The sequence below is a fragment of the Paenibacillus sp. P4_E11 genome, assembly GCF_056401635.1.
The window spans coordinates 1-176,400 of the sequence record NZ_JBFUIX010000004.1; the positions used below are offsets into that span (position 1 = coordinate 1).

General features: G+C 51.8%; 151 protein-coding genes, 3 pseudogenes and 1 riboswitch. Of the genes and pseudogenes, 45 read left to right on the forward strand and 109 right to left on the reverse strand.

Translation table 11 applies throughout. The annotated features are described in order from the left end of the window. Positions 1-487 precede the first annotated feature (487 nt). Entirely contained in the window at positions 488-6,877 is a 6,390-nt protein-coding gene (locus AC1DWB_RS02745; RefSeq protein ID WP_477539494.1) for a carbohydrate binding domain-containing protein, read from the reverse strand. A 67-nt stretch (positions 6,878-6,944) separates the two neighbouring features. Then, complete coding sequence (locus AC1DWB_RS02750; RefSeq protein ID WP_477539495.1) at positions 6,945-8,258, reverse strand: ABC transporter substrate-binding protein; 1,314 nt, start codon at positions 8,256-8,258, stop codon at positions 6,945-6,947. Positions 8,259-8,693: 435 nt separating this feature from the next. On the opposite strand from AC1DWB_RS02750, the gene AC1DWB_RS02755 reads away from it, so the two are divergent. From AC1DWB_RS02755 to AC1DWB_RS02765, 3 genes are all read left to right on the forward strand, one after another. After that, positions 8,694-8,981, forward strand: a complete 288-nt coding sequence (locus AC1DWB_RS02755; RefSeq protein ID WP_477539496.1) for a hypothetical protein — start codon at positions 8,694-8,696, stop codon at positions 8,979-8,981. Next, positions 8,972-9,271: a helix-turn-helix domain-containing protein gene (locus tag AC1DWB_RS02760; RefSeq protein ID WP_477539497.1), complete on the forward strand. Its 300-nt coding sequence runs from the start codon at positions 8,972-8,974 to the stop codon at positions 9,269-9,271. Before AC1DWB_RS02755 ends, AC1DWB_RS02760 begins: the two co-directional genes overlap by 10 nt. Before the next feature lie 110 nt (positions 9,272-9,381). Beyond that, positions 9,382-10,296 (forward strand): helix-turn-helix domain-containing protein, encoded by a 915-nt coding sequence (locus AC1DWB_RS02765; protein WP_477539498.1) that lies wholly within the window; start codon positions 9,382-9,384, stop codon positions 10,294-10,296. Positions 10,297-10,409: 113 nt separating this feature from the next. On the opposite strand, the gene AC1DWB_RS02770 is transcribed toward AC1DWB_RS02765, so the two are convergent. The 6 genes from AC1DWB_RS02770 to AC1DWB_RS02795 form a co-directional block, all read right to left on the reverse strand. Beyond that, entirely contained in the window at positions 10,410-14,957 is a 4,548-nt protein-coding gene (locus AC1DWB_RS02770; RefSeq protein WP_477539499.1) for an OmpL47-type beta-barrel domain-containing protein, read from the reverse strand. A gap of 146 nt (positions 14,958-15,103) precedes the next feature. Next, the gene (locus tag AC1DWB_RS02775) at positions 15,104-16,414 is read right to left on the reverse strand and encodes an ABC transporter substrate-binding protein (protein WP_477539500.1); all 1,311 of its coding nucleotides are present in this window, start codon (positions 16,412-16,414) and stop codon (positions 15,104-15,106) included. A gap of 40 nt (positions 16,415-16,454) precedes the next feature. Then, positions 16,455-18,044 carry a type 2 periplasmic-binding domain-containing protein gene (locus AC1DWB_RS02780; RefSeq protein WP_477539501.1) on the reverse strand — a complete coding sequence of 530 codons (1,590 nt, stop codon included), beginning with the start codon at positions 18,042-18,044 and terminating at the stop codon, positions 16,455-16,457. A 139-nt stretch (positions 18,045-18,183) separates the two neighbouring features. Further along, complete coding sequence (locus AC1DWB_RS02785) at positions 18,184-19,776, reverse strand: response regulator (RefSeq protein ID WP_477539637.1); 1,593 nt, start codon at positions 19,774-19,776, stop codon at positions 18,184-18,186. 5 nt (positions 19,777-19,781) lie between these two features. Next, the gene (locus AC1DWB_RS02790; protein WP_477539502.1) at positions 19,782-21,593 is read right to left on the reverse strand and encodes a sensor histidine kinase; all 1,812 of its coding nucleotides are present in this window, start codon (positions 21,591-21,593) and stop codon (positions 19,782-19,784) included. A 501-nt stretch (positions 21,594-22,094) separates the two neighbouring features. Next, entirely contained in the window at positions 22,095-23,477 is a 1,383-nt protein-coding gene (locus tag AC1DWB_RS02795) for a glycine--tRNA ligase (RefSeq protein WP_477539503.1), read from the reverse strand. 566 nt (positions 23,478-24,043) lie between these two features. Between AC1DWB_RS02795 and AC1DWB_RS02800 the strand changes: the two genes are divergently transcribed. Beyond that, a complete protein-coding gene (locus tag AC1DWB_RS02800; RefSeq protein ID WP_477539504.1) occupies positions 24,044-24,562 on the forward strand; it encodes an RNA polymerase sigma factor in 519 nt (172 codons plus the stop codon). Next, complete coding sequence (locus AC1DWB_RS02805) at positions 24,559-25,614, forward strand: anti sigma factor C-terminal domain-containing protein (RefSeq protein ID WP_477539505.1); 1,056 nt, start codon at positions 24,559-24,561, stop codon at positions 25,612-25,614. The genes AC1DWB_RS02800 and AC1DWB_RS02805 overlap by 4 nt, the downstream gene beginning before the upstream one ends. A gap of 2 nt (positions 25,615-25,616) precedes the next feature. Here AC1DWB_RS02805 and AC1DWB_RS02810 read toward each other — a convergent pair whose 3' ends face one another. From AC1DWB_RS02810 to AC1DWB_RS02865, 12 genes are all read right to left on the reverse strand, one after another. Then, positions 25,617-26,234, reverse strand: coding sequence for a DUF2087 domain-containing protein (locus AC1DWB_RS02810; RefSeq protein WP_477539506.1), 618 nt, complete (start codon positions 26,232-26,234; stop codon positions 25,617-25,619). A 134-nt stretch (positions 26,235-26,368) separates the two neighbouring features. Continuing rightward, positions 26,369-27,292 (reverse strand): EcsC family protein, encoded by a 924-nt coding sequence (locus AC1DWB_RS02815; RefSeq protein ID WP_477539507.1) that lies wholly within the window; start codon positions 27,290-27,292, stop codon positions 26,369-26,371. A 64-nt stretch (positions 27,293-27,356) separates the two neighbouring features. Beyond that, a complete protein-coding gene (locus AC1DWB_RS02820) occupies positions 27,357-27,689 on the reverse strand; it encodes a DUF1904 family protein (RefSeq protein WP_477539508.1) in 333 nt (110 codons plus the stop codon). Positions 27,690-27,958: 269 nt separating this feature from the next. Beyond that, positions 27,959-29,560 (reverse strand): N-acyl-D-amino-acid deacylase family protein, encoded by a 1,602-nt coding sequence (locus AC1DWB_RS02825; RefSeq protein ID WP_477539509.1) that lies wholly within the window; start codon positions 29,558-29,560, stop codon positions 27,959-27,961. A 135-nt stretch (positions 29,561-29,695) separates the two neighbouring features. Then, the gene (locus AC1DWB_RS02830; RefSeq protein WP_477539510.1) at positions 29,696-29,860 is read right to left on the reverse strand and encodes a DUF1328 domain-containing protein; all 165 of its coding nucleotides are present in this window, start codon (positions 29,858-29,860) and stop codon (positions 29,696-29,698) included. Between the two features lie 238 nt (positions 29,861-30,098). Continuing rightward, complete coding sequence (locus AC1DWB_RS02835; RefSeq protein ID WP_477539511.1) at positions 30,099-30,452, reverse strand: hypothetical protein; 354 nt, start codon at positions 30,450-30,452, stop codon at positions 30,099-30,101. A gap of 91 nt (positions 30,453-30,543) precedes the next feature. Next, positions 30,544-31,308 carry a sigma-70 family RNA polymerase sigma factor gene (locus AC1DWB_RS02840; protein WP_477539512.1) on the reverse strand — a complete coding sequence of 255 codons (765 nt, stop codon included), beginning with the start codon at positions 31,306-31,308 and terminating at the stop codon, positions 30,544-30,546. After that, positions 31,305-31,748, reverse strand: coding sequence for an anti-sigma B factor RsbW (gene rsbW, locus AC1DWB_RS02845; protein WP_477539513.1), 444 nt, complete (start codon positions 31,746-31,748; stop codon positions 31,305-31,307). Before rsbW (AC1DWB_RS02845) ends, AC1DWB_RS02840 begins: the two co-directional genes overlap by 4 nt. Before the next feature lie 132 nt (positions 31,749-31,880). Continuing rightward, a complete protein-coding gene (rsbW, locus tag AC1DWB_RS02850; protein ID WP_477539514.1) occupies positions 31,881-32,324 on the reverse strand; it encodes an anti-sigma B factor RsbW in 444 nt (147 codons plus the stop codon). Between the two features lie 9 nt (positions 32,325-32,333). After that, positions 32,334-32,654 carry an STAS domain-containing protein gene (locus tag AC1DWB_RS02855; RefSeq protein WP_477539515.1) on the reverse strand — a complete coding sequence of 107 codons (321 nt, stop codon included), beginning with the start codon at positions 32,652-32,654 and terminating at the stop codon, positions 32,334-32,336. Positions 32,655-32,740: 86 nt separating this feature from the next. Continuing rightward, the gene (locus AC1DWB_RS02860; protein WP_477539516.1) at positions 32,741-33,274 is read right to left on the reverse strand and encodes a hypothetical protein; all 534 of its coding nucleotides are present in this window, start codon (positions 33,272-33,274) and stop codon (positions 32,741-32,743) included. Positions 33,275-33,446: 172 nt separating this feature from the next. Continuing rightward, positions 33,447-34,583: a SpoIIE family protein phosphatase gene (locus tag AC1DWB_RS02865; protein ID WP_477539517.1), complete on the reverse strand. Its 1,137-nt coding sequence runs from the start codon at positions 34,581-34,583 to the stop codon at positions 33,447-33,449. Positions 34,584-34,724: 141 nt separating this feature from the next. Here AC1DWB_RS02865 and AC1DWB_RS02870 point away from each other — a divergent pair, with 141 nt between their 5' ends. From AC1DWB_RS02870 to AC1DWB_RS02885, 4 genes are all read left to right on the forward strand, one after another. Beyond that, positions 34,725-35,060, forward strand: a complete 336-nt coding sequence (locus AC1DWB_RS02870) for a YtxH domain-containing protein (protein ID WP_477539518.1) — start codon at positions 34,725-34,727, stop codon at positions 35,058-35,060. Positions 35,061-35,098: 38 nt separating this feature from the next. Continuing rightward, positions 35,099-35,518, forward strand: coding sequence for a hypothetical protein (locus AC1DWB_RS02875; RefSeq protein ID WP_477539519.1), 420 nt, complete (start codon positions 35,099-35,101; stop codon positions 35,516-35,518). Between the two features lie 98 nt (positions 35,519-35,616). Beyond that, the gene (locus AC1DWB_RS02880) at positions 35,617-36,423 is read left to right on the forward strand and encodes a histidinol-phosphatase (protein ID WP_477539520.1); all 807 of its coding nucleotides are present in this window, start codon (positions 35,617-35,619) and stop codon (positions 36,421-36,423) included. An 863-nt stretch (positions 36,424-37,286) separates the two neighbouring features. Beyond that, the gene (locus tag AC1DWB_RS02885; RefSeq protein WP_477539521.1) at positions 37,287-37,868 is read left to right on the forward strand and encodes an ankyrin repeat domain-containing protein; all 582 of its coding nucleotides are present in this window, start codon (positions 37,287-37,289) and stop codon (positions 37,866-37,868) included. On the opposite strand, the gene AC1DWB_RS02890 is transcribed toward AC1DWB_RS02885, so the two are convergent. After that, complete coding sequence (locus AC1DWB_RS02890) at positions 37,861-38,628, reverse strand: helix-turn-helix transcriptional regulator (RefSeq protein WP_477539522.1); 768 nt, start codon at positions 38,626-38,628, stop codon at positions 37,861-37,863. The genes AC1DWB_RS02885 and AC1DWB_RS02890 overlap by 8 nt on opposite strands. After that, positions 38,580-38,840: a hypothetical protein gene (locus AC1DWB_RS02895; protein WP_477539523.1), complete on the reverse strand. Its 261-nt coding sequence runs from the start codon at positions 38,838-38,840 to the stop codon at positions 38,580-38,582. The genes AC1DWB_RS02890 and AC1DWB_RS02895 overlap by 49 nt, the downstream gene beginning before the upstream one ends. Before the next feature lie 89 nt (positions 38,841-38,929). Between AC1DWB_RS02895 and AC1DWB_RS02900 the strand changes: the two genes are divergently transcribed. Continuing rightward, entirely contained in the window at positions 38,930-39,796 is an 867-nt protein-coding gene (locus tag AC1DWB_RS02900) for a hypothetical protein (RefSeq protein ID WP_477539524.1), read from the forward strand. Positions 39,797-39,863: 67 nt separating this feature from the next. Here AC1DWB_RS02900 and AC1DWB_RS02905 read toward each other — a convergent pair whose 3' ends face one another. Continuing rightward, the gene (locus AC1DWB_RS02905) at positions 39,864-40,670 is read right to left on the reverse strand and encodes a TatD family hydrolase (protein WP_477539525.1); all 807 of its coding nucleotides are present in this window, start codon (positions 40,668-40,670) and stop codon (positions 39,864-39,866) included. Positions 40,671-41,010: 340 nt separating this feature from the next. Here AC1DWB_RS02905 and AC1DWB_RS02910 point away from each other — a divergent pair, with 340 nt between their 5' ends. Next, positions 41,011-41,673 (forward strand): DUF4309 domain-containing protein, encoded by a 663-nt coding sequence (locus AC1DWB_RS02910; RefSeq protein WP_477539526.1) that lies wholly within the window; start codon positions 41,011-41,013, stop codon positions 41,671-41,673. A gap of 113 nt (positions 41,674-41,786) precedes the next feature. On the opposite strand, the gene AC1DWB_RS02915 is transcribed toward AC1DWB_RS02910, so the two are convergent. From AC1DWB_RS02915 to AC1DWB_RS02945, 7 genes are all read right to left on the reverse strand, one after another. Continuing rightward, a complete protein-coding gene (locus tag AC1DWB_RS02915; protein WP_477539527.1) occupies positions 41,787-43,019 on the reverse strand; it encodes a VWA domain-containing protein in 1,233 nt (410 codons plus the stop codon). 6 nt (positions 43,020-43,025) lie between these two features. Then, positions 43,026-45,347 carry a DUF5682 family protein gene (locus AC1DWB_RS02920; protein WP_477539528.1) on the reverse strand — a complete coding sequence of 774 codons (2,322 nt, stop codon included), beginning with the start codon at positions 45,345-45,347 and terminating at the stop codon, positions 43,026-43,028. Further along, positions 45,305-46,396 (reverse strand): ATP-binding protein, encoded by a 1,092-nt coding sequence (locus AC1DWB_RS02925; protein WP_477539529.1) that lies wholly within the window; start codon positions 46,394-46,396, stop codon positions 45,305-45,307. The genes AC1DWB_RS02920 and AC1DWB_RS02925 overlap by 43 nt, the downstream gene beginning before the upstream one ends. Continuing rightward, complete coding sequence (locus AC1DWB_RS02930; protein WP_477539530.1) at positions 46,372-48,189, reverse strand: HEAT repeat domain-containing protein; 1,818 nt, start codon at positions 48,187-48,189, stop codon at positions 46,372-46,374. Before AC1DWB_RS02930 ends, AC1DWB_RS02925 begins: the two co-directional genes overlap by 25 nt. A gap of 24 nt (positions 48,190-48,213) precedes the next feature. Next, a complete protein-coding gene (locus tag AC1DWB_RS02935; protein WP_477539531.1) occupies positions 48,214-49,653 on the reverse strand; it encodes an SWIM zinc finger family protein in 1,440 nt (479 codons plus the stop codon). A 130-nt stretch (positions 49,654-49,783) separates the two neighbouring features. Further along, positions 49,784-50,344, reverse strand: a complete 561-nt coding sequence (locus tag AC1DWB_RS02940; RefSeq protein WP_477539532.1) for a GDYXXLXY domain-containing protein — start codon at positions 50,342-50,344, stop codon at positions 49,784-49,786. Positions 50,345-50,347: 3 nt separating this feature from the next. Further along, complete coding sequence (locus tag AC1DWB_RS02945) at positions 50,348-51,571, reverse strand: DUF2157 domain-containing protein (protein WP_477539533.1); 1,224 nt, start codon at positions 51,569-51,571, stop codon at positions 50,348-50,350. A gap of 514 nt (positions 51,572-52,085) precedes the next feature. On the opposite strand from AC1DWB_RS02945, the gene AC1DWB_RS02950 reads away from it, so the two are divergent. From AC1DWB_RS02950 to AC1DWB_RS02960, 3 genes are all read left to right on the forward strand, one after another. Further along, the gene (locus AC1DWB_RS02950; protein WP_477539638.1) at positions 52,086-52,724 is read left to right on the forward strand and encodes a futalosine hydrolase; all 639 of its coding nucleotides are present in this window, start codon (positions 52,086-52,088) and stop codon (positions 52,722-52,724) included. Continuing rightward, positions 52,725-53,576 carry a 1,4-dihydroxy-6-naphthoate synthase gene (locus AC1DWB_RS02955; protein ID WP_477539534.1) on the forward strand — a complete coding sequence of 284 codons (852 nt, stop codon included), beginning with the start codon at positions 52,725-52,727 and terminating at the stop codon, positions 53,574-53,576. A gap of 120 nt (positions 53,577-53,696) precedes the next feature. Further along, entirely contained in the window at positions 53,697-54,197 is a 501-nt protein-coding gene (locus tag AC1DWB_RS02960) for a UPF0158 family protein (RefSeq protein WP_477539535.1), read from the forward strand. 142 nt (positions 54,198-54,339) lie between these two features. Here the strand turns inward: AC1DWB_RS02960 and AC1DWB_RS02965 are convergent, their stop codons facing one another. The 9 genes from AC1DWB_RS02965 to AC1DWB_RS03005 form a co-directional block, all read right to left on the reverse strand. Continuing rightward, a complete protein-coding gene (locus AC1DWB_RS02965) occupies positions 54,340-54,492 on the reverse strand; it encodes a hypothetical protein (protein ID WP_477539536.1) in 153 nt (50 codons plus the stop codon). A 208-nt stretch (positions 54,493-54,700) separates the two neighbouring features. Next, positions 54,701-55,294 (reverse strand): Uma2 family endonuclease, encoded by a 594-nt coding sequence (locus tag AC1DWB_RS02970; RefSeq protein WP_477539537.1) that lies wholly within the window; start codon positions 55,292-55,294, stop codon positions 54,701-54,703. 33 nt (positions 55,295-55,327) lie between these two features. Next, a complete protein-coding gene (locus AC1DWB_RS02975) occupies positions 55,328-56,908 on the reverse strand; it encodes a DUF2339 domain-containing protein (RefSeq protein WP_477539538.1) in 1,581 nt (526 codons plus the stop codon). A 542-nt stretch (positions 56,909-57,450) separates the two neighbouring features. Next, positions 57,451-57,681, reverse strand: a complete 231-nt coding sequence (locus tag AC1DWB_RS02980; protein WP_477539539.1) for an RDD family protein — start codon at positions 57,679-57,681, stop codon at positions 57,451-57,453. 389 nt (positions 57,682-58,070) lie between these two features. Next, entirely contained in the window at positions 58,071-58,328 is a 258-nt protein-coding gene (locus AC1DWB_RS02985) for a hypothetical protein (protein WP_477539540.1), read from the reverse strand. 238 nt (positions 58,329-58,566) lie between these two features. After that, entirely contained in the window at positions 58,567-59,535 is a 969-nt protein-coding gene (locus tag AC1DWB_RS02990; RefSeq protein WP_477539541.1) for a stalk domain-containing protein, read from the reverse strand. A gap of 78 nt (positions 59,536-59,613) precedes the next feature. Next, positions 59,614-60,306, reverse strand: coding sequence for a response regulator (locus AC1DWB_RS02995; protein WP_477539542.1), 693 nt, complete (start codon positions 60,304-60,306; stop codon positions 59,614-59,616). 4 nt (positions 60,307-60,310) lie between these two features. Continuing rightward, complete coding sequence (locus AC1DWB_RS03000) at positions 60,311-61,702, reverse strand: sensor histidine kinase (RefSeq protein ID WP_477539543.1); 1,392 nt, start codon at positions 61,700-61,702, stop codon at positions 60,311-60,313. 204 nt (positions 61,703-61,906) lie between these two features. Then, complete coding sequence (locus AC1DWB_RS03005; protein WP_477539544.1) at positions 61,907-62,122, reverse strand: hypothetical protein; 216 nt, start codon at positions 62,120-62,122, stop codon at positions 61,907-61,909. Between the two features lie 257 nt (positions 62,123-62,379). Here AC1DWB_RS03005 and AC1DWB_RS03010 point away from each other — a divergent pair, with 257 nt between their 5' ends. Further along, complete coding sequence (locus AC1DWB_RS03010; protein ID WP_477539545.1) at positions 62,380-63,465, forward strand: lactonase family protein; 1,086 nt, start codon at positions 62,380-62,382, stop codon at positions 63,463-63,465. Between the two features lie 293 nt (positions 63,466-63,758). Here AC1DWB_RS03010 and AC1DWB_RS03015 read toward each other — a convergent pair whose 3' ends face one another. From AC1DWB_RS03015 to AC1DWB_RS03035, 5 genes are all read right to left on the reverse strand, one after another. Next, on the reverse strand, positions 63,759-64,325 hold the full coding sequence (locus AC1DWB_RS03015) for an N-acetyltransferase family protein (protein ID WP_477539546.1): 567 nt from the start codon (positions 64,323-64,325) through the stop codon (positions 63,759-63,761). Between the two features lie 83 nt (positions 64,326-64,408). Beyond that, a complete protein-coding gene (locus tag AC1DWB_RS03020) occupies positions 64,409-66,223 on the reverse strand; it encodes a methyl-accepting chemotaxis protein (RefSeq protein WP_477539547.1) in 1,815 nt (604 codons plus the stop codon). Then, a complete protein-coding gene (locus AC1DWB_RS03025; RefSeq protein WP_477539548.1) occupies positions 66,220-68,757 on the reverse strand; it encodes a chemotaxis protein CheW in 2,538 nt (845 codons plus the stop codon). Before AC1DWB_RS03025 ends, AC1DWB_RS03020 begins: the two co-directional genes overlap by 4 nt. Continuing rightward, complete coding sequence (locus AC1DWB_RS03030) at positions 68,750-69,193, reverse strand: chemotaxis protein CheW (protein ID WP_477539549.1); 444 nt, start codon at positions 69,191-69,193, stop codon at positions 68,750-68,752. Before AC1DWB_RS03030 ends, AC1DWB_RS03025 begins: the two co-directional genes overlap by 8 nt. A 16-nt stretch (positions 69,194-69,209) precedes the next feature. Next, positions 69,210-70,781 (reverse strand): methyl-accepting chemotaxis protein, encoded by a 1,572-nt coding sequence (locus AC1DWB_RS03035; RefSeq protein WP_477539550.1) that lies wholly within the window; start codon positions 70,779-70,781, stop codon positions 69,210-69,212. 364 nt (positions 70,782-71,145) lie between these two features. Between AC1DWB_RS03035 and AC1DWB_RS03040 the strand changes: the two genes are divergently transcribed. The 4 genes from AC1DWB_RS03040 to AC1DWB_RS03055 all read left to right on the forward strand — a co-directional run bounded on the left by AC1DWB_RS03040 (position 71,146) and on the right by AC1DWB_RS03055 (position 73,309). Next, positions 71,146-71,856 (forward strand): response regulator transcription factor, encoded by a 711-nt coding sequence (locus AC1DWB_RS03040; protein ID WP_477539551.1) that lies wholly within the window; start codon positions 71,146-71,148, stop codon positions 71,854-71,856. A gap of 123 nt (positions 71,857-71,979) precedes the next feature. Further along, on the forward strand, positions 71,980-72,108 hold the full coding sequence (locus AC1DWB_RS03045) for a sporulation protein YjcZ (RefSeq protein ID WP_477539552.1): 129 nt from the start codon (positions 71,980-71,982) through the stop codon (positions 72,106-72,108). Between the two features lie 214 nt (positions 72,109-72,322). Next, on the forward strand, positions 72,323-72,604 hold the full coding sequence (locus AC1DWB_RS03050) for a WGxxGxxG family protein (protein WP_477539553.1): 282 nt from the start codon (positions 72,323-72,325) through the stop codon (positions 72,602-72,604). A gap of 186 nt (positions 72,605-72,790) precedes the next feature. Next, a complete protein-coding gene (locus AC1DWB_RS03055) occupies positions 72,791-73,309 on the forward strand; it encodes a DUF3231 family protein (protein WP_477539639.1) in 519 nt (172 codons plus the stop codon). Positions 73,310-73,509: 200 nt separating this feature from the next. Here AC1DWB_RS03055 and AC1DWB_RS03060 read toward each other — a convergent pair whose 3' ends face one another. The 7 genes from AC1DWB_RS03060 to AC1DWB_RS03090 all read right to left on the reverse strand — a co-directional run bounded on the left by AC1DWB_RS03060 (position 73,510) and on the right by AC1DWB_RS03090 (position 79,197). After that, entirely contained in the window at positions 73,510-73,875 is a 366-nt protein-coding gene (locus AC1DWB_RS03060; RefSeq protein WP_477539554.1) for a hypothetical protein, read from the reverse strand. 342 nt (positions 73,876-74,217) lie between these two features. After that, positions 74,218-75,027 (reverse strand): hypothetical protein, encoded by an 810-nt coding sequence (locus AC1DWB_RS03065; protein ID WP_477539555.1) that lies wholly within the window; start codon positions 75,025-75,027, stop codon positions 74,218-74,220. Further along, a complete protein-coding gene (locus AC1DWB_RS03070) occupies positions 75,008-75,577 on the reverse strand; it encodes an RNA polymerase sigma factor (protein ID WP_477539556.1) in 570 nt (189 codons plus the stop codon). The genes AC1DWB_RS03065 and AC1DWB_RS03070 overlap by 20 nt, the downstream gene beginning before the upstream one ends. Before the next feature lie 372 nt (positions 75,578-75,949). Continuing rightward, positions 75,950-76,885, reverse strand: a complete 936-nt coding sequence (locus AC1DWB_RS03075) for an RluA family pseudouridine synthase (protein ID WP_477539557.1) — start codon at positions 76,883-76,885, stop codon at positions 75,950-75,952. Between the two features lie 42 nt (positions 76,886-76,927). After that, positions 76,928-77,917: a Gfo/Idh/MocA family protein gene (locus AC1DWB_RS03080; RefSeq protein ID WP_477539558.1), complete on the reverse strand. Its 990-nt coding sequence runs from the start codon at positions 77,915-77,917 to the stop codon at positions 76,928-76,930. A 145-nt stretch (positions 77,918-78,062) separates the two neighbouring features. Then, on the reverse strand, positions 78,063-78,413 hold the full coding sequence (locus tag AC1DWB_RS03085) for a GIY-YIG nuclease family protein (RefSeq protein WP_477539559.1): 351 nt from the start codon (positions 78,411-78,413) through the stop codon (positions 78,063-78,065). Between the two features lie 28 nt (positions 78,414-78,441). Continuing rightward, positions 78,442-79,197: a DUF2087 domain-containing protein gene (locus AC1DWB_RS03090; protein WP_477539560.1), complete on the reverse strand. Its 756-nt coding sequence runs from the start codon at positions 79,195-79,197 to the stop codon at positions 78,442-78,444. A 192-nt stretch (positions 79,198-79,389) separates the two neighbouring features. Between AC1DWB_RS03090 and AC1DWB_RS03095 the strand changes: the two genes are divergently transcribed. After that, positions 79,390-80,622: a WD40/YVTN/BNR-like repeat-containing protein gene (locus tag AC1DWB_RS03095; RefSeq protein ID WP_477539561.1), complete on the forward strand. Its 1,233-nt coding sequence runs from the start codon at positions 79,390-79,392 to the stop codon at positions 80,620-80,622. Positions 80,623-80,756: 134 nt separating this feature from the next. Here the strand turns inward: AC1DWB_RS03095 and AC1DWB_RS03100 are convergent, their stop codons facing one another. Further along, positions 80,757-82,181: a N,N-dimethylformamidase beta subunit family domain-containing protein gene (locus AC1DWB_RS03100; RefSeq protein WP_477539562.1), complete on the reverse strand. Its 1,425-nt coding sequence runs from the start codon at positions 82,179-82,181 to the stop codon at positions 80,757-80,759. A gap of 189 nt (positions 82,182-82,370) precedes the next feature. On the opposite strand from AC1DWB_RS03100, the gene AC1DWB_RS03105 reads away from it, so the two are divergent. The 3 genes from AC1DWB_RS03105 to AC1DWB_RS03115 all read left to right on the forward strand — a co-directional run bounded on the left by AC1DWB_RS03105 (position 82,371) and on the right by AC1DWB_RS03115 (position 84,886). Next, positions 82,371-83,234 (forward strand): AraC family transcriptional regulator, encoded by an 864-nt coding sequence (locus AC1DWB_RS03105; RefSeq protein WP_477539563.1) that lies wholly within the window; start codon positions 82,371-82,373, stop codon positions 83,232-83,234. Positions 83,235-83,330: 96 nt separating this feature from the next. Further along, complete coding sequence (locus tag AC1DWB_RS03110) at positions 83,331-84,008, forward strand: helix-turn-helix domain-containing protein (protein ID WP_477539564.1); 678 nt, start codon at positions 83,331-83,333, stop codon at positions 84,006-84,008. Positions 84,009-84,052: 44 nt separating this feature from the next. Beyond that, a complete protein-coding gene (locus AC1DWB_RS03115; RefSeq protein ID WP_477539565.1) occupies positions 84,053-84,886 on the forward strand; it encodes an IS3 family transposase in 834 nt (277 codons plus the stop codon). 74 nt (positions 84,887-84,960) lie between these two features. On the opposite strand, the gene AC1DWB_RS03120 is transcribed toward AC1DWB_RS03115, so the two are convergent. The 7 genes and pseudogenes from AC1DWB_RS03120 to AC1DWB_RS03150 form a co-directional block, all read right to left on the reverse strand. Beyond that, entirely contained in the window at positions 84,961-85,158 is a 198-nt protein-coding gene (locus AC1DWB_RS03120) for a YiaA/YiaB family inner membrane protein (protein ID WP_477539640.1), read from the reverse strand. Positions 85,159-85,218: 60 nt separating this feature from the next. Then, positions 85,219-85,446: pseudogene (locus AC1DWB_RS03125) on the reverse strand (YiaA/YiaB family inner membrane protein); the annotation flags it as partial. A 68-nt stretch (positions 85,447-85,514) separates the two neighbouring features. Continuing rightward, positions 85,515-86,153 carry a DUF5052 family protein gene (locus AC1DWB_RS03130; protein ID WP_477539566.1) on the reverse strand — a complete coding sequence of 213 codons (639 nt, stop codon included), beginning with the start codon at positions 86,151-86,153 and terminating at the stop codon, positions 85,515-85,517. Positions 86,154-86,686: 533 nt separating this feature from the next. Further along, entirely contained in the window at positions 86,687-88,129 is a 1,443-nt protein-coding gene (locus AC1DWB_RS03135; protein ID WP_477539567.1) for a nicotinate phosphoribosyltransferase, read from the reverse strand. 5 nt (positions 88,130-88,134) lie between these two features. Then, entirely contained in the window at positions 88,135-88,971 is an 837-nt protein-coding gene (gene nadE / locus AC1DWB_RS03140) for an ammonia-dependent NAD(+) synthetase (RefSeq protein ID WP_477539568.1), read from the reverse strand. A 14-nt stretch (positions 88,972-88,985) separates the two neighbouring features. Further along, on the reverse strand, positions 88,986-89,543 hold the full coding sequence (locus tag AC1DWB_RS03145) for a cysteine hydrolase family protein (RefSeq protein WP_477539569.1): 558 nt from the start codon (positions 89,541-89,543) through the stop codon (positions 88,986-88,988). A gap of 30 nt (positions 89,544-89,573) precedes the next feature. Further along, positions 89,574-90,368, reverse strand: coding sequence for an NUDIX domain-containing protein (locus tag AC1DWB_RS03150; RefSeq protein ID WP_477539570.1), 795 nt, complete (start codon positions 90,366-90,368; stop codon positions 89,574-89,576). A gap of 251 nt (positions 90,369-90,619) precedes the next feature. Between AC1DWB_RS03150 and AC1DWB_RS03155 the strand changes: the two genes are divergently transcribed. After that, positions 90,620-90,934, forward strand: coding sequence for a DUF4870 domain-containing protein (locus tag AC1DWB_RS03155; protein ID WP_477539571.1), 315 nt, complete (start codon positions 90,620-90,622; stop codon positions 90,932-90,934). Positions 90,935-90,998: 64 nt separating this feature from the next. Here the strand turns inward: AC1DWB_RS03155 and AC1DWB_RS03160 are convergent, their stop codons facing one another. The 9 genes from AC1DWB_RS03160 to AC1DWB_RS03200 all read right to left on the reverse strand — a co-directional run bounded on the left by AC1DWB_RS03160 (position 90,999) and on the right by AC1DWB_RS03200 (position 99,619). Then, positions 90,999-92,078 (reverse strand): ATP-binding protein, encoded by a 1,080-nt coding sequence (locus AC1DWB_RS03160; protein WP_477539572.1) that lies wholly within the window; start codon positions 92,076-92,078, stop codon positions 90,999-91,001. Between the two features lie 286 nt (positions 92,079-92,364). Further along, the gene (locus tag AC1DWB_RS03165; RefSeq protein WP_477539573.1) at positions 92,365-94,350 is read right to left on the reverse strand and encodes a methyl-accepting chemotaxis protein; all 1,986 of its coding nucleotides are present in this window, start codon (positions 94,348-94,350) and stop codon (positions 92,365-92,367) included. 1,042 nt (positions 94,351-95,392) lie between these two features. Further along, complete coding sequence (locus AC1DWB_RS03170; RefSeq protein ID WP_477539574.1) at positions 95,393-95,935, reverse strand: hypothetical protein; 543 nt, start codon at positions 95,933-95,935, stop codon at positions 95,393-95,395. Positions 95,936-96,006: 71 nt separating this feature from the next. Further along, on the reverse strand, positions 96,007-96,162 hold the full coding sequence (locus AC1DWB_RS03175; RefSeq protein WP_477539575.1) for a hypothetical protein: 156 nt from the start codon (positions 96,160-96,162) through the stop codon (positions 96,007-96,009). Between the two features lie 142 nt (positions 96,163-96,304). Then, positions 96,305-97,168, reverse strand: a complete 864-nt coding sequence (locus AC1DWB_RS03180) for a VOC family protein (RefSeq protein ID WP_477539641.1) — start codon at positions 97,166-97,168, stop codon at positions 96,305-96,307. A 49-nt stretch (positions 97,169-97,217) separates the two neighbouring features. Beyond that, complete coding sequence (locus AC1DWB_RS03185; RefSeq protein WP_477539576.1) at positions 97,218-98,348, reverse strand: NADH-dependent flavin oxidoreductase; 1,131 nt, start codon at positions 98,346-98,348, stop codon at positions 97,218-97,220. A gap of 35 nt (positions 98,349-98,383) precedes the next feature. Beyond that, complete coding sequence (gene trxA / locus AC1DWB_RS03190) at positions 98,384-98,719, reverse strand: thioredoxin (RefSeq protein WP_477539577.1); 336 nt, start codon at positions 98,717-98,719, stop codon at positions 98,384-98,386. A 13-nt stretch (positions 98,720-98,732) separates the two neighbouring features. Continuing rightward, complete coding sequence (locus AC1DWB_RS03195) at positions 98,733-99,113, reverse strand: hypothetical protein (protein ID WP_477539578.1); 381 nt, start codon at positions 99,111-99,113, stop codon at positions 98,733-98,735. A 74-nt stretch (positions 99,114-99,187) separates the two neighbouring features. Next, complete coding sequence (locus AC1DWB_RS03200) at positions 99,188-99,619, reverse strand: RrF2 family transcriptional regulator (RefSeq protein ID WP_477539579.1); 432 nt, start codon at positions 99,617-99,619, stop codon at positions 99,188-99,190. A 168-nt stretch (positions 99,620-99,787) separates the two neighbouring features. On the opposite strand from AC1DWB_RS03200, the gene msrB reads away from it, so the two are divergent. Further along, the gene (gene msrB, locus AC1DWB_RS03205; protein WP_477539580.1) at positions 99,788-100,756 is read left to right on the forward strand and encodes a peptide-methionine (R)-S-oxide reductase MsrB; all 969 of its coding nucleotides are present in this window, start codon (positions 99,788-99,790) and stop codon (positions 100,754-100,756) included. 199 nt (positions 100,757-100,955) lie between these two features. Here the strand turns inward: msrB and AC1DWB_RS03210 are convergent, their stop codons facing one another. From AC1DWB_RS03210 to AC1DWB_RS03240, 7 genes are all read right to left on the reverse strand, one after another. After that, on the reverse strand, positions 100,956-103,250 hold the full coding sequence (locus AC1DWB_RS03210) for a hypothetical protein (RefSeq protein ID WP_477539581.1): 2,295 nt from the start codon (positions 103,248-103,250) through the stop codon (positions 100,956-100,958). Positions 103,251-103,252: 2 nt separating this feature from the next. Beyond that, positions 103,253-105,574 carry an FAD-dependent oxidoreductase gene (locus AC1DWB_RS03215; RefSeq protein WP_477539582.1) on the reverse strand — a complete coding sequence of 774 codons (2,322 nt, stop codon included), beginning with the start codon at positions 105,572-105,574 and terminating at the stop codon, positions 103,253-103,255. Then, positions 105,571-107,097 (reverse strand): extracellular solute-binding protein, encoded by a 1,527-nt coding sequence (locus AC1DWB_RS03220; protein ID WP_477539583.1) that lies wholly within the window; start codon positions 107,095-107,097, stop codon positions 105,571-105,573. The genes AC1DWB_RS03215 and AC1DWB_RS03220 overlap by 4 nt, the downstream gene beginning before the upstream one ends. Before the next feature lie 32 nt (positions 107,098-107,129). Further along, positions 107,130-107,990: a carbohydrate ABC transporter permease gene (locus AC1DWB_RS03225; RefSeq protein WP_477539584.1), complete on the reverse strand. Its 861-nt coding sequence runs from the start codon at positions 107,988-107,990 to the stop codon at positions 107,130-107,132. Further along, positions 107,984-108,877: an ABC transporter permease gene (locus tag AC1DWB_RS03230; RefSeq protein WP_477539642.1), complete on the reverse strand. Its 894-nt coding sequence runs from the start codon at positions 108,875-108,877 to the stop codon at positions 107,984-107,986. The genes AC1DWB_RS03225 and AC1DWB_RS03230 overlap by 7 nt, the downstream gene beginning before the upstream one ends. Positions 108,878-109,654: 777 nt before the next feature. Continuing rightward, a complete protein-coding gene (locus AC1DWB_RS03235; protein ID WP_477539585.1) occupies positions 109,655-111,403 on the reverse strand; it encodes a cache domain-containing sensor histidine kinase in 1,749 nt (582 codons plus the stop codon). Next, positions 111,396-112,136 (reverse strand): response regulator transcription factor, encoded by a 741-nt coding sequence (locus AC1DWB_RS03240; RefSeq protein ID WP_477539586.1) that lies wholly within the window; start codon positions 112,134-112,136, stop codon positions 111,396-111,398. The genes AC1DWB_RS03235 and AC1DWB_RS03240 overlap by 8 nt, the downstream gene beginning before the upstream one ends. 308 nt (positions 112,137-112,444) lie before the next feature. On the opposite strand from AC1DWB_RS03240, the gene AC1DWB_RS03245 reads away from it, so the two are divergent. The 3 genes from AC1DWB_RS03245 to AC1DWB_RS03255 are packed head-to-tail and all read left to right on the forward strand — an operon-like array spanning position 112,445 to position 115,954. Then, entirely contained in the window at positions 112,445-112,828 is a 384-nt protein-coding gene (locus tag AC1DWB_RS03245) for a hypothetical protein (RefSeq protein WP_477539587.1), read from the forward strand. 20 nt (positions 112,829-112,848) lie between these two features. Continuing rightward, entirely contained in the window at positions 112,849-114,366 is a 1,518-nt protein-coding gene (locus AC1DWB_RS03250) for an ATP-binding protein (protein WP_477539588.1), read from the forward strand. Positions 114,367-114,373: 7 nt separating this feature from the next. Then, positions 114,374-115,954, forward strand: coding sequence for a DUF3369 domain-containing protein (locus AC1DWB_RS03255; protein ID WP_477539589.1), 1,581 nt, complete (start codon positions 114,374-114,376; stop codon positions 115,952-115,954). Positions 115,955-115,980: 26 nt separating this feature from the next. Here AC1DWB_RS03255 and AC1DWB_RS03260 read toward each other — a convergent pair whose 3' ends face one another. From AC1DWB_RS03260 to AC1DWB_RS03295, 8 genes are all read right to left on the reverse strand, one after another. Continuing rightward, positions 115,981-118,083: an alpha-amylase family protein gene (locus AC1DWB_RS03260; protein ID WP_477539590.1), complete on the reverse strand. Its 2,103-nt coding sequence runs from the start codon at positions 118,081-118,083 to the stop codon at positions 115,981-115,983. 25 nt (positions 118,084-118,108) lie between these two features. Beyond that, complete coding sequence (locus AC1DWB_RS03265) at positions 118,109-118,924, reverse strand: sugar phosphate isomerase/epimerase family protein (RefSeq protein WP_477539591.1); 816 nt, start codon at positions 118,922-118,924, stop codon at positions 118,109-118,111. A 2-nt stretch (positions 118,925-118,926) separates the two neighbouring features. After that, positions 118,927-120,066: an aminotransferase class V-fold PLP-dependent enzyme gene (locus AC1DWB_RS03270; RefSeq protein ID WP_477539592.1), complete on the reverse strand. Its 1,140-nt coding sequence runs from the start codon at positions 120,064-120,066 to the stop codon at positions 118,927-118,929. A gap of 22 nt (positions 120,067-120,088) precedes the next feature. Further along, a complete protein-coding gene (locus AC1DWB_RS03275; protein WP_477539593.1) occupies positions 120,089-120,973 on the reverse strand; it encodes a carbohydrate ABC transporter permease in 885 nt (294 codons plus the stop codon). A gap of 15 nt (positions 120,974-120,988) precedes the next feature. After that, on the reverse strand, positions 120,989-121,846 hold the full coding sequence (locus AC1DWB_RS03280) for an ABC transporter permease (protein WP_477539643.1): 858 nt from the start codon (positions 121,844-121,846) through the stop codon (positions 120,989-120,991). A gap of 118 nt (positions 121,847-121,964) precedes the next feature. Next, positions 121,965-123,638, reverse strand: coding sequence for an extracellular solute-binding protein (locus AC1DWB_RS03285; protein WP_477539594.1), 1,674 nt, complete (start codon positions 123,636-123,638; stop codon positions 121,965-121,967). A gap of 136 nt (positions 123,639-123,774) precedes the next feature. Then, positions 123,775-126,033 (reverse strand): hypothetical protein, encoded by a 2,259-nt coding sequence (locus AC1DWB_RS03290; protein WP_477539595.1) that lies wholly within the window; start codon positions 126,031-126,033, stop codon positions 123,775-123,777. A gap of 30 nt (positions 126,034-126,063) precedes the next feature. Then, positions 126,064-126,765: a GntR family transcriptional regulator gene (locus AC1DWB_RS03295; RefSeq protein WP_477539596.1), complete on the reverse strand. Its 702-nt coding sequence runs from the start codon at positions 126,763-126,765 to the stop codon at positions 126,064-126,066. Between the two features lie 357 nt (positions 126,766-127,122). Between AC1DWB_RS03295 and AC1DWB_RS03300 the strand changes: the two genes are divergently transcribed. Beyond that, entirely contained in the window at positions 127,123-127,716 is a 594-nt protein-coding gene (locus AC1DWB_RS03300; protein ID WP_477539597.1) for a DUF559 domain-containing protein, read from the forward strand. Between the two features lie 426 nt (positions 127,717-128,142). Here AC1DWB_RS03300 and AC1DWB_RS03305 read toward each other — a convergent pair whose 3' ends face one another. Then, positions 128,143-128,529: a VOC family protein gene (locus tag AC1DWB_RS03305; protein WP_477539598.1), complete on the reverse strand. Its 387-nt coding sequence runs from the start codon at positions 128,527-128,529 to the stop codon at positions 128,143-128,145. 75 nt (positions 128,530-128,604) lie between these two features. Next, the gene (locus tag AC1DWB_RS03310) at positions 128,605-129,540 is read right to left on the reverse strand and encodes a nucleoside hydrolase (protein ID WP_477539599.1); all 936 of its coding nucleotides are present in this window, start codon (positions 129,538-129,540) and stop codon (positions 128,605-128,607) included. A gap of 223 nt (positions 129,541-129,763) precedes the next feature. Here AC1DWB_RS03310 and AC1DWB_RS03315 point away from each other — a divergent pair, with 223 nt between their 5' ends. Next, positions 129,764-130,510 (forward strand): helix-turn-helix domain-containing protein, encoded by a 747-nt coding sequence (locus AC1DWB_RS03315; protein ID WP_477539600.1) that lies wholly within the window; start codon positions 129,764-129,766, stop codon positions 130,508-130,510. A 70-nt stretch (positions 130,511-130,580) separates the two neighbouring features. On the opposite strand, the gene AC1DWB_RS03320 is transcribed toward AC1DWB_RS03315, so the two are convergent. Further along, positions 130,581-131,117: an OsmC family protein gene (locus tag AC1DWB_RS03320; protein ID WP_477539601.1), complete on the reverse strand. Its 537-nt coding sequence runs from the start codon at positions 131,115-131,117 to the stop codon at positions 130,581-130,583. 345 nt (positions 131,118-131,462) lie between these two features. Next, on the reverse strand, positions 131,463-132,518 hold the full coding sequence (locus AC1DWB_RS03325; RefSeq protein WP_477539602.1) for a LacI family DNA-binding transcriptional regulator: 1,056 nt from the start codon (positions 132,516-132,518) through the stop codon (positions 131,463-131,465). A 211-nt stretch (positions 132,519-132,729) separates the two neighbouring features. Here AC1DWB_RS03325 and AC1DWB_RS03330 point away from each other — a divergent pair, with 211 nt between their 5' ends. Continuing rightward, the gene (locus tag AC1DWB_RS03330; RefSeq protein ID WP_477539603.1) at positions 132,730-134,001 is read left to right on the forward strand and encodes an ABC transporter substrate-binding protein; all 1,272 of its coding nucleotides are present in this window, start codon (positions 132,730-132,732) and stop codon (positions 133,999-134,001) included. Between the two features lie 231 nt (positions 134,002-134,232). Here AC1DWB_RS03330 and AC1DWB_RS03335 read toward each other — a convergent pair whose 3' ends face one another. The 7 genes from AC1DWB_RS03335 to AC1DWB_RS03365 form a co-directional block, all read right to left on the reverse strand. Then, on the reverse strand, positions 134,233-134,715 hold the full coding sequence (locus AC1DWB_RS03335; protein ID WP_477539604.1) for an OsmC family protein: 483 nt from the start codon (positions 134,713-134,715) through the stop codon (positions 134,233-134,235). Between the two features lie 21 nt (positions 134,716-134,736). Continuing rightward, positions 134,737-136,374, reverse strand: coding sequence for an ABC transporter substrate-binding protein (locus tag AC1DWB_RS03340; protein WP_477539605.1), 1,638 nt, complete (start codon positions 136,372-136,374; stop codon positions 134,737-134,739). A 35-nt stretch (positions 136,375-136,409) separates the two neighbouring features. Beyond that, a complete protein-coding gene (gene opp4C / locus AC1DWB_RS03345; protein ID WP_477539606.1) occupies positions 136,410-137,276 on the reverse strand; it encodes an oligopeptide ABC transporter permease in 867 nt (288 codons plus the stop codon). Between the two features lie 16 nt (positions 137,277-137,292). After that, entirely contained in the window at positions 137,293-138,243 is a 951-nt protein-coding gene (locus AC1DWB_RS03350; protein WP_477539607.1) for an ABC transporter permease, read from the reverse strand. 33 nt (positions 138,244-138,276) lie between these two features. Then, positions 138,277-139,263 (reverse strand): ABC transporter ATP-binding protein, encoded by a 987-nt coding sequence (locus AC1DWB_RS03355; protein ID WP_477539644.1) that lies wholly within the window; start codon positions 139,261-139,263, stop codon positions 138,277-138,279. Beyond that, a complete protein-coding gene (locus tag AC1DWB_RS03360) occupies positions 139,247-140,242 on the reverse strand; it encodes an ABC transporter ATP-binding protein (RefSeq protein WP_477539608.1) in 996 nt (331 codons plus the stop codon). The genes AC1DWB_RS03355 and AC1DWB_RS03360 overlap by 17 nt, the downstream gene beginning before the upstream one ends. 198 nt (positions 140,243-140,440) lie before the next feature. Then, positions 140,441-141,910, reverse strand: coding sequence for a DUF4077 domain-containing protein (locus AC1DWB_RS03365; RefSeq protein ID WP_477539609.1), 1,470 nt, complete (start codon positions 141,908-141,910; stop codon positions 140,441-140,443). Between the two features lie 229 nt (positions 141,911-142,139). Between AC1DWB_RS03365 and AC1DWB_RS03370 the strand changes: the two genes are divergently transcribed. The 5 genes from AC1DWB_RS03370 (at position 142,140) to AC1DWB_RS03390 (ending at position 148,696) form a co-directional block, all read left to right on the forward strand. Further along, the gene (locus tag AC1DWB_RS03370) at positions 142,140-143,363 is read left to right on the forward strand and encodes a BNR-4 repeat-containing protein (RefSeq protein ID WP_477539610.1); all 1,224 of its coding nucleotides are present in this window, start codon (positions 142,140-142,142) and stop codon (positions 143,361-143,363) included. Positions 143,364-143,975: 612 nt separating this feature from the next. Beyond that, positions 143,976-145,955: an alpha-amylase family protein gene (locus AC1DWB_RS03375; RefSeq protein WP_477539611.1), complete on the forward strand. Its 1,980-nt coding sequence runs from the start codon at positions 143,976-143,978 to the stop codon at positions 145,953-145,955. Then, on the forward strand, positions 145,936-146,409 hold the full coding sequence (locus AC1DWB_RS03380; RefSeq protein ID WP_477539612.1) for a hypothetical protein: 474 nt from the start codon (positions 145,936-145,938) through the stop codon (positions 146,407-146,409). The genes AC1DWB_RS03375 and AC1DWB_RS03380 overlap by 20 nt, the downstream gene beginning before the upstream one ends. A gap of 62 nt (positions 146,410-146,471) precedes the next feature. Next, entirely contained in the window at positions 146,472-147,584 is a 1,113-nt protein-coding gene (locus tag AC1DWB_RS03385) for a Gfo/Idh/MocA family protein (protein WP_477539613.1), read from the forward strand. Beyond that, entirely contained in the window at positions 147,581-148,696 is a 1,116-nt protein-coding gene (locus AC1DWB_RS03390) for a Gfo/Idh/MocA family protein (RefSeq protein WP_477539614.1), read from the forward strand. Before AC1DWB_RS03385 ends, AC1DWB_RS03390 begins: the two co-directional genes overlap by 4 nt. A 57-nt stretch (positions 148,697-148,753) precedes the next feature. Here AC1DWB_RS03390 and htpX read toward each other — a convergent pair whose 3' ends face one another. From htpX to AC1DWB_RS03425, 7 genes are all read right to left on the reverse strand, one after another. After that, positions 148,754-149,641, reverse strand: coding sequence for a zinc metalloprotease HtpX (htpX, locus tag AC1DWB_RS03395; RefSeq protein WP_477539615.1), 888 nt, complete (start codon positions 149,639-149,641; stop codon positions 148,754-148,756). Between the two features lie 16 nt (positions 149,642-149,657). Beyond that, positions 149,658-150,203 carry a LemA family protein gene (locus tag AC1DWB_RS03400; protein ID WP_477539616.1) on the reverse strand — a complete coding sequence of 182 codons (546 nt, stop codon included), beginning with the start codon at positions 150,201-150,203 and terminating at the stop codon, positions 149,658-149,660. Positions 150,204-150,286: 83 nt separating this feature from the next. Then, positions 150,287-151,660 carry a nucleotidyltransferase family protein gene (locus tag AC1DWB_RS03405; protein ID WP_477539617.1) on the reverse strand — a complete coding sequence of 458 codons (1,374 nt, stop codon included), beginning with the start codon at positions 151,658-151,660 and terminating at the stop codon, positions 150,287-150,289. A gap of 216 nt (positions 151,661-151,876) precedes the next feature. Beyond that, entirely contained in the window at positions 151,877-152,647 is a 771-nt protein-coding gene (locus AC1DWB_RS03410; RefSeq protein WP_477539618.1) for a hypothetical protein, read from the reverse strand. Between the two features lie 43 nt (positions 152,648-152,690). Further along, positions 152,691-153,098, reverse strand: a complete 408-nt coding sequence (locus tag AC1DWB_RS03415) for a DUF6855 family protein (protein WP_477539619.1) — start codon at positions 153,096-153,098, stop codon at positions 152,691-152,693. Between the two features lie 136 nt (positions 153,099-153,234). Next, on the reverse strand, positions 153,235-154,260 hold the full coding sequence (locus AC1DWB_RS03420; RefSeq protein WP_477539620.1) for a dienelactone hydrolase family protein: 1,026 nt from the start codon (positions 154,258-154,260) through the stop codon (positions 153,235-153,237). A 35-nt stretch (positions 154,261-154,295) separates the two neighbouring features. Continuing rightward, on the reverse strand, positions 154,296-155,603 hold the full coding sequence (locus AC1DWB_RS03425) for an ABC transporter substrate-binding protein (protein WP_477539621.1): 1,308 nt from the start codon (positions 155,601-155,603) through the stop codon (positions 154,296-154,298). Between the two features lie 472 nt (positions 155,604-156,075). Here AC1DWB_RS03425 and AC1DWB_RS03430 point away from each other — a divergent pair, with 472 nt between their 5' ends. After that, positions 156,076-157,473, forward strand: a complete 1,398-nt coding sequence (locus AC1DWB_RS03430) for an extracellular solute-binding protein (RefSeq protein ID WP_477539622.1) — start codon at positions 156,076-156,078, stop codon at positions 157,471-157,473. A gap of 323 nt (positions 157,474-157,796) precedes the next feature. Here the strand turns inward: AC1DWB_RS03430 and AC1DWB_RS03435 are convergent, their stop codons facing one another. From AC1DWB_RS03435 to AC1DWB_RS03445, 3 genes are all read right to left on the reverse strand, one after another. Then, positions 157,797-158,339, reverse strand: coding sequence for a VUT family protein (locus AC1DWB_RS03435; RefSeq protein ID WP_477539623.1), 543 nt, complete (start codon positions 158,337-158,339; stop codon positions 157,797-157,799). 14 nt (positions 158,340-158,353) lie between these two features. Further along, the gene (gene queF, locus AC1DWB_RS03440; protein WP_477539624.1) at positions 158,354-158,872 is read right to left on the reverse strand and encodes a preQ(1) synthase; all 519 of its coding nucleotides are present in this window, start codon (positions 158,870-158,872) and stop codon (positions 158,354-158,356) included. Positions 158,873-159,056: 184 nt separating this feature from the next. Then, positions 159,057-159,100: riboswitch (PreQ1 riboswitch) on the reverse strand. Between the two features lie 187 nt (positions 159,101-159,287). Further along, on the reverse strand, positions 159,288-159,719 hold the full coding sequence (locus tag AC1DWB_RS03445; protein ID WP_477539625.1) for a DUF6526 family protein: 432 nt from the start codon (positions 159,717-159,719) through the stop codon (positions 159,288-159,290). A 357-nt stretch (positions 159,720-160,076) separates the two neighbouring features. Here AC1DWB_RS03445 and AC1DWB_RS03450 point away from each other — a divergent pair, with 357 nt between their 5' ends. The 4 genes from AC1DWB_RS03450 to AC1DWB_RS03465 all read left to right on the forward strand — a co-directional run bounded on the left by AC1DWB_RS03450 (position 160,077) and on the right by AC1DWB_RS03465 (position 164,733). Next, a complete protein-coding gene (locus AC1DWB_RS03450; RefSeq protein WP_477539626.1) occupies positions 160,077-161,579 on the forward strand; it encodes a sensor histidine kinase in 1,503 nt (500 codons plus the stop codon). After that, positions 161,557-162,249, forward strand: coding sequence for a response regulator transcription factor (locus AC1DWB_RS03455; RefSeq protein WP_477539627.1), 693 nt, complete (start codon positions 161,557-161,559; stop codon positions 162,247-162,249). The genes AC1DWB_RS03450 and AC1DWB_RS03455 overlap by 23 nt, the downstream gene beginning before the upstream one ends. A 173-nt stretch (positions 162,250-162,422) precedes the next feature. Then, positions 162,423-163,940, forward strand: coding sequence for an S-layer homology domain-containing protein (locus AC1DWB_RS03460; protein WP_477539628.1), 1,518 nt, complete (start codon positions 162,423-162,425; stop codon positions 163,938-163,940). Between the two features lie 67 nt (positions 163,941-164,007). Next, positions 164,008-164,733: an ankyrin repeat domain-containing protein gene (locus AC1DWB_RS03465; protein WP_477539629.1), complete on the forward strand. Its 726-nt coding sequence runs from the start codon at positions 164,008-164,010 to the stop codon at positions 164,731-164,733. A 25-nt stretch (positions 164,734-164,758) separates the two neighbouring features. On the opposite strand, the pseudogene AC1DWB_RS03470 reads toward AC1DWB_RS03465, so the two are convergent. Beyond that, positions 164,759-164,824: pseudogene (locus tag AC1DWB_RS03470) on the reverse strand (SEC-C metal-binding domain-containing protein); the annotation flags it as partial. A 178-nt stretch (positions 164,825-165,002) separates the two neighbouring features. Next, positions 165,003-165,884: a helix-turn-helix domain-containing protein gene (locus AC1DWB_RS03475; RefSeq protein ID WP_477539630.1), complete on the reverse strand. Its 882-nt coding sequence runs from the start codon at positions 165,882-165,884 to the stop codon at positions 165,003-165,005. Positions 165,885-165,996: 112 nt separating this feature from the next. Between AC1DWB_RS03475 and AC1DWB_RS03480 the strand changes: the two genes are divergently transcribed. From AC1DWB_RS03480 to AC1DWB_RS03495, 4 genes and pseudogenes are all read left to right on the forward strand, one after another. Further along, a complete protein-coding gene (locus AC1DWB_RS03480) occupies positions 165,997-167,943 on the forward strand; it encodes a heparinase II/III domain-containing protein (protein ID WP_477539631.1) in 1,947 nt (648 codons plus the stop codon). Between the two features lie 376 nt (positions 167,944-168,319). Further along, positions 168,320-169,617: pseudogene (uraA, locus tag AC1DWB_RS03485) on the forward strand (uracil permease). Between the two features lie 103 nt (positions 169,618-169,720). Next, a complete protein-coding gene (gene tlp, locus AC1DWB_RS03490) occupies positions 169,721-169,936 on the forward strand; it encodes a small acid-soluble spore protein Tlp (RefSeq protein WP_477539632.1) in 216 nt (71 codons plus the stop codon). A 595-nt stretch (positions 169,937-170,531) separates the two neighbouring features. Continuing rightward, positions 170,532-170,675 carry a hypothetical protein gene (locus AC1DWB_RS03495; RefSeq protein ID WP_477539633.1) on the forward strand — a complete coding sequence of 48 codons (144 nt, stop codon included), beginning with the start codon at positions 170,532-170,534 and terminating at the stop codon, positions 170,673-170,675. A gap of 87 nt (positions 170,676-170,762) precedes the next feature. On the opposite strand, the gene AC1DWB_RS03500 is transcribed toward AC1DWB_RS03495, so the two are convergent. The 3 genes from AC1DWB_RS03500 to AC1DWB_RS03510 form a co-directional block, all read right to left on the reverse strand. Then, complete coding sequence (locus AC1DWB_RS03500; RefSeq protein ID WP_477539634.1) at positions 170,763-171,665, reverse strand: restriction endonuclease; 903 nt, start codon at positions 171,663-171,665, stop codon at positions 170,763-170,765. Between the two features lie 26 nt (positions 171,666-171,691). Beyond that, complete coding sequence (locus AC1DWB_RS03505; protein WP_477539635.1) at positions 171,692-174,094, reverse strand: DUF2357 domain-containing protein; 2,403 nt, start codon at positions 174,092-174,094, stop codon at positions 171,692-171,694. Continuing rightward, a partial coding sequence (locus AC1DWB_RS03510; protein WP_477539636.1) for an MrcB family domain-containing protein occupies positions 174,066-176,400 on the reverse strand: 2,335 nt, incomplete at its 5' end. The genes AC1DWB_RS03505 and AC1DWB_RS03510, both read right to left, overlap by 29 nt.

Here is a 176,400-nt window from a genome sequence, read left to right on the forward strand (position 1 = left end):
GAGTGAACAGGAGGTTCCACCCGCTGTTGAAATCGATTCCTTTGATTGAAATGTTGTCGTGGTTAGGAATCGGTTTCAAAGGCGGACGCTTCGCTTCTCCACTCTCCTGCTCACTCCCTTTTTGTTCTGCTTTCCTTCAAGGAGTTTCCTTTGTCCGTACGCTCCGCGTACGGTTTTTCCGAGTGGAATCTTCTGATGCCGGTCCCAAGGCGATTTCACGTAATCACAGGACATCCAATATGTTGTAATCAGAATCAGTAATTTGAAACATTCAGGCTGTTTGTCGATTCTATCGACGAGTTAACCCATCCAACCTACCGTTTCTGACTCCTTCCCAGCCAAGATAACCGAACTCCCTGCTCCCAGACCATATCAGTTGAAAAAGGATAAACCCCAAAAACTTATAAATTCTTATATGTTAAAAAAGAGGAAGGAACCTTGCCCTGACGGGCGGGTTCCTTCCTCTTGGCGCGAGCCTAGAATAGCATCACTTGGATACTTGTACAATCATCGTTTCACTGGAGGTTATTCCAGCATAGTTAACAAGTTCGCATCGATATTCATAGGTGCCGATGCTCTTAGTACGGATTGCGGTCCATGCTGATTGAGCCGATGGTGTTTGATCAGAGAGAGTCTGCGTATCGATCAGGACGCCGTTCTCATATAAGCGATACGTCGAACCGTTCGTGCCCCACCACAGGTTCATGTTGACTTGGAAATTGCCGTCTCCATCCCAGTTGTCATGGGACAGAACCGGTTTGGCTGGGGCAGCCTGGGTCACTGTAACTGTCAACGTATTGCTCCTCGTTGTACCGTATCCATTGACGAGTTCCGCATAGTAGCGATAAGTGCCGTTATTCTTGTAGGTGACGGAAGTTACGGTGGATTGAGCCGAAGGAGAATTCTCCGACAGAATCTGGGTGTCCATTAAGACATCATTTTCGTACAGCTTGTAGATTCTGCCGTTATTTCCCCACCACATATCCATCTTCACCTTATAATTCCCGCCTAGTATTCCAGTACCGTACCCATTGTCATTAGAAAGCGCGGGTGCTCCCGGCACTCCGGTACTAGTATACACAATGTTCGTTACGGTCGCCTTCGCCGTCCCTAGATGGCCCGCAGCATCAATAAATTCGAATGTGAAGCTGCCGTTCAACAAGAACGTATAGCTGCTCGATCCACCGTTGTTCGTGAGGGTTACTTGCTCGCTCGGCGTAATGGTGGCAACCACACTGTCATGGGTTGGCGTTGTGCTGCTGTAAGTAACCGTAGCCGTAGGTGCCGTCTTGTCTATATCGAAGCTGACATGCTTCGCCGCTTCCACATTCCCTGCCTTATCTGTCGACCTGTAGCTAAGGTTGTACCTGCCGTCCTGATTGAACGTCACGGGCGCCGTGTAGAGCTGCCACGTGCTTCCGTTATTCAGGCTGTACTCCGTCTTCTTAATCACGGAAGCATCGCCATACACTTGCAAAGTAACGGTAGCATCGCTTGTGTACCATCCGTTATGTGCCGTCCCGCTAACGGTCGCTGCCGTTTGCAGCGGGTACGCTTCCCGCGTCAACGGGATCCGGAATGCCGCACCTGCGGAAATATCGTACTTATACCCTTTGCTGAAATCATTCGCATCGACAAAAGATCGGATTAAAGTGCTATCGCTGATGTCGAGCTTGAACCGTCCGTTGCCCAGGTCAGTCGCCCCGACAATCCGGTAGGCTGCGTTGCGGACGCCGTCATTGGCTACATATATCGTGCTGTCAATCATATCTGCGGCGCTTATACCAGCCGCATTCATGTTCACGACGATCTCATTATGGATAGACGGTGAAGTTGTAAAGCTCACGACCGTTCCTTGCAGCGCCCCTGCAGCATCGACAACGGTTTCGCCAATCGGTGCGATGTACGATCCGTCGTGCACGTAGCGGTAGACGGCTTGACCGTTCTTCTCCGAGTAAACGCCCATGAACCCTTTGAATTGAAGCTTGTCATCGATCGTATAGATCGTGTCCGGCTGTAATGCGCTAACGATATAATCGACCCTTCCGTTCGCGAGTGTCACCTTCACCGCTTTTACTTCGTTGCCGTTTGCCGTCACGCCGCCGGCTTTCACCGAAGCCGGTTCGATCGAAGCGATGGTGCGGGTGTCCTTGTACGGCTCGATGACCGATGTGAACAGGCTATCGAGATTCGTGCCATTGCGGTGGGCGACGAAGTAACGCAATGACTTTGGATTGCCCGGTTTATTCTGAGGCGGAATGCCGTCGGCAAGCGCCACATCGCTCACAGGACCGAGCATTGTTAGCCGAAGGTGGATATCGGCGGGCGTAGGCAACACCTTCCAGGTATCGACGACTTTCCAGTCGATGCTGAATGGTCCGGCGGGGTTCGTGTCCCGCGCTACATTCTTGAGGTAATGGAACCCGCTGCCCGTGTATCCCGGTCCCTCGATGTCATCCACCCGCTGGCCGTATTCCACGTTTGGCCCTGCATATGTTCCCGTAGGCTGCTGGACGAGATTAAGTCCCTCCACCGTGGCGGTTCCCTCGGCCCCGTGGAAGCTGAAGTAATGGTCGCTGCCGCCCTTCACCCGGAAGAAATCGACGGCATACGAATTCGCTTCGTCTATCTTGATCATTGCGGTCGTCCGCTTGTACAGCTCTGTCTGTGGATATACTTTCGGCGCTTCTACATCAATCAGCTTCACCATGTCGCTGTCGTCGAAATGTTTCGGATCGGCTACCCACTGGCCTGCCTGCTTCTTCTTATCGACCACAACGGTGTTGTGGCTGATCGTATTGACAACCCACTGGGCGCGATGCATGTCAATGCCGTCTGCGAATTCCGGATACCCCAGATCTGGAGACAAATCAAGTCCGAACGCATTCAAGCCCAGGTTGAGCGTATCGCTATGTCCATGGCCGATGTTCCGGCCGTAGTACATCCAGAAATCGCGCAGCATGTTTCCTTGAGGTCCTGCATGGTCCCGTATGGCTCGCGCTTGCTCGTCGAGCAGATTCAAGCTGCGAACACCCATCTTGTAATTGCCGGCGGACTCATTTTTCCCGATGCCCTCGAAGCGGATTTGATGGCTGCCGGCGGATAAGGACATCCGGCCGATCACTTCGAACGAATCCGTATTGCCGCCGTAGAAGTCCAGATCTTTGATCGGCACACCGTCGATCGAGATCCGGTAAATGCCGTAAGTCGGTGCCTTGAAAGGCAATAGATCGATTTCGTAGTCGTCCGCTTTGGGCACTTGGAAGTTGAACGTAATCGTCGCACCTGGGGCATTGGCCTCCAATTGGACCGTTCCCGATGCGTCGAACAGCTTCGCTTCGGCGCTTTGTTGGGTGATCTCCATGGACGGAAACGCGTAAGACAAGCCAAAGTTGTTGAATACATGCTCTCCGTCTCGTAAGGCCGTGAAGCCATATCCGGTCATATTCGTGCTTGCCATATTCAGCGGCCCATGCTGAGCGACTACGCTCCGGATCCGATCCGCGATTTCGTTCGGATTGGATGTGAATACGTCCATGTGGATGCCGTCTGCGCGATTGCCGTTCAAGAAATACGCCAGCTGCGCATAGATCGGATCGCCGAATTTGTCAAACGCCTTCACCATATCTGCCATTTTGAGCAGCGAAATGCCAGGGCTGCCGGTCGAGCCGTTGTCTCCGATATTCGCCGTGTACTTCTCGCTTAGGATGAGCGGATAAAAGGCCGAGAACATTTTGCGGAATTTGACGTTCTCGTACAGGTCAGCTTCCGGGTACAGATCGTAGCCTTCCAGTATATCTGCAGTGAGCTGATAAGTAGACAGCCACAGCGCGTTGTATCCTGGCGACGCCTCATTCCCGTTGCCGTCTCGGTCCACGACGCTTATAAGCGTATTTAATATATTGCCTCCCGTCTGGAAGGTGAAGTCCAGCCATTGCTTCGTTTCGGGCATCGTGTCATACACGACCGCGGCCATCGCCAGCGCGCTCTGGTGCATGCCGTCGTTGCCTCTTATCTGGCCGGCCTTTACGGCGGGGTACACCTGTCGGATAATGCCGTCCTCGATATTTCTGCGGACCGCGGAACCCGCACCCTTGCTGTTGGTCAATCGGAACAGGCTGGCCTTCTCGTCCAAGAACGAAGTGACTAGCGGATCGTCCATGACCGGGTAGAAAGCGTCGTACGCCGATATGAAATCTTTGACCAGAATCGTTTCCCAGATCGATCCGACCGCTTTACCCAAGCCGGTACCGCCATGAGAATTCAAAAAAATGGTCTTGTCGTGCAGCATGGTGTCCATGTCGGGATACACATCCGCAACCCTGTCCAGCAATATGGCACCAGCCCGCGCGTATTTCGCATCACCCGTGTACAGATAAGCGTCACGGAACGACTGAATGGCGTCCTGAATCATGGCGGTGCTGCCGTACCAGACAAACCAATGCGTATAATAAGCGATGAACGTATAACGGTCGCCTTTGTCATCAACCCAGCCGAAGCCGTCGTCTACGCCCCAAGTCGGCCCTTTCTCCGGGTACAACGTATTGACCAGCAGACTGCGGTCGGCCAGATTAGGTTGGAAGATTCCATGTTCGTCGATCCCGCTCCGGTAATACGCGCCGAAATCGTTCGTCGGGAACTTGTAGCCGCTGCTTGGGTCCACGATCTTCCACGGCTCGTTCAATGGATCGGCCTTGTACGGATAGTTGCCGAACTTATCGATCTCCCTTCCGGTAATTGGGCTGCCTAATGTCTGGTTCACCCCGTAGCTCCGCGGCAGGTTGGGACCCGGCACCATTTCCCACAGGAATTGATGGCCTTTCGCCAAATACTTGTCCGCTTTGATGACTGCGCTGTCGCGCAAGCTCTTCGCCCAACTGTACTGCTGCACGTTTTGTCGGGCGGCCGCAACTTTGGCTGGTGTATAATACGTCGTCCTTGTCTTGCTATTAATCACGGTACCCCCTCGCTGGAATACGGCATCGTCGAAATACGCCGTCCCGGCTTGTGCTGGATTCATGGCAATCCTCAGGCGCGCGGTTGCCGCTCCTGCAGGAGCTACGCCACTTGTTGCAAGCTGCTTCCATTGGTTGTTAGCATTACCCTCATCTGTTATCGTGCTAAGCAACGATCCGTTCGCATTCCGGAACTCCAGATGCAGAGCGGAAGTCCCCTGCGGCATATACGTAGAGGTGTAGACAGTGGCCTCATAGCGCTCCCCGGGTGTTACGATAATCGGTTGGCTGAGTAGGCCAGGAGAAGCACCAATGCCCGTATACGTGATCTTCACGCTCTTCGCGCCGTCTCGAGCAATATCCCCGGACAGTTCGATCACTCCGTCTGTCTCGCTCCAATTCACTGGCTTATTCTGTACGCTAACTTCGAAGCTGCCATTATTCAGGTTCGCCACCGGAGTGGGAGAAGCAGCACCGAACGCGGCATCGTCGAAATAAGTGGAGCCGATGTTTGCGCTATGCAAATAAAATCTAAGCGTTGCATACGATGTTCCTGCCGGCGCTAGCCCTGTGATCCGGATTTGATTCCATTCGTTAAGCGTTAAGTTTATCCTTGTAAGGATCGTCGTGTAGTTGTTGTTCGCGTCCCAGAACTCGACATACAGCTCGGAAACACCCTGCAGATTGTAGGACCACACAGAGGCGTCATATTTCTGCCCCGGCGTAACGGCAATTTTATTGCTGCGTACCGTTACCCCTGCAGTACTGGTCGGATCGTCCACCCTGACGCTGTAAGAACCGGAATGTTTCTGTTCCGTGGTCAACTGGGCCGTCGCAGGCAGGATCCAATACTTCGGACGTCCGTTATCTAGCAGCTCCATATCCCCGTTCAACAAGGAAGGCTGGGGGCCGGTCAATACTTGCTCGAATGAAGCATCGTCGAAGTAAGCGGTTCCGATATTGGCTAGGTGCAAGTACAGCCGCAAGCTTGCATAAACCGTTCCTTCCGGCGCAACTCCACTTACTTGGATTTGGCTCCATTGATTCGTGGTCGAGTTGGTCCCCGTAAAGATTTTCGTGTAATTGTTGTTGGCGTCCCAAAACTCGAGATACAGTTGGGAAACGCCCTGGGTATTGTAAGAGAATACGGAGGCGTTATACGTTTGTCCGGCTGTGACCGGCATCTTCACGTTGCGCAACCCCGCAGAAGCCGTTGCGCTCGAATCGACAAGCTTGACGCTCGATCCTCCCCCTCTTACTTGCTCCGCAGACGATTCCACCGTTCCTTCAATGTAGGTCCAATTCTTCGGTCTTCCGGATACGATCTCCTCGAATCCTCCGTTCAACAAGGCAGGCTGGGGGCCGGTCAATACTTGCTCGAACGAAGCATCATCGAAGTAAGCGGTTCCGATATTGGCTACGTGCTGATACAGCCGCAAGCTTGCATAGATCGTTCCTTCCGGCGCTACTCCACTCACTTGGATCTGACTCCATTGATTCGTGGTCGAATTCATCCCCGTAAAAATTTTCGTGTAATTGTTGTTAGCGTCCCAAAACTCGAGATACAGCTCCGAAACGCCCTGGGTGTTGTAGGTGAACACGGAGGCGTTATACGTTTGACCGGCTGTGACCGGCATCTTCGCGCTGCGCAACCCTGTGGAAGCCGATGCGCTAGAATCGACAAGCTTGACGCTTGAGCTTCCCGATCGAACTTGCTCCGCAGAGGATTCCACCGTTCCGCTTATGTAAGTCCAATCCTTCGGTCTTCCGGATGCGATCTCCTCGAATCCCCCATTCAACAGCGTTGCGACTTCTCCCCTGGCCGTACTAGGCGGGAATATCGGCATCGCGCCGAAGATGAGCAAGATCGCCATAAGCAGGGCAAAGCCGCGTATCGTTCGTTTGGAAACAAACCGCTTCATACTACCACCAGTCCTTTACGTTGTCTGATGGTGTCTTCTCCGCTCCAGATCATCTCTCTATTGCAGACTACTTCTTAGCTTGCTTGGTTTCATCAATCTTTTTGTTCGTGGCTTCTGCGGCTTCGCGCAAAGCGGTATTGACATCTACGCCTTTCGTGGCGATGTTCGTAATTGCGGCGTTCAGCTGCGTTGCGGCGACGACTTGAAACTCGGTAATGTTGGACATTTTGGCATGCTTAGGGAACAAGGCGGCCACGTTTTGCCCGGTATATTTCGGGAGATCTTTCCCGTAGCTAGAGTGCATTTTCGTATCATTCAGTGCCGTAGCCAACCCTCTGGCGTTAAGAGAAGCCTGGAATTCCTCGGAAGCAATAAACTTCATGACCTCGAAGGAGGCGTCGCGATGTTTGCTGATCGAGCTCATATACCAGTAATTCGGGAATACTTGCGGTCCTACATTCCGAATATCCGGGAAGTCGGGAATCTTGACAACGCCCCAGTTTTTGATGCTATCACCTGGCGTGAATCCGCAGCAGCCGGTGTAGTTTGTGGCCATGGCCACGGTTCCTTTGGTATTGAAATTAGCTACGGTAGCTTGAGCGACATCGACACCCGGAATCATCATAAACTTCGTAAGCGTTTGCACGATCTTTTTCCATGGATCCGTTTCGAAGCTGGCTTTGAATGTTTTCGGATCGACCAGATCCAACGAATATTGGTTGACCTGCAAATAGGTGAGGTTATCGTTCGCAAAACCGTAGTATTGCACGTCTCCGTCCTTACGTGTTAATTTGACGGCCAAATTGTACACTTCATCCCAGGTGATGCCGTCCTTCGGATACGGTTCAGCGAATTTGTCGAACAAGTCTTTGTTGTAATACAAGCCGGATGTCCCTATGAAAGCGGGCAGACCGTAGATCCCTCCGTTCGCCATCTGACGCTGCAATTCAATGACGGTAGGCCCGATTTTGCTCAAGTCGACCTTGTCTCGTTTGATCAAATCGGTAATGTCGTTTTGCAAGTTCAGATCGCGCAACGAAATATGGAAATGGCTGTATGCCCCAAACGCAATATCGAGCGGGCCTTTGGTTGCGATATAATCGGTTATGACCGACTCGGCAGGAAAGTGTACTTTGAATTTAATATTAGGAAATTTCGGATATAAATATTTGCCGTACGTGTTATCGAACCAATCTTGGTTTTGACCGCTTAAGCTGTACAAGTGCAGCTCAATGGGCTCCTCGGACTTCTGTGGCTGCGACTTTGGTGGCTGTGACTGTGGTTGTGTTCCGGTACTTGGACTACCCCCGCAAGCTGTAACCGCGATAGTCATGAAAGCTAGAAGCACGATCATCCATCCGTGTAGGTGTTTTTTTGCCATTAATAAATCCTCCTCATTGATCGTTTACGTTACAACCTTGAACAATAAGCAACCTTACGATGCAGAAGCTTACCCCTTTTGATCTACCCCCTTAATTATTAGATCAAGGAAATTATAGGACGATGTCGGAAAAAATGATTTATCCACCGGGCCGATTGATTTACCAATTTGGACGGGAGGTGCTATAATAAATCCTAAATCACAGGCCAAAGGAACGGGCGCGCTTGAAGGCAGGAGAAGCCATGGACTATCCAAGGTACCAGTTGAAAAGAGAGCTGTCTATCGATAAATCATCAGCTATCGGTACGTACAGCTGCGGAAAGGGTATTACGATCTGGGAGAGCGGCATGATTTCTGGGAATTCGTTTACGTCGATCAGGGGCGGTTCGAGGTGTTCACGGAAATCGGACAATACAAGCTGACCGCAAATTCAGCTTGGAGGACCGTGAACGACATCTGCTGACCAGCTTGGTGCAAGTCGGTAAGGAAGCCTTCAATCCGCCTGTCGATTCCATCCATATGGGGTATCCAATTCGTTGGGAAGGCGCCAAATTCGGAACCGAGCAGTTGATCATCAACTATATAGAAATTTTCTTGCTCGAACTGATCCGCAAAGGCGAAACAAGGGACGACATTAGACCGACATCCGTGATCCAGGAAAATAAACAATCCAGTGAGGCGATGAAGCTAGTCCCGCTTCAAGCAAATTATCGATGGATGTGATCTGTAGCGATCTCGCAATCGGCCGGACGCAGTTGAAAATGATGTTCAAGGCCCAAGCCGGCTGCGGCATTATGGAGTACTGGAAAAGGTTGAAGATCGAGAAGGCGAAGCATCTGATTACGAACGAACAGCTCAATTTCACGGAAATTGCGGAATATCTCGGCTACAGCAATGTGCACAGCTTCTCCAGACATTTCAAGAAGATGACGGGCATGACGCCATCGGAATATGCCCGTGCGATCGTCGCCCGCATCCCGAGGAAGAAGCCTATTGCGCCGAAATTCGGGTAACGAACGTTGTTATGGAACCGCTTTCCTTGGCGTCGACAGTGACAACACAGCAATCAAACGGCAACCGACAATCCGGCATTCGGAACTCGCGCTTGAAGACAGGAGAAGCCATGGAATTTCCAAGATACCAGTTGCAAAGAGAGCTGTCTATCGATAAAATTATCAGCTTTATGTACAAAAAGCTGTGGAAAGGATATTACAGCGTGGGAGAGCGGCATGATTTCTGGGAATTCCTTTACCTCGACCAGGGGCGGGTCGAGGTGATCACGGATATCGGACAATACGAACTGAATCAAGGGGATATTATTTTTTACAAACCCAATTTGTTTCATGTAGTGAAAACCCACAGCAACGAAACTCCTGTTCTGGTCATCTTGACGTTCGAATGCACGGCGGATTGCATGAGTTTTTTTAACGACCGCAAATTCAGCCTGGAGGACCGGGAACGCCATCTGCTGACCAGCTTGGTACAACTCGGTAAGGATGCGTTCAATCCGCCTGTCGATTCCATAAATATGGTGTTTCCGAATCGTTTGGAAGGCGCCAAATTTGGAACCGAGCAGTTGATCATCAACTATTTGGAAATTTTCTTGCTCGAACTGATCCGCAAGGGCGGAACAAGGGACGACATTAAGCCGACAACTGTGATCCAGGAAAACAAACAAGCCAACGAAGCGATGAAGGTGGTCGAATATTTGCATCGTCTTCCCGCTTCAAACGAATTATCGATGGATGTGTTATGTAGTGACCTCGCAATCGGTCGGACGCAGTTGAAGATAATATTCAAGGCCCAGATCGGCTCCGGCATTATGGAGTACTGGAAAAGGTTGAAGATCGAGAGGGCGAAACATCTGATTACGGACGAACAGCTTAATTTCACGGAAATCGCCGAATATCTCGGCTATGGCAGTGTGCACAGCTTCTCCAGACATTTCAAGAGGATCACAGGCGTGACGCCAACGGAATATGCCCGTTCGATCGTCGCCCGCATTCCGAGGAAGAAGCCTGTTGCGCCGATTCGTTAACCAACAAAGCGGGAATCTGTTAATGGCCAATAAGACTGCGGTTTAGTACGATCCATAGTAAGGAGGAAGGAACCTTGCCCTAACGGGCCGGTTCCTTCCTCTTTCATTCATGCTCAGTTGCTGGCGCTCCAGAGCTGCTGCAGGGCTAGGGCGTCGGCTTGCAGCGCGAGCCTGGCAGCAGCGGAGATTCCGCTCTGCTGCTCATTAACATCTTGCAGGAACTTATCCAGGAAATGAAGCGCCTCGTTCTTTCTCCCGCTGCTCCAATGATGCTCCGCTTGCCTCATCGAATTGGTGAGCTTGACTTCAAGGGAATACTGGAGTTCACCGGATTGTACATAGCCGGCGATCAATGAGAGCACGGATGCCGGACTTGTCGTCACGTGTACGGTGTACGAGGCCTCCGAACGGTTGCCCGCTTGATCCCGGACCGTCACCTTCAGGATATGATCGCCTGGCTGCCCAGTCCAACGGATTGCCGTTCCCTCCGTATAGGCCGCGCCATCCACCAGTACGGTCCACTGCGCGACCCCGGACATCCCATCGTTCGCTTGCAGCGTCAACAATATGGACTGGTTGTCTTCAACACTCATACCGGATACTACCGGTGTCCCGTTCATGAATAGGGTAACCGCAGGTGCTGTCCGATCGATGAACACATCAGCAGTCTGAGCCGTTTCGACATTTCCCGCTGCGTCAGTCGAGCGGAACTGCAGCCGATACTTGCCTTCGTCAAGGGCGATCGGCCCGGTATAAGGGACGAAACCGTGGCCTTGCTGCCCGTAGGTGCTCGCAGTCACGGTTAAGGCATATTCCGTCGAGTCAACCCCGGAGTGGACGTCATAAGTGCTCATTGTTACCAATGAGGCCGAGGTGTACCATCCGCCCTCTCCAGCTGTTCCGTTCACCTGCGGCAGCGTAACGGGAGGCAATCGGTCGATTTTGACCGTTACCGCTTGCACCGGTTCTACATTCCCGGCCAAGTCGGTTGAACGATACTGCAGCACGTGTACCCCGCTGTCGCGCAGTACGATCGGCACTGTGTAGCCAGTCCAGCTAGCTCCTCCGTTGAGGCTGTAAACGGTCGAGCTTACGTTATTCGGGTTGCCATATACTTGAAGCGTAACCGTAGCATCGCTTGTGTACCATCCCTGCCGCTGCTGGCCGGCAACGCTCGCTGCCGTTTGGAGCGGGTATGTCAACTCAGCACGGCCTGCGGACGACGTAATTGTCCATTCTCCGCTCGGCATCCGCTTGGCAGCCGCATAAGGCACGAGCTTCCACGCATCTCCTCCAGCAAACGGGAAACCTTCGTTGGCGGTATATGTGATAAACCGGGTATTCCCCTGTTCCACGCGTACATCCAGCACCGGGTATGCCGTCCAATCCGTTCCCTTCTTGACGAGTACATGGCTCCCGATCCATTTGTCCGCATCCGCCACGATTCCGGCTGCCGCGAATCCATCCTGCAGTCTCTGCGCGATTGAGCCTTCCTTCTGCTGGCCTTCTTCGATCATAATGCCTTCGCCATCCTGCTCGATCCGTCCTTCTCCAGCGAGAAAGGCGTATTGCAGGCCGTCTTGTCCATTGCCATTAGCATATGACAATACCCCGAGCCGGCCGCTGAACGTGGTCGACACGCCATCGGAACCTCCGATAAATGACTGCGGCGTATTCATGTTTCCTTGCGAACTGAACACGTAATCGTGCCATCCGTTGCCGCTGATCCACAGCCCGACCGGTGCAAGTACATCAGGAGCGTATACGGAGTTCGCCACGGTCAGCGGAACTACCTCTTGAACCCCCGCGGTTCCCGTATACGATTCGAAGACGGAAGCAAACGTGCTCCCTCCTGGCGAGTTGTCTCGATGGCGGACAAGATAAGGCAGTTCCGCGCCTGCATCGTCTTTGCCGCGTTGTCCCCAGCCGCTGCCGATATAGACCGACTCCGTCACGGACAGCGGAACCTGCCACGATTGCGTCCAACCAGCGCCTCCAGCGTTTTTCCAACCTGCCGTCCATACGTGATTGGTTTCAGTCGTGCGCACATTTTTCATCCCATACGCGCTCACTGACGATCCTCCGCCCGGCGTAAGCTGAATCTGATTCGTGGTCAAATCGGTCGCAGCCGCATGCAGCATGTAGTCATGCGAATTGCCGCCACGGACGCGGAAAAAGTCGACGAGATACTCTGGTTTGCGATCGGTTTTCTGCATCTGCAATAATGTCCGCGCATACACATCCGCTTCCGAGTAGGCATGCGAGCTCGCTTCCGTCGCATGAACCGGACCGGGGGCTTCGTAAAAGTCGATGCTGCCTCCCCTGCCAGTATCTTTCTGATCCTTCTTGTTAACGACTACCAGATTGTGAGCTGCCGAACGGGCTGTCATGTACTTTTGCGGATTATCCCACAAGTAACCGAAATCGGAAAGCGATTCCCCGCCATTCGCCCAGTAGCTGAGATCGAGGCTGTCCAAGTGCCTATGAGTGCCCCAATCGCTCGCGTTCAGGATCGCAGCGCTATCCATATTAGTGAGCCCGCCGCGCATATAAGCAAGCTTCCACTCGGGAAACACGACGTCTGGCAGTCGTAACGGTTCCGCCTGCTCCAAGTTCTCCGGTCTGTACAGCAGACTCTCCACGCCGTACAAGTTAAAACCTCCGTAACGAAGCAGGCTGGACAAGATGGGCAGTCCCGTTCGTTTCGCACCGATCCCAAGCGAATATCCCGCAAGGGTACTGGTCGTATAAGAATCTCCGATTGCTGGATATTTCATCGACGGCAGCAACGCCTCGCCGAGTGTCTTATACACCATCCTGTAATCGGACCGGTTGTAGACGGTGAAGCCGTCAGTCCGCTGTTCGCCGGCTGGTGGCGTATACCCCGGCGGATCGGAATACCCTTCCAGAATTTCGCCGAGCCGCCACAAATATTCAAGCACTTGAAGCCCGTAGGCAGCTGATTCGGTCGGCGAGCCGTCGGCTTTGTACCATTCGCTCATGAGCTGGTTGAATCCTTGCAGACCGAACCGCACCAGCTTCGGCTCGGAAACAGCGAGACCGATCGCAGCGGCGGCGGTACGGTTGGAGATTGATTTGTTATTGATCGACGTATCGGCCAAGAACAGCGCTGCAGACTCCAGCAGAAGATCCCGTTCTATGACGAGTCGGTCATTGTCGCTCAACAAGGCCTGCTCATCCACCCGAGCACTATTGAGCAAATCATAAGCATTGACGAGTGGAAGAATGAAGGAACCCTCCATCCCGTTTGCATCACCGCGACCTGCCATCCAATATCCGGTGTGAAGCACGTGGTTCGCCACGTTCGGCGGAGCCGTGAGCTCCGGCCTTGGCAGCGTCTTAATCGAGAACGCCGCCGTCTTGGGGTCCATGTCTGCATATTCGCCATAGCCGGAATGCAACAGCCAATGCGGATACACTTCGGCGAATCGCATCAGTATTTTTTTCCCTTGCTGGGCATAGGCTGGATCGCCTGTCAGCTTATACAGGATCGAGATTTTGCTTACTGTATTCGACATATATACTACTTTTTTGGCACGGATGTACGAGGTAAAGCTCGGACTCAACTTGAAGCCGCTAAAATCGTACGACATCCGGTTGTAATACGTAATCCGCTGCTCTACTCCGCCCCAGTTGGCGATCATGACCCCTTCCTCCGGATATTGGTCGTTCGGGAACGCGACATTGCCGCAGTACATGATGTCCGGCTCGTTCGGGCTCCACTTCCAATCCCCATGAGGAAAACCGCGCGTCGGATCGTTCGGACACGGGGTGAACAGATCAGCATTCGGGGTTGTCGCCGGAATCATGTTATCGATCTGAGCCTCGTTATAACTCATCACAAGCGAGACTTCGTTCTTCAAAGCGTTGATCTTCTGCTCCGAGAACGTTCGGAACTCCGCAGAAGATTGCACTTTATTGTAATAGGCGTTCCAATCTGCCTCCTTATACAGCACCTTTGGCGGGGATACGCTGCCCCGTTCCGCAGGAGCAACCCAGTTGGGATACAGATCCTTGAGATCGACAGGTGGACGCGGCTCCACAGAAGGCGACATCAGCACTTGCCAACGGTTGAAGTCTACTCCGTTCTCGAATGCCTCCTCCAGCTTCAATACATCGTCCGCATACACGGCGATATTGTCCATATATACGGTTCCACGCGCACCTACATCCGTATAGTCGTTGGCTAGGAACGGCTTGGTATACACCGTTGTACTGCCGAATCCTTTGCCGACGATTAAATAAGGAGGCGGTCCAGATGCTGGAGCCGGCGCCGTTCTCTGCAGGGTCAGGACCGTTCCCTTGACACCTCCCCACAATTGGACAGTGCCGTTCTCCCATACGATACGAACCCGATATGTGCTACCAATAGGCGCGCTTCCTGTATATCCCCCGGGATTCAAGTTGAACTTGGCATTGCCGGATATACCAATCGATACAAACTTGGCTGTATCCCAATACAAGATTAGCGCCGGGGCCCAGGAGCTTCCTGGGTTGGCTACGGGTTGGATGTCTGCTTCGGCGACGACTTTACCGGGTGTACCTTGCCAATTCAAGGGAGTCACAAGCACATCGTGCGCGTTGACAGGGCCTTCGAACAAAAGCTTTCCATCTAACAAATGACTGTACGGATCCGTCATGGCTGCACCCACTTTTTGAGAATTGACCAGACTCCAACTAGTTAAGACGGAACAAAACAATACAAAACATAGTACGGAGTTAATCACGCTTCGAATTATTCGTCTATGCTTGAACAATTGCGAAAACCTCCTCATTTCGTCTTTACCTACTTCTTTGCCTGCTTGGCTTCATCAATCTTTTTGTTCGTGGCATCTGCTGCTTCGCGTAAAGCGGTGTTGAGATCTACACCTTTGGTAACGATATTCGTGATCGCGGTGTTCAGCTGTTGGGCAGCGGCGACTTGATAAGGAGTAATGTTGGACATTTTAGCATGCTTAGGAAACAAGGCGGCTACGTTTTGTCCGGTGTATTTCGGGAGATCTTTACCGTAGCTCATCTGCAATTTCGTATCATTAAGTGCCGTTGCCAACCCTCTGGCGTTAAGAGAAGCCTGGAATTCCTCGGAAATAATGAACTTCATGACCTCGAAGGAGGCGTCGCGATGTTTGCTGATCGAGCTCATATACCAGTAATTCGGGAATACTTGCGGGCCTACGTTCCGAATATCCGAGAAGTCGGGAATCTTCACAACACCCCAGTTTTTGATACTTTCGCCTGGCGTGAATCCGCAGCAGCCGGTGTAGTTTGTGGCCATGGCCACAGTTCCCTTGGTGTTGAAATTAGTTACGGTAGCTTGAGTGACGTCGACACCCGGAATCGTCATAAACTTCGTAAGCGTTTGCACGATCTTTTTCCATGAATCCGTTTCGAAGCTGGCCTTGGATGTTTTTGGATCGACCAGATCCAACGAATATTGGTTGACCTGCAAATAGGTGAGGTTATCGTTCGCAAAACCGTAGTATTGCACGTCTCCGTCCTTACGCGTCAATTTGACGGCCAGATTGTACACTTCATCCCAGGTGATGCCGTCTTTCGGGTACGGTTCAGCGAATTTGTCGAACAAGTCTTTGTTGTAATACAAGCCGGATGTGCCTACGAAAGCAGGCAGACCGTAGATCCCTCCGTTAGCCATCTGACGCTGCAATTCAACGACGGTAGGCTCGATTTTGCTCAAGTCGAACTTGTCTCGTTTGATCAAATCGGTAATGTCGTTTTGCAAATTCAGATCGAGCAACGAAGTATGGAAATTGGTGTATGCCCCGAACGCAATATCGAGCGGGCCTTTGGTTGCGATATAATCGGTTATGACCGACTCGGCGGGAAAGTGTACTTTGAATTTAATATTGGGGAATTTCGGATACAAATATTTGCCGTACGTGTTATCGAACCAATCTTGGTTTTGACCGCTTAAGCTGTACAAGTGCAGCTCGATGGGCTCATCGGACTTTTGCTTCTGTGATTGTGATTGCGACTGCGGCTTCGTTTCTGTTCCCTGGCTCCCGCTGCAAGCCGTTGCTGCTACCGTGATGAAAGCAAGCAGGACGACCATCCATCCGTATAAGTACTTTTTGGCCATATCGATTCCTCCTGGAATATACTCCCTATTATTTGCGCTCCTAATTTACTGCTTTGAACGAGAATTTCTTGCCGAAAGCTTTACTGATCTGCTCGGCATAAGATTCAAACAGTTCTTTGCCTTTATACTTGGACATCAAGGACTCTCGGTATATAGGCCAATTCGATGCATCTTTTTCATCAAACAATATCTTGAAATACAGACTCCTCATCTCAGCCCGAAAAGCTGCGATATCCGTCCCTGTAGGCGGAGCCAGATTCGTACCTACCGAAGGGATGTACTTGTACGACTGCAACACTTTCAGAATGCTCTTGTCACGATCCGTCTCATTAGGATTGATCCTCTCCAACCCATACTGGCTTGGAGCGTCCGGCGTGAAGAAACCGTATACATCCAGAAAGCTTTTTTGATCCGTAATCTCTTTTTTGAATGCGTCCGGATTGATCTTCAGCTTATTCCCTTCTTTGGTGTAATGAACGCCTGCCTGACCATAGTGAGTCAAGAGGAAACCCTCTTCCGAAGCGAGCCAGTCCATAATCTGGATGCTTCGCTCCACCTTGGCTTCAGGTGTCTTCACACTGAATAGGAAGGGATTTCCTGGTAATGCTTGTGAAGACACGCCGACATTAGCCCAGGGATGGAAGGGCTGCCAGTCCACCTTATCGTTCTTCGTAATTTCTTTTGTTTTCAGCTGTATACTGTTCGGATCCTTATCGAAGGCGGCGGCGGCAGCGTACATAAACACGATACCTGCTTTGCCTTGCACCGCTTTATTGACTTGTTCCGGGCTTTTTTGCAAAAACCAATCGGGGTCTACAATGCCCGCCTTCAAAGTCGCCCGGAGATCGTCAAACACCCCTTGCATGCGAATGTCGCTGTTGGAATCGACGAACATGTCTCCTTCAAGCATAAAATTCGAAAGCAGTCCGTTTTTATAAAACTCCGGGAAGTCATTAGGTATCGCGGTTCCTCCACCAGCTGTTGTAAACCCATAAGTATCATTTTTGCCATTGCCATCCGGATCATTAAATGTAAAGGCTTTCATAACTTCAATCATTTCATCATACGTTTGCGGAATTTTCATTCCAAGCTTATCCAACCAGTCTTTGYGGATATAGTAGGAGTAATAGCTGGTCTTGCTGTAGGGCAAAGGCGCACGCTTAAATACATCTTGAACTTGAAAGCGCTTTAATTCCTGATCTGTAATGTATTTGAAGTAATTAGGCATCTTCTGCGGCGTGACCCAGTTCGTAAGATCCCTGGCCAARCCATCCATAATATATTTATTGGAAGCCGGTCCTTCCACCATGAACATATCCGGAATATCCCCGTTGCCAAGCTTAAGGGTCAGCTTGTTCGTATGGTCTGCTCCTGAGCCCAGATGCTCAATCTTCAAATCGACATTGAACTTCTGGTCAATCGCTCTCTTGACAAAATCTTTATCCGCCGACGGGAGCGAAGATTTGCTTGGAGCGATAATATACCAGTTCAAGGTCAGCTTCTCTTTCGTATGATTATCCGTGCTTGCTGTTGGCGAAAGCTGATCAGGCTCCGTTGTATTCATAATGGAGCACGCGCTAAGAAGAACTAGTGTGGCAAGCCAAATCACTCCAAAATGAAATAGTCTCAATCGGCAATTTCCCTCCATTTTGAATATAGATTTTGTTGATCTATGCATCATCGGGCCTCGACAGTTCAAATTATACGGATCGTCCCCTATACCTAATAGATGAATCATTTGACATTCGGTTGGTGATTTTTTGACTTCTTCACAATTTACCGGCCTCGCCTGGAGTCTTCCCCCAGTGCTTCCGAAACACCTTGGAGAAATAACTGACGTCTCGGTACCCGAGCAACCTGGAAGTATCATACACTTTCATCCCCTCTTGCAGCTTAGTCATCGCTACTTTCATCTTCTGTTCCACAATGTACGAAATAAACGATTGTCCCATATGCTGCTTGAATAAGCGGCTCAAGTAAGACTCGTTCAAATAAAGTTTCTGCGCGACGGAGTACAGACCAATATCCTCGTAAATTCCTTCTTCTACCTGCTGCAGCATGGCTTCTACCAGCTTGTGACTATGGGAGCTTTTCCTCTCGATTGCGTAGGAAACAATACTCTTCACAGAGCTGTACAGCCATTGAAGGATATGTTCCTTGGTCAGAAACGACTGCAAATTCTGGAAATACACATAATTGTCACCGACTACTTGTTGCACCGACCAGCCCTGGGATTGAATCATGCGCACGAACAAGCTGCTGAAGTAGAGTACATTCTCATGAACCTCCTCCACCGTTTGAGCTTTTTCCATCCCAGCCTGCAGCAGTTCCTGTATGACCAATATCGCTTTCTCCTGATTTCCTGTTTCCAAAGCATTCACCAAAACATTTTCCAAATGGGTCTCTACTGGAATGGCCAAAGATCTTCGGTCCTCTTCTCGAAACGGAATGGCAATATTAGGCCCATATACGACTCTGGTTTGTAAGGCCCTGCCAGCCTGCCGATACGATTCGACCACCCTTGAAGGTTCGTCTACACAGCTTCCGATTCCAGCACTGGCGGTAACTTGGAGCAGTTGTTTAATGGTAGACAGTAGCCGAGAGACATGCACATGAACCTCAGCCCCAAAATCTAGTTCCGTTCTGTCCGCAGGACAAAGAAACAAAATGAGGGTGGATTCGTTCTGGTGGGAAAAAACATGGCATGGCGTGTTACTCAAGTAGTCTTTGGCAATGCTTTTCACTGAAAATTGCAGCAAGGAGTTGTCTTCTCCTGAGAATCTGGCTTCACTGTCTGTCAACGGGTCGATATCGACTATGGCAACTGCAAATAATTGCTCATCCGGAATTTCGATTGCGAGCTCCTTGCTTTTCCGATAAACTTCCCCACCCTCATAATTACCGAATACCCAGTTCTGCCAAAAAGCCTCCTGCAGCCTCGGCAAATCATCCGCCCAATTCTGCTTCATAATCTCCATATTGTAGGAGACATCGAGTTCTTCTTTCAACTCTCGCCCCGCCTCCAGCACAGCGTTCAATATATCGATCTCCTCGATAGGCTTCAGAAGGTAGCGGTGAACATTCAGTTCTATTGCGGTTTGAGCATATTTGAATTCGTCATGTCCGCTGAGCAGGATCACCTTCATACCCGGGGAGGTCATCATGATCTGTCTGGCAAATGTCAATCCGTCCATCTCCGGCATCTCAATATCCAATAACACGATATCAGGCTTAACATGACCAGCCATCGCTAAGGCATCCACACCGTTCTCAGCCGTTCCCACAACCTCAATCCCATGATCTTCCCACGGAATGTTATAGGCGAGGTTATTCAGCAGCACAATTTCATCCTCTACAATCATCAGGTTCACAGCTTTTCTCCCCCTATCAGTTGGTAACAGCGCTCGAGCGGAATATACAACGTGACTGCCGTTCCTTCCTTTTCCTCACTATCTATCTCCATACCCGCATGTTCCCCATAGTACAAAATCAGCCTTGCCTTCACGTTCCATAACCCATATAGATCCTCTCGTCTTTGACCGGACTGTAGCAATTGTTTGATCCCCACAGCAGAAACCATACCCAACTGCTCTCGGATATAGGCTAGGCGAGCAGGCCCGATCCCCTTCCCATTATCCTGTACTTGCAGCTTCAGATTGCCTTCCTCCGCCGTACAGCTCACCTGCAGCTCACCCCCAGACGTCTTCTTCTCTAATCCGTGTATGATGGCATTCTCCACTAGAGGCTGCAGCAGCAGCTTAAGTAGAGGCAGTGGCTTGCAGGAATCGTCGGCATCCAATTGTACAGTGAATCTATCGGTGAATCGCAGCTGCTGTACGCGCAAGTAAAAGTAAAGATGCTCTAGCGTTTCCTGAACGCTGACGTAATCTTTGCCCTTTCCGAGACTTAATCTGTAATATTTGGAGAGATTGAATATCATTTCGCTGAGGTCGTCTGCTTCGTAATTTTTGGCTCTAACGTATACAGAATCCAGCGTATTGTACAGAAAATGAGGGTTGATCTGCGACTGCAGAAATTTCAATTCGGTCTTCGCCATCATGAGTTGTTGTTCGTAAATATTCTCGATTAGATGTTCATGTTCTTCCGCCATCTGATTGAAGGATTCCGTCACATAACCGAATTCGTCTTCACGCTTGTTAGATAGCCTTGTATGTAATTGGCCTTGCCGGAATCGTTTCATTCCCGATGTCAAAGCGCCGAGCGGAGAAGAGATCCCTCGGTATACCCCCCATGAAATCAATATAGCCAGCACCAGGCTTACCCCGATAATGAAATAAGTATTTTTCTTTTGTTGTACCATTTCGGAGTAAATGTTTTGTTCGTTCTGAAGCAGAACGAGGGACCACCCGGAGGATGGCGATTGCACACGAGTAACCCTCAAACGATCGTCTGCGTCTTGATCCCGTTGGAGGACTGCTCCATCCTTGGAGCTGCCACCGACCAATCGGCCATCTGCGGTATACAAATAGACTTGCTCTTCATCGGATTGAAGCAAATTTTTGGCGAAGGTTAATAGCTTCTGTTTGTTAATCGTGATCATGAGCAGATTCAATTGTGCTTCTTGATTAAGGGAGTCCATAAGTCTCATTAACGTGATACTATTCGTGTTAAATATGGGATCTATTTCTTGATAGACCGAATATCGATTCTGGTCAGAAATTAGCAAAATACTGCTTCCTTGGGCACCCAGAGTCTCTCGGTACCAGGACTGCTCCCTATAATCTTCCGTGCGTTTCCCGCCGGATTGAGAAGATAACATAAGCTCGTTAGCCGTTTGAAATATCGAAATCTGAGACATGTTCCGGTTAGTCGCCTGGATGTTCGAGAGATGGAGCAGCACTTTCTGGAAATCACTTATCGTTGGAAAAGACATCAGGTTGTCTTGATGGTTGAGCAGCTCCTTCAAGTTACGGTCCGATGCTATTTGCTTGGATAGCTCCTCCATATTCTGCATCGTCAGATCGATATATTCCAGCGCCGACATAAGCGCGGTACGAGTTCGCTCGTCTACCTGCTTCCCCAGAATGTGCTGGGATTGAAAATTAGTGTACAAGCCAATTGCCATAAGCGGAACGAGACTTAGCAGGAAATAGCTCGTCAAGCGAATCTGAATGGACTGTATGAATTTTTTCCTTATCCATCGAAATAACGCCTTCATCGCACACCGGCCCTTTGTCATTGTTAACCCTACGATCTGTCTATAGTAAACAAGTTCCATGCGGCAACTATAAGTTCCTTCATCTATTCCCCAGAGCCTTATCAACACAGCAAGAAAACCCGGTCAGTGGCCAGGTCCTTGGTCGTTGCGTTCAGTTTGCGCGCGGGGCGGGCAGGCAAATGGGTTCCAACCGCTGTTGGAATCTTGTGCTCTTGAATGGAATTGGTTATTACGGACCGGAGATCCGTTATTTCCATCCTGAAGTGCCTATTTGGAATTATTACGGACACAGATGCCGTTATTCGCGTGATCTTAAGCCAAATTCAGCGGAGCCAGGGCTAATTACGGATCGTGTGTCCATAGGAGGGTGAAATACGGAGCTTTCGTAGCGAATAGCGGATCCTATGTCCGCTTCATTCTACTACGCTCAAAAAGGCAGCTCCAGAAAGTTGCATCCTCATGCTTCTTCTGGAACTGCCTCTATAGGGTCGCTAACCTTACTTAGAACGCAATGCGCTCCTCGAGGAACGCCTTCAGCTCGCTAATCGGCATCCGGGTCTGCTCCATCGTGTCGCGGTCGCGCACCGTCACTTGACCGTCCGTCTCCGACTCGAAGTCGTATGTGATACAGAATGGCGTACCGATCTCGTCATGGCGACGGTACCGCTTGCCGATCGAGCCGGACTCGTCGTAGTCGACCATGAAGTGCTTCGCCAAGTCGGTGAATACGGCTTGCGCGCCATCAGACAGCTTCTTCGACAGCGGGAAGATCGCCGCCTTGTATGGCGCAAGCGCCGGGTGAAAGCGTAGCACGACACGGCTGTCGTCGCCTTCGAGCTTCTGCTCTTCGTAGGCATCGATCAGGAACGCCAGCGTGACGCGGTCCGCGCCGAGCGAAGGCTCGATGCAGTAAGGCACGTAACGCTCGTTATTGTCTTGATCGATGTAGTTGAAGTCTTCACCGGAATGCTCCATGTGCTGCTTCAAGTCAAAATCCGTACGATCTGCAATACCCCACAGCTCGCCCCAGCCGAACGGGAACTTGTACTCGATGTCGGTCGTGGCGTTACTGTAGTGGGACAACTCATCGTCGGAATGGTCACGCAGACGAACGCTGTCCGCCTTTACGCCCAGCGTCAGCAGCCATTGGTGGCAGAAGCTGCGCCAGTATTCGAACCATTTCATATCCTCGCCTGGCTTGCAGAAGAACTCAAGCTCCATCTGCTCGAACTCGCGCGTACGGAACGTGAAGTTCCCTGGTGTAATCTCGTTGCGGAAGCTCTTACCGATCTGACCGATCCCGAACGGTAGCTTCTTGCGCATCGTGCGCTGCGCGTTCTTGAAGTTCACGAAGATCCCTTGCGCCGTCTCCGGACGCAGATAGATCTGGTTCGTGCTGGACTCCGTCACGCCTTGGAACGTCTTGAACATCAAGTTGAACTGGCGAATATCCGTGAAGTCCTTGCTGCCGCAATCCGGGCAGACGATGTTGTGCTCGCGGATCAGGTCCATCATTTGGTCGAACGACAACCCGTCAACAACCATCTCGATACCTTTGGCGTCCAGCGCGTTCTCGATAATTTTGTCCGCACGGTGACGGGCTTTGCACTGCTTGCAGTCGATCATCGGATCGTTGAAATTGCCTACATGGCCAGATGCAACCCATGCCTGCGGATTCATCAGAATCGCTGCATCCAAACCTACGTTATACGGGGACTCCTGGATGAACTTCTTCCACCAAGCTTTCTTCACGTTGTTCTTAAGCTCGACGCCAAGCGGACCGTAATCCCACGTATTGGCTAGTCCGCCATACACCTCAGAACCTGGAAATACGAAGCCTCTATGCTTCGCCAATGCAACTACTTGCTCCATCGTAACACTCATCTTCTCGCCATCTCCTCGACTTCTTCGTATTGGGCATCGCAACATAACGCCGACTGGCTTGTCGAGAGAGAATTCAGAAGGCACTATTGGCCATAAGAAAAAGCCCTCATCTCTAAGCATGATCGACATGCCTAGGGACGGGAGCTTCTCACCCGCGGTTCCACCCTAGTTGATGCATCGCGCTGTCCGCTCCTGCTGTGCTCACTCTCAAGCTTACGGATTCACGAATCCATAAGGCCGACAGTCCATCGCAACTTGACGCGAAAGTCGATCCATCCCCTTTTTCACCAAAACAGCTCCGGATTGCCTTTTTCCCCGAACCCTCACCCCAGGCTTTCACCGCCCCCGGATCGCTAATTGCAAGGTAATTTCAGGTACTATCCATCCTTCACAGCCGTACATCATTCAGTTGGACATTATTGTACCGAATTTCCAGTCAAAATGCAATGTTCATGCGCCCTGGTATCCGACCATTATAGATTGGCTGAGGTATGGCTATTAGAAATTACGTCTGCCTTGTAACAAAATCACGATACGTTCGTTTAACTAGTTGAAGGGGGCACGAGATGGAACGAGACTCGTTTACGAAACTGTTCCGCATGGTTCAACCCTCCCTTTACCGGTATCTCTATCGTATGTGTGGGTCTAAGGAATCGGCGGAGGAGCTGCTGCAAGAAACTTTTTATCGCGCCATGCTCTCGCTCCAGCTGGATGATACGAAGATGGCAAGGGCGTGGTTGTACAGGGTAGCCCGGAATTTGTTCATCGATTGGCTGCGTAAGCAGAAGGTTGAAGCGCGAATGATGCAGCATATCGAATATGAAGCGACCGGCATCAGCCCTTATCCAACCCCTGAGGAAGCGTTGCAAGCGCAGGAGAAGAGGCGGAACCTTTCGGAGGTCATGAACGCTCTTCCTGAACGATACCGGACGATATTATATTTGCGGGAAATCGAAGGTTTCTCCTATCAGGAGTTAGCGGGGACGTTGGATATTAGCATCGATCAAGTAAAAGTGAACCTGCATCGCAGCAGGCACAAGTTCAAGGAGCTCGCATCAGCTCAGAAAGGGGATCATGCGGAATGAATGAGGAATCTATGCACGATGAAGAGAAGCTGCTGCAGGATTGGGAGGCTGATAAAGAGCTGCCGGGATGGAATGAGAAGAAATTCAAACGGATGATTTGGCACACGCGGTTCGCCGTACTGCGTAGTGTCATCTTCTCGCTTGTAGCACTTGCCTTCCTCTATGCCATCTTCATGATGGTCATGAATATGATCTACGAATTTTCTGGAAAAAACGACAAGTTTGAGCGGTATGCGGAGACGTTGATTGAGACGCACGCCAGTGGAGCAATTCTGGACAAAACGAGCTCTTCTACCGCATTATCCCCACTCCTTACTCAGAAAACAACAATCAAGGTGTATCGGCAGGTAGGGGATTGGGAGGTCATTACCGGAGAAGTAACCGCACGGAAAAATGTGTTCGGATACGTCTCGTATACGCTCAATGAGAACGAACGGTATCTGCATACCAACAACGGGTATTCCTTCGTCGTGCCGCTTAATCTGCTGACAGGCGATCCGTCCCGCAGGCAGACGAGCACTTCGGTAGACCCGCTGTGGGAGCAAATCAAACGTATAGACGATGGGCACGTGGCCGAGCTGGCATTTTCCACTGCGACTGGAATGAACCCGGAACAGCTACGTCAACTATTATCCGGTTATGATGTGCGCATCAGCAGCATGCCGGTGTATAGCGGGGAGTTGAAGGACTTTAAGGATATTTCCTATTCATCCGCAGGTGGGATGAATTTCGTGCCGCATCTTACACTTCGACCGCCGGTCCATTATGAAGGGGGCAACAAAGGCTGGGTACAATCGATTACGAACAAATCGGAGTTGGAGAAATCAGCCGACCAACTGATCCCCGATGTGGAATGGTTAATCGACGAGGGTCGCTATGCGGAAGAGAAGATCGATGTGAAACGACTCGCTTATCTGAAGACGAACGGCATCCAAGTGTATGGAGCTGTAGTAACCGGCCCGATCCGGGAGCTTGAGAAGTTGCAGCAAGAGAAGGATTTCTTTCACTTCCAGCTCGGCCGGGTGGAGATATGGAATTGGTCGGAGTCTTGAGGTTAATGTAGATTTTCCCAGTGGGTCCACAGCTCGGGGGGGTTCAGCTCATACACTTCCAGCTCCCGGTACATGAATTGATGCATGATGAATTCCCGGCGAATCGTGGCAAAATCGTCATGATAGCCTTTGATCCAGGCGTTCAGTTCCTTCTCTGTGTATGTCCGGCCTTTCTCCAGCTGTGAGACCATATGCTCGAACACGATCAGCTTCTTCTTCAGCTGGGCCGGGATGTGCTTGAGCTTGCCTTCCGACGTAATAAAATTGCGAAGAACCGACTGCTTCAGCCGCTCGTCGCTCTCGCTCTTGTCCTTGCTGATATCTTCCACTTCGTCCCTCCCCTTCTTCCGCTTGTAGATCATATCTACTAATGCAGTTGCATTACTTCTAATGAAATATTCGTTCAGTGAAAAATAGATCGTATTCTTATCCCGCCGCTCCTGGATGAGGCTAACTTCCCTCAGCTTCGCGGCGTGATGCGTGATCGTGGCTGTCGAGACACAGAGCTTCTCGGCCAATACTTGCCCATGGAGCTCTCCGTCGGCCAGCAAGAGCAGCATCTTAATGCGCGTGGGGTCGGCTAACGCTTTGTGATAACTTACGATTTTATCCAACTGCATGTTTGTTTACCTCCTGGAACTGAGCTAGATGAGGCTTTTCGGAACAGTGTCCGCGCACAAAAAAACATCTAATCAGATGTAATTCTAATTAGATGTTAGTATAATTTATTGTTCATGTCAACTTGTTTTCTTCTCTACAGTTCCGCTAACCGTTCCATAATCCGGCGCTTTCGGTACAACATTTTCCCGGCTTCGGCCACATCCTGCACCGTACCTTTGTTGATGAACGCTCCGAATAGCATGCCGGCGATCGGCACCATCTGGAACAGCTTCTTCCAGCCGAAGTTGTCGCGGTACGCGGTCACTACCTCGCGCCACCCTTGCAATTGTGAGATGACTTGGGATTGGCCTCGTTCCCCGGCGAATTGTGCCAAGTCCTCCAACACGGCGCGCTTACCGACAATGTCGGATGAAGCGAACTGCAGACACTTCAAGATGAACACTCGCTCCTGTTTCTCATTCGGATCGTAGCCGTAACAGACGGAGATTTCCTGCAGCACTTTCAGCGCCATGCCGAGCAGCGCCGGTATATCTATGGCAAGCGTGAACAGCCCGCCGATTCCTGTCGTTGCGCCCTGAACGGCGGCCAGCTTGGAGCGCGACCCAGCCAGTTGGTCTGCCACCCGATCCATAACTTCAAGCGGCAATTGAGCAGCGCCCGCAATGGACAATGGGGACACTCCTTGATGCACTTCGCCTGTAGCGGGCAAGGGCGATGCCCCTTGTCGGCCCGCTGCTTCTACAGCCTCTACCGCCTCTACTGAAGCGGGAGATGCACCCTGCAGCACTACACCTGCTTCCACCGCATCTTGCTCCAGCTTGTCCAGAATGGAGCGCTGCGAGATCAAGTACCTTCCGCCCGACTGGACGTAGCTGCCCATCTCATTCAGCGCGATGCCCAACTTCTCTTGAACGATCTTCGGCGTTATTTTATCCAGCAACAGGAATGGGAGCCGACCGAGCTTTTCCCAGAACCAGAGGTCCTTCTGCCCACGCTCCCATTCCTGAATACGGCGTAACTCCACTTCCAGCTGTTCCTTCGTTTCCGTTCGATTCATAGCGCACACCCTCTCTGTTACCTTGTGTATGTTATACGTCATTCGAGAGGATTAGATCCACAGCTTATGAATCGCAGCGAGTTCCATTAATGTAATAGCTGTCTTCCCGATAGGTACGGAATGCGACTTCCACCTCGGCTATGCCCAAATTCCGTACGTGCTCGGTAAGAATCGCAGCTACCCGATTGCGGATGACATGTCCCCGCTCGAACCAGGCCACCTCAATGAAGGGGAACGTCTCAACCTGGCGGCCGTCGAACACGGACACAACAGGAAGGCACTCGAGCATGAAATTGTCTCTTCCACAGCCGCAGGCTACAGCCAGCTCGTCAACTAACGATTGGCTAATCGTGCACATTTGTTCGACGGAAAGTCCTCTTGCAACAATGTGTGGCATTTTTGTTCGTCTTCTCCTTTATGTTCTATATACCATCTAGGAGTCTGCCCGACGGACAGATATTCGTGAATATTTATTCATTGGGTTATGGAGGGATAGGGAATGGTACGTAAAGTTTACGGCCGCCTTTGAAATCAAATTGCTACCATGAAGATAAAATAAAAACAATTTGATTTCAACAGCGGTGGAGTGCCATCCCTATCCTGTAATACCCCAACAATGAATAAATATTCACCGCTCTACTTCCGTCGGACAGACTCTCCAACCCTTTACCCTCTGCCAAGCGCCCGACCCGCGAATACAGCTGTCACTTTCTCGTCCCGCACCGCGACCCGCCCGTTGACCAGCACGTGCGAGATACCTACAGGGCCGCTGCGCGACAGCTTGTAGGTCGCCGTATCCGTCACCCGGTCCTTGTCGAATATGACGACGTCCGCCGCATACCCAACCTTCAATTGTCCTCGGTCTACGAGTCCGAACCGATCTGCAGGCACCTTCGTCATCCGATTGATCATCGTCTCCAGGCGATAATTATACTCCCGGCAAAAGCGCAGCAGTCTGGGAAACGTCCCGAAGCCGCGGGGATGCGGATTTCGACCGACCGGAATGCTGTCCGAGCCGACCATGTAGTACGGTCTCGACAGCAGCTCCAGGCAGTCCTGATTGAACCGATCCCAACCTTCGTCAGATTCGAAGATCGAGTGGTGCGCATCGATAAAACCGACCTGCAAGTTCTCTTCCAGCAGCAGGTCGCAGAGCATATCCGGTACGGACTGCCCCCGTTCCTTGGCCACATCCAGGAATGTTCGGCCTATGTATTGCGGATTGTTCGGCAGATGCGTGAAATAGCCGCGCAGAGGCAAGGTGTTCTGCTCCATCCCTGCGATAAGCCGCTGTCGTTGTGATCGATCAGCAAGCCGCTCCAGCATTGCATCATAACCGCCCACCGCCCACCAGAGCGGCATCAGGATGACGACATAGCCGCTGCCGAACGGGTAGGGGTACAGCTCTAGCGATACGTCAACTCCCCGTTCATGCGCGGCATCAATGTCCTTCATAATCTTGTGTACTTGTCCCGCATCCGGAATGCTCGTGCGGTAATGGGAGAAGTGCAGCTTCACGCCAGAGCGCTCGGCAATCTCAATCGATTCCAGTACCGGGTCGACGTATTGCCCTTCACGAAATACGGTGCGAATATGCGTCACATAAACACTATCGTTCGCGGCCGCAATCTTGCATAATTCGACCATCTCATCCGTGTCTGAGAACGCACAAGGATAATAGCTAAGACCCGTGGAGAACGCTACGGCGCCTTCCTTCAAGCCTTGGTCCAGAATCGCTTGGGCTTGCGCCAGCTCCCGCCCGACCAACGGTACATCCCTCATCCCTACCGTCTCCAGCCTTAATGCGCCATGCGGTACTTGATAGGCCGTATTGATAGCGACCGTCTGATCGAACTTCATACGATATTCCCGTACGGACGACCAATCGAGCGGGATATCCGGACTGCCGTTCAGCCCCGACAGAAACTTAACATACATGTCCAGGTTATCCCGGCCAAGCGGGGCATATGATAGCCCATCCTGCCCCAGAATCTCGGTCGTAATACCTTGACTGAGCCCAGCGGCGTGCTGACGGTCCCACAATAGCATCAAGTCGGAATGGGTGTGAGAATCGATAAATCCCGGGCATACGATGTTCCCGTTGGCGTCGATAATTTCCTTCGCCTCAACTTCCGCATTCTTATCTGTCAGATCTGTGGTCGTAATAGCCGTAATACGCCCATCCTTGATGTACAGGTTCCCTTTGAACCGCTCTTTCTCCGTCCCATCGATGATCCACCCGTTCTTGATTACAATATCCGCCTGCATGTCCGCACCTCGCCTCGCAAAAGTAATTTCGTTCTTTCTGCTTCCATTATTAGGCTGTTGAGCAGATCATGCAAGCACAATATTAAGGTTGGGAACCGTTCCAACTTTTATTCGTTTCGGTTGGTGATTGTGCATTCAAACACTCCTGCGTCTTCCCAGGATGAGGGAGATGACGAACAAGATTAGGAAGACAACGAACAATACTTTGGCGATGCCGACGGCCGCGGATGCAATTCCGAAAAATCCGAATATCCCCGCCACTAATGCGATAACCAAAAATACCATTGCCCAATATAACATATAGAACACCTCTCTTCTGTTGGATGTAATGCATGTGTGTCATATGTTTTATTACCCTCTAGGCAGGCCCTTGAAACAAAATCAACCCAACCGGGGCCCACCTTAACCGTCACTATCGTCGAGCAAATACAACTAATAACGAACACATACCCAAGTATGACGAAAGACCAACCGCACCATTGGACGGTTGGTCTTTCGCATATTCGACTTCAATATTTCACAAATCGATCATCATATTCTATGTCGTTGTGTTCAGTTCCGGATCGTCGAGATGAGATCCCTGCAACTGAAGCACATAATGTTCTTTCGTCATCGTACAGTCAGCCATGATGCTAATATGAATTTGGTTTCTGTTCGGCTTAATGAAGCAATCCTGTTTCAAATAGTAACCGTTTTCTTTGGCAAGTACATACATCCAGTGAAACCGTTCCGCTGCCTCTACCGCTTGTCGTTCCGTCTCGAAGCTATGAAGCAGATTGCCACGGCTCAGAGGATTATTAGTCGATTGTATGAAGACTTGGAACGAATGGTCTTCACTCTCGTGAACTAGCAAATCACAATCTATTAAACTGATCCGGTGCTTGACTACCATTGGAACTCACCGCCTCTATATGGGATAGAAGTCATTAACCCGATCCCGCAACTTTGAAACAGTTGATGCAAGGCATAAGATTCAGGCGATGCTACTGAGGGTCCGTCATAATATTCTTCAGCTTATCAATGGCCCGCTTCTGGATACGGGATACGCTCATTTGCGAGATGCCAAGCTGACTGGCAATGTTACGCTGGGATTGTCCATCCTGATACCCGAGCAGGAGGACGCGTTGTTCATCCGGCTTCAACTTCTCCATCGCCTCTTCCAAGTCCAATCGCTTCTCAAGCGCGCTGTACTCGTCTGCTTGAACAGCGATCAGATCGCCAATCGTCGCGCTATCCCCTCCATTCGACAATGGAGTATCGAGGGACGTATAGTGATAATACTCGCGTCCAACCAATATCTCGATCGTCTCTTCCTCGGACAGCTCCAGATGGGCGGCTATTTCCTCGATCTTCGGGGAACGCTCCAGCTCAGACGTAAGGTGGTCGATCGTCTGCTGGACGAGCAGCCCTTTCTCCTTGACACGACGCGGTACTTGGATGTACCAGGATTTGTCGCGCAAAAAATTTTTCATATGACCGATCAAGCTCTTCATCGCATAAGCTTCGAATGGAATACCGAGTGTATCGTCATAGTGCTTGAACAAACGCAGCATCGACATCCGGCCTACTTGGAACAAATCTTCGAATAAATCAGATCGGCTCCTCGATATCTTGCCGGCTGCCATGCGGACAATTGGTTCGAAGTGCAGAAGCAGCTCGGTAGCGACATCGTTACAATCGGTTTCCTGGTACAGCTTAATGGTGGAGTTCGTATCAATCTGCGGCTGTGAAGATGCATTGGAATTCATGTCATCTCCTCTTTTCTGCTGAAGTGCTTAGTCATCACGACCTCCGTACCGAGATCGGTATACACGTGGACATCGTCCATAAGAGCCTGCATCATGAAGATGCCAAGTCCACCAATCTTGGCTTCGCTGAGCAGTTGATCGTGCAAGGACGTTGTTCTAAGCGCCATGTGCTCGTAATCGAAGCTGCTGCCCTCATCTTTTATCCGAATCGTGATCCCCTGATCCTCCAGATCGAATCGCAGTTCCACATTCCCGGGACTCCCCCCTTCGTAGGCATGCAGGATGGCGTTATTGCACGCTTCGGCTACCGCCACCTTCATGTCTTCAATTTCCTCGAAGGAGAATCCGGCCTTGCTAGCAATGCCATATAAGGTTAGTCTGACGATGTCCAGAAAATGGGCTTTCGCAGGAATCGTTAAGCTTACACTTGAGTTATTCATCCGAAATTATCYTTTCTCTTCCTGTAAGTTCTGTGCAGGACTTGAAGCGAGATACCTTACGGATTGATTACCCGCGTGATCGCAAGTTGAAACGTTCTTCCCAAAAACAGACGACGGATCAACGGCTATTAGTTAACCGTGGACCCGTGGCGTACGTACTGGTCTATATTTGGTAAGCGTAACTTCAGTGCCATGTTCGGTCCGGACGGACACCTCGTCCATCAGAGCCTGCATGAGATAGATTCCGAGTCCTCCGACCTGCAGTTCCTTGATGGATTCGGCTTGAACCGGTGCAGCCTGCTCGAGGACATCCTCGTGATTGAAGCTGCCGCCATTGTCCTTCACTTTTATAATAAAACTTGTCTCATCCTGCTCGAAGCTAATCTCGACCATGCCCTCACCCGGCTCCGGATAAGCATGCAGCACAGCATTATTGCAAGCCTCCCCCACTGCAACCTTCATATCTTCAATCTCCTCGTAGGAGAAGCCTGCCTTCGTTGCCATGCCGTACAAACACAATCGGGCCACATCGATATATTCCGCAAGCGCAGGTATAACCAATCGAACGTTATTCATGCTCGTCCCTTACTTCCTCTCGATTAGAAATCCGGAAATCCCCGTAAGATCAAATAACTTCATAATAGCGGACGGGATATGCCTTACTTGGAAAGCTCCCTGAATCTCGTCCCTAATCTTGACAACGGAAATAACAATACCTATTCCCGTACTGTCGATATAGTTCAATTGCCCGAAGTCAAGAATGAGTGCTTTGTCCGACTGATTCACCACGGTCTCCAGCACCGAACGAAGCTCCGTCGCGGCGGATAAGTCCAGATCACCGCTGATGTGCACAATATTAGCCTCTTTGGTCTGTTCCTGATCTATGCGAAATTTCTGTAAGGTCATAGTCTTCACTCCCAGCCATTAGGTATTTATTCAAATACTAACAAGAACATTCAGGCAATACAAGCCATGTCGGCATAGCGCATGTTTCAAGAATGGGTCCTGTGAAAATAATCGATTGACGTTATATGCTGCTTGGTCTCATCGAGAAAAAGCTTGATTGCCGCCTCCCGGCGTTTGAACACCAGCCCGTCCTCCGCTACAAAATCCGGCTGTCCCAGCTGTCCTGTCATCGCCTCCAAGGTCATCGGAATTGGGTTCCCGTCGATGTGGATCGCGCCTGCTTCCGGCAACACCCTTACAAAATCCACGTAGCCTGCACTAAAACCGACCTGAATGCCCTCGTATTGATAGATTTCCAATTGTTCCGTGTAGGGGTCGCTCTCAATATTTTCTGGCGCACCCAGATGTTCCACTACTGCTTGCTGATCGTCGTATAGGGAAATGCCTTCGACCGTCTGAAGCGCATAGGGAGGCGATGTAGAAGAAAGAGACAGTGATGCTGCCGAAGCAACATCCACAGAAACGGGTATAGCTTCGTCTTGAGGCGTGATTCCTTCATAGGAATAGCTTCCCCATAATACAACTCCGCCCAGTGCCAGACTTAATAGACTCCTATTCATCTTCTCATCATCCTCCTGCAGTCGGTTAGATTGTCGTTCAACCCCGCTTGGCACGATGCTTCAATACTTGTTATTACACCGCTAACGACCCATTGAAACAGAAAACACGCATTAATTATTCATCATTCGAATAAAAAAACGCGTGTTTTGCTGCTTATCGTATCTCAAGCATTCATGATGTAGAAATCATGACTAGACACATATCGTCCTGCTGAACTGAAGCTTCCGTTGCTGGTTGGAGTCGTGACATCAATTCATCCAGACTTGCATCCGGATCCTGCTTCAGCTGCTCCATCAGCTTAGACGTGCCGTCCTCCTGATCGCGCCCGATCCATTCGAGCAGACCGTCGGTGAAGAGCACCACCTTTACTTGCTGCTCGTATCGGAGTGTATCCTTCTGTATGTCAATCTGGTCGAAAAATCCGATCGCGCAACAACCCTCCGAAAGCAAGGCAAGCTTGCCATCGATAAGAATCAGCCCAGCCGGATGGCCTGCATTCACGTACTCGATCGTCTTCTGCTCCGTGTCAAGCACCAGGTAGATTGCCGTAAAATAATAATTGATCAGGGCGTCCGACATTTGAAGCCGGTTCATATAACGGTTCAGCTCACGCATCACTTCCTCGGGATCGGAAATGCGCATAATCGTATCCTGCAGGGCTGAGTAGATGTACATGCAGATCAGTGAAGATGAGATACCGTGCCCCATCATATCCAGCAGGATAATGCCGTAGCGGTTCGGACCGATCCGATGCCAGGCATAAAAATCACCTGCAAGCTCGGAGGAGGGCTCGTACACCGCGCTGATCTTCACGTGCCTATCCTGGATCGGCTCACTCAGCACACTGCGCTGCACTTGCTTGGCCAGATCTAGCTCGTATTGGATACGCTTGTCCCGCTCCTTGTGCCAGTCCTTCTCCAGCTTCAATCGAAAAGCTGAGCGGATGCGGGCGAGCAGCTCCACTCGATTGATCGGCTTCATCACATAATCGCTCGCTCCAGCATCTAACGCTTCAGCCAACTTGTTGGAGTCTCCTAGTGCAGTTACGAAGATGATCGGGATGTCCCGGAGCCGCTCCTCCTGCTGGATTCGTCTACACGCCTCCAGCCCGTCGATCTCCGGCATCATCATATCCATGAGGATCAAGTTCACTGGCACCTCAGCCGTACTCGTGGATTCCATATCCAACAGCTTGAACAGCTCCATGGCCGATGAAGCCATCAACAGGTCTTGATACCCTTCTTTGCGTAATATTTTCTCAATGATCAGCAAGTTGGTCTCATTGTCGTCCACAATAATAATGCTCATCTATTCGTCCCCCTTGCGGGATTGTTTCGTTCTCTGCTCTTATTGTAGTTATACCATATTGTTTCAAATCGTGAACAGCAGGTTAATAGAGTATTATCGAACGCAGCTACACTAATTTGGCATACAAGGAGAGGATTCTATATGACTACCGAGACAAGAAGAAGTGGACTTATGAAGGGTATCGTTATTGGAGGAGCCGTTGGCGTCGTGTCTTCCTTACTGCTCGCTCCCAAATCTGGCGCACAACTGCGGCGAGAGTTGTCCAACCGATGCCGGTCCGCACTTGAGAAAACCCAGGATTTCGCCGCCACGATCCGGGACAAAGGCAAGAAAGTCGCTACTGATGTGAGCGATCACACCTCCGAGTTGATTGAACAAGCGAAGGATGCCAAGCAGCAAGTGGCCGATACGCTGCAAGCCGCCAAGATGAGCGTTCAGAAGAGCGCTAGCGAAGAGAGCAGTAAGCACAATTCATGAGTGCCAAGCAGATTAGATTTCGCGAGGAGGGATTGGATGTGGACAAAGCAACCGTGTACCAAAAGCTGGCGGAGCTTGGACTAGAGCGCATCGAATATACAGAGAGAGCGATGTATAAGCTCAACATTGTGGATGAGTCGTCGAAGGTGAGTTACCCGATCATCTTGACGACCCACACTTGTGACCAAGGCGATACGATCGTCAAGTTCGAGGAGGCTTCCTTTGGGGGCGGCGAGTCTGTTCCCCGGAGCATTCGGAAAGCGGCACTCGACAAGTTATCCGAGCTGGAACAGCTATTCTTAGTGCCCTCGCAGACGAAGGGACTCGCTGAAGTCCAAAACGGCTCTATGGCACCGGATGAAACCGAGATGAAGAAGCTAGGCAACCAAATGAAGAATATGAAGACGAATACGGAGCTGATGGACCAGGATATGATCCCGGATCCAGTCCAATATTGAGGCTGACCAACAGACTTAGGTTATACCCCCTGCCATCTGAGGATGTGATACAATGAAATCTATATCATTACCAACCTTCAGATCAGGGGGAACGATTCATGCGATTCGACTATCATACGCACCACCACCGCTGCGGCCATGCCTCAGGGGAAATACGGGATTATATTGAGTCTGCTATAGCCGGAGGCTTATCCTATATCGGCATTTCCGACCACTCTCCATTCTTCGGGGAAGACGTCGACCGCTTCAAGCCCGGCATCGCCATGGGAAAAAGCGAGTTCCCTGCATACATAGCCGAAGTACTTCGGCTCAAAGAAGAGTATCGGGATAAGATCACGGTGCTGCTGGGTGTGGAATCGGACTTCTTTCCTGAGCATGCAGCCGTGTATAGGAGTGTCTACGCTCAATATCCGTTCGACTATATCATCGGGTCGGTTCACGTGTCTGGCGGTCGCAGCATCTTCGACCGGACGCGGTGGGAAGGCATTGATGAAGCCGGTATGCTGCGCGATAAGGAAGCCCACTTCCGACTTGTAGCGGAGTCAGCGAGAAGCGGCATGTTCGACATCCTCGCCCATATCGATGCGATCAAAGGGTATTTGCCGGCCATCAGCGAAGTGAAAACCGATGTCGTTGACGAGACGCTGCGAACGATAGCCGAATGCGACGTCGCGATCGAGATCAACACGTCGGGTAAGGGCAAATCGTGCGGCGGCTGGTATCCTTCTTACGAAATATTGGAGCGTGCGCACTACTTCGGCGTGAAGCCGACATTCGGGTCCGACTCCCACGTGCCCGAACGAGTCGCCGATGAGTTCGAAGAGGTGCGCAGCACCTTGAAGCAGATCGGATTCAAGGAATGGGCCGTGTTCGAGCAGAGGCAACGGAAGATGGTCCAATTGTAGGCAGTTTATAGTAAAACCTGACTGGTGATCGTTTCCGGTCAGGTTTTTTCTATAGGGGTGAGGCTTAACCGATCGGACACAGAAGCTCTTATTTGTTGATTTTGGGGTCAATTCGCTTTCTATCGGACCCAGGATCCCTTATTTGCCTCTAATGGAGCCCAAACGCATGAAATCGTGTGGAATAAGGGCTGCTGGGTCCGTAAGGATCGTGCAACAGAGGCGTAAACAGCAAATAAGGTCTCTGGTGTCCGTTCAATTGGTCGAGCTCGCTGGTGGGACCCCATATTCACTGGCATGCTCACTTCCTCCACACGCCCCAGTTTTTAGGGTTCTGGGGGGGACTGAGGCTGTCCCCTTAGTTGCTTACCTTGAAGGATGCAGTAAAGCTCGAATGAGTTGAATAAATGGGGTTCAGTCGCATTCGGGAAGTTGGTACTAGGTAGAAAGCAATTGTCGTAGAGCTCATTCGCACGAATCCTGCAAAAGTGCAGGATTTTTGATCCGTTTGCACCCGAATGCGGACAGGGAGGGAGCGAAAATCCTGCACCATCATTTCGGAATTCGAAGAGGTAACATGGAAAAAACGTATCTACTTGAAGGAAAGAAGAACATGAGAGGGCAGGTTGAGGGAGTGGAGAGGCGTCAGCGATCGTAAGATCAGCAGTTGCATCGGTCGTAACCACTCTACCTGCCCGCCCCCACGCGCTAACTGAACTCATCCACCAAGGACCGTCCGGTGATTGACCTACCTGACGGTATTTCTTATATTCTCACTTCCGCAACATAATACGTTGCGATCATATGGTACGGTATGCAATATGGTTTCAATGATTCCAGTAGTTTTTCTATACCGACAGGAGGGATTGTCTATTCAGAACCGTTTATACGACGCCGTAAGAGTCGGCCATACGAGAATGGCCGAGCGATTGATACGCTGGGGCGCGGATATGGAGGAGGTTGATCATCTAGGCTTGACCCCACTTATGCTGGCCGTTCGTCACGATCATGTTCCTATTGTTCGAATGTTGCTCGAACATGGGGCTGATGTGCATCAGCCTGGACCAGGTGACAATACACCCATGATGATGGCGGCTGCCAACGGCTCGCTTCCGTGCATGAACTTACTGCATGAACGAGGAGCGAGCTTGGACAACGTGTTGTTCAGCTGTGTGCTCCACAATCGGGTGCGTGCTGCCGAGTCCGTATTGAATATGGGCGCCGATGTCAATGAATCGAACGAGTTGGGCATAACCGCCCTGATGGCCGCCACGATGAACGCGAATATTCCGATGCTGTTGCTGTTGATCTCCAAGGGATGCCGTCTCGACGCTCGGGATAAGTACGGCAATACGGCTCTCATGTACGCGAACCGCCACGGTCGGCATGCAATAGCGAGAATTCTACTACGCAGCGGAGCGTCCTCAGGTCCGGTTCGACTTACATAAGCTTGTACATACGCGCCATATCGCCAATGGTTTGTTTCAGTTTCTCGCGCAGGCTATCAGGCTGGAGCACTTCCACCCAAGTGCGCTGCTGCAGCAGCCAGAACAACAAACTGTCTTCCTGAGCGACCATCACTTGATACACTTCCCTACCCTCTTCTAGCCGAACAAATGAATGAACTGGGAATGTTGGTTTCAAATAAGAGACCAGCCAAGGCTCGACCTTCAATACGGCTCGAATCGATTCGTTGTCGGACGTATGCATCAGGTAGGCATGGTTGACATGCTCGCCAGGCTTGAAGTAGTCCGCACCATGCTGATGTTCCTTGAAGGAGTGACGAGTGATCCGGGCGGAACGAACACGGTCCATCCGAAAGTGCTTAACAGCCGGAGAGGCTGTTCCCTCATCAGGTCTTGCAATCAGGTACAGATAACCTTGGTCAAACGCGATGGAGAGCGGTCGCAGATGATGGGTCTTACTCTCCTTCCGGGCGTTCACATATTGAAGCTCCACCACTTTCCGCTCCGCGATGCACGTGTAGAGCAGCTCGATCGTTCCCAGCACACTCTCCCCGGTTATGGGGACATAGTGATAGTCGAACGTTTCCGTCAGCTTCCGCAATGCATACCGTTCCCGCTTGTTAAGCTGATCCAGAATCATGTGGCTTATCTGCTGCACATCCTCCTTGTTCAAGCAGCGGGAGCCGTACAGCACTAGCGGATCATGTAGCAGCGAACGAGCAAGGAGTCGTTCTTCTTCCATTTGTATACTTTGTTCATGCGGTCGTACACAATGTCACCTTGATCGGTATCCAACGCTTCACGTATATAGCGGATGTCCTTCTTGATCGTCTCCCGGTGTTTGTTATACAAGACGGCTGCTCGGTCGGGATCGAGCTCACCGTCGTGGCGCAGCTTCTCATAGATCCGTATGATCCTCGAGAGCGAATTCGCAAGTTCTTCGTTCATCTCCATGTATGGCATACCTCGTCTTGTATTGTTAGTAGGATGAATTATACTGTGAAAAGAACTAATTAACACCATAAAGGAGCTGTATCTGCATCATGGATTACAATTTAAATGGTCTTCTTACCTATTGGAAAACGGTATTCTCCTCTACAGATCCTGTCGGCCACCTGAAGGCGAGTGAGAATTGGAGCCAAGTCCCTCCGTCTGTTCACGCCAAGTTCGATGACAACTTTCTTCCGGAACCCTTCTACGGCTATTTTCATGAAACGGACAACCTGCAGGATGACGTTCTTCTGCTGCTTATTAACCCAGGTGAAGTCCCCGACGATGATTTAACTGCCCGCTATCCCGCTGACAGCATTTCGGCGAGCCGTGCACTCTGGAATAAAGACACGATCTCGAGACATCTGTCATGGACATCGCAAGACTTTTATGACAAGGAGCCGATCAAGTGGCGGGAAGAGAGGAGAAAGGGCATAGAGAGAATTCTCGATCAGAATGTGAGATTCCTCCATACGATTGAATTTTTCCCGTTTCACTCCAGGGATTGGACCGTTGATGTACAAAGTCAGCAGAAATGGATCTACGAGCTGAAGTCGACCAAACTATCATTGGGGGCTATTCGTGACCTGGCGAAGGAGAAACAGCTGAAGGCGATCGTGGGCTTGAATAAAGTGTGGAAGGATATCCTTGAAGCGGATAATGGCATCCTGCAGCCTGAACAAGTAACCGAGGTTGAGATATGGAGACCCAGCAAGTCGAAGTGGTCATTCCAGATCAGTTTGTACGAATTTGCCGACGGCTCCCTCCCTATTCTCATTACCCGGCTGGGTGGGGGGCACATTAAATTGCCTAGCGACCCAGCGGCTATCCAGGTGATCCAAGCGTTGCTGCGTCATGAGCCTCTTCCAGAGGCGATAGGTTCGGATCAATTGCGAGTCCGTACACGACAATTGAGGTAGGTAATGGAGCGCATCGGCAGGAGGGAGTTGCTCCCCTCTGTCGATGCTCGCGACGATTGYTAGTCAGCTAGCCTATGCCAAAAAATCTTTTCGCCGTATCCGTTGTTGCCATAGCTACTTCTTCCGGTTGTTTCCGCATACTTAGAGCGACCGCCTGCAGGATGTGCGGAAGATAAACCGGTTCATTCCGCCCATCAGCAGGCTTCACCTTCAAGTCACGCGGTGTTAGGAAAGGCGCGTCGGTCTCGATCATCAAACGATCCAGCGGGATGGTGCGCACGAGCTCACGCAGATGCTTACCACGCCGTTCATCGCAAATCCATCCCGTTATGCCGATGTATAATCCCATCTCCAGATACATTTCAAGCTCCCTGGCGCTGCCAGTGAAGCAGTGAACCACCGCACGGTCTATGCCTGACCGGTACGTGTTCAACATGGCCTTGAAGTCGTCGTAGGCATCTCGTTCATGAAGAAACAACGGCATCCGCAGCTCAGCGGCTACTTGGATTTGCCTCTCGAACCATTTCCTCTGCACATCCCTCGGCGAGAAATCCCGATTGTAATCCAGTCCGCACTCCCCGATCGCGACAACTTCCGGGGTAGCTGCTAACTCCTTGATTTTTTGCATAGCAGCTTCGTTGCAATGTTTGGCATCGTGTGGATGAATGCCCGCCGTAGAGTATAGCTTACCGGGGTGTCGGCTTGCGTATCGAGCTGCCTCTACACTGTTGGTCAGACTCGTACCTGTGATGATTAATGGCCCGACGCCTGCTGCCTCCGCCTTGGCCACGACCTGATCGCGATCCTTTTGGAAGGAACGATGCATCAGGTTGATGCCAATATCTATAAGTTTGGTTTGTTCCGGTGTGTTCATTTGTACAATCACCTTACTCTTTCGCGTTCTGTTTTTCTCCATTATAGCGAGGAGTCGACCTGTGTGCCGGGAATGTTTGATTACAATCAATTTCGGAACCTGCACGGTATTTGATGCGCGCAACAATTCTTTCCAATTTATCGTCAAAGAAATAGTATGGTGTACAATTTGTTAGATAAACACCAACTTAAAGGGAAGACGGAGAAGGAAATTGTTAGCTTGCTAGGAGAGCCCTAGCAGAAGATAGCTGAACCTGATCTGCAGTATGTTTACTACTTGGGAGGGCCGGGTCCATCTTCGCCATATTCAACAACTTCAATATGTATGGAGGGTGATGACTTTGAAGAAGTTTATGTTAGGCTTACTATGTGGAATCGCAATAGCAGCAAGCTCCGTCGTTTATGCGTCCGATACGATTCAGGCCTATTTATTTCCCGCCAAATTTGTATTTAACGGTCAAACTAAAGAGCTTAGCGGCGGGTACACCACTTTGAATTACATGGGTCATGTCTATGTCCCTGTTCGATTTGTAGCGGAGAGCTTAGGAAAACTCGTGAAGTATGAAGAAGACACCAAAGTGATATCGATTGATGACACCAATTTAAGCACAAAATTAACATTGGATGCATTTCTTTCCTTCGCTTCCCAAGGGAAAATAAAAGGAATTGATTTCGGTATCGACTCGAAGAAAAAGGATGTTATACGCAAATGGGGCGATCCCCAAAAAACGGGCTCTTGGCAGACGGAGTATTACTCTTGGTTTGATTACTATTATTTCTTTTCCAATCCGGACGAAAGCGTCGGAGCCATTCGGATTGCCGGAAATACGATCAAATACACTGTAGATGAAATTAAGAAGGCGCTGGGACAACCTGGTAACGAAGGAATCAATGATATCGAAAATGGTTGGTACCTGTATTACGAAGCAGGGAAATATGAAGTATTCTTCAATGCGGAGAGCAAAAACGGTGATGTGCGGTCATTGACGCTCAAGAAGCGTTAATCCGGCTATTGGATTGAATCTCAGAAGAACGTTCGTTAATACCGAAAGGGCTGCCTCGTGGCAGCCCTTCGTTATATTAAATGTAAGCTGCTTGTGTTATCGCGAAGGGGAGCTTACGTAGCCCTGGCTCCCCGCACACGCTCCGCCAATTGGGCCAGATCATGACCTTTCAAAGCTCCTTCAATCAGTTCCGGCAGCCGGTCTGGCGAACACCCGAAACATGGAATGCCGAAGGAGGCGAGCTTCTTCGCTACCGCTTCATCATAGGAAGGATTGCCTTGATCGGACAAGGCAAGTAAACAAATGACTTTGACCCCCGCTTGATGCAGGCCTTCCAGTCTTTGCAGCATTTCCGACCGATTCCCACCCTCATACAAATCCGATACGAGGATCAGCAATGTTTTCTTCGGCTCGGCTACAAATGATTCGCAATAAGCGATCGACTTGTTAATATCCGTTCCGCCTCCAAGCTGAATCCCGAACAGCATATCGACCGGGTCCTCCGCACACTGCTCGCTCAGATCGACAACCTCTGTGTCAAATGCAACGACTTTCGTATCCAGAGCCGGCATGCTGGCGAAGATGGAACCGACAATCGAAGCATAAATAACCGAATTGGCCATAGAGCCACTCTGGTCAATATCCAGAATAACTGTCCATTCTTTACTTCTACGCGCCCTGTCGTAAAAGTAAACCTTCTCCGGAATAAGCAGCTTCCTCTCCTGATCAAAATGCTTCAGATTACGACGAATGGTCCGATCCCAGTCCAGTCCTGTAAGTGAAGGCAGAGGCGAGTGCCGCCTCCGGTTGAGAGCGCCTGTAACCGCTCGTTGCAGGTCATGCGAGAGCCGCTTCATGATTTCGTCTACAACAGCAGCAACGAATTGTCTTGCCGTATCCTTGGTCTTCTCCGGGATCTTCCCCTTGAGTGCCATAAGTGTCGCCACCATATGAATATCCGGCTTGACTTGCGACAGCAGCTCTGGTTCGAACAACAGCTCCTTGAGCCCTTTGCGTTCGATGGCGTCCGATTGAATGACCGAGACGACATCCGACGGGAAGAACGTACGGATATCGCCCAACCATTTGGCCAACTTCGGCGATGAGGGCCCGAGTCCTGCGCCTTTGGAGCCTCCTGCCCCTACCCCTGTTCCCGCGCGAGTCCCATTCCCTGAGCTGCCGTCTGTTCCATACGTCTCATCGTAAATAGCCGCCAGCGCCTCATCCATCACGATGGTCTCCTCATCCAGTAGCCCTTGCGGGTTGAATGACTGCAGCTTCTCTTGCGAGGCTGCACCCAGGATCAATCGCCAACGTTTCACCTTTTCATGCTCAATCGTATTCATAGGCCGCTACAAATCGCCGAAATCAAACTCATTGAGCTCATCCAGCTTCTCCTTTTCTTCTTGGCTTAACGGACGCTGCAAGGCAGCACCGGTAGAATCAGCGTCTGCTCCCCACAGGTCGCCCATCATCTCGGCTACAGCCGCCTTCTCCTTCGCTTCGAATGTACCGAAGGCTCGGCGCAGAAACACCAGCGAGCGGCGGAACGCATCTGCATCCAGCGATTGAATGTATGCGTCCAGCTGCGCCCATAGCGAGACGCGGGACAACAGCGCATAGCGATTGCGCATCGATAGCCCTTCGAACCACCCAGCGCCCAGGTCTACGGGAATACCGGGTGAGAGGCGCCGTGATACTTCCTGGGAACACCGCTCGTCGGAAATCTCGTTGCGCTCCAGCAGAATGGCGAAGGAGAAGCCGGACAACTTGGCATTCCGGTCATCCCGGGAAGCCAACTCTTGGAGCTTCACGAGCCACAGCCGATCATCAACCGTCTCCCAATGGTCCTGGGCTACGGTATGCAGCGCTTGAATCGCCTTCACCATCCCTTGTGCAGCATCATCATTGCAAGCGGCGGCGTCGATCAGCAGCAGTGCCCCCCGCAGAAAAAGCTGCTGCAGAAGCGGAATCAACGTCTCCGTCTGCATTCTCCTCAGCGACCCGTAGCGTATCAGCACAGAGAGTTCATAGGTTGCAGCAGCTACTTGTTCGAAGTTCCCGGCATCCACAGCAAGCTGCTGCAATGCCGCCAAGGCTTGCTCCATTAACAGCTCCATCGCACAGTCACAGGCGATGCGAATAATCCGAGATGCTTCCGCGATGTCGGTGCATTGCTCCAGTCGTTCCTTCAGCACGAACGCGGCCGCCAACTCAATCGTTTCACCCTTCAGCACGCTCTCCACCGCTTCGATCTCGGCTTCTGGCGTCCAGCGAAGTACCCAGTGCTCCGCCCAAGATGCGGAATCTTGGCTGACTCGCTGCTTCTTGGCGAAGCTAATACCAAGCAGCTCCAACCGATGCAGCAGCACAGACCGATTCAAATCGAGATAGGCAGCTTGCTCCGACTGCACCTTGCGGTTCTCTCGCAAATCCAACTCCAACGTCGTCGCGACCAAAGACTTGTATTTCTCCAGCTTCAACCGCTTCAGCTCTCGGTTGAGATCGTCCTGAATCGGCGTTTGGCTCACTCCATCCGGTAAGCTGCCGATCGTTGTGCCCACGTCGGTTCGGGCCAACGCTTCCGCAATGACCGACAGCTCACCATACCCCAAACCTACTGTGGCCGCATCACGCAAGTCTCGCCAAGTTGGCTGACTGCCATCATGCATAGACGCAAGCGCTTCAGCCAACCGCACCGTCTCGATCACGGAAGCCGTGGATCGATACGTTCCATGCTCCCTCAGATGCGTTGCTACATGGGATAAGTATAAGGTAGGGAGCCTGCTCAAATCCCCTCGCTTCAGACACTGCCAGAACAGCTCATAATAAGCAGGGGCTTGATTGCCCGCTCCATAGCCGGAATGGGTGGACAGCTTGTAGTAAGAGTACGGCATCAACGTGATTCGTGTGGATACCCGGGGCAAGGCGCTAACCTCGACATCCGTCATAATCGGCAGCCTGAAGTCCAAGGCGGAAGCATGGTGCGCACCTGTTACTACGACAATGTTGCGAGGCTCATGCCCAGACAAGATCGTTTCCTGGATGCTCCGCCGCATATACGCTTCTCGAATTTCATTATAGGCGGCTTCCTTCGGTGCCAGGTCCCACTCTTCTGGCTCAGTTACGGCTCGGAACTGTTCAGAGTAGGCGGCTATCGATTTCCGGTAAGCGTCCGGCTGCAGGTTGTGTTCGTAATACCGCTCCCAATACGACTCATAATCATCCTCACCTGCATGCTCTGCCACTTGTTGATACAAGGCCGCACCTTTTCCAACTTCACCACCTGCTCTTCTCCGTTCATAGAGAGCGAGAGAAATCTCAGACGGCAAATCTATGAATGCGGCATGAACCCCATTGGCGGCGGCCCAACTGAACGCCTGATATTCGGGGGAATACTCAGCGAACGGATAGAGCAGCGTCCGCACAGGCAGTTGATCCGTGTAAGCTAATATCGCGATCGGGGGAACAACTCCCCGTGAAGTCAACTGCGAGATGTAGGCGCTGGCATCAGTCGGCCCTTCGACCAATACCGCCGTCGGCTTCACCTCATCCAGGAAAACGCGCAGGTGGTATGCTCCCGCCGGGGATAGGTGCCGAATGCCGAAGACTTGGAATCCATCCCCGTTCGTTACTGGTTCATCTCCGAGCACGCGTGGTACAGATTTCGCCATGTCGATCCCCGCTTTTTCATCACATTTTCGAGATATTCTTTCCAGGCTGCGCGATCCTTGTCCTCGTCCTTAACAATCGCACCCTGCAGTCCTGCCGCTAGATCATCTTCCCGGATTTGCCCATTCCCGAAGCTTGCCGCAAGTGCCATACTGCCGGTCAAGAGAGAGATCGCTTCCGCCGTCGAGATCACGCCGCTCGGTCCCTTCACCTTTTCCTTGCCATCGAGTGTCATCCCGCTTCTCAGTTCCCGGAATATCGTCACCACCTGCCGCACCGCATCGTCATCCGGAAGGGTCGCCTTCAGCTCATAGCTGGACGAGATTTCGCTAACGCGCTTCCGCACAATCTCCACTTCGGTCTCCACATCGGAAGGCGATGGAAGCACGATCATATTGAACCGCCGCTTCAATGCCGCGGACATCTCGTTCACGCCCCGGTCCCGCGTATTGGCCGTTGCGATAATCGAGAATCCCCGTACCGCAGACAGCTCACGGCCGAGCTCGGGAATCGAGATCGTCTTCTCGGACAAGATCGAGATCAAGGCATCTTGAACCTCTGACGCGCATCGGGATATTTCCTCGAACCTCGCAATTCCTCCCGTCTCCATAGCTCGGAATATAGGGCTCTTAATGATCGCCTGGTCGGACGGACCTTGTGCCAGCAGCATGGCATAATTCCAAGAGTATCGAACATGCTCTTCGCTGGTTCCCGCCGTCCCTTGAATAACTTTAGCGGAGTCCCCATGAATGGCGGCCGTCAAATTCTCGGAAAGCCACGATTTCGCTGTCCCAGGTTCGCCGATCAGCATTAATGCCCGATCCGTCAGCAATGTAGCTATAGCCATCTCTACCAGCCGCTTGTTGCCGATATATTTGGGCGTGATTGTGATCCCGCCAGCCTTTCCGCCTACTAGGAAAGTTAGAACCGCCTTAGGTGAAAGCTGCCACCCGGCTGGCTTGGCATCCTGGTCCGCCCCCCTCAACGCCTCGAGCTCATGCGCATACAGCCGCTCGGCTGGCAATCTTACGACATCTTGTTTCGTATCCATCCCCATAATCCCAATCCCTTCTCCTCTTGGTCCGCCTGTTCCGGTTTATGGCTTACTTCTTCTGCGATTTCCAACACTTGCTTCTTCACGTTCTCATGAGGCAATGATTCGGCAAAATCCCGCAATCGATCTGAATAGGTCCGAGGCAGCAGGGACAACAGGGTGAGTTGAGCCCGGTCCAAGTAGTACAGCTGCTTCTTGCCGACGCTCTCCACTATGTTTATGAGTAGCTCGGGTGCTCCTATGTAGCCGATTCGGAATAAAGCCAACAGTACATGAACCGTTCTCGTTTTGCTGAACACTGGAGCTGCTTGGCATTTGGCCACTAAGTAGGCAGCAATTGTTGCATCCGGCCGATCCGCGAGCCTGCATACCATCTCTTCATCATCGATCTCTGCGAATACATGGACCCACCTAGGATCCCATTCCCGGTCAAGGCCTGTCGCATCTGCAGAAGAATCAGAGTCGGAATCAATTGACTCTCGATATAACGACTGGGACAAAGAACGCGTATTCCGCTGGAACACCCCCAGCATTTGCTGACGGTTACCGCTTACGGAAGCGGAAAAGCGTTCATATACTTCCTTGGGTGTCTGGTTTCGAAGGGCGGCTTGGAAGCTGTAAGCAATGAATTTACCTTTAAAGGTATGCTGAAGACCAAGCAGGAATTGGTCTGCTTCCTCTGTTCTCATCCAGAGTAGCTGTTTGGCCACTGCATCTTGAACCGGCTCTGTCTCAATAAGGATGAACTCCGGCGTGGATAAGAGCTTCTTGTAGAGCGCCAATACTTCTGCCTCCCCTTTCTCATCCAGGCAGTAGACGTCTGCGAGCAGTTGCTGAACAGCTGGTTCCACGTTCGTCTTCTGCAAGATCTGCTCCAGAGAGGTTTCAGCATTGTCCAGGATAAGCCGGGTTAGATCGGCAGCCGAACATTGTTGGATCGGTACGATTGCCATTTCACGGTCTTTGGAGGTCAGAGCCCGGTATAGACGGCCAACCGCTTGCTTCGTCCCCAGCTTCGATAAGGCGAATAATGCCGCTTGACGTACTTCCTTGCGTTTATCATCTGCCAGCTCCAATACATAGTCTTCCTGTGCAGGATAATGGCCCAGCAATTGGGTGGCCGCAGCTCGGACTTCCACGGACCCTTCCTTCGCTGCTTGCAGCAGCAGCTCCATGCTAGAGGAGGGCAGCAGATTATGAATGAGCTCCAACCTCCGCGCATCTGCTTTGCCACCACCCAGTTGCAGTTGATGCCGCAAGGCGGGGAGCGCCTCCTGGCCGAATGCTGGGATAATACTACGATGAAGCAGCTCCGCTATTTCCGTAAAAGGATCGTCGAGCGCTTGGACAGCGACAGGGATCACGCGAAAATCCAGAAACAATCGATCCTCGTAAGCTTGGCGAAGCACTTCCAGTCTCCCCTGCCCTCTGGTCGTAAGCGCCTCAATAACCGGCTGCAGCTTGCGATAGGGGAGCACGGTGGACAGCTGTAACTTTGTACCTTCCACAGGAAGGAGTGCTTCTTTCGTCTCCGTCTTGCCTTGCGTGTACAAGACAGAATTCAGTAAGCTCCCTAGCTCAAGAAGCTTGGACGAAGAACCGGACGCATCGGCTTCGAGAATTTCACTTACCGCTTGCGCCATTCTTTTGAAGATAGGGGCGGACTCACCGAGCTTGAGCAATTGGGGCATGATTCGCTGCAAACGCAAGTCCCCTGCCGCCATCCCGCTACCCGCTACAAACAACCGTCTCACTTCAAGCCGAAGCTCGAACAACACTTCTATGCTCATAAGATTCGTCTCCTGATTCTTTCCTTAATATAATAGGCGAATGATTCCATTTGCGGTTACAAGGCTTAGCGGCTGTGCGACTAACCGATTCTCATCCATCTGGTGCTCGAACATGACCAACATCGCTTGCTTCTGCAGGTTTGCTTCGTTCAACATCGGCAGCAAGGATACCGTAGGTTGGTTGAGGTACACAATATCGGCCAGCGGGAGCTGCTTACCCTGCTCATCGACTAGGACGAAGGACTGCGTGTCCTTGACTTGTTGGATCGCAGCGTAGGTAAGCAAGTATACCGGATGCTTGTCGGATAGCGGGTTCTTGATCTGATTCTTAACCTGCTTAATCACTTCTGGAAAAGAAGGTTGAGCGTAGGAGCTGGCTTGCACCAAATCATGAGGTTCAACCGCGCGGATCGAAGCCTCTTCCCAGCGAACTCTCGTATTCAGCTCTCCCGGGTATTCGAACAGCTCTTTGGCCTGCACAATGTCAAAAACGGAGTCCTCCTCACGGATATACTTCGCTGCCTTGAACGGCCGATACGTTAGTGTATAGTGAAGCTGGCCGGTCAGGAGACTCAACCAAACCCCTTCATCGACGAATTCGCCCCGAGGTTGATCGGAATAGGAGCGGAACGACAACTGCAACAGCTCGATGTCCTGCCTCATCCGTCCGTACTCCCGAAGTTCGACGAGCTGCCAAGCGTGGCCGATCCACTCTTCCAATGTAGACTCCGTATCCATAGGAGCATCAGGATTGTCCAATCGACTCTGCAAATAATCTCTACTCTTCTTTAGCACAGCCTGTAGAATAGTTAGACTCTCCATGGCATTGGAATAAATGGCTTCCCGCTCCTGCTCGATGTAGAACTGCATCAGAATGTCTCGGAGTGCATATTGAATGCCTGGGATGTAATAATTGCCCGTCTCCTTGATCTGATCTTCCATCGTCTTCAGCATCCGTTTGTCCACACTTCCAAGTCCGGCTTGTACAAGCTGAAGCATCAGCTTTTCCGCCAACCCAATACCTTCGAGTTGAGCAGCTATTTTCTTGATAAGAGCAGATTTATTCGTTTTCCGTTTGACTGGTGCATCAGCTACAATGGGTTCTTTCTTCTTCTCCTCGCGTTTCTCAGCCTTGCTCCTTTTCTCGAGAATGTCCGGAGGAATGGGTGCCGCGACAAAAGCTTTCCCCGCGGTATACGCGTACAGTAACCCGAGCAAATGCTTGCACGGGAACTGGCGACTTGGACACGAGCAGCGGAATACCGGACTGCCCTCTGTTATGAAATCTACGGAACAGCGGTAAGGCTCGCTTCCGCTCCCCTTGCATTCTCCGAATAGCAGCGTCTGATCCTCCGACTGGCAGAGCATCGGAAAGCTATTCTTCTTCACCAAATCACGGCCGTTCTTACTCGCGCTGCTATTCAGCGCCAAGCCGTCTACATAGGAATCCGTCAAGTTGATCATCGTTTACCTCACAATAAAGGATATACACATAGTTTCCACATGGACTTAATATTTCCTTTTTTACTAGATGTTCAAAAAAATAGAGGAGTCGCTATATTAAGCGAGCTCCCCCATTTGACTGCCAATCGAACTACAGCTCCAGTCCACTGATCCGCTTCTGGCCCCAAGGGGCGACCTTGACGCGTACGACCATGTCCCCTACATGGTTCTCCAGGTCCTTACCCGTTCCTTCAGGCACGTAGTAGCGTTCCAAACCGTACTTCACCGTAATCGCCCGATCCCAGCTATAATCGACCCTGCCTTTCAGAACGACTTCTTCCCCACTGGTTGCCGGTTTCTCTCCATAAGCGGCTGTCGGGTGGTATATCCCGTTAGCATCAGGCTTCAGGACCAGATAGATAACCGTACCTTTATCCGGCTTCGCACCGCTTTCTTTCCAAATATCCGGTTCCAATCGACTTATATCATAATTCAGTATTACGTAATCCCCATACAGCAAATCCCTGGGGTCAACAGGTTCTGTCTGCAGTCGAATTTCTTTGCCCCACCAGCCCGCCGCATAATAGGACCCTGCCATACCAAGTAGGAACAGGATTTGCACCGCGACTAGCATCAACAGGAGACGGGAACGAGACCAAGGAAGTTTTCGTGCACCAGGTTCGGTATTGCTTGGATCCGGAACGTTAGTCATGGCTCATCCCTCCTTCGTTTCATTGAAAAATTGCTTCTTCCGTCGGTTCAACAGCCAGCTCAATACCAACAACATCACGCCGCCCAGAATGAAGAACAATGATTTGTCCATGAAATCCCATGTCAGCTTCACATAAGCCACCATTGTCGTGAACAGGAACAGAAGCGTCCCGATGTTGATCTTCATCCGCCATTCCTCCGCATAACCACGCCATAAGACGTATAGTGAGAACAAGAACAGCGCAACCAGCAGCACCACATCGAGAATGGAAGTCGGCAAATACACAAGCGGCAGGAACAACAACCACTCGACTGCGCTCGTCTCCCGTTTGCGCTGCCATTTGCCATAAGCGGATATCGCGAACAGGACTAGCAAGATCGGAATATAGATGCTCGCTCCGGGTCGGATATGATCCTGCATCCATGTGCTATTGAATTCATCTCTAGCGAACAGGACCAAGAATAAGGAGATTAAATACGCTGCCGTTAAAGGCGCTGACTGCACAGCTGACAACTGGTCGCGTTCACGCAGCCAATCGCCGGCCGCGTAAAGCGCCATCGCCGGTAAGAGGAACCACAGCAGCTTCCATTCTTCCACGATGAGCAGCAGCAACACATTCAGCAGAATGCCAATGCCAAGAAACCATGTCAGCAGCGCATTCGGCCGCTTCAATACATAATACCCGAGCCCCACCGTCATAATGAGGAAGGCCACCCAGTTAAACAATTGGAAGGAGGAGACACTATATATCTGTGCCACATTCAGAATGATTAGACTGATGAGGAACAAATAACGACTTCGGTACAAATAAGTGAGCAGGATTCCGGCACTCCCCCAGATGATGAACGAGGTAGCATCGTAGGCGACAAGATGGAACAATTGCCCGATCAACACGATGCCAGCGCCGAACGAAATGAGCCCTATGCCGATGATCGCAATTCCCAGCTTCTCATGTCCTCGATTCAACAGCCGATCCCCTGTCGCATAGAAGCCAGTCATCGTCACAATGACGATAAGCAGCCGAAGCCATGGCGTAATATCCTGCCAATTGGCGGCGATATAGCTCAGAATTCCTAACCCTACTAGGATGCTGCCCAGTACGGGGAGTATGCCTATTGCATGCTTTTTCTCATCGTATAGGCGCAGGATGTTCCCATATTGCTCACGGGTTACGATCTGCTGTTCCACCCATCGGGGCCCTTCACGTTCCAGCCATTTTCTTGACACGCGCGATCCCTCCTTATTGATTTGCATATCTCTTAGAGCTGAACTATACTAGATTTCAAAAATCAACCTATCCTATTCTTACCCCATTGAGGAGATTATTAAAATGAATGCTGATAAGTTGGCGGAATCGAATGCGCAACAGGGTAAGCGTGTACTGATCATGACCGCCGTCGCGGTCGAACGGGAAGCCGTCCTGCGTGGCCTGGGTGGCCCCGGCGGCGACGGCCGTAGACCGGGCAGCGGGCTAAGCGGCGCGAATGGCGAGCTCAGCGGCGACGGCGATAGACCGGGCGACGGGCTCAGCGACGCAGATGGCGCGCTCGGCGGCGTCGGCGGTAGACCGGGCGACGGGCTCAGCGACGCAGATGGCGCGCTCGGCGGCGTCGGCGGTAGACCGGACGACGGGCTGAGCGGCGCAGATGGCGCGCTCGGCGGCGTCGGCGGTAGACCGGACGACGGGCTGAGCGGCGCAGATGGCGCGCTCGGCGGCGTCGGCGGTAGACCGGACGACGGGCTGAGCGGCGCAGATGGCGCGCTCGGCGGCGGCTGTGGTGGGCCGGGCGAACAGCACGGGCGAAGCGATATCCGCTTCGACGTGCTGGAGGCCGGCGTCGGCCCCGCCTCGGCGGCAGCGCGTACAGCGGCGGCACTCGCCGCAGCCGACTACGCGCTCGTCGTCAGCGCCGGGATCGGCGGCGGCTTCGTCGGCCGAGCCGAGGTCGGCTCGCTGGCGGTCGCCGACGCGATCATCGCCGCCGACCTCGGCGCCGAGACGCCGGACGGCTTCGTCGGCGTCGACGCGCTCGGCTTCGGCTCGGCGCACGCGCCTGTCGACGCCGCCCTTGCGGCGCGCGTCGTCGAAGCCTTGTGCGCCGCCGGCCTGCCGGCGCAGTGCGGCCCCGTGGTCACCGTCTCGACGGTGACCGGCACGGCGGCGACCGCGGCGGCGATAGCCGCGCGCGTGCCGGGTGTGCTGGCCGAAGCCATGGAAGGCTTCGGTGTAGCTACGGCCGCGGCGATTCGCGGCGTGCCCTGCCTGGAGATTCGAGCAATCTCGAATCCGGTAGGTCCTCGGGATCGAGCCGCTTGGCGGATCCCGGATGCGCTTCGAGCGTTGGAAGCTGCCAGCGCAACACTCAAGGAGGTTTTATAAATGAACATTGCATTCTCCCCATGTCCTAACGATACGTTCGTGTTTCATGCACTAGTACATGGCCTCATACCTGATGCACCCAAGTTCGACGTTACCTACGCTGACATCGACATCACGAATCGATTGGCCGCTGAAGGTGCCAGCGAGACGGAGGTGTTGAAAATCTCCTACGCCGCCCTTCCATGGGTGCTGGATGAATATGCGCTGCTCCCTTGTGGAGGCGCACTCGGTAGAGGCTGCGGCCCTCTCGTGCTGACCGGCGGCGATGCATCCGACTCGTCCGAAGCCGCCAATCCGAGCGCACTATCCGGCCGTCGGGTGGCTGTCCCGAGTGAGCGCTCCACCGCCTACTTACTATTCCGCCTATGGGCAGCCCAGAACGTACCGGGCGGTGTCGGCGAGATCGTGGTCATGCCGTTCCACGAGATTATGCCCGCCGTTCGTGACGGGAAGATCGATGCCGGTCTGGTCATCCACGAAGCTCGCTTCACTTACCATACATATGGGCTGAGCCTTATGACTGATCTCGGCAGTTGGTGGGAATCCGATACCGGCTTGCCAATCCCGCTTGGCGCTATTATCGCCCGACGTACACTCGATCTGCCAGCGATAACCCGCTGGATTCGAGCATCGGTCGAGTACGCCTGGGCGCACCCAGAAGTGTCTCGAGACTACGTCATGCACCATGCACAGGAAATGTCCCCCGATGTAGCACAGGCGCACATCGATCTATATGTGAATGCGTTCACCGCGAATCTCGGTGACGATGGGTATGCTGCTGTTCACGCGCTGCTCAGCCGAGCTATGCAGGAAGGGCTTGTGCCTGCTTTTGACTTGGCCGCGTTGCGTTGAACGAAGCTGCCCTGCTTTTATTGTAGTAAAAGAGCTCGAAAAGAAATAGTACCATTTTTCTCTGGTACCCTGGCATTAGTTGTGTTATATAACCATTCAGTAGAGGGAGCTGTGATATCCTTGAAAGCAAAGGTTAAAATTCGAGACATTGTAGACGGCATGGAGGTGCAATTCGATGAATGGAGAACGCTTCTAAATACAGAGACCGGCGAAGTCGTGTCAATCTCAAGTGAACTCCTGAGAGCTGCTGAAGAGCTTGATATCGAGGAAGAGGAAGAATCTGAAGATGACGAGGCCATAAAGCGGCGATTAGAAGGCATGGATGTAGAAATGCAGCTCGCCTTCGACATCTACGCCCATTTCGAGAAATACGAAGATTTGCCTGACCGAGACGAAATCAACGAATATGGGATGATGGAAGACTTCTGCTACGCGGTCGAGAATGAAAAGAGTAAAGAAAAGTTGCTAAGGACAATCCAAGGTAAAGGAGCGTTTCGCAAATTCAAGGACCAGGTCAACGATCTGGGAATCGAGCAACAATGGTACGACTTCAGAGACGAGCAGTATAAGCAAGTCGCTATCCGCTGGTGCCGTAGTCTGGAACTGGAGTTTGAGGAGTAAGAATAGGAATTAGCCCACTTGCGTTGCCAGCCGCAAAATGGGCTTTTTTCGTGCATAGCGTATTCCTTATAGGCCGACTTAAGAAAATATGTTCAACGCCGCGATCAATCTCATTCAGGTTCTTGTAGCTCCTATGTATTTGCTAACATGTTCTGACACCTTCAACAACCTCCCACAACCCCGCCGCTTCCACGCCCGGCACCATGGCAATTGCGCCCATGCCATATCGCTTGTGGTAATCCCCTGCGAAGTAACGCAGCTCCGTATCAGCTGGCGTCGGCGTAAGGATGAACACCTGTTCAACGGCCCGCTGATCACGCGGAAACGAACAAACGGAGCGAGCGCAAGGGACTGTCGGAGGCCAATAAGCAATTACTGTGCGGATCGAAGCGGGGCTAGATCACGGGAAGGACGGTACCAAGCAAGGCCGGAGAGCAAGCTATCCGGCTGCAACCTTTTAGGCGCATGCATATAAATGTCGAATATCCAGGCCTCCTTCCCCGTCAATGACCAGGCAAGTCTGGTATTTTGCTGCTGATATCATGCATCGAGAAGGAAACGCAAGGCAGTAGCTCAGACCTAATCACTTCATCACCCGTGTATACTTCCTCCAATTCGTACTGTTCGCCTGCGAGTCGGTATTGCTCCAGCACATAGCTAACCGGATCTACGATCCAATACTCAGGGATGCCGTACTTGGCGTAGGATCGGCGCTTCTTGACCTTGTCCCGTCTCAGGGAATAAGGGGAGAGAATCTCAACCACAAGATCTGGAGGACCTTCTACGCCCCGCACGGTGAGTAGATGAAGTCGATTTCTGTTAATCATGATCAAATCCGGTCGTCTGACTTCCCTCTGGGATAAAATGACATCTACATCTTGAAGGATTACATAGTCGGATTCACATGTTTGAGTTAGTTCAATCAGCATTCTTCCACTAATGGCCTGGTGCTTGGATGAGGCACCAGGCGACATCAATTCCAATTGTCCGTCATCCAGCTCGTAACGGTTCCCATCATCCGGCAGCGAAGCGTAATCTTCGTAAGTTAGCGATTGTTCGCGGATTAGCTCATCTTTGGTGTGTTTGGGCTTTTTCATAACCGTCACCTCTGGGAATAAGTTATAAATTCATTATACTCCATCCTCTGACGTAACCGTCCACTTATTCCGGATTACACTGATCAAGAACGACAACACGCCTAATACTAGCAGCGTCACAATCTTGTAGATTGCCTGTTCCCCACTCAGATCCAGGAAGATCGCTTTGACCGCGACTGCTACGAGAACGATCGAACCGAAGCCAAGGAACAACCGTTGCTTGTAGTAAGACCCCCATAAGAAGAGGAGCAACGCGTACACTCCCCAGACGCACGACAAGGTTAGCGATAATAACGTATCGTTGCCGCCTGCTCCGTACTCCTCGAACGCACTTTGAATCTGAACCGTTAATAGTCCCCCAATGACCAGATGCGCCAGCAAAGCATACACATTCGTCAGCATGCGGTCGATGTTGGCATCAGCGAGCCGGAATATCCGGTACAGCGAGAAGTAAAAACCAAGTGCAGCCAGCAGCATCCAAGACACCGCGCCCCAGTTGAGGAAAGGAATGAAGACACCGAACCACTCTCCGCGAGGTGTATCCCAAGTTACCACGTACCAGTAAGTCCCGACGATCACCCAGATGGAGGCAGCTACATTCTCTACAACCTTCCACGTTGTCGTACGGCGTGCAAGAATAGCCAGCACGATGGCAACGGAGCCCCACACGAATACATTCACTAGCGGTTTCGACTCGAATCCGTCCCCCAATTGGCCTGCCGCAATAAGCAGAAGCAGCACACCACTGAGTCCATGGCTGAGCGAGAATGTGATCGCATTAGGAGCGGCCCGGAAGACGACCGCACCCGTCAAGGCGTAAGCCAATCCGATAACAGCAAGCAGAGCGCCCATAGGAAGATCACCGTCGAGCAAGTACAAGGACCAGCAGCCGAACAGCACGCCATTCGTCAGACTCAAATACAAGTTCCACCCATCGAAGCAGCGGCCATTCCGCCAGGAGGCGAACAGGAATCCGATCAGGTAGAATACGAACGCAGCCGTGGCATACCGTACCGGCATCGTCCAGACGCCATATGTCGGAGGACTGAAGTGCAGGAAGTAGACCCCGTACATCAACCATGTCCCGATGAAGGCAATGCTGCGCAGCTCGCTCCACCTTTTGGCAATGCTGAGAAAGAAGAAAGCCGCATTCATGACAAGCAGGTATAGGAACAGCGTGAACACTTGATCGGTCTCGGGCCGCATCATCATCGGGGACAGCAGTCCGCCGAGGAGCGCGATGTTCATGACTAGCCGTGAGTTGAAGCGGAACGCCCAACCCGAGAGCAACACGGTCACCACCGTCATACTCAGCATAACCGTTAACGGCGACCAGAGATCGAAGTAGATTCCGGCGAACGCAAACGTCGCGTACAAGATACAAGCTCCCAACCCGATAACAATATCGCCTACGACTTGGCGCTCGCGCTTCAGAACGATCGTGACGCCTGCAATCGATAGCCCAATCCCGCATAACAGGCCCACTCCGATCTTAATCGGGTCGGTCAGCCAGTTCTGATCGAGCGAATAGCGGAACAACGTGATGAACGCGGCCACTATGAATAACACACCAAGCAAAGATGTCCAATGCTTCCGCAATACCGGCATTACCATGAGAATATCCTCCCTTAATTACCCCATCGAATCGTCGAGCGGGATTCCCTCTCGCATGCCTTTATTTTAGAAAATTGGCGTAAAAAAAATAGTACCATCTTTATGTGGTACCCTTTTGGGTGTGGTTGTCGTCCTCGTTGGACCTGACCGAGAAGGATATGGGTGTTTCTCCAGCTTGCACGCCCACTACTTATTTGACAAACATTTTCAGGCCGGCTCATGGCAATGAGAAAGGGACCGTCGAGTCTCTTGCGAAATGGGTGCGAAGTCGGGGGTCATTCTCGTTCCCTCCTATTCCTTATGGAACGAGTGTAACGCTTACCTGCTTCGCTGGTGTGAGAAGTAAAAAGGAGAAGCATGCGGACAGTTGGAAAGAAGAGCAGACCATGCTTCAGGTACTGCCAATCAGCTCATTCTCATCTGCCCGTCCTCTATCGGTCAAAGTGAATACCTACTCGCTGATTGTACTACTAATCGCAAAAAAACAAGCTGAGCCGATTAATTACCAGTCAGCTTGTTTCCTATGGTACTTATTGTTTCGTTCAAGGAATACCTTTTTCTTGTTTAGTGACTATTCTACCGATAGTAGAACCTACTTTTTTAGGTATATACCAATAAAATACTGCATAAAGTATTCCAAAAAATATAGGTGTTGAAGTCGTTACATTTATTCCAAACCAATCATTTAATAAATAATCCAAAAGAACACTTAATAAAATTGATGATATGAACAATATGATTACATCAATTACCCAAGATAAAAATCGTTTCACTATAGACTCCCTTCATCTTTTTCTATAAGCCTATAAGTTATTACATGCTACTTCGTATTTTTTTCGGTCTTTTTTTTAATCCTATTGGTAATAATTTTCTTAATAATTATGCCCAACACATACCATATAGTTACTATTATATGGAAATACCCTAGTATCAACAATTGGATTTCCTTTAAATAGTTAAATTGGATAACAAAAAACCACGCCCCAATACCATAGAACCAAACAATAATACCGATTGCCATAAACTTACTTTCAATAGGAACTTTAGAATAGCTTCGAACTACAATCCATGTTGCAAGTATAGTAAAAATAGACCCTGGTACAAAATAAGGTAAATCACTTGTTGCATAATAATGTTTCAATAAATCACATCCAGTCCTTTACTATTTATTAATCATTTGTCTAACATAGTTTGAAAGTTTTATATTATAGTTATTATCCAGGTATGTTATTCCAACTGCAACTGCAATTCCTATAGCCACAGCTACTGCTACTGGTGGTATTGCAATACTAGCAGATGCTGTGACATAAAGAACCCCTTCTGTTAAAGCTGACGATATTATGAACCCACCAGTACCATCTAATAGCGTGGCTGTTAGCGCAATTTGAGCTACAGCCTGTTTCAACTTGGACATTTTCATGGATGAACATCACTCTCCATCTTCAAATTTTTTCATACTCTAGCTAGTTCATGGAACCTATTTGGTCTCATTTGCACGCAGAATCCTATTTCTTCCTTTTCTACAAATTTCACCAAATACAAGTAGATCATACTAGATTTGTAGTTCCACGAATATCCTCCCAATGAATTTTTTAACACAAAAAAAAGCCCCCAGAAGAATCTAATCTCCTAAAGGCCCTTCACACTCAGTTCAAAACCTACCTCACCCCACCTTGCTCCCCAAACGGATCCGCAACCAGAGTGGCAGTACTGCTCCCGTTTGTTTCCACAGTGACCCACCCCAAGGCAATGCCCTGGTAGTAATAGGTTAAGTTCAGGGTGCGCGTTGGGCTGCTCTCTTGCACTTCCTTGGCGATCTGTTTCATATACTTTTCTTTATTCTTAAAAGTGAACCATTGGATCTTGAAATCATTCTGCGCCAAGGTGCCGAAGTACTCGGCTTTGGCTAGGAACACATTCGTGGTGCTAAGTGTTAGCTCTCCAATTCGGAACATCGCTATGAACCGTGGGTATTCCGACTGAAAGATTTGCTTCGCGATCGTCGACATATCCGCTAACATGGTTTCTTTCAGATACACAACGCCTTGATAGCTGAACGCATCAACTCCACTGACATAATCGTTCACGAACGCGACGGTCCCTATATCCGAGAACTTGGCAACCTTCGTTTTGTCTTCCAAAATGATTGTTAGTTGATATTTATCCGCGCCAGCCGCAAGTGGCAAGTAGATGGTTCCATTCACCTTAAGTGCTGAAGCTCCGCTGATCGGCAAGTAACTGGGCAGGAATTCAAAGGTCGGACTCGTGACACCGGGCGTCGAGGTTGGCGTTGGCACAGGAGTTGCACTAGGTGTAGGTGTCGCGCTTGGCGCAGGCGTTGCACCAGGCTTTTCAGTTGGGATACGCTGGCCTAACTCTACGGATTGCTCCGCTTCATTCCAATACACCTCTTTCCCCACAAGACCAGCCAACTCACGCAGAGGCAAATAGGTCGAACCTTCGTAAATGATCGGAGCGTTCTTCAACTCTACCTTCTGCCCGTCCAGCTTGATCGGCAATAGCGGGCGAAGATAAGCCGAGATTTGCTGAAGACCATTATCGGCGAATACGGAAGCGGATGCCATGAGCAGCACGCCAACCACAATTCCGGATACAAATTTTTTCATAAAAACGTTCCTCCTCTCCCTATGTGGTACATTATACCAACAACGAAAGCCCCCGAGAAGCTGTCATGCTCCCAGAGGCTATTCATCCTTCTCCTCTTCTGATCGCCGTCGACCCAACAATCCGAGTGCTTTCACTTGGCGGGCCGCCTCCTTGGAACTAGCGGTCTGCAGCTTCTTCAGCATGTTATTGATCTGGTTCTTGATCGTCCGGATCGAGACGACACGCTTGTCCGCGATCTGCGACTGCGAGAAGCCCTGATCGATCAAGTCGAGCAGTTGCAACTCTGACGGCGTGATCTTATCGCGCATGCGGCTGACCTCGAATTCGCGCTCCAGCTTCTTCAGTCGCTGGAATTCCTCGCGAATGCGCTCTGCCGCGGCCGGACTAATTGGCGACAGCTTCGCCGCAGCTTGGCGAATCGCCTCCGGCAGCGACTCGAAATCCGCCTTGATCCGGTAATCCAGCGCACCTGCCTGGAACGAGCGCAGAATCAGTTCCCGCTCTTCCATCGAGGTGAGCATGATGACCTTGGCACCCGTTATCGCGACGGTTTCCTCCGCTAAGACGATCCCCTCCGGCGAGCCATTCAACATAATGTCCATCAGCACGACATCGGCTGCTGCACCAGGTTCGGCCAGCTTACGCCGCACTTCGTCTGGATCACCGGAAGCGAACACCAGTGCGAGATCCACTTGCAGGCGAAGATATTCCGTTAAGCCTCGCAACCAGTCTACATCGTCTTCCACCAGCCACACCTTGATCGGTTCCATTGCTCTATTCCTCCACCCTTGTTGAATGATCGGCACGAACCGCATTCACGCTCTTCTTCGGAAATGTAAGACCCACCCGGGTGCCCACTCCCGGCTTACTGCGGATATAGAGCGAACCGCCGTGCTTGCGCATTACCTGATAGGCGTAAGGCAAGCCGAGTCCGAAGTTCATGCCGCTCCCCGACTTGGTCGTATAGAACGGATCTAGTGCTCGCCTGGCCTGCTGCGCATCCATCCCTGGACCACTATCGCTAATCTCCAGGGTCAGTTCTTTCTTGCCTTCTCTCCAGTTGACCGCTAGCTTCCCTTGACCGCGCAGCGCTTCTATCGCATTGGACAACACATTCCCGATCGCTTCCGCCGTCTGAGCCTGGTCAATCGTAATCTGCCAGCCTTCCGTCAGCGTCACTTGCTGCGCAATACCGCCCATTTGCGGAGCCAGCGCATCCAACACTTCGCGGATCATACGAACCGGATCCGTGGACGCTGGCTGCAGGGTTAGATCCTCGGTTTTGCGATGCACGCGGGCGATCATCTCCTGCATATGCAAGGAAGCCGACAGCACGACCTCAATATCAGCAAGCAGCTCCTTGTCTCCGCTGGACGCAGCGCGTTCGCGAATTTTATGACCGAATAGCCGCAGCTTGGCTGCATCATTTTTCATCGAATGGTTCAGAAGCACGGTCCCACTGGTCACCGCCCGAAACGTCGAATCCAGCCGCCGTCGATCGATCATCACCCGGATCCCCATGAACCCGTACGTTGACAAGCCTAGGATGAAAAAGCCGACCCCCGCACCAACAAACCATGTGTTATACACCCACATCCGAAGCATCCCCAAACTGGGGAGCACATAATTAAGCACCATTGACACAAGCACGGGCACCAGCACCGCCAGGCTAACGACCCGGTATGTGGCCAAGTAGGCTGGATGCTGCGGTTGCTGGACAAGTATATTCACCGCTCCGAACAGGATTAGCGGAACCGCCCACCAGACCACCCCGCGGAAGGGAATAGGGTACAAAGCATCGAATGGCAGCGTGAACAGCATGAACCCAGCTACCGGCAGGATTAGCAGGACGGGGAGCAGCTCGGGCCATGGCGACGGCATTCGGATCGGCCGATACGTCAGCGAGTACATGACAAATGCATAGGGAAGCCCGTAGTAGCTTGTCAAGGAGGCGAGCGTCTGTAAGTGAAGAAGCACAGGCTCCCACCCTGCGTGACGGACCGACTGCTGAATCGCCGGGATGAAGCGTGCGTCCAGCGTAGCCGCCAATGCGCCTGCACCCCCGAATAACGTCACCAGCGCCAGCCAACGTATTGAAATCGAGCGAGGCTGGTTCGCAATCAGGAACAGCCCGATCCCCCATAAGACGATCCAGACGAACAGCATTCGGGCACTCCTTTCACACTTTTGCACGATTATATTTTGAAATTGAAATAAGAGATGAAGTAGGAATATTGTATTAGTTATTCGGCACGCGTCGTTTAAACTCCTACCTTGCGGCGATGAACATGGCTTCCACTTCTTTCCCATAGAAAAAAGCCTGAGCCTCGATCAGTAAAAGGGCTCAAGCTTTTGTGTCCTGAGGAGGGTCTACGAACTGCCCATCTTCCGGCGCATGTTGGTTGGTTTATTCGAATGTTGGCTCTTCATAGCCGGTCCATTGCCCTGAGGCTTCTGGTGATTGGCTTGACCACTCTGGGCCTTCTTCTTCTGCGCCAGCATCTCCTTGGCAGCTTCCGCCAGCGACTTCTTCTTCGGTTCCTGCGATTCCTGTACGCCTTGAGCTTCTTGATTATCTTCCGACACTTGTATCACCTCACTTAATGTGAATCAGGGTGGTGGTGGCCTCTGTTAGCAGCAAATCAGCATGCCGACAGCGACGACTCTTTCCTCCAACTTTATCGTGATTTCACTCGGAAAACAAGTCCATTCTTGTTTAGACCTATTCTTTCCTAACCATCCCCTAGTTATATCATTAGAAGCAGGATTAGCCCTATTTGCGGGAAAAAGCAGGATTTGAGATAATGCGAGGAGATAAGTAAAATCAGAGGAGTGAAGCCACAATGAGTCCATCAACTGCCAGCCCTACGTACGCCTACATAGGCTCCTACGCCGATGCAGCAACTCCAGGCGTATACGCCTGCTCCTATGACAGTCAGAACGGTAGATTTGCCCTGATTGAACAGACATGCGGATTGCAGAATCCGACTTTCTTAGCAATCAATCCGCCCAACCTGAAATTGTACGCTATTGCTGATCAATTAACTAGTAAAGGGCAACGTCATGGAGCAGCAGTCACCTTCAACATCGATGCAGCGACCGGGAAGTTATCGAGATTGGACGAGCAGACGACCGTGGAGGCTCCTACCTGCCATATCAACCTGGATCATACCCGACAATACTTGTTTGTGGCCAGCTACCATGGAGGTATGATCGGCCTGTTACCCGTAGATGAGGATGGAGCGATTGGCGTTACGGCAGACGTCCAGCAGCACATAGGTTCTAGCATTCGACCGCAGCAGGATCGCCCTCATCCCCATTCTGTCTTCTTGGCCCCTGATAATCGGTTCGCACTCGTCCCTGACTTAGGGCTGGACCGGATTCGGATCTACCGTTTGGATGAGTCGAACCGCAAGCTGATTCCTCATGGAGAAGCGGTTGTTGAGCCGGGAGCTGGACCGCGGCATTTCGCTTTCCACCCTCAGCAACCTTACGGCTATGTCATTAACGAACTGAATTCTACCATCACGGCATTCTCATATGATGCTGCGCGGGGGCAGCTAACAGAAATCCAAACCATCTCGACGCTGCCGGAATCGTTCGTTGGCGACAATGCCACCGCTGACATTCATATCTCGCCGGATGGCCGGTTCTTGTACGGCTCCAATCGCGGGCATGACAGCATCGCCGTCTTCGGAATCGATCCGTCCACCGGCATGCTCACTCTTGTGGAGCACGCCTCCACACTGGGTAAGCACCCACGCAACTTCGCGCTGTCCCCCGATGGTCGCTTCCTGCTCGCGGCCAATCGTGACACGGACAATGTCGTCACTTTCACAAGAGACGCCGCGACGGGCAAGCTTCAGCCGACAGGCGACGTGCTGCATGTGTCCAAGCCGGTGTGCGTGAAGTTTTTGACGCAGGCGTGATGTTGCAATTGGCTCCAACGGCTCGGAGTTGATTAGCGCGGATTTTGAGGTTGTCGATTAACTGTTGATAGAAGCAAAGACGGCCATTCCAAGTGAAAAAGGACCCTTCTGCTCAAACATCTTGTTTGAACCTCCCTTGATTGTATAAGGGATTCAGCGGTGGGAGGTTCAAGCCAAAACCAGGGTCCTCTTTTTCACTCTCCACTCCCCTTGTCCACAGTTAATCGACAGCCTCTTTTTCCGCGCTACAGCCGCTCGGCGCGGCCGGGGCTGCAGGGCGCCAGTTCCACCCATTACAACAGTTCAATCTCCTTCACCATATGGTCATACATATGGCCCATAATGCGTTGCTGCCCGTCGGCCTTGTAGCCTTGCGCTTCATACAGCCGCCGGGCTCGCTCGTTCGCGAGATCAACGATCAGTGCCACCTTGCCATGTCTCCTCCGGGCGGCTTCCGCCTCGAACGCCTGCATGAGCGCGGTGCCAACACCGCGACCCTGCACCGCCGGGTCAACTCCAATCGAATCGAGATAGAACTCATCGTCTCGCGCCTCCTTCGGAAAGTTGACTTCCTCTACCCCGAGTCGTGCCGACGCCTGCTCCATCAAAGGCTGGTCCAGATCGGCCATTCGGCTGCCGTGATACATCAAGACAGCGCCAACCGGTCGGCCGTCCAGTTCGGCGACGAACACGTTCTCATAGCTGAGCCGATTGCCAGGCTGCGGATAGAAGTCCATCATCACTTGCATGGCGCTCGTCGAATCGTCCGTACCGGTGAGCAGGAAGGCAATGTTACCAATGGCGGAATACAGCAGAGGCACCGCATAAGCAGCGTCTTCTGGTCGGGATGGTCGTATCATAGTAGGTCTCCAATATTCTAGGAATGGTGTACGGCTAAGGGGTTCACTATTGGTATCGTTTCCCACCTTGCCTTCATCCTATTCTACACCTTCAGCTTGAAGGTTGCGACCGATTCGTTCAGCTCCTTCGCCAGCTTCGTGAGCGATTGCGCGGTGGCCGTCGTTTCCTGCACCGATGCTGCTGATTGCTGGCTCGACGAGGCGACGGATTCAACAGCGTTTAGCACCTCCGAGGTCTGAGCCGCCTGCTCTTCGCTAGCCGCTGCGATCTCGGTAATTTTACTAGAGATGCCATCCACCTTAAGCGTAATGTTCTGGAATGCCTCATACGTCTGACGGGAATGCTGGATGCCTACCGACACAGCAGAGAAGCTGTCCTTCGTATTCTTCTGCATATGCGAGATCAGCTCGGAGATTTGCTTCGTGGCATCACTACATCTCCCAGCCAGCTTCCTAACCTCGTCCGCCACGACAGCGAAGCCTCTTCCCTGATCTCCTGCACGCGCAGCTTCGATCGCGGCGTTCAGAGCAAGCAAATTCGTCTGGTCGGCAATTTCATCGATCACATCGATAATATCGCCGATCCGCTCTGAGTCCTGCACAAGCAGCGTCATCTGACTATTGATAGCATCCATCCCCTGGATGGAATTCTGCAGAGTAGCCCCGCCATCTCTGGCGATATGGACAGTTTCGTCAGACAGGACCGAAGCTTCTTCCGCTCTTCTCGCCACATCATGGATAACCGCCGACAGCTCCTTGAACAGCTCCGCAATGGTCTGGGACGATTCCGCCTGATCCATGCAGCCCTTGGCGATCTCTTCACTGCTGGCCGAGATTTGAACACTGGCCGCCGCAACGTTCTCGGAGGATTGCATGATGCCGCCGATCAACGATTTCAAATTATGCGTCATATGATTCACCGAGGTCGATAACTGACCGATCTCATCCCGTGAGACAGCCGGAATCTCCGCCGACAGATCGCCTTCGCTCACCTTCGCCGTCGCCTCCATCACGATCTTCAGCGGCTTAATAATCGAGGAGATGATAAGATACACGAACAGCGCACCGACCAATAGGGCGATCCCTATGACAATAGCGGTCGTATACAGAACGCTCGATGCTTCCCGATCCACTTCGGCCAGCTCGATCGTTCCAGCAATCTTCCACCCAGTCAACGCATTCGTAGTAAATGCCGCTTCCTTGGCGACACCCTGCATTTCATACCTGTACACGCCGGAATCCTTCGTAAAATAATGGCTGTACTGCTCCCCGCTTGCCTGCTCCCCCGGCTTATGCCCGGGATGAATGAGGTAGCGGCTGCTGCGATCCAACACATAGATGTAGCCTGCACGTCCGATCTTAAAGCCAGTCGAAAATTTGCTCAAGCTGTCGAGATTCAAGTCGAGCCCGATTACACCCGAGGCGTCCTTCATCCGGAACAGGAAGGTGACGATCGTATGCCCGGTAGAAGTCGACACATAGGGCTCCGAGATGTAAGGTTTCGTGCTTCCTAACGCGATTGCCTGCTTCACCCAGTCCCGTTTCCCGGCGTCCAGGCTCTCTTTTCTCAAGGCTGAAGAAATTCCAATATCACCATTATTCGCTACCACATAGGCGGAATCGGTTTCGGAATGGAGTTGAATGTACCGCTCCAGTTGGTCTTGTTCCACAGGAAGTTGCTCAGCCAAATACTGAATATCCTTCTGCTTGGCAGCGAATACCCGATCAATCTCATTATTGTACAGATCGATGCTCTGCTGGGTGGAGATTAGCATTTGATTGGCAATCTGACTCTTAGCTTTCGTATAGGAGAACATCCCGATCGTAATGCTGGGGATGAGCAGGATTAGCGTAAATCCCGCAATAAGCTTGCTCTTCATCGTCAACTGTATGCTCATACGGCCTTCCTCTCCAGTTGAAGCATGACCCGTTCCATATTCAACACCTGGATCAGCCTGTTCTCATTCTTCACTATGCTGTCTACTAACGTATGAACGGCATTCTTCGCTCCCGAATCCGCGTCCACATCATGCTCGTATACGGACAACACTTCAGCCACCTCATCGACAGAAATGCCGATTCGCCTCGCACCATCATGCATGATCATCACCCTCGTATGAGCCGCAGCCGACCTGTTCATAACGCCCAGACTACGCCTAAGGTCATAGACTGGCAGTAGTTGATCCCGCACATTCATGACACCGGCCACCGAATAGTCGGCTTCCGCCAGCTTCGTGATCAGAGGTGCATTAATAATTTCCTGCACATGGTCAATGGCGACCGCATACCAGATCGAGTCCAGCTTGAACGTCACTAGTTCCTGCTTAGGAGCCTGCTTGTGTTGCTCTTCACGCTCCCGGCTACCGAATCGGGTCAGCGAAGATCCAGCCTTCTGGATGACTGAATTCACGTCCAGAATCAAGGCAACCAGACCGTCTCCCAATATCGTCGTACCCACGATATAAGGCACGTGACCGATGAAGTCGTCGAGGGACTTGATGACGATTTCCTGATTGGCAATTAATCGATCCACCAACAAGCAGACGCGCTTCTCCGCCATGCCTACCATCACAACGGACATTTTCGCCTGGTGGAGCGGCTCGCTCTCCTCACGCTTCGCACCTAAGAGATGCTTCAACCGGATTAAGGGGATGACCTCTCCTCGAACTGTGCAAACTTCCTGCCCATGCAAGGTTTGAACGTCCTGCTCTTGCAACCGGAATATCTCAATCACGTTCACGAGCGGAATGGCAATCGTACGATGCTCCAACTGAACGAGCAAAGAACGGATGATCGCCAAGGTTAGAGGCAGCTTCAACGTAAATACAGTACCTTCGCCTTGCTTCGTATCGATCTCGATCAGCCCATTCAGCTTCTCGATATGCGACCGCACAATATCCATGCCAACGCCGCGTCCGGACAGCTCCGTAACCTGCTCCGCTGTCGACATACCGGAGTGGAAGATGAGCGAGATGAGCTGCTTATCTGACATCTGGCCCGCTTCTTCCTTCGTAATGAACCCCTTGTCGATCGCCTTCTGCATAATCCGCACAGGATCAATACCTCGACCGTCATCTGCAATGGTGATGACGATGGCGTTCTCCTGATGGCTTGCTTTGATCGTAATCACACCTTTACGCGGCTTCCCGAGCGCTTCGCGATCTTCCGGCGATTCCAAGCCATGATCAGCGGCATTGCGTAAGATGTGTAGCAGCGGATCGCTGATTTCTTCGATCAGAGTGCGATCCAGCTCCGTCTCCTTCCCTTCGATCTTCAGCACAATTTCCTTATTCGCTTGCTGGGATAAGTCTCGAATCACTCTAGGCAGCCGGCTGAACAAATGGTCGATCGGGATCATGCGGGTTTTCATCATCCCGTCCCTCATATCGCTTACGGTGCGACTTAGATGATGAATAATATCGTCCAGCGTTGCCATATCACTCTCATGGCTGATCTTCTCATCCAGTCGCTTCTTCACTTCAACCAGCCGTGTATTATCTATCAACAGCTCACCCACTAAATTAAGCAAGTGCTCCAACCGTTTCACATCGACTCGCACAGTTTGAGCGGCAGCCGTGGAAGCGGCCAACTCGCGGATAGGTGCGGCATCAGCCTGTCCATTCGACATGTGTGCAAGCACCTCAACTTGTGTTGTACTTGCTGATACTTCCACCTCAGCAGTTGCCGCCATTGCAGCAGCTACTTCCCCTGCTGCGTGGACACCCGACCGCTGCAACTGCTGCTCAGTAGACAGGGCTATCACTTGTATGCGAGCCAGCTGCGAAATTTCATTCAGGGCATCTTCAATCGCCACAGGGGCTGCCAAGGAAGCCAGCACGAACTCCAACGTGTCGTGCCACGCTTGATCCTGATCATTCTGTGCATCAGGGGCAGACAATGCTGAAGGAATCGATAGTAGATCACCTAGCTCCTGTAGCTTTTGCCATACTAGTAAGGCCCTGACTGACTTCATCTCGCTATCGGGCTGGATGTCAATCTGGATGCTGTATAAGGGACAGACCACTGACTGACTCTCGACGCTCATCTTCGTCTCGGATTGCTTCAGCAACTGGATCAAGTGGTCCACAGGTCGTTCTTCATAGTTGCCCTGCAAGAATTGCTCCCTCTGTTGTTTAATATAGTCCGCGCACTGGAACAGACCGTTCATCAACTCGGAACTTACCCGTACATGATCTTGCCGCAGTTGATCGAAGATGTTCTCAACCGTGTGCATAACTTCCTTCAAGCCATTGAAGCCCATTGCGGCCGAGGAGCCCTTCAACGTATGAGCTGCCCGGAATATGACCTGAATCGTCTCCGGCTCGCTGCCTCGCTCCTCCAATTCCAGTAAGCTCTTGTCCAGCATGTGCTGCTGCTCATTCAACTCGTCCAAAAACACGCCCATATATGCATGCAGTTCGAAGTCATTCATACGTCCCCGCTCCTTTCCCGAACAGTTCGTTCACATCTAATATGCCGATATACCTGCTATCCAATTTTCCTACCGAACATAGATATGGGCGACCTTGATCACCAAACGGCTCGGAGATCGGCTTAATCTCAGAGAAGGCCACCACTTGGCAGACGCGGTCAACTACAAGCCCTACTGTCTTGCTTCCCACTTGAACGATAATGATCCGTGTCTGTTTCGTTTCGTCGACAAGCGGCTGATTGAATAAGGAGCGCAAGCTGAAGATCGGAATGATGCTGCCGCGCAGGTTAATGACGCCTCGAATAGCTTGCATCACATTCGGAATATCCGTCATCGCTTGATGCCGTATAATTTCCTGGATGGAGTCGATCGAGAATGCATAGCTCTCGTCGCTCAGAATGAACTCAATGTATAAAGGAATCTTGGTCGTTGTCATAGCCTCCCCTGCCTTCTCATACTTTGAATTTGGCGACAGATTGGCTTAGTTCATCCGCTAATTTGGCTAGCGATTGGGAAGAGCTCGCGGTTTCCTCAGCAGAAGCGGCGGACTCCTCACTGACAGACGCGATCGTCTCGATGGACCGCAGTACCTCCTCCGACTGAGCGGACTGCTCTTCGCTTGCCGCCGCAATCTCACTCACTTGCCCAGCCGTATCGCCCACCATGCGAATGATGCTCTGGAACTGTTGCCCGGTGCGTTCCGATTGCTCGGCTGCCTCTGCAACCGCCTTGACGCTTAAGTCGGTATTCGTCTGCATGCCTTTGATAATGACGGCGATCTGCTTCGTCGCCTCGCTGCTGCGTTCAGCAAGCTTACGCACTTCATCCGCCACGACGGCGAAGCCTCTACCTTGCTCTCCGGCTCTCGCTGCTTCAATCGCGGCATTCAGCGCCAACAAATTCGTTTGATCGGCGATATCGTCAATGACTTGAATAATTTGTCCGATCTTCAGAGCATCTTGCTCTAGAAGAGACATCTGGTTGGACAATCGTCCCATGCCAGCAATAGAGGCTTGCACGGCTTCTCCCCCATTCTTGGCGCCTTGACGGGTTTGCTCTGACAGCTCCGAGACGGCTTCCGCATTCGCAGCTACAGAGCTGATCGCCCGGGACAGCTCACGGAACAGCTCGTTCACTTCCTGGGTAGCTTCCGCCTGATGGTAGTTACCCTTGGCAATCTCATCGGTCGTGGCTGATATTTCTTCCGCAGCGGCTGCTACACCTTGCGAGGAGCTGGCCGTCTGCGCTATCAGTGCGCGGAGACTCGTTATCATATCATTGAAGGCCACCGCCAACGTGCCCACTTCGTCCTTCGTCTTGACCGCCGCCTGCTCTCTCAGATCACCTGCTGCCGCCTTCACAACGACTCCAAGAATTGAATTCAACGAGGAAGACATGCGGAAGGACAGAACTAACGCAACGCTAACTCCGATCAATACCGCCAGGATGCCGAAGACGAAGATCAGGATCGATCCGGAGCGGTTGTCTTCTACCGCCAGATCGACTTCCTGCTTGGCGCCGTTCGTGTTGTACGCAATCCATTTGTCCATATCTTCCCACAATTCAATTCGCAGAGGCCTCATTTGCAAGATCGTATTATAGGCTTGTGTATTCTCGTTACTTATGGCCGATTGAATCACTTTATTCGACTGCTCCATGTATACGGTAATGTCTTGCTGGAATGCGTTGAACAGCTCTCTCTCTTCCGAAGAAGAGATCAAAGATTCATAATCTTTCATCAGCTTGTTTAGATTGTCTTTGTTTTGTGTAATCGTTTTCAGAACACTCTGAATGGCTTCCTTGTCCGTATCGAGAATAATTTGATGCAGCAAAACCCTGATCTCAGCTACATCATCCTTCATCTTTTCAATTTGCAAGATGCTCGGTAGCCAGTTTCCCTGAACCTTCACAGTTGCGCTCTGCAACTGACTCATCTTGACTAGTGCAATCGTGCCGACCGCAGCTAACAAGGCTAATATGATCAAAAAACTACTCAACAGCTTCAGACGAATTGTCATTCTCATCTCAAACACTCCCTTTGGCTTAGACCTACCCGTAGTATAGGGCTTAAGTTTTAGCAAAACTCTTCAATTTCTATGAAAAAAGAATGATTTTCACTCACACTTCATTAAAATGTGATAACGTTGAAGACGCGCGGTTTTTGTCGAAAATTGACTGTTCATGCGGCTTTCCTCTGTCGTTGTACAGCGCGATCATTTGGAACAAATATCAAACATGCTCACAATTAGCTTACATTTGTATCGCAGTAGTCTGTTATTCTACCTAGACGAACCCAAAATCGCCCTATATAATGAACATATAGTCGCAAATTGTTAGGAAAATATTAGGAAAATATGAGCTTTATACACAATTGAGGTGTCACTCGAAATGAAGATCCTAATAATTGAAGATGATAATATTTTCGGTGATATGTTAAGTATGTACTTGTCGGAAGAAGATTTTATCGTGAAAAGAGCGGCTACTGGAGAAGAAGGCCTGCAAGATTTCTTATCCTTCATGCCGGATACCATATTGCTGGATCTTCAATTACCTGATGCGGATGGGCTCCAGCTCTGTGCAGTGCTGCGTGAACAGACAGACGTGCCTATCATCATCATCTCGATGAATACGCGGGTAAGAGAGCGCATTCAAGCGCTGACTGTCGGGGCCGACGATTACTTGTGCAAGCCATTCAGCATGCAGGAACTGAAGGCTCGCATACTAGCTGCGAACCGTCGAACGTTATCAGCCCTGGCACTCCTTACCCCGATGACAGCTTCCGAGAGAGCGTTGGAAGCCGAGCAGCATCACGACCGTATTCGACTGGACTTGGAACGACGATCGATCTACATACTGAACGAGCTGGTGGAGACGACATTCTCTGAATTCGAGATCATGAAGCTGTTCTATCAGAACCCGGGTAAAGTATTCAGCCGCGATGTTCTCATCAACTCTATCCGCGGTATCGATTCTTACGTGAATGAACGGTCCATTGATGTACACGTGACGAATTTGCGCAAGAAAGTGGAAGTGAACCCGCGCAAGCCCTACTACATCCGGACAGTGTGGGGAATCGGCTACAAGTTTGTGTATACTTGACCGTGACATTGTCATTCCAGTGTATTTGTCACAATTGTGCATTTGAAGGGTACTGTTCGCCCATACACAATCGGTTCCCCCCTCATATCTTACCTTATCTTTATTAAAAGGAGGGGAAGACAAATGGGATTTGACGGTGGCGTTGGAGGAATAGGTGGCGTTGGATTTTCTTGCGGAGGATTTTCTAGCATCGGGATCATCCTTGTGCTCTTTATTTTGTTAGTCATAATATTGCGCGGTGTATTCATCTAATACGGCTCTTAGGACGCTAATTCCAATACATTGCCTTCTCGCTTTGGACTATCCCATGAAAAGTACTCCTCTTACTATTGGTCGGTTCTTTGAACCGACCGTTTTATCATGGGACAGACTTGTTGTGATACGGTACATACCAAGACATCATATAGGGATTTGGGATTAGTCAAAACAATCAGAATAGTTTATTCCAGGAAAGGGCATACCTATTATGAAAAAATATTACTTAGATGGAGGTAATGTGATGAAAAAAATATTGTCGCTATTCCTTATCATGGCTTGCTTGATGTTTGTACTCTCCCTTTCTGTCGCTGTTGCAGAAGGAACAAACCAAGGGACAGATACCAGGATGAATAATCCAGGCTCTACCATGAATACAAACAATTACAGAACAGCAGCTACAGACAACAATCGTAATAATTGGGGTTGGCTTGGATTAATCGGTCTAGCTGGGTTAGCTGGTTTAAGAAAACAAAACCGTGAGCGCACCTAGGTGTTAATGTTGTACTGGAATAAGGATTAACTATTCAATAAAAAAAATCTGCTACTGTGGCAGATTTTTTTTATTGAATAATAAGAGCATCGAGAAGGCGGCACCTAATTATTATCCTGGAATAATAATTGGTTCGATTAGTTAAACTAATGAGGTTCGTGCAAATAACTAAAGGAGATGACAATGATGGGTATTTTAAGTGGGAATGCAAAAGATGAACCAATGCACTATGGAGAAATTTCTAGTGTTTGGATGGCCTCAACAGCAGCAAAAGGTATTGTATCCTACTACCAAGCATATTTAAACCACGCTGGTGACAAAGACCTAAAAAAAGCACTTGACGATCTCATTGATCAGGCAAAGCTAGAAATAAAAGAATGCGATACATTACTAACTGATAACGGAATAGCTCCAGCACCAACGATGCCCGAAAGACCACCAGTTAAACTCGAAGACATCCCTGCCGGAGCAAGGTTTACTGATCCTGAAATTGTTGTTGCAATTTCTGCAGATACCTCTGTCGGACTCGTCACTTGCAGCCAAATAATGGGTCAGGCAGTTAGAGAGGATATTGGTGCTCTATTTGCTAAATACCATCTCACTAAAGCAGCATTTGGCCTTCGATTACTCCACATGAGCAAGGAAAAAGGATGGCTAGTTCCTCCTCCACTTCAAATACAGAGACCGGAATTGGTTGAAGCATAACAAAAGGCAAAAATGAATTTGACACGCTAAGTACCTCACTCCAGCTTAGCGTCTTTCCAATTGTGGGTGCATAAGTTCACACCGGTATGAACCATCATAATATATAATAGTGCCGGGACAATCACTCCCGGCATTTCGTTGTAGAACGGTGGAAAATCCACAAGACGTTTACTAACCCAATTTCTTTGCTGGTGAAGGGCTTACGTTATGAAATTCACAAACACAGGACTCCTCAAGAGTCCTTTTTTGGTCCAATTCCGCATCTTTACTTTGGCACGGATTCGGGGTTCCACGTAAACATGGTTCCGATCCTCCCCCGTGATATATGGCTTGATCACTTGGAAGAATGCCTGCTTCTGTGCCGGCGCAACCCCAAGCTCAATAATACCAGCGGGGCGATTCCGGCCATCCGCCTCCTGGACCGATGCTAACCAGCCGAACTCTGCTTTCTTCCAACCACTGATCGTCACTTCCGCATAAAACCAGTTGATAATCTTCTGCCAGTTGGGGCTCCGCTGCCCTGTGGAATACACAGACTTCTTTCGCTTACCCACGATCCCTTCCATTTGTCGTGCCACCATTTCAGCAAACAACTGCTCGCCGAAGGAGCTGTAAGACGGATATTGAGGCTGTCGATTCATTGTTGATTGAAGCAAAACGGCCGTTCCAAGTGAAAAAGGACCCCTACGCTTTACCCCACAAAGTGAAGACTAGCTCTGGAGATAACTCCGAGTACTTTGCGGGGACCCCATGTTGGATTGTATAAGGGATTTAGCGGTATGGAGGTTCAAGCCAAAACTCGTTGGGGTCCTCTTTTTCACTTTCACCCCTCTTGTCCACAGTGAATCGACAGCCTCAAATATGGTCTTACTGCTCACGCTCGACGACTCGTCCACGATTGTGGCGTTCTATCGGTTTACATACTTCTTGGCCAGCTTGACCAAATCGTCTTGCCCGGCTGCGCCTCTGAATTCCATCGAGATTACTTGAAGGTCTGGCGTTTTGTATTCGACCAGCAGCAAGTTCTCCATGCCGTCCCCCCTGAACATTGCAAGTGTGTCGTCCGTAACTTGGACGTTCGTCCAATCCGCCTCATGGAACGTCAAGGACATCGTCTTCTCCGGATTTTGCAGCGTCTCAGTCATCTGAGTGTCCAGATTTTGAGTCACCACGATGTTCCCTTGCTTCCACTTCCATATATCGTAAAACCCGCCCAGCCACCATTCCTCCGCAGACTTCACACGATACGATTCGGTGAGCGGAACTACGCCGAACGATTGCACAAGCGTAGCATCCCGATCACCCGGCCTTACCGGCTGGAACTTCATTCTGCTGCTCGCTTCCTTCTCTGGGATCACCTTCCAGACGTCTGCCGATGCTGACATGGCAGCCTCCAACTTCTGCTTATACGAAGTTTGCTGCTTGACCACAGGTGGAGCTGTGCTCTTGGTAAAATCACTGATGTAGATTTGAACACCGTTCCAAGTGGATTGGAACAAAGTGCTGGCACTAACGGATGCAGCAGCTATAAGCAGCAAAGCGCAAGCTACAATCCAGACCCGACTGACTTGGAGCTTCCCCCTGCTCGGGCTGTGCCGTCGATCGTGTGTGTGCAAAGCGTGTATGCGCTGCATCACCCGACCAGCTAAATCCACCTCCGGCAGTTGCATCTCCCTCATAGCGCCAATGAATCGGTTATCATTCGAATCGTTGTTCATACCGCATTCCCTCCTGGTGTTCATTCTTTTGTCTAAGCTTCGCCCTCAATCGCTCGAATCGCTTGCGCACCACTGCAGAACTGACTCCCAGGACACCCGCAATCTCTTCGAAGGACTGATCTTCCAGAACGCGCAACGCCAAAATCAACTTTCTCCGCAGCGATAAGTCCTCAAGCCATTGTAATTGCAACTCGCTTTGCTCAGAAAGGGACTGTATATGTTCCGTACTCTTCATGCTTGCTTCGTTGCGAAACAACGACATGAGAAGGTTCCATTTGTTCTTGCGCTTCAACAACGAGCGGCAATGATTGGCGGCAATCTTATACAGCCACGCCTGGAATAATTCATCAGAGTCATGACGATAGCTGGATAAATGACGGTATGCTTTGAAAAAAACTTCCTGCACCGCATCTTCCGCTTGCCGATTCCCAAGCATAAAGAAACAGAACTTGAACATTTTTTGCTGGAACTTCAGAATGATCGGTTCAAAAGCATCCCTGTTCCCACGATGGATCTGGTCGATCAGATTGTTCACGCCCTTTTCCTCCACTCCATACCCTCTCCTTTCTTTCTTAGTGAAATTCAAGTCCTCACCCATATAACTGCTGGGGACGGAGAAATGTGACCTGCGAACAAGGAAAACCCAGTCAGTCGCCGGGTCCTTGGTTGTTGAGTTCCGTCTGCGACCCATAGCGTTGTTTGATCACCTTATTTCTCTTGTTCCATCCCGATTTCAGCACTTTTCAGCCCGATAGAGTGATGAAATCACCTTATGAACCTTGCTCTAGTGGTAAAATAAGGAACCTCCGACAACCATATATACTTTGGTACGGTGAAGAACTTAACCTTTCTTATATGTTAAGAAAAAGCAAAAAAGGAGGGATTGATGCTCCCCTCCTTCTCTGCTTGCCTTAGTCGAAGCTTATTGTAGCGGATCGTCCTTGAATGGACGCAGGAACACTTTCGGGATCGCCGTCTCGAAGCGCAGCTCCTTGCCTGTCACCGGATGCTGGAAAGAGAGCACACGCGCATGAAGGCCTAGTCGGCCGATGGCCGCGCTCTTCGACCCATACTTCTTGTCCCCCACGATGGGGTGTCCGATATCTTCCATGTGTACACGGATCTGGTTCTTACGTCCAGTCTCCAGATTGACATCCAACAAGGAGAAGTTCCGATTGGACTGCTTCACCTTGTAGTGGGTCACCGCATGCTGTCCGTCGTTCGGATGCGGACTCGAATACATCTTCAGGGTCTTGCTCTCCTTCAACCAGGAGGAGATCGTCCCTTCCTGCTTCCGCACCGCACCTTCCACTAACGCGGTATATGTGCGTTCCTTCACACTGTCCTGCCAAGCGTTCTGCAGCAGCTGCTGCACCTTCTCGCTCTTCGCGAACATCATAACGCCCGATGTATCACGATCCAGACGGTGTACAACGAAGATACGCTGGTTCGGATGAGCCTTGCGGACGTGTGTCGTCAACTGCCGATAAGCGGTCAGCTCCTTCTCCTGATCCGAGGCAATCGACAGCAGCCCAGCATCCTTGTTCACGACGATCAGATGCTCATCCTCGTGTAGGATCGTCAGCCCGATCATCGGCGCTGCTGCGACGGCCGCTGCCTTGTCCGTAGTGATAGTCACGATCTGCCCCGGCTTCAACTCATAGTTGTAGACGGTCACAGCCTTGTCTCCCACGCGAACCTGGCCACGGGCCAGCATCGACTTCACGGCGTTGCGTCCATGGCCTGTAATCGTCTTCAGCAAATAGGTCAGCAGCTCGGACGGCTCCTTCACCGTGTACCGCCTGGGGGCGCTTGGCTGCGACTTCATGCGATCGGCGGGGTGTTGCCTCTTATTCATCCTGGTACTCGCCTCCATCTTCTTGAACCTGCCTGGATCTTATCAGCGCTTGTCCGCTGGGAATACAAGACCCATCTGTCTTCTCGCCTCATCCATGATGCCCATGGCGATCCGTGATTGCTCATGGGTGTTAATCGAAGTTTGTGTCCGGCCTTCCTTAATGGCATGAATGAATTCCTTCACCTCATACACCATCGTGTTGGCAGCCTGGGGACGGGTCAGCTCTTCAATTGAACCGTCACGGTAGCGAATCTCCACTTGTGTGGGCTGGCTGATCTTGTCGATCAGCATCGTTGCGTTCTCCCCCTGAATCTCCGACGGAACATACGAGCTAGTAACCTTGGAATACATCAGGACCGCATCCAACCCGTCTCCCCACTGTAACAAAATGCTGCCTTCCGCATCCGCCCCGGATTCCAGCATGACAGCATTCGCCTGAATGGTATCCGGCTTGCCGAAGAGCACGGCGACCGGGTAGACACAATAGACGCCCAAGTCCATCAGCGCTCCATTGGACATCTGCGGGTTGAAGGCGTTCAGCACCGTGCCCTGCTTATAAGCATCATAGCGCGAGGAATATTGGCAGTAGCTGCCGAAGTAACGGCGAATACGGCCTAGCTTCGGCAGTCCGTCTAATATCGCCTGGAAGCAAGGCATCATCGTCGTCTTCATCGCCTCCATGAACAGCACGCCGTTCCGTTCCGCAGCGGCAATCATCGCTTCCAGCTCCGCTGAATTCGATGCGATCGGCTTCTCGCACAATACGTGCTTGCCCTGATTCATGCAAGCGATCGCCTGCTCGGCATGCTGTGAGTTCGGGCTGGCGATATAGACAGCCTCGAACTGGTCGCTAGCGGCGAACTCGCCCAGATCAGAGAATGTGTGCGGAATGCCGCATCGAGTCGCGAACTCCTGCGCACGTTCGCTCGTCCGGGAGCAGACGCCCATAATTCTAACATCTCCGGCCTCTTTGGCCGCTTTCATGAAATCCTCTGTAATCCAGTTCGTTCCAATCACGCCGAATCGTATCATCGTCTCCCCATTTTCCTTTCCAGTATCGCCGTTTCTCCCTATTTTACAACATAGAGAACAATAGGCAAACTAATAGGGGCATAACTTTCGCACGACTTAGACGCCCATCAGGCGTATTTTCTCAAAAAGAAGCCCGAACACCAGCCTATGGCTGCTTGTTATACCCCCGCTCTCCGTACGACCCTAACTGCTCGATCCACTTCTGCTCCAGCTTCTTGAGCGCATCATCCACGTCGAAATATTCGGAATCCTGCTTCTTCAAGTGCTCCACAATGTCAATCGTGAATGCCGACTCCCCGAATTCCTTCCACTCCTTCTGAAGCTCCTTATTCATGTAGCTGCCCATATTCAGCGAGAAGGTAACGCCATTCAACGTTTTGAAATTCTTCGTGACGCCTATAAACACTTTGCCGTTCACGGTATTCGTGATGCGGAATACTCCCGCTTCGGTTTTAATCTCCATATATTCCTGTTGCAATTGTTTTCTTCGATTCATCTGTTTCCAACCCTTTCTTTTAATTCCCCTATGATTTGAGCCAATACTCGCTTCCGTTATCCTTACGATCCATAAATCCATATTCGATAAGAAATCTCCGGATCTTCACATGGTCGTGATAGACCTGCTTCAGAATGGCATTCACTTCTTTCTCCGTGTACGTACGATCGCTCTCGAACCGATTGGCAATTTCCCCGAGCACAACAAGCCGGTGCTTCTCTTGCAGCTCGAATGTGGCCAATTCCTCATCAGTGCCGTTGGGGAAATATTTGCGCAGAATCGACTCGATCTCATCCTCGGTTACATTGTAGCGTTCATCAACCATCTTCGCCTGCTTATGAATGTCCAGAAAGGCGGGTGCATGATCGTCCTTCTCCTTCAGCAGCTCCATGAGCGTTAGGAATATCTTAGACTGCCGCTCCTTCTCCTTCAGCACGAAGCGATGGTTGCGAATGGTCGATGCACTGCCGATGCCAAGCTCTTGTTGAACTTCCGCATCACTCTTGCCTTGGTAAAATAAACTAAGCAGGCTGCTCTGATGATCGGTCAGACCGGTCAGCTTCTTATCCAGCCCCGTCAAATACTCGAATACAGAGCCATGCGTTTGGCGAATATGAATGTTCATATACTTCTCAGCTTCGTAGAGCACACCATTCTCCGGATATATAATGCCTTTCTCCACTTGTTTCCCGCATAGCAAACAAATATATTCATTCGCCGCTTGATCGTAGCCGCGCTTCAATTGTTCCACCGACGCATTCCAAAACAACTTCGATCCTTTCATAAACAAACACATCCTATATTCGTTTATTGATTACTTAGACAGTATATTATATTGTTTGAATTTTTGTCAAAACTTTTACTTGTGCGTTATTATTTGGAATAAAATGGAGAACAAGTTGGCAACTTATGTGAGTTATAATACGTCAAATAAGGTATTAGTAAGAAGCCAACAACAGGAATGGAGGAATTCACTATGACTCGCTCGATCCAAGTTAGTTGTTTATTGGCTCTAAGTATCGTGTTCCTACTATTGGCCGGCTGTCGGAGCAGCGGCACTACAACAACTGCAGGAGCTACGATCAGTCCGCCACTCGAAACACCGGCATCCACCATACAACCGAGTGCGATACCATCATCTACTCCCGCACCTAGCCCTGGGACATCCCCGTCTAGTCCCGCTACGCCAACCGATAATACTACAGGCATGGTAACTGCCCTTCGCCTGGCCGATCCTTCGACCGGCTGGGCCGGAGGGACAGGCTGGATCTCCCGGACGGAAGATGGCGGCCGCACGTGGAAGAAGCAGTACCAAGGCACTGGGACGGTCCAACAGCTGTTCGCTCTGAACAGCCAGGATGCATGGGCCGTCATTAGCCCGGATGTCAGCAAGCCGTCCATCCGCCAGCTGTTCAGCACAAGCGATGGCGGGAAGAAGTGGTCCGTCGTCGGCCAAATGCCGAACGCCGGATTCCTCCACTTCGTGTCGGCCGACGAGGCGTTCAGCGCGAATGCTCGCACGACCGACAGAGGCAAGACATGGACGCTCATCTCGATACCCGACGAGTCGGTAGGCGATGCGTATTTCCATGACAGTGAGCATGGATGGGTCGTCACGCAAGGAAATGGCATGATCGTCGTGAAATCAACGACCGACGGTGGCCGAACATGGAATAAGGTCATGTCGAAGCAGACGGTTGCTCCACTGAATGGAGCGTTGATCCGCTCGGCCGGTAAGGATGATGCGTGGGTCGAGCTGATCGGAGAGTCCGGCATGAGCCAGACGTCTTACTCGCTGTTCCACACTACAGATGGCGGGAAGCAATGGCAGGCGGTGCTGGCTAACTCCTCGGCAGGCGGCGGTCCAGCTCCTGGTTTCCCGATTGATTACAATGAAGGGCCGAAGAATACCGGCTCCAAGCCTGGTCCTCTCTATGTCATTGATCCCAAGAGCGCCTATATGGGTGGAATGTGCCCGGCTTGCGACAAGCCCCATTCGCTCGGCATGACGACGGATGGCGGCAAAACGTGGATCAACGGCAAGCAGTCATTCGCCGGCAACGGGAATGCGCATTTGGCCTTCGCCGATGCCAAACGCGGCTGGTGGATCGTCACAGACATCACCGAGCCGTCGGTTATGTACACGACCGCCGATGGCGGTACAACATGGACGAAGGTACACACCTTCGACAAGCCGAAGTCCAATTAGTCATCACACGAACAGGGGAAGCCGATAGCTGGCTTCCCTTTTTTTGTGAACTTGCCATTGCCACCCGTCCCACGCACCTAACGAAAACAAGCCAACCGACTGATTCGGCTGGCTTGCTGAATGATGCGTTCGGACTACACCTTGCTGAGACACCGGGCGAGCAGGTTGCGCGTCATTTGCTGCACACGCCGGTCCGGCCCTTGCGTCCGGCCAATATCACCCATCGCCGGGACATGGCCCGGCGGACAGCTCAATCCTTCCGCCCACCAAATCGTGCCCGCATTGAACACCCAGTTACCGCGTGGCCCTGGATAAATAACAGCAGCATGCTTACCGTCGCCTTTATTGCGCACGCCGAAGCCTCGAACCGGATCTTCGGACTGCACACCGACCAGATCGCTGCAGGCGAGCACTTCCAGACCCTCAATCTCCTTGAACGGCATGCCGTGGAACTCCCAGCCGATCAGTCCGGGGATGCTATCGCCTGCCTGCATCCCAGTGCCCTCGAACACCCAATGGTCCGGCTTCGCCACAGTCCAGTCACCGTAACCCGGCCCGAAGCTGCTGGCGCCCATAAGCTCATGCTCGTCGCTGAAGTATCGGCCGCGTGCGAACGACCGGAACGGTTCACCCTCCTGCTTGGCATAAGGGATAATCTCGTGATATAACGCGTTGCCTGACAAGAAGAGCAGGCTGACCCCTGCATCTCGAGCCTTGGTCACGTTATCGTACATTTGCCGCGTCCAATACTCATCGTGCCCTACCGAGATGAACACTTCGCACGACTCAAGCAAACTCGGATCGTGATGGGTATCGAGATTGGAACAATACGTCACCTCGTAGCCTTCTGCCTCCAGCCAATATGCGAGTGGGAACTCCCACAACAGGAACTCGCCAGATCCGCACGATAATGGGGCGTCGACAATCTGACAGTACTTCGAGTATGGACGGTCGAAGCTAACCCTAACTTTATCGCCCTGATACCACATGTCCGGGGTACCGTCATCGTAGATCGAATTGTTGCCCGGCCATTTGTTGTAGGATTGCCACGTCAGGTCGCTTACTTGCACCAGAACCTGCGTCTTCCGCTGCTGTTTCACGACGAAGATGATATAGCTCTGTGCCCGAGGGGACGCGTCCTTAGTCAACTTGGCCAAGTAGACACCACTCGTCCAGTCTTGCGGAATTTGAAGCGTTACGCTGGGCTCCCAGTCACATTCGCGCAGTCGTTCCACCGTCTCCATCGGCATCGGCTGCCGCTCGCCCTCGATCGGACCCAGATGCAGCATATGCCGCCCGCCCAATCCTTCATAATAGCCCAGTCGATATATATCCACGTCGAACCGGGCGATCGGATTCACACTCACCATCAGATCGATGCTATCGCCAGGGTACACGCTGGCACGTGAAGCATAGCCTTCAATAACCGACGACCGAAGTCCTCGAATGATCGGGCTCGCTTGCATATTACCAGGATAATCGAATTGAAATTGGGTCAACTGCCAGTCTAATGTGCCAGGCAGCTTGTTCTCCGCTCCTGTCAGGCGCTCCATTGTCATTACTCCCTCCGATATTTGGAATATACAGTTCGAAACATTGGTAGTAAGCTTTACATAGTATCTTCGACATCGTCGGGCGACTTCCTTTTTTCCGAATCATGTCCTAGCTTTTTCTTTGAACTTCCCTATTCGCACATGTATTATAGATGTATATTCGGGACGTAAATGATCCAAGGAGGTGCCTTGACTTTGGCTGTTATTACCGATACTAAGATTAGCCCTCTTCCGATGCGTGTCATCGAACTCAAGGTCGAACGATCCAAATTAAAGCTCAAGGGCCTTACGGTTACAGCGTTTGGACATTTGCCTGGTCGAAGGTCTAGAAGGAAGAGCGCCTTGAACGAGTATTGGTCCTTTACTTATATCGTGCGAGGAAAAGGAAGCTATCAGATCGATGGCCAACCAGTGCAACCTGTGAGAACGGGCAGCCTGTTCTGGGAATGGCCAGGGACCGCCTTTCACTTTGGTCCGGATCTGGAAGAAGGCTGGGACGAATATTATGTTTGTTTCGAAGGGAGCCGCGTGAAGGAATGGTTGGACAGCGGACTATTCAATCCCAGCTCCGTCATGCAGATTGGCTCGGATAGCAAGTCGCTGCATTCCATCGAGACGATCGGCAGCTTGATGGACAGCGGGATTCCGGACAATGCCGACCGTGCTGCCTTGTTGGTGGAGTCTCTTGTATACGATTTTTCTTTCAAACATGCCAGCCGCTCCCCCTTCGGCCCTAGCCACAAGCCAGAAAATGTGCTCAAAATTCTGGACGACATCTCCACATTCATCTATCAACCTTGGGACGAGCAGCAAGTCTGGGAACGCAACCATATCTCCCGATCTTCCCTGCGACGGATTGTGCACCATAATACCGGATACCCGCTGAACGAATACGTCAACCGACTCAAGATTACCGAAGCGAAGAAGCTGCTAACATATACCACGCTGAAGATACGGGAAATATCCACGATGCTCGGGTACGAAGACCCTGCTTATTTCTCCAGACTGTTCCACAAATTCGTGGGCATATCGGCCGTCATGTTCCGCAATAGATCTTGAAGATATAGAAGGCTGCCGGATTATAATTTGATATGCTCCCCAAATAGTAGACAGGTGAAATAATAAAAGCCTGTTACTAAGAGGGGAGCATTTTTCATGTCTAGAGTTCAGTATCTCGCGGCTGAGAAACTTGCCATCATCCAAGAGATCGAATGCGGTAAGCTTGGCCTCATGGGCACTGCTTATAAACATGGGATTTCCAAAACAACTTTGGTGAAATGGCGACGCCGCTATGAAGTATACGGTATCGAAGGGTTAGAGGAGCAGACTTCCAAGCGCAGCTATTCCGCAGAACATAAACTCCAGGCGGTGTTGGATTATCTCAAAGGGGAACTATCCCAATATGATATTATCGACAAATACAAAATTGCGARCAGAACACAGCTTTCCGATTGGGTGAAGAAGTATAATTGTCATAGCAGCTTACAGACCTATAAAGGGAGAGCAAGAGCTATGACAAAGGGACGTTCGACAACATGGCAGGAACGGATGGAAATTGTTCAGCATTGCCTCATACATAACTTGGACTATGGGAAGACAGCGGAGCAGCATCAGGTCTCTTACCAACAAGTATACCTATGGGTGAGGAAGTACCAAGACAGCGGTCAAGATGGGCTACGGGATGGCCGCGGGCGTAAAAAGGCCGAAGAAAAGCTAACCGACGCTGACCGTCAAAAGCTTGCCATGAAGAAGATGGAAGCGGAAATTATGCGCCTAAGGGCAGAAAATGCATTCCTAAAAAAGTTAGAGGAACTAGAAAGAAGGCGACGTTAAGCCAAGTACGTCAGGAAAACATCTACCTTGCCATTCAAGCGGTATTGCAAGAAGAGCTAATTAGCATACAAATATTGTGTGAAATCGCAGAGATTCCGCGGTCAAGCTATTACAAATGGCTGAACCGCAAGCCTAGTGCACATGAGCTGGAAAACCGTTCACTAACAGAAGCGATGATCTCAATTCATGAGAAGGTAGGCGGCATCTATGGGTACCGTCGATTAACGCTCCACTTATGCAAAGAAACACAGCAACAGGTCAACCACAAACGCATTCAACGCCTCATGGCGCTACAGGGAATTCAGTCTGTGATCCGCCGCAGAAAGCGACATAAATATGTAGCGTCAAAGCCTCAGCACGTGGCTGAGAACCTGCTAACCCGCGAATTCTCTGCGACAAAGTCGAACGAGAAATGGGTAACAGATGTCACCGAGTTCAAATATGGTCATGGTCAAAAAGCGTATTTAAGCGCCATCTTAGACCTCCACGACAATACCATTGTGTCGTACGTTTTCGGGCATTCCAACAATAACAGTCTTGTGTTTCAAACTGTCAAAAAGGCAATGAAGGCAGCACCACGGAGCAAACCTATGCTACATAGTGACCGCGGTTTCCAGTACACTTCACTAAAATTCAAAAAGATCCTAAAGAAGGGGATGGTGCAAAGCATGTCTCGTGTGGGGAGATGCATCGACAACGGTCCCATGGAGTCCTTCTGGGGAACATTAAAATGCGAAAAGTACTATTTGAAGAAGTATAGTACGTTTGAAGAGCTTGAACGGGACATTAAGGCTTACATCCACTTCTACAATTACGAACGATTACAAGCGAAATTAAACGGCCTTAGTCCGATGGAATTCAGGACCAAGACCGCTTAACTGAGTTTTATTTTTTGCAGTGTCTACTTGACGGGGTGCAGTTCAATCCGGCAGCCTTCCTTTCTATACCAATATTACGCTTCTGCCGAAACCGGCGGATTGTGGATTTTATCTTCTTCGTTGTCGCGGATTACCTTTTGCAGCACCAGGCACGACACGATCAGAAAAGCTGCAGCAATCGCGTAGTACCCCTTGACGTAAAAGGGTTCTTCTAGCGTATAGAGCCCGACGTATTCAAAAAGAACGGCGAGGATAAAACCTCCCCAGGACATAAATGTGAACGCTGCCGTATTTCTACGCCGATGGTTCGGACTGTACTGCTGGAGGAAAGCGTCCTCATCGTTATCGCGAATCACTTTCTGCAAGACGAAGGCGGATACAATAATTAGCACACCCGTGACACCATAATAGCCTTGTACGGACAGGGGCTGCTCCAGGGTGTAAACGCCGATAAACTCAAATCCGCATGCGAGAATGAATGCAGCCCATGCCATAAACGTAAATGTAGGCGTGTTGCGTCGTCGGTAAAACGAATTTCTCTGAGCTAAATTAGGGTCCATCTGTTTCCTCCTCAGGGTTGTCTGCACGAGACATCCATAACTGGAAAAATTATAGCATGCAATCCGATTTATTGCAGCAATGACTTCTCATAGATCGTATAATCGCACCGATAGACGAACAAATACTTCCCATCGATAATGAAGCCCGTGCTCTTATCAATGTCTGTGGCGAAATAACTGACGCTGTTCCCAGAATAGGTGGCGAGCGGCTTACCGGACTGCGAACGGATCAGGATGATCATTTCTTTTCCCGTGGTCAAATTCTGAACGCCGTTAACAATTCGGTTGATGAATGGAATGGAGCGATCATTACTCGAGATCGTATTCGTCTTGGCGTATTCGGAGAACAGGTCAGTAAGTCCTTTCTCCGCAAGAATAAGCGAGCTGCCCACATGAGTCATGACCTTGCCGCCTACCGTAAAGCTGAGCACGCCGGACTTTTGCACCGTCTTCCCCTCTTTGTCCGTAATGGCGAACTTGTCATCAGCCCCGATGTCGATGGATTTGCCGGATACACGGTCAATGATGTTGCTGTCTTCGTCATACGTTTGAATCGTTGCCTCACGTCCCTGGAAGGCGCTCTTCAGCTTGCCGAAGTCGTTCGCGAACATGTTGCAGCCGGATAGCAAGAGCAGTGCTGCCAGTGAAATAAGTATGATGACGGATTTAATAGATCGCTTGCTCATCATGCGTGATGTGTTGTTCATTGGAATGAAGCCTCCCCTACATTTACATTACTCTTACATAGAGCTAATACTGGGATAAACAATAGAGACTATACTAACAATGAATAACCATCCTGTCTATATGGAGGTGTACCCCTAATTATGTATTACGAAGAAGATCGTGAACCGTTCGAAGAACGTGAGGATGATAAATCTTCCGACACCAGCAAAAAGTAAGAAGCCTCGGTAAGCCTCGACTATCTCCACCTTATGTTTCTTCTCCAATTGTGTTCCATCGTGCCGACAAAGATAAAAAAAGCTCCTATCGGAGCAACTCGGTGAAGCGGGTTCGTCTTTAGCGGTAACTTTTTATACCGAATCAGGATGCAACCTCTCGAAGTTTATACTTTCTGATTCTGTAAGGATAAACGCCTACGGCGTCCTTTGACGCCGTGCGTTTGCCGAGACGATGAACAATCAGCGAAGTTAATCATTCTGAATCGCCGAAGAAGACCAAGGCGCAGGCCTTGGTCTCTTAATCGTCTGGCGTGATAGCCAGATCATCGGAACTACTGTTACCCTTGGTGCTGCTGAATCAGGTCCATCTTCAATTGCCACGCCTTCGTGCTCAGATTGACACGATATGCTTCCGGATGTAGCTTGCGCAAGTATTCCGGCCAGAACAACCCCAATTGCTCAACATGGTGCGCCCGAATCTGATTCAGTGTAGGCAATGCATATACAAGCTCACCATCGGTAAAGATAGGTTTCAATAGAACAAGAGCTTCGTAATTCTCAATCCATTTGTTCATATACGGATGCACGGGATCGAACAGCTTCAGTCGTTCCTTCTGTCTCACATCGTCATCGTCGACAAGCGTGATGTAGTCGGCCTCCGCCTTGCCCGTCTCCTTATTGATAATGCGGTACACATCCTTGAAACCTGGGTTGGATACTTTCTCCGGATTGCCCGACACCTTGATGACCGGCACATATTCGTTGCCCTTCTCGCGGGCCACAAGCTTATACACACCGCCCAGGGCGGGCTGGTCAGCAGCTGTGATCAGCTGGGTCCCGACTCCCCAGACGTCAATCTTGGCCCCCTGTGCCTTCAGGTTCAGAATGATGTTCTCATCCAGATCGTTCGACGCGACAATCTGCACATACGGGAATCCCGCTTCGTCCAACATCTCCCGTGCTTGCTGCGAGAGGTAGGCCAAGTCACCGCTGTCGAGGCGGATCGCGTTCAATCGCTTGCCCATCGATTCCAGCTGGCGAGCGATCTTGATCGCATTCGGTACTCCGCTCTTCAGTGTGTTATACGTATCGACCAATAGCGTCACTTGATCGGGCAGCGCCTCAGCATATTGACGGAACGCCTCCTCTTCCGTCTCGTGCCCTTGCACCCACGAGTGTGCGTGCGTGCCTTTGGCCGGAATGCCGAACAGCATGCCGGCGCGCATGTTGGATGTAGCATGGAAGCCGGAGATATAGGCGGCCCTTGCACCCCATATAGCGGCATCCGCCTCCTGTGCCCGCCGCGTCCCGAATTCGAGCAGTACTTCGTGAGGCGCCACTTGCTTGATTCTGGCCGCCTTCGTAGCGACAAGCGTCTGGTAGTTCATGAAGTTAAGCATCGCCGTCTCGATTAATTGCGCCTCGAACACCCTCGCTTCCACGCGCAGCAGCGGTTCATTGGCGAATACGAGCGTCCCTTCTTCTACCGCGTACAAATTGCCGGTGAAGCGGAACTTGCGCAGTTCCTCGAGAAACCCTTCCTTGTAGTTCTCTTCCTGAGTCCGCAGATAAGCAATCTCCTCATCGCCGAAGCTCAAGCTCTGAATGTACTGGACGATACGCTCCAGTCCTGCGAATACGACATACCCGTTGCCGAAAGGCAGCTTGCGAAAGTACGCCTCGAATACGGCTTTCTCATGCAACGTCCCTTGCACCCAGTGGGCATACATCATGTTGATCTGATATTTGTCAGTGTGAAGCGTCAGGTTGTTGTAGCTCATGCTTGTCAGTCCTTCCACCAGGTGTCATAGACGGTCACGGGTCCCCGTCGCTTGTGCTCCGTCGCCAGGTAGCGTGCTTCTACCTTATGCATCGCATCGTCCTGCAATGGCTTCATCTCGAGGTAATCGTCCAGCTCTTCGTAGCTCATCCCGAGCGCATCTTCATCTGGCAACCCAGGCTTGTTGTCCTCGAGATCCGCGGTCGGCTTCTTCGTATACAAGTGTTCCGGGCAGCCTAACGCCTGCAATAGCTGCTTGCCCTGCCGCTTGTTCAGACCGTAGATGGGCGCAACATCGCAAGCCCCGTCGCCATGCTTGGTGAAAAATCCGGTGATCGCTTCCGCCGCATGGTCCGTCCCCAACACGAGCATGCCGTAATGGGCGCCGAGATCATATTGGACCTTCATCCGTTCCCGTGCCTTCGTATTTCCTTTCAAGTAGTCACTAAGCTGCTCACCAGTAGCGACCACGAATTGTTCCACGGCCGCATCGACCGCAGGTTTAATATTGACGGTCAAGGTACGACTCGGCTGGATGAACTGAAGGGCGTCCTGGCAGTCGGCTTCATCGCGCTGTACCCCATAAGGGAGCCGGACTGCAATGAACGAATAGCTGCCCCCGCTCGTTTCTGCATTCAGCTCATCAACAGCTATTTGCGCCAATTTGCCCGCCAGCGTCGAATCTTGACCGCCTGATATACCGAGCACGAACCCTTTTGCTCCTACACGAACGACATATTGCTTCAGGAAGCTTACTCTCCTGCGAATTTCCTCAGTGGCGTCAATTTGCTTAACTGCTTTCAAATCTTGTACGATGAGTCCCTGCATGTTGCTATTCGACATTAGATTCGTCCCCTCTACACTGTGATCGGTTGATTGTTCTGAAGGAGCGTAGCCCCGAGCGTATGTTGAAAATGAGTGAGCGCCCAGTCATGGCCCCCCAGGTTGAAGCTGGCAACAGCATCGGTGTGTACTCGGATTTGGAACCCTTTGTTGTAAGCTTCCACCGCCGTGTGCAACACGCAAATATCCGTGCAGACGCCAACCAGATGCAATTCCGTAATTCCGCGTTCCCGCAGCCGCAGCTCCAGATCAGTTCCACAAAAAGCGTTGTATCGCGTCTTATCCATCCAGTAAATGCGGTCCCGATTCCCCTCATACACAGCCTTCAGTTTCCCATAAAGCTCGCGTCCAGTCGTTCCACGTATATTGTGAGGGGGGAACAGCTTGTTCTCAGGGTGATACTCATCATCCTCGTCATGCAGGTCAACCGCCATCACAACGAAGTCACCTTGCTCCGCAAACTGCTGGGTTAACGCCGCAATACGCTCCTCAATGTCGATGGCAGGCTGCCCACAAGGCAAGCTCCCGATTACAAAATCCACCGTATAATCGATTACAATCAATGCTTTCATCAACGCTCATCCTCCTTCAATCGTGTCTATTTAACTGTAGATGGACAACGCAGGTACATACTCTGTAAAACGATATAGCTGTGCGGCACGTTGCGAATAGCGGTTCGACATCTTCATCTCCCCGGAGCGACTCCGCACTTGCTCAATAAGGCCTTCTCGGCTCTGGGTGGACGTGATCTTGCGGATGAAGTTGCGTTCCTCGAACTCGGGCACAACTGTCTGAATGACTTGATAAAGCTCGCTGATCGTGAATTCGTCAGGCAGAAACTGTTTCGCAATGGCAGTCGTAAGCATCTTCTGTTGAATCTGCTTGATCGCATCGTTCAGGATGAGACTATGATCGAAGGCAAGCTTCATCGCTAACGCCTCTTCTACCGGGAACAACCTCACATCTGCCGCATCGTCGGCCGCCCTGCGGTTCAGCAGAAGCTTCTCATTCACTAGCGCATAGAATGCATGGGAGATCATCCAGCCTCTCGGGTCCCGTCCTGGTGCGCTGTACACGTTGAAGTATTCGATATGGACGTCCGAGACGCCCGTCTCCTCCTCTAGTTCACGCTTGGCGCAATCGTGGATCGTTTCCGTATCGTTGGAGAACCCGCCTGGCAGCGCCCATTGTCCTTCATAAGGCCAACTCTTGCGCTGGATAAGCAGCACTTGAAGCTCTCGAAGCGGAAGAGACTTCTTCACGCCGCCCTTCTTCTCCGACGATGTAATCGTAAAGATGACGATGTCCGCTGGCGCACCGTCCGGGGTTCTGTACTTGCTGGCGGAATAGTTCGATGCATGCTCGTGCTCACTTTCACATTCGACCGGTTCCTTCATATTCATCACCTGCCCGTCATAACTATTTAATTGTCGTATTGATATTATCATTATGACATAATTAAAGCCGATGTCAAGTACATTGGATCGATTGTCATGGGTTGGGCCCTCCGGCCCGGGGAGTCACATCTATCTATTTACCTAGCGGAATAGGTAGATCCACTCATTCCGTATATGACACCAATCGATTAGAATGTTGAATGAACGCGAGTAATATACTGAACTATTATGATCTGAAAGAGGTGCTTTGTATGACGGTTGATTCCAGCGATGATGTGAAGAATAACAAAATCTACGCAGTTCTGGCTTACATAATCTTCTTCATCCCGCTTCTGGCGGCCAAAGATTCCAAGTTCGCGATGTATCACGCCAATCAAGGACTCACCCTGTTCCTGCTCTACTTGGCGGTCAATGTGGTGTTCCGCATCATTCCGTTTCTTAGCTGGATTCTGCTCCCGTTCGCCGGCTTGTTCTGTCTCGTTCTGGCGATTCTCGGTATCGTGAATGCAGCGAATGGCGAGATGAAGCCGCTGCCCCTCATCGGGCAGTACACGATTCTCAAATAAGGTTAACAGAAGTCAGGGCAAGGCTGTCCATACCGCCTTGCCCTGACTTCATAACCGGCACACATTAGAGTGCTCTTGATTCTGATTTGGCATCCGCAGGGAATGAGATATGAAAGCTTGTCCCCACTCCTACTCGGCTCTCTACTTTAATCTTGCCCAACATATTCTTAATAATGTTAAACGATACGAGCGTTCCCAGTCCGGTCCCTTTATCCTTCGTAGAGAAATACGGTGTCCCCAGTCGGTTCACTTGCTCGGTCGTCATCCCCGATCCGGAATCACTTATGATCATTTTCACTTCGTTGTTATGTTTCTTCGCCTTGAACTCCAATACTCCACCCTGTTCCATCGCTTCAATCCCGTTTTTGCCAATGTTGATAATGCTTTGCCTTAATTTCTGTCGGTCGCCGGACACGTATAGGCCCTCTTCCATCTCCACTCGCAGCTCGACCCCTCGTAAATTCGCATAAGAGGTTAATACCTTGCTGACATAAGTGATTTCCTCGCCAATGTCGATTAGCTCGACGATATCCGGATAAGGTCGGGCCAAGGAAAGATAGTCGTTAATGATCTGCTGAGCCCGGTCGAGCTCCTCCAAGCAGATTCTCCCGTACATTTGCCGCTTGTCCTGTGTCAGCTCAGACGTCTCGTACATCAACTGTATGAAACCCCTTACAGAAGTGAGTGGATTACGGATTTCATGCGCGACCGAAGCCGATATTACGCTGGCTAGTTTGATTTTCTCCGTATCGTACAACTCTTTTTTGAGCAGCATGTTTTTCTGAATAGCCTCAATGGTATAGACGGTAAGAGCAATCATCGCACATTCGATCAAATAAAAGTTCATATGCAGATTGAACACATAATCGGGATTAATCAGCAGGCTTGCCAATTTGCCGATCATCTTGGAACCTATGGCGAGTATGCCAATTGACACTATTTTGGCAACCAAGTTAATGGATCGGTATTTGGAAATCAGCAGAAGGCTAATCAATAAGCACACGGTGTCCGAAATCAGGGAAATGTATTGTCCCTGCCCTCCCCATGCAAGCCGGCTGAGAATGACGGAAATGTAGAGGAGGGTCGATACAAAGGGATTGCTGTATAAACAGGCGATAATGAACGGTGTAGTATGGAGATTCATCCGGAATCCATCCACATTGCTCACTGGAAAACACAAGCATAAGAGAATAGGAATAATAAATAGACCGAACAATAACGCATTCTTAAGTATTGGCTTTGCAGTAATTCGTTCTCTGAATATGAACTGGTAGAAAATAAGCGGGAATAGGATGAAAAATAGATTCAATAACAGAGTCTCTACTTTGTAATGATCAAACAACATCCTGGACCACCTACTTATGCTCGATTGAATAACAGAAAGGAATCTATTTCCTATTCTACTATACAACCTCCCGAAATTCCCAGTCTTATTCGGCCTTGAATCGGCTAATTGTAGCTTGTAATTGAGTCGCTAGCTCGTTCAAAGCTTCTGCAATGTCGGCAGTCTCATTCAAGTGCAACTGCTGATTGTGAGAGGTGCTTGTCACTTGTTGCGTTCTGTTGGATGACTGCTCCGCGATGCGGGCAATCGTCTCGATCGATGCCGTCACCTCTTCGCTCCCGGCAGACAGCTGCTCGGAAGCAGCAGACACTTCCTCCATCTGTCCCGCGATATGTCTCGTCGCAGCCAGTATACGGCTGAACACATGGTCAAGCTCACTGACCGAATTCAACCCGTTATCCAGATCGACAGCCCCTGCCCGCATGGCTTTCATGGCTGCTGCGATCAATTGACCCAATTCATCGATCACTTTCGCGATCTGGTCCGTGTAGGCTTCCGTATGTCCGGCGAGCTTCCTCACCTCGTTCGCTACTACCGAGAAGCCTCTCCCTTGTTCACCTGCTCTAGCTGCTTCAATCGATGCATTCAGGGCGAGCAGGTTCGTTTGTGCAGAAATATCCGTTATGGCCGAGACGATCTGGCCAATTTCCTGGGAACGCTCAGACAGCTTCTCAATCACCTTGAACACTTGATGCGTGGAGCCGGATAATTGATTCATCTGCTCCACGGCCGTCTGAACCGTACCGTTGCCTTGCTCAGCTTGCTGTAGCATCGTCTGCGACGCTTCGGCCACTATCCCGGACGACTCGGCGATCCGTTGGATGCCTACCGACATTTCCTCCATCGCTCTGGCGCTCTCTTCCGCTCCCACAGCTTGATGTTCCGCACCAGCAGCCATCGTCTCCATCGCGGTTACAATTTGTCGGCTGCCTGTCAGTGCATCGCTCATGCTGGCCGACATGGCGCTGCCAGACTCTGCTATCCGCCGCGAGTTGTCCTTCACCAACCTTACCAGCTGCATCAACTGGTTCATGAACTGATTGATTTCCTGGCTGAGCGTGCCAATCTCATCCCGCCCACTGATTGGAATGCGGTAAGTTAGGTCTGCTTCACCGGAATTGAGATTTCGTGCCGCATTCACGACCTGAGACAGCTTCCGGCCGACGACGATTCTCGTCAGCAAGTATAGGAGCCCCAACACGACGACTATAATGCTAGCGAACTCAATGACCATCGCCCTCCGTTGCTGGGCAATAAGGGCATCGTAGCTTTCCTTGGACAAGGCTACACGTACAGCACCCCAATGCTGTCCGTCCAAGTAGATCGGGTAGGAGATGTCCCACGTTTCCACGGTTTTCCCATCAATGATCCGATCATACTTTTGCAGATTCGGTTTATCCTTGTTCTGGTAGACTGCTGCGTTATAGCTGGTCGGATCGTTAAATATGCGGTTCGCTCTATAGCCTTGGCTGAGCAGTCCGGTATCACCCCAAGCATCCTTCGAACCGTCTCCCGATAGGCTGTAGGTGGAATTGTGCGTAGGGATGTAGCCGACAAATTCCGGATTCGCCGAGTACGCGATCGGGACAGCGAATACAACGGTCGGATCGATCAGGAAGCTGTCGATGATGCTTTGCCAGCGCATGTCGGTATAGGCATCATAAGCACTTGTGTACTTCAGCTCGTATTGCCCAATCGGTACCTTATTGCCATTGAACAGCTCAACCTGCTTGCTTTTATATGTAGGGTCTTGATTATTGCGCTTGTCACTTGCTGCACGGCTTTCCGGGATCACCGTCAACTGGTCGTTGAACATATTCTGCTTCAATTGCGCACCGCTGATCTTCGTACCGTCCGGCCACATGACGCCATTCTTCATATCCGATTCGGTCAGGCCTTCCAGGCTGTGAGATAATGAAACAGCCAGGCTGCTTCCCTTCTCCAGTAGTTGTCGTTCCACATCCTGCTGTATCGTCTTCCATTCGTAGCCGGTTAAGCTTAGAAGGACCACGAGCAAGACTGAACCCATAATAAGCAGGAATTTGTTCGTTAAGGAATTGGCTGATTTCAATTTGCTCACCTCTTGGTAAATATATGTAGTCTTTTTGGTTTCCCCATCGTATAGTGCTAAAGACCCGAAGTCAATTGGCTTCACTAATTCTCCAACTAAACTATGGCAATATGTTGACAATGAATATCTACCGTCAGATTGCACTGACGGTCCTTTGTCGTTTGAGTTCAGTTTGTCGCATGGGGAGGAAGTAGGCAGAGGGTTCCAACCGCTGTTGAAATCACGGCCCTTGGATATTAGTTTGGTCGTAGTTGGGCCGAGATTTCAAAGGCGGACGCTGACGCTTCTCCACCCCCTGCCCACTTCCTCTTCTGTACTTCTTTGCTTCAAAGCGTTACGTCTTCCGAGTGGCATCTTCTGATGCCGATCCCGTGATGGCCTTACTGGAGAGACACAACTGAGCAAGTTAACACTCCGGAATGCTGCAAATGTGGGATTTTCTCCCACTCCCAGTCAAAAGCTAATGGAATCCTGCAAATGTGCAGTATTTTATCGACCAAAATCTCGATTTCGCCCGAACTACGGCTAAAATGTTGAGCTTTCGCATCAATATGGAACTTTCGAATGCAAACGGATCAAAAATCATGCACTTTTGCAGGATTTGTGCGAATAAGCTCCACAACAATCGCTTTCTGCACAGCACCAACTTCCCGAATGTCGACTGAATCCCATTTATTCGACTAATTCAAGCTTGGGACAGCCTGGACTCCCCTACCCCAAAAACTTATACTAGTAGAGTGAAGGACTGGGCTACCACTCGGCTCTCTCTTGTTCCTTACGGATTCTTTTTGCCGATGCAGCAGGATTCACTTCATATTACGGCCTGTTGAATTGCTCGCACCTCCGTGGAGGTTACTTTGTCGTCACAGGGCTTCAACCTTAGGATCTCTCCACCAGTAGCCTGTCAGCTACGAGGCGACTTGGCTCTTACCTCGGCCGGACTTTCACCGTCTAGTTATGCGCAAGTACAAAAAAGCCTTGCAGACACAAGGCTTGTCTTCACTTTATGTGGTTAACTCACTGGATGTTCTTTATCTTACGCTTATAACTCTCCGAAGGCTTCCATAGGTTTAAAATACCCTTTAATACAATTGGGATTAATCACACATATTTGAATATGGTTCTTTTCCCTGAAGCCTGCTCCTGGGTACAGCTCGTTCCCTTCAAAGAACACACCCCGTACTGAATCGTATGGCTTATGACCCATCTCACGGTTGTACTCATGAACTGACTGAACAACTGCACAATCCAAGAACCGGAGAAGTAAATCTCGACTCTCACTTCCGCGACCACTTTTGTTCTCGGGTAAGGGCGTACCCAGCTTCTCTAGTTTAATCTTTAATATTTCATATCCCCGTTTTAGCACATCCAGAGAGCTTTGCTCTAATAAGTTCAAACAATGTCCAAGATCAATGACTGCCCCAATTGAAGCTGGTTCATTGATCATAATTCTAGATCTACCGGGCTTGTCTTTTAACATAAGTGCATAATCCATTGCCCTTTGGGGATTGTTCTCCCAAAAATAAATTCCATGCCCTAACCAATCATAGTCGTTCTCACTGGCTCTCATAATGTCTTGATGCATCAAAATTTTCTCGACAATTGTCTGATCACATCCATGAAAACCAAGCACGAAACTGGGGAGATTGGAATAGATCATTGCTTTTGATATTGTGGCATTAACTTACCATCTTTATCAACAATACCCGCTTTATTTAAAAAGTCTAAGGATTTTTCACGCGGCTCCTCGGTAATCTTTTTAATGTAATCATCCATTTGCTCAATATATTTCTTATGTTCAATGACAGTCATTGTCATCACCTCGCCCATTAATAAGTATATTATAACACAGCACAACCCGTACCCCCTATAGTTGTATACCTCAAAACTTAAAGAACCCCTTCCAGTCACAGAGACCGGAAGGGGTTCTTTTAGACATGCCTGATCATATGTGTTATCTAGCCTTCGCATGCAGATGCAGCTCGATCCCGGATGGATCATGCACAACCAGATGATCCTCGGCTTCAATCACAGCTATCCCAGTAGCCTCCAACCGGGTCCGTACCGCTTCCACACTGGCTGCATCTGGCAACACGACTGTATAGTAAGCGAGTCCAGACGCATTCGAGGCGGATAATGGCACGCCAGTGCCAGCCCATACGTTCAAGCCGAGATGATGATGATATTCGCCCGCCGCCACGAACAGGGCGGAATTCTCCATATGCGCGAGAAGCTTGAACCCCAGAATGTCGCAATAAAATGTTTTCGATTGCAGCAAGTCCGAGACGTGCAGGTGAATGTGGCCAATCGTTGTGTCAGGCGGCAATCCTATCCAAGGCCGATCTCCCGCCTCTTGCAGCAAGCCGTCCCAGTCAATCGGATCAACGGCCATGATGTACTCATTGTTCGCATCCCGCTTCCACTCGCTGCGCGGGCGATCCGCGTAGATCTCGATACCATTGTTGTCCGGATCGGCGATATAGAGCGCCTCACTGACCAGGTGGTCCGCTTGCCCGATATGAATGCCGCTAGCGATTAGGTTACGCAGAGACAGCCCCAGCGATGGACGGTCCGGTACCAGAATCGCGAAGTGGTACAGCCCGGCAGCCGACCGGCGGCTCGTTACGACGCCTCCTGGTATTTCTTGTAGAAACACCAGCGGGTGAATCCCGTCTACGGACATCTCCGCCGCATGGTTCTCTGCCTTAAGCAGCTTCAATCCCACCACGTCGCGATAAAATGCAACAGACCGCTCCAGATCGGTCACTTTCAATTTCACTTGTCCGATAACCGTATCCGGATGAATGCTGAAGGACATGCTCATCACCTTTTCCTCGTAATAGCGACACTGTATCGCATCTATGTTATCATACCCGGCTCTGTACAGGGAACCAGCCTGGGGCATGGATGATCGCTTTCCATAACGGGTCCGGAACAACCAACTGTTCTTGATCGTCTTCGGTCAGCGTAGTCCGAATGTCCGCTTCGCGTCCCTCTGCTACTTTGGCGACCCAATCGGGTTCCACGATAAGCTCACGGCCTAGAGCCACGAGAGAGATACCTGTCTGCAATGCCTGTAGAGCCTCGTCCGCGCTGCGAATCGAGCCTACTCCGATGACAGGCACCCGCCCTTCAGCGCGTTCCACAATCCATTCGATGCGGGATTTGCTGTCGTCTGCGCCACGCTTGGGTTGCGACCTGAGGTCCAACAACGAGACATGGATGTAGTCCAGCTGTTGATCCGCTAACGCATCGACTAAAGCGAACGTATCCTCCATCGTAATCCCTGGTGTTTCCGATTCTTCCGGGGAGAAGCGATAGCCGACCAAGAACGGATGCTTGGCATGAGCAGCCACAACCCGCTTCACTTCAGCCACAACCGCTAATGGGAATGCCAACCGTCGGTTCAAGTCGCCGCCCCACCGGTCATTCCGGCGGTTGGAATGTGGTGAGAAGAACTGCTGAAGCAAGTAGCCGTTGGCTCCATGGAGCTCCACGCCGTCATACCCGGCTTCGATCGCCCTTCGGGTCGCTTCGCCGAAGTCGCGGATAATCGCCTCGATCTCCGCATCGGTCAGCGCTCTAGGGATCGGGCTTCCAGCCTTCTCCGCCGCCACAGCGCTAGCACTGACTACATCGCCGTTCGGCACGAGATCTGGCGGACACAGCCGCCCACCATGGAAGATTTGCAGAACTGCTCGAGCACCCTGCGCTTGGATCGTGCTTGCAAGACGCCGTAAGCTCGGAATCATGTCGTCATGATCCGCCGCGAACTCGCCGGGAAATCCTTTGCCGTTCGGGGTAACATAGGTGCAGGCTGTGACGACAAGCCCTACTCCATTCGATCGGCGTGCGTAGTAGCTGACTTCCGCGTCCGAGACAGTGCCGTCAGGGTTGGAAGAGAAGTTGGTCATCGGGGCCATCAGGATGCGGTTCTTAAGCCGCACCCCGCTTCTTAGGTCGATGGCTTCGAATAAAGGTTGGTAGGTAGTGTTCACTGGTTTAATGCCTCCCATATGGTGAAATCTAGTCGTTATTGCAAGTGCTGGTTGACAAGAGCTTCGAGCTCCGCAAGAGATCGAACGCCGATGAGCGTTGACACGTCTACACCGTCCTTGAACAATTTCAACGTTGGAATGCTCATGACCTCGTAACGGTCAGACGTCTCTGGATTCTCATCCACATTGACTTTAGCAATCGTGACGGAGTCCCCCACTTTCCCGCTCAGTTCCTCGAGAATAGGAGCAATCATTTTACAAGGCCCGCACCAAGGCGCCCAGAAATCAACCAACACCAAACCTTCCTTCACCGTTTCCTGAAAATTAGCATCTGTAGTATTGACGATCGCCATTCCAATCCACTCCTTCATTAGTTAGTTATTATTAATCAATGAGTCGGTACAATCGATTCGAACTATATCGCTTGCCCTCGTCCAAGGTCTTCTCAGTAGGTGGAACCGTAGAGACGGCCATCTTCGCGCTGAGCTCATCGAACCATATCTTATCTTGCGTCATTAAGGCGAGCTCGATCAGGCCGCGCAGTTCTTCCGGCGTAGAGGGCGTATGATCCGGCAGCTTTTTCACTTTGGCCGCACTGGCATCGATTGAAGTCCCCACCGCCTCTTCCCTGTCGCACTGCGTTACCCATACTTTCAACCCTGCGCCGCCTCCACTTACGGACTCGACGAAACCTATGAACTTCTCGTCAGCTTGCGAGGTGCCGCTTACCCAGTCGCCTTCTTGGATCAACAGTGTTGGATTCATTCTTCATCACCCTCCTGCATGATTTTTCGGAAAATAAACTGTCATCGTTTCTGTAACAGATTGAATAGAAAAAATTACTTTTTCTCAAGCTGTGCGGCTTTCACCCGGTTAAGCACATCGCGGATCGTCATCTGCTGCAAGTATTCGAGCAAATGCTGTTCGGCTTCGCAAAATATATGATCCATGACATCCGCCATATTGCAGGCAACCATACACTTCTCATCTTCATTACCGGAAAACCAGCTTGGCTTGATCGAGCCGATAGAAGTCGCAGTGTAAATCTCGGCCAATGTAGCCTGTTCAGGACTACAATTCAGCAAATAACCACCGCCGATCCCTTCCTTCGTAGCGATATAACCATGCTTCTTGAGACAGCTCATCACCTTGCGCAAACGTGACGGGTGGGTGTTCACATTGTGGGCGATGACTTCGCTTGTGGCCATACGATCCGGCGTATTGGAAAGAAACACCAGGCTGTGTACCGCGATCGTAAATTCACTATTCACCCTCTACCGCCCCCTTTCCGCTTGCTTACTGTTATTATATTTATTACAGTTTGAACTGTCAACACTTTTTACACAGTTTAACTTAAATGTTGTGAGCGTTGATTTCGGTTAGATATTTTACATTATGCGCATCTTATGATTGTATTATGGGTAAAGGAGATGATCGTTATGAGTCAAGAAAGCCATTCCTATTCGTTAGCCACATTTGCCGGAGGTTGTTTCTGGTGCATGGTGAAGCCGTTCGACGAACAACCGGGCATTATAAAGGTCGTTTCCGGGTATACGGGCGGCCATGTAGTGAATCCTACTTATGAACAAGTATGCTCCGATACGACCGGTCATTATGAAGCGGTTCAAATTACGTTCGATCCTGCGTTGTATTCCTATGAGCGCTTGCTCCAGACATTCTGGCAGTCGATTGATCCTACGGATGCCGAAGGCCAGTTTGCGGACCGGGGTCATTCATACAAGTCAGCGATTTTCTATCATAATGAGGAGCAGCGGGAAGAAGCCGAGCAATCCAAGCAGCAGTTGACGACAAGCGGTGTATTCCAGAAGCCGATCGTCACCCCGATCCTACCAGCACACACGTTCTACGAGGCAGAGGATTATCACCAAGGCTATTATAAAACAAACCCGGTGCGCTACAAATCGTACTTCGCCGGCTCAGGTCGTGAGGCGTTCCTTAAGGAGCATTGGAAGGATGCCAAGAAAGAAGCTGAATTAAAAAAACGTCTCACGCCTATTCAATATGAGGTGACGCAGAACAACGGGACGGAGCGGCCTTTTCAGAATGAGTATTGGGACCACAAGGACGACGGCCTCTATGTCGATATCGTATCTGGCGAGCCGCTGTTCAGCTCCCTCGACAAGTTCGATTCATCCTGTGGCTGGCCTTCCTTCACGAAGCCTGTAGAGGAAACTCATGTAACCGATCATGTCGACGTTACACATAACATGATCCGAACGGAAGTGCGCAGCAAGGAAGCAGACTCGCATCTGGGCCATGTGTTCCACGACGGACCGGGGCCGACCAAGCTGCGGTATTGCATCAACTCTGCCGCTCTACGTTTCATTCCGGTTGATCAGTTGGACAAGGAAGGGTATGGCGATTATAAGCCGTTGTTTGGCAAATAAGGAGATACCTAAAACACCAGAGCCGAATGATGGCTCTGGTGTTTTATTTGGGATTTTCAGTTGGGGAGCGGGAATGCGACCCCCTTGTACGGGCTGTCGATTCATTGTGAACATAGGAGTGGAAAGTGAAAAAGAGGACCCCGGCGAGTTTTGGCTTGAACCTCCATACCACGAAATCCCTTATACAATCATAGGAGGTTCAAACAAGATGTTTGAGCTCACGAGGGTCCTTTTTCACTCGGAACGGCCATTCATCGATGAATCGACAGCCCTTGTACCCGATCACACAACCGTATTCCTCCCCGGATGCAACCATCAAGCAATCCTCCTCAGGAGCGTAAGCCAGGCAGGAAATGACATGGATCACCGCCCATTCCGAATCGATATCGCGCAGCGGAGCATGGTCTTTCACAACACGTGGCCTCCCCAAATCGATAAAGCCGCGTTGCCGCGAGAAATGGAACACGTGACCCGCATCCCTCACATCGCCGTATACGCCAAATACTTCGTCCCCGTTGCACTTAATGAAGTTTCGCAGCGAACCGCTGGCATACAATCGTCCATAAGTGGTCGTAATCCGTAGGTCCGAAGACAATGTAAACAGCAGCCCATCTTGCGTTCCCGCGACCACGGTGCCATCTGCCATTACGGCTCCGCCTGTGATTGTAGCTCGGAATGCCCTTCCGCGAATGGAAGGAGCTGCAGGGGCGGCCGATTCGTTCGTCTGCTCCACCCGATTGTAGACGAGTAGCTGATCGTTCGTGCCGGAGAGCAGGAGTCGATCCGCATCCAGCGCGATCACGTGCGCATCGCTCGATACCAGCTTGCAGTTCGGCAGGAGGCGGAGGTGTCCAGACGCCACATCGCAATCATAGAGAGCGCCGCATCGATCGCTCGCCAGCAGTTCATTCCGGGCGAAGCCACCGTAGAGCTTCGCAAGCTCTATCTCCTTCGGCGCCTTCAGGTCGACAGTGCAGGTGAAGGTTGCCAGGTCGACAAGGACGATGGATCCGTCCGTGGTCAACACGGCAACCACTCTTTCGCCCACATCGACGCAACTAAGAGGCGCGCCTCCTTCATAGACCATCGCGATGCGACGTGCTCTATCGCCCATGAGGTCGGTCTCCGTCACATACAGGCTTCGCTTACCGCTGACCGTGTATACTTTCCCATCTACCGTCCGAACGTGCCGGACTGCGGTATCGCTCCAGCGCATCTGCTGATGTAAGGGCAGTGTCCGGGTTGCACCGGCTTCGATGTGCATAAGAGCGGCGCTGCCGACCCGATTCCAGTCCGGTTCGTTGTATGGCCTCAGCTCTATGGCTGGCGACTCGGAACCCGGCGGCTGCAGGCGCTTCACGTCAACGGCGGCTATATAAGGGGAGAACTCACCGCAGACGTCCACCATGTGCAGCCAGCCGTCCCGGTCGAAGATCATCTCGCAAATATACTGGGAGTCTTTGCCGTCCGGTGCGATCAGGCCGAGATTCTCAGGTTCTCCGCCGTTCAGCACATCCCATCGGACGAGTCGAATCGGATAATACGTATCATACGTTTTCAATCCGTAATAGATCACGAAGTCGTCGTCCGCCGCCAATCCCCCAATTCCGTACGGCTGGACTGGCTGTTCGTGGCGAAGATGGATGGAGCCGTGCCGCGTCACCTCCAGCGTATCGGGGTGAAGCTCGAGCAGCTCACCATCCATGTTGTTTACCAGGAACAAGGAGTTCCGGGGCGAGTGAAGTGCGAAGATGAACTGCCGCCTGAACTTGTTCCCGTTGGGGGAGAGGAAGCTCACCTTGAGGTCCTCGATCTCGTCCAGCTCGGGGTCATACCGCCATAGTGCTCCCGTGTAGGAGCTGCCATACAAGCGGCCCTTGGCGTCCTTCACCAGCCTGCAAGAGGAGAACTCCGATACTTTACCGTAATCCTTAACCTGATTCGACTCCAGATCGAGCCTGTAGAAATGCCCGCGCATGTACCCGAGAAAATAGTAGTACCGCGGATCGTTCCCCAGCATGCCGCCATAAATACTTTCTCGAGGAACAGGGATTCCTCTGACCTGCACCTCATTCGTATCTGGGTCTACGATCATCAGTATCGAGCCCGGGTAGCCTTCCCACGGATGCTCGTAATGCTGCTCGTACATCCATTGCAGATGGCCGGGAGCGGGAGCGGTGTTGTGTGTAGCCATAATCAGTCTGCCGTCCGGGAGAAAATCGATGCTCGTATGGATCTTGCTCGGCGGCATCTGCTCCGGATCGACGATCCAGATGTCCGCCACGTCGAACATAAGCCGCAGCTCGCCTGTCTTGGGGTAATATTCGTACAGCAAGGCCGTCAGCGGCTTCTCGTTCTCCCCGCATACGCTGATGAAGAAGCGGTCGTCGGGGGAACGTACAAAATCCCAGACGGCGTTGTGCCCTTGTTCGTTCGGCAGCTGGGTGAACCGGGTGTGCTGCTTCGGAAGCCCCGCCAGCATATTGTGTACCATCGTCAACCCTCCGTTAGCGGATAGCAGCGGATTTCATAGAGGGCCGCCGAAGGATCGCCGTTCGTGGCTAAGATCGTGACTCGCAATCGATCGGTTAGAATCCGGCCTGGGGTCGTCTCTATGACACGCCTGCGCTGGTAATTGTCCTGCAGTCTCCCGATCTCCACCCACTCACCTTCGACGTACGCCTCTGCCACCAGATCTTTGGGACATTCCGGCGCCTTGTAAAGTCCTGGGTAGCTGCGATAGTCCCGCAGCAGATGCCCATCGAATGTCAGCTCTATCCGCCCTATCTCCTCGGGCTGCTCCCACGCAAGCTCCAGCCATTGCGGCAGCGGGCTTGCTGGATCGGAGCGCCATACATTCGGGCCCCGATAAGGCCGAGTAACGCCGCTCAAGATGTTGGCGGGGCCATAACACGCCTGGGCAGGGTCGATTCGAAAGCCCATCATCACCCCCGTGCCGTACCGGCGCATCTGCCCGTTCCCGAGCTCGAAGGCACTGACGTGGCCAGGTTCGATCCTGTCGGCGTGATGCCAACGGACGTGCGGGTTCGCCAGCAGATCCAGCCGGACGTACCCGCCACGCAGTGCTGATACGTCCAATCCCAACGGCCAGCTCACCCACTTTCCCACCCCCGGCTCCACTTGCAGAACAGCGGTCGCAAGCGGCTGCCCCGGCTCGATCCGGTAATCCCACACATGCTCGACCGCATACAGCCGGGCCTCGACGAGTTGGGTGTTGTCCGTTTCGTTGCTGAGCCAGACGTCCAGCGTTTCGATGCGATCCGCGCCGACGGCAATCCACTGGCCGCGCCGACGCTCCAGCGCGTCGCCTGCCTGCCCGCCGTCAGCTTGATCCGGCGGCGGTCCCGAGCCGACCAGCAGCGCCTCGCTGCTCGCTCGAACGACGGCCCGACGCGCGCAATCATGCGCGTCTTCGTTCCCGACGTTCGGCAAGAAGCAGCCATCGCGCAGCAAGGCCTGCTGCACATCACCAATCGCCCGCTCCGCCGTCTCGCGGACGGTAAGGCCGCGGCGGACGGCCAGCGCCGCCGCCGTTCCCGCCGCCTGGCCCATAATGGCCGTCGTCCCCATCACACGCACCGTACCGAGCGCGACATGGGTGACGCTGACGTTGCGGCCAGCCATCATGAGATTATCCTTGCCCTTGGCGATCAGGACACGCAGCGGAATGCCATAAGGGCCTACATAGCTCTTCGCCATATAGGAAGCGGAGCCCCCTTCGACCGCTGCCTTCTCGCTAAATGGGGCCAACAAGCCGCCAGGTTCATGCAGATCGATGAACCAGCCCCCATAGGCGATTTCATCGGGGAACACCGTCTTCTGCAGCGGGTCATGCTCCGTCATTAGGTAGTCGCCCATGATACGGCGGCTCTCCCGCTTCCCCGGCACCTGCCCGACCCAATCAAGGGCGTAGGTTGCCGCCTCGTCCTTGAGCCGTGGATCTCGGTTCTTGATCCAATCCCAGACACCCAATACATGCCGGGTCAATTCGTGCCGCAGCGTCTCGTTGTCATAGATCGTATGCCAGGGGACGGACAGCTCGATCCACCAAAACCCGCTGCGCGGATCGCTCGGCCACCTCCCCCGCTTGTAGAAAAAGTCCGGATTATCGTACCGGACCGCCCATTCCGGTGCGGTGAAGGGAACGGGGTAGCCTACGTCCTTCGCCTTGAAGTGGATCGAGTTGCCCATCACGGCTTCACTCGCCTGCTCCGGCGCGTGCGGTTCGCCGAATTCGTGCCGGCTCTCCGTCCCAAGCCGCCATTCACAGCCGGCCAGCGCCGCGACGAGCCCGTCTCCGGTACAGTCGATGAACGTGCGCGCCCGCAGCGTCAGCTCTGTCTCCGCATGGCTGACTCGAGCGATGACTGCCTCAATGATCCGCTCATCACCTTCCGCCAGCACCACATCCGTTACAGCCGTATTCAGCCGCAGTGTCAGGTTCGGCGTCGTCATTGCCATGTCATACTGCACAAGATCCCACACGCTGTTGATATACCCGTTGTCGAAGGTCGGATGCTCGTGGTTGCGGGCTCGCTCTTCGATCAGCAGCTCCGAGATGATGCCCGTTTCTCTCGCGTAGGCGTGAAAGCTCGCGGCCCCCTGTGGGGGCACGCGAATTTCCGATGAGCTGTTGCCGCCGAGCACCGCACGGTCCTGGACCAGACACACGCTCGCGCCATGGCGAGCAGCGGCGACGGCGGCGCTGAAGCCCGCAAGTCCGCCTCCGCAGACGACCACGTCATATCGTTCCTCAATTCGCCGAGGTTCGGCTTTGTTGCCGCTCCCCGAACTCACTTGATGTACCCCAAATCTTTCAATAATTTATCCACTTCCTGGGTGCGGGCCGGGATGTTGAACTTCGTATTCACCGCTTGGACGTAATCATTCCATTCCGACATATTGCGTTTGTTGTACATGAATTTCACCATTTCCTCATAGATGAACCGGTCATCGACGACCGCGCCTTCCGGTGGCGGGACGAACTGGCTGTACACCTGAATACGCGGCTGATTGATGGCAAAATCGATATATTCTCCTTGGTTGGCGAATTTGGCTTTCAAATACTCCATCTCCGAGCGGCCGGTCAATTGCTCCTGATAGCCATAACCCAATTCTGACATCGCCGGTAACGCGACGACCTTCCCGTTCTCCAGCTTGTAATGAGTGCCCTCGACCCCGTAGTTGACGGTCAATTGTCCTTTGCCGGGTTCCGTGATGTAATTGAGATATTCCAACACTTTGTTCAATTTGTCCGGCTGCTTCTCCAGCGATTTGGGGATCGCGATCAGACCTTGCGTATTGCCCACATCCCAGATGCCTTGATACTTGCCGCCAGGTCCGGTCAATGCGTCCATCTGCAGCCACTCGGCGTTCGGGTTGATTGCTTTCCATGTTTTTTGTGTTGCGTCCGTAATGATGCCGGACCAGTTGATGTAGATGACGCCGGCTTGCCCCTTGAATACTTTGTCCGTCGGGTTCTGGTTCGTCAGGATCTCCGGATCTACGACACCGAGCTTGATCAGATCGGCAATGTAGGCAATCGCATCCTTCATGGCCGGATCGGCGGACGAATATAGCGCCTTGTTGTCCTTGATCATCCAGTTCCCGGGGTTGGCTACGCCAAATGCTGAGAAGATCCCGCTGAACGCCGGCGTATCTGACCCGGTCAGACCGAATGTATCCTTCTTGCCGTTGCCGTCCGGATCGTTCTCAGTGAAGGCGACCAGCACCTTCTTGAACTCTTCCAGCGTCTTCGGTGGCGTAAGACCCAGCTTCTTCAGCCAATCACCGCGAATCCAGTAAGTCGCCATCGGCACCGTCTGCCGCTTATCAAGGGAGTAGATGATGCCTTTGTACTTGCCCCGGTTCAAGTCGGATGGCGTATACGCTTTCTTAATATTCGGCATTTTGTCGATGTAAGGTCCCAGATCCAGAAGCAGATTCTGATCCGCCAGCTGCTTCAACGTCTGTTTGCCCACCGAGAACAGATCCGGCGGTGTGCCCCCTGTAATTCTTGCGGTAAGAACCTGATTGTATTCGGTTACGCCTATGTTGAAATCCATCTCCATATTCAAATCTTTGTTTAACTGCTGCACGATCGGATCTTTGTCCTGCGGTGGATTGCCTCCGCCTCCTTGAATGAAGACGGAGATTTTCACCTTCTCCTTCGGAGTCGAAGCCGTCTTCACAGGTTCGGCAGAACCCGACGGGGACTGTGTCGCCGATCCGCCCGATTGTCCCCCTCCGCCGCAACCCGCCAACACCAATCCGGTACTGACCAGCAACGCCAGCGTACTTGTCGCCCACTTCCTCTTCATCGTGTAACACCCCTTCATACCAGTTTTTTATGTTAACCCTTGACCGATCCGAGAAGCACACCCTTGGTGAAGTGCTTCTGAATGAAAGGGTAGACAACTACGATGGGCAGAGCGGTTAGGACGACAGCTGCCATCTGAAGCGTGATGGTCGGCAGCGTTTCTTCCACGTTCAGCTCGGCCACCTTCCCTTTGTTCAAAATCCCCTGCAGCATCACCTGCAGCGGATGCAGCCTCCGGTCGCTGATATAGATGAGCGCTGCGAAAAACTCATTCCAGTGGCCCACCGCGTAGAACAATCCGATGGTCGCCATGATCGGCAGCGATAAGGGCAGCACGATCCGCACCAGAATGCTCGTTTCCCCCGCCCCGTCTATCCGCGCGGCTTCGTCCAGACTTTCGGGCAAGCTTTCGAAGAATGATTTCATCACCAGCAGATTGAAGGAACCGATTGCGCCAGGCACGATCATCGCCCATACGGAGTTGAGCAGGCCCGTCGCCTTCACGATCAGATACATCGGGATCATCCCGGCGCCGAACAGCGTCGTGAACACGATCAGCAAAAGAAAGATGTTACGTCCCGGCAAGTACTTCTTGGTCAGCGGATAAGCCATCAGCGACGTCAGGACGAGATTGATGAACGTGCCTACAACCGTGATGAATACCGTAACACCGTAGGCGTATGGAACCATGCCATCATTCAAAAAAGCTTTGTAGGCGGCAAAGGTGATGTTGCGTGGAATGACCAGAAACCCGCCATGCTTCAGCACCTCGCTATAAGGCGTGAGGGACACACTGACCACATACAGCAGTGGGAAGATTACGCTTACGCAAAGCGCAATCAGGGCGATGTACACGAGGGCCAAGTATACCCTGTCTTTCCATATCGTCACCATATGGACCCCTCCCATCGCTTCGCCAACCGATTCGCACCGATGATCAGGACGATGCCGATCAACGATTTGAACAGGCCTACTGCCGTTGCCAGGGCGAAGTTCATCTCCACGAGACCGACGCGGAACACCCAGGTGTCGATAATATCCGCAACCGGATACACATGAACGTTGTACATGATGTAGATTTGTTCGAACCCGGCATCGAGCACATGCCCCAACCTCAGCACGAGCAAGAGCAGAATGACACTGCGAATGCCGGGAATCGTGATGTGCCAGATCATACGCAACCTTCCAGCACCGTCGCACCGCGCCGCTTCGTATAGGGAGGGATCGATCCCGGCGATTGCAGCCAAGTAAATAATCGCGCTCCAGCCGACATGCTGCCATATCCCGGTTGAGACCAGGATGGTGCGGAACCAGTCGGTTGACGTAAGGAACGGAATCGGCTGCCCGGTCCAGTCCTTAATCCATTGATTGACGAGCCCATCCGTCTGGGACAGCAACGATATGACCAAGCCATAGATGATCACCATCGATAGGAAATGGGGCAAATAACTGACCGTCTGCACGAATCGTTTGAAAAACTGATGGCGCACCTCGTTCAGCATTATCGCAAGGATAATCCCAGGCGGCATCCCCCAGACCAGCTTGTAAAGACTGATGAGCAGCGTATTCCGCAGCGTCTGCAAAGCGTACGGGCTGTCCCAGAATGCTTTGAAATACTTATACCACGGGTCCGCCCACGGACTGCCGATGATGCCTTTGACGATGTTGTAATCCTTAAAGGCGATGACCGATCCGTACATCGGCGCGTACACATAGATCGCGTAATAGAGCGCGCCCGGGAGCAGCATGAAGTATAACGCCCGGTACCTCCATATGTTCATCCAAAGCCGCTTGCGCGCCGACGGCGCTATCCATCCAACCGCCCCGACGGGTTGACTTTTCACTGTGCGTCCCTCCCTTGTTTAAATGTGTCTTTACCGTCATCCTAATTATAGCGGGGCCCTCTCGGGCAAAATATACAGCGCTTACATGATAATGTCAGATTATCAATGAAGTTGTTTGCGTGCTCTTTCAGCTGTGCGGGTCGGGTTTGTGGGCTCGAGCGCCGGTGGGCGTTGCTCTAAGGCGGTTTTTGAAGCTGCCGATCCACGTAGTGCAGCTGGCCGCTATAACGCTGTTTCATCACCTTATTTCACCGAAATTTATCAAATTTACGACATAGCGCTGTTTGATCACCTTATTTTGTATGTTTTCTCCAATTCCCTCTGATTTCCGATACCATAGAGTGATGAAATCACCTTATTTTTCTAGATGAATCCCCTTACCGGAGAATAGAGTGAAGAAACCACTCTATTTGCTCCTTATGGGTAAAAGGAACCTTTCCGCAGGCCAACTCTGTCTCTTTTTCCGCCTTACAACACATTTCACGCTAGTGGGGTTGCTCTTAGGCGTTTGTTGAGGCTGTCGATTCATTATGAGCGCAGGAGTGGAAAGTGAAAAAGAGGACCCCGGCGAGTTTTGGCTTGAACCTCCATACCGCTAAATCCCTTATACAATCAAAGGAGGTTCAAACAAGATGTTTGAGTCACACGGGGGGCCTTTTTCACTTGGAACGGCCGTTTTTGCTTCAATCAACCCAAATAACCGCAGGCACAAGCCTACGGCAAAGGGATCACGATCGTCACTTCCGTCCACTCTTCCGGCTGGGACCGGATTCTCAAGCCGTAGGCCTCTCCATAATGGAGGCGAATCCGCTCCTGCACATTGGACAGGCCGATGCCATTGAATCGGCCCGGCATGCCTTGATGCTCTACCCTCTCGGGTGGCGAGGATGCGATTGCCGCCGCGATCTGAGCCTCGGTCATGCCGGTCCCGTCATCCCGCACGGTCAAGAGCAGCTTGCCCTCCTCCACGTAGGCACGCACGAGCACCGTGCCCGTGCCTCTCTCCGCGAGACCATGGAAGATCGCGTTCTCTACAAGCGGCTGCACAATCAGCTTCTGTACCGGAATTTGCAGCAGAGCAGGGTCGATGTCTTCGGCGAACCGGAAGGCGTCTCCATATCTCACGTTCTGGATTTGCATATATTCCCGCAGCGCCTGCAGTTCCTCCTCCAGCTTGACGAATTCGCTCCTGCCGATACTGTAGCTCAACAGCCCGATCAAAGCGCGAATCGTGTCCTCCACCTCCCGAACCCGGTGCTGCTTGGCTAAGCTGCCAATACAGGCCAACGTATTATACAGAAAATGCGGGCGAATCTGGTGAAGCAGCAGCTCCAGCTCCATCGCTTTCTTGCGCTCCTCATTCTCACGGACGGCGGCGAGCAGCTCCTGTATGCGGCCGAGCATCGTGTAGAAGCTGTTAGAGAGCCGGCCGATCTCGTCGCTGCGTTGGATTTGCCGGTACGGCGCGGCGAAGCGCTCGCCGCGAATGCGGTCCATCTGCAGCGCCAGCCGGTTGATCGGCTTCGTGAAGTGGCGGCTGATCGCAAGCGCGAACAAGATTAGCAGGGAGAACCACAAGGAACCGATGCTGACGAACCGGATGAACAGATCACGCGTAGCCGCTCGGAAATCCCGTTCGTCTGTCATAGTGACGAGGTACCAGTCCAGCTCGTTCGGCTTGCTCTTCACCGCCATCAGCTTCCCGGCGGCCCCTTCTACGGTGCTGATGCCTTTGGGCAGTCCGATGAGCTCACTCACGAAACGGGCGTCCATTTCAGGCGGCAGGGAGGCGGGCTTGAACGGCACGATTTTGCTGAACGCGTCGTACGACACAATATGGCCTTGCCCGGTGAACAGGGCGAAGCCTTGCTCTGAATTCTGCAGCAGCTCGAACAGCCGCCTCGTCAACTGGTACGTGTTCATCTCCGCGAGAACAGTACCCATTCCATTCTTCAAGGTAAGCACGAACGCGATCGTCGGGCCGGTCAGCATGGGCGAGTAATAAGGCTCGCTCCACTTGACGAGTCCCGGCGTTTCGTCTGCAATGCGGAGCATCGAAGGCAGCCCGGGATGACCGACCATCTCGTAAGCCACTTGGTTGCTCGAGACGATCACCTCGTCCACGCTTCGCTGGACATAGAGCGTCGAGATTTGCCCGTTGTTCCGGTCGATCTGGTCACGTAGCTTCTGCTGCAGCTCCTGAGGTCGATCAAGCAGCTCTTGATCCAAGCGCTCGGACAAACTGATCAGAATGTTGCGGATGTTCTGCAAGTACAGATCGAGGTATTGCCCCGTCCGCTCCATGAACATCGTCATGTCGTCGGACTTTTGCCGCGTCAGTGCTTCCCGGGAGCTGCTGAGCGCGCTGTACAGGAGCCCGGAGAATACGAGAAGGGAGGCGAGCGCCAGCGCTAGAAACAGCTTGACGAACATGCTGCCGAACAGCCCGCGCAGCTTACCCATGGCTGCCTCTATAGTCGCGTGGGTTCCGGCCGTAGAGCTGGTAGAACACATCCGAGAAATGCCGGTAATTAGGAAAACCGGTCTCTGCCGCCACCTCATATACTTTCATGGGGCTATGTCGAAGCAAATGCGCAGCCTTCTCCAACCGATTTCGCTTCACATAATCCTGGAAGCTCTCTCCCGTTTCCCGACGAAACAGCAAGCCCAAGTAATTCGTGCTCAAACCAACGTGCGCCGCCACGGTCGGCAGATCGATTGCTTCGCCTAGCCGCTCAAGGATGTAACTCTGCGCTTGGCGGATTTCGTATCGTTTGTCTATCTTCTCTTCCCGTTCGTTACCCGCCCGGTCATCCTGGGAGAGACGTCCCTTGGCCTTCTGCAAGGCGGCGATCAGGTCTTCGTCGCGGTATGTGCCCTTGAGCAAATAGTCGCAGGCGCCTAGCGCCAATGCTTGGCGGGCGTAGTCGAACTCGCTGTGACTGGTGAGCAGGATGACCTGGATCTCCGGCTGCCGTTCCTTCAGCAACCCCGTCAACCGCAAGCCATCCATCACCGGCATGACGATGTCGGTGACGACGATACCGGGCCGCACCCGTTCGCACAGCTCCAACGCTTCCTGGCCGTGGCGAGCTTCTCCGGCCAGCTCACAGCCGTACTGCGCCCAGTCGAACATACGCAGGCTTTCGCGAATAGGAACTTCATCGTCGACAATCGCCACCTTCGTTCGGTGCATCGGAATCCCTCCCCTCACAGATGGACTGTATAGGCTGTAAAGGCTTACATGATTTCCTTATTATAGTATGAAAGGATACCGGGCGAACAGGTGAGCGGATAGTAATAATGTCAGAAAATCAACGAAATAAGTCGCCAGCCTCTCTCCTGACGTGTCCGATTGCCCTGGGCTTCAGCCAATTGAAAGGAATGGAAACGATTGCTTGGCAGAGACAATATTTGGACTTATACTTAAGTTGTCATGTGATTGTAGTTCCAGAGTAACGATTCGAAGGGCCTATTGGGGCCTACATAAGTGAGGGGGGTACTATGAGAAAATGGGGTTTGTTAGCAGTCATTGCAGCCTGTCTCTTATTCACGGGTTGCAGCAGCGCAGGAACCGCTCAGACCGGAGCCGCCGCACACGATCACAAGCCCGAGCTTGATGTGAAGCTAGCCATATCCGGCAGCCAGGTCACAGTTACCATAGCCAGTGACATGCACATCTCACCCGAGCACTTGGGGCAAGCGCGGAAGCAAGGCGAGGGTCACATCCACATCTATCTGGACAACGGAGAGAAGATCGTCGCGACCACAGGGGAACAAGTGTTAAAGGATCTTGACAAAGGCCCCCATACATTGAAGGTCTCCCTGCACAACAATGATCATACTCCCTATGATGTAACGAAAACGATCGATTTTGAAATCAAATAAGCTTCCCTGGGAGATCAGCCGTGCTTCGTACATTAAGCTTGCAGTACCGGATTGTCATAATCGTAACCGTCATTACCTTTCTGATGATGTCTGTTATCGTCTCCTTCGATTCCTACAGCTTGCAGAAGTCCGTAGAGGAAACTTACGTCAGTCAGTTGAACGGCATGACAAGCGCCATTAACGGAAGATACGAAGAGTCTCATTCTTTCGATGACGTCCAGCAAATATTTGACTATATCCAATATAGGAATAAAGACATTCTACAGCTTACGTTATATGGGAACGAACAAGTTCTGGCTTCAACGGACCGAACTCGCGTCGGGCAACCTGCCCCACTTGAGCTGCAAATGGTCCTGGACAATAGCGAAATCCAAGTGACCCATCTATTCAAGCACGAGAATGGCATTCCGACTGGCCTACTCACAGCTCCACTGAAGGAAGATGGCGTAACGATCGGAGCGATCGAACTGCACTTGAATACGTCTGAGAACGCGGCCCTGATCAAGAAGCGGATTCAATTCAGTGTGATGGTCGGGCTCTCGATCACCTTGTTACTGCTTGTCGCGCTATCTTTTATCATCCGCAAATTACTCATTCATCCCTTACTTCAGATTCGAGAAGCGGCCATATCCGTCAGACAGGGTGCTCCTTACAAAGAAATCCCGCTGAATGCCAGTCAGGAGATTAAGGAAGTCGCCACCGCTTTTAACGATATGGTCCATAATCTCGAGGGCCGTTATAAGGAATTGCAGCAAGCGATGGGTACAATCCAACAAGCGCAGAAGCAGTTGGTCGAGTCGGAGAAGATGGTTGCCTTGGGCAACCTGGTCGCCGGCGTTTCCCACGAAATCAATACACCTATCGGGATTGGCGTAACGGCCGCCTCCTATATGGAAGAGAAGTCCAAGGAATTCCAAGCGTTGTACCAGAGCAACAAGATGAAGCGATCCGATCTCGACGACTATCTTCGGACCGTCAGCGAGACGACTGGGATGATCCAGACGAATCTGCAGCGCGCTTCCGAACTTGTGAGGAGCTTCAAGCAAGTTGCTGTCGATCGTTCCGTGGAGACGAAACGCAGCTTCGCCATCAAGGAGTACATTCAAGAAGTGCTAATCAGCTTACAGCCCAACCTGAAGAAGACGAAGCATCACGTGACGGTACAAGGTCAGGAAGGCATCCTGCTATTCAGCGATCCTGGCGCTATCTCGCAGATCATTACGAATCTCATCATGAATTCCATGATCCACGCTTATGGCCCAGATGATGAAGGCCATATTACGGTATCGATCACGGACAAACGGCATGAGTTGACCCTGCTCTATACCGATGACGGCAAAGGCATGCCGCAAGAAATCGTCAATCAAATATTCGATCCCTTTTTCACAACTAATCGGGGGGGTGGCGGAACCGGACTGGGCATGCACATCGTCTACAACCTAGTCACTCAAGCACTAGGCGGCACCATTCAGTGTGAGAGCACTGTAGGAGCAGGTACCACCTTCCGAATCACAATTCCAATTCACAAGGGGGGTTAATTTATTTATGACTAGCGATCAAGAAGATTTACTTATATTCGCCGATGAAGAGCCTGAACAAATAGGCGAAGGAACCAATTACAGCACGGAGAAAGAAAAGTGGAAGTTGATTATCGTAGACGATGCCCACGAGATTCATCATCTGACATCCATGGTCTTGAGTGACTTCGAGTTCGACGGCAAGCGCCTTGAGTTCCTAAGTGCTTACACCGAAGAAGAAGCGTTTCGCGTCATTAAGGATAATCCGGATACGGCCATTATATTGCTCGACGTTGTGATGGACCAGGATGATTCCGGCCTAAGAATCGTGAAGTACATTCGTGAGGAACTCAAGTACCAATCCGTCCGCATCATATTGCGTACCGGTCAGCCTGGGCAAGCGCCCGAACGGATGGTCATTACGAACTATGACATTAACGATTATAAGGAGAAGACAGAGTTAACGACGCAGAAGCTGTTCACAACCGTTATGGCTGCCCTTCGGTCCTTCCGCGATATTATGGTGATTGAGAACAACAAGATCGGTCTGGAGAAAATCATCAAGTCATCCGCCGCCTTGTTCGAGCCGCAATCGATGAGCCAGTTCGCCTCCGGTGTCTTGACGCAATTGACCGCCATTCTGAACCTACATAAGAACGCCCTGCATTGCAACAGCTTCGCCGTCACCAAGGGCCGCGAGCAAATCTACATATTGGCAGCTACGGGCGATTACTCGTATCATGAGTCGGCTGACATTGAGAATGTTGTGCCTCCTCACGTCCTCAAGAGTATCCAAGAGACGTTCCGGCACAAAGCGAGTGAGTTTTTCGACGATCACTTCTGCTGTTATTTCCAAAGCAAGACAGGTACGGAGAATGTCATCTACTTCGAAGGCGCCAAGAAGCTGAATGAATGGAACCGGTATTTGATCGAAATATATTGCTCCAACGTGTCGGTTGCCTTCGAGAACATCTATCTGAACGAGGAAGTCGAACATACGCAAAAGGAAATCATCTTCACCTTGGGTGAAATTGCCGAGACCCGGTCGCGGGAGACCGGCTTCCATGTTAAGCGGGTAGCGGAATATTGCAAGCTGCTGGCGCTTGGCTACGGCTTGTCCGAGGAAGAAGCCGAGCTCATCCGACTGGCGTCTTCGATGCATGATGTGGGCAAGGTCGCCGTTCCCGATGCGATCCTGAATAAACCAGGGAAGCTGACAGCTGAGGAATTCGAGACGATCAAGCTGCATACCCAGCACGGCTACGCGATGTTGAATCATTCGACCCGTCATATTATCCAAGCGGCTGCTATTATCGCCCACCAGCATCACGAGAAATACAACGGCCAAGGCTACCCGCACGGCTTGGCGGGAGATGAGATCCATATCTATGGCAGAATAACCGCCTTGGCGGACGTATTCGACGCCCTCGGCAGCGAACGTGTCTACAAGAACGCGTGGCCGCTTGACGATATTCTGGCCTTCTTCCGCCAAGAACGCGGCCAGCACTTCGATCCGCAGCTGGTGGATGTATTCTTCGACAGCTTGCCTGAGTTTCTTCGTGTGCGAGACAAGTATTCCGACCCTGTGTTGGAAGCCGGCAAAGCTTAGCTAGCGGCCTCCAACAGGCAGCTGCGTCAACTGCTATAATTCACTACGCAGAGCGTATAGGTCTCAAGCTTCGGCACGACGAATTCGACGAAGTCGCCGTCGACCGAGAAGGCGAGCTGTTCCTCTCCGGGTGCGAGGCAGACGCTCTGCGGTATATGGCCGGACAGACGGACCCGGACACGCAGCTCGTACACCGGAATGTTCGGAAGCTCCTTCTGGAAGTTAACCATGTGAAGCAAGTAACGCTGATCGTCCTTATCGTGGAACAGCGTTAACTCAACCGATCCTGGAGCTTCCGCATAGAAGGCGAACGGCTTCGCTGCGAGCGACAGGAGTAGTCGCGCGAAGATCTCCTTATGCTCGGCATCGTCCATCGCCTCAAGCTCGCCTGCGGCATAGAGCGTGCGCCCAGCTCCGTAGCCGTGCTCGATCAGCGAGGGGAATTGTGTCTCGATGCCGGGCGGATTGCTGATCGCGGACGCATACTGCGACCGATCTTCGGGACTCGTGTAAGGCAGAGTCAGCCAGGCCGTCACCCGGCTATCCAGGTGCGCCTTCACCTTGGTTTGCCGCCCGAGCACCGTCAGCGGAATTTCCCTCGAGTAGCGTGTGAATCGATCGTCTCCAGTGATCGCAGGCGCCATATAAGTTATCGACTCATCCGTTTCCCCGACTGCATCTACGCCAAATACGTCCGCCAACAAGAAGTTCGAGTGCCGCTTCCCCTGCTTGTCGGTCAACGAGGTGGATCGGCTGGCATACAAGCCGCCGCCCGCTTGGACGAACTGCCGGATCGCTTCTGTCTCTTCTTCGTCCATCATGGCGAGATTCGGGAGAAGAAGCACCTGGAACCGGGACAATTCCCCCAAATTTTTCTTCGTGACGACCCCGTACGGAATATGATGTTCGATCAGCACATTGGCCACTTTCATAGCATTGCGGATGAACCGCTTCTCCGTCGATGTGTCCATCACCGGTTTGCCTTGATCCGTGAACTCGATTTGCGATTCGAAATTCATATAGATGGCGACATCCTGACACGCCTCGGCGTCCGGTCGGAAATAGCCGCTATACGTCTCCAGCTCCCGGTACAAATCGCCGATCGTCTCATACACAGACGCATCCATGGAGCCATCGGGATCAATCGCATCGATAATCAGGAAGGCGCTGTGATTGGCCAACGCGGAGTACGCGTGCGCCCGCAGCAGATCCGGGGATTTCATAGTCGTGTGATGGGTCAAGTCGGGACTGCGTGATGTCATGAACTCGAACGGCTTGTTCTCCGTCAGGTGATACAACGCTTTGCATGTGAACGATTGGAACAGCGCATCGCCATAGAAGTCTCCGCTCGTATAGTCGGTTTGCCGGAAAAAATCGCCCGTCAGCCCATTCTGCCAGCCTACCGACCAGGAGGCGCATTGATGCCCCACCGACATGGCGGGACGAATCCGCTTGACCGCTGCGGTGATGGAAGCCGCGAATTCGGCGAGCCAACGTTCGCGGATGCGCTGCAGCCGGATCCATTCCGGGTCGTGCCAGTCGACCCGAGTCGGCAGCTCGCCTCCGGTTTCGGTGAAATACCGTTGGCGGCAATGCTCGCAATAGCACACGGAATACGGCCAGTGGATCATATCGATCCACATGCCCTCCGCCTCGTATCGGGTTGCCAAATCCTCAACCTGCCGGATGAGGAACTCCCTGTACGGCGAGTTGAGGCAGCACACGCCATAGCGGCCGGGCTGCCACAAGTATTCGGCGGTGCCTTCCCCCTTGGCGGATAGGAACCTCCACTCCGGATACGTCTCATACGCCCATTTGGACCAGAAATTATGGTATAAGATGACGTTGATCCCTCTGTCGTGGCAGAGCTCGACCATCTTTCCGATGAAGTCACGCCCCTGTAGCCCGGTGTGCATGTGGCCGATAGGCGTCGGCCAGTAGCAGATGCCAAGGCAAGAGCTCGTATACACCATCGCGGTATCGACCCGCGCTTGTTCCAATAAATCCACATAACGTTCGGCATCGAGCTTAGCGAGAAACTTCGGATTCCAATCCGGAATGTGCATGTCCAGCAAATGCCGACGGTAGCTTGTTTTGTACCAGGGGACTGCCTCCTTATGTTCCGTCACGCTTATCCCTCTCCCTCCCTATGTCCTACCCTGCGAGCCAACGCTTCAAATCGTCCACCGTTTGACGGATGTCACGTGCCTGCTCCTCGCCATGGATCTCACGTTCGATTATGAGTTCCCCGGTGAACCCCCGCTCCTGAAGCTTACGGATAAACGAAGGGAAATTCACTTTGCCCAGTCCAGCTCGAACCTCACGTCCAAGTTCGTCTCCGTTCGTTGGATAGAAGCCGTCCTTCACGTGGATATTGCGAACGTAGTCGCCAATCACGTCGAGCGAATCGATCGGATTTCCCTTCCCGTACAGAATCAGATTCGCCGGATCGAGGTTGATGCCCAGATTCGAGGTCCCGACCCGTTCGATCGTACGAAGGAGCACAATGGGCGTCTCCTGTCCGGTCTCGAACCAGAATCCGATCCCGAGGCGTTCGCAATGGACCGCTACTTCCCGAATCGCTTCCACTATAGCCGGATACGCCGGATCGGTCCTATTCTCGGGAATGAACCCGCAGTGCGTAATAATCGCAGGCGCCCCGATACGGGCTGCGAAATCCGCCCACTGTTTGAGCGCCGCCACCCGTTCTACCCGATACGCTTCCGGCACGAGGCCGAGCGTGATCGGACCCTCCGTGAAATTCCACTTGGCCGGCCCTGGTACCCCCGCCCACATGGCGCATACCCGGACGTCCGCCGCTTCGGCCTGCTGCATGACCCGCTCAGCCACCTCCGGTACGGCGAGTGCCGGATCCCAACTGACGAGCTGGCACACATGCAGCCCGAATTGGGCGACTTGTCCGAAGCAATCCCCGCCGTTCGTTAATGTCTGAATGACCCCGATTTCCATTCCTATCCCTCCCTCTTCACTCTTCCCACTAGCCCTCGCAAAACCTCTATCAACCGATCCACATCCCCGCTATCGTTGAACAGGTGGATCGATGCCCGCAGTCGCCCGTCTCCGCCCCATACATAGATGTCCTGCTCCTGCAGCTTGCCCGCCAATTCCTCTCCCTGATCGGATACGATACAGATGTTGCCGGCCCGCCTCGACGGCTCGAACGGCGTCATCAGCTCATATCCGAGCTCGGTCAACTTCTCGATCAATTCGCTGCCCAGCTGTAGAATATGCCGCTCAATCTGGTCGATCCCGACGTCCAGAAGCGCCTTCGTCGACTCGTTCAGCGCATACAACGTCGGATAACTCGGGTAGCCGGTCTCGAACCGCCGAGCATCCTCGAGAAACGTAATCGTTTCGAACCGATTCGGGCTGAACATGTCCGTCACGGCCCGCCAGCCGATGGATCTAGGTGTTAGGTCAGCCAGCCGCGCCGGATTGACGGCCAGAATACCGATGCCGTGCAAACCCAACAGCCACTTGTAGGAGCTGCAGACGACGAAGTCAGCCTCGTACATGTCCACGGCTACAGCGCCCAATGATTGCGTTGCGTCGAGCAGCAGCAGGGTGTCGGTTAGTTTCAACCGACCGTACAAGCTTCGGTAATCGAGCCTCGCTCCGGAGATATAGCTCACATGGCTCGTCACCACGATCCGGGTGCGTGCGTCTACCTCGGCCATGATGTCATCGGGCGTCACCTGCCATCGGTTATGAGGGACAACCCGGACCTCGACACCCCTTTCCTTAAGCAGCAGCCAGGGCAGCACGCCCGCAGGGAATTCAAGCGTATGGAGGACTACATTATCGCCAGGTTGGAAATCAATCGTTCCCGCAATCATCGAGATGATCTCGGAGCTGTTGGACAGGAAGGCGACATCCTCCGGTCGGCCGCCCAGCAGTTGCGCAACGTTCGCTTTGCAGGACGCTTCGACCCGGGCATTGTTGTCTCGACCGCCGGGCCCGAGCGTACGCATGCGCATATACGCCTGGACGGCGTCCGTGCTCTTCTTCAGCATCGGCGTCTCTGCCCCGCTGTACAACCAAGTGCAAGCTTCAAGCCCAATGAAATTCTTTTTATCCATGAGCGACTGCATGAGTATACACTCCTCTCATCACCTACTCCTTCACGCTGCCGAGCACAATACCTTTCATGAAATACTTTTGCAGGAACGGGTATACGAGCAGGACGGGCAGAGCGCCTAATAAGATTTCGGCCGCCTTGATCGTGCGATCGGAGATTAATTTCATATTTTTCAACTCTTCTTCCCCAAGCGCTGTAAAATCCTTCTGGATGACGACTGTCTGCAGGTAGCTCTGCAACGGGTAGTGTTTCGGCGAATTCATCAGAATAAGACCGTCAAACCAGGAGTTCCAATGGCCGACGACGGTGAACAGCATGATGGTCGCAAGCGCGGGGATGGACAGCGGCACGATAATCCGGAGAAGGGTGGACAGGTGGCCTGCGCCATCGATGAACGCGGCCTCCTCCAGCTCCCTCGGAATCCCCCGGAAGAAATTCAAGAGCAGAATGACACTGAATACCGGTACCGCGCCAGGAATGATCAGCGCCCAGATGGAATCCAGCAGGCCAGTGGCGCGAATGACCATATACCACGGAATAAGGCCGCCGCTGAACAAGATCGTAATCACGAAAAACCAGGCGTACCACGTGCGCGGACGAAAGGAGCTTGTTTCCTTCGCCAGCGGATAAGCCGTCAGAATTGTCATCGCCATGTTGACGATCGTGCCGAGTACTACCCGTTTGACCGAAATGAGGAACGCGTCGGTAAACTTCCCTGTGCTGAACACGTAATGGTACGATTGCGTCGTGAAATCGACCGGCCATAGCTTCACGAGTCCGGCCGTGGCCGCCGCATTGGAGCTGAACGAAATCGCAAGAACGTGGATCAACGGCAGGATGCACGCGAGCGACAGCAGGATGAGCAGTGTATAGTTAAAGACGTTAAATAGCTTCCGCGATAACGAGGCGGTATGCAGCATCGGCCCTCCCTCCTTCTAAAAGATCCGGTAATTGGCCAAGCGGTATGCCAAAAAGTACGCGACGGATATGAAGCAAAGCGAGACGACAGATTTCAGCAGACCGATTGCCGTAGCCGGCCCATATTGGGCGGCGATCAGCCCCATCCGGTACACGTACGTGTCGATGATATCCCCACTCTCGTACACCTGTGGACTGTACAGATTGAATACCTGATCGAAGCCTGCATTCAGAATGCTGCCCAAGCTGAGCGTCGCCATCAGCACGATAATCGGACGCATACCGGGCAAGGTAATATGCCAGGTTTGCCTCATCCGGTTGGCCCCATCGACGACAGCCGCTTCGTATAGCGTTGGATTGATGCTCGTGAGGGCCGCCAGGAATACAATGGTGCTGAAGCCGAATTCCTTCCATTCGTTCGATCCCACCAGCACGTAAGGAAACCAACGGTTGTCTCCGAGGAAATAGATCGGCTCAATGCCGAACCAGCCCAGGAATGCGTTCACAATACCCTGCGAAGGTGACAAAATGTCGATCAGCACACCCCCGAGGATGACCCAGGACAAAAAATGCGGCAAGTAAATAAGCGTCTGAATGCCCCGCTTAATCAACGTAATCGAAATTTCGTTCAACAGCAGCGCGATCGTAACAGGTACGGTCAGCCCTACCACGATTTTCATCGCGGCGATGAAGACCGTATTGCGCAGCACTTCCATCGTATCGGGTAGACCGAACACGTAGCGGAAGTTTTTGAGACCCACCCAGTCTGATTCCAAAAAGCCCTTGACCGGGATGTATTTCTGAAAGGCGATCACGATCCCTACCATCGGGCCGTAGCTGTAGATCAAGACCAGAATGACGGCCGGCAGCAGCATTAAGTGTAAGGGTACATTGGAGAATGCTTTTCTCTTCAAAATGCACGTCCCTTCTGTTCCGCCATCTGCGAAAGAGTAGGGGACAAGCTGTCGCTTCTCCCCTAACTCGCAGCCGCTTCTACTTATTTTTCGCGTACCAGTCGTTCACGTCCTTGGTGATCTCGTCGCCCCCGCTTTTCTTCCAGTCCTCGACGAACTTGTCGAACTGGTCGATCGAGGCCGTGCCGAGGATGATCTTCGTGAACAGCTCAATCTTCATCTTGTCTAGCGCCGGCCCCTTCTCCACCATGGAAGGCAGCGGCGAGGTAATGAATTCGTTCGCGAGGTACTGATTGTTTTTACGGTACGTATCGGTCACGCCCATCGAACCGTCCTTACCGAAGATGACGTTCCAGCCCCAAGCGCTCTTGTCGCCGCCCTGGAATTTCACAATGTTGTTATAGACCGCCTTGTCGTCTCCGGTCAGTGCCGACGTATCCTTCGTCTCCAGCGCCTTGACGACCTTCAGCCGCTGATCCGCATTCTTGAACGCTTTGTATACGGCGATCGAATTCATCTGCCAGATTTCCACGTTCCCATCGTTCACGTATTTCTTGTTGATTTCGTCATCTTTGTTCTCATAGAACGTTTTAATCCAGAAGTCGATCATTTTGAATAGCGCTTCAGGCTGCTTCACGCTTTTCTTGACCACCCAATAGCCAACTACACCGAGGTCCGCTTGGTTCTTCGGCTGCTGTCCATCGGCCGAGACGATCGGGAATGCTTTCCATTCCATCGTCGGGTCCTTGTCGATACCGGACTGCAGCGGATACAGCCCGCTGTAGGGAGAACTGTACAACAGACCGATCTTGCCGCCCACGATCGACTCCGCCACTTTGGCGAACGCCTTCGTGCCGAATTCGGGGTCGATCTGTTTCTGCTTCGCCATATCTTGCAGCTTCTGCAGTGCGGTTTTCATAGCAGGCTGGATCGAGCTGTAGACGAGCTTCCCGGAAGCGTCCTTCAGCCAGATGTCCCGGTAAGCGTGGAAGCCGTTCAGGAAGCCGGTGATCGCCCCGAAATCCTTGTCGAGCGCAAGCCCAAACGTATCGGCCTTAGCGTTGCCGTCTGGATCTTGGGTCGTGAAGGCAGCGCTGATCTTGAGCACGTCGTCCATCGTCTTGGGCTCCGGCAGATTCAGCTTCCTCAGCCAGTCCGTACGCACCCAGATCATTTGCGAGCCTTCCTTCGGCGTCCCGGTCCAAGGAATTGCCATCAGCTTGCCGTTGATGGTGGCGGACTTGATCGGCTGATCGCCGCCTTCCGTAAGTACCTTCTTCACCGTATCGGGCGCTTTCGCGTAAGCGTCCGTCAAGTCTGCTAGCAGGCCGGCGTCGGCTAATTGCTTGAATTGAACGCCGCTCGCCAGGAAGAAGTCCGGGATGTCGCCGGAGGCGATCATCAGGTTCGTCTTCTGCTCCCATTGGGTCGGGTCGACGGTCCACATGTACTTCACCTTGACCCCAAATTCGCTTTCATAGGCGCGCGTCCATGGATTGTTGTCGACCGAGTCGCCGGCCGCGTATTTGATCGTAGGGAGCACCTTGCCAACGGTCGTAAGTGTAATCGGCGGATTGTACTTGCCATCCTTGTTGCCGCCCGGGCTTGCTGTGGGCGTCGGCGTTGCAGCGAGCGTTGCACCTGGACTTGGGCTTGCGCTCTTCTCCGGCTCCTGAGAAGATTTGCTGCACGCTGCGAGCACAGGCAGCAGTATCAGCAGGAAAGCCACCATCGTTATCCATCCACGTTTCATTTACACAACTCCTCCTCTAACCCCTTGGTTAATTCGTTGTCGAAACGGTTTGATTTTCTAACATTGGATAAGTGACTTGGCATCATTCGTGACCGATTCCTTCATTCTCCGATACGTTGTCCCCCTTCGTTGCTCCCTATCGCTGACGGTCGATTTCCTCCTGCATAATCTGAATCTTCACGTCGACCATCCGCAGACTGGACGGATACTTGCCGTCCACCCGGAGCGATATATCCAGCCAAGGCGATTGCGCAAATATGTAGCGCGCCTGCCTGGTGTTCTCCAGCTCGTTCTCCGCCGTTTCCAGCATGCCCTGCAAATCTCCAGCTTGTTTGCACGACAAAAAGGTATAAGTATTTACCGTGGACCGGAAGGTGCGGTAGACCAATTCACACAGCTGCTTCTCCTCCGCAAGCGTCGCCAAGATAGCTTCATCCCCTGCCACTACTGTGATCGGCAGCGCTTCCAGAATATTCATCGCTTCCCGCGAGAATTGTAAGGCGCGGTCATATTCCGCCATGAATACGGACCAGTACGCTTCGTCCTGATCCGCCTTCATAACGGATCGGATCCGAGCATGCGGCACTTCCTCCATGACAAGCGAATGCTTAACCTCATTAACGGTCGATGAGAACGTCTCTTCGTTTTCCTGCAAGTAGTAGAGCAACGCCTGAAACTCCTCCCGCTTCTCCGCTTCGTCGCCGAAGAACAACGGATGGGCTGGCCCGATATATTCCGGTCCCGTGAAGTAAGTGGCGATGTATGGAAGGTGTGACACGGCTTCGCTGATCTTCGCCCACACACGAACGATGTCAGGACCCAGCGCCCCGAAGTCTCGCTTGGCCATCACAGCCAGCACTTCCTCCGCCGGTATATCCGGCCGCCAGTTCGTCCACCAGCCCAGTTCCTCCGCCCGCGATCCCCAGAACCCGAAAAACATCCAGGACTGAAGCACACCGGTCGGATTCATCGAAGCGACGTTGTGCCACTTCTCGGCCAGACGCTGCAAACTCGGCATGTAAGGATATTGAATGCATTCGAGGCCGAGCGCCGTCTCCGTCTTCACGAACAAATCCATGTTCCGTTCCTTCAGAATAGCCGCCTGCTTCAGCAGATTGCCCGCCGGACCGGTATAGTCGATGCTGTAATCCCAGATCAGCTTCCGGTAGCCTTCCTTGGGCGCCCATTCGTCTTTGTCGATCGTGTTGAGGAACGTGACTTGCGAATCCATCTCCCGAAGCAACTCTAGCTGTGCCGGGTCGCTCGACCAGATGAACGCACTGTATGGCCACGCCATGACCGGCGCTTCCGGTTTGACCCGATGTACGGCTTCCGCCGTCGCCTTAAGTAAGCCGTTGACGGTGTCCTCTGCCGTCCGTTCCGCGCATCGCGGGCAGTTCGTTCGCTGTCCGGGAGCCAACCCAGTTCGGTCCGGCCGCATGAAGCAGTGATAGTAGGACTCTCCGCCGATAATTAGATTCAGGCCGCCCAACTGCGGCACTTCCTTGAACAGGTTCGCCATCACTTCGCCGAGAAACGCAAGTGTCGGCTCATGCGACGAGCACAAGTTATGAATCGGATTGGCCTCGCGCTTGAGCCCGGCGGCAATCTTCGCCCCTCTTGCATCAGGCACCCGGACAAACAGCGGATGGTCGTGAGCCAGCTTCGGGCTGACGGGGACGTAATACAGCTGGACGCCGTATTTCATCGCCCTTTCCGCAGCGTCCCGCAAGGTGCCGATGTTACGGGCATAGTCCGGGCAGTTCAGCTCCGGATACGTCTCGCTGTTCACATAGAGCAGCCAATCGCCGTATATCGTCATGCCGTTCACGCCGGAGTGGGCCAGCATGCGGAAAGCGTCGTCCGACAAGTAATCCGGCGACAGATCGGGCACCAGGTAGTTGGAACCGAACGGCGCTTGGCTGATTTGCGTGTTCCATCGGGGCTGCCGCTCGACTACACCTAAGGAAAGTTCAGGCACTCCCCTAACGGACAGCTCCTTCTCCATATCGACGATGCCCGCCCATAGTCCGCGTGTCTCGGATGCGGCGATGTCGATGCGATGCGTTTCTACTACTCGGCGGAAGGCTCCAGCCGGGATGGCGACGTCGATCCGGAGGATGATAGCGCTGTCAGCCGAATCGTGAAGGGCGATCCCGCATTTCCCAAGAAAGTCCTCTAAGTCCTCTGCGGCTTCCCGGAGCCCCGGACTTTCCCCCTCGCAGCGAACTACCCAACTGCCGGTCAGTTTCATTGCTCCTGCTCCCGCAGTCGCTGCCGTGTCAGACTGGCTCAGCCTGCGGACGAAGCGGTGCGGATCTCTTCTGCTTTGGTGCAGCTCACTTTGATTCGTTTGCATTAGTCGGTCGCGAATAAGTAGCGAATTGTGCATCATATGTACCGTTTCCCTTCTATTCTCCTCGTATTAGAACCATACCCCGTCTTGAAACTCGGAACTGTCCACCGCGTTCAATTCTGCGAACTCCCGGTACGACCGATGAATGTGCCGCCTCATGACTTGCTCGGCTATGTCCGAGTCACGCCCGATCAATGCTTCGATCAGCTCCCAATGCTGCTCGACTTCTTTCGCTTTCGTTGACTTCTTGCCGAGAATCCGGTTAGCTAGCATTATCTGGAACGAGATCGATTTGTAGCTGATGGTGAGTCGTTCGTGATTGGACAGACGGATGATCGATTGGTGAATGTAGAGCGACTCTTTCAACAGCGAAGGAACCGTATCGTCATGGAGCTTCGCCTTCATCGCCTCGTAAAACTGCTGCAGATGCCGGATGTCGTCATCTGTCGCGTTATGGGTAGCCAGACGAATCGCCAGACCTTCCAGAACGGCGCGAAGCGAGTAAATTTCGAATACGTCGCGCATCTGGAACTCCCGTACGATCGGACCTTTGTTTGTCACGATCTTGATAATGCCCTCGCCCGACAGCTGGCGGATCGCTTCTCGTACAGGCGTCTGGCTGATGCCTAGCTCCTTGGCCATTTTGGTTTCCACGATACGGTCTCCCGGGTTGAGCTCACCGTCCAAGATTTGTTGTTTGATCAGCTCGACGATGTCCTCGCTAATATTCTTGTTGGCGAGTATCGTCTGCTTTGTTACCCTGTCACTCATGCTTCGACCTCATTTCGAATTGGTGTGCTCATTCAATATTATGCATTATATATAATCCATAGTACATAATCGTTGATGATAAAAAAGATGTTTCCGAAATTTGTTGTCTCCTGATTCAACATTTCGGTAAGAACCGCTCCTACAGGACTGGCTAGTAGATCGGTTTGCCCTTATAATGATCTTAAGACGAAGAACGTCCCGATCCATTCTCACGAGTGGAACCGGGACGTTTTTTATTTTCAGGGAGGGAACGGGATGACAGGGATGAGAGGAACAGGATTATCAGTTTTTGAAGAAGCGCATGCCTCCTTTATTCGAGACCACTTGAAGCGAAGATCATGAGAACGCAAAGGCAGATTGGAGCGAGGACATCAGGAGGCCGAAAAGCTGTTTTGTCACAACATTTGGTGGATTCTGCAAGGGAATTTCGACGATCTGCATCCAGAATACGAAGTACTCGATTGGAGGGGACGGTCCTACTTTTGCGACTTCGCCTGGCTTACGAGAGTGGTGAAGCTCATTATTGAGATCAAAGGATTCGGCCCCCACGTGCGTGATATGGACAGACAATCGTATTGCAACGAGTTGAAGCGGGAAACTTTCTTAGCGGCCATGGGGTATCAAGTCATTTCATTCGCCTATGATGACGTCGCCCACCGACCTGAATTGTGCATCACTTTGCTGCGTATGGTACTCAGCCGCTATCAGCCTATGGCTTCACCCGATACGCTTCAGGGTGTGGCTGAACGTGAAATCATTCGTCTGGACCGGTTGCTCGCACGTCCGCTGCGTTCTATCGATGTGGTGACGCAGCCCAGCATCAACCATCGCTCCGCGGTCCGAGTGCTGCAATCGTTATGCGCGAAGAGATGGCTGACAGCTGTAACCGCACCGAACGGTAAATATGTCGTGAAGTATGAGCTTCAACCGAACGCCATGCAGGGCTTGTAGAGCGAAAATGCTGCAATTGCAGGATTTCCTTCAGAAACTACTGTTTCGATCAAAAATGATGCACTTTCGCAGGATTTACTAGTTTAGAGGTCATCAGTAGAGTAGATAAAGTGAATTTCATCGGAGGCGCGCGTTCTCTTTTCAGGGCTTTACCTTTCGATCTCTCCACCAATTGCCTGTCAGCTATATGGCGACTTGGCTCTTACCTCGGCCGGACTCGCACCGGCTGGTTGTGCCTAGCTTGGCTAGGCGCGATGTAAGAAAAACCCGACCGGATGTTTACACTGGCCAGGTTTTTTGGCGTTTGTGTTATGTTATGCGTGTGGGGAGGTCAGGCGGATGGGTTCCACTCCGCGTCAGGCTTGAACGGCTGTAGCCCAGTATTTAAGGCTGTTGCACAACAGCAGGATATAAACCTTCTTCAGCTTAACAGCTGATCATCCATAACACGCCGTATTTATCTTCCAGTTCGCCGTACTTGCCACCCCAGAAAGCCGGCTCAAGCGGAACTATCACTTTGCCGCCTGCCGCAAGGTTATCGAACGCTTCCCGGCCTTCGGCTCCAGATTGGAACTCCAGATTCAGGCTGAAGCCGTTCCCGCGTGTGAGGGGGACGAGGGAATCGGCCATGAAGAGGGTTACCCCTCCTGCAGTCAGGCACATGTGCATGACTTTGTCTTGGATCGCATCATTCGGCTCCGGAGCCTGTCCAAACGTCATGACGGACTGGATCTCCCCACCAAGCGCTCCGATATAGAACTCCGCTTGAGCTCTGGAATCCTCCGAAAAAAGGAAAGGTTTAAGTGTTGCCATCCTTTATCATCCCTCCATCTAGTTTTGGGTGTGTTCGTTCGTCCCCATTATAGCATTCTGAAAAGGTGGGATTTCTTACGGATTGCTGTGTTTGGAGTTTATACTCTGCAGCCGCCTAAATAAATCACGGAATACCGGATCTCGGTGGATGTGGCGTACATAACGAATGAGATGACGAGACGGGGCGAAGCTCCAACGAGAATCATCCGAAACAATAGGGCTCGCCACCAGCACGCTGGGCGTCCAACTCTCTTCGAGCAAGTAAGCAATGGTCGAGATGTCCCATATCACCCGGGAGTAACCAAAATGATCCTTGTTACATTCGAGGAAGGTCTTATACAGATAGTCTCCGAATGGACCATGTCCCTTGACATAATCCCGGACCTCCGACAGTGTCGTCAGCAGGTTGGAGGCTGCACCCATGCAAGGAATAAGTACCAAAGGGACACCGCTGTCCAGTATCACCCTTGCCCCATGGATATCTTGACTAAGGTTAAATTCCTTCGTATCGGGCCAATGCAGAGCGTGGCCTCCGAGCCAGACGACGACTATTTTCTCAATAATACGGGGTTCCATCAAGATGGCTGAGGCCACATTCGTAATCGCACCAATTGCAACTACGTATAACGGATCTTCGTCCGTGGAAGCCATAGCACGCTCTACGAGGTTACGGGCCGCTTCGCTTTCAACGGGTGTATGAGCATCAGGCAGGTACTCTTCGGATCCCTTATAGGCAGGGATATCCGTACGATCCAACAGGGTTTGGATTCTCTTTAACTCGTCGTAGCTCTTTTCCATGCCGTCCTTCGGCCCTGTCGAAAGTTCATTAAAGAAGGGGGCCGCATAGAAGGCTTCTACCTTAAGTCGTTCTGGCGCAAGCAGCGCATAAGCTACTGCGAATTGATCATCGATTTCGTTGAAAGTATCCGTGTCCAGGACCATATGAATAAGCCCCGTCGGCGGCTTCAATCGTTTGACGCGTTGCTCATCGGTTAGCTTAGGGTAATGCATTAAACCACTCCTTCAGAAAGATGTTGTTGGCCAAAGGACTTAGCGGAGCTACTTGCGCCCTTGTCGCTTGATTTATTATCATTTGGCTATAGCTAAGTTTTCTTTATAAAGTTCACATTGAAATTGTAGCCTTTTTCAAGGTATATTTTTATCATTATTCGGTCTACTTTTTATACGATTTGGATATAGTTGAGCTCAGCTAGGAAGGAAGTGAAGGATCTGTATGCAAGGACAGTTGGAGTTCCTCTTACGAGCTACCCGGACGAAGCATTCCTACATAGCGCTCCATACACATCAATGTTATGAATTGGTGTATTATATCAGCGGGAACGGCACTACTCGTTTGGGAGATGTAGTGTATCGTTACCAGCCTGGTATGTTTACGATTATCCGCCCTTACACGCCGCATGATGAGAAGCGTGACACGGATACAGATGTGCTGTTCATCGGATTTCAGATGCAAGCAGGGACAGTTCAACTGCGGGAGGGCTTACATGTGGATCATACGGAGGGACAGATTCTATCTTTACTGGAACGATTGAAGGAGGAACTGCAGTATAAAAAGGCTTTCTATGCGGCCAAATTAAATCTTCTTGTCGGCGAGATGCTAATCGAACTGTTACGGAACGACGACTATACATTCTCGGATTCATCCGCCGACAAGATGATCTATGCACGGAATTACATCGATGAGAATCTCAGCCAGAAGATCAGCGTCGAAGCGCTGGCCGACCTTGTAGGCTACAGCTACGACAGGTTCCGCCACTTGTTCAAGGAAACCTACAACCTCTCACCTATTAACTATCTAATGTCCAAGCGGTTGGAACAGGCGAAGCGGCTTTTGACCCAGACTAACATGTCCATATCGGCTGTGGCTCAGGAGAGCGGGTTCTTTAACGATGCTCAGTTCTGTACACTGTTTAAGAAAGCAAACGGGATTACGCCGCGCAAATACAGGGGAAGAGAATGAGGAGTTAAATAACAGGGAGCCTCCATTTCCACCTTATTGGTGGTTCAGGAGACTCCCCTACTTCCATGCTTTACTTCTTGCTTGGCGTCAGCACTAGTTGACCTTCAATCTTCTGCGGATTGATTAGCAGGTTCAAGATCGGGCAAGCCTTCTCGACTGCCGCAAGCAGAGCCTGGATCGTCTCTTCCGACTCAGGAGAGGTGACGAACAGCGTGTAGGCAATGTTCTGCGGAGCGACCGGGATATGCTCATAGCCTTGGCGGCCGGCCATCGGATGAATCTCTCCCGTAACCTTCACTTCCAAGGCATCCAGCACAACTTGTCGGTCGGCCGCCTGAATTAATGTAATATGGGTCACGCAGCTGCCCAACACGCCGAGCTGGGTTTCGGGCGAGCTGGGCCCCAACTCATGTCCGGCGTAATCGTCCGGGCTGTCGGTAATAATCTGGAAGTCGCGGATTCGAATCTCGCGTACACCACTGCGGCCTGCGGCGCGCACGGTCGCGGTCATCTTATTCGGATGCAAATCCGGCGTGTTCTCGAATCTCGATATTCTGGCCAGAAGCGCATTACGTTTATCGATCAAATAATCACTCAATTTAGACACGGTGACTCCACTCCCATCGCTTGTAGTTGGACCTGCTCACAATTTGCGCTAATATATATTATTCATATAAGATTAGTTGGTTTTTAGATTAATCGATCCGATACTATCTGTCAACAAACATTTTATTACATTAACATCCATTCCCCACAATGTCTCTCCAACGTAAAAAGATCGAATTAGCCGCCCCTCAAAGGACCCAAAAGGTCACCCGAGGGACGGGGCCGACCGTTTGATACACGGTGCTGTCCCTAGAAATCCCCCCACCGCACCGGGATATACGTTTCCGGCATATTCCGGCTTCACCCCATAAGTACTCCCGCCGCCACCATGCATGTAAAAGCCGTGCTAGTGCGGCCGTGCTCCCGCATTGTTAACGGCAGTAGTTCTGCCAATATACAGTTCCCCTTGAATACGGATATGCTCATACGGAAGAGCGGAGTTAGCGATACGCCACAGCATGCGGTCGGCGGCTCTGTAGCCGGTTTCGCGAATAGGGAGAATCGGCATCGTAAAGGGAGGCAGCGAATCCGGCTGTTCATTGAGCAGACCGATCAGGGAAATATCCTCCGGGATGCTCAGCCCAAGTTCCGAGCAAAGCTGATATACTGCGGGCACCTCGCCGTCGATTCCGCAGATGATCGCGGTGGGGGCATAGCGGACGAGCTTCTCCCCCAGCTCTTCCAGCCAATTGAGGTTGGCGAACCGATCGCTGATCGAGTGGGCGGATGGGTCCACTTGGGTGCGGAATTCGTTCATCGCGTGCAAAAACGCCTGCCAGCGTAAAATATATCCCCTTTGGTGATGGGTATCCCCTACATACATAATTTTTGTATGACCGATCGACCGCAGGTAGGCGACGGCCTGGAACGTCGCTTCGTATATGTCCCAGATGACGCTGTCCACTTTCGTTCCAAGCGGAGGATAGCTTAGCAAAATTTTCGGCACCGGCAGCTGAAGCAGCTTAGGCTCCCACTCTATTGGATATATGCTGGGGGCGATGAACAACCCGTCGGCAAACTCCAGTCCGTTGAGCTCGATCCATTCCGCCATGACCTTCTCCTTGATCGTGTAAGGCAGCATTAGGAGCTCGATATGATGGCCGAGCGAAGCGAACCGTTCGTGCAAGCCTTGCAGCAATAGATTGTAAAAGTTGACGGATTGCGTCGTTTGGAGGAGCAGGAATCGTTTCCGTTCAAGAGGATAGGGAATAATGTGGTCCGCCCGCAAGCTGAGGATCTGCTCTTTCGTGAAATAGCCCAGCCGTTCCGCGGTCTTGACGATCAACTGCCGGGTCATCTCGGACATTCCCGGCTTTCCCTTCAAAGCTTTGGAGACGGTTTGGACAGTTAATCCGAGCTCTGCCGCGATCGTACGGAGCGTTACTTGCTTGATGACCGGCATGAATGCACCTCCGTTAGTATAGTTCGTATATGCATCGTAACACGTTGTTGCGGCGGAAGAAAGCGCTGTATCCTTCGGAAATCGTTGTATTGTAAGGGTTTTTAATTAAACTAAAATGAAACTGGAAGCGCTCCGGCAGACACTTATAATGAGTAACAGATGTAACATGCATCTTGTGCTCGCAGCAAATTAGATAAGGGAGTGTCCTGGTATGATAGTAAAATGGGGAAAAGCCGCCGTTTGCTTATTGGTGGGCTTGGTAGTTGTAAGCGGTTGCGGAAAGTCCGGGGAGAAGGTGGGCGGAACGCAGACGGCGGCGGCCAAGCCGGTAACGATTACGCTCTACAATGCTCAGCCCGGGGGTGTAGACTTTGAGAAGATGGGGGTCCTTAAAGCCGTTCAACAAAAATATCCCCATATTACGCTTAAAGAGATTAAGAAAGAGAAAGGGATGGATTATTCGGATTTGATCGCCAGCAAAACCGAAATCGACATCATTTACGAATCGACCAGCTTTACGGTAAGTTCGATCAAAAAGTTCGGCTTGCAAACCGATCTGCAGGAAATGATCAAGCTCCATAACTTCAAGCTGAATGTATTCGAGCCGAACGCGCTTGCCCATGCCATGTCGACAAACAGCGAAGCGAAGCTGTACGGGCTTCCGTTCACGATGAACCGGTATGCGCTCTATTACAACAAAAACTTGTTCGACCGGTTCGGTGTGGCATACCCGAGGGACGGCATGTCCTGGGACGAAGTTTACGAGCTCGCGAGAAGAATGACGAGGGTCGACTCAGGTACGACTTATTATGGGTTTACCGCTACCCCCAACAATATTTTGCTTAATAATCAGCTTTCCCTTAGCCCTCTTGATCTGAAGGAAGACAAAGCGGCGATGAACACGGACGGTTGGAAGTTGCTGTTCGATAATGTGAGGCGGTTCGGGGAAATTCCGAATAATGCTTTCATACCCACGACGGACGCCGTCAAAGGCAACGTCGCGATGTTGCTCGACCCAGGAGCAATCAGTCAAGCAACAGCCGGTCTCGACTGGGATCTCGTCTCCGTGCCGGAATTGCCGCAAAAACCGAAAACCGGCTTCAAGCCGGCCTCACTTTCCCTGTTTCTCTCTTCCATTTCGGAGCATAAGGATGAGGCGTTCAAAGTGATGGCCTACCTCGTTTCCGACGAGTATCAGACCGAGCTCACCAAACAAGCGGTCGGCACGCCTCTGGTCAACCCGGAGGTAAGAAAATCGTTCGGACAAGACTTGCCGCAGTGGAAAGGCAAGAACGTTAATGCGCTTTACTATTATCCGGACGCGCCTGCATTGCCCGCTCGGTTGGAAAGCTTGACGAATATACCTGTCAATTTCTCCAAGCTGTTCACGCTCAAGAGCGATTCGAACACGATTTTGCGCGATTTCGACGAGGAGCTCAATAAATCAATACAGACCGAGAAGATGAAGTCTCAGCCGAAATAACGATCCGCTTCAGACGGATAAGAAAGCGCTTAACTTGATCTCGAATGGTCGGGATACCCAGGGGACGGAATTTTCCGTCCCCTTTGGGAATGTCCTTCTTTCTTGCCCTCGAACACGAAACGTCCTTTCCCGTCGGCTAGTTATGCCTATCTCGGCTAGGAGCGCTGTGAAAAAAAGCCCCCACGAGGTGGAGGCAATGGATTCAATGACGCCAGCATCACTTGGCTTGGTTTATAGTTGGACCTGCTCATCGTCTTCTTCCTCTGGCTCGCTCGATGGCTGCAATTCACTGCCGTTTAGCACCACATGAGGGATAATGACAGCCTTGAGCGAAGCGGCTACCGGGCAATATTGCTCCTGCTCCAGTCGAATCGCCCGCCAAATCCGGGAGGGAACGATGTCGCCCGTGATCGTGAAGGTGAGATGCACCTCTGTGATCGCATGCGGAACCTCGTCCGAGCGGATGGCTTCTGCATCGATGTTCAGGCTTTCCACCGTTTGGCGCATTTTGTCCAGGAGCTTGTTGACGCCCATCCCCATGCAGCCTACAAGTCCGATGATGACCAATTCAAGCGGGCTGTTGCCCGTCCCTTCTCCACCATTCTGTACATTGGAATCCAGCAGGATCGGGTATCCGCTTGGACCTTTTGTTTGGAACCGCCGGTTGCCCAGCCATTCTGCCGTCACTTGCATCGTTCTCTTCGTTGTTGTCATGTCAGTTGCACCCCTCTTGTCTTATTTAACATCCCACTCGTTCACGTCGTAGGTCGTACCGAACAAGCGTGGCTCGCCCTTGATCACCCGGGTGTTCGTAGCAACGAGTGCCGGATTGTAATACAACGTGATGAACGGCAAATCTTGTTGGGCAATCACTTGCACTTGGTCGTAAATTTCTTTGCGCTTCTTCTCGTCGGCTTCTGCTTTGCCTTGCTCCAGCAACTTGTCGATCTCCGGATTGGAGTAAGCTGGCGAATTGCTCAGACCTTTACTGTGATAATAAGCTGACGTATCAGGGTCTATGTTCATGGAGATCCCGGTCAAGAGCAAGTCGAACTCTTGCTTCTGCGCTTTCTGGCTCGTCGTGGCGAAATCGTACTTGCTGATCTTCACTTTCACGCCGACTGCCTTCAAGTTCTCCGCAATAATCTGCGCGGATTGCTCCCGAATCTGATTGCCGGTTGGCACGACGAAATCCAGCTCCTTGTTGAAATCCCAACCTGCTTCCTTCAGCAAGCTCTTCGCTTTCTCCGGATCGTAGGCGAGTGGCTTGACGTTCTTGTTCTGGTAAGAGCTTAAGCCTGGGTAAGGTCCGTCGAATATTTCGGCATCACCCTTCATAAGGTTGTCCACGATCAGCTTGCGGTTGGTCGCGTAACCCAGTGCTTGGCGAACTTTCGGATCCTTGATCGTCTTCGTATTGAACTGCATCGTTTGAATCCCGATCTGCGGTTCCAGCTTCGTCTTCAAGTTCGTATTCTTCTTGATCGTGTCATAGTCTGGATCAGGCAAATTCCCGATTCCCAGGCCATAGTTCATGTCGATCTCACCGCTTTGCAATTGGGCCACGAGGTTCGCACTCGGCATGATTTTCACGAATACGCTCGTCAGCTTCGGCGCTCCCCGATAATAGTCCTTGTTCGCCGCTACTTCCACATACTGATCCTTCTCATACTTGACGAACTTGAACGCACCGTTGGATACATTTGGATTTTGCATGAACGGATGTTTGGCCAAGTCTTCCGGCTTCACGTCCTTCAGGATGTGCTTCGGCAGCGGCTTGAACTTCAGTCCGAACTGCTCTTTCACAATGTTAGGGTCTACTTGGCTCTTGGCCTTCAACTCGAACGTCTGGGCATCAATAATTTTCAATCCGGAAATTTCGGTCTTGCCTTCTGGCAGCTTACCGTTCGCATCGACCCCTTCAAAGAAAGCAAGCGAGGAGCCCAGGCTGGATTCTACCTTCGGATTGACAATTAGCAGCAGGGTGAAAGCGACATCTTCTGTCGTAACCGGCTTACCGTCGGTCCACTTGGCCTTGGCATTCAGCTTGATTGTGAACGTCTGCTTGTCCTTCGTTTCGAACGATTCTGCCAAGTGCGGCAGGAACTCAAGCGGTTTAATCCGGCTAATGAGTGGATCGAAGATGAGCGATCCGATCTCGGAGGAAGACAAGTCTTTTGAGCTGAGCAGCGGGTTGAACGTTTGTGGCGAGTTGAATACGCCCAGATTGACTGATTTTGGCTTGCCGCTATTTGTAGATGCAGGTGAGCCCCCGTCTGCTGGCTTCGTTGTGTCTCCTGTTGAAGAGCACGCCGTTAACACCAGAGCGAACAATAGCACGAGCATCGATGATAAGTAAGTTAGTCTTTTCATTGAATAAATCCCCCATTCTTGATTATGATTGCAGGTTAATGCACACTTCTGGGATCGACTGTATCGCGAATCCCGTCTCCAATGAAATTAATCGAAAGCACAGCCAGTACGATCATCAGTCCCGGCGGCACCCACAGCCAATACTTCGTGGCGAGCGTCGTCAGACTCTGCGCCTCGGTCAGCATATTGCCCCAGCTCGCTATCGGCGGCTGGACGCCCAGTCCGAGAAAGCTGAGCGAAGCTTCCGTTAATACTGCCGTAGCCACACCAAAGGTCGCTTTGACGAGAATCGGAGCCATCGCATTAACCAGAATATGGCCGGTGATCAGCCTCGTTGTTGGCAAGCCCAGTGCAATTCCGGCCTTCACATAATCCATCTGCTTAATCGACAAGACGCTGCCTCGTACAAGCCTGGCTACAGATGGCCACCCCATGAATCCCAGTACGAGGACGACGTTGATCAAGCTCGGTCCGAACACGCTCACCAGCACGAGAATGACGAGCAGCGTCGGGAACGACATCGTCACGTCAACTACGCGCATCACGAGCAAGTCGACCCATCCGCCGAAGTATCCGGCCACTACGCCCACTACGATGCCAATCATCATGTAGATGAAGACGGCACCGATGCCGACCGCCAAGGATACACGGGCGGCGTATAACAACCGACTCCACACATCGCGGCCGATCTGGTCGGTACCGAGCCAGTGCTCGGCGGATGGCGCCGCCTGGAATATCGGGAACAATTGATACGGATCATGAGGTGAGATCCATGGTGCGAGTATTGCGACGACGACCAGGATCAGCATGAAGATAAGTCCTGCGACCGCCAGACGATGCCTTCGGAATCGAGACCATCCTGATGGACGTTCCGCTTCGATCGGTTCAGCACTCTGTTGCATATCGTGCGCCTCCTTCCTATCGATACCGAATGCGCGGGTCGGCAAATGAGTAGAGTATGTCCGTAATCAGATTAATCGTGAGCACGAGTACGGCGGCGCACAGATTCACAGCCATTAAGACTGGATAATCGCGGGACAAGATCGCCTGCATCGTCAGTTGCCCCATTCCCGGCCACTGGAACATCTTCTCCGTGATGACGGAACCCCCGATCAGAATGGAGACATCCAAGCCAACAACAGTAATAACCGGAATCAGCGCATTACGGAATCCGTGCTTCGCGACTACGAAGAAAGGCTTCACTCCCTTGGCATAGGCGGTCCGCAAGTAATCTTGCCCCAATACTTCCAGCATGCTAGCCCGCACATAGCGGATCATTTGCCCAGCTACACCAGTAGCAAGCACGACAGCAGGCAAGATCAGATGCTGCAGCAGATCGCCGATTCCACCACTGCCGCCAAGTGTCTTCATCCCACCTGAGGGCAGCAGCTTCCAGTGCAAGGAGAACAAGTAAATCGCAACGAGACCGAGAAAAAAGTTAGGGAGCGAGATGCCCAGGAACGAGATGCTGGTCACGGAATAGTCCAGCTTCGAGTACGGCCTTATGGCGCTCAACATCCCTACGGGGATGGCGATCACATAAGCGATCAGGATCGCCGCTCCCATGAGCAGCAAAGTCGGTCCAATGCGGCTCATAATAACATGAGCAACCGGCTCATATGTGCTGAACGAATACCCGAAGTTTCCTTTCAGCATGTTGCCCAGCCAGTACCCGTACTGCACCCAGAGCGGTTCATTCAGGCCCAACTGCTCTTTCTTCAAGGCGATATCCGCAGCAGTCGTATAAGGATCGATGTACATGTCTACCGGATCGCCGGGTGCCAAGCGGATGATGAAGAAATTCAGAATCGTAATCCCGAACAACACAGGAATCGCGACAAGAACTCGGCGCACCAAATATGTGATCATTCGGAATCTCCTCCTTGTATCGTCGGTTGATAGTTATGACAACGGATAATGGCACGCCACGACATGGTGTGGATCTCCTGTCAGATCAGGCTCGAGAGCACGGCACTTGTCTTGAACGAACGGACACCTTGTGCTGAACCGGCAGCCCGCCGGAGGATTCGCAGGATTCGGCACCTCGCCCTCCAGCACGACCCGTTCCACGTCCCTGAGCTTTGGGTCCGGTACTGGATACGCATCGAGCAGTGCCTTCGTATAGGGATGCTTGGGTGAGTGGAACAACGTCTCTGTCTCGGCGATCTCCACGATCTTCCCTAGATACATCACGGCGACACGATCACTGATGTACCGTACAGCGCCTAGCCCGTGCGCTATGAACAGGTAGGAATACTGGAATTGCTTCTGAAGATCCTTAAGCAGATTAAGAATTTGTGACTGAATCGATGCATCTAATGCCGAGACGGGCTCGTCGCATACGATAAGTCTGGGATTCAGCGAGATGGCCCTCGCTACGCCGATTCGTTGCCGCTGCCCGCCCGAGAACTCGTGCGGGAACCGATGCTTGTGCGCACGGGATAGGCCAACAAGCTCGAGTAATTCGTCGACCCTTCCGTCCACCTTCGCCTTGTCCATCCCGTGTACGAGCAAGGGCTCCGCCAATAGACTGCCGATCCGCTGCCGTGGATTCAAGGAGGAATACGGGTCTTGGAATATGATCTGCAGCTCGGTCCGCATCTTCCTCATCCGGGCTGTGGAGTATGATGAGATATTGTGATCACCGAACACGATTGTTCCCGAGGTTGCCTCTTCCAGCTTGACAATAAGCTTGCCTGTCGTCGATTTGCCGCATCCAGATTCTCCGACTAAACCCAGTGTTTCACCCGGAAATATAGTCAAAGAAACACCATCAACCGCCTTAACAACCCCCGCCGTTCTTGAAAACAGTCCTTTCTTGATCGGATAATGCTTCTTCAGATTGTCCACTTGCAGCAGCGGTGTCCTCGATTCATTTCGTTGCCCCATCATGTTCGCCTCCCTGTGCGACCCAGCATCTGACTTGATGAGCGCTCCCGTCTATCGGCACTAGCTTCGGCTGCTCGGTTCGACATTCATCTGTCACCCATGGACATCGATTATGGAACCGACAGCCCTTGGGCATCGTAGTAAGCGACGGTACAGTTCCTGGAATGGCGAATAATCGCTGATCCGGATCGTGATCCAGACGTGGAATGCTCTCCATCAAGCCCTTCGTGTAAGGATGGCTCGGCCGTTCGAACAACGTATGCACATCCGCTTCTTCCACCACTTGCCCCGCGTACATGACGAGCACTCGGTCTGCCATCTCTGCCACAATGCCCAAGTCATGTGTGATGAGCAGCATCGCCAGTCCGTTCTCACTTCGGGTCTTCTTCAATAGATTCAGAATTTGAGCTTGTATCGTTACGTCGAGTGCTGTCGTAGGCTCATCAGCAATGAGCAGCTGTGGCTGGCACGCCATCGCAATCGCGATCATGACCCGCTGCCTCATCCCACCGGACAAGGCATGCGGATATTCATGCATGACCGATTCGGGACGCGAGATGCCGACTTTCTTGAGCATTTCTATCGCATGTAGCCACGCCTTCTTCTTGCTCCACTTCAGGTGCAAGCGAACACCCTCAATGAGCTGGTTGCCCACCGTGAACACGGGATTCAAGGAAGTCATTGGCTCCTGGAACACAATCGAGATGTCCTTGCCTCTCATTTGACGAATTTGATTGGGGCTTGCTGTTAACAAGTTGCGGCCATCGAACTCGATCGTGCCACTCTTAACCCAGCCGGTCTTGCCCAGCAAGCTCATGATTGAGAGCGCCGTCACGCTCTTCCCGCTTCCAGACTCGCCGACCAACGCTACCGTCTCTCCTTGCTTAATGCTGAAGCTTACGTCCTCGACCGAGGTCACTTCCCCGGAATCCGTTCGAAATACAGTTTGCAAATGGTCTACTCGCAACAGCGGTTCCATCGGTTGTCCACTCCCGCCGGGATGAATATTCATATTAATATAATTATTCATATAAGATTAGTTGGTATTCAGATTAATCGATACCTAGTGGACTGTCAACAGGTATTTTGTTACATTAACTTTCTTATATTGGGGCTTTTACTAAACAAAAAAACCTGACCGAAGATTTCCAGTCAGGTCCATCGCATTCGGCTCACCCTATACAGTCTTCTCCCTTAATTCCTTCGCCGTCCTATCGACTTCTCGCACGCCATCCACGATGCCGCTAATGCGGCGATCCTGATTCTCCATGCCCGCGAGAATCTGCTCCACCGTCGCCATGTTCTGCTCCGTCAGCATAGAGATCGACCCCATCTCAGCCGAGATGGACTGTGATGATTCCCGCAGCCGGTTGGCCGAATCTGCGGCTTCGCCGGAGCGGCTCGCCAGCTCGACAGTGTTGTCGACCATTTCGCGAAGCGATTGCTCCATCGCCACGGAGGCTTCTTGGCCGGCCGTGACCGACTGCTGCCCAGCCAATACACGGTCCGTGACATGAGCCGTCTTGCTGGAGATTCCCTCCAGGATGCCGTCAATCTCTTCCGTGAACCGCTTCGCGTTCTCTGCAAGCTTGCGGATCTCGGAGGACACGACCGCGAAGCCCCTTCCATGCTCACCAGCGCGTGAAGCTTCAATAGCAGCATTCAATGCCAGCAAGTTAGTCTGATTCGTTATCTCATTAATCGTGTTGGCTAGTTCACCGATCTGGCGGTTTTGTTCGTTCAATTCCTGCATCAAGACAACCGTCGTATCCATGATCCCCTTAACCTGGGTCATCTGTTCGCCCAGTAAGTCTGCCTGCTCCATGCTGGAATTCGTCAGTAACGCATTCGAGCTTGATAGCTCCCGAAGCTTGGCCGTCGAATCAACGATAGACACCGTCCCATCATTCAGCACCCGTACGGATACACTTGCCGCGGCCAAGCTCACATTCACCTGCTCCGTGCTGCCCGCAACTTCAGTGAACGCGGCTGTCATCTCCCTGGAGATGACGCCAACGGAATCCGCATTTTCCCGCAGTCCGGTGCTTGAGCGATCAAGCGATTCGGCAGTCAAGCTGACGATATGCAGCGTACTCTCCGTCCGTTCTTGCGCTGACAGTACTTGCTGATAACCAACTTGTGCGTCCCGCCGCAGCCGTTCCCCGAACACTCCCGAAGCGGTAAGCGCACCGGTAATAAGGACGACGAACAAATTGAATGTAATAATGCTTGCATCGTTGAAAGCCACGAACAGTGTTTCCCGATCGACCACGAAGAAATAGTTCGTGAACAAGAGCGCGAACAACCCCGATAGCAGAATCGGCCGGTAGTTGTTGTACAACGTAGTGACAGCCAAGCTATAGTAAATGAGCAGGTATGTAGCGAAGCTATCGGTCGTGGAGATCATGAGGAATGAGATAATAGCAAGCGATAAGGTCAGGATATACTTCATCCCGTTCGCCAGCCATCGCTTCCAGGAGAGTACCGTCACCAGAATCGCAATGATTCCGCCAACGATCACCAGTATGAGCGTACTGGTCTGTGTGGCGTCCGTGGAGAGATTAGTAGCGATGCCGAGCAACAAGGAGAACCATAGAATGTACACCAATAACCGATTTCTTTTATACAAAACTTGCAATTGTTCCATACCTATTCTTCCTTTCTATTATCGAATCCTGTCGATTATCATACCATGGTTTGGAAAATAAAGTCACGTCAAGTCACGTCAAGTCACGTCAAGTCGCGTCAACAATACGTAAACCCGGTTTTGATTGACTTCTCAGCCTATAGTTAATGGTGTAAACTGTATGGACTAGGGTGACTGGTAAGAAGTAGATGACAACCACTAGATATAGTACAAGAGGGAGAGTCATATTATGCGAGGCGACAATTATCAAGATTTTACAGAAGACGGGGCCTGGTGCTTCTTCGCTGATCCAAGGGCGGTCCAGTTCACAGGCGTACACAACCGGACATACGTAGGCTGGCTGACCGGGCGGGGGGACGTACGGATCGGAGCATACGATCATAGCAACGGCACCCTCACCTCCGTGCTGATCAAGCCGAGTCTACAGCAGGACGACCACGCCAACCCGTCCCTCTACTTTCCTGCTGACGGCCGCGCCACGATCTTTTATTCGGCGCACAATGGGACGACCATGTACTATCGCACAATGGAGGTCGCCGAAGATATCACTTCCTTCGGTCCCGAACAGCAGATCCCGGACAATACGAGCGGGTTGCATGGGTATACGTACCCGAATCCGGTCCATGTGGGCAACGAGCAGCAGCTCTACCTATTCTGGCGGGGCGGTAATTTCAAGCCGAACTTCTGCGTCAGACCAGATGGCGACGGGGGAGACTGGTCCAGCCCGCGAACCTTGATTCTCGGCGACGGAGCTCGCCCTTACATCAAGTATGCCGGCAACCGCGAAGACACCATCTGGTTCGCTTTCACCGACGGCCATCCGAATATTGAGCCGAATAACAGTATATATTGCGCTTGCATCCGAGACGGTGCCGTATCCCATGCCGATGGAACGTTTGTCACGGCCGTCTCCGACCTGCCTATGGCTCCACGCGATGCGGATGTTGTATTCGATGGAACCGTGCATAACACGAAAGCCTGGATCTGGGATATCGCCATCGACGCGCAAGGTCATCCAGCAATCGTATATGCCGTGTTCCAATCCGATACCGATCACCGTTACTGGTACAGTTATTGGAATGGGGAATCGTGGGACAGCCACGAGATCACAGCTGGCGGCGCCTGGTTCCCTCAGACGGAAGAGGGAGTTGTCGAGCGGGAGCCGTTTTACTCCGGCGGCCTCATTCTCGATCACGCCGATCCGCGCCACGTCTACCTTTCCCGTCCGGTGAACGGCATCTTCGAAATTGAGCATTGGCACACGGTCGATCACGGACGCACCTGGACATCGGACGCCATAACCGCCGGATCGTCGCGCAACAATGTGAGGCCTGTGCTGGCCCATGGCAAGGACGGCGGCGAAACTGTGTTGCTGTGGATGCATGGCGACTACGTGCATTTCACCCGCTATGAGACCGCGCTGAAGATGAAAGTGGTTGGGGGCGGGCGGTAGTAGAGGCTGTCGATCCATTGTTGATTGACGGCCGTTCCAAGTGAAAAAGGACCCCTACGCTATACCCCACAAAGTGAAGTTAAGCTTCGGAGCATTTTCCGAGTACTTTGCGGGGACCCCGGGTGCTCAAACATCTTGTTTGAACCTCCTCGGATTGTATAAGGGATTTCGCGTGTCCACAATGAATCGACAGCCTCTAGTAAGGGGTTAAGATAGGAATAATAACCTGACCGGAATTCATCGGTCAGGTTATTGGCCATCTGTTTCAAGTAACAGGAAATCATCCTGTTACTTAGGGTAATTTCTCCGGTTTTATCGAATTAACAGGATTTCCTCCTGTTAATTTCCTTGGTTTCCCCTCCAACTGGGCAAAACCAAGAAATTAGATGGAGAAATTCCAGTTAAATGTAATTTCACTACCTTTTCTTACAAATTAACGGGAGCTTTTCCCGTTAGGCCGTCTTGCGCATTTGGTATCGACTGCCGCACTCAAACAACTAGCCAGCCATCAAACATTCCTTCATTGACGGTACATAGCGGATGTGGTAGATTAGCTTCGAAAACGGTTACACATCCTAAAATCCGGTTCCATGAAAAGGTGAACTTATGGACATGTACAGGTGTGAGAACAAGGGCGGCGTCTTCACGTTCGATGCTTCCGCCCAGGCTTGGTCCTTCATCACAAGTCAGCAACGGACTGCAATCGAGCAGATGGACGTGGTTATGGAACTTAACGGCGTCCCGAGCTCATGCTTCAGCAACATCACTTCGGTTCAGGAAAATCTCGCCTTACAGGATGAACACGGCACTTGCACACAAATTACCGTGAACGGCCAGTTCAAATCCCCAGCTGTAGCAACAGAAGTCGTGTTCCGCGTCTATGCGGAGTCAGCCTTCATGACCGTATCCCTATCGATTCACAATCACGGAGAAGCCCCAGTTGTACTGGGCAAATGCAAGCTTATGTGCAGCAGCATATCGGATTCAGCGAATTCAGCAAATTCAGCGGATTCGGCGTCCTCGATTACGCTAGGCGAGCACCCGGCCGATACGAGAGTGCTCTGTCAATCGGCTTGGGTGATCGATAATGCCGTGCGGATGATCAGCTCCGACGCAGGCCACCACAAGAGTAAAACCGTAGGGTTGCTCTACAATCCCGAAGCAGGAGTCGCCCTCAACTGCAGCTTCCTTACATTCGACCGAGCCGATACCGAGATTCACTATCAATACGAACCGGACAAGGGTCGAATAGCAGTTGAGGCCTTCTGCAACTTTGACGACTATGAGCTTGTGCCAGGACAGCGGATAGAGTCGGAAACGGCCTATGTGGAGGTTAGCGACAATCCATTTGCAAGTCTGGAGCAGTGGGCACAGCGAGTAAGCGAGCATTACAAGCCCAAATTCGCGGCACGTCCTTCTCTCGGTTGGGTTGGAGGATGGACGTGGCGAGACGGCTTCTCCCAGGAAACGTATGAGGAGATCGTGCTAGAGAATGCGGCTGCCATTCAATACAAGCTCGGCGGATTCGGCATTCGCAACATCTGGACAAGCATCGGTAATCTCAAGGACATGCTTCCCGGCAACTGGAACGAAGAGAATCGCGAAGCGTTTCCCGACGGGTGGGAGTGGCTGATCGGCAAGCTGGAGCAGTACGGGCAGAAGCTTGGCTTCTGGATTGCACCGTTCTGGATTCCCCACAAGCTGTCTGACCTGTTCGAGGCGCATAAGGATAACTTGCTGAAAAAGGATGGCGAGTATTTGTTCAACAATTACCGCTCCCCCTACGGCAAATCCGGCACCCTGCCCAAGGAAGAGCGCGTCGGCTTCTACAGCCTCGATGGCAGCCACCCCAAGTCGCAGCAGTTTCTGAAGCAGGTGTTCGAGTACTACAACAAGATTGGGATCCGTTTCTTCATGATCGACTTCCTGTATGCCGGGTCGGGGTCCACACCAGGCCACTTCCCATATAACGAATACTACGATCGCTCGAAAATCAAAGGCCCCGAGGTTTACCGGGAAGCTCTGAAAGTAATCCGTGAGGCTGCAGGGGAAGACACTTACCTGCTCTCCTCCACAGGAACAACTTTCCAAAATGTAGGTTACGTAGATGCTGTGCGGGTCGGGCCAGACATCGGTGAAGGCCGGCCCCTGATCGAGACGATGGCGGAATACCCGGCAACTTACACGATTCATGGCTGGAAGCTGATCAGTCTCGTGGCCGCGTCCATGGCTTACACGTATTTCACCGACCGGAAGCTCTACTATAACGACGGCTTCAATGTATTAACCGTCGACAAACCGATTCCGTTAGAGGAAGCCCAGGCAACCGTCAGCATGTTCGGCTTGTCCGCCGGGCCCGTCATGCTGGGTGATGACATAGCCACCATTAGCGATGAGCGCCTTGCGCTAGTCAAGAAATGTCTGCCCCCCCTACTCGGAGATGGCCAAGCCTGTAGACCTGTTCACGTCCGTAGCGCCAGACTTCCCGAAGATATTCAACTTGCGCGTGAAGAAAGCTTGGGAGGACTGGAATGTCGTAGGTCTCTTATATGCCGGGGATTCCATGATGAGCATGGAACTGTCGTTCCGTGACCTCGGTCTGGAAGTGGATGTGCCCTACACCGTATTCGACTTCTGGAGCGAGAAGTATGTGGGCGAGATGACCGGTAGGGTGAAGGTCGAGGTTCCCGCATACAGCATCAAAGTGCTGCGTATCAGCCGGGCCATGCCTCATCCGTGGCTGCTCTCAACCGATATGCACATCACCCAAGGTGGCGTGGAGATCGAACGGCTGGAATGGCATGCGGACAAAGGCTACCTCAAGGGAGTCTGCACCCGTCCTGTCGGCGAAACCGGCAACTTGTACCTGAGGTTACCGCCAGGCTGGAAGCCAGTCAGTTACGATGGACTTAACGTGGCGAAAATTCGCGCAGACAACATCGTAATCGCGATGAAACGTCTAGCCTTTAACGTGGAAACGGTGACATGGCGCATTGACTTCGAACGGACTGCAGAGTTTGCAGCGGGGAATTATGCGGGATTGTAAGAGTACGATGGATATTCGTACACGCGAGTTTATCTACTACTATGACAGGGAGCCTATACAATATGAAACCGATTCGACTAGGTATGATTGGCAGTGGAGATATTAGCAACCGATTCTTCGAGCAAGCCGCCAAGCTGGAGGGTGTAAGTTTCGTAGCTACGTGTGCGCGGCGGTTGGCTAATGCAGAGAAGAAGGCTGCTGCATACGGCGTCCCCCGCTCGTATGACGATTACCGCGTTATGATGGACAAGGAAGAGCTGGACGCGGTTGTCGTCACTACCCCTCATTCCGTGCATACGGAGCCTGTGCTAGCTGCATTGGAACGGGGACTGCACGTGTTGAATGAGAAGCCGATGGCTACCTCATTCGAGGATTGCAAGAAGATGGTCGAACTTGCGGAAGCGAAGAATGCCATCTTCATGAGCTTGCCGTATGATCTCAACCCGGCCTTCCTGGCCGCTTCCGAATTCGTCAATGAACAATACATCGGCAAGATTACAGGCGCCGAAGCGCAGCTCTCCCTTCCTGGACCACCGCGCGACAACTGGTATTATGACAAGTCGATCGCTCACGGTGGAGCTGTGCTCGATTGCCTGGTCTATCCAGTCAGCCGGCTCATCGCCTTGCTCGGTCCTGCCGTCAGTGTTATGGCGGAAGTGAATACATTGATCCCGAACCGGATTGTCGGCGGAGGCAAGCGAGTGAAGAGCGATGTCGATGACAACGTCACCCTCATCGTCGAATTCGCAGGCGGTCAGCATGCGGTCATCCGCACACTATGGGGCATGTCCTTCATGCAAAACAACACGATCATCTACGGCCGCAGCGGAACCGTGGCATTGAATGACAGCGGACTGCCGCTTGTCGTGCATTCTCCGGGACAAGCATTGCCGGATGCTGAACCCGTGGTGTGGCGCGGGATCAAGGACTGCTACATACCGCATAGTAAGATCGCAGCCATTCCGAATGAGGATATCATGACCCATTTTGTCCGAGCACTTCGCGCCAGCGAACAACCTGTGCAGAACGGCAAGCAACAGCTGCACGTACACGAGATTATGTTCGCCGCGTACCGCTCCGCAGAATCCGGCGAGCGCTATACACTGACAACCACCTTCACGCCATGGGAGAAGCTGCAGCCCGCGATCTACGATACTCGCAGCAACTACATATGAAACCGATACGCCTAGGCATGATTGGCAGCGGTCATGTCAGCAACCGCTACTTCGAACAGGCAGCCAAGCTGGAGGGCGTCCGATTCGTCGCGACGTGCTCGAGGCACCTGGACAACGCAGAAAAGAAGGCAATCGCCTACGGCGTGCCCCAATGGTATGACGACTATTACGCCATGATGGATCGGGAGGAGCTGGATGCGGTCGTCGTCACGACACCGCATTCAGCCCACGCTGAGCCGGTACTAGCCGCCCTCGAACAGGGGCTACACGTGCTGAACGAGAAGCCGATGGCCACCAGCTTCGATGAATGCAAACGCATGGTCGAGCTTGCCGAGTCGAATGGCTCTATCTTCATGAGCTTACCGTTCGACTTGAACCCCACCCTTCTAGCGGCCAGCAAGTATGTCGATGAACAGGTGATCGGTAAACTTACCGGTGCCGAAGCCCAGCTCTCCTTACCTGGTCCGTGGCGGGACAACTGGTATTACGACAAGTCGGTCGCCCACGGCGGAGCTGTGCTCGACTGCCTGGTCTACCCGGTCAGCCGACTCATCGCCTTGCTGGGCCCGGCAGTTAGCGTCATGGCGGAAGTCGGTACGCTCATTCCGAATCGAATCGTGGGCGATGGCAAGCGGGTGAAGAGCGATGTCGATGACAACGCTACGCTCATCGTCGAATTCGCAGGCGGACAGCAGGCGGTCATCCGTACGCTGTGGGGCATGTCGTTCAAGATGAACAATACGTTGATCTATGGACGCAACGGAACCGTGGCCTTGAACGACAGTGGATTCCCCTTGGTCGTCCATGCACCAGGGCAAGCGGTACCGGATGGGGCCGAACCCGTGACTTGGCGCGGAATCCCGGACTGCTACGTCCCACGTGCAACGATCGCCTCGATCCCGCAAGAGGACGTGATCACGCATTTCGTGCGCTGCCTACGCGCGGGGACACAGCCGATCCAGTCCGGCAGACAGCAGTTGCACGTCCACGAGATCTTGTTCGGCGCCTATCGCTCGGCGGAATCCGGCCGACGCTATTCGCTGACGACAACCTTTACACCATGGACTAATCTACAGCCAGGTATCTTCAATACACGTAGCGAATACATCTAGCCCTAACAAGCGGCAGGCCGCTTCTGCTCTTCCATCTATTCCATGCGATCATAACTCTTACATCTGTTCCAATCTCTCGATTCTCGATTTCATAGACGGGTGGGTGCTGAACCAGCTCCCCCTGTCTTTTTGCCGCGCCCGACTGAACGGATTGGCGATATACATGGATGCTGTAGATTTCTTCGCGGATTGCACATCGAGATCGCTGTCGCTTATTTTGATCAGAGCCTCCTTCAGCCCTGTCGGGTTTCGTGTCAGCTCCACCGCTGTGGCATCGGCCAAATACTCCCGATTGCGGGACACAGCAAAGTGAACGAACCTCGCCGCGAGCGGAGACAGCACAATAAACACCAACGCTATAATTAGTAGAGCCGGGTGGGTCTTCTTATTGCTGTTTCTACGTTGCTGCTGGAACATCATCCTCGATCCCATATCCGCCAGAATGGCAATAACACCAATCAAGGCAATACTGATCGTCATTAACCGAATATCATAATTGCGAATATGCGCGAGCTCATGAGCCGCCACCCCTTCGATTTCCTCGCGATTCAACCTTTCCAGCAGCCCTGTGGTAAAAGCTACACCTGCCTTCTCCGGCTTAATCCCTACCGCAAACGCATTAGGCGATGGATCCTCCACGATATAAATACGAGGCATAGGAATACGAGCTGGAATACACAGTTCCTCCACAATGTTGTACAGTTGGGCATGTTCTTCCCGTGAAGCCTCTCTCGCCCCGGCCATACTAAGCACCTGGGCATTGGCAGACAAGTATGTAATCGGGAGGTATACGATCAACACGACGGCTGCCAGTCCAATGCCGAACCAAATGTCCTCAAGACCCAAGTACCCCACTGCGCTCCCCGTTGCTGCAACCAGGATACTGAAAAGCAGGATCAGTCCTATCGTCCTCCGCTTGTTCTGCTCGATTTGCTTGTATAGCACTGCAGTCACCCTCTACTCAAAACTTAATGTTGGGCACTTGCTTCTCTGCTTCCGGCGTACTGAGCAGCTGTTCTTCCTTGAAGCTGAACATCCCTGCTACCATATTTGATGGAAAAGACTCCCGCTTGATGTTATAGTCTGCGACTGTCTTGTTGTACAGTTGTCTGGAGTAAGCCACCTTGTTCTCCGAAGCCGTCAATTCCTCCTGCAGATTGAGGAAATTTTCGTTGGCCTTCAAGTCCGGATAAGCTTCCCCTAACGCAAAAATCGATTTTAGCGCTCCCTGCAGCTGGTTGTCCGCTTCCATACGTTCCTTGGGCGTGCCGTTCAGCATCTGATTCCGCGCCTCAATTACTTTCGCAAGCGTCTCTTGTTCATGCTTGGCATATCCCTTGACGGTTTCCACCAGATTCGGGATCAAGTCGTGACGCCGCTTCAGCTGCACATCGATTTGACTCCAGGACTCTTTCACCCAGTTGCGCATCTTCACGAACCCGTTGTACGTTGCAATGAGATATACGATTACGATCACTACTACACCAAGCCCTATTAACCATCCCATGTACAGCCCTCCTTATCAATTTCCTAAATGTACCATACCATATCCCTCTGGTATCCCTATCAGTCTTTCTTCCTAGCCACGCCCTACCAACCGTATTGTTCCGGTCCCCATTCTTTGCGAACCAGTTCCTGCTTTTGATAGACCGATGTCCGATTCGGCAAATCTTCTTCCAGGATGACTCCAGAACCAACAATGCTGTTGACACCCACCTTACAGCCGGGCATCAAGATCGCGTTAACACCAGTCCTCGCATAATCGCCCAAATAACTGGCGTTCGCATGCTCTTTCGGGTATTCCCGTCGTCCTTTCACCCTGTGCATCGCATAACGGTCGTCATACCGAAGCGTCCCACACACCGTAGCAGCGCCAAGGTCGGTATGGCTTCCGATAATTCCGTAAAATTCCATATAATGCGTCAAATGGACCACATCCATAGTCAGACCGGCGATCTCAGCGCAATGGGAAATGATACATTTATTACCGATAACAGATCCTGCTGATACTTGGCAGTAATTGCCTATGTAAGTATGATCCCCGATGAGATTGTTGCCGCCCAGGATCGCCCCGTTCTCGATTGTCGTATGGTTGCCTACGATCACATTTCCTTTGATCACCACGTTGCGTCCAATTACACTGCCCTTTCCCAGTTTCACTAAGCCATCTATAGCTGCACTGGGATGGATCGACGCACCTTCCCCAAGTATGCTCTCGGTCAAGCTGTCGCACTGGAGCTTCGCTACCTTCTGGTTGGCCGACAAAATATGCCACGGCTTATCCAGGTCCATGAATATACCTTTCGTTTCTACCGCCGGCACTTCATTTCCCTCTTGGAGATAATCCGCAACCGACATTTCCAGAAATCCTTCCATGGGTGGCATCATACCAACCTGAACATGGGTGAATAACCCTGAATTGGTTTCAACGTAGGGCCAGAACGTATCCGCAAACGCGAACGCGCCAAAACGGTGGGTAAACGGCCTGCGGGGATGTCCCATGATTTGATCCAGCTTACCGTCCAATAAGGTGCAGCAAATCCAATCCTGGGGCAATTCTTCCCTCAGTGGGTCCACTAACGCCACCGCTTCATGTCCTCCCGCTTCGAAACGGGTTATCATTCGTTCTACATCCGCTCTATTCAGCATCGTATCTCCATAGAAGACCAGGAAAGCGAAGTCCTTCACAAGCTGCTTGGCCGCATGCAGGGAATGAGCCGTACCTTTGTTCGGTTGCGTCTGCACGACAGTGACTCGTTGATCGTTCCGAAAGTAATGACGGATTTGCTCAACCATGTTACCGCCAACAATGATGATATTGTCAAATCCAAGTCCTTCGAGCAGCTCCACCTGGTGCCATACAATCGGACGATTGCCAACCGGTATCATGGCTTTGGGGCGAACCTCGGCAAAGGGCCATATCTTGGTACCGGAACCTGCCGCTAAAATAACTGCTGTCTTCATGAGAGACTCCTTCCGCAACTAGGGATCTTATGCAAATTAAAATAGCCGAATACAGAACCATTCTACCGTAAATGTATGGAGGCTGTATATCATTTCATAGCCCTACCGCCTGTCTCATCATCGCGACGAGTAAGTCCCTTCCGGGCACATTACAAAGAGGAGCAAGGCTTGTCAGCCCTGCTCCTCCGTGCTCACCCTTATTCACTTGTCCGTCCATCACAGCGCACCAACAATCCAACCTTCCAGCCGACTCAACTGGAGCTCCTCGCTAGTTAAGGTCGGAAGCGACAGGTAGCGGCCCAGTACGCCGTCGCGATCCCGATCCCGTATCCAGGCCGCAATCGCCCCCGCATCCCGCTCGTGTTCGTTCCATGATGCGTCCACAGTCACTCGCCTGCGATACAACGAAGGATACGCCTCCACAATGACGTGGTGGTTCTCCGGAATGACCACTCCATCGAACGGCCAGAAGTGGACCCGGATTACATTCGCCCGCTGCAGCCTCCTTAGCCGCACGATCCAGGCCAGGCCAGCATGCGTGGAGTAGGACACCGCTCCCTGCAGGCTTTCCCGGCGATCCAGGTCAACAACGCTCTTGGCAGCGGGTGTGAACTCCCGTTCCACCAATCTCTTGAGCGTCGAGCTGTACGGAGGCTGCTGCTGTCTCTTGCCATACTCCACGGAATGCCGCGCCGTCTTCCAGTTCCGACCGAACCAGGTCAGGAATTCGTCCCAGCTGTGCAGATTCAACTCCTGAAGACGCTCGCTTGGGTAGGAAAGCCCATGGTCGAGTCCGATTACCAGAAGTTGTTGGTCCGATCGCAGAGCCTCTACGAGGTACAGGTACAAGTTCTCCCGCGTCCACTTGCGCGGCAGCAGTTCAACCTCCCGATCGGCTTTCGCCCAAGCTACCGCAAGGTTCCGGTTCACGGTACGCGGGTCACCCGCTCCGGAATAGTCTACACCGATGTATCGATCGAACAACATCGCCCACCTCTTCCCGGGGATCTCCTGGTAGAGCGCGCGCTGATTAGATCGCGCGCATCCGATTGTTCCTCGGGTTGTGCTCCACTTCGGCAAGCCCGAGCACTTCCATTAACGGCGGCACATACATGCCGAATCGGCCGCGCAGCCCTTTCTTCAACCCGTACCAGCCCCCGACTGGGTTGTCCGGCGAACGCCCCCAAGCTTCGACTGTGCCTTCCTTGGCCGGCTTCTGCTCATCTGCGCTGCCGAGCTCCATCCAGTCGCCATGCTCCTTCAGCATGGCGTGCAGATCAGCCAGACAGCTATAGTCATAGTGTAGGACCGTCTTGCCTACCGTACATACCAGAATCGCCTTGCCATCCTTCTCATCCTTGTACATCTCGAATTCAGACGTTTGAGGCGGTGTTTGCAGCTTCCATGGATTTGGCTTCGTTCCCAGTTCGTTCGACATCTCGCAGCAGCCCCTTCTTATACATGTGCATGGTATTCTGTATCCAAGATACAACAAGCCGCATGTACAAGCAACAAGAGGGTACGACAGCTCCTACGAACAACTAGTCATCAACGCCTCGTTACTCCACCACAGTCTACATCAACCAACGGTCGAGAAAAGCATACGCCATACTGCGTATTTCCGGTGGGAAATCATGCCCCTTGTCCGTCATGATCGCCTGAAACCGGTCGCCCGCTTCAAGGAAGCGATACAGTTCATGAAGCTCGGTCATACAGGCTCCGATCGCTTGCCAATGCGGGAAGATGTGGTCGCTTTGGCCATAATAATGAAACGACGGTACAGGAGCCGCCAACGCAGCGATTTCGTGAAATTCGAACGGGATCTCATATTGGCTCAAACATTCGGTAATTCGGGGTAAGTGGGTGTACCAATCGCGAATGCCCCAATGCGTCGGCCGATGATCGCCATAGAAGGGGCTGAAGCCACAACTGCTGACCGCCGCCTTGATCCGGCTATCCAGACCGGCCAAGAAATAGGCGTTGTAGCCGCCGAACGAATGACCGATCACTCCAATTCGGTCGGCATTCACGCTAGCCAACGAGCAGAGCAGATCAACCCCTTGCATATGATCAACCGTATTCTTCGCGACAGTAGACCATTCGGGATGCTGATCATAGAACGGCTGGCTGCGGAAGGCGAGAAGCCCTTCGTAGATTCGTTCCCCAGCGGTCAGGGCATCCGGAGCAAGCACGATATAACCGCGCGAGACGAGCTCCAAGCCGTAGCGCCTATTCTCCACACCGTTGGGGGTCGCGACATTCGCCTTGCCCGATTCATGCGTAGGGTGCAGTGCGAGCACGGCGGAGCGGCGTCCGTCTGCCCCCATGCCGCTCACGGATTCATCCGGGATTAACAAGTAGGCGGTGACCGTGTCATCGAATACGGTATTGTACACGAGATGTACCCGCGTATGATCCTGCTCCTTCTCTTCACCCAGCACCTTGTAAGTAATCGGAGGTCGATCAGGTATGCCTCCCATGAAGTCTAACCATTGCTGTTGAATCTCATTTCGTTTGTGGAGCCACTCCGCTCTCTGCTCCACTCCGTCCAACAGTTTGGGGAGGCCACGTTGATTCAATTCGTATAAGTTGTAGCTCATCGTTGTCTGAGTCTCCTATTTGTTGGACTAGGTTCTTACTTCGTCTTGGTCTTCTCCAACTCCACTTGTTTGCGCAACAGGTCATCGGCTTTCCTCAATGCTGTATTCACATCATCCTTACCCAAGGCCGAATTCAGGAAGGCATCCCGCATAAGCGCATCCGCCGTGTTCGTCTCAATCACCGTCATGCCCTTCGCACGTGTCGGGCGTAGTGGAGCGAGCTCGTAATAGCCGACGGCCTTCATATTCTTACCTTTGTAAGCGGCACTGTCTTGACCAAGAACATCCATCATCCCCTTGTTGGCGACTGTCGGTAAAAATCCGTTGCGGGAATCCTTCATCTGCACTTCGTCGCTCAGCATCTCCATGATGACCTTGAACGCCTCATCCTTGTGCTTGCTCTGCTTCGTAATCATCAAGTATCCAGGTGGGAATATACCGATCTTCTTAGGTGCTCCGTCAATAATCGGGATCGACACCATGTCCCAGTTTTTCAGCATGCTCAAGTCAAGGTAGGGCGAGAATATATCAGCATGAATGCCTACGTTGCCTTTCTGGAACAGTGCCCCTTCTTCCGCGAGGGTCGGACGGATTTCGTTGTTCGGTATTTGATAAAACCGCATGTAGTTGTTCAGTATTTTTTTCCACGTATCAAAATTGGACAGTTCATCCTTAGCCGGATCTAGCGTTGAGAGCGAATATTCATTGTACGTTAATAGACTGGAGACATTCGCGCTGAACCCACGGTAAGTGACCCCGTCTTCCACCCGGGTAAGCTTCTTGGCCACCTCATAGACCTCATCCCAGGTCATGCCATCCTTCAAATAAGGTTGACCGAACTTGTCGAACAAGTCTTTGTTGTAATACAGCACGCGCGAGAAGAAAGGGGATACAGGAAGTCCGTATAGTTCTCCGTTCTGGGCCGTCAGATCCATGAAACCCTTAATGAAGATCGGATTAAAGCGGCTCAAGTCATACTTGTATTTCTTAACCAATTCGTTCATATCGTAACCTAAATCCAGGTTCAGGTATCTGGTTTGTACCGTGCTGGATAGTCCGCGAATAATATCAGGAATCTCACCTGTGGCGATAATTTCCTCAATTGTGCTTTGAGGCCCGGTCGACTTCAACCATTTGATTGTGATATAAGGGAACTTTTTCTGTAGAGCGTCCTTGAACCGCTTGTTGAACTCCTCTTCCGATACGCCAAATGCATGAATTTTCAACTCAATCGGCTCAGGTGGTTTCTCCGTCGCTTTCGGAGCATCTACTCCCGGGGTAGTCGTATTCGTTCCACTGCCGCTGCAAGCTGATAGTAAAGCGACGAGTAACAAAACAATCAAGCTACTGTACAACCTCTGTTTACGAACCAATCTGATCGACCTTCCTTTGTCCATATGAATTTTGTTGAACCTATCGTGAATCATGGCTTGTCGCCTGTCAGCAAGATCGTGATGTCCAACAATTCAACTGATCTTATCCGTTCATGAGAAACACCTCCATACATTCAACAAGTCTGCATCGAAAGATAAAAGCGGATACAATGTGATACTTATCTAATACGTATTACTAATTTCAAATATATTTAACACATCAGATATTGTCAACGATAAAACGATCTTAAAAATAAATAATGGGCAACTACACTGTATAACCGTGTTTTATGTGTGAAAAAGTAACTATTCTGATATTTATCTAATATGTAAATTGTTGAAAATCACTTCTGCTATGTATAATCTCTGTTTGACATACTGAAGTATATCTAATAAGATCAATAATCATATCATCGAATATAAGGTTGAGGTTGATACGCCTATGGAACGCCGACCCAGTCGCAAAACATTCCGTCCAAGATTGGATGAACTCGTCTCATCGATTCGCAATCAAATCATTACCGGGAACATCGCACCTGAGCAATATCTGCCCTCCGAGAAATTGCTTGCGGAGCAATATGGATTAAGCGTCCAATCGGTGCGCAAAGGGCTTGATCTGCTCGTCAGTGAAGGGCTTATTGTCAAAGTCCCTAAAGTCGGAAGTCAGGTAGTCGATCCGGCTGAGAAGGGCGCCGTCACGATCCGGCTCGGGTATTCGCCTACCATTCCGGACGATGTGGACATTCACCGGCTCATCGCCATGTTCCACCGTGAGCATCCCAACATTCGCGTCCACGCCGTTCCACTCGGACACAATTCCTACAATCAGTACAAACCGTATCTCGAGAATGGCTTGCTGGACGTCGTTACGATGAACTACAACAGCTTTCTTCAATTTTCCGACAATCACAGCCTCGATGACTTCGACCCGCTCGAACGTAAGGATGAGCTGTACCACTTCCTGTCCGACGCCTTCACGGTAGACGGCCAGCTTCGGGTACAGCCCTTTATGTTCTCTCCGATCATCTTGTGCTACAACCGCAGCCATCTGGCGCAGCTAGGACTTTCAGAGCCGAATAGCAGTTGGAGCTGGGAGCGATTGTTCGAATGCGCGGATGCCTTGCACATTCCGAACGAACGGATCGGCTTTCATTGTTATTTCTCGACACAGAACCGGGCGAGTATATTGCTGATGCAGCGGGGCAAGGCATTTGAGCGTCACGAAGATGGCCGTATTAAGCTGACCGGAACCCGCATGATGGAAGCGATCCGATACGGCCGACAAGTCTATAAGAACAATCCGTCACTGCCGAACAGTCTCATGAATTGGGACACCCAGAAGATCGACATGTTCCGGCAGGGCAAGGTTTCTATCGTCATGACCAGTTATTTTCAACTGAATCACTTATTGGGCACTGACTTGGACTTCGACATCGCCCCCGTCCCTCATTCCGGAGAATCACTAACCACACTACTCACGATCGGATTGGCCGTGAACCGGCACTCCAAGAACAAGGAGGCGGCCCGCAAGCTGGTCGAATTCATGACTTCCTCCAACGCTCAGTTGTTCATCAGGCAGCATACGTGCAGTCTTCCCGCCCGGATCGCAGCAGCCGAGTGGTCGGGTCATGGAACAGATGTCATCAACCGCCCCTCGCGGTTCTCGTTGTTCCGAGAGATCATTCCGAGCTACCGGTTGTTCACCGACATGAACATTGGGGAGAATGAGTACGCTGAGCTGTTCAACGAGCTGAGGCTGTATTGGGCTGGACTGGTAGACGAGCAGACGTTCTGCTCGCGAGTTGAGGCAATCGGGCCGCCTATGATGTCGGCACCTTAGTACAGTGGGGGGCGAGTGGCGGCTCCGTCCGCTGTTGGAATCGGGCCCCTTGAATTTGTTTGTTGGAGACGGGGCCCGATTTCAGGCGGACGCTGTGTCACTTCTCCGCTCCTTTCCCATGCCCTCTTTGCCCTTCTCTTGCTCATGGCACTACGTGTTCCGACGCTCCGCGTCCGGTTTTGCGGACCTTTCAGCGGTGTCAGGTTAATTTCTATTATGTTGTTTTATGAGAAACCCCTGGAGTGATGTACACTCCAGGGGTTCTTGTAGGTTGCAATGAATAAATATTCACGGATTTGCTATCATCGGACACACTTCTAGGCTTACGCCTGCATCGCTTTCCGTGTAACTGGCACAAGCTGAATGACGCCTGAGCCGAGCAGCTGCATGACCGTCTTCACCACGATTTGCCCGATGATCGCATACCCGACCATATCCCATGGCAAGAATCCCGCTCCAAGCGGCGACAACCCGATAATAACGAACACGACACTATCCAGCGCCCCGCCCACAATGCCGCTGTACAGCACTTTAAGCGACATCGGCAGCTTCAGCCGCGTGTAGATCTCGGTATCCGTCGTCTCAGAGAACAGGAACGTGACCGCCGAAGCAAGTGTAATCCACAGCGTGTCACCCAGCGCGTAAGAAGTTACCGCGGACAACAGCATGGCGGATCCAATGGCGATATACGTGTTCCTACGTCCGATCGCGTTCTGCACCAGATCACGCAAGATGAACGTCGCCCCGATCAGGAACGAGCCGACCGGCACGATGAATTTGCCCCAGATGAGCGGGTCACTGCTGGCTGTGAGTACATTGGCAAGTGTAATGCCTAGCAAATACAAGATGATCCAAGTTGTTTTCATCCGAATCACGCCTCCTATCGGTTATCGACTTTCTCAGGATACAGATCATGGTTCATCAAGCGATGCTCCGCCATCTGCTCATACTTCGTGCCAGGCTTGCCCCAGTTGCAGTACGGGTCGATGGAAATCCCGCCACGCGGTGTGAACTTGCCCCACACTTCGATGTAGCGCGGATTCATCAGCGCGATCAGATCATTCATGATGATGTTCATGCAATCCTCGTGGAAATCTCCGTGGTTGCGGAAGCTGAACAAATACAGCTTGAGCGACTTGCTCTCCACCATCCGAACGTCCGGAATATAGGAGATGTAGATCGTGGCGAAATCCGGCTGGCCGGTCATCGGGCATAAGCTCGTGAACTCGGGACAGTTGAACTTGACGAAGTAGTCTCGACCCGGATGCTTGTTGTCGAATGCCTCCAGCACGTCCGGTGAGTAGTGGAACGGGTACTTCGTCCCCTGATTGCCAAGCAGCGTAATGTCTTGAAGCTCTTGCTCGCTTCGACCGGCATTCGAATGGGTGTGTACGGACATAAAAAAAATCTCCTCTCTTTTCTGCGCATGGCCGCTTAGCGGTCGCGAAAAGAAGAATGAGATTCCGGAACTGGCTCATCATTAAAAACTTAGAGGACACGTAAAAAAGGGCACTGATGCGGAAATGAATAGGCGGAACAGCGAGTAAGAACGCTGCACGGACTTCACCTAGGGCCGCGAGTGCTTGTCGTTAGTTTTTTATAGAGGGAGTTTCCGAACCTCTCCCGGAGCAAGCCCCGGCTTTTCTTCTTCAATTGCTGCTATCCTTCGTAGGATAGCATAGCTTCGGGCGGCTGACAATACACACATTCTGGGTTACGCAAAAAAGCCGTACGTCTGCTTACAAAGGAACTGGGTTCCCCTATTCGCCAACGCACGGCACGACTACACTCTTATGTTCTGTAACTTGGCACGCTTATACTCGATAGTGGTCCGCTCTCCAATGCGTGATGGACTGCTTGATCTTCCCAGGCTCCATCCCCGTATCAGCGGCTTTCTTGCAAAGCTGAGGAAAGGTGTCATCCTCGGCGAAACGGAGGGCAATGATCTGCTGCAAGGTGAGTCTGGCATCCAACGGTTTGCCGGTTAGATGAATATGCCGGAGGTTCTCTTCTTTAAGAATCATGCGATCCTGCAGCTTAGTTGCGAATACTCGGACTAACACCACCAGTATCGCAATACAGAGTGAACAACCGAAGATTAATAGCGACGAATAGCTGAATGCCTCTCTGATCGTGTGAACAATGGACGCAATGAAGATAATAATCGAGAGCGGCGTCAGAATGAAATGATACAAAGGTACAAATTTTTTATGATTGGCATACGTTTGCGGTTCGAATTTACTCATTTTTTGCTGCCTCCTTGTTATTGGATTGTCTGATCTGTTGGAACTGCCACCCGATTCACATCATCCCAACTTATGCCGTTTGAATTGAATGTCTATTACTCCTAATATACCATACCTAGCGATTAACCATAATCAGGATATGCAAAAATAATAGTTTCAACAGCGGTGGATTTGCTTTAGTCGGACAGACTCCTTGATGGACATGGATATATACCTCTAGAACGGGGGAGAGGGTGACACGTAACACGCAAGGGGGATTTCCTGCTATAATGGGTTCAATGTTTGCCGGATTATTCGCACGTGCATACTGTAGCCTATTCAGGCCAAACCAACAACCAACATTAGTGAGGTGAGATCATGTCCATTCGTATCAAGTTGCTGCTGTCTTATACGGCCATGCTCCTCATTAGCCTGCTCATGTTCGTGCTTGCCGCCGGCCTGTTCACGATTGCTTCTACCGGAGACCTGAACAGCTTCCGTGATATCTATAAAGTGCATTATCGGCTGAATCCATTGACGACACAGGAAGAGTCGATATTCCTCGAGCTCAAGTACCTGGCTAAGAATGAACCGGATACTTTGCAGAATGAGAAGCTGCTGGCCGACTATGACTTCAAGCTTCGCACAGAGCGAGCCGGACTGTATGTCCGACGGGAGAGCAACCAAGTATTCGAGTCCTACACGTTCAACCAACCCGAACTGAAACAGGCACTCCCTCCCTATGACTTGAACAACAACCAGATTCGCAATACGTTCAATATCGGGGAGCGCTTTTACGCGTATGCGAAGTTCGACTTCAAATACTCCGATGGAGCCAAGGGCAGTGTGTTCGTCATCCGGGAACGCAGTCCGTTCGCTGAGCTGACGCGTCGACTGCTACCGATCTTGTCGCTCATGTTGCTCGGATTCCTCGTGGTGGCGAACGTGCTGCTGTACCGCTGGATTACGAGAAGTGTGGTGAAGCCGCTGAATTTGCTGAGAGGCTCGGCGGAGCGCATTAAGGAGGGCAATCTGCAGTTCAAGCTGGATCTTCAATCGAAGGATGAGATTGGGCAATTGAACGAAGCGTTCGAGAGTATGAGAGAGCGACTGCAGCAATCCGTCCAACTCCGGCTGCAGGATGAAGAGAACCGCAAGGAGCTAATCTCGAACATCTCCCACGATCTGCGCACGCCGATCACTAATATTAAGGGCTATATTGAAGGCATTCGGGACGGGGTCGCCAATACACCAGAGAAGATGGATAATTATGTGGCGATCATCTACGCCAAAGCGGTAGCCATGGAACAACTCGTCGAAGAGCTGTTCCTATATTCGAAGCTCGATCTCAAGCAAATTCCTTTCACGTTCGAACATATCGATATTGTAAAATTTCTGGATGACTGCATCGACGAGCTACAATACGACTTGCAAGCGAAGGGCACTTCTCTCAACTGGGATCAGCATGTATCTGAGAGCATTACAGTGTTAGCCGATCGAGACAAACTAAAGCGCACTGTGCTTAATATCCTCGGGAACGCACTGAAATATTCGGATAAAGAAGCCAAGCAGATCCGAATTTCCTTGCAAGCAGACGCTCAGTGGGTCACGGTAGAAATCCGCGACAATGGCATGGGCATTCCATCCGAAGCCATACCACACATCTTCGAGCGTTTCTACCGGGCAGAACAATCTCGCAATTCTGCGAGCGGCGGAAGCGGGCTAGGACTTGCCATTGCCAAGCAAATTATCGAAGGACACGGCGGAACCATATGGGCCACGAGTGAGCAAGGCGTCGGTACGAGCCTGTTCTTCACCTTGAAACGAACGACGACGAACACTGGAGGTCCCGATCCCGATGTCACGCATCCTGATTATTGAAGATGAGACGACTATTGCTCAGCTGCAACGCGATTATTTTGAGCTGAACAGCTTCGCTGTGGACTTGTGCCACACTGGTGATGAAGGGCTGAAGCAAGCGCTAAACGGGGACTATAGCCTGATCATTATCGACCTGCAGTTGCCCGGTATGGACGGCTTCGAATTGTGCAAGCGATTGAGACAAGCGAAGGAAGTGCCAATTCTGATCGTGTCTGCCAAGAACGAAGAGATCGATAAGATCCGGGCATTCAACCTCGGCGCTGACGACTACATTACGAAGCCTTTCAGTCCGAGCGAACTAGTCGCCAGAGCGAAGGCCCACTTGACTCGATACGAGCGACTGCTCGCCAAGCAGGAGCCGCCTGCGAAGGAAGAGATTCACATTCGCGGCCTGGTCATTGATTCGGCTTCGCGTCGGGTATTCGTGCGGAACCAGCAAGTTGCTTTCACGACCCGGGAGTTCGACCTGCTGGAATTCTTAGCGACCCATCCGAACCGGGTGTACAGCAAGGACGACCTGTTCGAGCGCATCTGGGGACTCGATTCCAGCGGCGACATCGCCACCGTCACCGTTCATATCCGCAAGCTGCGCGAGAAGCTGGAGGCTGATCCGTCCAACCCGCAGTACATCGAGACGGTATGGGGTGCAGGTTATCGGTTCACGGTGTAGCGAGAATATTTATCCGAATAAATATTCACGAATCGTCGGACAGACTCTTAGCTGTTTATAATCTTTTAAGCGGCAGTTTATATTTTATTAATAACTGGTTTCGAAGCCGTTTATATGTGTCCGGTATGATTCAGTTGTAGGCAACAAACAATCGAATCTAGGGGGACATCATAATGAACAAGCACTCTAAGAAACTAGCCGCCATCTTGATGGCAACTGCCATCGGCTCCACATCCTTACCGTTCGCCGTCATGAACGCACAGGCCGCTTCGGCCCCGGTAGCTTCTACTTCCGGAGTTGTGACCACTTCCTCCGATCTACTGCAAGAGTTGGAAGCCGCGATGAACGACTTGTTCCGTCTAGGCATCATTCATGGTTATGAAGATCAATCGTTACGCGCCCTCAACAGCATCAATCGGGCAGAGCTCGCTAAGATGATTGTGCATACATTCGACTTGAAAGGTACAGCCGAGAAGCCGGCTGCATTAACAGACGTCAATCCGAACGCTTGGTACTATCAATATGCTGCCGATCTAGTAGGTCTTGGTATTATGCAAGCACCTGATGGCAAATTCAATCCGAATGCGCAAGTCACAGACGACGAACTCGTACAGATCGTATCCAAGGCGCTCAAGCGTGACGTGAAATCCGTTCAACACTGGATGGATAAATTCTACTCGCTCAACGATAATGCCACCCGAGGTGAAGCAGCTTACCTGCTCAGAACAGCGCAGAAAGCCATTCCTGCTTACAATGCCAAGATTACCAGCGTAACGGCCTTGAACGAAATTACGTTGATCGTAACATTCGATGCTCCACTGACCGCGACGAATGAAGCATTCGATAAGGCCAAAGCAGACTTCGTCTTCAATGACGGTCTTACGTTGACCAATATGCCGCGCCTGAAGACAGGTTCGATTGCCACTTACATCGTTCCGACCTCTGTCCAGAAGCCAGGAACAAGCTACAACCTGACTTACAAAGGAAAACAAGCCGGTACATTCGTAGGCAATGCAACGAAGCTGGATATGACCCAAGCTACGCAAGTAACGAACGACACCTTCGAGCTCGAATCGCTGAAATCGGCTGGCGTCGTGGACTACGGCTACGTCATATCTGCTTACAGTGGTGGTCGCGGTGCCAACGCATTCGTCCTGAACGATCGCAACAGCGCAGATGGTAAGACGTATCAGATCATCTCTTCGATGCAAGCTAGACAAGTCACGATTACACCGGAAGGCGGACAGCCGATCGTGGCCCGCTACGTACCATTCACGCAGTCCACAGACGGCAAGCAAGAACCGAAATTCCGTCTGCCTGAAGGTCAAACCTTAACGCCAGGTGTCAAATACACCGTAACTTCGGATTGGGCCAACATCACCAACCCGACCTTCGTAGCGAAGGAGATCGCCACCCTGCAAGTGACGGGAGCCGAAGCGGTTAGCGACACTTCGATCAACGTCACACTGGCTCAAGATCCAGGCGATGAGCTGTTCTCCGGACGAAGCGTTCAATTGACAGCCGCGAACGGCGATAAGCTGACGGCTACTTACAAGTACTCGAGCCGTAAAGGTGCAGTTGGTGTATTCGATCTGGCGGCGGGCAGCAAGCTTGCAGCAGGAACCACATATACTGTAACACCTGTAGGACCTTGGGCAACTGCTTCTCAAGTTAGCTTGACCACAAAATAAGAAGATTGTTCCTAAGGATCGCGTCTTTCGAGGCGCGGTCCTATCCTACTAGAAAGGGGTGGGTTCCATGCGGCGTCTCTTGTTAGTAAGTGCTCTGTCGTTAGCTGTTGTAATGACCGGGTGTGAGGTGAGTGTCGACACCTTATTAACGAACGAGGAGCAGAAGGAGGCTCAGACCGTGAATCAGGAGAAGACTAGCTTGAATACGCGCTTGATAGCTGCCGCCGAACAAGGCGACAAGGAGTCGATCACGAAGCTGCTCGCTGACGGCGCGGATATCGACGCCACGGATGCGCAGGGACGAACGTCCGCTATGATCGCCGTCCACAAGAACAAGTTGGCCGTCTTCAATCTGCTGGTAGAGAAGGGCGCAAACATTAATATTCGCGACAACCGCTCAGATAATCCTTTACTTTATGTAGGCGCTGAAGGCATGATGGACTTCTTGAAGGCTGCTATCGCAGCGAAAGCCGACACGAAGCTGACCAACCGATTCGGCGGCACGGCGCTCATCCCTGCGGCGGACCGCGGCCATGTCGAGATCGTGCGGGAGCTGCTGACGACTTCCGATGTGAATATTAACCATGTGAACAATTTGAGCTGGACTGCACTGCTCGAAGCGATTATCCTGGGCGACGGCGGCAAGGATCATCAAGCCATCGTCAAGCTGTTGATTGAGCATGGTGCAGATGTGAATCTGGCCGATGGCCAAGGGGTCACGCCTCTGCAGCATGCCAACAATCGCGGCTACCGGGAGATGGCCACGATGTTGACTCAAGCCGGGGCGAAGTGATGACGGAGCAGCTAGTCTTCTAGGATCAGCCGCAACATTTTTTGTATTTCTTACCGCTGCCGCACAGGCAGGGATCGTTGCGGCCGATCTTTTCAACCTTTACGGCTATCAATCGAATCCATTTCTATGACAAGTTCATCACCCTTTCCCTCATTAAAGAGACGTGTAATATCCTCATACACCTCTTCAGGATACAGGCTGTCACTGCAGCATACGATCTCTGCATTTAAGTAAGGGGTCGTCTCGATCTCGGGAAACCTGCCGAAATTTTACTCATCCTTCCCCTTACTCTTCATCCGAAAGCGACGGGGCGTCTCGCCTATTACTTTTTTGAACAACTGGCAGAAGTAGGACACATTCGGGATCCCGATCTCGTAAGCGATCTGATCCAGGGATTGCGTACTCGCCATCAACAGACGGCACCCCTCCTGAATTCTACGGGCTGTCAAATAGTCGGTTAAGTTCTCCCCCACTTCTCTACGAAACAACCCCGACAAATAGGGCGCAGACAGGTGCAGATGATCGGCCAATAGCTGCAAGTTGAACGGCTTCATGAAGTTGCTCTCGATCCATTCCATGGCCAGTTCCGCGTGACCGAAGGCTCGCGTATTCACCGTCGATAGATCATAGTTGTCACGGGGCCATTGCTGCTGCAGCAAGTCGATCCAGCCCAATACATAGAGGACATGCTGCTCCTCCATCCGATCGGTGGCCGAATCTTGCGTAGGCAGATGGCTCAAGCGTTGCAGGTGGCGGATGAGAGGATGATCGGCCTGTACCCCATTCAGAACCTGAACATCCCAGGACCGCTTACAGATCAGTCGATGAAATTCCATCAATCTGGGGAAAGCCCGAAGGTAGGGCTGGAGCCAGGCCGGATCGTAGACCAGGAACGAGCGTATAAAGGGACGTTCATCGGTAGCCTCTATAGCGAACTTATGCAATTGAAACGGTTGGAAAAAAAGCAGCATCCCATCCGTGATCCGGATCGTCTTCTGTCCCACGACAACTTGCCCATCCCCCTGCTCGATGTACAAGAATTCAATGCCTTCATGCAAATGAATAATATCCTTATAATTCGCTCCGTTGCTGCGACGATAGACGAACTGGAACGGGGCTTGGGTTAAGGACAACGGCTGGAGCGGCTTCATATACTGGTCCTCGCTTGGATTACGTAATGTAACAACATTTTATCATAAGATAATCAAACAACCAGTCCCCTTTTATATGTAAAATGAGAGAAGTCACTCGTGAAAGGGGCCTATGGAATTCATCATGCATACGAAGCATCTGGTTCAAGACTGGCAAGCTGTCCGTAATAAAATCAACGTGTTCCCTTGGGCGGAACAAATCATTCGGAAAACAAAAGAAGATACAGACTGGTGGGTCGCCCACTATGAGGATGACGCTACGAGTATTGCGGGCTGGGGGCACAATTACTTCTGCCAAGCTTGCTTCTCCTCGCTCGTGTTCGATCCTGCTAAGCCGGACGTGCATCGCTGCAGTCAGTGCGGCACCGAGCGTCTGGATGACGATGTAACGGAAGCGTGGCGCTACTCCTACCGCAGCAGAGCCTGCGTACAAGTGTTTCATGCTGCCGTGTTGTACAACATTCATGGAGACCCGTCTTATCTGACATACATTCGCAAGGTACTCTCCTTCTACGCCGACCACTTCGAGTCATTCCGGGTTCGGGTACCGGCTGGCTTCGAAGGAAGATTCAGCGGCATCAATCTGACCGATGCGGTCTCGATCTGCTGGATGTTGAACGGCATGGAGTTGATTCGAGACCAATTCACAGACGCCGAGCTGGATCGGTACAAGCACCGCTTCTTCCTGCCTATGGCCGATTTCTTGCACCGCAAACCTGGCGGGACACCGAATATCAGCATCTGGATGAAATCCGCCCTTGGCATGATCGGACTGTTCTTCGATGAACGGGAATGGTGCCGACTCGCGGCCGATGGTCACGAGGGTATTACAGGGTGGCTGAACGAAGGGTTGCTGCCGGAGGGCTTCTGGTACGAGAGCTCGTTCCATTATCACTTCTACTGTGCGGAGGGACTCACATATTACGCGGCATTCTGCGGTCTGTACGATTACGACAGCTCCGGATTCACGGACGCGATCCGCAAGATGTACCGTTATCCGGTCCAATACGCGTTCCCGGACGGGAAGCTGCCGAGCCCGAACGACGGGTGGCCGCTGCGTTCGTTCGCGAACTATGCGCATCAATACGAGTGGATTCGCAATATATATGACGAAGCCCCTTACCGCTACGCCCTGGCGCAAAGCTACGAAGATTCGGATCAAGCCGATACCGCCAAATCCGGGGACAGCAGCACGAACAATGGCGGTCTTCCGCGGCTGCTCTTCGGTACTGATTGGCGCCGCGAGCTGGAGCTCTACGAACGCGAGCATCAAGTGTCGATACGACCTGCCCGCGATTCGCGCTACGACGAAGACATCTATTATTGCATGCTGCAGAACGAGCAGGCGAGCGTGTTCCTGAAGTACGGGCTGGTCATCCGCGAGCACTCACATGCGGACGTGATGAACTTCGAGCTGTTCCTGAAGGATGAGATCGTCTCGCGCGACATCTCCAATAGCGGCTACGGCTCTGACCTGTTCCGCGAATGGCAGCGCAAGACGATCGCGCACAACACCGTCATGATCGATCGGCAGACACAGCCGAATCGGCCGAACGGGAACATACTGGCGTTCGACGCCGCCGGGAACAGCTGCCGAGTGTCGGCAGACGACGTGTATCCCGGCTGGACGTACACGCGCGGCCTCCAGCTGCAAGCCGATCGGCTGCTGGATGAATTCGTGGTGGCGCCTACGGGCGGCACGGAGGGCGATGCAGCGAATGGCGGAGCGGCGAGTGCTGGAGAGCACACGTTCGACTGGCTCTTTCACTGCTCCGGCGAGCTGGAGTATAGCTTGCCGATGCAGAACACGAACCCGCCTGGCGACGCAGACGGCTATCAGCTCATGCAGGAGGTCGCCAGCTGTGCGACCGATGATGACTGGGAGCTGAGCTGGGTGCTCGCGGACAAGCGGGTGACCCTCGCGATGAGCGGCTGCCCAGGGACGACCGTCTATATCTTCAAGGGCTACGAGCACCGCTCCGACCTGATGCGCTGGGGTGTGATGGTACGCCGTACCGGCAGTGACGCTACATTCCAGGCCGAATATCGGTTCCATTAAGCAGTTGTGGCCGCCTCCTCTCTCTTCATGAGAGAGGAGGCTTTTTTTGCGTTATCCCCCTGCCAATCTACGTTAGGCGAACAAGTCAGACAGATGGAAAGCCGTGTCTTTATTGGCCGCACTCCCAAAAAGATCTATTCACGGCTTACTTGCAGCCCATTGCCCCCTCGGAACGCATCCTCAATCTATATGGCACGGGCGGGATCGGTAAGAGCTTCGAAAGCAGGCGTAAGCAGAAAAACACAATTGCTAAAAAAATCGATGGAGGCTTCCCTAGCTCGACCTAGCATATTCGGGAGAACCCCGCGTATGAAAGCAGTCGATCCAGATCATGATGATTTCATAGCCCAATGACTGCCTGGAGGAACCGACCATCATGAGACGAGAAATTGGAGTTCACGAAAGACCAGCTCTCCCGCAAAGCTTCTTACTGAGCCTGCAGCACCTGTTCGCCATGTTCGGCTCGACCGTGCTTGTGCCGAACCTGCTGGGCGTTGATCCCGCAATCTGCCTGCTGATGAACGGCATCGGCACGCTGCTATACATCTGGATCTGCTCAGGCAAGATCCCCGCATACCTTGGCTCGAGCTTTGCCTTCATCGCCCCGACGGGCGCCGTAATCGGCCAGCACGCTACTGCCGAAGCAGGCTACGCTGCCGCTCTGGGCGGATTCCTGGCGGCCGGGATCGTCTTCACCGTTATCGCCCTGCTCGTACGGGCAGCGGGGATCGGCTGGATCCACGTCCTCTTCCCTCCGGCCGCCATGGGTGCCACATCACCGTCATCGGCCTTGAGCTCGTGCCGGTCGCAGCACAGATGGCCGGCTGGATCCCGCCGGCAGACGCCACTGCCGACGGGTACCCGGACGGGCGCGCTATTGCGCTGTCTACGATCACGCTCGGCGTCACGCTGCTTGGCTCCGTCCTGTTCCGGGGCTTCATGCGCATCATCCCGATTCTGGTGGGGATCGTCACTGGCTATGTCTTAGCCGTCTTCATGGATCTAGTGAGCTTCCAAGCCGTCGTAGAAACGCCTTGGTTCGACGCCCCAACCTTCACTATGCCATCCTTCGAATGGGCGGCGATCCTGACAATCTTCCCCGCTTCGCTCGTCGTTATCGCTGAGCATATCGGCCATCTTATCGTCACCGGCAACATTGTGAACAAGGACTTATCCCGGGATCCGGGGCTGCATCGGTCGCTGCTCGGCAACGGGATCTCCACGATGTTGTCCGCCTTCATCGGCTCCACTCCCAATACGACCTATGGGGAGAACATCGGGGTGCTGGCCATCACGCGAGTGTACTCCACCTTCGTCATCGGGGGAGCGGCGGTGTTCGCCATCCTGCTCTCGTTCCTTGGCAAATTCTCAGCGCTCATCGCCAATATTCCGGTACCCGTCATGGGCGGCGTGTCGCTCCTCTTGTTCGGTGTCATCGCCGCATCGGGGTTCCGCATGCTTGTAGAGTCGAAGGTCGACTATGGTCGGCCGACCACCCTGTTCCTGACCTTGATCGTACTAGTAACAGGGCTAAGCGGCGTCCGGATTACGATCGGCAGCTTCTCACTCTCAGGCATGGCGCTTGCGACTGTCGTAGCCATCGTATTCAGCCTTATATTCAAGCTGTTCGAGGTCACCAAGCTGTCCAACGACCACGAGACCTCCCCTCACTAGGAACTGACGCCTGTCCCTTAAGACTTTCCTAGCCAAACGCATAGTAGTACATGAGTTGGGTCATTCTATAACAGGTGTTTATGAAAATAATGGAGGGATACCTATGGCTAAACCTGATAATCGCGCTGATAACGAGGAACACCTGCAACAACATATCGATCATACGCAAGCTAATCTACGGGAAGCAGAGGACTACCTGGACGAGCATGCAGATGAGATTTCGGGCGATGAGAAGCAAGCGATTGAAGCTAAGAATGAGCGCCGCAAACAAAGCATCGAATCCTTCGCAGAGGAAAAACAAGACGAGGCCTCACAGTAATAGCGACGCTTCGTCTGTCTTTACCATCAAGCAGCCCCTTCCGGTACGGGAAGGGGCTGCTTGTATTTCTATTAACGCTCTCGCGCATGATACGGCAGGGATGGCCGAATGGATCCTTGGAGTCCATAAACTAGCGAGTCGATCGTCCTACATCTTCTATACATAGCTACCGCGTCAGACAGTTGTGCCTGCAGCTCTTCCATGGGCCGTTTCGTGCTAATGACCCGTTGATTGTTGTGCTCGTATGATGCCATTCAATAATATGATTATCCAATTTCTCAATGAGAACCATGTAAATACCGACACTCTTGGATACCAGGAGGAGGAAAATAATGGACAAGCATCACAATAAAAAGTAGGATGATAGTAAAGATAAAGGGAATTCATTGGATTTCCCGATGAAATTGAGGTGATTTCAATGGCGGTACAGAACCCAAACCAGATCTTGTCAGAGAATCTGCAACCGAATCAAGAACTCCCAGAAACTTTACTTACTAGAATACCCAAGAATGCACGTGATGCTCGAGAGATTCTAAGCGTTCGAAGCGCTTTTGATCAAAAGTTAGTGGATATTTTTAAACAAGGAAGGTAACAGATGGCCGATTTTGTTGTTTCTTCTGATGATATAGATCAAATTGATTTCAAACAAGCATCTGTATACATGGATGCTTGTTTTGTTCTGGCTTACTTGAACCCTGAAGACACACGTTCTGATCGGGCAGATGACGCCATCGACTAGGCTGAATAAGAGGTAGGTCGGGGTCCATATCCGTGAACACAAAAAAGTCGCCTAACCTCCTGGGATTGGGCGATTTTTCATGATGCTTTATAGGGACTCCGTATGCCTGCATTTCGGAAACGAACTGCAACCCATGAAGGCATTTCCCGTCTTACTTACCCGCTTCGTCATGATAGCTCCACAGATGCATTTTTTAGTATCTGATGATGCTGCCACTTGGGCTTGAGCTTGATTAACTACTGCCTTAGCTTGAGCTTGCTGCTTAGAAGCTTGTTTACTATTGGGCGGACTCACTGGCTGCCACTTCCCCCAAGCACGAAGCTTATGCTCCATCAAGGCCCCGTGCCAATACTCTACTTTGAATTGTTCAGCCTCTCTCTTCGCTGGGGCAGTCAGATCTGAAGTGGTCACGATTAAAGTTAGTATGCAGTTATGGTTTCTTTTGGCCCCCACAAGCTCTCTTACCGTTTGCACAGGAACTAGGTTATGTTCAGAATAGCATTTCGCTTGAACAGCCGTCTTCTCTCCTCGGGAATCTGTAATGACTAGATCAACTCCCCCATCATTGCCCCCGACCCCGACTTCTTGAACGGTGTATCCTTGATCACGGAAGTATAAAGCCAGTAACCTTTCAAACTCTGCTCCATTCAGCGATTGGAATGCACTCTTTAGTATCTCTTCATCCGAGCGGCAACGAAGCGATTGAGAACTATAGGGTTGAGAAGTTTGTTTTTTAGCTCTAGTACTTTTTGAATTTCCGCGTTTTGCAATGTGTCCCCGTCGTCTCCACAGTACATACCAAATTCGCAGTACCAACAATACAAAAATAATACCTATCGCATAATGTAGAATTGGCATCTGGATGTCCATTATTGCATTATTATTACTAGCGAAATTCTCCAAAACCCATATAAAAACTTCAAATATAACTCCTAAGCCCAATGCGCTAACCAGAAACCCTGTAATGGAAAATTGGCGCCGTCTACTCATACTCAACCACCTCAGAATTATATCACTTACTCCAACTCCAACCGCTCCAACCGAGTCGCCCGATCCACATGCTCGTGATCCCACTTGACCCGCACCTTACCCACTCGACGCTTTTCCCGCCAATCAAGCAAGTCCTCTTCCGTCGTCAGACGTAGTTCGGCCACTTCCACCGCCCTATCGAACATATACTTACTGGTGAACAGGATGCTCTTCACACCGTGCCCACCCGGTATAATCGGGGTCTCCTTTGTGAGCCAGTCCTCTACGGAAAACTTGACGTATAGCTCACTTGTAGCTCCTCTTCTCGAAAGAATCTCTCGAATCTCCGATCGCGGTAGAACAGTCCACTCTTTTATTTTCCCATACAAATATATACCAGCCTGCTCTCGCCCAAACATACGAATAGATTGATAAATCGCCACATACTCCACCTGTGACAAGCTCTGATGATTAGTTATGTTAGTCAATGGTGTGTGGTAGAACCCGTGCCTTACGGCATCCTGAATTTGATTCTCATTGCTCAGAGCTCCAACCAGAACCGACTTCCCCTCTAGTTTGTTCACATAATACTCTTTCGTCCCTCGGGCCTGAATGGAACGTTCGTAAGCTTTCTCCGGGCTATCCAAAATAATCTCGTCCAGGAATTGTTCCATCAGTGATGTAGCATTCGGGAGAAATGGAAAAGCGCCCACGTTCACAAGCTCAATGCTCTTGTAGAAGTGGTGCTTACGAAACTCCGCTTCATCGGGATAAGGGAACAGCACATACGCTCCGAACATGCTGCGCTCGTATTCTTGTACATTCCCCGATTCATAAACAATAGCATCCCTGTAGCGGTGCATCGTATTGATATCGTCCTCTTGCGGACCCGGGGTCTTATAATCCCGGTGATAGGCCGTGCCTTCGTAAGCCGGATTGATTCTATATTTCGCATCAAAAATATACTTGTACTCGACAGTCGCTTCCTTCTTCTTCAAAGTCAGCACATTGTCTGGACGCTGGGAGATCGTCTTACTACGGTCACCTTCCGGCAATGCATTGTAATATAGTGTAAACTCTTCCCCTGTAGTCGGGTTCCGGTACACCATCTTAGCATCTTTCGTCCGGTCTAAGGTTACGAACAACCCACCACGATTCAGCTTAATGAAGTTCTGCCGAACGAGCTCATACTTCTTCCCTAACAGTTGATGAATCTTCAGGAAACACCAGTACTCATACAGCTGAGCCAAATCCTTCATAGATAGGCGGTACAGGTCACTCTGTATGGAAAGCCCCTTCATCAGCATCAGGTAATACCGATACACGTCACGATAACCTGGTGCTAGCTGTAGGACCAGCGAAATACTCATCTGCTGCAACTCACCTACATTCAAGAAATCCAACTTCAACAGTCGCTGAATATCCGTCTGCATTTGATTGATTTTATTCATGAGATTCGGATCAGCTGTGCGATCTTTCTGAATCAGATGCCTTTTCAAACCCTTTAGCTTAAACTGCACCTTAATCAGTACCCACCGAACGAAACGATTCTCAAGCGTGTTGTATTCCAACTGCCGTTTGGACTCCAGGACATGGGTCGGGCTCACCCTCTTACCTTGAACTGTCATAATGCCACTTTCGTCAGGAGTGAGCAGGTGTGGATGTTTTGATAAGTAGGCTAGATTCTCTTTGCCTGCTCTCTTGACTCGGGCTGCTGCGACTAGGCGATTCTCGGTTACGAGCTTATGATGAGGGGACCCCTTAATCCGTTCCACAGCTTGTACCAACTGACGGAAGATATACTGTAGAATGGCGAAAAATTCAGTAAGACTCTGATTCTGCGTCTCCTTCAAGCCCATGAGGTGATAGGTTTTACGGAGAAAATCAAAGGACAAATTATAGATCTGTTCATTAACCTCGTTCAGAATAAGCTGGTAGTCTTTCTTGTAATCCATCTTCGATGGGAAAATCTCTAACTGTAGACGAAATACAGGCTCTCCATGAAGCCTTAGCTCTAGTTCCGTATGTCCGACCTCATTCTGAAAGTTCAGCATTCCTGATAGCAGACGGCYCCCTTTGGGAAGGACACCTTCACGTAAATTAATGTTGTCATGGTAGAACGTTAGAGCGGTATCGGCTTCCTTCTCCACAACAAGCTCATACGCCTGCGTTTCGTAAAATAAAGGAGGGCATCCATCGCCTGTTTGCCAAGGGATAAGGCCTCTCTTCTCAGGAGAATAGACATGAACAGACAGCACATCAACACTTGATGATAGAGACGCTAAGTGAAAATGGGCATCTACCCAAGTCTGATCCTCTCGTCTATGTAATTGCAGCGTATCCACAGTAGGATGGAACGGCCTGCCTTGCAAATACAAGGAGAACGATGAAGTAACAATGCGCAATAACTCGACAGGCTTGTTAGGAGAGCCAGTAGGAAGTAAAGCCATCCTCATCCAACCTCCGCAGCATAAAGGCTAACTTCCTTGCGCTTTGTGAGTACCGAGCCGATTGCATGGCATTATCCAGCATCTTGAACAACTCGGTTAAGTCGTCCATGAACTCTTCCTTGGCTAGCCTCTTGCCGAGTGAAATTTCTAGAAGCTGTAGCAGAACCCGTCTTACCGATTGACTGCTACCTTGAATCCTCGGAAGTACTTTCTGAAGCAATTGCAGATCAAACGCAGCATCAGCGGGCATGAGCTCGAACCGTTGATTGTAGATCAGATAGAAGCATATAGAATCTCTTATACGAAACCCTACATGCGAGTGGATCTTTTCCAGGATGTCATTGATCTCGACCAATCGGGTCGTGGTAAGCTCGATTAGTTCACGATACTCCCCGAACACATCCACTAATTGGAGATACTCCGATCGCAGAAAAACATTTAGTGCCGGAGAAACCTTTGGATCATTACCATCTCCAGTACTAGGAAATTGAGAAAGGTTAATGTAGTTAAACTCGATCGTATTCGCACGATCAAGCACCTTCTTGCTGAACGGATGCGTCGTCTCATCCATATTCACCGTTCCGATTAGGTACACATTATCRGGTAGATGCAATTGAGCCAGACGTTGACGATCTTCTTCATTGACGAGTGCCTCAGCTCGAATCAAAGGCTCGGTTACAATCGAATTTTCTCTCCACTCTTGTGTCTCTAGCACACTTAACAAGTCACTGAAATAATGCTCCACACGTGCTAAATTCATCTCATCTAGGCAAATGAAATACGGCTTATGTCGGTTACTCGGTAGACTAGCTTCCAAGAGCACGGCTGTTAAAGGCCCGATTCGGAATGAACCTGACAAATCCTTGTAGCCCAGCAAATCCGTCGGATCATTCCAATCCGGACGAACCGGGATCAGTGTGAACTGCTTATTCGAGCTTGTTGCACCCAACGCTTCCGCAAACAATTTGACTAGCTTGGTCTTCCCAGTCCCTGACACACCAGCCAAGATGACAAACGGCTTGGACTTCAACGAGAGGTAGAAATTCTCGATCAGATGATCCGGATAGGCGAAGCCCTTTTGTCGGATGTACCGATTGATGGCGGACAATCTATCTGATACCGGTAGAGTGTCTACTTGAGTCATTGGTTGTTCGGCTGCCACGTAATGATCTCCTCTTCGTTCAACATATTGGAGCTCCTGAAGCCAGTTCAACATGAACCGGGAACGATTGGTTTGGGTTACTTCTCCCCACTCCGTGCTAGTGCCTAGCAGTGGGATGTATACTTCAGTAAACGCAGTGAGTGTGAAGGTGGAGAGCTCTTGGACGACAGTAACAGCTGATTGAATGGCGAGTAGAAGCTCAGAATGATCGTTAGTCTCTATGTATTCACGCCATAGGCTAACCTGTTGAGGGCTAAGTGCCCAAGTGTTTTCGCCTCGGGCTTGGTAGAATATGTTGCCGAACTCGGATAAATTGTAGGCTTTGTTGTGACTCTGTATGATACCCAGATCAGACAGTGCTCGGGATAAATGCTGGATTCTTTCCTTCGGGTGCTTTACATCGTCTCCGGAAAATAACACGCTCGATCGCTGCTCGATTAGTTGTTCTATCGTTACGCCCGTCGGAAGTTTGGCTCCGAAGTAGTTAACGATTCCGAGACCCAGATGCAGATGCGCTATCGTGTATCGGAAGGCTCCTTGATTGGAAATCGATATGTTCCCTAGAGTCGATTGTACGTACCGGGAGTAGTTATCAACCAAATTGCTAAGATCGGATAGGAGGACCTCATCCTCCGGTAATGTGACGGCCTCATACTTATAATAGGCGATGGTGGACACTTGATAGTCTTGGCCTAGACCAATGGCTGTCAGGCGAATTTCGCTGTCCTTCTTCATTCCCTCGAGTGGTAACAACTCCCTTAATTGCTCGGCCTTTTCTTCGAGGTATTTATAACCTTCTTTTTTACCCTTTTCATTAATAGGAACTGTTACACCTTGTGMCAAAGTGAGATAAACAGACCTCATATCCTCCGAGAACAGATATACGATATATTCACCTTGTCGAGTAGTTTGAGTGACTCGCTTATCTAGGATTGCAATCCATGGGATATTAGCCCAATTCCCTTGTCCAGTAGAGCCTTGGACTTTAAACTGATCATGGATGAACGGTAATTGATTCATTCCATTCGGAATTTCTTGACGCACAAATTGACCAAGCGGATGTCCGGCGAAGGACTCCTGCTTGGCCTTTAAATATCCAGACATGATGGTTGTTAAAGCGTGATGAAGTGAGAAAGATATATCG

Bases quoted from the DNA above. Each gene is read 5' to 3' on its own strand.
- AC1DWB_RS02810 (WP_477539506.1), bottom strand. From the start codon at position 26,234: ATGCAGTTGGATAAAATCGTAAGTTATCACAAAGCGTTAGCCGACCCC.
- AC1DWB_RS03015 (WP_477539546.1), bottom strand. From the start codon at position 64,325: ATGATACGACCATCCCGACCAGAAGACGCTGCTTATGCGGTGCCTCTG.
- tlp (WP_477539632.1), top strand. From the start codon at position 169,721: ATGGCTAAACCTGATAATCGCGCTGATAACGAGGAACACCTGCAACAA.
- AC1DWB_RS03280 (WP_477539643.1), bottom strand. From the start codon at position 121,846: ATGCTGCTGCCGGCCGTCATTCTGGTCTTGATCTACAGCTACGGCCCG.
- AC1DWB_RS02880 (WP_477539520.1), top strand. From the start codon at position 35,617: ATGCGATTCGACTATCATACGCACCACCACCGCTGCGGCCATGCCTCA.
- AC1DWB_RS02905 (WP_477539525.1), bottom strand. From the start codon at position 40,670: ATGAACACACCGGAACAAACCAAACTTATAGATATTGGCATCAACCTG.
- AC1DWB_RS03095 (WP_477539561.1), top strand. From the start codon at position 79,390: ATGACTCGCTCGATCCAAGTTAGTTGTTTATTGGCTCTAAGTATCGTG.
- AC1DWB_RS03150 (WP_477539570.1), bottom strand. From the start codon at position 90,368: ATGAAGGAACCGGTCGAATGTGAAAGTGAGCACGAGCATGCATCGAAC.
- AC1DWB_RS03220 (WP_477539583.1), bottom strand. From the start codon at position 107,097: ATGAAGAGGAAGTGGGCGACAAGTACGCTGGCGTTGCTGGTCAGTACC.
- AC1DWB_RS03270 (WP_477539592.1), bottom strand. From the start codon at position 120,066: ATGCAGTCGCTCATGGATAAAAAGAATTTCATTGGGCTTGAAGCTTGC.
- AC1DWB_RS02785 (WP_477539637.1), bottom strand. From the start codon at position 19,776: ATGATTGTAGAGGATGAAATTGTGCTGCTGAATAACCTCGCCTATAAC.
- AC1DWB_RS03025 (WP_477539548.1), bottom strand. From the start codon at position 68,757: ATGAATGACTTCGAACTGCATGCATATATGGGCGTGTTTTTGGACGAG.
- AC1DWB_RS02790 (WP_477539502.1), bottom strand. From the start codon at position 21,593: ATGAAGGCGTTATTTCGATGGATAAGGAAAAAATTCATACAGTCCATT.
- AC1DWB_RS02805 (WP_477539505.1), top strand. From the start codon at position 24,559: ATGAATGAGGAATCTATGCACGATGAAGAGAAGCTGCTGCAGGATTGG.
- trxA (WP_477539577.1), bottom strand. From the start codon at position 98,719: ATGAAGGAGTGGATTGGAATGGCGATCGTCAATACTACAGATGCTAAT.
- AC1DWB_RS03500 (WP_477539634.1), bottom strand. From the start codon at position 171,665: ATGAGTAGACGGCGCCAATTTTCCATTACAGGGTTTCTGGTTAGCGCA.
- AC1DWB_RS03275 (WP_477539593.1), bottom strand. From the start codon at position 120,973: ATGCTGCATACCGCCTCGTTATCGCGGAAGCTATTTAACGTCTTTAAC.
- AC1DWB_RS02990 (WP_477539541.1), bottom strand. From the start codon at position 59,535: ATGAAAAAATTTGTATCCGGAATTGTGGTTGGCGTGCTGCTCATGGCA.
- AC1DWB_RS03080 (WP_477539558.1), bottom strand. From the start codon at position 77,917: ATGATACGATTCGGCGTGATTGGAACGAACTGGATTACAGAGGATTTC.
- AC1DWB_RS02995 (WP_477539542.1), bottom strand. From the start codon at position 60,306: ATGGAACCGATCAAGGTGTGGCTGGTGGAAGACGATGTAGACTGGTTG.
- AC1DWB_RS02795 (WP_477539503.1), bottom strand. From the start codon at position 23,477: ATGAGTGTTACGATGGAGCAAGTAGTTGCATTGGCGAAGCATAGAGGC.
- AC1DWB_RS03230 (WP_477539642.1), bottom strand. From the start codon at position 108,877: ATGAACATATGGAGGTACCGGGCGTTATACTTCATGCTGCTCCCGGGC.
- AC1DWB_RS03420 (WP_477539620.1), bottom strand. From the start codon at position 154,260: ATGAGCTACAACTTATACGAATTGAATCAACGTGGCCTCCCCAAACTG.
- AC1DWB_RS03035 (WP_477539550.1), bottom strand. From the start codon at position 70,781: ATGAGAATGACAATTCGTCTGAAGCTGTTGAGTAGTTTTTTGATCATA.
- AC1DWB_RS02925 (WP_477539529.1), bottom strand. From the start codon at position 46,396: ATGGATACGAAACAAGATGTCGTAAGATTGCCAGCCGAGCGGCTGTAT.
- AC1DWB_RS03265 (WP_477539591.1), bottom strand. From the start codon at position 118,924: ATGGAAATCGGGGTCATTCAGACATTAACGAACGGCGGGGATTGCTTC.
- msrB (WP_477539580.1), top strand. From the start codon at position 99,788: ATGAGTCAAGAAAGCCATTCCTATTCGTTAGCCACATTTGCCGGAGGT.
- AC1DWB_RS02815 (WP_477539507.1), bottom strand. From the start codon at position 27,292: ATGAATCGAACGGAAACGAAGGAACAGCTGGAAGTGGAGTTACGCCGT.
- AC1DWB_RS02920 (WP_477539528.1), bottom strand. From the start codon at position 45,347: ATGGCGAAATCTGTACCACGCGTGCTCGGAGATGAACCAGTAACGAAC.
- AC1DWB_RS02900 (WP_477539524.1), top strand. From the start codon at position 38,930: ATGGATTACAATTTAAATGGTCTTCTTACCTATTGGAAAACGGTATTC.
- AC1DWB_RS02745 (WP_477539494.1), bottom strand. From the start codon at position 6,877: ATGAAGCGGTTTGTTTCCAAACGAACGATACGCGGCTTTGCCCTGCTT.
- AC1DWB_RS03100 (WP_477539562.1), bottom strand. From the start codon at position 82,181: ATGACAATGGAGCGCCTGACAGGAGCGGAGAACAAGCTGCCTGGCACA.
- AC1DWB_RS03175 (WP_477539575.1), bottom strand. From the start codon at position 96,162: ATGACTGTCATTGAACATAAGAAATATATTGAGCAAATGGATGATTAC.
- AC1DWB_RS02870 (WP_477539518.1), top strand. From the start codon at position 34,725: ATGACTACCGAGACAAGAAGAAGTGGACTTATGAAGGGTATCGTTATT.
- AC1DWB_RS03245 (WP_477539587.1), top strand. From the start codon at position 112,445: ATGAGAAAATGGGGTTTGTTAGCAGTCATTGCAGCCTGTCTCTTATTC.
- AC1DWB_RS03335 (WP_477539604.1), bottom strand. From the start codon at position 134,715: ATGACAACAACGAAGAGAACGATGCAAGTGACGGCAGAATGGCTGGGC.
- AC1DWB_RS02970 (WP_477539537.1), bottom strand. From the start codon at position 55,294: ATGAAAAAGCCCAAACACACCAAAGATGAGCTAATCCGCGAACAATCG.
- AC1DWB_RS03090 (WP_477539560.1), bottom strand. From the start codon at position 79,197: ATGAAAGGATCGAAGTTGTTTTGGAATGCGTCGGTGGAACAATTGAAG.
- AC1DWB_RS03010 (WP_477539545.1), top strand. From the start codon at position 62,380: ATGAGTCCATCAACTGCCAGCCCTACGTACGCCTACATAGGCTCCTAC.
- AC1DWB_RS03060 (WP_477539554.1), bottom strand. From the start codon at position 73,875: ATGGAAGGGATCGTGGGTAAGCGAAAGAAGTCTGTGTATTCCACAGGG.
- AC1DWB_RS02855 (WP_477539515.1), bottom strand. From the start codon at position 32,654: ATGACCTTACAGAAATTTCGCATAGATCAGGAACAGACCAAAGAGGCT.
- AC1DWB_RS03050 (WP_477539553.1), top strand. From the start codon at position 72,323: ATGAAAAAATATTACTTAGATGGAGGTAATGTGATGAAAAAAATATTG.
- nadE (WP_477539568.1), bottom strand. From the start codon at position 88,971: ATGTCGAATAGCAACATGCAGGGACTCATCGTACAAGATTTGAAAGCA.
- AC1DWB_RS03000 (WP_477539543.1), bottom strand. From the start codon at position 61,702: ATGCTGTTCGTCTGGATCGTCTTATGGGGGATCGGGCTGTTCCTGATT.
- AC1DWB_RS03155 (WP_477539571.1), top strand. From the start codon at position 90,620: ATGACGGTTGATTCCAGCGATGATGTGAAGAATAACAAAATCTACGCA.
- AC1DWB_RS02775 (WP_477539500.1), bottom strand. From the start codon at position 16,414: ATGGCCAAAAAGTACTTATACGGATGGATGGTCGTCCTGCTTGCTTTC.
- AC1DWB_RS03415 (WP_477539619.1), bottom strand. From the start codon at position 153,098: ATGTCGAACGAACTGGGAACGAAGCCAAATCCATGGAAGCTGCAAACA.
- AC1DWB_RS02820 (WP_477539508.1), bottom strand. From the start codon at position 27,689: ATGCCACACATTGTTGCAAGAGGACTTTCCGTCGAACAAATGTGCACG.
- AC1DWB_RS03310 (WP_477539599.1), bottom strand. From the start codon at position 129,540: ATGCATTACCCTAAGCTAACCGATGAGCAACGCGTCAAACGATTGAAG.
- AC1DWB_RS03305 (WP_477539598.1), bottom strand. From the start codon at position 128,529: ATGGCAACACTTAAACCTTTCCTTTTTTCGGAGGATTCCAGAGCTCAA.
- AC1DWB_RS03455 (WP_477539627.1), top strand. From the start codon at position 161,557: ATGTCACGCATCCTGATTATTGAAGATGAGACGACTATTGCTCAGCTG.
- AC1DWB_RS03390 (WP_477539614.1), top strand. From the start codon at position 147,581: ATGAAACCGATACGCCTAGGCATGATTGGCAGCGGTCATGTCAGCAAC.
- AC1DWB_RS02895 (WP_477539523.1), bottom strand. From the start codon at position 38,840: ATGGAGATGAACGAAGAACTTGCGAATTCGCTCTCGAGGATCATACGG.
- AC1DWB_RS03020 (WP_477539547.1), bottom strand. From the start codon at position 66,223: ATGAGCATACAGTTGACGATGAAGAGCAAGCTTATTGCGGGATTTACG.
- AC1DWB_RS02940 (WP_477539532.1), bottom strand. From the start codon at position 50,344: ATGACTAACGTTCCGGATCCAAGCAATACCGAACCTGGTGCACGAAAA.
- AC1DWB_RS03330 (WP_477539603.1), top strand. From the start codon at position 132,730: ATGATAGTAAAATGGGGAAAAGCCGCCGTTTGCTTATTGGTGGGCTTG.
- AC1DWB_RS02835 (WP_477539511.1), bottom strand. From the start codon at position 30,452: ATGGTAGTCAAGCACCGGATCAGTTTAATAGATTGTGATTTGCTAGTT.
- AC1DWB_RS03375 (WP_477539611.1), top strand. From the start codon at position 143,976: ATGTACAGGTGTGAGAACAAGGGCGGCGTCTTCACGTTCGATGCTTCC.
- opp4C (WP_477539606.1), bottom strand. From the start codon at position 137,276: ATGCAACAGAGTGCTGAACCGATCGAAGCGGAACGTCCATCAGGATGG.
- AC1DWB_RS02840 (WP_477539512.1), bottom strand. From the start codon at position 31,308: ATGAATTCCAATGCATCTTCACAGCCGCAGATTGATACGAACTCCACC.
- AC1DWB_RS02890 (WP_477539522.1), bottom strand. From the start codon at position 38,628: ATGGAAGAAGAACGACTCCTTGCTCGTTCGCTGCTACATGATCCGCTA.
- AC1DWB_RS03240 (WP_477539586.1), bottom strand. From the start codon at position 112,136: ATGCACCGAACGAAGGTGGCGATTGTCGACGATGAAGTTCCTATTCGC.
- AC1DWB_RS02865 (WP_477539517.1), bottom strand. From the start codon at position 34,583: ATGAGCATTATTATTGTGGACGACAATGAGACCAACTTGCTGATCATT.
- AC1DWB_RS02770 (WP_477539499.1), bottom strand. From the start codon at position 14,957: ATGACGGATCCGTACAGTCATTTGTTAGATGGAAAGCTTTTGTTCGAA.
- AC1DWB_RS03130 (WP_477539566.1), bottom strand. From the start codon at position 86,153: ATGAACAACACATCACGCATGATGAGCAAGCGATCTATTAAATCCGTC.
- AC1DWB_RS03170 (WP_477539574.1), bottom strand. From the start codon at position 95,935: ATGCATCAAGACATTATGAGAGCCAGTGAGAACGACTATGATTGGTTA.
- AC1DWB_RS02825 (WP_477539509.1), bottom strand. From the start codon at position 29,560: ATGCAGGCGGATATTGTAATCAAGAACGGGTGGATCATCGATGGGACG.
- AC1DWB_RS03430 (WP_477539622.1), top strand. From the start codon at position 156,076: ATGGAACGCCGACCCAGTCGCAAAACATTCCGTCCAAGATTGGATGAA.
- AC1DWB_RS02750 (WP_477539495.1), bottom strand. From the start codon at position 8,258: ATGGCAAAAAAACACCTACACGGATGGATGATCGTGCTTCTAGCTTTC.
- AC1DWB_RS03040 (WP_477539551.1), top strand. From the start codon at position 71,146: ATGAAGATCCTAATAATTGAAGATGATAATATTTTCGGTGATATGTTA.
- AC1DWB_RS03405 (WP_477539617.1), bottom strand. From the start codon at position 151,660: ATGAAGACAGCAGTTATTTTAGCGGCAGGTTCCGGTACCAAGATATGG.
- AC1DWB_RS02915 (WP_477539527.1), bottom strand. From the start codon at position 43,019: ATGAATACGATTGAGCATGAAAAGGTGAAACGTTGGCGATTGATCCTG.
- AC1DWB_RS02800 (WP_477539504.1), top strand. From the start codon at position 24,044: ATGGAACGAGACTCGTTTACGAAACTGTTCCGCATGGTTCAACCCTCC.
- AC1DWB_RS03370 (WP_477539610.1), top strand. From the start codon at position 142,140: ATGCGAGGCGACAATTATCAAGATTTTACAGAAGACGGGGCCTGGTGC.
- AC1DWB_RS03350 (WP_477539607.1), bottom strand. From the start codon at position 138,243: ATGATCACATATTTGGTGCGCCGAGTTCTTGTCGCGATTCCTGTGTTG.
- AC1DWB_RS03340 (WP_477539605.1), bottom strand. From the start codon at position 136,374: ATGAAAAGACTAACTTACTTATCATCGATGCTCGTGCTATTGTTCGCT.
- AC1DWB_RS03195 (WP_477539578.1), bottom strand. From the start codon at position 99,113: ATGAATCCAACACTGTTGATCCAAGAAGGCGACTGGGTAAGCGGCACC.
- AC1DWB_RS03360 (WP_477539608.1), bottom strand. From the start codon at position 140,242: ATGGAACCGCTGTTGCGAGTAGACCATTTGCAAACTGTATTTCGAACG.
- AC1DWB_RS03400 (WP_477539616.1), bottom strand. From the start codon at position 150,203: ATGGGATGGTTAATAGGGCTTGGTGTAGTAGTGATCGTAATCGTATAT.
- AC1DWB_RS03065 (WP_477539555.1), bottom strand. From the start codon at position 75,027: ATGAACAACGATTCGAATGATAACCGATTCATTGGCGCTATGAGGGAG.
- AC1DWB_RS03495 (WP_477539633.1), top strand. From the start codon at position 170,532: ATGGCCGATTTTGTTGTTTCTTCTGATGATATAGATCAAATTGATTTC.
- AC1DWB_RS03475 (WP_477539630.1), bottom strand. From the start codon at position 165,884: ATGAAGCCGCTCCAGCCGTTGTCCTTAACCCAAGCCCCGTTCCAGTTC.
- AC1DWB_RS03085 (WP_477539559.1), bottom strand. From the start codon at position 78,413: ATGAATCGAAGAAAACAATTGCAACAGGAATATATGGAGATTAAAACC.
- AC1DWB_RS03160 (WP_477539572.1), bottom strand. From the start codon at position 92,078: ATGAATCTCCATACTACACCGTTCATTATCGCCTGTTTATACAGCAAT.
- AC1DWB_RS02760 (WP_477539497.1), top strand. From the start codon at position 8,972: ATGGATGTGATCTGTAGCGATCTCGCAATCGGCCGGACGCAGTTGAAA.
- AC1DWB_RS03235 (WP_477539585.1), bottom strand. From the start codon at position 111,403: ATGGGTAAGCTGCGCGGGCTGTTCGGCAGCATGTTCGTCAAGCTGTTT.
- AC1DWB_RS03325 (WP_477539602.1), bottom strand. From the start codon at position 132,518: ATGCCGGTCATCAAGCAAGTAACGCTCCGTACGATCGCGGCAGAGCTC.
- AC1DWB_RS02955 (WP_477539534.1), top strand. From the start codon at position 52,725: ATGAACATTGCATTCTCCCCATGTCCTAACGATACGTTCGTGTTTCAT.
- AC1DWB_RS03460 (WP_477539628.1), top strand. From the start codon at position 162,423: ATGAACAAGCACTCTAAGAAACTAGCCGCCATCTTGATGGCAACTGCC.
- AC1DWB_RS03295 (WP_477539596.1), bottom strand. From the start codon at position 126,765: ATGAGTGACAGGGTAACAAAGCAGACGATACTCGCCAACAAGAATATT.
- AC1DWB_RS03365 (WP_477539609.1), bottom strand. From the start codon at position 141,910: ATGGAACAATTGCAAGTTTTGTATAAAAGAAATCGGTTATTGGTGTAC.
- AC1DWB_RS03075 (WP_477539557.1), bottom strand. From the start codon at position 76,885: ATGAATAAGAGGCAACACCCCGCCGATCGCATGAAGTCGCAGCCAAGC.
- AC1DWB_RS03055 (WP_477539639.1), top strand. From the start codon at position 72,791: ATGGGTATTTTAAGTGGGAATGCAAAAGATGAACCAATGCACTATGGA.
- AC1DWB_RS03285 (WP_477539594.1), bottom strand. From the start codon at position 123,638: ATGAAACGTGGATGGATAACGATGGTGGCTTTCCTGCTGATACTGCTG.
- AC1DWB_RS03210 (WP_477539581.1), bottom strand. From the start codon at position 103,250: ATGGTACACAATATGCTGGCGGGGCTTCCGAAGCAGCACACCCGGTTC.
- AC1DWB_RS02985 (WP_477539540.1), bottom strand. From the start codon at position 58,328: ATGAAAATGTCCAAGTTGAAACAGGCTGTAGCTCAAATTGCGCTAACA.
- AC1DWB_RS03315 (WP_477539600.1), top strand. From the start codon at position 129,764: ATGCAAGGACAGTTGGAGTTCCTCTTACGAGCTACCCGGACGAAGCAT.
- AC1DWB_RS03225 (WP_477539584.1), bottom strand. From the start codon at position 107,990: ATGGTGACGATATGGAAAGACAGGGTATACTTGGCCCTCGTGTACATC.
- rsbW (WP_477539514.1), bottom strand. From the start codon at position 32,324: ATGAATAACGTTCGATTGGTTATACCTGCGCTTGCGGAATATATCGAT.
- queF (WP_477539624.1), bottom strand. From the start codon at position 158,872: ATGTCCGTACACACCCATTCGAATGCCGGTCGAAGCGAGCAAGAGCTT.
- AC1DWB_RS03290 (WP_477539595.1), bottom strand. From the start codon at position 126,033: ATGATGCACAATTCGCTACTTATTCGCGACCGACTAATGCAAACGAAT.
- AC1DWB_RS03465 (WP_477539629.1), top strand. From the start codon at position 164,008: ATGCGGCGTCTCTTGTTAGTAAGTGCTCTGTCGTTAGCTGTTGTAATG.
- rsbW (WP_477539513.1), bottom strand. From the start codon at position 31,748: ATGAATAACTCAAGTGTAAGCTTAACGATTCCTGCGAAAGCCCATTTT.
- AC1DWB_RS03120 (WP_477539640.1), bottom strand. From the start codon at position 85,158: ATGTCCTGGGGAGGTTTTATCCTCGCCGTTCTTTTTGAATACGTCGGG.
- AC1DWB_RS03410 (WP_477539618.1), bottom strand. From the start codon at position 152,647: ATGTTGTTCGATCGATACATCGGTGTAGACTATTCCGGAGCGGGTGAC.
- AC1DWB_RS02765 (WP_477539498.1), top strand. From the start codon at position 9,382: ATGGAATTTCCAAGATACCAGTTGCAAAGAGAGCTGTCTATCGATAAA.
- AC1DWB_RS03445 (WP_477539625.1), bottom strand. From the start codon at position 159,719: ATGAGTAAATTCGAACCGCAAACGTATGCCAATCATAAAAAATTTGTA.
- AC1DWB_RS03380 (WP_477539612.1), top strand. From the start codon at position 145,936: ATGGAACTGTCGTTCCGTGACCTCGGTCTGGAAGTGGATGTGCCCTAC.
- AC1DWB_RS03030 (WP_477539549.1), bottom strand. From the start codon at position 69,193: ATGACAACGACCAAGATTCCTTTATACATTGAGTTCATTCTGAGCGAC.
- AC1DWB_RS03045 (WP_477539552.1), top strand. From the start codon at position 71,980: ATGGGATTTGACGGTGGCGTTGGAGGAATAGGTGGCGTTGGATTTTCT.
- AC1DWB_RS03255 (WP_477539589.1), top strand. From the start codon at position 114,374: ATGACTAGCGATCAAGAAGATTTACTTATATTCGCCGATGAAGAGCCT.
- AC1DWB_RS03180 (WP_477539641.1), bottom strand. From the start codon at position 97,168: ATGTCCTTCAGCATTCATCCGGATACGGTTATCGGACAAGTGAAATTG.
- AC1DWB_RS02830 (WP_477539510.1), bottom strand. From the start codon at position 29,860: ATGTTATATTGGGCAATGGTATTTTTGGTTATCGCATTAGTGGCGGGG.
- AC1DWB_RS02860 (WP_477539516.1), bottom strand. From the start codon at position 33,274: ATGAATAGGAGTCTATTAAGTCTGGCACTGGGCGGAGTTGTATTATGG.
- AC1DWB_RS02935 (WP_477539531.1), bottom strand. From the start codon at position 49,653: ATGATCAACTTGACGGATTCCTATGTAGACGGCTTGGCGCTGAATAGC.
- AC1DWB_RS03145 (WP_477539569.1), bottom strand. From the start codon at position 89,543: ATGAAAGCATTGATTGTAATCGATTATACGGTGGATTTTGTAATCGGG.
- AC1DWB_RS03435 (WP_477539623.1), bottom strand. From the start codon at position 158,339: ATGAAAACAACTTGGATCATCTTGTATTTGCTAGGCATTACACTTGCC.
- AC1DWB_RS03480 (WP_477539631.1), top strand. From the start codon at position 165,997: ATGGAATTCATCATGCATACGAAGCATCTGGTTCAAGACTGGCAAGCT.
- AC1DWB_RS03385 (WP_477539613.1), top strand. From the start codon at position 146,472: ATGAAACCGATTCGACTAGGTATGATTGGCAGTGGAGATATTAGCAAC.
- AC1DWB_RS02930 (WP_477539530.1), bottom strand. From the start codon at position 48,189: ATGAGCATAGAAGTGTTGTTCGAGCTTCGGCTTGAAGTGAGACGGTTG.
- AC1DWB_RS02975 (WP_477539538.1), bottom strand. From the start codon at position 56,908: ATGGTAATGCCGGTATTGCGGAAGCATTGGACATCTTTGCTTGGTGTG.
- AC1DWB_RS03355 (WP_477539644.1), bottom strand. From the start codon at position 139,263: ATGGGGCAACGAAATGAATCGAGGACACCGCTGCTGCAAGTGGACAAT.
- AC1DWB_RS03450 (WP_477539626.1), top strand. From the start codon at position 160,077: ATGTCCATTCGTATCAAGTTGCTGCTGTCTTATACGGCCATGCTCCTC.
- AC1DWB_RS03135 (WP_477539567.1), bottom strand. From the start codon at position 88,129: ATGAGCTACAACAACCTGACGCTTCACACTGACAAATATCAGATCAAC.